At 66.0% G+C, this 164,871-nt stretch carries 173 protein-coding genes, 3 tRNA genes and 1 riboswitch; of the genes, 63 read left to right on the top strand and 113 right to left on the bottom strand.

All coding sequences use genetic code 11. The features are described 5' to 3' along the window. Positions 1-154: 154 nt before the first annotated feature. From B2G71_RS14695 to B2G71_RS14680, 4 genes are all read right to left on the bottom strand, one after another. A tRNA-Lys gene (locus tag B2G71_RS14695) sits at positions 155-230 on the bottom strand. Positions 231-253: 23 nt separating this feature from the next. Next, on the bottom strand, positions 254-751 hold the full coding sequence (gene folK / locus B2G71_RS14690) for a 2-amino-4-hydroxy-6-hydroxymethyldihydropteridine diphosphokinase (RefSeq protein WP_098107109.1): 498 nt from the start codon (positions 749-751) through the stop codon (positions 254-256). A 3-nt stretch (positions 752-754) separates the two neighbouring features. Continuing rightward, a complete protein-coding gene (aguB, locus tag B2G71_RS14685) occupies positions 755-1,606 on the bottom strand; it encodes an N-carbamoylputrescine amidase (RefSeq protein WP_098107107.1) in 852 nt (283 codons plus the stop codon). A gap of 53 nt (positions 1,607-1,659) precedes the next feature. Continuing rightward, entirely contained in the window at positions 1,660-2,520 is an 861-nt protein-coding gene (locus B2G71_RS14680; protein WP_098107105.1) for a class I SAM-dependent methyltransferase, read from the bottom strand. A gap of 118 nt (positions 2,521-2,638) precedes the next feature. Between B2G71_RS14680 and msrA the strand changes: the two genes are divergently transcribed. Both msrA and B2G71_RS14670 read left to right on the top strand, forming a co-directional pair. Continuing rightward, entirely contained in the window at positions 2,639-3,166 is a 528-nt protein-coding gene (msrA, locus tag B2G71_RS14675) for a peptide-methionine (S)-S-oxide reductase MsrA (protein ID WP_098107104.1), read from the top strand. A gap of 118 nt (positions 3,167-3,284) precedes the next feature. Then, complete coding sequence (locus B2G71_RS14670; protein ID WP_098107102.1) at positions 3,285-4,373, top strand: choice-of-anchor A family protein; 1,089 nt, start codon at positions 3,285-3,287, stop codon at positions 4,371-4,373. 60 nt (positions 4,374-4,433) lie between these two features. Here the strand turns inward: B2G71_RS14670 and B2G71_RS14665 are convergent, their stop codons facing one another. Both B2G71_RS14665 and B2G71_RS14660 read right to left on the bottom strand, forming a co-directional pair. Further along, on the bottom strand, positions 4,434-5,231 hold the full coding sequence (locus B2G71_RS14665; RefSeq protein WP_098107100.1) for a hypothetical protein: 798 nt from the start codon (positions 5,229-5,231) through the stop codon (positions 4,434-4,436). 105 nt (positions 5,232-5,336) lie between these two features. Then, complete coding sequence (locus tag B2G71_RS14660; protein WP_098107099.1) at positions 5,337-6,566, bottom strand: RsmB/NOP family class I SAM-dependent RNA methyltransferase; 1,230 nt, start codon at positions 6,564-6,566, stop codon at positions 5,337-5,339. Between the two features lie 54 nt (positions 6,567-6,620). Here B2G71_RS14660 and B2G71_RS14655 point away from each other — a divergent pair, with 54 nt between their 5' ends. After that, positions 6,621-6,791, top strand: a complete 171-nt coding sequence (locus B2G71_RS14655) for a DUF1674 domain-containing protein (protein ID WP_098107097.1) — start codon at positions 6,621-6,623, stop codon at positions 6,789-6,791. 15 nt (positions 6,792-6,806) lie between these two features. On the opposite strand, the gene B2G71_RS14650 is transcribed toward B2G71_RS14655, so the two are convergent. The 6 genes from B2G71_RS14650 to B2G71_RS14625 form a co-directional block, all read right to left on the bottom strand. Beyond that, positions 6,807-7,304, bottom strand: a complete 498-nt coding sequence (locus B2G71_RS14650; protein ID WP_098107095.1) for a L,D-transpeptidase family protein — start codon at positions 7,302-7,304, stop codon at positions 6,807-6,809. Positions 7,305-7,308: 4 nt separating this feature from the next. Beyond that, positions 7,309-8,598 carry an adenylosuccinate synthase gene (locus B2G71_RS14645; RefSeq protein WP_098107094.1) on the bottom strand — a complete coding sequence of 430 codons (1,290 nt, stop codon included), beginning with the start codon at positions 8,596-8,598 and terminating at the stop codon, positions 7,309-7,311. A gap of 156 nt (positions 8,599-8,754) precedes the next feature. Next, the gene (locus tag B2G71_RS14640) at positions 8,755-9,267 is read right to left on the bottom strand and encodes a nuclear transport factor 2 family protein (protein WP_098107092.1); all 513 of its coding nucleotides are present in this window, start codon (positions 9,265-9,267) and stop codon (positions 8,755-8,757) included. 54 nt (positions 9,268-9,321) lie between these two features. Beyond that, the gene (locus B2G71_RS14635) at positions 9,322-10,440 is read right to left on the bottom strand and encodes an ATP phosphoribosyltransferase regulatory subunit (protein WP_098107091.1); all 1,119 of its coding nucleotides are present in this window, start codon (positions 10,438-10,440) and stop codon (positions 9,322-9,324) included. A gap of 74 nt (positions 10,441-10,514) precedes the next feature. Continuing rightward, complete coding sequence (serA, locus tag B2G71_RS14630) at positions 10,515-12,098, bottom strand: phosphoglycerate dehydrogenase (protein WP_098107089.1); 1,584 nt, start codon at positions 12,096-12,098, stop codon at positions 10,515-10,517. 120 nt (positions 12,099-12,218) lie between these two features. Continuing rightward, complete coding sequence (locus B2G71_RS14625) at positions 12,219-13,349, bottom strand: phosphoserine transaminase (RefSeq protein WP_098107088.1); 1,131 nt, start codon at positions 13,347-13,349, stop codon at positions 12,219-12,221. Between the two features lie 298 nt (positions 13,350-13,647). Between B2G71_RS14625 and B2G71_RS14620 the strand changes: the two genes are divergently transcribed. Further along, complete coding sequence (locus tag B2G71_RS14620; RefSeq protein WP_098107087.1) at positions 13,648-14,322, top strand: extensin family protein; 675 nt, start codon at positions 13,648-13,650, stop codon at positions 14,320-14,322. Between the two features lie 325 nt (positions 14,323-14,647). On the opposite strand, the gene B2G71_RS14615 is transcribed toward B2G71_RS14620, so the two are convergent. Further along, a complete protein-coding gene (locus tag B2G71_RS14615) occupies positions 14,648-15,913 on the bottom strand; it encodes an amidohydrolase family protein (RefSeq protein ID WP_098107085.1) in 1,266 nt (421 codons plus the stop codon). Between the two features lie 169 nt (positions 15,914-16,082). On the opposite strand from B2G71_RS14615, the gene B2G71_RS14610 reads away from it, so the two are divergent. Continuing rightward, positions 16,083-17,366, top strand: a complete 1,284-nt coding sequence (locus tag B2G71_RS14610) for a cytochrome P450 (protein WP_098107084.1) — start codon at positions 16,083-16,085, stop codon at positions 17,364-17,366. Between the two features lie 83 nt (positions 17,367-17,449). Continuing rightward, positions 17,450-17,758, top strand: coding sequence for a hypothetical protein (locus B2G71_RS14605; protein WP_098107082.1), 309 nt, complete (start codon positions 17,450-17,452; stop codon positions 17,756-17,758). On the opposite strand, the gene B2G71_RS14600 is transcribed toward B2G71_RS14605, so the two are convergent. From B2G71_RS14600 to ykgO, 10 genes are all read right to left on the bottom strand, one after another. After that, positions 17,755-18,432 carry a DUF4386 domain-containing protein gene (locus B2G71_RS14600; RefSeq protein WP_098107080.1) on the bottom strand — a complete coding sequence of 226 codons (678 nt, stop codon included), beginning with the start codon at positions 18,430-18,432 and terminating at the stop codon, positions 17,755-17,757. The two genes, B2G71_RS14605 and B2G71_RS14600, sit on opposite strands and share 4 nt — an antisense overlap. Positions 18,433-18,508: 76 nt before the next feature. After that, complete coding sequence (locus B2G71_RS14595) at positions 18,509-19,702, bottom strand: hypothetical protein (RefSeq protein WP_168176371.1); 1,194 nt, start codon at positions 19,700-19,702, stop codon at positions 18,509-18,511. Further along, entirely contained in the window at positions 19,699-20,925 is a 1,227-nt protein-coding gene (locus tag B2G71_RS14590) for a cytochrome P450 (protein WP_098107077.1), read from the bottom strand. Before B2G71_RS14590 ends, B2G71_RS14595 begins: the two co-directional genes overlap by 4 nt. A gap of 146 nt (positions 20,926-21,071) precedes the next feature. Beyond that, entirely contained in the window at positions 21,072-21,854 is a 783-nt protein-coding gene (locus B2G71_RS14585) for a proteasome-type protease (protein ID WP_098107075.1), read from the bottom strand. Between the two features lie 81 nt (positions 21,855-21,935). Beyond that, complete coding sequence (locus B2G71_RS14580) at positions 21,936-22,796, bottom strand: transglutaminase family protein (protein ID WP_098107073.1); 861 nt, start codon at positions 22,794-22,796, stop codon at positions 21,936-21,938. 11 nt (positions 22,797-22,807) lie between these two features. Then, entirely contained in the window at positions 22,808-23,755 is a 948-nt protein-coding gene (locus tag B2G71_RS14575) for an alpha-E domain-containing protein (RefSeq protein WP_098107071.1), read from the bottom strand. 49 nt (positions 23,756-23,804) lie between these two features. Next, a complete protein-coding gene (locus B2G71_RS14570) occupies positions 23,805-25,238 on the bottom strand; it encodes a circularly permuted type 2 ATP-grasp protein (protein WP_098107069.1) in 1,434 nt (477 codons plus the stop codon). Positions 25,239-25,421: 183 nt separating this feature from the next. Then, a complete protein-coding gene (locus B2G71_RS14565) occupies positions 25,422-26,675 on the bottom strand; it encodes a cytochrome P450 (protein ID WP_098107068.1) in 1,254 nt (417 codons plus the stop codon). A gap of 83 nt (positions 26,676-26,758) precedes the next feature. Then, on the bottom strand, positions 26,759-27,370 hold the full coding sequence (locus tag B2G71_RS14560; RefSeq protein WP_098107066.1) for an HAD family phosphatase: 612 nt from the start codon (positions 27,368-27,370) through the stop codon (positions 26,759-26,761). Positions 27,371-27,467: 97 nt separating this feature from the next. After that, positions 27,468-27,593: a type B 50S ribosomal protein L36 gene (gene ykgO / locus B2G71_RS14555; RefSeq protein ID WP_004210176.1), complete on the bottom strand. Its 126-nt coding sequence runs from the start codon at positions 27,591-27,593 to the stop codon at positions 27,468-27,470. Positions 27,594-27,940: 347 nt separating this feature from the next. Here ykgO and B2G71_RS14550 point away from each other — a divergent pair, with 347 nt between their 5' ends. From B2G71_RS14550 to B2G71_RS14540, 3 genes are all read left to right on the top strand, one after another. Further along, positions 27,941-28,537 (top strand): DUF4136 domain-containing protein, encoded by a 597-nt coding sequence (locus tag B2G71_RS14550; RefSeq protein WP_098107064.1) that lies wholly within the window; start codon positions 27,941-27,943, stop codon positions 28,535-28,537. Then, positions 28,534-29,670: a M14-type cytosolic carboxypeptidase gene (locus tag B2G71_RS14545; protein ID WP_098107063.1), complete on the top strand. Its 1,137-nt coding sequence runs from the start codon at positions 28,534-28,536 to the stop codon at positions 29,668-29,670. Before B2G71_RS14550 ends, B2G71_RS14545 begins: the two co-directional genes overlap by 4 nt. Before the next feature lie 194 nt (positions 29,671-29,864). After that, positions 29,865-32,069 carry a M3 family metallopeptidase gene (locus B2G71_RS14540; RefSeq protein ID WP_098107061.1) on the top strand — a complete coding sequence of 735 codons (2,205 nt, stop codon included), beginning with the start codon at positions 29,865-29,867 and terminating at the stop codon, positions 32,067-32,069. Between the two features lie 22 nt (positions 32,070-32,091). Here B2G71_RS14540 and B2G71_RS14535 read toward each other — a convergent pair whose 3' ends face one another. Genes B2G71_RS14535 through B2G71_RS14520 form a run of 4 tightly spaced genes read right to left on the bottom strand, consistent with a single transcriptional unit; the run spans position 32,092 to position 36,537 of the window. Further along, the gene (locus tag B2G71_RS14535; RefSeq protein ID WP_098107060.1) at positions 32,092-32,841 is read right to left on the bottom strand and encodes an ABC transporter ATP-binding protein; all 750 of its coding nucleotides are present in this window, start codon (positions 32,839-32,841) and stop codon (positions 32,092-32,094) included. Further along, positions 32,838-33,803 carry an iron ABC transporter permease gene (locus tag B2G71_RS14530; protein ID WP_098107058.1) on the bottom strand — a complete coding sequence of 322 codons (966 nt, stop codon included), beginning with the start codon at positions 33,801-33,803 and terminating at the stop codon, positions 32,838-32,840. The genes B2G71_RS14535 and B2G71_RS14530 overlap by 4 nt, the downstream gene beginning before the upstream one ends. Next, positions 33,800-34,651, bottom strand: coding sequence for a helical backbone metal receptor (locus B2G71_RS14525; RefSeq protein ID WP_098107056.1), 852 nt, complete (start codon positions 34,649-34,651; stop codon positions 33,800-33,802). The genes B2G71_RS14530 and B2G71_RS14525 overlap by 4 nt, the downstream gene beginning before the upstream one ends. After that, a complete protein-coding gene (locus B2G71_RS14520) occupies positions 34,651-36,537 on the bottom strand; it encodes a TonB-dependent receptor (protein ID WP_098107126.1) in 1,887 nt (628 codons plus the stop codon). The genes B2G71_RS14525 and B2G71_RS14520 overlap by 1 nt, the downstream gene beginning before the upstream one ends. A 93-nt stretch (positions 36,538-36,630) precedes the next feature. Continuing rightward, a riboswitch (cobalamin riboswitch) is annotated at positions 36,631-36,822 on the bottom strand. A gap of 160 nt (positions 36,823-36,982) precedes the next feature. Here B2G71_RS14520 and B2G71_RS14515 point away from each other — a divergent pair. From B2G71_RS14515 to B2G71_RS14460, 12 genes are all read left to right on the top strand, one after another. Further along, a complete protein-coding gene (locus tag B2G71_RS14515) occupies positions 36,983-38,134 on the top strand; it encodes a cell wall hydrolase (protein WP_098107124.1) in 1,152 nt (383 codons plus the stop codon). A gap of 119 nt (positions 38,135-38,253) precedes the next feature. Beyond that, a complete protein-coding gene (locus B2G71_RS14510) occupies positions 38,254-38,574 on the top strand; it encodes a hypothetical protein (RefSeq protein ID WP_098107054.1) in 321 nt (106 codons plus the stop codon). A 248-nt stretch (positions 38,575-38,822) separates the two neighbouring features. Then, positions 38,823-39,785 carry a malate dehydrogenase gene (gene mdh, locus B2G71_RS14505; protein ID WP_098107053.1) on the top strand — a complete coding sequence of 321 codons (963 nt, stop codon included), beginning with the start codon at positions 38,823-38,825 and terminating at the stop codon, positions 39,783-39,785. Positions 39,786-39,906: 121 nt separating this feature from the next. Further along, entirely contained in the window at positions 39,907-40,797 is an 891-nt protein-coding gene (gene sucD, locus B2G71_RS14500; RefSeq protein ID WP_098107051.1) for a succinate--CoA ligase subunit alpha, read from the top strand. A 119-nt stretch (positions 40,798-40,916) separates the two neighbouring features. Continuing rightward, positions 40,917-43,757 (top strand): 2-oxoglutarate dehydrogenase E1 component, encoded by a 2,841-nt coding sequence (locus B2G71_RS14495; protein ID WP_098107049.1) that lies wholly within the window; start codon positions 40,917-40,919, stop codon positions 43,755-43,757. Between the two features lie 8 nt (positions 43,758-43,765). Beyond that, positions 43,766-44,992 (top strand): 2-oxoglutarate dehydrogenase complex dihydrolipoyllysine-residue succinyltransferase, encoded by a 1,227-nt coding sequence (odhB, locus tag B2G71_RS14490; protein ID WP_098107047.1) that lies wholly within the window; start codon positions 43,766-43,768, stop codon positions 44,990-44,992. 10 nt (positions 44,993-45,002) lie between these two features. Beyond that, complete coding sequence (gene lpdA, locus B2G71_RS14485) at positions 45,003-46,415, top strand: dihydrolipoyl dehydrogenase (protein WP_098107045.1); 1,413 nt, start codon at positions 45,003-45,005, stop codon at positions 46,413-46,415. A 76-nt stretch (positions 46,416-46,491) separates the two neighbouring features. After that, positions 46,492-47,103, top strand: coding sequence for a hypothetical protein (locus B2G71_RS14480; protein WP_141521581.1), 612 nt, complete (start codon positions 46,492-46,494; stop codon positions 47,101-47,103). Positions 47,104-47,106: 3 nt separating this feature from the next. Beyond that, positions 47,107-47,529 carry a VOC family protein gene (locus B2G71_RS14475; RefSeq protein WP_098107041.1) on the top strand — a complete coding sequence of 141 codons (423 nt, stop codon included), beginning with the start codon at positions 47,107-47,109 and terminating at the stop codon, positions 47,527-47,529. Between the two features lie 32 nt (positions 47,530-47,561). Beyond that, positions 47,562-48,524, top strand: coding sequence for an AEC family transporter (locus tag B2G71_RS14470; protein ID WP_098107038.1), 963 nt, complete (start codon positions 47,562-47,564; stop codon positions 48,522-48,524). 151 nt (positions 48,525-48,675) lie between these two features. Continuing rightward, positions 48,676-49,107, top strand: a complete 432-nt coding sequence (locus B2G71_RS14465) for a hypothetical protein (RefSeq protein WP_098107036.1) — start codon at positions 48,676-48,678, stop codon at positions 49,105-49,107. Between the two features lie 15 nt (positions 49,108-49,122). Beyond that, on the top strand, positions 49,123-49,863 hold the full coding sequence (locus B2G71_RS14460; RefSeq protein WP_098107034.1) for a TorF family putative porin: 741 nt from the start codon (positions 49,123-49,125) through the stop codon (positions 49,861-49,863). Positions 49,864-49,894: 31 nt separating this feature from the next. Here B2G71_RS14460 and B2G71_RS14455 read toward each other — a convergent pair whose 3' ends face one another. Then, positions 49,895-51,589, bottom strand: coding sequence for a hypothetical protein (locus B2G71_RS14455; RefSeq protein WP_098107032.1), 1,695 nt, complete (start codon positions 51,587-51,589; stop codon positions 49,895-49,897). A gap of 130 nt (positions 51,590-51,719) precedes the next feature. Between B2G71_RS14455 and B2G71_RS14450 the strand changes: the two genes are divergently transcribed. Then, a complete protein-coding gene (locus B2G71_RS14450; RefSeq protein ID WP_098107030.1) occupies positions 51,720-52,346 on the top strand; it encodes a TRIC cation channel family protein in 627 nt (208 codons plus the stop codon). A gap of 9 nt (positions 52,347-52,355) precedes the next feature. Here B2G71_RS14450 and B2G71_RS14445 read toward each other — a convergent pair whose 3' ends face one another. From B2G71_RS14445 to B2G71_RS14250, 40 genes are all read right to left on the bottom strand, one after another. Further along, positions 52,356-53,657 (bottom strand): cytochrome P450, encoded by a 1,302-nt coding sequence (locus B2G71_RS14445; RefSeq protein ID WP_240530166.1) that lies wholly within the window; start codon positions 53,655-53,657, stop codon positions 52,356-52,358. A 74-nt stretch (positions 53,658-53,731) separates the two neighbouring features. Continuing rightward, complete coding sequence (locus B2G71_RS14440) at positions 53,732-54,292, bottom strand: hypothetical protein (RefSeq protein ID WP_240530165.1); 561 nt, start codon at positions 54,290-54,292, stop codon at positions 53,732-53,734. A gap of 114 nt (positions 54,293-54,406) precedes the next feature. Beyond that, positions 54,407-54,940: a hypothetical protein gene (locus tag B2G71_RS14435; protein WP_098107025.1), complete on the bottom strand. Its 534-nt coding sequence runs from the start codon at positions 54,938-54,940 to the stop codon at positions 54,407-54,409. A 91-nt stretch (positions 54,941-55,031) separates the two neighbouring features. Next, positions 55,032-57,218: a prolyl oligopeptidase family serine peptidase gene (locus B2G71_RS14430; RefSeq protein WP_098107023.1), complete on the bottom strand. Its 2,187-nt coding sequence runs from the start codon at positions 57,216-57,218 to the stop codon at positions 55,032-55,034. A gap of 92 nt (positions 57,219-57,310) precedes the next feature. Then, positions 57,311-57,733, bottom strand: a complete 423-nt coding sequence (gene rplQ, locus B2G71_RS14425) for a 50S ribosomal protein L17 (RefSeq protein ID WP_098107021.1) — start codon at positions 57,731-57,733, stop codon at positions 57,311-57,313. Positions 57,734-57,858: 125 nt separating this feature from the next. Beyond that, entirely contained in the window at positions 57,859-58,917 is a 1,059-nt protein-coding gene (locus B2G71_RS14420; protein ID WP_098107019.1) for a DNA-directed RNA polymerase subunit alpha, read from the bottom strand. A 109-nt stretch (positions 58,918-59,026) separates the two neighbouring features. Continuing rightward, positions 59,027-59,416 carry a 30S ribosomal protein S11 gene (rpsK, locus tag B2G71_RS14415; RefSeq protein ID WP_007011846.1) on the bottom strand — a complete coding sequence of 130 codons (390 nt, stop codon included), beginning with the start codon at positions 59,414-59,416 and terminating at the stop codon, positions 59,027-59,029. A gap of 63 nt (positions 59,417-59,479) precedes the next feature. Further along, positions 59,480-59,848 carry a 30S ribosomal protein S13 gene (gene rpsM, locus B2G71_RS14410; RefSeq protein ID WP_098107017.1) on the bottom strand — a complete coding sequence of 123 codons (369 nt, stop codon included), beginning with the start codon at positions 59,846-59,848 and terminating at the stop codon, positions 59,480-59,482. 287 nt (positions 59,849-60,135) lie between these two features. Continuing rightward, positions 60,136-60,846: an SRPBCC family protein gene (locus B2G71_RS14405; RefSeq protein WP_206049410.1), complete on the bottom strand. Its 711-nt coding sequence runs from the start codon at positions 60,844-60,846 to the stop codon at positions 60,136-60,138. Positions 60,847-60,892: 46 nt separating this feature from the next. Beyond that, on the bottom strand, positions 60,893-61,537 hold the full coding sequence (locus tag B2G71_RS14400) for an adenylate kinase (RefSeq protein ID WP_098107015.1): 645 nt from the start codon (positions 61,535-61,537) through the stop codon (positions 60,893-60,895). A 32-nt stretch (positions 61,538-61,569) separates the two neighbouring features. After that, the gene (gene secY, locus B2G71_RS14395) at positions 61,570-62,937 is read right to left on the bottom strand and encodes a preprotein translocase subunit SecY (protein WP_098107013.1); all 1,368 of its coding nucleotides are present in this window, start codon (positions 62,935-62,937) and stop codon (positions 61,570-61,572) included. A gap of 196 nt (positions 62,938-63,133) precedes the next feature. Further along, positions 63,134-63,616, bottom strand: a complete 483-nt coding sequence (gene rplO, locus B2G71_RS14390) for a 50S ribosomal protein L15 (protein ID WP_098107011.1) — start codon at positions 63,614-63,616, stop codon at positions 63,134-63,136. A gap of 120 nt (positions 63,617-63,736) precedes the next feature. After that, positions 63,737-64,378, bottom strand: coding sequence for a GNAT family N-acetyltransferase (locus B2G71_RS14385; RefSeq protein WP_098107009.1), 642 nt, complete (start codon positions 64,376-64,378; stop codon positions 63,737-63,739). 32 nt (positions 64,379-64,410) lie between these two features. Beyond that, positions 64,411-65,574 (bottom strand): hypothetical protein, encoded by a 1,164-nt coding sequence (locus B2G71_RS14380; protein ID WP_141521580.1) that lies wholly within the window; start codon positions 65,572-65,574, stop codon positions 64,411-64,413. An 80-nt stretch (positions 65,575-65,654) separates the two neighbouring features. After that, positions 65,655-65,831, bottom strand: coding sequence for a 50S ribosomal protein L30 (rpmD, locus tag B2G71_RS14375; RefSeq protein WP_098107005.1), 177 nt, complete (start codon positions 65,829-65,831; stop codon positions 65,655-65,657). 6 nt (positions 65,832-65,837) lie between these two features. After that, complete coding sequence (rpsE, locus tag B2G71_RS14370) at positions 65,838-66,581, bottom strand: 30S ribosomal protein S5 (protein ID WP_098107004.1); 744 nt, start codon at positions 66,579-66,581, stop codon at positions 65,838-65,840. A gap of 2 nt (positions 66,582-66,583) precedes the next feature. Beyond that, the gene (gene rplR, locus B2G71_RS14365) at positions 66,584-66,922 is read right to left on the bottom strand and encodes a 50S ribosomal protein L18 (protein ID WP_098107002.1); all 339 of its coding nucleotides are present in this window, start codon (positions 66,920-66,922) and stop codon (positions 66,584-66,586) included. Continuing rightward, the gene (rplF, locus tag B2G71_RS14360) at positions 66,922-67,455 is read right to left on the bottom strand and encodes a 50S ribosomal protein L6 (protein WP_098107000.1); all 534 of its coding nucleotides are present in this window, start codon (positions 67,453-67,455) and stop codon (positions 66,922-66,924) included. Before rplF ends, rplR begins: the two co-directional genes overlap by 1 nt. After that, the gene (gene rpsH / locus B2G71_RS14355; protein ID WP_098106998.1) at positions 67,455-67,850 is read right to left on the bottom strand and encodes a 30S ribosomal protein S8; all 396 of its coding nucleotides are present in this window, start codon (positions 67,848-67,850) and stop codon (positions 67,455-67,457) included. Before rpsH ends, rplF begins: the two co-directional genes overlap by 1 nt. 14 nt (positions 67,851-67,864) lie before the next feature. Continuing rightward, positions 67,865-68,170, bottom strand: a complete 306-nt coding sequence (rpsN, locus tag B2G71_RS14350) for a 30S ribosomal protein S14 (RefSeq protein WP_098106996.1) — start codon at positions 68,168-68,170, stop codon at positions 67,865-67,867. Positions 68,171-68,197: 27 nt separating this feature from the next. Next, on the bottom strand, positions 68,198-68,779 hold the full coding sequence (gene rplE, locus B2G71_RS14345; RefSeq protein WP_098106994.1) for a 50S ribosomal protein L5: 582 nt from the start codon (positions 68,777-68,779) through the stop codon (positions 68,198-68,200). Then, the gene (gene rplX, locus B2G71_RS14340) at positions 68,772-69,092 is read right to left on the bottom strand and encodes a 50S ribosomal protein L24 (RefSeq protein WP_098106993.1); all 321 of its coding nucleotides are present in this window, start codon (positions 69,090-69,092) and stop codon (positions 68,772-68,774) included. Before rplX ends, rplE begins: the two co-directional genes overlap by 8 nt. Next, a complete protein-coding gene (gene rplN, locus B2G71_RS14335) occupies positions 69,092-69,460 on the bottom strand; it encodes a 50S ribosomal protein L14 (protein WP_098106991.1) in 369 nt (122 codons plus the stop codon). Before rplN ends, rplX begins: the two co-directional genes overlap by 1 nt. Before the next feature lie 84 nt (positions 69,461-69,544). Continuing rightward, on the bottom strand, positions 69,545-69,838 hold the full coding sequence (gene rpsQ, locus B2G71_RS14330) for a 30S ribosomal protein S17 (protein WP_098106989.1): 294 nt from the start codon (positions 69,836-69,838) through the stop codon (positions 69,545-69,547). 10 nt (positions 69,839-69,848) lie between these two features. Beyond that, the gene (gene rpmC / locus B2G71_RS14325) at positions 69,849-70,052 is read right to left on the bottom strand and encodes a 50S ribosomal protein L29 (protein WP_098106987.1); all 204 of its coding nucleotides are present in this window, start codon (positions 70,050-70,052) and stop codon (positions 69,849-69,851) included. Between the two features lie 2 nt (positions 70,053-70,054). Continuing rightward, positions 70,055-70,486: a 50S ribosomal protein L16 gene (gene rplP / locus B2G71_RS14320; RefSeq protein WP_098106985.1), complete on the bottom strand. Its 432-nt coding sequence runs from the start codon at positions 70,484-70,486 to the stop codon at positions 70,055-70,057. Between the two features lie 22 nt (positions 70,487-70,508). Further along, on the bottom strand, positions 70,509-71,204 hold the full coding sequence (gene rpsC / locus B2G71_RS14315; RefSeq protein WP_098106983.1) for a 30S ribosomal protein S3: 696 nt from the start codon (positions 71,202-71,204) through the stop codon (positions 70,509-70,511). Between the two features lie 2 nt (positions 71,205-71,206). After that, positions 71,207-71,584 carry a 50S ribosomal protein L22 gene (gene rplV, locus B2G71_RS14310; protein ID WP_098106981.1) on the bottom strand — a complete coding sequence of 126 codons (378 nt, stop codon included), beginning with the start codon at positions 71,582-71,584 and terminating at the stop codon, positions 71,207-71,209. Further along, positions 71,584-71,862 carry a 30S ribosomal protein S19 gene (rpsS, locus tag B2G71_RS14305; RefSeq protein WP_098106979.1) on the bottom strand — a complete coding sequence of 93 codons (279 nt, stop codon included), beginning with the start codon at positions 71,860-71,862 and terminating at the stop codon, positions 71,584-71,586. Before rpsS ends, rplV begins: the two co-directional genes overlap by 1 nt. A 6-nt stretch (positions 71,863-71,868) precedes the next feature. After that, entirely contained in the window at positions 71,869-72,705 is an 837-nt protein-coding gene (rplB, locus tag B2G71_RS14300; protein WP_098106977.1) for a 50S ribosomal protein L2, read from the bottom strand. Positions 72,706-72,709: 4 nt separating this feature from the next. After that, entirely contained in the window at positions 72,710-73,024 is a 315-nt protein-coding gene (locus B2G71_RS14295) for a 50S ribosomal protein L23 (RefSeq protein ID WP_098106975.1), read from the bottom strand. Further along, positions 73,017-73,640, bottom strand: a complete 624-nt coding sequence (rplD, locus tag B2G71_RS14290; protein WP_098106973.1) for a 50S ribosomal protein L4 — start codon at positions 73,638-73,640, stop codon at positions 73,017-73,019. The genes B2G71_RS14295 and rplD overlap by 8 nt, the downstream gene beginning before the upstream one ends. Positions 73,641-73,644: 4 nt before the next feature. After that, the gene (gene rplC, locus B2G71_RS14285; RefSeq protein ID WP_098106972.1) at positions 73,645-74,403 is read right to left on the bottom strand and encodes a 50S ribosomal protein L3; all 759 of its coding nucleotides are present in this window, start codon (positions 74,401-74,403) and stop codon (positions 73,645-73,647) included. A gap of 246 nt (positions 74,404-74,649) precedes the next feature. Then, positions 74,650-74,961 (bottom strand): 30S ribosomal protein S10, encoded by a 312-nt coding sequence (gene rpsJ, locus B2G71_RS14280; RefSeq protein WP_098106970.1) that lies wholly within the window; start codon positions 74,959-74,961, stop codon positions 74,650-74,652. 221 nt (positions 74,962-75,182) lie between these two features. Then, on the bottom strand, positions 75,183-75,539 hold the full coding sequence (locus B2G71_RS14275) for a hypothetical protein (protein ID WP_098106968.1): 357 nt from the start codon (positions 75,537-75,539) through the stop codon (positions 75,183-75,185). A gap of 76 nt (positions 75,540-75,615) precedes the next feature. Continuing rightward, a complete protein-coding gene (gene tuf / locus B2G71_RS14270) occupies positions 75,616-76,806 on the bottom strand; it encodes an elongation factor Tu (RefSeq protein ID WP_098106966.1) in 1,191 nt (396 codons plus the stop codon). A gap of 93 nt (positions 76,807-76,899) precedes the next feature. Next, the gene (gene fusA, locus B2G71_RS14265) at positions 76,900-78,993 is read right to left on the bottom strand and encodes an elongation factor G (protein ID WP_098106965.1); all 2,094 of its coding nucleotides are present in this window, start codon (positions 78,991-78,993) and stop codon (positions 76,900-76,902) included. A gap of 100 nt (positions 78,994-79,093) precedes the next feature. Continuing rightward, complete coding sequence (gene rpsG, locus B2G71_RS14260) at positions 79,094-79,564, bottom strand: 30S ribosomal protein S7 (protein WP_098106963.1); 471 nt, start codon at positions 79,562-79,564, stop codon at positions 79,094-79,096. Positions 79,565-79,726: 162 nt separating this feature from the next. Continuing rightward, positions 79,727-80,098: a 30S ribosomal protein S12 gene (gene rpsL, locus B2G71_RS14255; protein ID WP_007011879.1), complete on the bottom strand. Its 372-nt coding sequence runs from the start codon at positions 80,096-80,098 to the stop codon at positions 79,727-79,729. Positions 80,099-80,592: 494 nt separating this feature from the next. Further along, a complete protein-coding gene (locus B2G71_RS14250) occupies positions 80,593-80,991 on the bottom strand; it encodes a hypothetical protein (RefSeq protein ID WP_098106961.1) in 399 nt (132 codons plus the stop codon). A gap of 156 nt (positions 80,992-81,147) precedes the next feature. Between B2G71_RS14250 and B2G71_RS14245 the strand changes: the two genes are divergently transcribed. After that, positions 81,148-81,594 (top strand): nuclear transport factor 2 family protein, encoded by a 447-nt coding sequence (locus B2G71_RS14245; RefSeq protein ID WP_098106958.1) that lies wholly within the window; start codon positions 81,148-81,150, stop codon positions 81,592-81,594. Between the two features lie 56 nt (positions 81,595-81,650). Here B2G71_RS14245 and B2G71_RS14240 read toward each other — a convergent pair whose 3' ends face one another. Next, complete coding sequence (locus tag B2G71_RS14240; RefSeq protein ID WP_098106956.1) at positions 81,651-82,271, bottom strand: response regulator transcription factor; 621 nt, start codon at positions 82,269-82,271, stop codon at positions 81,651-81,653. Between the two features lie 227 nt (positions 82,272-82,498). Between B2G71_RS14240 and B2G71_RS14235 the strand changes: the two genes are divergently transcribed. The 4 genes from B2G71_RS14235 (at position 82,499) to B2G71_RS14220 (ending at position 88,303) form a co-directional block, all read left to right on the top strand. Continuing rightward, positions 82,499-83,761 carry an MFS transporter gene (locus tag B2G71_RS14235; protein ID WP_098106954.1) on the top strand — a complete coding sequence of 421 codons (1,263 nt, stop codon included), beginning with the start codon at positions 82,499-82,501 and terminating at the stop codon, positions 83,759-83,761. Positions 83,762-84,368: 607 nt separating this feature from the next. Further along, complete coding sequence (locus tag B2G71_RS14230; RefSeq protein WP_098106952.1) at positions 84,369-85,469, top strand: branched-chain amino acid aminotransferase; 1,101 nt, start codon at positions 84,369-84,371, stop codon at positions 85,467-85,469. 10 nt (positions 85,470-85,479) lie between these two features. Further along, positions 85,480-86,424 carry a zinc-binding dehydrogenase gene (locus tag B2G71_RS14225; protein ID WP_098106950.1) on the top strand — a complete coding sequence of 315 codons (945 nt, stop codon included), beginning with the start codon at positions 85,480-85,482 and terminating at the stop codon, positions 86,422-86,424. A 67-nt stretch (positions 86,425-86,491) separates the two neighbouring features. Continuing rightward, the gene (locus tag B2G71_RS14220; protein WP_098106948.1) at positions 86,492-88,303 is read left to right on the top strand and encodes a hypothetical protein; all 1,812 of its coding nucleotides are present in this window, start codon (positions 86,492-86,494) and stop codon (positions 88,301-88,303) included. On the opposite strand, the gene B2G71_RS14215 is transcribed toward B2G71_RS14220, so the two are convergent. Beyond that, positions 88,297-88,899 (bottom strand): hypothetical protein, encoded by a 603-nt coding sequence (locus B2G71_RS14215; RefSeq protein ID WP_098106946.1) that lies wholly within the window; start codon positions 88,897-88,899, stop codon positions 88,297-88,299. The two genes, B2G71_RS14220 and B2G71_RS14215, sit on opposite strands and share 7 nt — an antisense overlap. Positions 88,900-89,087: 188 nt before the next feature. On the opposite strand from B2G71_RS14215, the gene yghU reads away from it, so the two are divergent. Further along, positions 89,088-89,927 (top strand): glutathione-dependent disulfide-bond oxidoreductase, encoded by an 840-nt coding sequence (yghU, locus tag B2G71_RS14210; RefSeq protein ID WP_098107120.1) that lies wholly within the window; start codon positions 89,088-89,090, stop codon positions 89,925-89,927. 92 nt (positions 89,928-90,019) lie between these two features. Here the strand turns inward: yghU and B2G71_RS14205 are convergent, their stop codons facing one another. Continuing rightward, the gene (locus B2G71_RS14205) at positions 90,020-92,572 is read right to left on the bottom strand and encodes a TonB-dependent receptor (protein ID WP_098106944.1); all 2,553 of its coding nucleotides are present in this window, start codon (positions 92,570-92,572) and stop codon (positions 90,020-90,022) included. A 334-nt stretch (positions 92,573-92,906) separates the two neighbouring features. On the opposite strand from B2G71_RS14205, the gene B2G71_RS14200 reads away from it, so the two are divergent. Further along, positions 92,907-92,981 (top strand) — tRNA-Gln (locus tag B2G71_RS14200). Between the two features lie 514 nt (positions 92,982-93,495). Here the strand turns inward: B2G71_RS14200 and B2G71_RS14195 are convergent. The 4 genes from B2G71_RS14195 to B2G71_RS14180 all read right to left on the bottom strand — a co-directional run bounded on the left by B2G71_RS14195 (position 93,496) and on the right by B2G71_RS14180 (position 99,784). Continuing rightward, complete coding sequence (locus B2G71_RS14195) at positions 93,496-95,676, bottom strand: TonB-dependent siderophore receptor (RefSeq protein ID WP_168176370.1); 2,181 nt, start codon at positions 95,674-95,676, stop codon at positions 93,496-93,498. A 117-nt stretch (positions 95,677-95,793) separates the two neighbouring features. Then, positions 95,794-96,996: a S41 family peptidase gene (locus B2G71_RS14190; RefSeq protein WP_240530167.1), complete on the bottom strand. Its 1,203-nt coding sequence runs from the start codon at positions 96,994-96,996 to the stop codon at positions 95,794-95,796. A gap of 324 nt (positions 96,997-97,320) precedes the next feature. Further along, the gene (gene dgcA, locus B2G71_RS14185; RefSeq protein ID WP_168176368.1) at positions 97,321-98,319 is read right to left on the bottom strand and encodes an N-acetyl-D-Glu racemase DgcA; all 999 of its coding nucleotides are present in this window, start codon (positions 98,317-98,319) and stop codon (positions 97,321-97,323) included. Positions 98,320-98,389: 70 nt separating this feature from the next. Then, entirely contained in the window at positions 98,390-99,784 is a 1,395-nt protein-coding gene (locus tag B2G71_RS14180; RefSeq protein WP_240530164.1) for a peptide MFS transporter, read from the bottom strand. Positions 99,785-100,032: 248 nt separating this feature from the next. On the opposite strand from B2G71_RS14180, the gene B2G71_RS14175 reads away from it, so the two are divergent. Continuing rightward, positions 100,033-101,016, top strand: coding sequence for an alpha/beta hydrolase (locus B2G71_RS14175; protein WP_098106938.1), 984 nt, complete (start codon positions 100,033-100,035; stop codon positions 101,014-101,016). Beyond that, positions 101,013-101,975: an ornithine cyclodeaminase family protein gene (locus B2G71_RS14170; protein ID WP_168176367.1), complete on the top strand. Its 963-nt coding sequence runs from the start codon at positions 101,013-101,015 to the stop codon at positions 101,973-101,975. The genes B2G71_RS14175 and B2G71_RS14170 overlap by 4 nt, the downstream gene beginning before the upstream one ends. Before the next feature lie 34 nt (positions 101,976-102,009). On the opposite strand, the gene B2G71_RS14165 is transcribed toward B2G71_RS14170, so the two are convergent. Next, entirely contained in the window at positions 102,010-102,996 is a 987-nt protein-coding gene (locus B2G71_RS14165) for a pyridoxal-phosphate dependent enzyme (protein ID WP_098106935.1), read from the bottom strand. 57 nt (positions 102,997-103,053) lie between these two features. Next, positions 103,054-104,115, bottom strand: coding sequence for a LysR family transcriptional regulator (locus tag B2G71_RS14160; RefSeq protein ID WP_098106933.1), 1,062 nt, complete (start codon positions 104,113-104,115; stop codon positions 103,054-103,056). A gap of 98 nt (positions 104,116-104,213) precedes the next feature. On the opposite strand from B2G71_RS14160, the gene B2G71_RS14155 reads away from it, so the two are divergent. The 4 genes from B2G71_RS14155 to B2G71_RS14140 all read left to right on the top strand — a co-directional run bounded on the left by B2G71_RS14155 (position 104,214) and on the right by B2G71_RS14140 (position 109,245). Continuing rightward, positions 104,214-105,341 (top strand): alanine racemase, encoded by a 1,128-nt coding sequence (locus B2G71_RS14155; protein ID WP_098106932.1) that lies wholly within the window; start codon positions 104,214-104,216, stop codon positions 105,339-105,341. Positions 105,342-105,403: 62 nt separating this feature from the next. Then, a complete protein-coding gene (locus tag B2G71_RS14150; protein ID WP_168176366.1) occupies positions 105,404-106,747 on the top strand; it encodes a putative porin in 1,344 nt (447 codons plus the stop codon). Between the two features lie 72 nt (positions 106,748-106,819). Then, complete coding sequence (locus tag B2G71_RS14145) at positions 106,820-107,866, top strand: PepSY-associated TM helix domain-containing protein (protein ID WP_168176365.1); 1,047 nt, start codon at positions 106,820-106,822, stop codon at positions 107,864-107,866. After that, a complete protein-coding gene (locus B2G71_RS14140; protein WP_141521579.1) occupies positions 107,863-109,245 on the top strand; it encodes an amidase family protein in 1,383 nt (460 codons plus the stop codon). The genes B2G71_RS14145 and B2G71_RS14140 overlap by 4 nt, the downstream gene beginning before the upstream one ends. Positions 109,246-109,309: 64 nt before the next feature. Here the strand turns inward: B2G71_RS14140 and B2G71_RS14135 are convergent, their stop codons facing one another. Continuing rightward, positions 109,310-109,981 carry an FMN-binding negative transcriptional regulator gene (locus tag B2G71_RS14135; protein WP_098106924.1) on the bottom strand — a complete coding sequence of 224 codons (672 nt, stop codon included), beginning with the start codon at positions 109,979-109,981 and terminating at the stop codon, positions 109,310-109,312. Positions 109,982-110,299: 318 nt separating this feature from the next. On the opposite strand from B2G71_RS14135, the gene B2G71_RS23790 reads away from it, so the two are divergent. Genes B2G71_RS23790 through B2G71_RS14120 form a run of 4 tightly spaced genes read left to right on the top strand, consistent with a single transcriptional unit; the run spans position 110,300 to position 114,899 of the window. Then, positions 110,300-110,524: a hypothetical protein gene (locus B2G71_RS23790; RefSeq protein ID WP_141521578.1), complete on the top strand. Its 225-nt coding sequence runs from the start codon at positions 110,300-110,302 to the stop codon at positions 110,522-110,524. Positions 110,525-110,572: 48 nt separating this feature from the next. Next, positions 110,573-112,837, top strand: a complete 2,265-nt coding sequence (locus B2G71_RS14130) for a TonB-dependent receptor (protein ID WP_098106922.1) — start codon at positions 110,573-110,575, stop codon at positions 112,835-112,837. A 5-nt stretch (positions 112,838-112,842) separates the two neighbouring features. Next, complete coding sequence (locus B2G71_RS14125; RefSeq protein ID WP_098106920.1) at positions 112,843-113,412, top strand: hypothetical protein; 570 nt, start codon at positions 112,843-112,845, stop codon at positions 113,410-113,412. After that, positions 113,409-114,899: a PepSY-associated TM helix domain-containing protein gene (locus B2G71_RS14120; RefSeq protein ID WP_098106918.1), complete on the top strand. Its 1,491-nt coding sequence runs from the start codon at positions 113,409-113,411 to the stop codon at positions 114,897-114,899. Before B2G71_RS14125 ends, B2G71_RS14120 begins: the two co-directional genes overlap by 4 nt. 205 nt (positions 114,900-115,104) lie before the next feature. Here the strand turns inward: B2G71_RS14120 and B2G71_RS14115 are convergent. Continuing rightward, positions 115,105-115,195, bottom strand: a tRNA-Ser gene (locus B2G71_RS14115). Positions 115,196-115,275: 80 nt separating this feature from the next. Here B2G71_RS14115 and B2G71_RS14110 point away from each other — a divergent pair. Further along, positions 115,276-116,448, top strand: coding sequence for a peptidylprolyl isomerase (locus B2G71_RS14110; RefSeq protein ID WP_098106916.1), 1,173 nt, complete (start codon positions 115,276-115,278; stop codon positions 116,446-116,448). On the opposite strand, the gene B2G71_RS14105 is transcribed toward B2G71_RS14110, so the two are convergent. After that, positions 116,445-118,535: a bifunctional (p)ppGpp synthetase/guanosine-3',5'-bis(diphosphate) 3'-pyrophosphohydrolase gene (locus B2G71_RS14105; protein ID WP_098107114.1), complete on the bottom strand. Its 2,091-nt coding sequence runs from the start codon at positions 118,533-118,535 to the stop codon at positions 116,445-116,447. The genes B2G71_RS14110 and B2G71_RS14105 overlap by 4 nt on opposite strands. A 211-nt stretch (positions 118,536-118,746) precedes the next feature. Between B2G71_RS14105 and B2G71_RS14100 the strand changes: the two genes are divergently transcribed. Together B2G71_RS14100 and B2G71_RS14095 are read left to right on the top strand one after the other, a co-directional pair. Then, on the top strand, positions 118,747-120,210 hold the full coding sequence (locus B2G71_RS14100; protein ID WP_098106914.1) for an Ig-like domain-containing protein: 1,464 nt from the start codon (positions 118,747-118,749) through the stop codon (positions 120,208-120,210). A gap of 156 nt (positions 120,211-120,366) precedes the next feature. Further along, complete coding sequence (locus B2G71_RS14095) at positions 120,367-120,777, top strand: hypothetical protein (RefSeq protein WP_098106912.1); 411 nt, start codon at positions 120,367-120,369, stop codon at positions 120,775-120,777. Between the two features lie 31 nt (positions 120,778-120,808). On the opposite strand, the gene hemF is transcribed toward B2G71_RS14095, so the two are convergent. Next, entirely contained in the window at positions 120,809-121,663 is an 855-nt protein-coding gene (gene hemF, locus B2G71_RS14090) for an oxygen-dependent coproporphyrinogen oxidase (protein WP_098106910.1), read from the bottom strand. A gap of 64 nt (positions 121,664-121,727) precedes the next feature. Between hemF and pdeM the strand changes: the two genes are divergently transcribed. Together pdeM and infC are read left to right on the top strand one after the other, a co-directional pair. Continuing rightward, entirely contained in the window at positions 121,728-122,405 is a 678-nt protein-coding gene (gene pdeM, locus B2G71_RS14085) for a ligase-associated DNA damage response endonuclease PdeM (protein WP_098106908.1), read from the top strand. 164 nt (positions 122,406-122,569) lie between these two features. Continuing rightward, positions 122,570-123,091, top strand: a complete 522-nt coding sequence (gene infC / locus B2G71_RS14080; protein ID WP_098106906.1) for a translation initiation factor IF-3 — start codon at positions 122,570-122,572, stop codon at positions 123,089-123,091. Positions 123,092-123,241: 150 nt separating this feature from the next. Here infC and B2G71_RS14075 read toward each other — a convergent pair whose 3' ends face one another. Beyond that, complete coding sequence (locus B2G71_RS14075) at positions 123,242-123,637, bottom strand: VOC family protein (protein ID WP_098106904.1); 396 nt, start codon at positions 123,635-123,637, stop codon at positions 123,242-123,244. 77 nt (positions 123,638-123,714) lie between these two features. On the opposite strand from B2G71_RS14075, the gene B2G71_RS14070 reads away from it, so the two are divergent. Continuing rightward, on the top strand, positions 123,715-125,127 hold the full coding sequence (locus B2G71_RS14070) for a DASS family sodium-coupled anion symporter (RefSeq protein ID WP_098106902.1): 1,413 nt from the start codon (positions 123,715-123,717) through the stop codon (positions 125,125-125,127). 61 nt (positions 125,128-125,188) lie between these two features. On the opposite strand, the gene B2G71_RS14065 is transcribed toward B2G71_RS14070, so the two are convergent. Then, positions 125,189-125,722, bottom strand: a complete 534-nt coding sequence (locus B2G71_RS14065; protein WP_098106900.1) for a J domain-containing protein — start codon at positions 125,720-125,722, stop codon at positions 125,189-125,191. A 152-nt stretch (positions 125,723-125,874) separates the two neighbouring features. Between B2G71_RS14065 and B2G71_RS14060 the strand changes: the two genes are divergently transcribed. Further along, on the top strand, positions 125,875-126,057 hold the full coding sequence (locus tag B2G71_RS14060) for a hypothetical protein (protein ID WP_098106898.1): 183 nt from the start codon (positions 125,875-125,877) through the stop codon (positions 126,055-126,057). Here the strand turns inward: B2G71_RS14060 and pal are convergent, their stop codons facing one another. The 14 genes from pal to hisB all read right to left on the bottom strand — a co-directional run bounded on the left by pal (position 126,058) and on the right by hisB (position 134,736). Then, positions 126,058-126,576 (bottom strand): peptidoglycan-associated lipoprotein Pal, encoded by a 519-nt coding sequence (gene pal, locus B2G71_RS14055; protein WP_098107112.1) that lies wholly within the window; start codon positions 126,574-126,576, stop codon positions 126,058-126,060. 90 nt (positions 126,577-126,666) lie between these two features. Next, complete coding sequence (tolB, locus tag B2G71_RS14050) at positions 126,667-128,064, bottom strand: Tol-Pal system beta propeller repeat protein TolB (RefSeq protein WP_098106896.1); 1,398 nt, start codon at positions 128,062-128,064, stop codon at positions 126,667-126,669. Further along, positions 128,061-128,918, bottom strand: a complete 858-nt coding sequence (locus tag B2G71_RS14045) for a TonB C-terminal domain-containing protein (RefSeq protein WP_098106894.1) — start codon at positions 128,916-128,918, stop codon at positions 128,061-128,063. Before B2G71_RS14045 ends, tolB begins: the two co-directional genes overlap by 4 nt. A gap of 17 nt (positions 128,919-128,935) precedes the next feature. Beyond that, a complete protein-coding gene (locus tag B2G71_RS14040) occupies positions 128,936-129,394 on the bottom strand; it encodes a biopolymer transporter ExbD (protein WP_098106892.1) in 459 nt (152 codons plus the stop codon). Next, positions 129,394-130,104, bottom strand: coding sequence for a protein TolQ (gene tolQ, locus B2G71_RS14035; RefSeq protein ID WP_098106890.1), 711 nt, complete (start codon positions 130,102-130,104; stop codon positions 129,394-129,396). Before tolQ ends, B2G71_RS14040 begins: the two co-directional genes overlap by 1 nt. Next, complete coding sequence (locus B2G71_RS14030) at positions 130,101-130,562, bottom strand: YbgC/FadM family acyl-CoA thioesterase (RefSeq protein WP_098106888.1); 462 nt, start codon at positions 130,560-130,562, stop codon at positions 130,101-130,103. Before B2G71_RS14030 ends, tolQ begins: the two co-directional genes overlap by 4 nt. A 90-nt stretch (positions 130,563-130,652) precedes the next feature. Continuing rightward, entirely contained in the window at positions 130,653-131,030 is a 378-nt protein-coding gene (locus B2G71_RS14025) for a histidine triad nucleotide-binding protein (protein WP_098106886.1), read from the bottom strand. A 14-nt stretch (positions 131,031-131,044) separates the two neighbouring features. Then, positions 131,045-131,368 (bottom strand): phosphoribosyl-ATP diphosphatase, encoded by a 324-nt coding sequence (locus B2G71_RS14020; RefSeq protein WP_098107110.1) that lies wholly within the window; start codon positions 131,366-131,368, stop codon positions 131,045-131,047. Between the two features lie 78 nt (positions 131,369-131,446). Continuing rightward, entirely contained in the window at positions 131,447-131,641 is a 195-nt protein-coding gene (locus B2G71_RS14015) for a PEP-CTERM sorting domain-containing protein (RefSeq protein WP_098106884.1), read from the bottom strand. 121 nt (positions 131,642-131,762) lie between these two features. Next, the gene (gene hisF, locus B2G71_RS14010) at positions 131,763-132,521 is read right to left on the bottom strand and encodes an imidazole glycerol phosphate synthase subunit HisF (protein ID WP_098106882.1); all 759 of its coding nucleotides are present in this window, start codon (positions 132,519-132,521) and stop codon (positions 131,763-131,765) included. Beyond that, positions 132,518-132,769 (bottom strand): hypothetical protein, encoded by a 252-nt coding sequence (locus tag B2G71_RS14005; RefSeq protein ID WP_098106880.1) that lies wholly within the window; start codon positions 132,767-132,769, stop codon positions 132,518-132,520. Before B2G71_RS14005 ends, hisF begins: the two co-directional genes overlap by 4 nt. 5 nt (positions 132,770-132,774) lie before the next feature. Then, on the bottom strand, positions 132,775-133,503 hold the full coding sequence (gene hisA, locus B2G71_RS14000; protein ID WP_098106878.1) for a 1-(5-phosphoribosyl)-5-[(5-phosphoribosylamino)methylideneamino]imidazole-4-carboxamide isomerase: 729 nt from the start codon (positions 133,501-133,503) through the stop codon (positions 132,775-132,777). 1 nt (position 133,504) lies between these two features. Next, positions 133,505-134,134, bottom strand: coding sequence for an imidazole glycerol phosphate synthase subunit HisH (gene hisH, locus B2G71_RS13995; protein ID WP_098106876.1), 630 nt, complete (start codon positions 134,132-134,134; stop codon positions 133,505-133,507). An 8-nt stretch (positions 134,135-134,142) separates the two neighbouring features. Continuing rightward, entirely contained in the window at positions 134,143-134,736 is a 594-nt protein-coding gene (hisB, locus tag B2G71_RS13990) for an imidazoleglycerol-phosphate dehydratase HisB (RefSeq protein WP_098106874.1), read from the bottom strand. Positions 134,737-134,909: 173 nt separating this feature from the next. Here hisB and B2G71_RS13985 point away from each other — a divergent pair, with 173 nt between their 5' ends. The 7 genes from B2G71_RS13985 (at position 134,910) to B2G71_RS13955 (ending at position 138,496) form a co-directional block, all read left to right on the top strand. Next, positions 134,910-135,413 carry a ClpXP protease specificity-enhancing factor SspB gene (locus B2G71_RS13985; RefSeq protein WP_098106873.1) on the top strand — a complete coding sequence of 168 codons (504 nt, stop codon included), beginning with the start codon at positions 134,910-134,912 and terminating at the stop codon, positions 135,411-135,413. A 29-nt stretch (positions 135,414-135,442) separates the two neighbouring features. After that, complete coding sequence (locus B2G71_RS13980) at positions 135,443-135,877, top strand: hypothetical protein (RefSeq protein WP_098106871.1); 435 nt, start codon at positions 135,443-135,445, stop codon at positions 135,875-135,877. A gap of 49 nt (positions 135,878-135,926) precedes the next feature. After that, the gene (gene gmk / locus B2G71_RS13975; protein ID WP_098106869.1) at positions 135,927-136,604 is read left to right on the top strand and encodes a guanylate kinase; all 678 of its coding nucleotides are present in this window, start codon (positions 135,927-135,929) and stop codon (positions 136,602-136,604) included. Positions 136,605-136,674: 70 nt separating this feature from the next. Beyond that, a complete protein-coding gene (gene dapD / locus B2G71_RS13970; protein ID WP_098106867.1) occupies positions 136,675-137,511 on the top strand; it encodes a 2,3,4,5-tetrahydropyridine-2,6-dicarboxylate N-succinyltransferase in 837 nt (278 codons plus the stop codon). A 114-nt stretch (positions 137,512-137,625) separates the two neighbouring features. Beyond that, positions 137,626-137,841, top strand: coding sequence for a hypothetical protein (locus tag B2G71_RS13965; RefSeq protein WP_098106865.1), 216 nt, complete (start codon positions 137,626-137,628; stop codon positions 137,839-137,841). Positions 137,842-137,846: 5 nt separating this feature from the next. Then, the gene (locus B2G71_RS13960) at positions 137,847-138,065 is read left to right on the top strand and encodes a DUF2945 domain-containing protein (RefSeq protein WP_098106864.1); all 219 of its coding nucleotides are present in this window, start codon (positions 137,847-137,849) and stop codon (positions 138,063-138,065) included. 2 nt (positions 138,066-138,067) lie between these two features. Then, positions 138,068-138,496 (top strand): DUF1810 domain-containing protein, encoded by a 429-nt coding sequence (locus tag B2G71_RS13955; RefSeq protein WP_098106861.1) that lies wholly within the window; start codon positions 138,068-138,070, stop codon positions 138,494-138,496. A 9-nt stretch (positions 138,497-138,505) separates the two neighbouring features. On the opposite strand, the gene B2G71_RS13950 is transcribed toward B2G71_RS13955, so the two are convergent. The 4 genes from B2G71_RS13950 to B2G71_RS13935 form a co-directional block, all read right to left on the bottom strand. Continuing rightward, a complete protein-coding gene (locus tag B2G71_RS13950; protein ID WP_098106859.1) occupies positions 138,506-139,768 on the bottom strand; it encodes a dipeptidase in 1,263 nt (420 codons plus the stop codon). 59 nt (positions 139,769-139,827) lie between these two features. Continuing rightward, positions 139,828-140,613 (bottom strand): hypothetical protein, encoded by a 786-nt coding sequence (locus B2G71_RS24535; protein WP_098106857.1) that lies wholly within the window; start codon positions 140,611-140,613, stop codon positions 139,828-139,830. Between the two features lie 358 nt (positions 140,614-140,971). After that, entirely contained in the window at positions 140,972-141,412 is a 441-nt protein-coding gene (locus tag B2G71_RS13940; protein ID WP_168176364.1) for an SRPBCC domain-containing protein, read from the bottom strand. A 71-nt stretch (positions 141,413-141,483) separates the two neighbouring features. Further along, positions 141,484-142,341, bottom strand: coding sequence for a TIGR03620 family F420-dependent LLM class oxidoreductase (locus tag B2G71_RS13935; RefSeq protein ID WP_098106853.1), 858 nt, complete (start codon positions 142,339-142,341; stop codon positions 141,484-141,486). Positions 142,342-142,525: 184 nt separating this feature from the next. Between B2G71_RS13935 and B2G71_RS13930 the strand changes: the two genes are divergently transcribed. Further along, the gene (locus B2G71_RS13930; protein ID WP_098106850.1) at positions 142,526-144,106 is read left to right on the top strand and encodes a GMC family oxidoreductase N-terminal domain-containing protein; all 1,581 of its coding nucleotides are present in this window, start codon (positions 142,526-142,528) and stop codon (positions 144,104-144,106) included. Further along, complete coding sequence (locus tag B2G71_RS13925; RefSeq protein WP_098106848.1) at positions 144,106-144,543, top strand: cupin domain-containing protein; 438 nt, start codon at positions 144,106-144,108, stop codon at positions 144,541-144,543. Before B2G71_RS13930 ends, B2G71_RS13925 begins: the two co-directional genes overlap by 1 nt. Positions 144,544-144,609: 66 nt before the next feature. On the opposite strand, the gene B2G71_RS13920 is transcribed toward B2G71_RS13925, so the two are convergent. The 3 genes from B2G71_RS13920 to B2G71_RS13910 form a co-directional block, all read right to left on the bottom strand. Then, positions 144,610-144,999 (bottom strand): response regulator receiver protein, encoded by a 390-nt coding sequence (locus tag B2G71_RS13920; RefSeq protein WP_098106846.1) that lies wholly within the window; start codon positions 144,997-144,999, stop codon positions 144,610-144,612. Positions 145,000-145,011: 12 nt separating this feature from the next. After that, positions 145,012-146,091 (bottom strand): PAS domain-containing protein, encoded by a 1,080-nt coding sequence (locus B2G71_RS13915; protein WP_098106844.1) that lies wholly within the window; start codon positions 146,089-146,091, stop codon positions 145,012-145,014. Positions 146,092-146,184: 93 nt separating this feature from the next. Then, positions 146,185-146,514 carry a Rieske 2Fe-2S domain-containing protein gene (locus B2G71_RS13910; protein WP_168176363.1) on the bottom strand — a complete coding sequence of 110 codons (330 nt, stop codon included), beginning with the start codon at positions 146,512-146,514 and terminating at the stop codon, positions 146,185-146,187. A gap of 152 nt (positions 146,515-146,666) precedes the next feature. Here B2G71_RS13910 and B2G71_RS13905 point away from each other — a divergent pair, with 152 nt between their 5' ends. The 5 genes from B2G71_RS13905 to B2G71_RS13890 all read left to right on the top strand — a co-directional run bounded on the left by B2G71_RS13905 (position 146,667) and on the right by B2G71_RS13890 (position 150,847). Next, positions 146,667-147,209: a hypothetical protein gene (locus B2G71_RS13905; RefSeq protein WP_141521576.1), complete on the top strand. Its 543-nt coding sequence runs from the start codon at positions 146,667-146,669 to the stop codon at positions 147,207-147,209. 135 nt (positions 147,210-147,344) lie between these two features. Then, positions 147,345-147,506 carry a hypothetical protein gene (locus B2G71_RS24120; RefSeq protein ID WP_168176362.1) on the top strand — a complete coding sequence of 54 codons (162 nt, stop codon included), beginning with the start codon at positions 147,345-147,347 and terminating at the stop codon, positions 147,504-147,506. A gap of 110 nt (positions 147,507-147,616) precedes the next feature. Further along, positions 147,617-148,516, top strand: a complete 900-nt coding sequence (locus B2G71_RS13900) for an SMP-30/gluconolactonase/LRE family protein (RefSeq protein ID WP_098106837.1) — start codon at positions 147,617-147,619, stop codon at positions 148,514-148,516. A gap of 108 nt (positions 148,517-148,624) precedes the next feature. Beyond that, positions 148,625-150,040, top strand: a complete 1,416-nt coding sequence (locus B2G71_RS13895) for an MFS transporter (protein WP_098106835.1) — start codon at positions 148,625-148,627, stop codon at positions 150,038-150,040. 501 nt (positions 150,041-150,541) lie between these two features. Next, entirely contained in the window at positions 150,542-150,847 is a 306-nt protein-coding gene (locus B2G71_RS13890) for a hypothetical protein (RefSeq protein WP_098106833.1), read from the top strand. Positions 150,848-150,908: 61 nt separating this feature from the next. Here B2G71_RS13890 and B2G71_RS13885 read toward each other — a convergent pair whose 3' ends face one another. Continuing rightward, positions 150,909-151,067: a hypothetical protein gene (locus tag B2G71_RS13885; protein WP_206049408.1), complete on the bottom strand. Its 159-nt coding sequence runs from the start codon at positions 151,065-151,067 to the stop codon at positions 150,909-150,911. Further along, a complete protein-coding gene (locus B2G71_RS23785; RefSeq protein WP_141521575.1) occupies positions 151,060-151,293 on the bottom strand; it encodes a hypothetical protein in 234 nt (77 codons plus the stop codon). The genes B2G71_RS13885 and B2G71_RS23785 overlap by 8 nt, the downstream gene beginning before the upstream one ends. An 81-nt stretch (positions 151,294-151,374) precedes the next feature. On the opposite strand from B2G71_RS23785, the gene B2G71_RS13880 reads away from it, so the two are divergent. Beyond that, positions 151,375-152,241, top strand: a complete 867-nt coding sequence (locus B2G71_RS13880) for an SDR family NAD(P)-dependent oxidoreductase (protein ID WP_098106831.1) — start codon at positions 151,375-151,377, stop codon at positions 152,239-152,241. Positions 152,242-152,250: 9 nt separating this feature from the next. On the opposite strand, the gene B2G71_RS13875 is transcribed toward B2G71_RS13880, so the two are convergent. From B2G71_RS13875 to B2G71_RS13865, 3 genes are read right to left on the bottom strand one after another with little or no spacing between them, the layout of a single operon-like run. Continuing rightward, positions 152,251-154,587, bottom strand: coding sequence for a xanthine dehydrogenase family protein molybdopterin-binding subunit (locus tag B2G71_RS13875; RefSeq protein WP_098106830.1), 2,337 nt, complete (start codon positions 154,585-154,587; stop codon positions 152,251-152,253). After that, positions 154,584-155,570 carry a xanthine dehydrogenase family protein subunit M gene (locus B2G71_RS13870; RefSeq protein ID WP_098106829.1) on the bottom strand — a complete coding sequence of 329 codons (987 nt, stop codon included), beginning with the start codon at positions 155,568-155,570 and terminating at the stop codon, positions 154,584-154,586. Before B2G71_RS13870 ends, B2G71_RS13875 begins: the two co-directional genes overlap by 4 nt. Beyond that, the gene (locus tag B2G71_RS13865; protein WP_098106827.1) at positions 155,567-156,073 is read right to left on the bottom strand and encodes a 2Fe-2S iron-sulfur cluster-binding protein; all 507 of its coding nucleotides are present in this window, start codon (positions 156,071-156,073) and stop codon (positions 155,567-155,569) included. Before B2G71_RS13865 ends, B2G71_RS13870 begins: the two co-directional genes overlap by 4 nt. Positions 156,074-156,480: 407 nt before the next feature. On the opposite strand from B2G71_RS13865, the gene B2G71_RS13860 reads away from it, so the two are divergent. Next, complete coding sequence (locus B2G71_RS13860; protein WP_168176361.1) at positions 156,481-158,343, top strand: hypothetical protein; 1,863 nt, start codon at positions 156,481-156,483, stop codon at positions 158,341-158,343. Positions 158,344-158,407: 64 nt separating this feature from the next. Here the strand turns inward: B2G71_RS13860 and B2G71_RS13855 are convergent, their stop codons facing one another. Beyond that, complete coding sequence (locus B2G71_RS13855; protein ID WP_168176360.1) at positions 158,408-160,750, bottom strand: TonB-dependent receptor; 2,343 nt, start codon at positions 160,748-160,750, stop codon at positions 158,408-158,410. Between the two features lie 172 nt (positions 160,751-160,922). On the opposite strand from B2G71_RS13855, the gene B2G71_RS13850 reads away from it, so the two are divergent. Next, positions 160,923-161,504, top strand: a complete 582-nt coding sequence (locus tag B2G71_RS13850) for a TetR/AcrR family transcriptional regulator (protein WP_168176359.1) — start codon at positions 160,923-160,925, stop codon at positions 161,502-161,504. Positions 161,505-161,583: 79 nt separating this feature from the next. On the opposite strand, the gene B2G71_RS13845 is transcribed toward B2G71_RS13850, so the two are convergent. The 3 genes from B2G71_RS13845 to B2G71_RS13835 form a co-directional block, all read right to left on the bottom strand. Further along, positions 161,584-163,308: an FAD-binding protein gene (locus B2G71_RS13845; RefSeq protein ID WP_168176358.1), complete on the bottom strand. Its 1,725-nt coding sequence runs from the start codon at positions 163,306-163,308 to the stop codon at positions 161,584-161,586. Positions 163,309-163,489: 181 nt separating this feature from the next. Then, a complete protein-coding gene (locus tag B2G71_RS13840) occupies positions 163,490-163,984 on the bottom strand; it encodes a nuclear transport factor 2 family protein (protein ID WP_098106816.1) in 495 nt (164 codons plus the stop codon). A 36-nt stretch (positions 163,985-164,020) separates the two neighbouring features. Further along, positions 164,021-164,608, bottom strand: a complete 588-nt coding sequence (locus B2G71_RS13835; RefSeq protein WP_098106814.1) for an SRPBCC family protein — start codon at positions 164,606-164,608, stop codon at positions 164,021-164,023. Between the last annotated feature and the right edge of the window lie 263 nt (positions 164,609-164,871).

The following is a 164,871-nucleotide window of genomic DNA, read 5'->3' as shown; positions in this document are numbered from 1 at the left end:
GTAGAATCTGTCCCATAGGGTCCTCCGCTGCGACGATGACAAATTTACACCATCACATGCTGGGACCAAACACCTAGGCTGTTACCTAGCGGGGTAAGGAGCCTACTTGGAACTTCCTCGATCCACGTTTTATATCGTTATTTCAACGTCTTGTTGGTGAGCCCTGCTGGGTTCGAACCAGCGACCTACTGATTAAAAGTCAGTTGCTCTACCGACTGAGCTAAGGGCCCTTGCCGCGCGCGGCTTCGGCTGGTCACCTAGGGGCGGGGCGGGGCTTGGTCAAGCGGGCGCGCAAGTGGCGCGTGGTGAGGCCGCTCAGCGGATCGCGCCACTCGGGGGCGACCTCGCAGGCGGGGTCGAGCACGAAACGGCGCTGGCGATAGGCCCGGTGCGGGATCGTAAGCGCGGGCGAGGCCCACGTGCCGCCGGTCCACAGCACGATGTCGAGGTCGAGAACCCGCGCGCGCCAGCTCTGGCCGCGCGCCTTGCGGCCGAAGTCACGCTCGATCCGCTTGAGCCTGCGCAAGAGCGCTTCGGGGTCGAGTGCGGTGCGCACCACGGCGGCGGCATTGGCGAAGCGGCGGCGCGACGGACCAAGCGGCGCCGTCGTGTGAATGCGCGAACGAGCGAGCCGTTCGAGCGGACCGCGATCGAGTTCGCGCAGCGCCGCTTCGAGCACGGCGCGCGGACTTCCAAGTTCCTGGTGCCGCATGTTCGAACCCAGCGCGACGAGATAGCCGTGACGCGCCAAACCTCAGACGTCCTGCGCTATCCGTCCGTAAAGTTGCGGACGCCGGTCGCGGAAGAAGCCCATGCCCGCCCGGTGTTTCGCCGCGCGGGCCAGGTCGATCGTTGCGACCAGCGCGCCGGTTTCCACCTTGCCATAGTCGGCGAGGAAATCGCCCCACTCGTCGGTGATGAAACTGTGCCCGTAGAAGGCCTGTCCGCCCTCGACGCCGATGCGGTTGGCGGCGATCACCGGCATGCAGTTCGAGACGGCGTGGCCGAGCATCGCGCGCCGCCACATCCGGCTGGTATCGAGATCGGCGTCGTAGGGCTCGGACCCGATCGCGGTGGGATAGAACAGCAGCTCCGCTCCCATCAGCGCCATCACTCGCGCGCATTCGGGATACCACTGGTCCCAGCAGACGCCGACGCCGATGCGCGTGCCGAACAGGTCCCAGACCTTGAAGCCGTCGTTGCCCGGGCGGAAGTAGTACTTCTCCTCGTAGCCCGGGCCGTCGGGAATATGGCTCTTGCGGTAGGTGCCCATGATCGCGCCGTCCGGGCCGATCATCGCGAGCGTGTTGTAATAATGGTGCCCGTCGCGCTCGAAGAAGCTGGTCGGGATGGCAACGCCCAGCTTGCCGGCAAGCGCCTGCATCGCCACGACCGACGGATGATCGGCGGTCGGCCTGGCGAGCGCGAAGAGCTCTTCTTCCTCGACCTTGCAGAAATAGGGGCCGGAAAAGAGCTCGGGCGGCAGCACGATCTGTGCGCCCTCGCCCGCCGCCTGCTCGACGAGCGCGGAAACGGCGGCGATGTTCTCCGCCTCGTCGGCGGAATTGAGTGCGAGCTGGAGGGCAGCGACGGTTATTTCGGCCATGGCCGCGCCCTATTTCGCGCGGGACGCGAAGTCCACCTCGATCCGAGCCGCGGTCAGGATGCCTTGCGGAACAGCAGCGTCATCCGGTCGCTCTCGCCGATCGCTTCGTACCTGGCCTTGTCCTCATCCTTCTTCGCGAGCGAGGGCGGCAGGGTCCACACGCCGCTCTCGTAATCGGCGGTGTCCTTGGGATTGGCATTGACTTCGGACTTGCCGACGAAATCGAAGCCCTGCGCCTCGACGAAGTCGATCACGTCGGCCTCGCGCAAATAGCCCTTGCTGCCGTCGACGTAGTCGTCGGGCGCGTCGGCCTTGGCGCGGTGCTGGACGATGCCCAGCATGCCGTCGTCCTTGAGCAGTGTGGCCATCGTCTTGAGTTCGCTCGCGGCGATGCCCCAGCGCATCATGTTGTGCATCATGCGCATCACGAGGATGCGGTCGAACGTCCCGGCTTGCCCGTCGGGCACGGCGTCGAGCGAGAATGCCGCGACCTTTGCCCCCGGCTTGGCAAGCGAGCCTGCGGCATTCTCGGGAAACTTCGTCACCTGGTCGGGCACGCCCTTGCGGTAGCGTTCGGGAATACCGGTGGCGCCGCTATCGTAGAACAGGCCGACCAGTTCGCCCTCGCCCGCGAGATAGGGGGCGAGCATGCGCGTGTACCAGCCGCCGCCGGGGGCGTATTCACCGACCTTCATGTCGGGCCGCACGCCGAAGAACGAGAGCGTCTCGATCGGATGGCGAAACTTGTCGCGCCCCGAGTCGTCCTTGCGGGCGGGGCTGGCGGCCGCCAGTTCGAGCAACGCGCCGCAGCCTTCACAGGCCTCGGTGCTCGCCGCTTCGTCGACCGTCTCGGCGGTCACGGGAGAGGCAATCAGGCCCAGCGAGGTGGAAATGGCGATCAGAAAACGGCGCATCGGTTTCTCCCGGGATGTTCTCTGGAAGCGAATCTAACCTAAGCCGCGACCATGACAAGCGCGGCATGCGCCTCTATCTAGTTTTGCGACGAAACGACACCAAGCTTTTGGAGCAGATATGGAAACGGCAATTCTTGCAGGCGGGTGCTTCTGGTGCACCGAGGCTGTGTTCCGCGACGTGATCGGCGTGACCGAGGTCGAAAGCGGCTACATCGGCGGCTCGGTCGAAAACCCCACCTACAAGCAGATCTGCACCGGCGCCACCGGCCATGCCGAGGCGATCAGGGTGACGTTCGATCCCGAGACGATTTCCTATGCCGAGATCCTCGATGTCTTCATGGGAACGCACGATCCCACGCAGCTCAACCGCCAGGGCAACGACATCGGCACGCAATACCGCTCGGCGATCTTCCCGCTCGACGCCGCCCAGCGTGCCGAGGCCGAAGCGGCGATCGCCCGCAGTAATGAAGAGAACGACGGCCGCGTGGTCACGACCATCGAGGGACCGGCCACCTGGTATCCGGCCGAGGACTATCATCAGGAATACTGGGAAGGCGAAGGACAGCGCAATCCCTACTGCCTGGCAGTGATCCCGCCCAAGCTGATGAAGCTGCGCAAGAGCTTTCAGGCGAGAGTGAAAACCTGAAAAAATCCCTAACGTTCAGCGGCTGCGCGGGAAATGTCTCGCTGGGAGACAGCGCCATGTTAACGTTTCCGAACAGGGTGAAGCCTCATTAAGGACCCGCCGACCAATCGATATCACTATGCGGGGCACCCTGATCGTGAAACTGTTTCGTTCCTCAGCTCTCTCCCTTACGGCCGTCGCTGCCGTCCTCTCGACCGCACCGGCGTTGGCCGATTCCAGCATGATCGCGGGCACCGACGTGCTGCGCACCTGGAACCTGGTGGTGCTGGGCGACCTGACCTCGAGCTCCGAGGTCGAGGGCCGCACGTTCGTGGGCGGCGATCTCAACGGCACCTCGTCGAACTATCAGATCAGCGGCACGGTCGACTCGGGCACGGGCGTTCCGGGCCTGACGGTCGTGGGCGACGTCAACGGCAACACCAAGAACCTGAACAACGGCTCGGGCGCGGTGGTCGGCGGCAACGTCAACAGCGGGTTCAACCTCAACGGCAGCCCGCAGACGGTTCAGGTCGGCGGGACGATCAGCAACACCAACGTCAACAGCAACACGGTCAATTCGGGCCTCGCCGCGTCGGACCCGGGCTTCATCCAGGATCTCAACCAGCAGGCGAGCCTGATCGAAACCTCGATGACGGGTCTCAGCCACTCGCTGAGCACGCTCGATGCGAACAGCACGCTCGCCATCAACGGCAACCGCGGCACCTTCAACGCCCAGCCCGATGCCGACGGCGTCGCGGTGTTCAACATCGCGGCATCCGACCTCGACTCCATCGGCGAGATCCAGTTCAACCTCAACGGCGCGGACACTGCGATCGTCAATGTCACCGGCGGCTCGATCACCCTGAACGACAACTTCCTCGGCGGCACGAACAACCTTGGCGAACACGTCATCTGGAACTTCCCCGATGCGACCGACATGTCGGTGACGACGGCCTGGGGCGGCTCGGTTCTCGCCCCGAAAGCCAACGCGACGACGGGCAACTACATCCAGGGTTCGGCGGTGTTCGGCTCGCTGGTGCAGAACGGCGAGATGCACGTGGGCACCTATAACGGCGGCTACTACCCCTCGCCCACCGACCCGACGCCGGGCGGATCGAGCAGCTCATCGGGCGGAACCGACGTGCCCGAGCCCGGGACGGTTGGCCTGTTCGGCCTGGCACTGGCGGCCCTGTTCTTCTGGCAACGCCGGCGCATGCGTCCGGCCTGAGGCCTTGCCCGGCGGCGCGCCACGCGAAAGCGACGCGCCGCCCCGCGCAGCGGCTCCCGTTCAGCGGTTGCGGTAACGCGTCACGAGGTCCATCAGGCCCTGCGTGCGTTCGCGGCCCATTCGCGCCTTCATCGTCTTCGTCATGCACAGCTCTCCGACATGGGCGCCGATCCGCTCGCAAGTGCTGGCCAGGATCGCGAGCGTGTCCGCGCGCAGCAAGGTTGCAAGTTCCAGTTCCTTGACCGCATAGGTGTAAGCCTGACGGAACGCGGGATCGGCGCAGAGCGCATCCCTGTCGTAGGTGGCGACGGGCTCTTCAGGTCCCGCTTGCCAGGTCGTCCTGTATCGATCGACGGGCCGGTCCGTCATCGGAAAGCTGACTCGCGGATCGCGGGGAGAAAGCAAGGGTCCGCTCTGTTCGCGCAGCTCCGCGAAGGCGGCGTTCAGAAAGTTGACCTGATAGGCGTAACTGACGACGGCCTGCTTCGTCGCCTCGTCGGGAAGCGCAGAAAGCCCGATCGTGTTCACGAGTTCGGTATAGGCGGACATTGGCGGGTTCATTCCGCTCAGTCGTGTCGCGAGCGCGCCCGGGTCACCGATGTCTTCAGGACATCTGCCGGCGGAAAACTCGGTCGCGATAGGCCGCGCCCGCGCCAGCATGGTCACGCTGAAATCGTGATGTCCCTCGATCTCGTTCACGGCGCTGCGGGCATCGTTCAGCAGCCGTTCGAGCAGGCGCTCCACCTGCGCCTTGTCCTTGCGGTCTTCGGCCCACTGCCCCAGTTCGAAGGCGATGAAGACGCCGACGACAACGAAGAACGTCTCGACGGCGACGAGCAGCCACTCGGACGCGGTCACCCCTCCGGCCGCCGTTCTGAGCCTTCGCAGTGCCGCAATCATCCACGTGCCCCGTTTTGTAGCCGCGAAGCTTGCACCACGCGTCAGCTCGCGGTCAACGCCGGATCATGTCCGCCAGCGGGCGATGAAAAAGCCGTCGAGGCCGCCCGCCTCCGCGAGCATGCCCGGATCGGTTCGCAGCCAGCCCTCCGCGCTCGGCGCCAGACCTTCGGGCAGTTCGGCCTGCGTGATCGGACTGCGCGGCAGGGCCACGTGTTCGGCCTGCGCTTCGCCCTCCTCGCGCTCCAGCGAGCACACGGCGTAGACCAGCGTGCCGCCGGGCGCGAGCCAAGATGCGGCGCGCTCAAGAAGGCGGGCCTGCAACTCGGCCATTTCGGAGATCTGGCGGGACGAGATTCGGTGCAGAACGTCGGGGTGGCGGCGGCACGTCCCCGTCGCGGTGCACGGCGCATCGAGCAGGATGGCATCGAAGCGTGCGTCCGAATCCCATGCGAGTGCATCGGCGACGACCACATCCGCGCCGAGCCGGGTCCGCGACAGGTTCTCGCGAAGCCGCTCGAGCCTGCGCTTGCTGGCATCGAGCGCCGTGACCTGCCAGCCCGCGGCCGCCAGTTGCAGCGTCTTGCCGCCCGGCGCGGCGCACAAGTCCAGCACGCGACGCCCCTGCCCCGGACCGAGCAGGCGCGCAGGCAGGCTCGCCGCGAGATCCTGCACCCACCATGCCCCGTCCACGAAGCCCGGAAGATCCTCAACCGCGGTACCGCGTGGCAGGCGCACGTGGCCGGGCGCGAGCGACGTGCCGCCGAGCTTTTCGGCCCAGGTCTGGGTTTCGGCGGTATCGCGAAGCGAAAGATCCAGCGGCGGCGGCGCGGCGAGCCCAGCCGCGATCGCCTGCGCGCGCGCGCCCCAGCGCCGCGCGGTGTCCTCAGGCAGACTCGGCACGGCGGGAAGCTTGACGCCGCGCTTCGTCAGCGTCGAGAAGACGCCGTGCGCCAGCCGTCGCGGGCCGCCCGCGAGCAACGGCAACCCGGTGGCGATCACGGCATGGGCCGGCGTTTCGAGCCGCAGCACTTGCGCCAGCATCAGTTCGAGCACCGCGCGCGGCTTGGCGTCGTCGGGCAGGAGCTGCCGCGTGGCGCCGTCGATCAGAGCGTCGAGATCGACCTTCCAGCGCAGCGTTTCGGAAACGATCGCGCGGGCCAGTGCGCGGTCCGCGTCCGCGCGCACGCGGCGCAGCGCCATGTGCGCGGCCTGATCGAGCGTCTCGCCCCGTCGCAGCACGGCATCGAGCATCGTAAGCGCCGCGCGCCGCGCGGGCAGTCCGAGTATGTCCATCGCCTCGCCCTAGTGCGGATTGCATTGCACCGCCACCCGCTCCACATTGCAGGCATGACCCAGCGTACAACCCAGCGCCCGAAGACATTCGAGAAGCCCGCCCACTGGAGCAACACGCCTCCGCCCGAGCCCAGGGCCGCGCCGGACGGCGAGGAAGACCCAGACGGTCTCTCTCCCACGCGCTACGGCGACTGGGTGAAAAAGGGCATCGCCATCGACTTCTGAGCGCGCATCCGGCGGTCAGGACGTGATGTCTATCACCGCGCCGTCGGGCACCGTTTGCCACAGCCAGGCGATCTCCTCGTTCGAGACCGCGATGCAGCCGTCGGTCCAGTCGCCCGCCATCCGTCCCGCCATGCCCGTGGGCTGGCCGTGGATCATGATCATCCCGCCCGGATCGCGCCCGAGCGAGGCGGCATAGGCGCGGTCCGCCGCATTGGGGTAGGAGATGTGCAGCGAGAGCGTATAGGCGCTGCGCGGATTGCCCCAATCGATCACGTAGCGGCCTTCGGGCGTGCGCTCGTCGCCCTGGAAGCGCTTGTGCCCCACGGGCGCGTCGCCGAGCTGGATGCCTTCGATGGTGCGCAGCGGCTTGCCTTGCGCATAGGCGGTGAGCGTCCGCTCGCTCTTGTCGACCACGACATGGTCGACCAGCGGCAGCGCCTCGCCGCCGTCCTGCGCCGTCGCCGCGCCCGCCAGCGCCGCGAGCGCCAGCGCAGCGAGGGCGGACCGGCGCATCGGCTCAGTCCTGGAAGGGGTCGCGCACGAGGATCGTGTCCTCGCGCTCCGGACTGGTGGACACGAGCGCGACGGGCGTTTCGATGAGTTCCTGCACGCGCTGGATGTACTTGATCGCCTGCGCCGGCAGGTCCGCCCACGAGCGTGCACCCGCGGTGGTTTCGCGCCAGCCTTCCATTTCCTCGTAGATCGCCTCGACCTCGGCCTGATCGGCGGCGTGGCTCGGGAAATAGTCGAGGATCTTGCCGCGCAGGCGATAGCCGGTGCAGACCTTCACCACATCGAACCCGTCGAGCACATCGAGCTTGGTCAGCGCGATGCCGGTCACGCCCGAGATCGCGCAGGACTGGCGCACCAGCACCGCGTCGAACCAGCCGCAGCGGCGTTTGCGGCCGGTGACGGTGCCGAACTCGTGGCCGCGCTCGCCCAGCTTCTGGCCGTCGTCATCGTCGAGTTCGGTCGGAAACGGTCCCGAGCCCACGCGCGTGGTATAGGCCTTGACGATGCCGAGCACGAAGCCGGTCGCCGAGGGCCCCAGCCCCGATCCGCTCGCGGCGGTGCCGCTGACCGTGTTCGAGCTGGTGACGAAGGGATAAGTGCCGTGGTCGACATCGAGCAGCACGCCCTGCGCGCCCTCGAACAGGATGCGCGCGCCGGCCTTGCGCACCTTCTTGAGACGCTTCCATACCGGCTGGGCGAACTGCAGCACGTAGGGCGCGATCTCCTTGAGCGCCTCGATCAGCGCGGCGCGGTCGACCGGCGGTTCGCCGAAGCCGGCGCGCAGCGCGTCGTGGTGCGCGCAGAGCCGATCGAGCTGCGGTTCGAGCGCGTCGAGGTGCGCGAGGTCGCACACGCGGATCGCGCGGCGGCCGACCTTGTCCTCGTAGGCCGGGCCGATCCCGCGCCCGGTGGTGCCGATCTTGCCCGCACCGGCGGCGGCCTCGCGCAGCCCATCAAGCTCGCGGTGGATCGGCAGGATCAGCGGGCAATTGTCGGCGATCGCGAAGTTGTCGTCGTTGATCTCGACGCCCTGCGCGCTCAGCTTCTCGACCTCGGCCTTGAGCGCCCAGGGATCGAGCACCACGCCGTTGCCGATGATCGAGAGCGTGCCGGTGACGATGCCCGAGGGCAGCAGGCTCAGCTTGTAGACCTCGTCGCCCACGACGAGCGTATGGCCGGCATTGTGGCCGCCCTGGAAACGAACGACGGCATCGGCGCGGCTGGCGAGCCAGTCGACGATCTTGCCCTTGCCCTCATCGCCCCACTGGGCGCCGATCACGGTTACGTTGGCCAAGCCTTCAAGTCCCTATGGAATCCAAACCTGCGCGCCCTAGGGGAAGGCGGAGACGGGGGCAACTGCCTATGGCGGGAAGTCGATCCCGGCCGCGGTCTTCCGCGCAGAAGATCCCGACAAGGACGCCTGCGGAACACGAGCCCTCACCCGCCCGGCTCAGCTCTCCGCCCACGCGCGCCGGGTCAGATCGGGCGGCACTTCGTCGAGCGGGGGCATGCCCGGCGGGGCGCCGAAGTCTGGCTGGTCGAAGAAGGTGCCCGAAAGGTTGGGCGGGCCGGTGTAGAGCAACTGGAACATCCGCCATGAAAAGCGCCAGCGATCCCCGCTCGGCACGTACCGGTCGAAGTAGCGGCCGATGTTGATGTTGGGTCCGCGCGAATGCCAGGCGCAATGCTCGGTCACGTAGACGCGGCCTTCGGCCTCTTGTTCGCCGGAGACAGTGAGCAGCGGTGTGCCGAACGTCATCAGCACGCGTTTCATATCGGTGAAGATGGCACCGATCCCGGCGGTGATCTGTGCGCGCCCGGCCAGGACACGGCCCGAGATGCGCCACTCGGCATCATCCGTGAAGCAGGCGCCGAAGGCCTCGGTATCCTGGCGCCACACGGCGTCGGCATAATCCGCATAGAGCTGCCTGATCTGCGCTTCGACCGTTGCGAAATCGCTCATGTCATCGGTTCCCCTCCCGGCCGAACACGAGCCTAGCGCATCGATCCGCCGGTGTCAGGTGCCGAGCGGAACCGCCTCGCCGCCTTCGAGCCGGTGCGAGCAGCCCAGCGCGATCGGATCGTCGCCTTCCGAGAGGGCCGCGCGCGTGCGCCAGCCGATGGCGCGAAGGCGAACCGCGACCTCGGCGTCGTGGCCGAGCGGAAGGAACAGCATCTTGCCGTCGTCGAGCTTGTCGGCGAAGCCGTCGATCAACGGGTCGGGATAGAGCGAGAAGCCGATCGCCGGCTCGTCGATGCCGAGTATGCGATAGCTGCCGCCGCGCCCCAGCACACCCGGCAGGCCTTCGGCGTAGACGGTGAAACCGAACCACGACTGATACTCAAAGCCGTGCCGTTCGGACGGATCGAGAGTCAGCCGCGCCCGGTCGCCGACGCGCGCGGCGATCTCGCGCAATCCCGCGATGCGACTCGCAAGCGCACCGCCGACGTCGAATTCGGCGAGCCGTTCGATCGCGCTCGCGAACGGCCCGACCGAATAGAGCAGCGGCAGGTACGCCTTGCCGCCCGCATCGACGAGCCCGCCCGCGTCCTTCGCGTCGAGCTCGCGGCGAACCGCCTCGATCTGCGAGGGCGCCAGCGGCATGGCCTCGGCCGCGAGCGTATCGACGAGATCGGGAAGCGTGAAATCGATCGAAATCCCGCGCGCGCCCGCGGCCTGAAGCGCCTCGATCGCCACCGCCACGATCTCGGCGGCGCCGGCAACGGTATCGCTGCCGATCAGTTCGGCGCCAAGCTGCAGGCGCTCACGAACCGGATCGAGACCGTCGCCTTTGATCGTGACGACCTGCCCCGCGTAGCACAGCCGCAGCGGGCGTGCCCTGGCGGCGAGCCCGGTCGCCGCGATCCGCGCGACTTGCGCGGTAATGTCCGAACGCAGCGCCAGCGTGCGCAGGCTCAGCGGGTCGACGAAGCGGAACATCCGGCGCGGCTGCACGCCCGCCATGCGGCTGGCCATCGATCTCTCGAATTCGATCGTCGGCGTCTCGACCCGGTCGTAGCCGTGGCTATCGAGCACATCGAGCGCCGCGCGCCGCACGCGCGTGGCGGCGGCGGCGGATTTCGGGAGACGGTCGCCAAGCCCCTCGGGCAGAAGATCGCGGTCGGTGTCCTGCATCGCGGATGCGCCCTTAGCCGGAAGGCGGGCCGGAGTCGAACCCCATGCCCGCGCTCCGATTCGTCGAGCCTGGCTCAGAAGGCCAGCGACTTGACCAGCTTCACGCCGGGCAGTTCGTTGGCCTGCTTCATCACGCTTTCGGGAATCGCGTTGTCGAGCGAGAGCAGCAGGATCGCCTCGCCGCCTGCGACCCGGCGGCCGAGGTGGAAGGTGCCGATGTTGATCCCGTTCTGGCCGAGTAGCGAGCCGATCGAGCCGATGAAGCCCGGCGCGTCCTCGTTGACGATGTAGAGCATGTCGCCGGTCAGTTCGGCCTCGATGCCGATCCCGAAGATCTCGACCAGTCGCGGGTTGTCGGCGCCGAACAGCGTGCCCGCGACCGAGCGGTCGCCCTGGCTGGTGGCGACGGTGACGCGCACCAGCGTCTGGTAGACGCCCTCACGGTCATGCCGGATCTCGCGCACGTCGATCCCGCGCTCCTTGGCGAGGTAGGGCGCGTTGACCATGTTCACCGACTGCGAATAGTGCTTCATCATGCCGGCGAGCACCGCTGCGGTGATCGGCTTCTGGTTCAGTTGGGCGGCATCGCCCTCGACCTCGATCGAGATCTTGTCGAGATTGCCGTGGGCAAGCTGGCCGACGAGGCTGCCGAGCTTCTCGGCGAGCGCCATGTAGGGCCGCAGCTTGGGCGCTTCCTCGGCGCTGAGCGAGGGCACGTTGAGCGCGTTGGTGATGCCGCCGTTGACGAGGTAGTCGGCGATCTGCTCGGCCACCTGCAATGCGACGTTCACCTGCGCCTCGCTGGTCGAGGCGCCCAGGTGCGGCGTGCAGATGAAGTTCTTGGTTCCGAACAGCGGCGATTCCTTGGCAGGCTCGGTCTGGAACACGTCGAGCGCAGCGCCGGCGATGTGGCCCGATTCAAGCCCTTCCTTGAGCGCCGCCTCGTCGACCAGGCCGCCACGCGCGCAATTGACGATACGCACGCCCTTCTTGGTCTTGGCGAGATTCTCGGCCGAGAGGATGTTGCGGGTCTGGTCGGTCAGCGGCGTGTGCAGCGTGATGAAGTCCGCCTTGGCGAGCAGCGTGTCGAGATCGGCTTTCTCGACGCCCAGCTCGATCGCGCGCTCGGGCGTCAGGAAGGGATCGTAGGCCACGACCTTCATGCGCACGCCGAGCGCGCGGCTGGCGACGATCGAGCCGATGTTGCCCGCGCCGATCAGGCCGAGCGTCTTGCCGGTCACCTCGACGCCCATGAACCCGCTCTTGGGCCAGAGCCCCTGCTGGGTCTGCGCGTTGGCCTCCGGAATCTGGCGCGCGAGTGCGAAGATCATCGCGATCGCGTGTTCGGCGGTGGTGATCGAGTTGCCGAACGGGGTGTTCATCACCACCACGCCCTGCGCCGAGGCAGCGGGGATGTCGACGTTGTCGACGCCGATCCCGGCGCGGCCGATCACCTTGAGATTCTTCGCCGCGGCGAGCACTTCCTTGGTGACCTTTGTCGAGGAGCGGATGGCGAGACCATCGTAGTCGCCGATGCGGGCGATGAGCTGTTCGGGAGTCTCGCCGGTGATGACATCGACGTCGCAGCCGCCTTCCTTGAGCAGGCGTTCGGCGTTGGGGTCCATCTTGTCGGAGATGAGTACGCGGGGCTTGGTCATGGTAATTCCTTTGGATGCGTCATCCCGGACTCGATCCGGGATCGCTGTCGATGGTGCGCGGAGCCGGCGAAAAACCGAGAGCGATCCCGGCTTTCGCCGGGATGACGAATGAATTCGGGTTCAGGCGCTCTTGGCGCTTGCGTAGGCCCAGTCGAGCCAGGGGCCGAGATCGACGATATCCTGGGTCTCGACCGTGGCGCCGCACCAGATGCGCAGACCCGCAGGCGCGTCGCGATAGCCGGCGACGTCGTAGGCCGCGCCTTCGTCCTCGAGCAGCTTGGCCATCTTCTTGATGAAGTCGGCATCGGCGCCTTCGACGGTGAGGCACACCGAGGTGCGCGAGCGCGTGCCGCTGTCGGTCGCGAGATGGCCCAGCCAGTCCCGTTCGGCGACGATCTTGTCGAGCGCGTGGGCATTGGCGGCCGAGCGCGCCTTGAGCGCGTCGAGCCCGCCGAGCCCCCTGGCCCATTCGAGCGCGAAGATCGCGTCCTCGACCGCGAGCATCGAGGGGGTGTTGATCGTCTCGCCCTTGAACACGCCTTCCGAAAGCTTGCCGCCCTTGGTGAGACGGAAGACCTTGGGCAGCGGCCAGGACGGCGTGTAACTCTCAAGCCGCTCGACCGCGCGGGGGCCGAGGATCAGCACGCCGTGGCCGCCCTCGCCGCCCAGCACCTTCTGCCAGGAGAAGGTGGCGACATCGATCTTGGTCCAGTCGATGTCGTAGGCGAAGACCGCGCTGGTGGCGTCGGCGAAGGACAGGCCCTCGCGAGTCTCGGGAATCCACTCCGCGTCGGGTACGCGCACGCCCGAGGTGGTGCCGTTCCAAGTGAACAGCACGTCGTCCGACCAGTCGACCTTGTCGAGATCGGGGAGCTGGCCGTAATCGGCGCGCATCACCGTCGGTTCGAGCTTGAGCTGCTTGACCGCGTCGGTCACCCAGCCCTCGCCGAAGCTTTCCCAGGCAAGCGTCGTCACGCCGCGCGCGCCGAGCATGCTCCACATCGCCATCTCGAAGGCGCCGGTGTCCGAGCCGGGCACGATACCGATGCGGTGCGTATCGGGCAGGCCCAGCACTTCGCGCATCAGCTCGATGCAATAGGCCAGCCGCGCCTTGCCGATCTTCGCGCGATGCGAGCGGCCGAGCGACTGCGTGGCGAGTTTTTCGGGAGAGTATCCCGGCGGCTTGGCGCAGGGACCGGAAGAAAAATACGGACGCGCAGGCTTGCGCGCCGGCTTGGTAATGTCAGTCATTTAAGACTCTCCTTGCAGAGAGCTCGCGCGGCGTTGGGACCGCGTGGCCCGAGGGCGCACTTAAGGTCGCACCGCAGAATGTCAATCGCGCTTTGGGACGAACGGGCCGAGCCGATGGCTCCGGAAAGCTGCGTAGAGCAGAAGGGCCGGGCCGTTCTCGGCGCGCCGCTTATCCACAATTCGAATGCCCCCGGCCGCGTGCGCTATGGGCGCCAACGACGCGATGCGGCACAATGGCAGGGCCTGAAAACCGTCAGGCGGCAAGGTTATGTTAACCACGGCATGGGACGATCGAGCCATGCGCAAGTTCCTGATCGTGCTGCCGCTTCTGGCGAGTCTCGGCGGCTGTATCGACATCCCCAAGGTCTCGGGCGGCGGAAGCGGCAAGCGCGAGACCGTACGGCAATCGACGCGAGTCGCGACACCCCGGCCCGCGACGCGCCAGTGCCTGGCCGACCTCGACCAGTCGCGCGCCGAGTTCACGCCCCTGCCCGACCGCTATTACGGCGGCGGCTGCTCGACGCTCGGCTCGGTCCGGCTGGCGAGCCTCCAGGGCGACATGGGCGAATTCACCCTGACCAATCTCGGTCCTGTCACTTGCGAGGTGGCGAGCGCCTTCGCCGGGTGGGCGCGCTTCGGCGTCGATCGGGCGGCGCGCCAGATCCTGGGCAGCCCGCTCGCGCGGATCGAGACCATGGGCAGCTACAACTGCCGCACGGTCGCGGGCACCAGCAGGCTGTCGGGCCATGCCAAGGGCAACGCGATCGACGTCGGCGCCTTCGTCCTCGAGGACGGGCGGCGCGTAAGCGTGCTCAACGACTGGACGAACGGCACATCCGCGGAGCGCCGCTTCCTGCGCGTCGTCCACGATAGCGCCTGCAAGCGCTTCGGCACCACGCTCGGCCCCAACTACAACGCAGCGCACAAAAACCACTTCCACCTCGAGGCGGACGCCGCAGACTTCTGCCGCTAGGGCGGGAGCGAGCCTGGGGCAATGACGCGAATTTCGCCGAAGGCCGCGGCCATCGCTCACGCCCGCGCCCGGTCTGAGCGGATGCGAGCGCGAATCTCGCCAACGTCCGCTGCTGATGGGCACGTAGCGCAAGTCTGCCGCCGCAAAAGTCGTGCGAAGCGATCAGGCCGAGCGAGGTCGGGGATGGGCTCCGACTGCTTTGTCGTCGTATCCAGAAAGGCCACTTCCAGCGAAAAATCGTGCATGGCGGACTCATGCAACGCGAAAAAAGGGCGAGGCGCGCGCATGCCGCCCCGCCCTCTTGGCCCCCGCTGGCCGAACCCGGTCAGAACGGCAGGTTGTAGAGCCGCACCGCGTTATCCTGCAGCACCTTCTTGCGCACCTCGTAGCTGTGCCCGCCGAGCACGTCCTTGAGGTGCTCCTGCACGCCCGGATAGAGCGAGGTCGGATGCGGGAAGTCGGTCTCGAACATGACGTTGTCGACGCCGATGATCTCGAGCAGGTGCTTGGGCGCGATCTTCTCGAACCAGAAGGTGCAGAAGAAGTGATCGTGGAAGTAGTCCCAGGGCTGCTTCTTGAGCACGTCGCGCATGATCGGCAGCATCTCGCGAAACTGGTGCTCCAGCGCCTCGACCGCGAAGGGCACCCAGCCCGCGCCGCTTTCGATAAGGCCGATCTTGAGGCCGGGATGGCGGTCGAGTCGGCCCGAGACCATCCAGTTGCCCAGCGTCGCGGCATTGCCGATCGAGAACATCGTCGCGACCACCGAAAGCGTCTGCTCGAACTTGAAGCCTTCCCAGGTCAGCGTGTTGGGATCAATCGCCGCGTTGAGATGGAAGTTGAGCGGCATGCCGGTCGCCTCGCACATCTCGAGGAACGGGGTCCAGTAATCGTGGTTGAAGCTGGGCACGCCGACCCGCTCGGGCGTGTCGGGCAGGACGAAGCCCTTGAGGCCGATCTCGTGGCAGCGCTTCGCTTCTGCCTCGAGCGCCTTCTGGTCCCAGAACGGCAGGTGCGCCATGTTGAAGATGCGCTGCCCGCTCGCTTCCTGGTATTCGGCGGAGGCATCGTTGTAGATCTGCACGATCTTGAGCGCGAGGTCTGGATCGCCCAGACTCATCAGCGAACCGGCCTGGGTGACGCCCGAATTCTGGTAGCAGATCTGCGCATGGACGCCCATGTCGTCCATCGCCTGGAGCCGCTCCTTGATCTGGTGCCCGCCCGGGTGCGCCTGCTCGAGCTTGGGAAAGGCGAGCCGGCCGAGCAGCTTGTTGTTGTCGGCGCGGATCACGTTGCCGCCCAGCGTTCCGAAGTCGCGGTCGCCGATGAACCAGCGGTCGGTTCCGTTGACCCGCTCTATGCGCGGCATCTTGTCCTTGAGCGCGGCGGGCGCGCGGCTGGTGAACAGGTCGGGCGCCTCGGTGATGTGGGTGTCGGTGTCGACGATCTTGATGCCCTCGAACATCGGATCGAGCCCGCCCGACTGGCTTGCGTAATCCACTTCGCGGATCACGCCGCCCTCGGTGTACCCCTCGGCGGACCAGTACTTCTTGGCGTTCTGCGCCATCTCCTTGGTGTCGGCTTCAGCCATCGGACTTCTCCCGGTAGAACAAAGTTCTCACTTCGGCGCGCCATGGGTTCATTTCAATCGGTTTGCCAACGCCGACACGATGAATCCGGGCCCTGGCGAGACAGACCGCAGGCACGCTTGCGGGGCGCTTTGCAGGGAGGCATAGCCACGCATGGGAGAGCCATGACCAATGACGCAAGCACTGACACTCGATGCCGTCCGCGCCGAATTCGACGCGCCGGAAAACGTCCCTGAAGATCGCAAGGTCGATCTGAATTTCGCGATGGGATCGGTCCCAAACGACCTCGTCGATCCTTACGAGCCGTGCGAGTTCCTCAACCACCCGGACATTCCCCGCCTGCTCTACAACAAGCCCTCGATGATGGGGCTCGGCGCCATCTCGGGCGCGCGGCAGGGCAACTGGGTGGTCACGCACTACGAGGACATCGACCGGGTCTATACCGACAACGAGCATTTCTCGAACGCAGGCACGGCCGAATTCCAGCGCCTCATCGGCGAGACCTTCAAGTCGATCCCGCTCGCGATCGACCCGCCCGACCACGCCAAGTACCGCATGTTCCTGTGGCCCTATTTCTCGCCCGCGCGGATCACCCGCGATCTCGAGCCCGAGATCCGCAAGGTCTGCGTCGAGATGATCGAGGAAATCGCCGACAAGGGCGAAGTCGACATGGCCTGGGATTTCGCGCGAGTCTTCCCGGTGCGGATCTTCATGGGCCTGATGGGTTTCCCCAAGGAGATGTTCGACGACTTCCTCGAGTGGGAGTGGAACATCCTGCACTCGGGCAGCCTCGAAAAGATGCAGTGGGCGCTGTCCAACGTGCTCAAGTTCCTGCGCGGCTTCATCGCCGAGAAGGAAGCCAATCCGGACCCGTTCCTCACCTCCTCGATCGTCCACGGCGAGATCGAGGGGCGCCCGCTGACCGAGGACGAGAAGATCGGCATCGTCTGGTTCCTCTGGCTCGGCGGGCTCGACACGGTCGCGGCGACGATCGCGCAGATGTATCGCCGCATGGCGCTCCAGCCCGAACTGCAGCAGCGCATCCGCGAGAATCCCGAGATCATCAACTCGGCGGTCGAGGAATTCCTGCGCACCCAGCCGATCCTGTCCTCGGCGCGCACCGCGACCAAGGATTTCGAATGGCACGGGATTCAGGTTAAGAAGGGCGACAGCTTCTCCTGCCTCAATCCCTCGGGCAACTTCGATCCGGCGCGTTTCGAGGACCCGCGCACCTTCAATCCGGAGCGCAAGGGCAATCGCCACTTCACCTTCGTCGGCGGCATCCACACCTGCCTCGGCGCGCACCTCGCGCGGCGCGAGCTGCGCGTGCTGCTGGAGGAATGGTTCAAGCGGATTCCCGAATTCCGGGTCAAACCCGGCGCGGACACGACGGTCTTCCCCGGCCTGCTCTCGATCCGCAACCTGCCGCTGGTCTGGGACCCTGCAAAGGCGTAAACCATAGCGGTTCAGCGCCGGTGTATCGGGCGCGCGGCAAATCCGCCACCGCGCCGCGCCGCGTGCGCCAGTGGAGAACAGCTATGCGGAAGGTCCTGCTCGCATTGGCAGCGACGCTCTGCGCCGTGCCACAGCCGGGCGCGGCGCAGATCTACAACGAGCAGCGCGCGATCAACAACTACATCATGATCGCCAACGGCCGCCGCAAGCTGGAAGACCTGAGCAGGATCGAGCAGCGCGAAGTGCGCGAAGTCGATCGCCTCGTCCGTGGCGAGCCGCGCCGCAAGCCTGAATCGCGCGAGGCCTGCATCGAGGACGAGATCGCGCGCGAAGGCGGCTCGGTGAGCTACCTGCACTCGCGGATCATCGACCTCAGGTGCAGCCAGCGCTAGCCTGACGGCCCGCTCGGGCGTGTCGATATCGCGAACAGCGTCAACCACAAGGCAAGCGAGGCTTCTCCGAGCAAGGGAACGAGCCTGAGGAATCCGGGGACGAGCGCGGATGTTTCCGGCCCCACGAACCAGACCAGGACGAGCGCCATACGCACGAGTCCGCCGGCTCCCATCAGGACCGAGACCGCCAACGGAACGGCCCGGCTGCGGTACAGCAGGATGGCAATGAGCACGCAGTACACGGCGAAGAAGGCGAGACTCACGTTGTAGCCCGCGCCGTGGAGCCGCAAGGCGAGCAGCGCAAGATCGGCCCTGCCGGGCAGACCCGCGTCGAGGAGAGCCAGCGGCGTCAGATGAAGCAGCAGGTTGGCCGCCAGAACCGCGATTCCCACGAGGCTGAATGCCGCCGCGCTCAAGGCCAGCGATCGACCGGAGCGGCGCAGGAGCTCGAACAGAAGGACGGTGACGACGATATAGGCCGAAAGCATCGCGATGTCGGCAATCGCCCCGAGCCGATAGAGGGTCTGCCCCTCGGCAACGGCGCGCAAGGCGGCAGGCGGATCACCACGCGTCGGGATCGATCCCCGCACGATCGCCTCTGCGAAGATACCGGCCGCGATCGTGACCAGATAGGCGAAACCCGCGATGCGGGCCTTCATGCGATCGTCGATCATCGGTCGTGAAAGCCCCGTGATGCGGTCCGCGCAGCATCACAGCTTCCCGCATCGGGGTCAATCCGAGCGCGGCGGCTCAGAAGACCAGCATCGCTCCTTCGGCCTCCGCGACCACTGCCCCGGCGTCGATCAGCGATTGTTCGGCGGTGAGGAAATGCGCGTTGCCCGCGCAGATGTCGCGAAACGCGCGCTGGATCGGGCTGCCGTTGCGTAGGGCGGTGGTGGTGCAGGCGGCATAGGCGGCCTGGGCGACGCGCATCGCGACGACGAACGCGTGGCTCGTCGACAAGCGGCCGTCGACGCGCATGTCCTCGGTGATCGTGCCCTGCCCGGCCGCCTCGAACAGGCTGTCGAACGTGTCGCGGAAATAAGCCTCGGCGGCGCGCGCATCGGCAAGATGGACGGCGATGTCGCGGTGGAACGTCGCCATCTCGCTAGCGGGCTTGCCGTCGGCGCGGACTTTCGTCCTCGCAAAACGGCGCCACTCGTCGAGAATGCGGCGGGTCGCGCCCACCGCGAAGGCGCCGTGCGAGATGCATGGCAGCGCCATGAAGCCCATTCGGTAGAGCGTGCCGCCCCGTCGCTGTACCGGCGCGGACGGGTTGTGAAAAAAGTCCTCGTGCAGCACCTGCTCGTTGACGGTGAAATCATAAGACCCGGTGCCGCGCAGCCCCATGACGTCCCAGTTGCCCCGGAAGGTGACGGTCTCGCGCGGGGCGAGCCCGATCAGCATGACCGGCTGCCCGCCCGGCCCGCGCACCGGCTCGCCGCCCTCGTGGAGCACGAAGCCGCCGACGATGTACTGCGCGTGCGGCGTGCCCGAGCCGAACGAATAGCGCCCCGAGATGCGATAGCCCTCGCCTTCGCGCACCGCCCGGCCCGTCGGCGCCGCCTGCCCCGCCGCATGGACGAAGCGCCCGCCCGGGAAGATCGCTTCGACCGCGCGATCCCCAAGGAACGCGCCCGCCACCGAGCCGCCCGTCATCACCGCATGCGCATACCATCCGGCCGAGCCGTCCCAGTAGGAAAGCTCGGAGATCACATCGATCAGGTCGCGCGGATGCGCTTCGGCGCCGCGCAGCTCGCTTGGCACCATCATCGCGAAGATGCCCGCACGGTCCATCGCCGCGACGACCTCGGGCGCGAGTTCGCAGTCGATCTCATGGACCTTGGCCGCGCCGTCGATCAGCGGACCGAGCTCGCGAGTCCTTTGGAGCCAGCCTTGCGCATTCGCGGCTGGGGCGACGCCGGCCTTTGCCTGCGCGCTCATGCCGGGGTGAACTCGATCGGCAGGCCCTTGATGCCCCACACGCCGGGAAACGGCCGCCATCCCGGCTCCCCATCGGGACGCGGGGCCTGCATGTGCCGGGCGATGAGGTGGATACCCTCCTGAAGCTGTGCGCGGGCGATGTACTGGCCAAGGCACATGTGCTTGCCCATGCCGAAAGCAACGTGACGGTTGCCGGGCACGATCGGACGGTCGGGATCGAAGCGGTCGGGATTCTCGAACAGCTCCGGGTCGCGGCCCGAGACATTGAGATTGAAGAACAGCATCGTCCCCGCGGGGATCAGCGCCCCGTCGTATTCGAGATCCGCCGTCGTCACGCGGAAGGCCGAACTCGGATTGAATATCCGCAGGGTCTCCTCGACGACCTTGCGGCAATAGTCGAGGTCCTGTGCGCAACGCTCGTAGATTTCGGGATTTTTGAGCATGAGGTGCATCATGTAGGTGAGCACGTTCTTCGAGGTGTCGTAGCCTGCGACGAACAGGAAGATCACGAGATCGGCAAGCTGCCGGTCGCTGACCTCGCTCTCGACCCCGGCGTCGACGAGCATGTCCAGCAGGTCGGGCTCGGCGTCATCGCGCGGGTTGGCCCGGCGCTCGGCGAGCAGCTCGTGCGCGAAGGCATCGAGGTGCTCGAACGCGGCGTCGAGCGCGGGAACCTTGGTCTTGTCCATCGAGAAGGCGAGGCCCATCACTTCCATCGACTTGCGCAACCCCGGGATCGCCTCGACCGGCGCGCCCAGCATCTGCGCGGTGACGGCGACCGGATAGTACGAGGCGAACTCCTCGAAATCGATGTGCTCGCGCGGCGTCCATTCGCTCAGCAGCCGCTCCATCGTGGCGCGCATCACCGGGCGAAGCTGGTTGGCGTAACGCGGGGTGAACTTGCGTGCGAAGGCGTCGCGCAAGAGCCGGTGCTCGCGGTCGGGCAGCGCGATCATCTGTTCCTGGCAGAACCGGCCCCAGGGCGAGTCCTTGCAGTCCATGATCTCGGCGATGCCGTCGAACGAGGGGCGCATGACGTCGTCGCGCCCCATCAGATCGCGGATCGCGTGCAGCCCGAAGACGGCATAGCCCTGGTCGGTCCTTGCCAGCCACGGATGCTTCGCCCGCGCCTTCTCGAACTCGGGCCAGGGATTGGCGGAAAAACCGGGGGCGTTCCAGGGCAGCGTGTAGAGGTCCAGGTCCTCGATGCTCCGGGTCGTCATACTCGCCTCTCTCCATCCGCACCGGTCAGGGCCGGCGCGTTCTACGATACGCGGTGTATCACAGAAGCGGGTGGGCTAGAGCAAGCGGAGTTGCGACGGGAACGGCGGTCTCATACCTCAGGCTGCAAGACCGGGCGCAGCAAGGGTCAAGCCGGGAGGACGGGTTGCGGTTTGCGCGCCACGGGCTCGGCATCGTTGATGACGTAATCGGGCAAGGCATGGAATGCCTGCTTGAGTGCTTCGCCCCAGCCGGTCGAGATCGCCTGAAAATAGGGATCGGTCGCTTCGATCCGGCGTTCGTGCAGCGGCTCGAAGCGGTCGCGTTCGACGACCAGCAGATCGAGCGGCAGGCCGACCGAGAGGTTCGCCTTGATCGTCGAATCGAACGAGACCATGAGCAGCTTCACCGCTTCCTCGAAGCTCATGTCTGCCTCGTAGCCGCGGATCAGGATCGGGCGGCCGTATTTGGTCTCGCCGATCTGGAAGAACGGCGTATCGAAGCTCGCCTCGATGAAGTTGCCCTCGGGATAGACGAGAAACAGCCGCGGCTCCATGCCCTTGATCTGACCGCACACGATGATCGAGGCGCCGAACGGACCCGAGCCGCTATGCCCGTTGTCGCTCGCCCGCAACGAGATCACGTCGCGCAGGAGGTCGCCGACGATGGTCGCGACCTGGAACATCGTCTCGGCCTCGAGCAGCGAGTTCTGCCGTTCGGAAGGCGCCTTGTTGCGTTCTTCGAGCTGGCTGACGACGGCCTGGGTGGTGGCGAGGTTGCCCGCGGTCATCAGCGTGATGATGCGCTCGCCGGGAACCGACCAGCGGAACATCTTGCGGAAAGTGGAAATGTTGTCGACGCCCGAATTCGTGCGGGTGTCGCTCATCATCACGAAGCCGCGATCGAGAATCATGCCGACGCAATAGGTCATGCCAGAATGCCTTTACCCCCCCTGGCTGCTGCCCCCTCCCTGATGGCAGAACGACCAGTCGAATACCCTTTTCAGCTTTTTTCAGCCGCCCTGCGATTGCTGCTGCCCGCCCGAGCTCTGTTGCTGCTGCTGACCTACCATCTTCTGCTCGACAGACAAATGGACTTCGAGCGAGCTTTCCCCAGTACCGACGTCGATGCCCTTCACCGGCGCGGCCTCGGAATAGTCGCAACCGGTCGCGACGCGGACGTAGCGCTCGTCCGGGCACATGCCGTTCGAAACGTCGAAGCCAGCCCAGCCGAGCCCCTGCACATAGGCCTCTGCCCAACCGTGCCCGGCATCCTGATCGACGCGATCCTCCATCTTGAGGTAACCACCGACATAACGCATCGGAATGTCGAGCAGCCGTCCCGCGCTGATGAAGATGTGGGCGTGATCCTGGCAGACCCCGTGTCCCGCCGTGAGCGCCTGCTCCGCGCTGGTGTCGGTCGAGGTCTTGCCGGGCTCGTATTCGACCGCCTCGGCGACCGCCGTCGAAAGCGCATGAAGAAACTCGATTGGCTTCGATTTGTCGGCTTCGACCCCGGCAACCAGCGCACGAACCTTGAGCCCGGCCCGGGTCAGCGGCGTGGGGCGCAGGAAACACCAAAGCGGCATATGGCCGCAGTGCTCGCCGATCACGCCCGATTTGTCGACCGTGGCGACGAGCCCCTTGCAGGTGACCGCCACGTTCTGAACGCCCGGCTCGATCGAGACGAGAACGACGTGATTATTGTTCTGGTCGTCGTACTCGGCCTCGATCTTCGCGCCCTCGAAATGCATGTCCCAATCGAGCACTTCCTGCCCGTGCGTCGATTTCGGACGCAGACGCAGACGCTGCAAACCGTAGGACACGGGCTGCGAGAAGCGGTAGCGGGTGGTGTGCGAGATCGCGAGTTCCACGGGTCTTCTGCCTATTCGATGAAGCGGTATTCGGCCGCGATGCACGCGCCGATGCGGTTGGTCTTGGCGATGACGTCCTGAAGGAACTCGTGCAGGCCCCGGTCGAAGATCTGCTCGATGTCGAGCTGGTGGAGCTGCGCCCCGGCGTCGCGCAGCAGTTCGTGCGCCTCGGTCTCGCCGCCATACTGCATGGCGATGCCCGCCATGTTGCTGCGCACCTTGTCGTAGCAGAACGCCAGGCTGCGCGGGAACCGACCGTCGAGGATCAGGAAGCGCGCGATCTCGCGCGGGTCCATGGTTCCGGCATTGAGCCACGAATAGGCGCGGTCGCCCGCGACCGAACGCAGCAGCGTGTCCCACTGGACGTTGTCGAGGCTCGAGCCCACCCAGGCGACCGACGGCAGCAGCACGTAGTACTTTACATCGAGGATGCGCGCGGTGCTGTCGGCCCGCTCGATGAAGGTGCCAATCCGGGCGAAGTTGAACACGTCGTTGCGCAGCATCGAGCCTTCCATCGCCCCGCGCACGAGCGTCGCCTGGCTGCGGATGGTCGAGAGCACGTCGCCGAGGTTGGTCTCGCGCACGGGTCGCGAAAGCACGTCGCGCAGCGTCATCCAGGTTTCGTTGATCGCTTCCCAGACCTCGTCGGTGATGCTGGTGCGGACCATCCGCGCGTTGGTCCGCGCGAACTCGATCATCTGCAGCACGCTGGCGGGATTGTCACGATCGCGCAGCAGGTAGTTGAACACCTGCGGTCCGAAGAACTCGGTGTGCTTTTCCGAATAGTCCTCGAGTTGGCCGGTGGTGGTGAGCACCGACTTCCACTCTTCCTCCTGCGACGAACGGTCGCCGCGGGTGAGCGCGAGATGGAAGCCGACGTCGATCAGCCGCGCGGTGTTTTCCGCCCTCTCGAGGTAGCGCGCCATCCAGAACACGCCGTTTGCCGAACGCCCCAGCATCAGCGACCTCCAAGCGGCACGCGAAGCGCGGCGATGGTGCGGTGCGCGCTCATTCGTCCAGCACCCAGCTGTCCTTGGTGCCGCCGCCCTGCGACGAGTTCACCACGAGCGAGCCCTTCTTGAGCGCGACGCGCGTCAGCCCGCCCGGCGTGATGTCGATCCCGTCGGGCGAGACGAGCACGAAGGGCCGCAAGTCGACGTGGCGCGGCGCGAGGCCCTTGCTCGTAAAGATCGGCACGGTCGAAAGCGAGAGCGTGGGCTGGGCGATGTAGTTTTCCGGCTTGGCCCGCAGCTTCGCCTCGAACTCGTTGAGCTCCTTCTTGGACGCGGCGGGCCCGATCAGCATGCCGTAGCCGCCCGAGCCGTGAACTTCCTTCACAACCAGGTCGGACAAGTTGTCGAGCACGTACTTGAGCGAATCCTCCTCGATACAGCGCCAGGTCTCCACGTTCTTGAGGATCGGTTTCTCGCCGGTGTAGAACTCGACGATCTCGGGCATGAAGGTGTAGATCGCCTTGTCGTCGGCAATACCCGTACCCGGCGCATTGGCGATCGTGACCCCGCCAGAGCGGTACACGTCCATGATCCCGGGGATGCCGAGCGCGCTCTCGGGATTGAACGTCAGCGGATCGAGAAAATCGTCGTCGACGCGGCGGTAGATCACGTCGACCGGGGTGTAGCCGGTCGTCGTGCGCATCTGCACACGACCGTCCATCACCCGCAGGTCGCTGCCCTCGATCAGTTCGGCGCCCATCTCGTCGGCGAGGAAAGCGTGCTCGAAATAGGCCGAGTTGTAGATGCCTGGCGTGAGCACCGCGACCACCGGCCGCGCCGCCGCGCAGGTCGGAGCGCAGGCGCGCAGCGAGCGGGCGAGCCGGCGCGGATAGTCCGAGACCGGCCGCACGGGGATCTTGGTGAACAGCTCGGGGAACATCTGCATCATCGTCTCGCGGTTCTCGAGCATGTACGAGACGCCCGAGGGCGTGCGCGCATTGTCTTCGAGCACCACGAATTCGTCGGGCCCGGTGCGAACGAGATCGATGCCGACGATGTGCGTGTAGACCCCGCCGGGCGGGGTGAAGCCGATCATCTGCGAAAGGAACGCGTCGTTGTCGCGCAGGTAGTGGATCGGCAGCCTGCCCGAGCGGATGATTTCCTGCCGGTGATAGAGGTCTTGCAGGAATGCGTTGAGCGCCCGCACGCGCTGCTCGATGCCGCGCGTGAGCTTGCGCCATTCGCGCGCGGTGATGATGCGCGGGATCATGTCGAACGGGATCAGCCGTTCCTCGCCGTCATCATCGCCATAGACATTGAAGGTGATGCCCACGCGGCGGAAGAACCGTTCCGCTTCGGCATCCTGGCGCTTCAGCCAGGCCGGGTCCTGGGTATCGTACCAGTCCCGGAAATCGGCGTAGGCCGGCCGGACGGTACCGTCCGGATTGAACATCTCATCGTACTTCGAAGCTGACGTCGATGATGTCATTGCAACTCCCGTCTGACCGCATGTGAAGCACAAAGTGCACGCGGTTGCCAAGCGGGTTGCGCTGCATCTGCGAAAAAAGACGCACCGTCGCCGCGCATGCCGCCCGGCGCGACCCCCCTTGGGGAATCCAACGGTGATTTCAGACGGATGTTCCCCGCGAAATCGGCCTCGGGCCGGTTTGGCTCAGGCCGGCTCGGCCTCGCGCACGTGCGCCTCGCCCGGCGTGAAGGCGATCGGCAGGCCCCTGATGCCCCAGGTTCCCGGAAACGGACGCCAATGCACTTCGCCGGCGAGGCGCGGATGGCGAATGCGCTGGGCGACCTGGTGGATCGCCTCCTGCAACTGTGCGCGAGCGATGTACTGGCCAAGGCACATGTGCTTGCCGAGCGCGAAGGCGATCTGGCGCTTGTTGGGATCGATCACGCGATCGGGGTCGAAGGTGCCTGCGCGCTCGAAAGCGCCCGGATCGCGCCCCGAGATGCTGAGCGGGAAGAACAGCATGGTATCCTTCGGGAAGCGCACGCCGCGAAATTCGAACTCGGTATCCACGTAGCGCGCGACAGTGCCCGGGTTGAACCAGCGCAGCGCCTCCTCGATCACCCTGCGGCAGTAGTCGTGGTCCTCGGCGCAACGCTCGTAGATCTCCGGGTGATCGAGCAGCGTGTACATCGTGTAGGTCAGCACGTTCTTCGAGGTATCGTAACCGGCGATGAAGAAAAACATGATGAGGTCGGTGAGCTGGCGGTGACTGATGTCGCCTTCGTCTCCGGTGCGGATCAGCAGTTCGAGCAGGTCTTCGCTGCCGTCGGTGCGCGGCTCGGCGCGGCGGCGGGCGATCGTCTCCTCGACGAACCTTTCCAGCCGCACCATGCCCTCCTGAATACGCGGAAACCGGTCGAGCTGATAGCTGTGCGCAAGGCCGATCGCCTCGAGATCGTCGCGCAGCAGCGTGACGCCCTCGTGCGGCGCACCGACCAGGCTGAACATGACCGAAATCGGAAAGTGCGAGGAAAATTCCTCGAAGTCGATCTGCCCGCGCGGCGCCCATTCGTCGAGCAGCCGCGAGATCGTCTCGCGCATCATCGGGCGCAGCGCGTTGGCGTTGCGCGGCGTGAACTTGGCCGCGAACGTATTGCGCAGCAGCCGGTGCTGATCGCTCGGCAGCGCAATCATCTGCTCGCCGGTGAACCGGCCCCAGGGCGTTCCCTCCTGGCCGAGCTGGCCGACGAGATCGGCATAGGGCGGACGCAGCTTGTCGTCCTGCCCCAGCAGCTCGCGCATCGCGGCGTATTCGGTGAAAACGTAGCCGAACTCGTCCCAACACGCGAGCCATGGGTGGCGCGCCCGCGCCGCGTCGAAATGGGGCCAGGGATCATCGCCCATGGCCTGATCGCCCATCGGCAGGTGATAGAGGTCGAGGTCGTCGAGGTCCCGCACGGCGGCTCTCCCGTTGCCATGGCGTTTGACGCTTGCTTAGTCCTCCCGGATAGCGCGAGTCAATTCTAACGACACACAGTGGATCATAACAGCGCGCGTTCGCGCAGGTCGGCTTCGAGGGTCGCGGCATCGTGGAATTGATGGACATGCCAGCCCAGCGCGCGCGCAGCGGCGACATTCGCCGGATTGTCGTCGATGAACAGCATGTCCGCCGGGGCGAAGCCGAAGCGCGAAGCGGCGATCTCGTAGATCCGCGCGGCCGGCTTCGCGACTTTCTCGTCACCCGAGACGACGATGTCGCGGAACCGCTCGAACAGCGGATCGGTCGGGCGGAACTCGGCCCAGAACGGGGTGGCGAAATTTGTGATCGCGAAAAGCGGCACGCCGCGCGCGTCGAGCCGGCGGACGATCTCGTGCGTCCCCTCGACCGGTCCGGGAATGCTCTCGAGGAAGCGCGTCGCGTAGGCGTCGATCAGGTCGGCGAAAGCCGGAAACTGCAGCTTGCGCTCGGCCACCATCTCGTCGAGGTCGCGCCCGGCGTCGTGCTCGAAGTGCCAGTCCTCGGTGACGACATGTGTGACGAACCACTCAAGCTGGGCGGGATCGTCGATGAGCTTGGCGTAGAGGGCGCGCAAGTCCCAGCGGATCAGAACCCTGCCGACGTCGAACACGACCGCCTTGATGCTATCGGACACCGCGAACCCTCCGGACACGACAAAAGCCCCCGCGATCCGCGAGGGCTTTCAAGGTCGATCGGACCTCGTCCCCGGCGGACCGGGAACGGCCAGCGAATCAGCCCTGGCGCGCCTTGAAGCGGCGGTTGGTCTTGTTGATGACGTAGGTGCGGCCGCGGCGGCGGATCACGCGGTTATCGCGGTGACGGCCCTTGAGCGACTTGAGGCTGTTGCGAATCTTCATGTCTCGTCTCGTTTCGGTTGGCGGTACCGACCGCCGGAATTTGAAGGCGCGCGACTAGTCGCAGCCACGCGAGAAGTCAAGGCCCCTGCCCCCGCCAAGACCCGTCTCCAAGCCTTGGCCACGAGCAGGCATCGGCACCGACTATCCGGCCAAGCACCCGGCTGCAACGCCGAACCGTAGCCCGACCCCGCAGGAACGGAGCGGGGGCGTCGACAATATCCCGCGCCGCCGGAAACCCGGTTGGGCTGTTCCCCGACCCGCATTCCCCGCCGGGCGACTTGCAACGCCGCCTGGCAAGCCCCAGACAGGAGTCTCGCGGCGCCAGGCGTCCAAAGGGAAGTGATGCGATGAAAGCGATCGGCTGGCTGGCATTGGCGGGACTGATGGTCCTGCCCGGATGTGTCGCCCCCGTGGGGCCCGTCGAGGTCACGCGCTTTCACCGCCCCGAGCTTCAGGCCGCGCCGCGCGACGCGATCGCGGTCGTTCCGGCGCCCGGCGCGGATGGCGAGAGCATCGAGTTCAACACTTATGCCGCAGCCGTCCGGCGCGAGTTGCAGCGGATCGGCTATGCGCAAGTCCAGGCACCGCCGGACACCAGCGCGCAGGTCGCCGAACTGTCGATCTCGCGGGCCATGCTGCGCGCCGACGGCCGCCGCTCGCCGGTCTCGGTGGGTGTGGGCGGAAGCACCGGCAGCTATGGCTCGGGCCTTGGCGTGGGGATCGGGATCGATCTTTCGGGACCGCCGCCCGAGCAGGTCGAGACGCAGATGCGGGTGACGATCCGCGACCGCGCGACCGGCCAGGCGGTCTGGGAAGGCCGCGCGAGCTTCACGGTCCGCGCCGATTCGCCGATGGCCGATCCCCCGCTTGGCGCCAGCCGTCTGGCCGAGGCATTGTTCAAGGACTTTCCGGGGCGCTCCGGCGAGACTATCTACGTGCGATGACGGCCATCCAGATCTGCTCCGCATTCGATTCCGGCAACATCGAAGTCCTTTCCATCGACGGCAGCGAGGCCCGCCTCGCGATCCGCAAGGACCACGACTCCGACTTCTTCCAGTGGTTCCATTTCCGCGTCTCGGGCGGCAAGGGCCGCGAACTCGTGCTGCGCATCACCGGCCTCGACGGCTCCGCCTATCCGATGGGCTGGCCCAACTACCGCGCCTGCGTCTCGGAGGACCGCGCGTTCTGGGGCCGCGCCGAAACGCGCTGGAACGAAGGCGTCGACGGCGGCACGCTCACGATCCGCTACACCCCTTCCAGCGACATCGCCTGGTTCGCCTATTTCGCGCCCTATTCGATGGAGCGCCACCACGACCTCGTCGCGCGCGCGGCGCGCGCCCCGGGAGTCGATTACCGCTGTCTTGGCATGTCGCTCGACGGTCAGCCGATCGACTGCCTCGAAATGGGCGCGGGGCCGAAACACGTCTGGCTCTACGCGCGTCAGCATCCGGGCGAATCGATGGCCGAATGGTGGATGGAAGGCACGCTCGACCTCTTGTGCGACCCCGCTTCGAGCGTTGGACGCGAATTGCGGCGGCGCTGCCGCCTGCATGTCGTGCCCAACTGCAATCCCGACGGATCGCGGCGCGGCCATCTGCGCACCAATGCAGCGGGCACGAATCTCAACCGCGAATGGTCCACCCCGAGCGCCGAGAAGTCCCCCGAAGTGCTCGCGATCCGCGGCGCGATGGATGCCAGCGGCGTCGACTTCGCGATGGACGTGCATGGCGACGAGGCAATTCCAGGCAATTTCCTCGCCGGCTTCGAGGGCATTCCTTCGCTCAAGCCCGAGCAGTCCGAAGGCTATGCCCGCTACCGCGCGATCCTCGACCGGCGCACGCCCGATTTCCAGACACGGCTCGGCTATCCCAGCGCCGCGCCGGGCAAGGGCAACCTCGCGATGTCGACCAACCAGCTCGCAGAGCGCTTCGGCTGCGTCTCGATGACGCTGGAAATGCCGTTCAAGGATCATGACGCCGCGCCCGATCCGCGCCAGGGGTGGAGCCCTGAGCGTTCGAAGCAGCTTGGCCGCGATTGCATGGCCGCGCTGCTCGAATGGCTCGAATCCGACGCGTAACATCGTTGCCCAAATGCCGGCTGCGAACCGATTGTGGCGACGCATTCTCCGCAGGTGGCGAAACCGCGTTTCGTATCTCCGTGGCAGCCTTGCAATTGCCATGCTTTGGCTCTTGAACAGCGGATGACGACCCATTTCCGCCGGGTGCGCCGTTGCGATCGGCCCCGGCGCAAGCTCTTGGAGAGACCCGCTTGATGACCATTAGGCCAAAGGCCGCCGCACGCCCCGTCCTGCTCGCCGCCCTGCTCACTTCGGGATTGACCGCCATGGACCAGACCGCCTTCGCCAAATCGCCCGCCGCGTCCACCGCCCTGCCCGAGGCGAGCGGCATCTTCGCCGAGCCGAGCGCCCTGCCCTATCACGCGCCCGACTTCAGCCGCATCCGCGACGAGGATTTCGCTCCCGCCTTCGAACAGGCGATCGCGATCAAGCGCGCCGAGATCGCGGCAATCTCGGCCAATCGCGAAGCACCGACCTTCGCGAACACCATCGTCGCGATCGAGAAGGCCGGTCGGATGCTGAGCCGCGTCAACGCGGTATTCAGCCAGCTTACCAGCGCCAACACCAACGACACGCTCGACGCCGTCGACAAGGCGACCGCGCCCAAGCTCTCGGCGCTGACCGACGACATCTACCTCGACGATCGTCTCTTCGCGCGGGTCAAGAGCGTCTACGACCGCCGCGCGGCGATGACGATGACGCCCGAGGACGCGATGCTGCTAGAGACCACCTACGACGACTTCGTGCATCGCGGCGCGTTGCTCTCGGCCGAAAAGAAGGCGCAGCTCAAGACGATGAACGGCCGGATCGCCGAACTGCAGACCACATTCTCCCAAATGCTGACGGCGGCGAGCAATGCCGCCGCGCCGGTGTTCGACAGCGCCGAGGAACTCGACGGGCTTTCGCCGGGCGCGATCGCGGCGGCGAAGAAGCGGGCCGAGGAGCGCGGGCTATCCGGCAAGTACGTGCTGGCGATCACCAACACCACGCAGCAGCCCGAGTTCGCCTCGCTCACCAACCGCGAAACGCGCCGCAAGCTGTTCGAGGCCAGCGTCAACCGCGCCTCGAACGGCGGCGAGAACGACACGCTCGCAATCGTCACCGAACTGGCGCAGCTTCGCGCGCGCAAGGCGGACCTGCTCGGCCTGCCCGACTATGCGACCTACGCGATGTACGACCGCATGGTGAAGGACCCTGCCGCCGCCGCCAGGTTCCTCGACGACTTCGTGCCCGCCCTTCGCGCCACGCAGGATCGCGAGGCCAGGGTGCTCGAGGACTTCGCCCACTCGCAGGGAGACGCGATCAAGATCGAGCCGTGGGACTGGGGCTATTACGCCGAACAGGTGCGCAAGGCGAGGTACGACCTCGACGAAGAGCAGATCAAGCCGTACTTCGGCGTCTACGACACGCTCGAGAACGGCGTGTTCTACGCCGCCACCCAGTTCTACGGCATCACCTTCAAGCGCCGCGAGGATATTCCGGTCTACCACCCGACGATCCGCGTCTACGAAGTGTTCGACGCGGATGGTACGCCGCTGGCGCTGTTCTACTTCGATCCCTTCGCGCGGCCCAACAAGCGCGGCGGCGCGTGGAAGACCAACTTCGTTCCGCAGTCCGAACTGTTCGACGAACGTCCGGTGATCGTCAACACGCTCAACATCCCCCCGCCGGCCGAAGGCGAGCCACCGCTGGCGACCTGGGACAACGTGGAGACCATGTTCCACGAGTTCGGCCACGCGCTCCACACGCTGTTCGCGCACCAGCGGTACCCCTCGCTTTCGGGCAGTGCGACGGCGCGCGATTTCGTGGAGTTCCCCAGCCAGTTCAACGAGAATTTCGCGACCGTGCCCGCCGTGCTGAGCCACTACGCCAAGCATCACGAGACCGGCGAGACAATCCCGTCAGAGCTGGTCGAGAAGATCGAGCGCGCCTCGAAATTCAACCAGGGTCTCGGCTTCGGCGAGACGCTAGAAGCCGCGATGCTCGACATGAAGTGGCACCGGTTGACCCCCGAGCAAGCCAAGGCCGATCCGATGGCCTTCGAGCGCCAGGCGCTCGCCACGACCGGGCTCGCCACCGACGTCATTCCTCCGCGCTACAAGACGCCTTACTTCCGGCACGTGTGGGGCGGCGGTTACGCAGCGGGCTACTACAGCTATATCTGGACCGAGATGCTGGCGCACGACGCCTGGTCCTGGGTGGTCGAGAACGGCGGGCCAAGCCGCGCCAACGGCGAACACATTCGCAAGACCTTCCTCGGCGAGGGACACACCAAGGATTACGCGATGATGTATCGCGACTTCGCGGGGCGCGATCCGCGGATCGGGCCAATGCTCGAAGCCAAGGGTCTGACAGGCGACGATCGCAAGCCGACCGCCGGCGGCGACGAGACGCCCTGACCCGGAGAGCCGGGCCGCCGCCTCACTCGAGCGAGAGCGCGCGGCGGCCCGGCTCACCCAGCCAGCGGCATTCGACGCCCCATACCTTCCAGATCGTGTCTTCCGACAAGGCCGTCCGCGCCGGACCGTCGGCGGCGAGCGCGCCGCGATCGAGCACGATCACGCGGTCGGCGTGATTCATCGCCGTCGCCAGATCGTGCAGCACCAGTACGACGCCGCGTCCGCGCGCGGCCTGCGCACGCAGGCGCGCCGCGAGCGCGGCGGCATGGGCGAGATCGAGATTGGCGAGCGGTTCGTCGGCCAGCAGCCAGTTCGGTCGCGTCGCCAGCACGCGCGCCATCAGCGCCCGCGCGCGCTCGCCGCCTGAAAGCTGCAAGACGCGGCGATGGCGCAGCCTTTCGAGATCCATCTCGGAAATGGCCTGCTCGATCGCCTGCAGGTCGTCGCCGCGCGGCGCGCCCTTCCACGGAATGCGTCCGAGCGAAACCAGCACTTCGACCGCGACATCCCATGCGATCTCGGGCGACTGCGGCAGATAGCCGATGCGACGCGCCCGCCGGGACAGAGGCACCTCGTCCAGCCTTTGGCCGCCGACGCGCACCATACCGGCGTCTGGCGAAACAAGTCCCGCGAGACAGCCCAGCAGCGTCGATTTGCCCGCGCCGTTGGGACCGCAGATCGCGGTCACGCTGCCGCTCTCGAGCGTCAGCGATACGTCGCGCAACCGGCCCTCGACGCCGAGCGATTCGCAGGAGAGCTCGCCCCCGCTCATGCCAGCCCCCGGCGCATCTTGAGCAGGAGGTGGAGGAAGAACGGTGCGCCGATCAGGCTCAACGCGATGCCAAGGCGCAATTCCCCTCCCGCCAGCGGCAGCACGCGGCACAGGCAGTCGGCCACCAGCAGCAACAGCGCGCCCGCGAGCGCGCTCGGCAGGATCAGGCTCGAGGGTCTGCGGTCGGTCAGCGGCCGCACCAGATGCGGCACGATCAGCCCGACGAAGCCGATTATCCCCGCCACGGCCACACCCGCGCCAACGGTCAGTCCGACGCCTGCGATGAGCAGGATCTGGAGGCGCCGGGGCTCGACGCCGAGAGAGCGCGCTGCCTGTTCGCCCAGCGTCAGCGCGTCGAGGCTGCGGCCCGCCGCGATCAGGAGCGCGATCCCCGCGAGCGTGAGCGGCGCCGCGATCGTCACTTCGCGCCAGCTCCGGTCCGAAAGCGCGCCCATCAGCCAGATCACGATCTCGCTCATCGCGAAGGGCGTCGGCGAAAGCGAGATGGCAAGGCTCATCAGCGCACCCGCGAGGCTGGCGATCATCAGCCCTACGAGCGTGAACAGCGCGATGCCGCCATCGCGTCCGGCGATCACGGCCAGCAGCGCCATCGCGCCCGCCGCGCCGACAAGCGCAAAGATCGGCAGCAGCCACGCCGAGGCCGCGTAGCCGGTCCAGAAGCTCAGCACCGCACCCAGCGCCGCGCCCGGGGCGATGCCGAACAGGCCCGGATCGGCGAGCGGATTGCGCAAGTAGCCCTGCATCGCCGCTCCCGCCGCGCCGAGGCCCGCGCCCACACACAGCGCCAGCGCGGCGCGCGGCAGGCGCAGTTCGAACAGGATCACCGCCGCATTGCGTGTCTGCGGATCGAACGGATCGATCCAGACGCGCCCGGCGAGAAGCGAGATCGGCACGAGAAGAGCGAGCGCGAGCAAGAGCGCGCCAGACAGGCGGTAGCTCATGTCCCCGGCTTCGCTTCGAGCCCTCGGCGCACTTGCGCGAGACGCTCGGCGGCGCGGATCACGGTGGGACCGCCGCACCACAGCAGCGACGATTCGAAGCTTGCCCGCTCGGTGCCGGACAAACCGGCGAGCGCGGGGTGGCGCAGCATGCGGCTTTCCTGCGATGCGCCGTCGCCCGCCGCGAGGATGACGCGCGGCGGCTCGGCGACGATCGATTCAAGCGGCAAGTAGTCGGCCTGCCCCAGCCCGCGCGCGGCAGCGGCGTTGGCGAAGCCGGTGCGGCGCAGCAGGTCGGCGACAAGCGAGTCGTCTCCCGCGACAATGCCGCCCGATTGCCATACGATTGCCGGGACCGCCGGCGCGCCTTTGGCCGGCGCGGCCCTGTTCAGTGCTGCTTCCATCGATGCGACCAGTTCCCTGCCCTTTTCGGGCGCGCCCACGAGCTTTGCCAACTCGCGCACCTGCCCCTCGCTTTCCATGACGTTGCGGGCAATCGAAACCTTCATTACGCGAATCCCGAGCTTCTCAAGCGCGGCGGTGCTGGAGGGCGGAAGAAAGGTCCCGGCGACGACGACGTCGGGCGACAGCGCGGCGATTTCCTCGACCGAGCCGGAAACCGAGGGAAACCGCCGCGCGAGATCGATATCCATCGAGCTCGAAGCCGGGTCATGGCTGTAGTGCGAGATCGCCAGCAACTGCCCGGGCGCCGCCACCTCGGCAAGCACCGCGTCGCTGCACGGGTTGAGCGAAACGATCGTCGGATGGCGCGCGCCACCCTCGGGCGCCGCCGCGTTGGAACAGGCCGCGAGCAGCAGCAGCAGCGCCGGAAAGGCCGCTGCCCAGCGCATCAGAAACGCGCTCGCGCCCCGATGAAGGCGGAGCGGCCCGGCGTGCCGTAGCCTGCGGTCGTTGCGTAGTCGGCGTCGGTCACGTTCTCGATGCGGCCATAGAGCTCGATCGCCTCGGTGACGGGAAGCGCCGCGCGCAGCGTGCCGAGCGCGTAGCCGTCGATACGCGTCGAGTTCGCTGCGTTGTCGAAACTGTCGCCCACCATGCGGATATCGCCGCCGAGTTTGAGCCCGAAGACCGGCGCGGTCCAGTCCATCGAGACGGTCACCGCATGACGCGGCCGGCGCGCGAGGTCGTTGCCGCGATTGACGCCGCCTTCGGTGCGGTCGGTCGCTTCGAGATAGGTGTAGGCGGCCTGTGCACGCAGCCGCTCGGAGACTTGCGCGCCCATCTCCAGCTCGACGCCGCTCGCGCGCGCCTTGCCGACATTGGCGTAGAAACCGTAGCGCCCGTCCTCGCACAGCGCATCGCTCGCCGAGAAGCACGAGACGTAGTCGATCAGGTTGCGCGTATCGCGGCGGAAGACGGTTGCAGCGAGGTGCAGCGGTCCATTGCGGTCGCCGTATTCGATCCCCGCGTCGTAGCTGCGGCTGCGCTCGGGCGAGAGCGCCGGGTTCCCGTATTCGGAGAAGAGCTGGTAGAGCGTGGGCGTCTTGAAGCCCTCGCCGAAGGAGGCGCGCAGCCGCCAGCCCGGCGCGAACGTCACGCTGCCGTTGGCGCCGAAGGTCCAGGCGCCGCCGAAGCGCGAGTGATCGTCGTAGCGCAGCCCGGCCGCGACATTGACGACATCGCCGTACCAGCCGAGCAGGCCGTGACCGCTGGCGAGCCGGGCCTTCGCGATCTGGTTGCCGTCACCAAAGCGCGACCATTCGTGATCGCCGCCGAAGTCGAGCCGCAGCGGCCCGGAAAGTGCCAGCTTGCCGCGCATCTCGGCGCGCTCGGCGCGGCCGTGCGTCTGCGACGTCGGCGTGTTCGAGACCGTGGGATCGTAGTAGCGGCGGCGCGTGTCCGAAAGCTGGTAGTCCGCCTGGATGCTCAGCGCGTCGGTGTCATAGGAAAGCCCTGCGCGCCCGCCCCATTCCCGCGACTTCTGGTACTCGGGGGTATCGGCGAAGGTGTATGCGGGCGCCGGATAGCCGTCGATGTCGAGCTTGCTGTCGATATAGCGGCCGACGAGCCTGGCGCTGAGCCCGGGCGCGAGATCGACCCGCGCGCGGCCGTGCCCGCGCCATTGGCGATAGGCGTCCGCCTCGCTGCCGGTGGCCGCCTGCGAAATGCCGTCGGTGCGGGTATAGCCGCCTCCCAGCGAGACGGCGTAGCGCTCGCCGACGAGGCCGCCGTTGACCTGCCCGTCGACGCTGTCGCGCGCGCCGTACTCGGCGCTGGCCTCGACACCCTCCAACTCGCGAGTCGTCACGGCGACCACGCCGCCGATCGCCTCGGAGCCCCAGGCGACGCTGTTCGAGCCGCGCAGCAGCTCGATCTTGCCGATCGGCCCGCTGGCGAGATTGCCGAAGTCGAAGCCGCCGCCCGGCGCCGCGACGTCCGCCACGCGCACGCCGTCAACCAGCACGAGCACCTGCTGTGAATTGGCGCCGCGCACGAAGAGCCCGGTAAAGCCGCCGAGGCCGCCGTTGCGCGCGAGGGTCACGCCGGGAAGCCGTTCGAGCACGCGAGCGATGTCGGGGCCCTGAATCGAATTGATCTCGTCGCCGCCGATCACGCTGATTGCCTGTCCCGTCTCGGTCAGCACCAGTCCCGTCCCAGTCGCGGTCACTGTGATGAGGTCATCACGAACGCGGTCGGCAAGCACGATGTCGCTTTCCTGGGCCATCGCGGGACTTGCGACGACCAGAGCAGAACTCAGCAGAAACAGATATTTCACGGGCGAACCTCCAACCTTGAACGAAATGCCGTTCATGGCTGAGGCCGCGCCTTGCGGACGCGACTCGCTGCTAACCGGCTCACCCCGCCCGGCGCGGAACGACTGTCGACGGGCAGGTCTCCTGGCTCCCGGATCTATGCTCGCCCCCGCCTTCCCGGCCGCGAAAGGCCAGTGGCTGTGTGGGAACGCGCTCCCCGGTCACAGTTGCGGGGGCAGCGCCGGCATTCCACCGGCTTCCCTCTTCGTGGCGCGCGAAGGCGCCAAACCCGTGACGTGGCGCGCCCGATACATCCGCCGGACGAGACTGGCAAGCGCGCCGGGCTTGTTAACCCATTCACGCTATCGCGGTGCGGTGTACCGCTTCGGCACGATCGGGAATGCGCTGCTGCGCCGAAGTCCACGACACGATATCGGCAGTCCCTGCCGCCACGACGAACAGGACCGAATGACCGCCCAGAGCATCCCCGACGCCGAACCGAGACCGCGCGACTTCGTCGCGCGGTTCGCACGCGGCGGGCGCTCGCGGCGCCGCAAGGGACGCCGGCGCGCCTCGGCGGCGGTCGGCCTGCTGGCCGCGGTGACCTTGCCCGCTTTCGCAGAGCCGCAGGACTGGGATCGCTTCAACATCGGCGACGCGGTGGCCAGCGACAGCGAATTACAGCCGATGCCCTTCGAGCAGGCGGGCCTGAGCTTTCCCGGCTCGGCGTTCTATTACCTCGAGCTCGAGACCACTGCGCCGCGTCTGGGCGAAGACATCCATTCGGACGCCGAGCCCGCCCCCACGAGCGAAGACGGTGTCGCCGAGCCGATCGCGCGCGCGTTGCGCGTCGACAATTCGGGGGTAGACCGCCGCCGCGCCGAGCAGTGCCTGACCGCAGCGATCTATTACGAAGCCGCGAGCGAGGCCGATGCCGGCCAGCGCGCGGTGGCGCAAGTGGTGCTGAACCGCGTCGCGCATCCTTCTTATCCGGGAACGGTGTGCGGCGTCGTCTATCAGGGGTCGGAGCGGGCCAGCGGCTGCCAGTTCTCGTTCACCTGCGACGGCTCGCTCGCGCGGCGGCCGAACCGGATGTTCTGGTATCGCGCCGAAGCGGTCGCGCGCGCCGCGCTGGCGGGATCGGTTTACGCGCCCGTCGGCCTGGCGACGCACTACCACACGGTCCAGGTCAACCCGTACTGGGCGCCGAGCCTGCACTACCTGACGACGATCGGCGCGCATCGCTTCTACAGCTTCCGCGGCGCGGCAGGCCGGTCCTCGACCTTCCGCTTTGCTTATGCCGGCGGTGAACCCGTGGCCGCGCCGCACCGCTTCGCCGGCGATGCCGCCGCGACTGCCGCAAGCGATGCCCTCGATCCGGTCGCGCTGCAAAAAGCCTACGAAGAAGAGCAGGCGCAGGCCCGCGCGCAAGCCGCCAGCGTCTCGCTGCGCTCCGACGCCGCGCTGGCACCGGCGCAGAGCGCGCCGCCGCGCTACACCGCCGAGCAGCGCGAGCGCGGCGGCGACAGCCGGTACGTCGGCGAGAAGCTTCCCGATGCGACGGGGATCAAGGAGGAGTACCGCAACAGCGGGCGCTGGATCGCCAGCCCGACATCGTGATCGACGATGCCGATTCCCGGCGCGAAATCAACACTTAGGCAACCAAAAGCTCTCATGAAGGCTTAGCCCCGGAGCGATAGATTGCACGCTCTTCGAGACGGAATGGAAGTGCCCCGCAAATGACGATCCGCTTTGCCACCGCGCGCACCTGGGGCTGGTCGAGCCGGCCCGGCCGACGCTACGTTTCGGTCTCGCTCTGCGCCGCGAACGACAACCGTGCGGAGCCGCCCGAGACCAACGCCGGGCAACTCGTCGCAGCGCTGCGGCACTTCGCCGTCCACGGGCTGTCCGCCGCCGAGCAGGCGCGGCGCGAAGCCATCGAAGCCGACCGCACGGGAGACGCCTCGTCCTACGCCTGGTGGCTGGGCGTGTGCCGCACTCTGGACCGGCGAATGGCCGAGCGACTGGCCCGCAAGGTCTCGAACCGGGCCGCACACTAGCCGGTGATCGGTGGATCGCGCTTCAACGAACGATATCGCGACAACCGCGCGCTTGCCTTTTTGCTATTGCAAACTATTATCATTTTAACTCGATCCCGATTGCCGCTTGCATCCGTTTCGCGGTTGCAAAGCGCTACGTTCGCGCCTAGGTGACCGCCAAGAACTGACGGCGACTGCCCGCCGCGGGACAGGGCTGTGGCCGTAGAGTTGAGGCGGTCCCGCCCCAGCGTGAAGGATCGAAACGGACCATGGCTCGCAAGAAGATCGCTCTAATCGGCGCAGGCAACATCGGCGGCACGCTCGCCCACCTCGCCGCGCAAAAGGAAATGGGCGACATCGTCCTGTTCGACATCGCCGAGGGCATTCCGCAGGGCAAGGCGCTCGACTTGTCGCAGTGCGGCCCCGTCGAGGGCTTCGATGCCTTCATCACCGGCACCAACGACTACAAGGATCTCGCGGGTGCCGACGTCGTCATCGTCACCGCCGGTGTGCCGCGCAAGCCCGGCATGAGCCGCGACGACCTGCTGGGCATCAACCTCAAGGTGATGAAGTCGGTCGGCGAAGGCATCAAGGACAACTGCCCCGATGCCTTCGTGATCTGCATCACCAACCCGCTCGACGCGATGGTCTGGGCGCTGCGCGAATTTTCCGGCCTGCCGCACAACAAGGTGGTCGGCATGGCGGGCGTGCTCGATTCGGCGCGCTTCTCCACCTTCCTCGCCTGGGAATTCGGCGTTTCGGTTCGCGACGTGACCTCGTTCGTGCTCGGCGGCCACGGCGACACCATGGTGCCGATCGTCGAGTACTCGACGGTCAAGGGCATCCCCGTCCCCGACCTCATCAAGATGGGCAAGTCCACGCAGGAAAAGATCGACGCGATCGTCAAGCGCACCGCCGGCGGCGGTGGCGAGATCGTCGGCCTGCTCAAGACCGGCTCGGCCTTCTATGCTCCGGCCGCCTCGGCGATCTCGATGGCCGAGAGCTACCTGCTCGACCAGAAGCGCATCCTGCCTTGCGCCGCGCACCTCACCGGCCAGTACGGGGTCGATGACCTTTACGTCGGCGTGCCCGTGAAGATCGGCGCCGGCGGCGTCGAGGAAGTGATCGAGATCGAGCTGAACGAGACCGCCAAGGCCGGCCTTCAGGTCTCCATCGATTCGGTGAAGGAACTGGTCGCGGCCTGCAAGGGCATCGACGAGAGCCTCGCGTAATTCCGTCAGGCGTGGATCAGCGGACTAGTCATCCCGCCAGTTTCGCAATCCACGCAAATTCCCTTGGACGCAGCGAGCCCGCGAAGGGCGGCAGGCAAGGACAGGAAACAGGAAAGCACCCATGTCGATCCTCGTAGACAAGAACACCAAGGTCATCACCCAGGGCATGACGGGCTCGACGGGTTCGTTCCACACCCAGGCCGCGCTCGACTACGGCACCAAGATGGTCGCCGGGGTGACTCCCGGCAAAGGCGGCACCGAGCACCTCGGACTGCCGCAGTTCAACTCGGTTCACGAGGCCAAGGCCGCGACCGGCGCCACCGCTTCGTGCGTCTACGTTCCGCCCGCGGGCGCGGCCGACGCGATCCTCGAGGCGATCGACGCCGAGATCGAGCTGATCATCTGCATCACCGAAGGCATCCCGGTGCTCGACATGATCCCGGTCAAGCGCGCGCTGACCGGCTCGAAGTCGCGTCTGATCGGCCCGAACTGCCCCGGCGTGCTCACGCCGAACGAGTGCAAGATCGGCATCATGCCCGGCAACATCTTCTCTAAGGGCTCGGTTGGTGTCGTCTCGCGTTCGGGCACCCTCACGTATGAAGCGGTGTTCCAGACCACCAACGCGGGTCTCGGCCAGACCACCGCTGTCGGCATCGGCGGCGACCCGGTCAACGGCACCAACTTCATCGACGTGCTCGAGCTGTTCCTGGCCGACGACGCGACCGAATCGATCATCATGATCGGCGAGATCGGCGGCTCGGCCGAAGAGGAAGCGGCGCAGTTCCTCAAGGACGAGGCCAAGCGCGGCCGCAAGAAGCCGATGGTCGGCTTCATCGCGGGCCGCACCGCCCCTCCGGGACGCCGCATGGGCCACGCCGGCGCGATCGTCTCGGGCGGTCAGGGCGGCGCCGAGGACAAGATCGCGGCGATGGAAGATGCGGGCATCCGCGTCTCGCCCTCGCCGTCGGAACTGGGCGTGACCCTCGAGGGTTTGCTCAAGGAAGTTGCCTGATCCCGTCATTCGCGGGGGCGAAACGACAAGGCGGGCACAAGACGTCACACCGGCATCCTGAAGCCCGCCGGTAACCTGTTCGAACTTGCGCCGATTTTTGGGCGCTGAAAGGTCATGTCATGGGCGACGAGAGTTTCGATTTCCTTCCCGATGACCCCCAGCCGGGTCCGAGCTGGCAGCGCGCCAACTGGCCCCAGGTGGGCGGCGGATTCGAGGATGATCTCACCCAGGCTCTCGACCCCACCACCCTGCAATCGGCGCTGAAGACCTCGGCCAAGAAGTCGGGCGTCGCGATCGACGAGAGCCGGATCGAGGAAGCCGCGGCCGATTCGATCCGCGCCATGATGCTGATCCGCACGTATCGCGTGCGCGGCCACCTCGGCGCCAATCTCGATCCGCTGGGCCTGACCAGCCGCGAACTGCCCAAGGACCTGACACCGGAATATCACGGCTTCACCGGCACCGCGCTCGACCGCCCGGTCTACGTCGGCGGCAACCTCGGCCTCGAATGGACGACGGTGCGCGAGCTCGTCGAGATCCTGCGCCACAACTACTGCGGCACCGTTGGCCTCGAATACATGCATATCGCCGATGTGGAGGAGCGCCGCTTCCTCCAGGAACGCATGGAAGGCGCCGACAAGGAGATCGAGTTCACCGTCAACGGCAAGAAGGCGATGCTCTCGGCCGTGATCCGTGGCGAGCAGTACGAGAAGTTCCTCGGCAAGAAGTACGTCGGCACCAAGCGTTTCGGTCTCGACGGCGGCGAGGCGATGATCCCCGCGCTCGAATCGGTGATCAAGTACGGCGGCCAGCTCGGCGTGCGCGAGATCGTTTACGGCATGGCCCACCGCGGCCGCCTCAACGTTCTCGCGAACGTGATGGCCAAGCCCTACAAGGTGATCTTCCACGAATTCTCGGGCGGCACCGCCAACCCCGAGGATGTCGGCGGCTCGGGCGACGTGAAGTACCACCTCGGCACCTCCACCGACCGCGAGTTCGACGGGATCAAGGTGCACATGAGCCTTATGCCCAACCCGTCGCACCTCGAGACGGTCGATCCCGTCGTGCTCGGCAAGGTTCGCGCCTACCAGACCCTGCGCGACGATATCGGAGACGACATCGGCCCCAACGCCGGACACAAGGAAGTGCTCCCCGTACTGATCCACGGCGACGCGGCCTTCGCCGGACAGGGCATCGTGTGGGAGTGCTTCGGCCTTTCGGGCGTGCGCGGCTACAACACCGGCGGCTGTATCCACTTCGTCATCAACAACCAGATCGGCTTCACCACGACGCCGAATTTCGCGCGCAATTCGCCCTATCCGTCGGACGTGGCCAAGGGCGTGCAGGCGCCGATCCTGCACGTCAACGGCGACGATCCGGCAGCGGTCACCTTCTGCTGCAAGCTCGCGATCGACTATCGCCAGACCTTCGGCCGCGACGTCGTCATCGACATGTGGTGCTATCGCCGCTTCGGCCACAATGAGGGCGACGAGCCCAGCTTCACCCAGCCGCTGATGTACGCGAAGATCCGCAAGCATCCGCCGGTCAGCGCGATCTACGGCAAGCGGCTCGAGGAAGAAGGCGTCATCGAACCCGGCTTCGTCGAGGAGACCGAGGCCAAGTTCATCGAGCATCTCGACCAGGAGTTCGAGGCCGCCAAGAGCTACAAGGCCAACGAGGCGGACTGGTTCGCCGGCCACTGGAGCGGCTTCAACAAGCCGATCGATCCCGAATCCGCGCGGCGCAACATCCCGACCGGGATCGAGCAGAAGCTGTTCGACAGTCTCGGCCGCACGCTGACCACCGTGCCCGAGGATGTCACCATTCACCGCACGCTGGGCCGCGTGCTCGACGCCAAGCGCGAGATGTTCAAGTCGGGCGAGGGAATCGACTGGGCCACCGCCGAAGCGCTCGCCTTCGGCAGCCTCATCTCCGAAGGCTACAACGTACGCCTCTCGGGCCAGGATTCGGGGCGGGGCACCTTCAGCCAGCGCCACGCGGTCTGGGTCGACCAGAACGACGAGCGCAAGTACGTGCCGCTCGCCGGCCTGCCGCACGGCACCTTCGAAGTGCTCGATTCGACGCTGTCGGAATACGGCGTGCTTGGTTTCGAATACGGCTATGCCAGCGCCGACCCGAAGACGCTCGTGCTCTGGGAAGCGCAGTTCGGTGACTTCGCCAACGGCGCGCAGATCATCATCGACCAGTACGTCGCCGCCGCCGAGGCCAAGTGGCTGCGCGCCAACGGCCTGGTGATGCTGCTGCCGCACGGCTACGAGGGCCAGGGTCCCGAGCACTCGTCCGCTCGTCTCGAGCGCTTCCTGCAGCTCTGCGCGCAGGACAACATCCAGGTCTGCAACATCACCAGCCCGGCGAACTACTTCCACGTCCTGCGCCGCCAGATGCACCGGCCGTTCCGCAAGCCGCTGGTGATCATGACGCCCAAGTCGCTGCTGCGTCACCCGATGGCGAAGTCCTCTGCCGACGCCTTCGTCGGCGAGGGGCACTTCTTCCGCATCCTGTCGGACCCCAGTCCCGCCGCCGACGAGGAGACCCGCCGGGTCATCCTGTGCTCGGGCAAGGTGGCCTACGATCTCATCGAGGCGCGCGATTCCGCGGGCATCGAAGACGTCCAGATCATCCGACTCGAGCAGCTCTACCCCTTCCCCGGCGAGCCGCTGGCGCTTCGCCTCTCGCGCATGAAGAAGCTCGAGGAAGTGGTCTGGTGCCAGGAGGAACCGCGCAACAACGGCGCATGGTTCTTCGTCAACTCGCAGATCGAGGACGCCGCCGAGCAGGCGGGCGTCGAGGTCGGACGCGTGCGCTATGCCGGGCGGCATGTCGCCGCGTCGCCCGCGACCGGCCTCGCCAAACGCCATGCGGCCGAGCAGGCGGCGCTCGTCGCCGACGCGCTGGGCCTCTCGGTCCGCTCCGAAATCCGACGCAAGCAGAAGGCTTGAGGTAGTTCATGTCGATCGAAGTCAAGGTCCCGACGCTCGGGGAATCCGTTTCCGAGGCCACCATCGGCCAATGGTTGAAGCAGCCCGGAGAAGCCGTCGCCGCTGACGAGGCGATCGCCAGCCTCGAGACCGACAAGGTCGCGGTCGACGTCCTCGCGCCGCAAGCGGGCGTCATGGGCGAGCAGAAGTTCGGCGAAGGCGATACCGTCACCGTCGATGCGATCATTGCCACGATCGAGGAAGGCGAAGGCAAGCCCGCCGCAAAACCCACCGCGAAGAAGGACGAGCCCGCCCCGGCGCCCTCGCCCGCTCCGGCCTCCGCACCCGCCGAGGAAGCCTCGGGCAGTGCGACAGTGCTCTCGCCCGCGGTGCGCCGCGCGGTGCTCGAATACGGCATCGACCCGGCCAAGGTGAAAGGCACCGGCAAGGACGGTCGGATCACCAAGGAAGACGTGATCGCCGCCGCGCAGGCGAAGACCGCCGAGCCCTCACCCGCCGCGACCGCGTCGGCCCCGGCGCCCTCCGCCGCGGGCGAGCGCCGCGAGGAGCGCGTCAAGATGACGCGCCTGCGCCAGACGATCGCCAAGCGGCTCAAGAGCGCGCAGGATACCGCCGCGCTGCTGACGACGTTCAACGACGTCGACATGTCCGCCGTGATCGAGGCGCGCAACAAGTACAAGGACGTATTCGAGAAGAAGCACGGCATTCGCCTCGGCTTCATGAGCTTTTTCGCCAAGGCCTCGGTCCTGGCGCTCAAGGACGTTCCCTCGGCCAACGCCTATATCGAGGGCGACGAGATCGTCTATCACGACTACGTCGATATCTCGGTCGCCGTCTCGGCCCCGAACGGACTAGTCGTTCCGGTCGTGCGCGACTGCGACCAGCTCTCGTTCGCCGGGATCGAAAGGGCGATCGCCGATTACGGCAAGAAGGCCAAGGACGGCACGCTCACCATGGACGACATGAAGGGCGGCACCTTCACTATCTCCAACGGCGGCGTGTTCGGCTCGCTGATGTCGACGCCGATCATCAACCCGCCGCAGTCGGCGGTGCTCGGCCTTCACCGTATCGAGGACCGTCCGGTCGCGGTGAACGGCGAGGTCGTGATCAAGCCGATGATGTATGTCGCGCTGTCCTACGACCACCGCCTGATCGACGGCCGCGAGGCGGTCACCGCGCTCAAGATCATCAAGGAAGCGATCGAGGACCCGACGCGGCTCCTCATCGACCTCTGAGGGAAGACTAATGGCTGAATACGACTACGACGTCCTCGTCATCGGCGCCGGCCCCGGCGGCTACGTCGCCGCGATCCGCGCGGCGCAGCTCGGCCTCAAGACGGCCTGTGCGGAAGGCCGCGAGACGCTGGGCGGCACCTGCCTCAACGTCGGCTGCATTCCCTCCAAGGCGATGCTGCACGCTTCGGAGTATTTCGAGGTGGCGGCGAACGGCGCGATGGCCAAGATGGGCATCAAGGTCACGCCCGAGCTCGATCTCGACACGATGCACGGCCAGCGCCGCGATGCGGTGAAGGGTCTCACCGGCGGCATCGAGTTCCTGTTCAAGAAGAACAAGATCGACTGGCTCAAGGACTATGCCGTCTTCGAGGACGCGCACACCGTCAAGGTCGGCGACAAGACTCACACCGCCAAGAACATCGTCATCGCGACCGGCTCGTCGGTAACCCCGCTGCCCAATGTCGAGATCGACAACAAGAAGGGCGTGGTGGTCGACAGCACCGGCGCGCTCGAACTTCCGGCCGTACCCAAGAAGATGGTCGTCATCGGCGGCGGCGTGATCGGCCTCGAACTGGGTTCGGTCTGGCGCCGCCTCGGCGCCGAGGTCACCGTGGTCGAGTTCCTCGACCAGCTCCTGCCCGGGATGGACGGCGAAGTCCGCAAGGAAGCCGCGAAGATCTTCAAGAAGCAGGGCATGGAACTCAAGCTCTCGACCAAGGTCACCGGCGTGAGCGTGAAGGGCAAGAAAGCAACGCTGACGCTCGAACCCGCAGCGGGCGGCGACAGCGAGACGCTCAGCGCCGACTGCGTGCTCGTTTCGATCGGCCGCCGACCCAACACCGAGGGCCTGGGCCTCGACAAGATCGGCCTCGAGACCAACCAGCGCGGCCAGATCGAAACCGACCACGATTTCGCCACCAAGGTCGACGGCGTCTGGGCGATCGGCGACGTCATCCCCGGCCCGATGCTGGCGCACAAGGCCGAGGACGAGGGCATCGCGGTCGCCGAGAACATCGCCGGGCTGACCGGCATCGTGAACCACGACGTCATCCCCAGCGTCGTCTACACCTACCCCGAGATCGCGGGCGTCGGCCTGACCCAGGAAGCCGCGATCGAGAAGGCGGGCGGCGACAAGAGCGCGGTCAAGGTCGGCAAGTTCCCGATGCTTGCCAACTCGCGCGCCAAGACCAATCACGAGCCGGACGGCTTCGTGAAGGTCATCGCCGATGCCGAGACCGACCGCGTGCTGGGCGTCTGGTGCATCGCCAGCGTCGCCGGCACGATGATCGCGCAAGCGGCCCAGGCCATGGAATTCGGCGCCACCAGCGAGGACATCGCCTATACCTGCCACGCCCATCCGACGCACTCGGAAGCGGTCAAGGAAGCGGCGATGGCGGTGCAGGGCAAGCCGATCCACACCTGATCGCGCGGCGCTCGGCAAAGCGTTGCGTCGGCGGGGTTCGCCGCTAGATTGGCGGCCCCGTCGGATGGAGATTGCCATGCCGTTCTTCTCTCTGCTTGCCGCCGCGTCGCTCGCCGCGCCCGGTTACAGCATCAAGCTCAACGACTACCCCGACAAGGCGCTCGAAATGGGCAAGTCGGCCGCGATCCTCGCCGATGTCGTCGTCGATCCCAAGGGCAAGCTGGTACGCTGCGAGAAACTCGACACCTTCGGCGATGCCGAACTCGCCGACGAGATCTGCAAGATCTACGAGACCAAGCGCCACGAGCCGGCGCACTTCGCCAATGGCGAGCCGGCCTGGTTCATGGAGCGCGACGTCTACCGCATGTTCATCCCGGGCACGCCGACCAGGACCGCGATCGACACGCTGCGCAAACCCGACGCCATCCTCGAGGTCAACGCCCTGCCGCCGGGCATGGAGACGCTCGATGCCCTGGTCGTGATCGCCATCGACGAGGCGGGCGAGGTGACCGATTGCGGCCCCGATGTCGGCGACGAGCCGTCTCCCGTGATTCAAGCCGTCTGCGCGAATGCCGACGTCGTGCCCCACGACGTGTTCACGACACCCGACGGCAACGCGGCGCCCTATGTCTCGCGCATGCGCTTCCGCCTTCAGGTTGCCGCCGCGCCGAGCGACGTCGCCTCCTGATCCGTGCCGGAACTGCGCCCTTTCCACCTGGCCTTTCCGGTCCGCGATCTCGCCGAGGCGCGGGACTTCTGGAGCGGGGTGATCGGATGCCGTGAGGGGCGCAGCTCGGATCACTGGATCGATTTCGATTTCTTCGGCCATCAGATCGTCGCCCACCTCGCTCCCGGTTCGGGCGACGCGGCTCGCAACGCGGTCGGCGGCCACGACGTGCCGGTGCCGCATTTCGGCATCGTCCTCGACATGGCCGAGTGGGAGGCGCTCGCAACACGGCTCGAGCATCGCGGAGTCGACTTCGTTATCGCACCGCACCTCCGCTTTCGCGGCGAGCCGGGGGAGCAGGCGACGATGTTCTTCCGCGACCCCAGCGGCAACGCGATCGAGATGAAGGCCTTCCACGACATCGGCCAGCTCTTCGCCGTCGACTGAACCCACTCACGCGCCTCATCGACGGACTCGCCTTGCTCTCCACGTTCCTTCTGGTCCTGCCGGTTTTCGGCATCATCCTGGCTGGCTGGCTCGCGCGCACGATCGGCGTGCTCGGCCCGGCCGCGACGAGCGAGATCAACCGCTTCGTCGTCTATCTGGCGCTGCCCGCGCTGCTCTTCGACGTCGTCGCCTCCGCCGATATCGAGGCGATCTGGCAGCCCGGTTTCATCGGCGCCTTCGGTCTCGCTTCGTTCGCCGTCTATGCCGGAACCGTCTTCCTGCGTCGCCGCGTGAGCGTGCCACTCGCCGATGCGGCCGTGGACGGACTTGCCGCCGGCTACGCAAATACCGCCTACATCGGCTTGCCGCTGCTGCTCGCGGTGTTCGGCGACGCAGGGCTGGCGCCGACGCTGATCGCCTCGATCCTCACCATCTGCCTGATCTTCGCGGTGGCGATCATCGTGATCGAAGTCGGGCTTCAGCACGGCGACCATCCCGGCGCGATCGCGCGGACGGTGATCATGCGGGTCATGCGCAATCCGATCGTGCTCGCGCCGCTGTTCGGGGCCTTCTTCCCGCTATCGGGATTTTCGATGCCCACGCCGCTTGCCCGATCCGTGGAACTGCTCGCCAACGCCGCCGCGCCGAGCGCGCTGGTGGCGCTGGGCCTGTTCCTCGCTTCAAGCCGGATCGATGCGAGAGGCATGGTTGCCGACAATGCCCGGCACACCCGGCCGGGCGTGGTCGCACAACTCGTCGCGCTCAAACTGATCGTGCAGCCCGCACTGACATGGCTGCTGGCGACGCAGGTCTTCAGACTCTCGCCGTTTCTCACGAACACCGCCGTGCTCATCGCCGCCCTGCCGACCGGGACGGGACCGTTCATGCTGGCCGAATTCTATCGCCGCGAGGCAAAGCTGACCGCGCAGGTGATCCTCGTCTCGACGCTGCTGTCGGTGGCCACGGTGACCGCCTTCATCACCGTGGCGCTATAGATTAGCGCCCCCCCTTTCCCTTCGCTCGAACCGGAAGACGCGGGCCATCCGAACTCACTCGATGGCAATATTCGAGAAGCACCTCCCGCATAGGTCCTCGTCCATATTTTGAGCACATGTGCTTAAAATATAAGACAAAGGGAGAGAAGTTATGAGCGTATCGGCAGGATGGCTCCTCGCCGTCGCGGTGGCACCGGCGGCATCGCATTCGGACAGCGTCGAACGCGGCGGCACCACTTACGACGTGCACTATCGCGCCGCGATCGAGATCGACTCCAAGACCATCGGCACGTCTCCGCCCACCCGCCGCAGCACCAAGCGCTGCGTGGTGCACGCGCAGATGATGGTCGAGCGGACCATTGCGGCGAACGGCGCGGCGGGAGGCCTGACCACCGTGTTGCCCGCCAGGAAAAAGATCTCGAACGTGTCCCATGGGCAATGCCGCGATCAGGACGCGCAGGCCCGCGACCTGGTTGAAAGCCGCGCCGACACGATTGACGCCTTCCTTGCCTCTGCGGCAAGGGATGACCGCGGCGCAGCCCTTGCGGCAATCGACGCCGCCCGCAAATTCGCCACGAACTGATACCGGCATAGCTTGATGCGATACCCGACCACAGCCGCCACGATCCTCCTGTGCGCGATCCTCGCGACACCGGCATCGGGTCAGGCGGTCCGCCAGTCGGGCGCTTCGGTGCAGTTTCGGACCGACGATCGCGAGCGCGGGCTGAGCTGGAGCGACGGCGAGGCCGCGCTCTCGCTCGAAGGCACGCTCGCAGTCTCTCCCGCGTTGTCGATCGACGCGGGCGTCACCAGCCTGCGCGGCAGCAGCCGCCATGGCGGGAGCGATTTCGGGCTGACGATCTCGCCGCGCTACACCGTGCAATCAGCCGGATGGGAGCTTTCCGGCGGCGTGAACGGCTACCTCTTCGACGGCGACGGGGAGCTGAACTTCATCGAGGTGGAGGCCTCGGCGGGCTATCTCATCGGGCCGGTCTCGCTCGTCGGAAGGGCCCGTTTCGCTCCTTCGCAGGACGCGATCGGCGGCAGCAACGTCCACCTGGGCGCCAACGCGGGCCTGGGCATACCGGGCTCGCCTTTCAGTCTCTACGGCGGTGTCGGATACAGCTTCGGGAGCACGAGCGATCCCGTCCGCGCGGCGCGGCTAAGACCCGGCGGCGACTATGCCGACTACTATCTCGCGGTCGAGCGGATGCAGCGCAATCTCGCGCTCGGCATCGAGTGGACGGACACCTCGATCAAGCGCGCCGATGCCGCATCGCCTTTCAGCGACGACAACACCGGCCAGCGCCTGACCGCCTACGTGCGCATCCGCCTTTGAAACCGGAACCGAGACGGCCCGGGCACCGGTCTCAGATCTCCTCGGGATAGATCGGTCGGATGTCGATCGGTATGTCGTCCATCGAGCCGATCACCGCCAGCGCCTCGGCATCGAGCTGCGACCACTTGTCCATGAAGGCCCTGGTTCCGGCATAGTCACCCGTGGCTTCGAGCATGAGTTCGTCATGCAGCAGGTCGCGCAAGCCATCGACCATCCTCGCCTCGTCGACGACATAGCGCTTCGCCACCGGGTCCCAGGTGAACGCGCCCTTGTCGCGCAGATAGCCGTATTGCACCGCCGCGCCCTTGCCGTGCGCCTCGACCGCACCGAAGCGCACCGCGCGGAAAATCCCGGTGAAGTAAGTGGCGAGCAATTGCGGCCGCTCGGAAGCGGGCAGTTCGCCCTTCTCCATCATGAACAGGATGTTCCAGACGCCGGCAACGTCGGCCTTGGATTCCTCGAGCGCCGAGTACTGGTCCTTCAGCTCCTCGTTTACCGTGGTCTGGCGTCCGTCGACCGTGATCGTGCCGGGCCCGAGGCTGTGCGACAGCTCGTGGAACAGCGTTTCGAGCTGCATGTATTTCTTGGCGACCAGCTTCGCCTGGTCGGGCTTGAGCGCATGGCTCGCCATCGGCTCGAGAATCCGCTCGTACTTGGCGCCGAGCACGTTCGAGAGGATCACCTTCTTCGCACCCTTGGCTTCGCGCACGCGCTCGTCGTTGGGCAGGTTGAAGGCGATCGTCTGGCTGCCGGGAATGTTGTCCCCGCCGCCGTGGACCTGCTCGGCCACCGCGATCGGGCTTTCGAAGCCGCGCGCGAAGTTCTTGTACTTGTCCTCGATCGGCAGGTTGCCTTCCATCTCGCGCAAGTAGTTCTTGTACTTCGCCAGCGCGGCGGACTCTTCGGGGTCCTTGAGCGTGACGAAGCTCTCGAACGCGGTCTTGGTGCCCATCAGCCGGTCGGTGTAGACCTCGTAGGGCCCGATCGCGGGTTCGATCGGCGTGCCCGTCAGATCCATCCAGGCAAGCTCACTCTCGTAGTAGTCGTCGGTGCGGAACGCCTTGGCGCGCAGCGAGAGGAACTTCCCGAGGCTGGGATTGCCGGTGGTCGCCGCTGCCTCGTCGAGCAGCCTGGCGGCGGGCTCGAGCCACTCGCGGTATTCGACCGAATAGGGCACGGCCTTGAGCTTGTCGCCATCGCGGCGCACCACCGTGTACCAGCTCGTGAGCGCCTCCTTCTGCTCGGGATGCGCGGCGAGATAGGCTTCGAACTCCTGGCGCGTCAGGTCGGGGGGATAGAAGCCCGCGCCTTCGGGCATCGGCTCCGTGCCCCAGAACGGATGGAGATCGGCCATCTCGTCCCAGGGGCCGAGGTTGCGGGCGAACATCTCGACCAGCTTGTCGCGGTCGGCACGCCGGTTCATCGCCACGGCCTTTTCGACTTGCGGATTATCGACGCTGCGCTGCCGCAGGTAAATCTGGGTGATGAGGTCCGAAGCTTCGATCAGCAGGTTTACGACCTTGCGTTCCTCGGCCGAGAGAAACCCGGTTTCGGGCCGCATCTCGATCACCGCCAGCTTGGCAAGCTGGGCATCGAGGTCGTAGGCCGGCTCACTCGCTTGCGCGGCGCGCTCCGAGGGTGGCGGTTCCGGCGCGCTCGCCACGGTTCCTGGCGCCTGCGCGCAGCCGCCGGCCGCAAGCAGAAGCGCGGCAATGGTTTTTCTCATGCTTGGGTGCTCCCCGGATTGTCCTTTTCTGTGAGAAACCCTAGCGGGGCCAGCCAGACAAGTCACCGATTCGCCCGCAAGGCCCCCGCAGTCCAGGCTGCAGCCGCATATCTAACCAAGGTGAGCTGAGATGCCCGAACCAGCCTTTCCTGCCTTGCCCCCGATCCTCGACCTCGCCGGCATCGCCATCTTCGCCCTATCAGGCGCGATCGTCGCCGCGCGAGAGCAGCAAACTTTCGTGACGATGTGCTTCTTCGCGCTGATCACCGGCGTCGGCGGCGGCACCGTGCGCGACATGCTGATCGGCGCACCGGTTTTCTGGATGATGGACCCCTTCGCCGCGCCCGCGTGCCTGCTGATGGCGCTCGTGGTCTGGTTCGCGCCCGACAAGTGGTGGAGCCCGCGGCTGCTCGCCTGGGCTGACGCGGCGGGCCTTGCCGCCTATGCCGTGCTCGGCACGGTCAAGGCGCTACGCTTCGAACTGCCTTTCGTCACCGCCATCCTGATGGGCATCGTCACCGGCTGCGTCGGCGGGATCATCCGCGACGTCGTCGCGGGTCGCCCCTCGATCCTCATGCGGCACGAAATCTACGTGACCGCCGCTGCGCTTTCGGCGAGCCTGGCGGCGATCGGCTGGTTCCTCGGCTTTCCGATCTGGCTCACCTGGGCGGTGGCGACGGGCGCGGGCTTCGCGCTGCGCGGCGCGGCGATCCAGTGGTCGATCGGCCTGCCCGCCTACGGCCAGCGGGATAGCTGAAGGTCCACCTCAGAGCGGATCGAACTCGAGATGCAGGCTCTTGAGCGCGCGTAGCACGTAAGTCGGCTCGTATTCGAAACGGCGCGCGCCTTCGGGCCCGTGGTGCGCTTCGGACAAGCGGATGTTGTCCATCCGCGCCAACAGGCGCTCGATGCTGGTCGCGACCTCGCGGCGAGCAAGCGGCGCGCCGATGCAGGTATGACGTCCGCGTCCGAAGGCGAGATGCTCCTTGATCCGGGGCCGGTCCATGTCGAACGTGCCGGGATCGGCGAAGCGGGCGGGATCGCGGTTGGCGGCCATGTGCGACATGAGAATCGCCGTGCCCGCCTTGATCTCGACGCCGCCCAGCGTCGTGGTCTTCTGGCAGAGCCGCCCGCCGCTCTTCACCGACCCATCGAAGCGCAGCAGTTCCTCGATGAAGGCCTCGATCCGCTTGGGATCCTCGCGCAGTTCCTGCTGGATGTCGGGCCGCGTGGCGATGACCTTGAAACCGTTCGCGAGCAGGCGATTGGTCGTGTCCTGCCCCGCCCCGAACAGGAACGCGGCCAGTCCGGTCAGGTCGACGAGCGTGGGCTTGGAACCGTCGGGGTAGGTTGCTTCGGCGAGATCGTTGAGAATGTCCTCGTGCGCCAGCAGCGCGCGCAACGGACGCATCAGTGCGTGATTGGCCAGCCGCCGCTTCGAGATGAGCTTGAAGAGATCCTTGCCGACACCCACGAGGGGATTCTTCATCATCTCTTCCTTGGAGGCGTTCATCGGCACCGGAATCGCGTCCCCGAGAAGATCGCGGAACTTGTTGCGCGTCTTGTCGGACAGCCCGAGCAGGTCGGAGATCACCAGCGCTCCGTATGGCCCGCCGTACTGGCGTACGATATCGACTTTGCCGTCGGCAGCGAATTCGTCGATCAGCGCCTCGGCGGTCTGCGCCAGTTGCGGCTGCAAAGCCTTGAGCCGGCTCGGCGTGAACAGCCGCGAGAGGATCGAGCGCAAGTCCGCGTGGCGGTCTCCCGCCTCGGCGACGATCTGGTCGGCGAAGTCGATCTGCTTGCGATGGGCCTCGAGCTGCGCGGTGATGTCGTCGCCGTGCGGCTCGAACGGCAGCTCGACGAGCCCGCCGGTGACCGCGTTGATCTCGGAGAAGTGCTCGGCATCGAGCATGACCGCGATGGTCTCGTCATAGCCTGTCACCGCGACGGCGTTGCGCCCCGGCAAGCGCACCACCGGACCCTTTTCGCGCAGGAAATCGAAATAGGCATGCGGATCATCGACCAGGGCGACATCCGAATACCAGTCCGCCGTCTCGTAGTTCACGATGCTCTCCCGGCCTCTATGATCCTTCGTGTATCACAGAAGCCGGGGGCGTCAATGGTTGCCTGGAAGGCGCGTCAGATGATCGCCCGACCGTCGATGGCGACCTTGCGGATACGGCCATCCCCATCGACGCCGCAGGCGAAATCGCGCCCGTCGCGCATGCGGCCCTCCACGCGATAGCCCTCGCCTTCGCGCGCGACGGTATCGACGCTGTCGATCCGCCGGTCGCCGCGCTCGATCTCGTCGGCGCAGATGTCCACCGCCTCGTCACGCCCGCCGAGATCGCGCCAGGGGGTGCCGCGCGCCGCAGCCCTGTCGTCTCTGGGATATTCCGAGCCGGGATATTCGGGACGTTCGTCGGCATAGCCGCCGTCGCGATCGTCGGTATCGGGCCCCCCGGGATAGCGGTAGCGCGGCTCGTCCTCGTCGGCCTGCCGCTTCGAGGCGTTGCTCGCCGCGGTGGCGATCGCGGCAATGCCGCCGATGATCAGCAGGCCAGCGAGCACGTCGCCACCGTCGATCCGGTCGTGACGATACGGTCCGCGATAGCCGTGCGCCAGGGCCGGCGTGGCGGCCAGGGCAAGCGCGGCGGTGCAAGCCAGAGCGAGAGCGGGACGCGATGCGAAGATTGTCATGACCAGGCCCTCACGCAAGCGCGCGATTCCCGACGCGCCGCTGTATGGATTGCATACGACTAGGCGGCCCATGCTGTCGAAAGCATGAACCGCCCGTCGCCATCAGAACTCGGCTCAGCGCAGACCGCGAATGCCGCTGAAATCGACATCGACCACCCGTCCGTAGTTGTAATTGCACTTGAAGGTGCCCGTGTCGTAGCCTCCACGGTAGCGCGAATTGCGATAACCGTAGCGCCCCGCGTCATTCACCGCGAGACGGCCCTTCACGTCGTAGCCCTTCCCTGTCCGCTTGACCTTGCGGATCTGGGTGACGTTGGCGCGACCATGGCCATAGCGGCTGGCGGCGCTCTCGACCGCCCTCACGCACTGGGCCACGGCGTCGCGCGGGCTGGCGTAGCGGCCACCGCGATAGCCGCGGCGATCATAGCGCCGGTCGTCATAACGATAACGCGAGCCGTAGCGGTAACGGTCGTTGTCCTTGCTGGCCGATGAGGCGATCGCGGCGATGCCGCCGATCACGAGCGCGCCGGCGATGATCTCGCCCGCGCCAATCCCGTCATTGTCACGTGCCTGCGCGGGGGCGGCCGCCGAAACCGCCATGGCACCGGCGGCCACGGTTCCGACCAATGCTTTGGTAAGTCTTTCCATGGCTGTTGTCCTCTTGTTCGCCGGACCCCTTGCCCGACCTTTCGAGAACCCTTTTACCAGCCTGGCCGTGAGGTAGCCCTGAACTGCGCCGTCAGTCGCCGTTAATATTATTTGCCATTTTTGTGAACGATGCTGTCGCGGACCAATCCAGCCCGGTCCAGTGGGCGAGAAAGGCCAGGACATCGGCGCCCTCGTCGATCGTCTTGTCGACCGGCTTGCCCGTTCCGTGCCCGGCGCGCGCCTCGATCCGCAGCAAGTGCGGCCGCTCCCCGATATCGGCCGCCTGCAGCGCGGCGGCATACTTGAAGCTGTGCGCGGGCACCACGCGGTCGTCGGCCTCCGCCGTCGTCACGAGGATCGCCGGGTAGTCCTTGCCCGGGCGGATGTTGTGATAGGGCGAATAGGCGCGCAGGACGCGGAAATCGGCCTCGCTTGAGGGATCGCCGTAGTCTCCGATCCAATAGCGGCCCGCGGTGAAGCGATCGAAGCGCAGCATGTCGGTGACACCGACATTGACGTTGGCCGCGGCGAAAAGGTCGGGCCGCTGGTTGACCACCGCCGCGACCAGCAGGCCGCCGTTCGAGCTGCCCTGGATCGCGAGCCCACCCGACGCAGTGATGCCCTCTGCAAGCAGGTATTCGGCTGCAGCGATGAAGTCGTCGAAGGTGTTCTGCTTGTTCGCCCGGCGCCCCGCGTCATGCCACGCCTCGCCATACTCGCCGCCGCCGCGCACGTTGGCGAGCGCGAAGGCTCCGCCCGCCTCGAGCCAGGCCGCCCGCACCGACGAGAACTCCGGTCGCAGCGCCACGTCGAATCCGCCGTAGCCGTAAAGCAGCGTCGGCACCGGCCGCCCGCGATCGGCCACCGCGCGCGAGCGTACGACATAAAGCGGAACCTTCGTCCCGTCCTTCGAGGCATAGAAGCGCTGCTCGACGACATAGGCGCGCGGGTCGAAGGCAAGCTGCGGCTCGGCGAAGGGACGCGCCTCGCCGCTGGCTATGTCCATGCGATAGATCGATGGCGGCAGGTTGAAGCTGGCGAAACGGAAGAAGGTTTCGGGATCGCCGAGCCGCCCGCGAAATCCCGAAGCGGTGCCGATATCGCCGAGCGCGAGCTGGCGCGCGCCGTTTCCGCCAAGATCGACGATCTCGGCGCGCACGACATTGTCGCGAAGATAGCTCAGTACAAGTTGATCGCCGACGAATTCCGCCTTGTCGAGCACGTCCGGACGCTGTCCGATGACCTCGCGCCAGCCTTCGCCGGGATTGGCGAGATCGCCCGTTACGAGGCGATAGCGCGATGCCTGCCAATTCGTGACGAACCAGAGGCGCGTGCCGACGCCCGCAACCAGCTTCCAGTCGTGGCCGGCCCCATCGGCAAGCCGGATCGCCGGCCAGGTGCCGCGCTTGCGGGACTTGAGATCGATGACGTGCACTTCGCGGCGCGCATCCGTCCCGAGCGTCGACGTGATGACCGCCAGCCGCCCGTCCTGCGTAACCGTTGCGGTATGGCCGTATCCTGGGTGGTCGGGCGTTGCGAAGACCAGTTCGTCCTCGCTCTGCGATGTACCGATCCGGTGGAAGTAGACCGCCTGATCGTAGGTCGGATCGAGCCGCGCCTCGTCCGATCCCGGCGCGGGAAAGCGCGAATAGAGGAAGCCTTTCTCGCCGATCCAGGCGAGCGATGAGAACTTCACCCAACGCACGTCGTCGGGCAGGTCCTCGCCGCGATCGACATCGCGCACGTGCAGGCTGCGCCAGTCGCTGCCATCGTCCTGCACGCTATAGAGAAGATAGCGGCCGCCGGCCGAAGGCACCCAGGCATCGAGCGCGCGCGTGCCCCCGCCGGGCCACAGATTCGGATCGAGCAGCAGCCGCGGCTTGCCGCCGAGGCCCTTGCGCATGAAGAGCTGCGGCTGGTTCATCAATCCGGAACTGCGCGTGTAGAAATAGCGCCTGCCGGCCTTTTCGGGCAGCCCGAAGCGCTCGTAGTCGAACAGTTCGCGGATGCGCCGCTCGAACCAGTCGCGCATCGGCAAGGATTTGAGATAGCCCCGGCTAACAGCATCCTGCCCCTGCGCCCATGCCGCGACTTCGGCATCGACGCGCATGTCGGCCTCGAGCCAGCGATAGGGATCGGCAACCGCATCGCCGAAGATATTCTCTACGACGTCGCTCTGCCGGGTCGGCGGATAGTGAAATTCCCGCGCTTCGGACGAGCCCGAGCCGGCTCCGGCGGGCGATCCCGTCCAGAGCGCCAGGACCGCCGCCAGCGCCATTGCTATGCGCCGCACCCTCTCCTCCACGAAAAAGCGGCCGCGACTCTCCTAGTCGCGACCGCCCTCTTACGCGTTTCGCGGTGAAACGGAAATTACGCCTCGGCGTATTCTTCATCGTCCTGCATGACCGGACCCGAGTCCTGGCCCTTGGCGTCGGTGTCACGCTCGACCAGTTCGATGATCGCGATCGGCGCCGCGTCCGAAGCGCGAATGCCAGCTTTGATGATGCGGGTGTAGCCGCCGTTGCGACCGGCATAGCGCTCGGCGAGAACCTCGAAGAGCTTCTTTTCCTGCGCCTCGTCCAAGAGGCGGCTGTGCGCCAGACGACGGTTCGAAAGGCCGCCGCGCTTCGCCAGCGTGATCAGCTTCTCGACGTAAGGACGCAGTTCCTTCGCCTTGGGGGTCGTGGTCTTGATCTGCTCGTGCTTGATCAGCGCGGCGGCCATGTTGCGCAGCAGGGCGGCGCGGTGGCCGGACTTGCGCTGCAGCTTGCGGCCGGAAATCTTGTGACGCATTCTCTAGTCCTTCGTTCGTAAGGGGCCCGTATAGCGGGTCCCATCAAAATGACATCTTGATGGGGCCCTCTGGTAGCCCGTTCCCGGCGGCAGTTCGGGTCGCCGCCAGCACCCTCGAGGCCTGATTAGCCGAGCAGTTCCTGCTCGAGCTTCTTGGCCATTTCCTCGATGTTCTCAGGCGGCCATCCGGGGATGTCCATGCCGAGACGCAGGCCCATGCTCGAAAGCACTTCCTTGATCTCGTTGAGCGACTTGCGGCCGAAGTTCGGCGTGCGCAGCATCTCGGCCTCGGTCTTCTGGACCAGATCGCCGATGTAGATGATGTTGTCGTTCTTGAGGCAATTGGCCGAGCGCACCGACAGCTCGAGCTCGTCGACCTTCTTGAGAAGGTAACGGTTGAGCTGGTTGGTGTCGCTTTCCTCCGGCGCGGCGGCGGCCATGCCGATCATCGGCGACTGGCCGACCGGGGCGACGTCCTCGAAGTGGACGAACAACGCGAGCTGGTCTTGCAGGATGCGCGCGGCATAGGCCACCGCGTCCTCGGGCGCCACCGTGCCGTCGGTCTCGACCGTGAGGCTGAGCTTGTCGTAGTCGAGTTCCTGGCCGATACGCGCGTTCTCGACCTTGTAGCTCACCTGGCGAACCGGCGAGTAGAGCGAATCGACGGGGATCAGGCCGATCGGGGCATCGACCGGACGGTTCTGGACCGCGGGGATGTAACCTTTGCCGACATCGGCGGTGAGTTCCATGTTGAACGTCGCGCCTTCATCGAGGTGGCAGATCACGAGGTTCTTGTTCATCACTTCGATGTCGCCCGAGACGGCGATGTCGCCCGCCTTGACCTCGGCCGGACCGATCGCCGACAGCTGAAGGCGCTTCGGCCCTTCGCCCTGCATCTTCAGCGCGATCTGCTTGACGTTGAGGACGATGTCCGTCACGTCTTCACGCACGCCGGCGAGCGAGGAGAACTCGTGAAGCACGTTGTCGATCTTGATCGACGTGATCGCGGCGCCCTGGAGCGAGGAAAGAAGCACGCGGCGCAGGGCGTTGCCGAGCGTCAGGCCGAAGCCGCGCTCAAGGGGTTCCGCGACGAACGTCGCGCGGAGCTTGGGGTCGGCTCCGGGCTTGATCTCAAGGCTGTTCGGCTTCTTGAGTTCCTGCCAGTTTTTCGTGTTGACGGTCATGGACTTCCCCTGGGATGGTCATTTGACGGCAGCAGCCGCGGACCCGAGACGGGGCCGCGGCCGATCCTTGCATCGAGCTGCGACCGGTTCGCAGCCCGCTTGGTCTCGATCAGACGCGGCGGCGCTTGGACGGACGCACGCCGTTGTGCGGGATCGGCGTAACGTCGCGGATCGAGGTGATGGTGAAACCGACCGCCTGGAGGGCGCGAAGCGCGCTTTCGCGGCCCGAACCCGGTCCCTTGACCTCGACTTCGAGAGTACGGACACCATGTTCGGCAGCCTTCTTGCCCGCGTCGTCGGCGGCGACCTGCGCCGCGTAAGGCGTCGACTTGCGGCTGCCCTTGAAGCCCATCATGCCGGCGGACGACCACGAGATCGCGTTGCCCTGGGCATCGGTGATGGTCACCATGGTGTTGTTGAAGCTGGCATTCACATGCGCGATGCCGCTGGTGATGTTTTTGCGCTCGCGGCGCTTAATGCGCTGGGGTTCGCGTGCCATGATCGTCTGTCCTGTCGAAAAAAGCTGGGAAACACCGAAGGCCCCTCGTGCGGGGCCAGCGGCTTACTTCTTCTTGCCGGCGATCGGCTTCGCCTTGCCCTTGCGGGTGCGCGCGTTGGTGTGCGTGCGCTGACCGCGGACCGGAAGGCCCTTGCGGTGGCGAAGACCACGATAGCAGGCGAGGTCCATGAGACGCTTGATGTTCATCGCGGTCTCGCGGCGAAGGTCGCCCTCGACAAGGTGATCGGCGTCGATCGTCTCGCGGATCTGCAGCACTTCAGCGTCCGAGAGATCCTGGACGCGGCGGGCATGGTCGATCCCCAGCTTGTCGGCGATCTCGACCGCCTTTTTGCGGCCGATACCATGAATGTAGGTGAGCGCGATGATCACGCGCTTGTTGGTGGGGATGTTCACCCCGGCAATACGAGCCACTTAAATCTCCTGCTCCACAGGGCCACCGCACGGGCCCTATCTCATAGCGCAACACCCGGATCGCAGTCTCGACGCCCCAAACGGGAAAAGTCCGGGACATGCCAATGCCTGCCGGACCGAGCCGTAACTGTTGAGTGAAGGGGGCGCCTATACCGATTCCATAGGAGTGTCAACGGTTGCGCAGCAAAAAACGGAGGCAAATCCGAACTGTGTTCGGATGCCTCTTCCCCGCTGCAGGGCAATCTAACGCGATTCGCGTTAACAGTCAAAATCCCTAACGAAAGAGATCAGCGCCCCTGGATCGGTTCGGGGACGAAGGCCTTCTCGTCGGGATCGATCGGCATGATCTTGGGCGCCGCGTCCCCGGAGGGCAATTCCTCCTCAGGCATGTCCAGCGTCTCCGCCTCCGCGTCCGGTTCGGACGCCCCGACGGCCTCCTTGGCGGGTATCGGAATCACCCTGCCGCCCAGCTTGTCCGCGAAGCGCGAGAGCTGTGCGGCCAGAACGGCATCGACCGCAGGCGCGACGACGCCCGGCTCCCTGCGCATGTAACCGCCGACGACGTATTCCATCAGGACCTGCGTGCCTGCCTCGCCGGGCTTGAACTGGATGGTCAGCGTGGCGACCACCGCGTCGGCCTGGAGCGGACCGAGCCCGCCGCTCAGGCGCAGGGCGCGCCCGCGCTCAATATAGATGACCCGCATGTGCTCGACGCTGCCGCGCGGCGCGGCGTTGGGCGAATCCGGGTTGCGCAGCACTTCGCACCAGCAACCGCCCGCACGCTCGTCGAGCGTGAGGTTGGCGGCATCGGCGGAGAAGGTATGCGCCGAATCCCACCACTGCGAGGGCCGCACCAGCAGGTCCCACGCCTCGTCCGGCGAGACCGGAACTTCGGCCACATTGCGGATGACGAACCCGCGATCGGAAACCTGATGAACGCTGGCGAGAGCCGGCGACGCCATCGACAGCGCGAGAAATCCGAGACTTGCCCACTTCATCGTGACACTCCCCCTCTCGCGCCGCCGTGCGCCTGTATCTTCGCGCTCAGCCGATGACCTTTTCGATCTCGGCGGTCACCTCGTCCATCTCGGCCATGCCGTTGATCCGCGTCACGATTCCCTTCGCCTCGTAGTAAGGGAGGATCGGCGCGGTCTTGGCGCGATATTCCGCCATGCGGGTCCGCACCGTCTCGGCGTTGTCGTCGGGCCGGCGCTTGAACTCTGTGCCGCCGCACTTGTCGCAGGTGCCGGGCAGCTTGGGCTGCTCGAACTTGTCGTGATAGCCCTTCCCGCAGGTCGCGCAGGTGAAGCGGCCGGTGATGCGTTCGACCAGCGCGTCCTCGTCGACCTCGAGCTCGATCACGTGGTCGAGCGTGCGGCCGCGATCGGCCAGCAGCTTTTCGAGCGACATCGCCTGGGCCTCGGTGCGCGGATAGCCGTCGAAGATCGCGCCCGCGTCCGGCCCCATCGCGTCGAGTTCCTCGCCGATGATGCCCGAGACGATCTCGTCCGAGACGAGTTCGCCGCGCTCCATCACCGCCTTCGCCTGGAGACCGATCGGGGTTCCGGCCTTCACGGCCGCGCGGAGCATGTCGCCGGTCGAAAGCTGGCGCATGCCGTGCCGCTCGACGAGACGCTGTGCCTGGGTGCCCTTGCCGGCTCCCGGCGGTCCCAGCAGAATGATGTTCACTTTAGCTTGTCCCCCATAACTCGGCTTGTCGTTTACCGCAGCCTGCCTTTGAGCTTCGCTTTCTTGATCAGGTCGCCGTACTGGTGGGCCAGCAGGTGCGACTGGATCTGCGTGATGGTATCGACGGTGACGTTCACCACGATCAGCAGGCTGGTACCGCCGAGGAAAAGCAGCGGCAGGCCGGTCTGCGAGATGAAGTATTCGGGCACCACGCAGACCACCGTCAGATAGATCGCGCCGACGACGGTGATGCGGGTCAGAACGTAGTCGAGATAGGTCGCGGTGTTCTTGCCCGGCCGGATGCCCGGAATGAAGCCGCCGTTCTTCTTCAGATTGTCCGCGGTCTCTTCCGGATTGAACACCACGGCGGTGTAGAAGAAGCAGAAGAAGATGATGCCCGCGGCATAGAGCGCCATGTAGAGCGGCTTGCCGTGGCCCAGGTACTGGTTGAGCGTGACCACGAAGCTGCCCATCGCCGAGTCGGTCGACAGCGCGTTACCCGCGAACTGGGTGATCGTGAGCGGCAGCAACAGCAGCGAGCTGGCGAAGATCGGCGGGATCACGCCTGCGGTGTTGATCTTGAGCGGCAAGTGGCTGCGATCCGCCTGCATCATGCCACGCTGCGTGGCGCGCTTGGGATACTGGATCAGCAGGCGCCGCTGCGCGCGTTCCATGAAGCAGATGAACAGGATCAGCACCACGATCAGCACGATCAGCGAGATGATCAGCAGGCTACCGGTGTCGCCGGCGCTGTATTGCGCCATGAGCTGGGTGACGAAGGTCGGCATCTGGGCGACGATGCCCGCCATGATGATCAGCGAGACGCCGTTGCCGATACCGCGCGAGGTGATCTGCTCGCCCAGCCACAGCAGGAACATCGTGCCGCCCACGAGACTGATCACCGCGCCGATGCGGAACATGTAGCCGGGGTCGACGACAGCCTGCAGGCCGCTCTGCGCGGCGTAGGCTTCAAGCCCCGTCGCGACGAAATAGCCCTGGATCGCGCAGAGGAACACCGTGCCGTAGCGGGTATACTGGTTGAGCTTCTTGCGCCCCGCCTCGCCTTCCTTCTTGAGCGCCATCAGCGCCGGATGGAGCGAGGCGGCGAGCTGCACCACGATCGAGGCGGTGATGTAGGGCATCACGCCGAGCGCGATCAGGCTCATGCGCGAGAGGCTGCCGCCCGAGAAGGTGTTGAACAGGTCGAGAATGCCGCCCTGCGTCTGGCTGTAGAGCGATTGCAGCACCAGCGGATTGACGCCGGGCAGCGGCACGAAGCTCAGGAAACGGAACACGATCAGCGCCCCGATGGTGAACCAGATGCGCTTCTTGAGCTCGGTCGCCTTCGAGAAGTTGGCCAGGCTTAGACTGCTGGCGATGTTGTCGGCGCGTGAAGCCATTGCGGAGATGGAGCCTCGATTGAGCGATTCGCCAAGCCATTACCGGTTGCGGCGGGGCTTGTCGAACCCGTGAACAGGGTCATTGATATAGTGATTTAGTCGAAGGCCGAAAGCCGGGAACCGGAAACAACGAGAGGGCGAAGCGCCATGCGCCCGCCCTCCCGGTATTCACAACTCAGGATCGGACGGCCGCCGTTCAGGCTTCCGCCGTTTCCTTGGCGGCGGGCAGTTCGACCGAGCCGCCGGCCTTCTCGACCGCAGCAACCGCGCCCTTCGAGGCGCCGGCGACCTTGAACGCGACCTTGGCGGTCAGTTCGCCCTTGCCGAGCAGACGCACGCCGTCCTTGCCGCCCCGCGCCAGGCCAGCAGCCTTGAGCGCGGCGTGATCCACCGTGCCCGAAGTTTCGAGCTTGCCCGCGTCGATCGCCTTCTGGATCATCCCGAGGTTCACTTCGGCATAGTCCTTGGCGAACTTGGCGTTGGTGAAACCGCGCTTCGGCAGGCGCATGTGGAGCGGCATCTGGCCGCCCTCGAAGCCCTTGATGGCAACGCCCGAACGGCTCTTCTGGCCCTTCTGGCCGCGACCGCCGGTCTTGCCCTTGCCCGAGCCGATGCCGCGTCCGACGCGGATGCGGCGGTGACGGGCACCTTCGTTGTCACGGATGTCATTCAGTTTCATAGTCTGCACTCGCTTTCGCTTTTGTCGCGCTGGATGGAAAGGCGGCCCCATAGGCGATGGGCGGGGCGATGTCACCCCCTTTATGGGCGGAGCACTGATCGGCTACGCCCGCCGCGCGAGCTACGGCGCGGCGATCGACGCCGTCGAATAGGGCGACAGGACCCGCCATCCCAATGCCGCATAGAGCGCCCTTCCGTCCTCGGTCGCGACAAGCAGTTCGGGCACCGCCATATCGCGGCGCGCCAAGCGAAGCGTCGCCATCACGAAGCGGCCGAGCCCTCGCCGGCGATGCCCGGCATCCGTGACGATGCGATCGTAGATGAACACCTCGGATGTCTGCGCCGCGTATCCGCTGGCGGCCAGTTCGCCTGTGCTGGCGAACACGAGGACTTTCGTCACGCCCCCGGCGGTCGCCACTTCAAACCTGTAGCCCCCGGCCAGCGCAGGTCGGCCATGGGTACCACCGGCCTGCATCAGGTAGCCCGGCGGATGTATCCGCCAACCAGGCGGAAGAGCCGAGAGGAGTTCGTCGGCATCGCCGCATAGCTTGAGAAAATAACCGGGCCGAGCGATGGCGCGCGCGAGGTCCTTAAGGCCTGTTCCCATTGACGGGAACACCCAGCGCTTGACCTCGTCCGCCGAGTTCGTGTCGACCCGGAAGCCGCCCCGATCCTCGACAGGCAAGGGGAGACCGCGCGCGACCGACCGTGCGGCAAGCCAGGCCCGAACCCGTTCGGGATCGACGCGCGGATGATCGGTCACGGCTGTTCCATCAACTCTGCACGGTGCACGACCTAATACCCGACCGTCCGCACCGCGATGGTCGTCTCGCCGGGAACCTCGACACCAAACGGATTGCGTGCCGGCTTCCAGTGGAGCAGTTCGACCCCCTTCTCGCAGATCTCGGCATCGAAGGCTGCGATCTTGGTGCCGGGATCGAGCACGCAGCTTCGCGGATTGCCCCGCGCGTCGATCTGGAATGTGACGCGCTGAATGCTCTCCTTCTGGCGCCTCAGCTCGCGTTCGTAGCGTCGGCCGAGATCGATCAGCGCGCGGCGATAGGCCAGTTCGCTATCCTCGATCATCGCCGGCTCCTCGCGCAGTTCCTCGAAGACGCCGGGATCGAGCCGCGGGCGCATTCGAAGCACCGCCGACTGCCACTTCATCGCACGCGCGACCTGGATCGGCGCGCGCGCGTCGGGCAGCACCGCGCAACCGACGCCCGAAGCCTTCGCCCCGGCATCGAGCAGCGCGTCGATCGCAAGGGGCTTGCGATAGGAAACCGCCCAGGCGAGCGGAGTCATGCCGAACAGATCGGGACGGTCGAGCGCACCCTCGTCGTTGCGCAGGACCTGACGAATCCGCCAAGCGTCGCCGCGCCGCGCCGCCTCGGCGAGATCGTAGGTTCCGGTCGGCCGCTTCAGATCGAGGTAGCCCGAACCCGAAGGAGTCTTCTGCTCGTCCTCGACTTCCTCGCTCGCCGGACGGCAGATGTCGGCGTAGGGGTAGCCGGGCGCGGTCACGATCTCGCGGTTGTAGCGCCGGCCGAAATCGAACAGCACGTCCTTGGTCACGCCCGCGCCGCTCCGCGCCAGCGACACTCCCCGCACCGTCCAGGGATCGAGCCCGTTTTCCAGCACACAGCGCGCGCCGAAGGTCGCCTTGTCGAGATCGTAAACGGTTGTCAGCGCGATCAGCCGGAAGTCTCCCTCCGCGATCGCCCGCGCCGCTTCGGCCACCGGATCGGCCTTGCCGATCGCGCGCCTCAGCGCCGCGTCGGCATCCTGACGCGCGTCTATCACTTCGGGATCAGTCGCCGCCTCGCCGCAAGCGACGACCGGGCCCGTCTGGTCGATGCCGCCCGCGGTGACGTTCTCCTCGGTCTTCTCGCAACCGGCCAGCGCGGCAAGTGCGAGCAAACCCGCCACGCGCATCGCCCGGTTCAGACTAGCCGTCATGCCCTCACCGTAAATGCACGAAGGGGCCCCGGCCGACGAGCCAGGACCCCTTCCTGATTCTTCGCAAAAGTGCGCCTGCCTCAGTCGACCACGGCGACCAGGTGCGGCAGCTTCGCCACCGCGCCGCGCACTTCGGGCGTGTCCTCGATCTCGACGACCCGGTGCATCTTGCCCAGGCCGAGACCGACGAGAACCTTCTTCTGGCTCTCCGGACGACGGATCGGCGAACCGATCTGCTTGATCTTGATCTTGGCCATCAGAACTTACTCCGCAATCGCTTCGGCGGCGGCTTCGGCCTCCACCTCGCTCGCACCACCACGGCCGAGCAGGTCGGCGACCTTCTTGCCGCGACGCTGCGCCACCGACTTCGGCGACGTCTGGCTGGTCAGCGCATCGAAAGTGGCACGGATCATGTTGTACGGGTTCGAGGTGCCGACCGACTTGGTCACGACGTCCTGAACGCCCAGGCTCTCGAACACGGCGCGCATCGGACCGCCGGCGATGATGCCGGTGCCCGGAGGCGCGGTCCGCACGTTGACCTTGCCGGCACCGAAGTGGCCACGGCCATCATGGTGCAGCGTGCGGCCTTCCTTCAGCGGAACGCGAACCATCTTCTTCTTGGCCGACGCGGTCGCCTTGGTGATCGCCTCGGGAACCTCACGGGCCTTGGCGTGGCCAAAGCCGACGCGGCCCTTGCCGTCACCCACCACGACCAGAGCGGCGAAACCGAAGCGCTTGCCGCCCTTCACCGTCTTCGACACGCGGTTGATGTGGACCAGCTTCTCGATCAGCTCCTCGCCGTCGTCGTCGCCGCGACGATCATCGCGACGGCCACGGCCACGGCCACGGCCACCACGGTCGCCGCGATCACCACGCTCGCCGCGACGACCGCCGCCGCGACCCTCGCGGGTTTCCTGCGGCTCGCCGCCCTGCGGATGCTCCTGCGAGATTTTCTTCTCGGTCAGGTTCTCGGCTGCTTCGGCCGTCTGGTTGTTTTCTTCTGCCATCATCAGAACTCCAGCCCGCCTTCGCGGGCGGCATCGGCCAGCGCCTTGACGCGGCCATGGTACAGGAAGCCGCCGCGATCGAACACGACGGACGTCACGCCGGCCTTCTTCGCGGCTTCGGCAAGCTCCTTGCCGACGCGCGAGGCGGCGTCGATGTCGGCGCCCTTGCCGCCGAGCGTATTGGCGGCGGCGAGCGTACGGCCCTGCGCGTCATCGATGATCTGCGCGTAGATGTGCTTGCCGGTGCGATGCACCGAAAGGCGCGGACGGCTGGTGCCACGGGCGCGCAGCGAGGTACGGACACGCTGGCGGCGCCGTTCGAAGAGCGAAAGCTTGGCCATTACTTCTTCTTCCCTTCCTTGCGGAAGATGTACTCGCCGCGGTACTTGATGCCCTTGCCCTTGTAGGGCTCGGGCTTGCGCCAGCGGCGAATTTCGGCCGCGAGCTGGCCGACCTTCTGCTTGTCGATACCGGAGATCTCGACGGTCGTGTTGTCGGGCGTCTTCACCTCGATGCCCTCGGGCACGTCGATGTCGACGTCGTGCGAGTAGCCGAGCTGAAGCTTGAGCTTCCGGCCCTGCGCCGAGGCACGATAACCAACGCCGGTGATCTCGAGGACCTTGGTGAAGCCCTCGGTCACGCCGTCGACGAGGTTCGACACGAGCGTGCGCTGCATGCCCCAGTGGCTGCGCGCTTCCTTGCTGTCGTTCGCCGGCTGGACCGAGATCGACCCGTCCTCGACCTTGTACGAGACGAGCTCCGACAGGCCCATCGACAAGGTTCCCTTGGGCCCCTTCACCGACAGCGAGCCGTCCTTCATCTCGGCCGTTACCCCGTTGGGGATCGCGACCGGCTTCTTGCCGATGCGGCTCATCAGAACACCTCCGCGAGCACTTCGCCGCCCACGTTCTGGGTGCGCGCCTCGGCGTCCGAGAGCACGCCCTTGGGCGTCGAAACGATGGTGATGCCAAGGCCGTTGCGCACGATCGGCAGTTCCTTCGAACCCGAATAGACGCGGCGGCCCGGCTTGGAGACGCGGGCGACGTGCTTGATCGCAGGCTCGCCCTCGAAATACTTCAGTTCGATCCGCAGTTGCGGATGCTTGCCCGAAGCGTCCTCGGTGTAGCCACGGATGTAGCCTTCACGCTGAAGCACCTCGAGCACGCGCGCGCGCAGCTTCGACGCCGGCGACAGGACCGAGTCCTTCTTCGCCTGCTGGCCGTTGCGGATGCGGGTGAGCATGTCACCCAGGGGATCGGTCATAGCCATCTTGTTCTATTCCCTCACCAGCTCGACTTGGTCACGCCGGGGATCATGCCCTTGTTGGCAAGATCACGCAGCTCAACGCGGCACAGGCCGAACTTGCGGTAGTAACCGCGGGGGCGGCCGGTCGTTGCGCAGCGGTTGCGCACGCGCGTCGGGTTCCCGTTGCGCGGGATCTCGGCCAGCTTGAGGCGGGCGATCAGGCGCTCGGTCTCGTCGAGCGACGTGTCGTCAGCGATCGCCTTGAGGCGCTCGTACTTGCCCGCGTACTTCTTCACGAGCTTCTTGCGACGCTCGTTCTTGTTGATGGAACTCAGTTTCGCCATGGACTTAAGCTCTCTCTGCTAGGCGGCTCACGCCGCCTCCTTCTGTTCCGCCTCTTCGGCGGGGAACGGGAAACCGAACAGGCGCAGCAGTTCGCGCGCTTCCTCGTCGGTCTTGGCGGTGGTGGTCACGATGATGTCCATCCCGCGCACCTTCTCGATCTTGTCGTAGCTGATCTCCGGGAAGATGATCTGCTCCTTGAGACCCATCGCGTAGTTTCCGCGACCGTCGAACGACTTCGGATTGAGGCCGCGGAAGTCGCGGATGCGGGGCATCGCGATCGTGATCAGGCGGTCGAGAAACTCGTACATGCGCTCGCGACGCAGCGTGACCTTGCAGCCGATCGGCATGCCTTCACGCAGCTTGAACTGCGCGATCGACTTGCGGGCGCGAGTGATCACGGGCTTCTGCCCGGCGATCATCTCCATCTCCTCGGCGGCGGTCTGGACCTTCTTCTTGTCCTGGCTCGCCTCGCCCACGCCCATGTTGAGCGTGATCTTCTCGATCCGCGGCACCTGCATCGGGTTGGCGTAACCGAACTTCTCGGTCATCGCCTTGACGATCTGATCGTCGTACTTGGTGCGCAGGCGCGGAATGTACTTCTCAGCCATCGATGGTCTCCCCGGACTTGGCGGCCACACGGACCTTCTTGCCGTCCTTGGTTTCGAAGCGGACGCGGGTCGGCTTGCCGTCCTTCGGATCGGCCACGGCGACCTTGCTGATCGCCATCGGCGCCGGCGCGCGGTCGATGCCGCCCTGCGGGTTCACCTGGGTCGGCTTGCGGTGACGGGTCGCGACGTTGATGCCATCGACCACGACCTTGCCCTCCTTGGGCATGACCTGGAGGACGGTGCCGGTGCGGCCCTTGTCCTTGCCCGAACGGACAACGACGCTGTCACCCTTCTTGATCTTCGCAGTCGCCATCACAGCACCTCCGGAGCAAGCGAGATGATCTTCATGAAGCCCTTGCCGCGAAGCTCGCGAACCACCGGGCCGAAGATACGGGTGCCGATCGGCTCCTCGCTCTTGTTGATGAGGACCGCCGCGTTGGTGTCGAAGCGGATCACGCTGCCGTCCGGACGACGCACGTCCTTCTTGGTGCGCACGATCACCGCGCGGTGAACGTCACCCTTCTTCACGCGCGCCCGCGGCTGCGCTTCCTTGACCGACACCACGATGATGTCGCCGACGCCCGCGGTGCGGCGCTTCGAGCCGCCCAGCACCTTGATGCACTGGACGCGCTTCGCGCCGCTGTTGTCCGCGACGTCGAGATTGGATTGCATCTGGATCATCGATCCGGTTCCTTCTCACTGGCTTGCCGGAACCAGTCCGGCAGTTCCAAAAAACTCGTCAGTTCGCCGAGTCAGCAATTGTTATCAGTTGCTGACAGCGGCCTCGACGTCGAGGTTGGCCTCGACTGCGGTGCCCTTGCTCGCCTGCAGGCGGTCGAGCACCTTCCACGACTTGGTCTTGGAGATCGGCTTGGTCTCCTCGATCCGCACGCGGTCGCCCGAACGGAAGGCGTTGTCCTCGTCGTGCGCGTGGTAGCGCTTCGAACGACGGATGATCTTGCCGTAGAGCGGGTGCTTGACCTTGCGCTCGACGAGCACGGTCACGGTCTTGTCGGTCTTGTCGGAAACCACGGTCCCGATCAGGATACGTTTGGGCATCGTGTTCTCCTTACTTCGAACCGGCCGCACGCTCGGTCTGGAGCGTCTTGATGCGGGCGATGTCGCGGCGCACTTCCTTGATGCGCGCCGGACGCTCGAGCTGGCTCGTCGCGGCCTGGAAGCGCAGGTTGAACTGCTCGCGCTTGAGATCGGCGAGGTCAGCGGTGAGCTGGTCGTCGGTCTTCGCGCGCAGGTCTTCGGTCTTGCTGGCCATCGTCAGCCCTCCAGGTGCGAGGTGTCGCCGAGGCGAGCGACGACCTTGGTCTTGATCGGCAACTTCATCGCCGCGCGGCTGAACGCCTCCGCCGCGAGCGGACCGGCAACGCCGTCGAGCTCGAACAGGATGCGGCCCGGCTTGACGCGGGCGGCCCAGTATTCGACCGAACCCTTGCCCTTACCCTGACGGACCTCGGCAGGCTTCTTCGAAACCGGCACGTCGGGGAAGACGCGGATCCACAGGCGCCCCTGGCGCTTGATATGACGCGTGATCGCGCGGCGCGCCGCCTCGATCTGGCGCGCGGTGATCCGCTCGGGCTCCATCGCCTTGAGGCCATAGGATCCGAAATTGAGTTCGGTGCCGCCCTTGGCATTGCCATGGATCCGGCCCTTGAAGGCCTTGCGGAACTTGGTTTTCTTCGGTTGCAGCATCTTGCTTACTCTTACCTATGCCTCAGCGCGCCGGGCGCACGCCGGAGGTCTGAGCCTCCATCATCAAGCGGTCCTGCGCCGTCGGATCATGGCCGAGAATCTCGCCCTTGAAGACCCAGACCTTGATGCCGATGATGCCGTAGGCGGTGAGCGCCTCGGCTTCGGCATAGTCGACGTTCGCACGCAGCGTGTGCAGCGGAACGCGGCCTTCGCGATACTGCTCGACACGTGCGATCTCCGCGCCGCCGAGACGGCCGCCGCACATCACCTTGATGCCTTCCGCACCGAGCCGCATGGCCGACTGCATCGCGCGCTTCATCGCGCGGCGGAACGCCACGCGGCGGATGAGCTGGTCGGCGATGCCCTGGGCGATCAGCTTCGCGTCGATCTCCGGCTTGCGGATCTCGACGATGTTGAGCTTCACTTCGCTCTCGGTCATCTTCGCGAGCTTCTGGCGAAGCTTCTCGATGTCCGCGCCCTTCTTGCCGATGATGACGCCCGGACGCGCCGCATAGATCGACACGCGGCACAGCTTGGCCGGACGCTCGATCACCACCTTCGAGATCGCCGCCTGCGGCAGCGTCTCGACGATGTACTTGCGGATCTTGAGGTCTTCCTCGAGCAGCTTGCCGTAGTCGCGGCCTTCCGCGAACCAGCGGCTGTCCCAGGTGCGGTTGATCTGCAGACGCAGGCCGATCGGATTGGATTTATGACCCATGATCAGGCCTCCTCGACTTCACGAACGACGATCCGCAGGCGCGAGAACGGCTTGAGGATGCGGGTGGACTTGCCGCGACCGCGCGTGTGGAAGCGCTTCATCGTGATCGACTTGCCAACCGAAGCCTCGGCCACGACGAGCGCGTCGACGTCCAGGTTGTGGTTGTTTTCCGCGTTGGCGATCGCCGAGGCGAGCACCTTGCGCGCGTCTTCGGCCATGCCCTTCTTCGAGAACGCGAGGATGTTCATCGCATCCTCGGCCTTCTTGCCGCGGATCAGGCCGGCGACGAGGTTGAGCTTCTGGGCCGAACCACGAATGGTGGTGCCGACCGCGAGCGCCTCGTTCTCGCCGACGCGACGGGGAGCTTTCTGCTTGCTCATCAGCGCTTACCCTTCTTGTCGGCGGCGTGGCCGGGGAAGCTGCGCGTGGGCGCGAACTCGCCGAGCTTGTGGCCGACCATGTCTTCGTTGACCGAGACGGGAATGAACTTCTGGCCGTTGTAGACGCTGAACGTCAGGCCGACGAACTGCGGCAAAATCGTCGAACGACGCGACCAGGTCTTGATCGGACCGGTGCGGCCAGCTGCTTCCTGAGCGGTTTCCGCCTTCTTCAGGAGATACAGATCGACGAAGGGGCCTTTCCAGACGGAGCGTGCCATCGTGTCTTACCTCTTCTTCTTCGCGTGGCGCGAACGGATGATCATCTTGTCCGTCTGCTTGTTGTTGCGAGTGCGGGCGCCCTTGGTCGGCTTGCCCCACGGCGTAACCGGGTGACGGCCACCCGAGGTCCGGCCTTCACCACCACCGTGCGGGTGGTCGACCGGGTTCTTGGCGACACCGCGAGTGAGCGGACGACGGCCCTTCCAGCGGGTGCGACCGGCCTTGGCGAAGTTCTGGTTCGCGTTGTCCGGGTTCGACACGGCGCCGACGGTGCCCATGCAATCGCCGCGCAGGTAGCGCTGCTCGCCCGAGTTGAGGCGAACGATAACGAGACCACGGTCGCGACCGACGATCTGGACATAGTTGCCGGCCGAGCGGGCGATCTGGCCGCCCTTGCCCGGCTTCATCTCGACGTTGTGACAGATCGTGCCCACCGGCATCTGCGACAGCAGCATCGCGTTGCCGGGCTTCACGTCGGTCTTCTCGCCGGCGATCACGCTGTCGCCCACGGCGAGGCGCTGCGGCGCCAGGATGTAGGCGAGTTCGCCGTCCTCATACTTGACGAGGGCGATGAACGCGGTGCGGTTGGGATCGTACTCGATCCGCTCGACGGTGGCGGCCATGTCCCACTTGCGACGCTTGAAGTCGATATAGCGGTACTTCTGCTTGTGGCCGCCGGCGATGCCGCGCGAGGTCACATGGCCCTTGTTGTTGCGGCCGCCGGTCTTGCGCTTGCCTTCGCTCAGCGTCTTGACGGGCTTGCCCTTCCACAGCGAGGTCTTGTCGACGAGGATCAGGCCGCGGCGCGCCGGGCTGGTCGGATTGTAGTTCTTCAATGCCATCGGATCAGCCCCGTACGCCTTCGGTGATGTCAATCGACTGGCCCTCGGCCAGCGTGACGATCGCCTTCTTCACGTCGCTGCGGCGGTACGGACGACCGCGCCAGCGCTTGACCTTGCCCTTCTGGACGATGGTGTTCACGCCGGTCACCTTGACGTCGAACAGCGCTTCGACGGCAGCCTTGATTTCCGGCTTCGTCGCATCGTCGGCCACCTTGAAGACGATCGCGTTGTTCTCGGACAACAGCGTCGACTTCTCGGTGATGTGGGGCGAGAGGATCACGTCGTAATGACGGATGTTCACGTCCTTGTCCTTAGCCATTGAAACGCGCCTCCAGTTTCTCGACCGCGGCGCGCGTCAGCACCAGCGTATCATGCTTGAGAATGTCGTAGACATTGGCGCCGACGGCAGGGAGCACGTTCACGCCGACGAGGTTGCCCGCCGCACGCGCGAAAGTTTCGTTCACCGCTTCGCCGTCGATCACGAGGACCTTGTTCCAGCCAGCCTTGGCGAACTCACCGGCGAGCGCCTTGGTCTTGGCGTCGGCGACGTCGAGGCTGTCGATCACGACCAAGCCGTCCTTGGCCTTGGCCGAGAGCGCCATCTTGAGACCGAGCGCACGGACCTTCTTGTTGAGCGACTGCTCGAACTCGCGGCGACGCGCGCCGTGAGCCTTGCCGCCACCGATGAAGACCGGCGCCGCGCGGTCGCCGTGACGAGCCGTGCCGCCGCCCTTCTGGCGACCCCACTTCTTGCCGGTGCGCGCGACGTCGGAGCGCTCGCGCGTGGCGCGGGCGATGCCGCGGCGGTTCTCGAGCTGCCAGGTGACGACGCGATGCAGGATGTCGGCGCGCGGCTCGAGGCCGAACACGTCATCCGAAAGCTCGATGTCGCCCTTGGCGGCCGAACCGTCGAGGTTGAGGACCTTGACCTTCACGTTATCAGCCCTCCTGGCCTTCGGTCGCTTCCGGCGCCGCGGTCTCTTCCGCAGGCGTATCGGCAGCGGCCGTATCATTGCTGTTGGCGGCCTGCTTCAGGCCGGCGGGATAAGGCGCCTCCGCATGGCGGGCGACCTTCACCGCGTCCGAGACGGTCAGCCAAGAATTCTTCGCGCCGGGAACCGAGCCCTTGACGAAGATCAGGCCGCGCTCGTCGTCGACGCGCACGATCTCGAGGTTTTGCTGGGTGCGCTGGCGATCGCCCATGTGGCCGGCCATCTTCTTGTTCTTGAAGACCTTGCCCGGATCCTGGCGGTTGCCGGTCGAACCGTGCGAGCGGTGCGAGAGCGAGACGCCGTGCGTGGCGCGCAGACCGCCGAAGCCCCAGCGCTTCATCGCGCCAGCGAAGCCCTTGCCCTGGGTGTGGCCGGCGACGTCGACGAGCTGGCCCGGCACGAAGTGCGAGGCGGCGATCGCGGCACCGACGTCGAGCAGCGCGTCGTCGGCGACGCGGAACTCGGCAACGCGCATCTTGAAGGGCACTTCCGCCTTGGCGAAGTGCTCACGCTGCGGCTTGTTGACATTCTTGGCCTTCGCTTCGCCCGCACCGAGCTGAACGGCAACATAGCCGTCCGTCTCCGCAGTGCGGACCGAAACAACCTGGCAATCTTCCAGCGCCAGAACGGTCACGGGTACGTGCCGGCCGTCCTCCTGGAACAGGCGGGTCATCCCGACCTTCTTGGCGATCACGCCAGTGCGCATGATCAAAACTCCTCAACAGAGGCACCCCGGCCCATCCGAGGTGCTTGCTCAGCCCTTTTGATGATGCGTCGCCCCGTCCGGGCTGAAGCGCCCCTCCCGAAGGAGGGACTGGACGGGGGACGCAGCCCGGAGATGAACTCCCCGGCGGTATCCCTTGTGTCCCGGCGCTGACTTGCCGGGCTCTGTCCTCACGGTTCCGATGGAACCGGCAAACGGCCCCACGGATCAACCGAAGGGCCTTCTCGCTTACGCGAGCTTGATTTCCACGTTCACGCCCGCCGCGAGGTCGAGCTTCATCAGCGCATCGACGGTCGTGGCGTTGGGCTGCACGATGTCCAGCAGCCGCTTGTAGGTGCGAACCTCGAACTGCTCACGCGACTTCTTGTCGATGTGAGGACCGCGGTTCACGGTGAACTTCTCGATCTTGGTCGGCAGCGGAATGGGGCCCCGAATGAGCGCACCGGTGCGGCGCGCGGTATCCGCAATTTCACCCGTTGCCTGGTCGAGCACGCGGTGGTCGAACGCCTTGAGGCGGATGCGGATGTTCTGAGCTTCCATATGTCCTGCTACCGATGAGAAAGAGCCGAGAGGCCGGAGCCCCATTGAATTGCGAAGCGCGCCCCTACAGCGCCAGCGGGATTCGTGCAAGCCCCTGCGAGCGGAAAAATTCGGATTTCTGCGGAGGTTCGGCACACAGCAGCTCTCGCGCAATGAAATGCGTGCCCAAAGTCCGATCGGCGCAATCCGATCACATGCACTTATCGAAGCGACGGCACTGCTTACCGCTGCTTCTTCTTGCCCAGCGCCGCTTTGAAATCGGGGTCCTTGTTCGAAACCCAGGCGACGAACTTCTCGATCCGTGGATCGAGCCTGAGCAGAGCGGCATCGAGGCCGTAGCGCTGCAATTCGGAATTGGTGAAGGTAGTGATCAGCATGTTCTGGCAGATCGGGTGCATCGGCACCGTATCTCGCCCGCCCCGGCTCTTGGGAACCGGATGATGCCAGATCACGGTTTCACCGCATGGCCGCTCACAGAGCCAGCAATCGGGCGGCGGCAGGCTTTCTGCCCCCTCCCCGTCTTCGACCGCGTCGAACGTGTCCTCGCGCGGTCCGTGCTTGCCGTATTTGCGTGCCATGGCCTTCCCTTCGACGAAAAAGCCCGGCCTCCGCAAGGAGGCCGGGCCAATTCGTTCAGAAGTAGAGCTTTGAAGCTTACTTCGTGATCTTCGAGACGACGCCCGAACCCACGGTGCGGCCACCTTCGCGGATAGCGAAGCGCAGGCCGTCGTCCATGGCGATCGGCGCAATCAGCTTGACCGAGATCGTCACGTTGTCGCCCGGCATGACCATTTCGGTGCCCTCGGGGAGGATGACCTCGCCGGTGACGTCGGTCGTGCGGAAGTAGAACTGCGGACGATAGTTCGCGAAGAACGGCGTGTGACGGCCACCCTCGTCCTTCGACAGGACGTAGACCTCGGCGTCGAACTCGGTGTGCGGGGTCACGGTGCCCGGCTTGGCGAGAACCTGGCCGCGCTCGACCTCCTCGCGCTTCAGGCCACGGACCAGCGCGCCGATGTTATCGCCGGCTTCGCCCTGGTCGAGCAGCTTGCGGAACATCTCGACGCCGGTGACGGTCGTCTTCTGGGTGTCCCTGAGACCGACGACTTCGACTTCCTCGCCGACCTTGATGATGCCGGTTTCGACGCGGCCGGTGACAACCGTACCACGACCCGAGATCGAGAACACGTCCTCGACCGGCATCAGGAAGGGCTTGTCGGTCGGACGCGGCGGCTGCGGGATGAACTCGTCGACGGCCTTCATCAGCTCGACGATCTTGTCCTTGCCGATCTCGTCGTCACGGCCTTCGAGAGCGGCCAGCGCCGAACCCTTGATGATGGGAATGTCGTCGCCGGGGAAGTCGTACGAGGACAGAAGCTCGCGAACTTCGAGCTCGACCAGCTCGAGGAGCTCTTCGTCGTCGACCTGGTCGACCTTGTTCATGAACACGACGAGCGCCGGAACGCCGACCTGACGAGCGAGCAGGATGTGCTCGCGGGTCTGCGGCATCGGGCCGTCGGCGGCGTTCACGACCAGGATCGCGCCGTCCATCTGAGCGGCACCGGTGATCATGTTCTTGACGTAGTCGGCGTGGCCCGGGCAGTCGACGTGCGCGTAGTGGCGGGCGTCGGTCTCGTACTCGACGTGCGCGGTCGAGATGGTGATGCCGCGCTCGCGCTCTTCGGGAGCCTTGTCGATGTTGGCGAAGTCGACGGCTTCACCGCCATAAGTTTCCGCCATGATCTTGGTGATGGCAGCCGTAAGCGTGGTCTTGCCGTGATCGACGTGACCGATGGTGCCGATGTTGCAGTGCGGCTTGTTCCGCTCGAATTTTGCCTTCGCCATTCTACAAACCTTCTTTTCTTCTAAGATTGATAATACGGGAATTCGAAGCGGCACCCGCAGAATCGAGCGCCGCCCCTAGACCTATTGCGCCGATCAGGCAAGCTTCTCCTTGACCTCGGCCGCGACATTTGCCGGAACCTCGTCGTAGTGGGAGAACTGCATCGAGTACTGCGCGCGTCCCTGTGTGAACGAGCGAAGCTGGTTGACGTAGCCGAACATGTTGGCGAGCGGCACGTTGGCCTCGACAACCTGCGCGTTGCCGCGGCTGTCGGTGCCCTGGATCTGGCCGCGGCGGCTGTTCAGGTCGCCGATGACGTCGCCCATGAACTCTTCGGGCGTCACCACCTCGACCTTCATGATCGGCTCGAGAATCTTGATCCCGGCCTTCTGCGCGACTTCGCGCATCGCGCCGCGACCGGTGATCTCGAAGGCCAGGGCCGAGGAGTCGACGTCGTGGTACTTACCGTCGATCAGCTTGATCTCGAAGTCGACGATCGGGAAGCCGATCAGCGCGCCGGTCTCGGCGGTCTCGCGCATGCCCTTCTCGACCGAGGGAATGTATTCGCGCGGGATGTTGCCGCCCTTCACCTCGTCGATGAACTGGATGCCCGAACCGCGCTCGCCCGGCGTGACCTGGACCTTGACTTCACCGAACTGGCCCGAGCCGCCCGACTGCTTCTTGTGGGTGTAGGTCAGTTCGACCGGCTTGCCGAGATATTCGCGATAAGCGACCTGCGGCGCGCCGACGTTGGCCTCGACCTTGAACTCGCGCTTCATGCGATCAACGATGATGTCGAGGTGAAGCTCGCCCATGCCCTTGATGATCGTCTGGCCCGATTCGTGGTCGGTCGAAACGCGGAACGAGGGGTCCTCGGCCGCGAGACGCGAGAGCGCCACGCCCATCTTCTCCTGGTCGGCCTTGGTCTTGGGTTCGACCGAAAGCTCGATGACCGGATCGGGGAACTCCATCCGTTCGAGGATGATCGGAGCCTTCTCGGCGCACAGCGTGTCGCCGGTGGTGGTCTCCTTGAGGCCCGCGACCGCGACGATGTCGCCGGCATAGGCGGTATCGATGTCCTCGCGGTTGTTGGAGTGCATCAGCAGCATGCGGCCGACCTTCTCCTTCTTGTCCTTCACCGAGTTCAGGTACGAACCCTTTGAAAGCTGCCCCGAGTAGATGCGGCAGAAAGTGAGCGAACCGACGAACGGGTCGTTCATGATCTTGAACGCCAGCGCCGCGAAGGGCGCGGTGTCGTCCGAGGGACGCGTGGCGGTTTCTTCGGTGTCGGGAATGATACCTTCGATCGGCGGGACGTCGATCGGGCTCGGCATGTAGTCGACGACGGCGTCGAGCAGGGGCTGCACGCCCTTGTTCTTGAACGCGGAGCCGCAGGTCACCGGCACGAAGGCGCGCGCGAGCGTGCCCTTGCGGATCAGCCGCTTGATTGTCGCGGCATCAGGCTCGTTGCCTTCGAGATAGGCTTCGAGAACATCGTCGTCCTGTTCGACGACGGTCTCGAGCAGCTTCTCGCGGTACTCGGCCGCCTTGTCGGCCATGTCGGCCGGGATCTCGGTGTAGTCGAACTTCGCGCCGAGGCTTTCGTCCTGCCAGACGATGCCGCGCATGTTGACGAGGTCGACGACGCCCTTGAGGTCGGCTTCGGCGCCGATCGGAAGGTACATCACCAGCGGCACCGCGCCGAGGCGGTCGACGATCGACTGCACGCAGTAATAGAAGTCCGCGCCCGTACGGTCGAGCTTGTTGATGAAGCACATCCGGGGGACTTTGTACTTGTCGGCCTGGCGCCACACGGTCTCGGACTGCGGCTCCACGCCCGCGACGCCGTCGAAGACCGCGACCGCGCCGTCGAGCACGCGCAGCGAACGCTCGACCTCGATGGTGAAATCGACGTGTCCGGGAGTGTCGATGATGTTGATGCGGTGTTCTTCGCCCTTGCCGTCATCGGCCTGCCAGAACGTGGTGGTCGCGGCCGACGTGATGGTGATGCCGCGTTCCTGCTCCTGCTCCATCCAGTCCATGGTCGCGGCGCCGTCGTGGACTTCGCCGATCTTGTAGGACTTGCCGGTGTAGTAAAGGATCCGCTCGGTCGTCGTGGTCTTGCCGGCGTCGATGTGCGCCATGATGCCGATGTTGCGATAGCGTTCGATCGGATGGCTGCGTGCCATGATAGCTTCCTTGGATTTTCGGGAGTGGGAACCGCTCGTTAAATAGGTTCCCGCCCCCTCGATTAAAAGTGTGACTCCGGTGTGACGACCCGGGCGCTGTTTACCAGCGGTAGTGGCTGAACGCGCGGTTGGCGTCGGCCATGCGGTGCGTGTCCTCGCGCTTCTTCACCGCGTTGCCACGGTTGTTCGCGGCGTCGAGCAGTTCGCCCGACAGACGCGCCGACATGGTCGTCTCGGGACGGTTGCGCGCGGCGGTGATGAGCCAGCGGATCGCGAGCGCCTGGGCGCGCTCGGGGCGGACCTCGACGGGGACCTGGTAGGTCGCGCCGCCGACACGGCGGCTGCGGACCTCGATCTGCGGCTTCACGTTGTTCAGCGCATCGTGGAAGAGCTGGACCGGATCGGCCTTGGCGCGGGCCTCCATGGTGTCGAGCGCACCGTAGACGATGCTCTCTGCGGCGGACTTCTTGCCGTCGTACATGAGGTTGTTCATGAACTTCGACAGGACCTGATCACCGAACTTCGGGTCGGGCAGGATTTCCCGCTTCTCGGGACGACGACGACGTGACATTTCAAAAACTCCAAATGTCCGGAGCGTTGCGGAGGTTTCTCAAGTCATCCCTGCGATGGCGGGGATCGGTGGCCTCCAGGCCGCTCGGCTTGTTTCAACAGACCTTGTGCAAGAGGGAGAGCGGCCCGCGGCTCGCGCCGGACGCCCGGTCCCTCGACCGGGTCACTTCGGACGCTTGGCGCCGTACTTCGAGCGCGACTGCTTGCGGTCCTTGACGCCCTGCGTGTCGAGCACGCCGCGCAGGATGTGATAGCGCACGCCGGGAAGGTCGCGGACGCGGCCGCCGCGGATCAGGACCACCGAGTGCTCCTGCAGGTTGTGGCCTTCGCCCGGGATGTAGGAGATGACCTCGCGGCTGTTGGTCAGACGCACCTTGGCAACCTTGCGAAGCGCCGAGTTCGGCTTCTTCGGGGTCGTGGTGTAGACGCGGGTGCAGACGCCGCGCTTCTGCGGGTTCTGCTCCATCGCCGGGACCTTGCTCTTGGCCTTCTGCGGCTCGCGGCCCTTGCGGACCAGCTGGTTGATAGTGGGCATCTATACTCTTCTTTCGATGTGGAGTGCGATGGAACCGCTCCGCCCCCAGTATTACTCGGTGACCCGAGGCGGAACGGACCCGTCGCACCCCGGTCCAACAGGCCGGCGCGCGAGGATGGGCGGATTGTCGAAGGTTCACGAATGCGATCTGCCGCGCGCCTTGCGCCGACCCTGCCCCGGAACGCGCCCGGAAAGGCCGGCCTGCGGGCGACACGCCACCGCAACCGTGAGCCGAAAACACTCCACCCGGCCAAAACGCCGGATTACTTTGCCGCTGGACGCCGGAGGAACCCTCCCGTCACCGGACTTCGCCATGACCTGGCCAGAAGCCCGCTCGCACAGCGGCAATGTTCAGCTCTATGTCTTCCAGGCGGGGCATTCCCGCCAAGGATGCGCGCCGTTAGCGGGATTCGCCGCGGCGGTCAAGCACGGTACGGATCAGAGCAGCCCCGGGCCCGCCAGCCAACGGATGGTCCATTCGGACGAGAGCCGGTTCAGCCCGCGACTTCGTAGATGTCGGCGTCGAGGCCGTCGACCTTGCGGACGCGGAAGCGCTGCTTGTGCCGGGCGAGTTCCTCGTTGAGAAACTCGGGCGGGGCCAGTTCCTTGCCCTCGGCCATCGCGGCGGGCGCATCCTGGTGCTGCTCGACGTAGAGCTTGGTCGCCGCGATGAGCCGGGCGCGGCGCTCGGTGCCGAGCGAGCCGGCCGCGAAGTCATCATGCTGGTTGCGCGAGGCCTGCGGGGCATTCTGGTCGATCGTGATCCCGCCCGAGATGAAGAGCCCGACGAACGCGAAAACGAGGAAGCAGATCCAGACGACCCCGAGCACTCCGATCTTGAGCGAGGTGAACGAGCGGCCCGGCTTGTTGCTGCGTGGCGAGTTGTGTGACATGCCGCGCCATTAGAACGGTCCGTCGCACAGGGCCAGTGCTTTTTATGCAAAATTTGCATGAATAATTTGCAATGCCCCGCGCGCCGGTTCGTCTGACGCGCTACGGCGCAGGCCGGAGGGGTTCCCCTCTCCGGATCGAAGTTTGAGGCCTGAACCATGGACGACATCGAACGGCTCGCCGCGATCGAGGCGATCAAGCAAGTCAAGGCCCGCTATTTCTACGGCCTCGACAACAAGGACTGGGATTATTGGGCCCGCGAGGTCTGGGCGCCCGAGGGACGGCTCGAAGTCGCCGGGCTCGAGGCCGCGGTCGCCCCGCGCGACGTGATGATCCCATGGGTGGCGAGGCAGATGGCCGATTGCGTTTCGATCCACCACGGACACACGCCGATCATCGACTTCGTCTCCGACGTCGAGGCGCGGGTGATCTGGGCGATGGAGGATCGGCTATACAAGGGCGCGGACGACCTGCTCCAGCCGGGCTGCAGCCAGATCCACGGTTGGGGGCACTATCACGAAACCTACGTGCGGCTCGATTGCGGATGGCGGTTGCGCTCGTCGAAGCTGACCCGCCTGCGGACCGAACGCGTCTTCGTGAGCTGACGAGCCGTCCCGCAGTTGGCGGGTTAAACCATCTTACGCAGATGTCATGTCACGCATCATGCCAATTCACGCATCATGATCGCCAGTTCGGTGCGGTTCTTGATGCCGAGCCGGGTGTACAGCCGGTGCAGATAGAGCTTCACCAGCGCTTCGCTCACGCCGAGCTTCTCGGCGATCTCGCGATTGCGGAACCCTTGCGCGACGTTGTCGGCAATGAAGCGTTCGCGTTCGCTCATCTTCGGGCCGCCCGCCGGCATCGACTCGTTCTTCGAAATCTCGATGAAGCGCTCGAGATAGTCGGAATCGATGAAGCGCCCGCCCTTGCGCACCGCGGTGAGCGCGTCGAACAGGCGGTTTTCCGCGCCGTTCTTGTTGACGATGGCATTCGCGCCGGCACGGATCGCGCCCATCAGCGCATGATCCTCGAACTCGGCGGCGAGCATGATCACTTCGCCCTTGCAGCCTTGTCTGCGCAGCTTTTCGAGCGTGCTGATGCCGTCCATGCCCGGCATGCGCACGTCGAGGATCACGACATCGGGCGAGGTCCGTGCGACGGCATCGAGCGCGCCCTCGCCATCCGAGACGGAGGCGACGACATCGTAACCCGCCGAGCACAAAGCCGATTCAAGGCCGCTGCGGAAAAAGGCATGGTCGTCTGCTATAACTACGCTGGTCACTGCTTCATCCCCCTTGGTTCATTATTCTCATTATTCCGGGACTTCATTATAGGCCAACGGCGCTTGAAGAGACTCTAAACAACGATAGGTTGTCCCATAATATTCCATTCGAGGCGCCGCCGCCACGTTTCTGATATCGCGTGAGATCGCGCGAAGGCAGCGCCCTTTCAACTCCCGGGCATTCGGGTAGGTTGCACACAAAAGCACTTCCGGCGGGAGACGGACCTATGGGCAATATCAGATCGTTCGCGACGGGATGGCGGCAAGTGCTCGCCTGCGCGCTGCTGCTCGCGGCCTCGGGCATGATCGCATCAACCTACTCGGTGGTCGCCGTGCCGCTCGCCCGCGAATTCCAGCCAAGCCGCACCGTGCTCATGCTGACGATGACGGTGCTGTCGGGCACTTGCGCCATCCTCGCCCCGCTGCTCGGCACGCTTATGGACCGCGTCTCGGTCCGGCGGCTGATGGTTGTCGGCGGCGTCCTGCTGGCTTTCGGCTACGCGGCGATATCGATGGCGACCTCCTTCACGCAGATCCTGATCATCTTCGGAGTGTTCATCGCGCCCGCCAACGTCCTGATCGGACCGGTCGCGATCACGGTGCTCCTGTCACGCTGGTTCGTGGCCCAGCGCGGCCGCGCGATCGGGCTCGCGATTGCCGGTATCGCGGCGGGCGGCCTGCTGTTTCCCAATGTCATTCAGGCGCTGCTCGACACGCACGAGTGGCGCGAGGCGCTGCGGCTGCTGGCGGTGGTGCTCGCGGTCTGGACGATTCCCGCCGCGCTCCTGGTCATCGACACTCCCGAGCAACGCGGCCTCTTCCCCGACGGTGCGGACACCGCGCCCGCGGATACGACGTCGAGCACGGGCGCGGCAGGACTTTCGGCGCGCGCGATCCTCACCGATCCGACCTTCTGGCTGATCGCCGCAACCGTCGCCATCGTCACCTCGGGGCTCAAGGGCATGATCACCAATCTTGCGCCGCTCGCCATCGACAACGGCATCGACGAGAGCCGCGCCGCGACGCTCGTCTCGGTCTTCGCCGGCTGCGGCTTCATCGCCAAGTTCGTCTTCGCCGCGATTTGCGACAAACTGGGACCGCGGCTGATCATGCTGGTCTCGCTGACCGGCTTCGCCGCGGGCATGGCCTGTCTCACCCAGGCCTCGGGCGGCTACCCCGTGATCGCGCTGGGCGTCGGCTTGATGGGCCTGTTCGGCGGGCTCATGGTTCCCATCGAGAGCTACATAGCGCCGCGCGTGTTCGGTGCGCGCGGGGTCGGACGGGCGATGGGCCTGCTCTCCGGCACGATCTTGATCGCCTTGCTGGCGACGCCGCCGCTGTTCGGCCTGATCTTCGACCTGACCGGCAGCTATCGCGGCATCTTCTGGACCTTCGCCGGTCTCGGGATGCTCGCGCTCGCCTGGGTTCCGGCGATCCGGCTCGGACCGAGGGACGCCTCGCCCGAGCCAAGTGCCGTTCCCGCCGAGTGAGATTCGCCAAAGACCGCGCGCTGCGAAATGACGGCGCAATCGGGCAGTTCGCGGCATGTCCGGGACGCGCCAAGTGCTCCCGAAGCACGCGTCGGGACTTGGACCGACTTTCCACAGCTTAGGGCACGAAGATCGATACTGACGCCAAAAAAAATCATTGCAAGACTTGTTGTGCGGCGCGGAATACCGCAGAAATTACGCAAGGCAGACGGTCCTATCCGGAACGCCCCGGATAGGCGCCCGCCCGCCCCGGCCGCAATGCGGTCAACCTTGGCTCAACAGCGCGAAAGGAGGTGATCCGATGTCTCATGGTTCAGCAGAGAGGTCGGCAAAATCCGTCGCGAGGCATTATCGCTGAAGAACAGTACGCGATAAAGGTTTCGCTGGCGGCACTTCCGGCCGCTGACCATGCGAAGGGCCGTACCGGACTGACCGGTGCGGCCCTTCTCATTTATCACGCGACGCGCGCCGCTCCGCCGCCAAGACACGTTTGCCTCGATGACGCGGGCTTGCTACACAAATCGCTTCGCACAAATATGTCATTACGCTTGCGTTTTGTGTAATTTTTGTTCACCGCGAGCGCGGTATCAGCATCAAGGACTTCCCGATGGCGACGATCGCCGATTCCGACCTTGCCTTTTCCCGTATCGCCCATCCCGCTCCGACCGACGAGGCGGCGCGCGCCGCCGTGCTTGCCAACCCCGGCTTCGGCACGAATTTCTCCGACCACATGGTCTCGATCGACTGGACCGAGGGGCGCGGCTGGCACGACGCGACATTGGGCCCGCGCCAGCCGATTGCGCTCGATCCGGCGGCCGCGGTGCTGCACTACGCGCAGGAAATCTTCGAGGGGCTGAAGGCCTATCGCCAGGTCGACGGCAGCATCGCGCTGTTCCGTCCCGAGGCCAACGCCGCGCGCTTCAATGCCTCGGCCGAGCGGCTGGCGATGCCGGCGCTGCCCGAGGCGGTATTCGTCGAGTCGGTCCGTCAGTTGGTCAATGCCGACCGCGGCTGGTTCCCCACGCTCGACGGCGGCTCGCTCTACCTGCGGCCTTTCATGATCGCCACCGAGGCGTTCCTCGGCGTGCGACCGGCCAAGCAGTACAAGTTTCTCGTCATCGCCAGCCCGGCGGGCAACTACTTCAAGTCCGGCGCCCCGGCCGTTTCGATCTGGGTGAGCGACTACAGCCGCGCCGCGCCCGGCGGCACCGGCGCCGCCAAGTGCGGCGGCAACTATGCCGCCAGCCTCGTGCCCCAGGGCGAGGCGATCGCGCGCGGGCACGACCAGGTCGTCTTCCTCGACGCGGTCGAGCGCAAGTGGATCGAGGAACTGGGCGGCATGAACCTCTACTTCGTGTTCGATGACGGCACGCTGCTGACCCCCGCGCTCACCGGCACGATCCTGCCCGGCATCACGCGCGACAGCCTGCTCACGCTGGCCCGCGAAGAGGGCCTGACGGTGCAGGAAGGCCGCTATTCGATCGACCAGTGGCGCGAGGACGCCGCGAGCGGCCGCCTCGTCGAGACGTTTGCCTGCGGCACTGCCGCGGTGGTCACGCCGGTCGGCAAGGTCGCGAGCCGCGAGGGCGATTTCACGATCGGCTCCGGCGGCCCCGGCCAGCTTACGCAAAAGCTCAAGAACCGGCTCGTCGCGATCCAGCGCGGCGAGGAGGAAGACCGGCACGGATGGGTGACGAAGCTCGCCTAGGCTCGGAGCGGTGAAGGCCTGGCTTTTCACCGGCGCGCACGAGCCGCTCGTGCGCATCGAGCGCGAGACCCCCGCGCCCGGCGAAGGCGAAGTTTTACTCACCGTGCGCGGTTCGGGCCTGTGCCATTCGGACGTCGGCCGGATGGACGGCACCTTGACGCCCTACATGCCCAAGAAACCGCCGATCGTGCTCGGACACGAGATCGCCGGCGTGGTCGAGACGGCGGGGCCGGGCGTGACCCGCTTCGCACCGGGCGACCGCGTGGTCGCCTCCGGAACGATCGCCTACTGCCCTGGCCGCGACGCGGATGGCGGCTACGCCAGCCATGTGCTCCTGCCCGCCGCATGCCTCCTGCCCCTGCCCGACACGGTCAGCTTCGCCCAAGGCGCCGCAGCGACCGATGCCGGGCAGACCTCGCACAGCGCGCTGGTCAATGCCGGCGGGCTCGAGGCGGGGATGAAGGTCGGGATCATCGGCCTGGGCGGTCTCGGCATGACCGCCGCGCGCATCGCCGCGCTGCTCGGCGCCGAGGTTCACGCCGCCGAACCGCGCCGCGAGGCCTGGGATACGGCGAGCGCACTCGGCGTGCGCGGCGTCGTCGCCGATGCCGACGGGCTGGCGCCGCTCGCTCCCGATCTCATTGTCGACTTCGCCGGCTTCGGCACGACCACCGCCGCCGCCATCCGCGCGGTTCGCCCCTTCGGCCGCGTGGTGCAGGTGGGGCTAGGCGTCGCGCGCGCCGAGATCGATATGCAGGTGCTGATCGGCCGCAACGTCACGCTGCGCGGGTCGGGGGGCGGCACGCCCGCCGACACCGCCGCCGTGTTCGCGATGATGGCACGCGGCGACCTCGAGATCGCGGCAAGCACGATCGGCTTCGAGGATATACCGGAAGGACTCGACCGGCTGGCGCGTGGCGGCGTGATCGGCCGTATCGTCGCCGAGATGACCTAGACGGGGCACCACGGCGCGCAACCAAGCGATATTGCCGCCACCGCGCGCTCTGATAACACTTGCCGCCATGGAGCATGGCCCCCTCGCCCAGTCCGGCCCCCTCGATCCGTCCGCGTCGATCCGCGAGCCGGTGAAGCTGGTCGTCTGGGATCTTGACGAGACGTTCTGGCAAGGCACGCTCGGTGAAGGCGCGATCACGCCGCTGCCGCGCAACATCGCGCTGGTAAAGACGCTGGCCGCGCGCGGAATCGTCTCCTCGATCGCCTCGAAGAACGATCGCGCGGCGGTCTCCGCCGAGCTCGAACGACTGGGCATCGCCGACCACTTCGTGGCGCCCGCGATCGCTTTCCAGCCCAAGGGGACGAGCATCGCCGCGCTGATCGAAGCACTGCGCCTGCGCCCCGCCAACGTGGTGTTCATCGACGACAACCCCTCGGTGCTCGCCGAAGCCGGCTTCGCCTGCCCGGGCCTGGTCTGCCTCGATCATCCTGACCGTCTCGCCGAGGCCATGGACGGCGAAGCCCTGCGTGGCCAGCCCGATCCCGATCTTTCGCGGCTGCAGCAGTACCGCGAACTCGCGGCGCGTCACGACGTGCAGACGGAAAGCGGCGGGGATGCCGTCGCATTCCTGCGCCAGAGCGCGATCCGCGTCGAGATCGACTACGACGTCGAACCGCATCTCGATCGCGTGATCGAGCTGATCAACCGCGCCAACCAGCTCAACTACACCAAACGCCGGATCGAAACGCCCGAAGCGCGCGCGCAGTTCATCGAGACGCTGCGCAAGTACGGCTTCAAGGCTGGCATCGTGCGCGTCTCCGACCGCTATGCCGACTACGGCATCGTCGGATTCTTCCTCACGCTAGCGACCTTGCGCGGATACGAACTCAGGCACTTCGTGTTCTCGTGCCGGATCATGAACATGGGGATCGAGCAATACGTCTACGACCTGCTCAACCGCCCCGCGATCGATGTGACCGAGCCGGTCGCCAACCCGATCACGAGCTTCGCTGCGGTCGACTGGATCACCGAGGGCGGACCGCAAGGCACCGTCTCGGCGCTGCGCGACAAGAAGCTCGCCCTGATCGGCGGCTGCGACATGCTGCAGCTATCGACCTATTGCTCGATGGATTCGATCGAGTTCACCAACCGCGACGCGAACGGGCTGATGAAGCGGCTCGACGATCCGTTCTTCATCCTCGAGGATGATCCAAAGCGCATCCAGGCCAGCGCGATCCGGCCACGCCTGCCGGCCTTCGATGCCGAGGATATCGAGCTCCGCAATGCCGCGCTGGAGAGCGCGGATGCCTTCATCGTCTCGTTCTACCGGATGATGGATATCAACTATTTTCGCGATCGGGACGCCCTGACCGTGCGGCTCGACGAGGAAGCGGTGAAATCCCTGCTCGGCTCGAACGAGGCCTTGTGGTTCGTGCGCAACCTGCAGTTCGTACGGTTCAGCCACGAGGAGCGGTGCGATCTCGTGCGGCGCTCGCTCTGGCGGCTTGCCGAGCGCTCGCGCCCCCAATGCCGGATCATCGTCCTGACCGAGAACACGCGAAAGCACGAGGACAAGCAGAACGCCTTGCGGCTGCGCACGCTCTACAACGAAATGGTCGCGCGCATCTGCCGGGCCAGCGACAAGTTCGTCCTGCTCGACGTGAACACCGTCACCGACGAGAAATGGGTCTGGGATGACGGCTTCCACATGCACCGGCAGGGGTATTTCGAGCTGGCGCAGGCGGTGAAGGCGATCCTCGCGCCGGACGGGCGCGGCGACACCATCCGCAATACCTCGCGGCCCTCGGCGGCACCGTTTCCCGATGCCTCTCTCTTCGTTACGAGCCGCATCCGTTTCGATCGCCAACCGCCTCAGTAGGCGCCCTCGCCGACCGTATTGAATTGCGGGTGGACCGCCTTCCACCGCATCATCCAGTCCATCCCCTCCTTCGCGCGGGCGAGATCGTCGTCGCGCGGCGCAAGCGCGGCATTGGCGGCGCGCTCGACGTCGGGGAGGACCGATGTGTCCCAGCCCTGCTCCTCGACTTCGGCCGCGAGCGCTTCGGCGCCGGCGCGGCGCAGCATGGCCGGCAACCGGTCGCGCAACGCCGCCACGACCCAGGGAATCATCGGCCCGTTGGTGTCGGGATCGTAGCCCCACAAGGTGTTGTGGTCGGTCTCGGGGTGAATGTAGTGGTAATGCAGCACCCTGCCGAAGACGTCGAAGCGCAGGAATTCCTGGCGGCGCCCCGCGTCAAAGACGTGGATCGACGGACCGCGCACCATTCGCTCGGCGCTGTCTCCCAGCGCCCTCGCCTCGACCGCGAGGCATACCAGTCCGGCATCGAACCAGCGGGTATGCGCCGCGATCACCGGGATCAGCGCGAACGCGTGATACTGCCCGCGGATCGTATCCACCTGGCGGTTGCTCAGCGGCTCTTTTGCAGGGGGCGGATTCTCCATGGTCGCGGCCAACGTCTTCTCCCGATTGCCTTGCTCTGCGCCGCGATTGCACGCCCGCCGCTCCGTGCTGTCAATGGCGGCGCACCTGCTCACGCGTCCGCCGCGCTTGCTCGCAACGACGCGTGGCGCGGCATGGTGCCCTTGCCGCCCTGCGCGAAACGCCTAACTGGGGAGCCTCAACCTATCCCGGAGAAATGCTGATGGCCGAAGCCGACTACACGCCCCCGAAAGTCTGGACTTGGGACAAGGAAAACGGCGGCCAGTTCGCCAAGACCAATCGCCCGATCGCCGGCCCCATGCACGAGCGCGAACTGCCGCGCGGCAAGCACCCCTTCCAGCTCCATTCGCTCGGCACGCCCAACGGCCAGAAGGTGACGATGCTTTTCGAGGAGCTGCTCGCGGCCGGCTACGACGCCGAATACGATGCCTGGATGATCTCGATCACCGATGCCGACCAGTTTTCCAGCGGGTTCGTCGCGATCAATCCCAACTCGAAGATCCCCGCCCTGCTCGACTGTTCGGGGCCCGAGCCGTTTCGGGTCTTCGAATCGGGCGCGATCCTGCTGCACCTCGCCGAGAAGTTCGGCGCCTTCATCCCGACCGATCCCGCCGCGCGCGCGGAATGCTATTCCTGGCTCATGTGGCAGATGTCGACCGCGCCGGTCATCGGCGGCGGCTTCGGGCATTTCTACCACTACGCGCCGCAACGCTTCGAATATCCGATCAACCGCTACGCGATGGAGACCAAGCGCATCTTCGATGTCGCCGACCGTCGCCTCGCCGAAGCGCGCTACTTCGCCGGCGACATGCTGACGATTGCCGATATCGCGGTCTATGGCTGGTTCGGGCCAATGATGCGCGGAGAGGCCTATGCCGACGCAGCGACGTTCCTGGACCTTGCGAGCTACACGCATGTGGCGCGCTGGGTGGCCGAACTCGACGCGCGTCCTGCCCTCCAGCGCGGCCGCAAGGTCAACCGCAGCGACGAGGGCTGCGTGGCCGAGCGTCACAGCGCCGCCGACATCGACGCGGTGATGTAGGACGACAAGCAGACGCGGTACGGCCGGGCGCTTTCACGCCCGGCCGCCTTGCGCGGGTATCGTGCGTCCCCGGTCCGAGGGACGCGCCGGGCCTACCCGCCGAAGTTCCAGCGCAGACGCGCGCCGTACATCCGCGACTGGCCGAGGATCAGGCTCTCCGATCCGGTCGAGTTCCACGATCCGCCGATGAACACCGGATACTTCTCGTTGGTGAGATTGGTCGCGAAGACCGAGAAGTCGATGGGCGAACCCGCGACCGAGTTCCAGTTGAGGTTGGCGTTGAGCACTTCCGACGAAGGCAGGATACCGAAGGGCGAATCCGCCTGCGCCGTCTGCTTGCTGGTGTAGGTCCAGGTCGCCGAGACGCTGAGGCTACCCATGCTCTCGTCGAGCGGCAGAGTGTACGAGGGCGTGACCGAAAGCTTGTGCTTGGGCGAGAGCGGCAGCGCACCTCCCACCTCCGAACCGGTCGTCGGCGGCAGGTAGAACTGGAACGCCGGCGGCGCGTACGACTTCAGCTTGGTGTCGAGGTAGGTGTAGCCCACCGCGAGGCCCAGGCCCTGCCAGTTGGCCGAGGTATCGACCTCGAAGCCCATGATCCGCGACTTGCCCGCGTTGACGATGGCCTGCGCCGGCGAAGCGGTGTTGTTCGGGATCGTGGGATCGGGGATCAGGTTCGCTGAAAGCTGCTGATCCGAGAAGTCGTTGTAGAAGCCCGCCACGTTGAAGTAGCCGTTGAACATTCCGCGGAAGGTCACCTTGGCACCGATTTCGTAAGTGTCGACCTTTTCCGGTCCCCATGCGACGGGAACGGTGTTCGACGCGTTGACGTTGCCCTGGCGATAGCCGCGCGCGTACTTTGCGTAGATCAGCGTATCGAGCGTCGGCTTGAAGTCGATGCCGAGCAGCCAGGTCGGCTTTTCGGACTTCTGCTTGATCCGCGTGACGCAGTCCTCGCCGCTCGCGGCCGGACGGCCGGGATAGGCGGCGCACTGGAACGTCGGCGTGTTCGGCGCGAAGAAGAAGATCTGCCGCGTGCCGCCCTCGCCGACCACCTTGTCGATCGTATAGCGGATGCCGCCGGTCAACGAGAGCTGATCGGTAAGGTCATAGGTGCCTTGGGCGAAGAAGCCGATGTTCTCGTAGTCGTAACGCGTCAGCGAGTTCTGGATGAGGCCGGGAATGCCCGGCGCGCCCAGGGTGTTGATCGGCGTGCACTGGTACGTCGAAACATCGGTGCAGGAAACCGACGAGAGCACGGGAACCGTTACGCCGGGTGCGATCGGGATCTGCGCCACGTAGGAGATCGGGGAAAGCGATCCCTGGAACGGGTCGAGCCCAGAGCTCTTTTCATAGTAGGCGCCAAGCACGTAATCGAGGCGGTTCTCGAGGGCCCGGCCCTGGATCTGGAACTCTTCGGTGAAGGTCCACTGGCCGATGTTGTCGACGTTGGGGTCGGGATTCAGGCCAACCCAGGTGAACGGCAGGCCGGCGAAGGGGCTCGGCTGGCCGAACTGGGTGGTCGCCGGAAAGGCATAGTTGTCCGAACCGATGTTGAACGACTGCGCCTGCGTGAATTCCTGATAGCTCGCGATGTTCTTCAGCGTGATGCTGTCGCTCACGTCCCAGGACGTCGTGTTGATCACGCCCCACTGGTCGATGTTGAGGAATGGATCGCGCGCGCCGCTCTCGACGTCCCAGTAACCATAATCATTGGCCTCGGCCCGCGCCAGGAACTGGCTGCAAGCCAGCGGCGCGAGGAAGGCCGCGGTGGTGTTCGGATTGGGCGCGGGGAATCGCGTCGGGTCCGCGCCGTTGCGGCAACCGTCGGCATTGGCGGCGATGATCCTGCCGTAGGTGCCATTGGTGCGCGAGCGGCTGTAGCGCGCGATCGTGTAGTTCTCGAGATCCGGAGTGAGTTCGGCCACCATGCTGAGGCGGAACGCCCAGTAGTCCACATCGCCGAAATCGTCTGCACCGATGCCCGACTTGTTGTGGATGAAGCCGTCGCGCTTCTGGCGATCGACGCCCATGCGGACCTTGAAGGTTTCCGCCAGCGGGATGTTGAGCACGCCCTGGAAGCGATACATGTCGAGGTTGCCGTAAGACGCCTCGACGTAACCTTCGAGGAAGTCGGTCGGCTTCTGCGGCACGATCAAGATCGCGCCGCCGGTCGTGTTGCGACCGAACAGCGTACCTTGCGGGCCCTTCAGCACCTGCACGTTTTGAAGGTCGAAGAACTGGCCGACGCCGGCACCGTTACCGCCGGAGGTGCCGCCCTGCGCGCGCGGGCCGATCACGTCGGCGAAATAGGTGGCGACCGAAGGCGACGTGAAGTTTTCCTGGACGAAACCGCGGATGGCGAAGGTCGCGGTCTCCGAGCCGAACCGCGAGTTCGCCGAAAGCGACGGCGTGTAGGTCGCCAGATCGGCGCCCGACACGATATTCCGGTTGGATATCTGCTCGTCGTCGTAGACCGTGATCGAAATCGGCACGTCCTGCAGACGCTCCTCGGTGCGCCGGGCCGTGACGACGATGTCCGTCGCTTCCCGCGCCGACTGGGCATGGGCCGGCATGGCAACGCCGACCGCAGTGCCGAACGCCGTCGTCGCGCAAAGCGCGACGCGAATACTCGCGAATCGCATGGATTTCCTCTCCCTTTTTCCCAATCGAACGAACCTCTACTGGGAACGCTGTTCCCGTCATAGGCTTGGTATGAACCGGGCGACAAGTCGCAGAAGCAAATACTTGGCGCATAAGCGCGGGCACGCGCCGCCGCAGAGACGCGAAACCTGCGGAATTCCGGGAGATTTCAGCTTACCGTGTGGTAACATAGCAACACCGGTGAATGCGATATCGCCACGGTGATGGCCCGGCCCGGCGAATTTACGCCCTTGCGGAAGAATGAAGGCGTTGCCGGCCGTGCGGCCTCTCCCCTCTTTTCAGGCCGCGCCGAAGCCGCTAAGCGCCCCCTTCTGCTGGGGCGTCGCCAAGTGGTAAGGCACCGGTTTTTGGTACCGGCATTCGCAGGTTCGAATCCTGCCGCCCCAGCCAGACTTTGTCTCGTCCGAGACCATCCAAATACGTCTTGCTTCCGTAACCTCCGGAAAAGCTGGAGAGTTTGTCTCATGGGAGGACGAAGCGAGTTATCGAGGCGCTGCGTTGCTGGGGGTTCGATTGGGGGCGTGCCCGGGTAAGCCACTTGCCGACCGACAAGGCCTGCCGAAAGCCGATCAAACTGGCCGATGCGAACGGCCTCTATCTCCGGCCCCCCGCTCCCCCTCCGGACCATCAAGCGCCGGAGTGCCGTCCATTGGCGGCGACGCATGACTTCCCACCGGGCTTCGGCTTTCGGGAATGTACTCCACGAGCCGTAAGTCGGCCTCATACCCGTCCCAATGAGCAGTGGCACCTCAGCTACAGCCGCTGTGCCGCATGCTCGAACAGGCGGGGCTGATCGCGGCTGAATAGAGGGAAACAGCGGGCGCTCCGCAGCGGCAGCGCCGTCACGAAACGGGAAGCGGTGCCGCCGTCGCTGTCCCGGCGGCACCGTCCGGAAAGACCGGGCCTAGAAGCGTTTTCTCACGCTGGCACGGATCGTTCTTGCCGGATTGACTTGTATCCCGAAGGTGAAGCTGTTGAATACCGGCGTGTAGTACTTCTCGTTGAACAGGTTCGTCGCGGAGAGCTGGAAGCGCCAATCGTCGGTATCGTAAAAGATTCGGGTATCGACCTCCGTGAACGCGCCGAAATCGTACTCCGGATAATCGCCGTTCGTGTAGGTCAGATCGCTGCCGAACGTCTTGCGTCCCGACTTGTGGACAACCCCGCCGCCGACACCCAGGCCCTGAAGCGGGCCTGAGAGCAACTGGTAGGTCGAGAAGATCGACAGACCGAACTTCGGCGCGTTGTTGGGCCGGTATCCCTCGAAGCTTCCGTCCTCGAACTCGGCGTCGAGATAGGCGGTCGAAAGCAGCAGATCCCACCCTTCGGCGACTTCGCCTTGCAGCCCCAGTTCGATGCCCTGCGCGTGCTGCGTGCCGAGCGGAACGTAGAAGTTCGTCGTCCGGTCGTCCTGGGCGATGTTGGTTCGCTTCATGTCGAACAAGGCCAGCGTCGCAAGCAGGCGCTTGTCCAGCAGTTCGGCTTTCACCCCGATTTCGTATGCGGTGCCCTCTTCGGGATCGATCGGCTTGCCCGCCGGATTGTCCGGATCGGCCATATTGGCGCCCAGCGTCGGCTCGAACGTCTCGCCGTAGCTGGCATAGACGTTGATCTCCGGCGTCACGGCATACGTCGCGCCCAGTTGGAAGGTCAGCGCATCGTCGCCGGGGTGCTGAACGGTGAAGGGCAGCGCGAGATAGTCCTCGAAGGTTTCCAGACCACCCGACCCCAGCGATCCGCGATTGGACTTGTAGGTAATCTTGGTGTCGCTGTAGCGCGCGCCCAGCAGGAAGGTCAGCTTCTCGACCGGGCGAAGCAGCAGCTGCGCGGTGATGCCGAACTCTTTTTCGCGCAGGCGGTAGCCGCGAAAGTTGGTGAAGTCGCTGACGGCATAGCGCGGCGCGATCAGCGAGTAATCGGGCGAAAAGACATTGAAGCCCGCGGCTTCGGTGTCCTGCCCCTTGATCCGGCTGAAATCGTGATCGGAATAATCCGCGCTCACATAAAGTGTCTGCGCCTGCCCGAACGCCTCGATATCGCCATAGAGCTGGATCTCGCCCGCGAAGACCTCGTCTTCCTTGTCGTTCGCGTAGATCGAACTGTAGAACGTCGTTCCGTCCTTCAACGACAAGGGCTCTTCATCCGCGACGGAAACCTCGGTCACGTGATTGTACTGGCCGTTCATCCGCAAATGGAAATCGGGGCCGAAATCGTGCTCGGCGAGAACCTGAAGGAACAGCGCCTCCTTTTCCGCGTCATTCCATTCCTGGCCGAAGAAGGTCGAACGCGGCACGTCCGGGATCACGAGGTCCCCGGGTTCGATCGCGCCGAGGCTGTCGCCCAGCAATTGCAGGCCCATCCCGAAATGATAGCGATAGTCGTGCCGCTGCCAGTTCAGCCGCGCGGTAATCGTGGTGTCGGGGCCGATGTCGGCCTGAATGGTCGGCGTGAACAGCGAGACTTTCTTCTCGGCGACGTCGAGGAACGAGCCTTCGTCCATCAGCGCGCCGACGAAACGGAAGCGGAGCGATCCATCGTCGTTGAGCGGACCGTAAAAGTCCACTTCGCCGCGATAGTGATCGAAAGCGCCCGCTTCCAGCTTCAGTTCGCCGCCGAAATTTTTCTTCGGCATCTTGGAGATGGCGTTGAGCGTACCGGCAATGGAGTTCTGCCCGTACAGCGTCGAGGTCGCCCCCTTGACCACTTCGAAACGCTCGTACGGCGCCAGATCGAGGTTGATGTCCGCCGGCATGCGGAAGCCGTCGACCTTGATGGCGTTGACGCCCTGCTGGCGGAACCCGCGGTAGTAATTGCGCGGGAAGCTGTCGAGCGCGTGCGAACTCGCCCCTGATGCGTCGATCTTGTAGATGTCCTCGAAAGTTTCCATGCCCGCGAAATCGATCATGTCCCGGGTCACGGCCAGCACGGTTTGCGGCGTATCCTTGATATCGAGCGGAATCTTGGTCGCCGAAGAGGCGATATCGTATTGGAACTGAATGCCGGTCACGACAATCGCTTCCGAGCCCTGCCCCGGCGTGCCGGTGCTTTCCTCGCCCGCGTGCGCTTTCGCGGCAAAAAGCATCATCGAACTGATGGACGCGCCCAGCAGAAGCCGACTGCGACTGCCATTGTTACAAATCTTCCTCATTGCTGCCCCTATTGAATAAAGAGAGTTCTACTATTCCACCTGCCAGCTTTGTTCTTATTGTTGATTCGATTGAGATTTCTGGATCGAAATGGCCGCATCGACCCCCAGCCTCGTCCCCGTCAGGAGACCGCCGGGAACGTCGAGCGGAATGAACACGTCGGGCGGGATGCCGCTTCCCTCGTAGGAATGGCCGTCCGCGGCAAAATACCGCTCGCTGGTCAGCCCCACGTCCCAGCCATTGGGCAGGCGACCGCCGTTCCAGGCCAGGACGCCCGCGGTCCGCTCGCCGATCTGCAGCACTTGCGGGTTCGCCTTCATCGCCATCACCAGGCTTTCGCCCGAGCTGATGGTGGTCCCGCTGGTGAGCAGGTAGACCGGCTTGAGATAGGGGGCGCCGGTTTGCGGGCGGATCATCACGTCCTGCCGGGGAGCGAAAGAGCCGTCCTCCAGCATCGGTTCGATCGAAAAGGCAAGGCGGGGCACATCGGTGAAATAGCCGGCAACCGTCAGCGCCATGTTTTCCCAGCCGCCCGTATTGAACCGCAGATCGAAAACCAGCGCGTCGGTGTCGCCGAGATCGGCGAGGATCTCGTCCATCCTGAGGCGCGTCGCGGCGACGACTTGCGAGCCGCTGACCGCCTCTCGCGCGTGATCCGGCGGCGCCATTTGCAGGAAGTTGACGTAACCGATCCGGGGCGCGACCTTGCCCCAATAGACGATGCGGTCCGCATCGTGTTTCAGCGGGGCGATGCCGACCGAGGGCGCGACCCGTGTTTCGACAAAGCGGGCGATGAAGCCGCGAAAGTAATCCGACGAGGACCCGCCCGTCGCCAGCAATCCTTCGCGCGCCGCTATCGCCCCAACTTCGCGCGGGCCGCCGCCAAGATAGGTTCGTCCGCCTCCGGACAGACCGACGTGCCCGTCATTGAGCGGTGCGACCATTTCTGTCAGCAGCGCGAACAGTTCGGACGCGCTGGTCCCGGCGGAAACGCGCGGACGCAAGGCGCGATAGCGCGCATTCCAGTCCACGCCGCGCAGATCGAAACTGGCGTAGGCTTCCTGAAACAGGCGAAAGAATGCCTCGAAGTTCGCCACCGGATCGTCCGTGCGCCCCGCGGAGCACCGCTCGGGAAGCGCGGCGAGACGATCGAACGTGTAACGGGTCTCCTCGCCTTCGCGGTGAAGCCGCAGTACGTCGCCCGCGCGCTCGATGCGATCGTAGGCCTGCGGCCAGCGCTCCGCCGGCGCGGAATCCATTTTCACGCAGGCCACCCTGGTGAAACTGTAGGTCGTGTACCGATCCGGTCCGACCGCGAGGAGCCACGCATAGCCTCTCGCCCGCCATATGCCCTCCGGCGGGGACGCTGCGCCAGCGGATGCGGACGCCGCCGTCACCAGCAAGACGAGCATTCCCGCACAGGTTCTGGGATCGAGACTGAACCGCATTTGCTCAGAGTGTGGTATGCGGGCGAGAAATTTCCTGCGAACATCACGATCCGAAGGGCAGTAATCTCCCGAAGACCCGAGCGCCGGCGCAGCAATCCCAAGAACGCCGCCGGCTAGGCCGCACGAGCCAGGCGATCACCCCCACAGCCCGGAAGGCACCGGCATCAACAGGCCGCGCGCATAGTCCACGCACGGCGTCCGGTCCGCGCCGATCAGGAGCGGGCCGTCGAGATCTACCCATTCGCACCCCTGCGCCACGAGCATGGCGGGCGCCATCGCGAGCGACGTACCAAGCATGCAGCCGACCATGACCGACATGCCCGCCTCCCGCGCGGCGGCTTTCAGCCGCAATGCCTCGGTAACGCCCCCGGTCTTGTCGAGCTTGATATTGACGCCGTCATAGCGTCCGCCAAGCGCGCGGACATCCGCCGCGACATGGCAGGATTCGTCCGCGACGACCGGCACGGGCCGGTCGATGCCGGCCAGAACAGCGTCGTTCGCCGCCGGTAGCGGCTGCTCGACCATCTCCACCCCTTCGGCCGCGAACGCCGCCAGGAACCCGGTGACCTGATCGGGGCTCCACGCCTCGTTGGCGTCGACGATCAGCCGGGCGTCGGGGCGCGCGGACCGAACCGCGCGCACCCGCTCGACGTCGCAAGTCCCGTCGAGCTTGAGTTTGAGCAAGGCGAAGTCGCGCGCTTCGGCCACGGCGCGCCGCGCCATCTCCGCAGGCGAGGACAGATCGAGCGTAAAGGCACACTGCAGCGGCTCGGGCCGCGAAAGCTTCAGCATCCGCCAGGCTTCGGTACCCGACATGCGGGCCTGCAGATCGCGGAACGCACAGTCGAGCGCATTACGCGCCGCGCCCGGAGGCATCATCGGTTCCATCGTGGCCCACTGGTCCGCCGTCACCACCCGCGACAGCCATGTCCGGGCGTCGCGAACCACTTGTTCCGGGCTCTCGCCGTAGTGCGGCACGGGGCAGCTTTCGCCCACCCCTTCGCAATCGCCCGACCGCAAGCGGACGACGACGAGATCGACCGCCGTCTCGCTGCCTCTGGCGATGACGAACGGACGAGCGAGATGCCATCGTTCGATGGCGACTTGCGAGATGATCGGGTGAGATTCGGACATGGCACGAGGCTCCGCGAATGCATGGCGGTGGATGGGAAAGGCGCTTTTGACCGGGAAAGCGCGGCTGCGTTCACCGGCTTGCTTCCGGCCCGCTTCGGGGCGATGGTTTCTCTGCCGACCGGGCAAATCCGCGCAACTGCCACAAGAGGAGGGCTGCCACCGCACAGATCGAAGCGATGAGCGCGAAGAACTGCGGCGTGCTCAGCGATTGCCACAAGGTGCCGACCGCCCCCGCCGCGAGATTGCCCGCAAAGCCCGCGCCGAACCAGGCCGCGATGCTGGTGGCGGCGAAGCCCGCCGGCGCGAGGCGCCCGAACAGGCCGAGGCCGACCGGCAGAATGAACAGCTCGCCCAGCGTCAGCAAGGCAAGCGCAAAAACCAGCCACGACCAGTGCGTACCGTGCTCGCCGCCGCTCATCGCCGCGGGGATCAACACCAGATAACCCGCGCCGACGGTCATCGCACCCAGCGCCATTGTCGGCGTCGAAGGGGATGCGTCGGGACCGTGCCCTTTCGTGAGCCTGAAGCGCAGCAGCAGCGGGGTGAACAGAAACACGAAAAGCGGGTTCAGCGATTGAAACCAGGTCATCGGAATGACGAACCCGCCGATATGCCGGTCCACACCCTGCTCCGCCCACAACGCGAACGTATTGCCGAGCTGCTCATAGGCGCTCCGAAACACCACCACCGCGGCGGCAACCCCGGCAAAGAGGCGCAGCGTCCGCCGCAATGCCACCGGATCGAGCGGAATGCCGCCCCGCGCCTTGGGTTGCAGCAGCGGGTCCGGCGGCAGCGTGGCGCGCCCGAGCACGAACGTCGCAAGCCCCAGCAGCATCCCCACCCCCGCGGCGGCGAAGCCCCAATGCCAGCCCAGCGTTTCGCCGAGCGTTCCGCAGATCAGCGGCGCGAGAAACCCGCCGAGGTTTATCCCGACGTAGTAAACATAGTAGGCATTGCCCTGACGGGGATCGTCAGGGGCGTAAAGATCACGGATCTGGCTCGGCAGACTCGGCTGGAACAGTCCGTTGCCCAGCGCGATCATCCCCAGCGCCGGATAGAACAGCGCCTCCGAAGCGAGCATGAAGTGGCCGAGCGACATCATGAGCCCGCCCGTCACCACCGATTTGCGCCTGCCGAGATACCGGTCGCAGGCAATGCCGCCGAAGATCGGCGTCAGGAAGATGAAGGCCGTGTAGACCCCGTAGACAAGCGAAGCATGGTGCTGCTCGAACCGTAGCTGGTGGATCATGTAATAGACCAGCAGCGCCCGCATTCCGTAATAGGAGAACTGCTCCCACATCTCGGTCAGGAACAGGACGGAAAGACCGCGCGGATGGCCGAACCATTCGCGCGGCCGCGGGCGCTGGTCGGAACAGGCGGCAAGCGCGGATGCACCTTCTGGAGGAACAGCCGGGTCGTGCGGTGACGTCGATCTCATCGCTTCATGGTATGTGCGGCGCGCCACGTTTACGGCCGCATTGCCACCCGCGATCGGGATATTGCAGCCTTTAGTGCGCCCGGTTCGGTGGCAATGCCCGCAAGCGGGGTTCCCGTTTTGCCGCCCCCCCTCATGCCGTCATTAGGACGAATGGCGCGACACTGTCTGCGGCCCGCCCTATCGCTGCGGCACGGCTCGACCGGCGGCGCCGCGCCGCTAGCGATGGGCCCGTTCCTGGCCACTTTTCGGCACAAGTCACTTGATGGAAACCGCAGATGGAAGCGCCAGCGCTCGACCCGGAAATCGCCCGTTTCGTTGACCTGTTGCGCGATCGCTGGGCGCAATATCCCCCGCTGTCCGGCGTCTCCCCATCCAAGGCCCGCAGGATTGCCGACCTCGTGCGCGCGCCTTTCGCCAGCGGCGGCCCCGCGATGGCCAGCATCACGGAAAGGCGGCTTTGCCTCGCCGACGGGGCGCTGAAGATCCGGGTTTACGATCCCGGCCTCGCGCACCCCGCGCCGCTGATGCTCTATTTCCATGGCGGCGGCTTCATGATGTGCAGCCTCGACACGCATGACCGGCTGATGCGCGAATATGCGGCCGCTGGCCGGTTTCTGGTCGTCGGCGTCGATTATCCGCTGGCGCCCGAAGCGCGGTACCCGGTCGCGCTCGACCGCTCGGTCGGACTGGTCGACTGGCTGCTGGCGGGAGGGGCCGAGTCGATCGGTGGCGATCCCGCGCGCATGGCGGCCGGGGGAGATTCTGCGGGCGGCAATCTCTCGCTCGCGCTCGCGCTGCGGCTGCGCGACCGGGGCCAGCCGGACGTGCTGTCCTGCCTGCTGCTCAATTACGGCGGGTTTACCGGGCGATGTTCCGACGCCGCCGAAGCGCGTTTCGGCGGCCCGGGCTCGGTCATGGACCGCGCCGAAGTCGAATTCTTCCTGTCGAATTACCTGGGCGACGGGCGCGTGCATATCGACGACCCTTATGCCTGCCCGATTGCAGCCGACTTCGCCGGCCTGCCGCCTGCCTTCCTGGTCATTCCCGAATGCGACATTCTTTCCGAGCAGAGCCACGCGGTCGCGGCCGGGATACGAGCCGCGGGCGGGCAGGCTGACGACAAGGTCTATCCCGGCGCCGCGCACAGCTTTCTCGAAGCCATGTCGATGGCCGGCATCGCCCGCGAGGCCGTGGCCGACGGCGCGAACTGGGTCGCGCAATGGCTGGCCCCCAACAAGCAAGGAACGAACGACAGATGATAGAGCTGATCGACGGCGAAACCGCCCGCGAGCTGGTAAGCCATGCCGATGCGATCGCGGCGATGCGGGCCGCGCTCGCCGCATTCCATCGCGGCGATGCGCTGCTCTTTCCCTCCATGCGCGGACAAGGCTCCGACCCGTCCACGCGGTTCGGCGTGAAGGCCGCCTATGACAGCGCGAGCGGCTATCCGGGGCTCAAGATCGGCAGCTTCTGGCCCGACAATCGCCAGGCCGGCCTGCCCAGCCACGGCTCAACGACGATCCTGCTCGACGACAAGACCGGCTTTCCCTGCGCCATCGTCGAGGCGACCTGGCTCAACGCATTGCGAACGGCGGCGTCGGACGCCGTCGGCGTGGACCTGCTGGCGCGGCCCGATGCATCGCGTCTAGCCGTCGTCGGCACGGGCAATCAGGCCTATCACGACGTGCTCGCCATCACGCTGGTGCGGCCGCTTGCCGAAATCGCGGTCTGCGGCCGGAGCGACGAACAGACGCTGCGACTGGTCCGGCGTCTTGCCGAAGCCGGGATCGCGGCACGTGCGGCCACACCGGAAACCGCGCTTCCCACCGCCGACATCGTCGTGACCGCCACCGCATCGCGCGCGCCGTTGTTCGCGGCGGGGCTGATCGGCCCCGGCACGCATATTTCAACGATGGGCGCGGACGGCCCCGGAAAACAGGAATTGCCGCCCGAACTGTCACGTAGAGCCGCGCTGTTCGCCGACGCACCGGCTCAGTCGCTGGAAATCGGAGAATTCCAGTATCTTGCGGCCACCCCTTGCGCAGATCGGATCGTGCCGATCGGTGCGGTCATCAATGGCGATTCCCCCGGTCGCACCGCCGCCGACATGATCACGATCTACGACAGTTCGGGCATCGGCATTCAGGACATCGCGATTGCAGCGCTGGTGCTCGATCGCGCCCGCGAGGCCGGAAGGGTTCGGCAGGTTCCGTTCTGAGACGCGCTCTCCCGGCGGAGGAGACGCGGCAGCGCTATCGAGACTCGGGCGCGCGCTGCCACGGCAGCAGACCGAGATCGACATTGCCCCCCGTGAGGATGACGCCCACTTTCGCGTCGCGCAGATCGAACTTGCGTTCGAGCAGGGCGGCGACGGGCACGGCGCTGCTCGGCTCGATGACGATCTTCATGATTTCCCAGACAAGCCGCATCGCTTCGACGATCGCCTGCTCGCTCACGGTGGCGAAATCATCGAGCAACGCGCGCAGGATCGGCAGGTTGAGATCGCCCAGCGTGGTGCGCAAGCCGTCCGCGATGGTATCGGGCGGATCGCCCGGATCGAGCGTTCCGCCCGACCATGAGCGCCAGGCGTCGTCGGCCTGCGCGGGCTCGGTGGCGAGGATGCGGATCGACGGCGCCATCGCCCGCGCCGCCGTGGCGGTTCCGGCCATCAGTCCGCCACCGCCCACCGGTGCCATCACGGCATCGAGCGCCGGATAGTCCTCGATCAGTTCCATCGCCGCCGTCCCCTGCCCCGCAATGACCAGCGGATCGTTGTAGGGATGAACGAGCGTGGCGCCGCGTTCCTCGACCAGCCCGGCCGCCGCCGCTTCGCGCGCGGCGATGGTCGGGGCACAGAAATGGACTTCTCCGCCCAGCCGGCGGACCGACATCACTTTCGCCGCCGGAGCGTTCTCCGGCATGACGATTGCCGCGGTGCTCCCCCGGCTGGACGCCGCAAGCGCAAGCGCCGCGGCATGATTTCCGGACGAATGTGTCACCACGCCCGCCGCGGCGCGTTCATCGTCCAGCGACAGGACGGCGTTATGCGCGCCGCGCGCCTTGAAAGCGCCGATCCGTTGCAGGTTCTCGCATTTGAAGAAGACTTGCGCGTCGAGGATGGCATTCAATCTGCGCGAGGTCAGAACCGGCGTGCGATGGACGTATCCGGCGATCCGACGGGAAGCGGCGACAACGTCGTCGAAAGAGATGGCCAGCGATTCGCGATTTTGGTCGATCATGCCGCCCCATGACAATTCGTGCGGCACGGCGGAACCGGCGAAACGCTATTGGGGTGATTAGCCGATCGTGCAGGCGCTGCCGTTTTTGGCCGAAACGCATGCCATGGCCCGGGTCTGGCTTTGCTCCATCTTGTCGACGAGCCAGCTCGCGAACTTGCGCACGGGCGATTGCGCGTTGCCGGGACGATTGGCCATTATACGATATTGCGCGCCCGCAACGGGCGGCAGATCGCTTGCGGGAACCAGTTCGCCCGATTCCATCAGGCCGGCAACGATCACCGTGCGCCCGATCGCGACGCCCTGCCCGCAACGGGCCGCGTGGTATGCGAGGTGGGCCAGGTTGAATTGCCGTTCGGCAATCGCATGGTCACGCCATAGCGGGCTGGCCTTGCTCCATTCCTGCCATTCGAAATCCCTCGGGCCGCCCACCCACGGGACGTTGTCGTGCAGCCGGGTGATCGCGGCAGCTCCCCCCACCGCCTCGCCCGCCGTTTCCATTGTCTCGCGATAGTCGCGCGAACAGACCGGCAGGATCAGTTCCTGAAAGCTCGCCAGTTGCTGCAGGTCTCCGGGCTGGTCGAGGCGGTAATCGACGATGATGTCGATCCCCTCCTCCTCCATGCGCTCCACGCTGGGCATGGCGATGTCCGCGCGGATGAACAGTTCGACATCGGGATGTCGGTCATAGAACTCGTCGAGCAGCGGAACGAGCCACTGGGTGGCGAGCGACGGAACGCAGCTCACCACCAGCGAACGACGCTGCACGCGATCGAACCGGCTGAGCACGTTGGTCAGCGTCAGCGCGGTTTCGTTCATCGCCTGCAGCATCGCTTCCCCCGCGTCGGTCAGCACCAGACCGCCGTTCTGGCGGGAGAACAGCAAGGTTCCGAGCCGGCCTTCGAGGCGGAGCACGCGCTGGCTCACCGCCCCTTGCGTAACCCCCAGCTTGCGGGCCGCCGACGTGAAAGACCGCGACCGGGCGGCCGCGCGAAAAATCCACAAATCGGAGAGCATCTGGGGATCGAGACGATTGCTGTCCTGCTCGTCTCGCGGGGCGGGATCGGTCATCATTCCATGGTATGGCGCCGCCATGAAGCTGGCAACCGCCGCCTTCGCCATTGCTAATCGCTATGGCTCCATTAGCCTTTAACCCTTGCCGCAGCGCGATCCCGCGCGGCAATGATGCACTCTCTTCAATTCGCCATTTCGAGCCGGTTATGCAGTCCGCCAGCCTAGACAGCCTTTTCACGCCCGCCTTGCTTCTCGATCGCGCGCGCATGCTCGCCAATATCGAACGCATGCGTGCGCAGGCCGCCCGGTTTCCGCATGTCAGGCTTCGCCCGCACTTGAAGACCAACAAGTGCATCCCGGTCGCGCGAATGGTCGCCGGGGAAGACGATCCGATAACCGTTTCCACGCTTCAGGAAGCGGAGCGTTTTCATCAGGCCGGCTATCGCGACATTCTCTATGCCGTCGGCATCGCGCCGGCCAAGCTCCCCCGGGTGGCGGCGCTGATCCGCGCGGGCGCGCAGATGACGATCATTCTCGACAGTCTCGCCACCGCCGAAGCCGTGGCGGAATTTGCCGGCCGCGAGGAACTGGCGGTGCCGACTCTGATAGAGATCGACACCGACGGACATCGCGGCGGTCTCAGCCCGGACGATCCTCTGATCGTGGAGATCGGGCGCAGGCTCGGCCCGAATCTCGTCGGCGTGCTAACTCACGCCGGAGGTTCCTACGATGCCCGCACGCACGAGGAGATCCGTCGCTACGCGCGCATGGAGCGGGACGGCATCGTGGCCGCTGCAACGATGCTGCGCGACGCGGGCCTGACATGCAAGATCGTCAGCATGGGTTCGACGCCGACAGCCCTTTTCGCGGAAAGCCTGGACGGCGTGACCGAGCTTCGCGCCGGTGTCTACGTCTTTCAGGATCTGGTGATGGCCGGAGTAAGTGCTTGCACCGTCGACGAAATCGCGATCAGCGTGCTCACCAGCGTCATCGGCCACAAGCCCGAGCGAGGCTGGCTGCTGGTGGACGCCGGATGGATGGCAATGTCACGCGACCGGGGCACTCAGAACCAAGCGATGGACATGGGCTTCGGCCTCGTGTGTGACCGTTACGGCACGCCGATCGGGGATCTGGTGATCTCTTCGGCCAATCAGGAGCATGGCATCATCACCAGCCGCTCGGGGCAGCCGATCGACCCGGACCGGTTCCCGATCGGAACCCGGCTGCGCATCCTGCCCAATCACGCTTGCGCCACCGCCGCTCAGTTCCCCGCGTACAATGTGATTGCCGACGGGCTGGTGGTCGCTCGCTGGGAGCGCTTTTCACACTGGTAAGCCGCCCGGCAAATCAGGAAGAACCTATGCGATCCCTTGTCCCGAAGCCCCGGCTTCGAGCGATGAACCCTGCGCGCGCCAAATCGCGCGTCCGAATCGGCGCGATGCTGCTGCTCGGCGCTTCGGTGCTCACGCCGGTTCGCGCGGCGGCGCAAGACGCGGCGGGGGACGTCGAAGCTTTGCAGCGCAAGGTTGCCGAGCAGGACGCGCGCATCGCGGAACTCGAACGGACCGTACGCGGTCTGGCCGCCGCGAACCAGGCCCCGGCGACACGGGGCGAGGCCTTCGCGGCCACGTATCGGGCTCCAGTCGTTGCGAGCCCGGCATCGCCCGCCGCCGCCCCGCCGTTTCCGGCGCAAGGCGTCCGTCCGGCAACCGAACCGTCTCGGCTTTCCGTCTCCGGCGACTTGCGGCTGCGGCAGGAATTCAACTGGTCGGACAAGGACGCACGCGATCGTTCGCGAACCGTGATGCGCGCGCGGCTTGGCGCCCGCTATGCGCTCGACCGTAACGTTACCGTCGGCGCGCGCCTCGTGACCGGCGATCCCGACGACCCCAATACAGCCGACGTGACCGTGGGCGATTTCGTCGACGACCTGACCGTCAGTCTCGACCGGGCCTATGTCGAAGCGCGCTTCGGCGACCTGTTGCTGACCGGCGGCAAGTTCGCCCTTCCCCTTCGCGGCACCGAGCTTGTCTGGGACGGGGACTTCAACCCCGAAGGTCTCGGCGCCAGCGTCTCCGCTCCGCTCGGCAGCAGGGGTCTGAAAGCGGAAGCGACCGCGCTCTATTCGATCGTTTCTGAGGCGGCGGGCGGCCACGGCAGCGATATGCTCGGTGGGCAGGTAACCCTCGGCGGCCGGCTTTCGCCGTTTTGGTCCGCCAGTCTTACGGCAGGCTACTACGATTATCACCTCTCAGCGCTCGCCGGGGCGGATGCCGGCGACTTCCGCTCCAACCTGCGCGCGCGCGATGGCAGCTATCTCTCGGACTTCGACCTGCTCGACGTGATCGCCATCGCGCGGTTCGACGGGTTCGGCGTCGACTGGCCGGTCTCGGCAACCGCCGAGACAGTTCACAACTTCGGCGCCGCGACCGGCGCGGACACCGGCTATTTCGCGCAGCTCAGCGCGGGAAGCACCGCGCAAGCTGGCGGGCTGCGGATGAGCTATGGCTATATGCAGGCCGAAGCGGACGCGGTCTTCGCAGCGTTCAGCCACGACAACATCGGCCTCGCCACAAGTTACCGGCTGCACCAGATCGCACTCGATTACGCGTTGCGCGCAAACACACAGCTAAACCTGATCCTTTATCACTATCGCCCGCTTGCCTCGGACCCGGCCAGTCCGGGCGCTGCGAGGGACTGGCTCGACAGGCTGCGGCTCAATGCCGTCTTCGCGTTCTGAGCGCGACATGCCGCCAACGCACGAGCACGCAAAAGTGACGCCGCGATGCTGACGGCAGGAACGCGGCGGCGAATGGCAACGCTGCATCGCCAACTCGGACTGGCGGCAGGCGTGCTCTGGCTGTTTCAGGCGACTACCGGGACGCTGATCGTGTTCCACTGGGAACTGAGCGATCTTTCGGCATCCGCGGCGCACCGACCCACCGACCTTGGGGCGATCGGGCAGCGGATCGCTGCCGTCAATTCAGACGGCTCGGGCCGCCGGGTAACCGCCCTGTGGACCAGCGACGGGCTCGCCGACCGGTTCGACATGTTCATTTCGGGCTCCGCGACGCGAGCCGGAGAAACGATCCGGATCGCCGGGGACGGCGCGCCCTTGCGCGTGCGACCCGAAGGCGCGCGCGGCGTGACCGGAACACTGGTGAGCCTGCACCACGATCTGCTTGTCCCGCCGTTCGGACGGTGGCTTCTCGGCGTCAGCGGCTTGCTGCTGCTGAGCAATCTGGCGGTGGGCCTGGCCATGGCGCTGCCGCGGACGGGAACCTGGCGCAAGGCCCTCGTGCCGCGCAAAGCCGGCCCCCTGCCCACTCGGCTCTACGGCTGGCATCGCGCCATCGGCCTGATTGCCGCCTTGCCTGCCCTGCTGACGGTGGGCTCCGGCGTGCTCCTCGCCTTCAACAAGCCGATTGAAAGCCTCGCCGGGATCGACGACCCGGCGCTCGCTAGTCCGACCGTGCCCCACGGCGGCGACATCGGCCTTGCCGAGGCGGTGCACCGCGCCCTGGCCGAAATCCCCGGAAGCACTCTGACGGCGGTAAAGCTGCCAACCGAGACCGACCGGACCTACGCGGTGCGACTGAAGGAGCCCGGCGAACTGGCGCGCGCCTACGGCGCCAGCATGGTGTTCGTCGACGCGGGGACCGGAACGGTGCGAGGCCGCTTCCCCGCCAGCGAAATGTCGGGACCGCAAGCCCTCATGGCAGCGCTGTTTCCGCTGCACAGCGGCGGAGCGGGAGGCACGGCGGGACGCGTGCTGGTGCTGGCGGTCGGGCTGTGGCTGGCGACGATGACGGTGACCGGGTGGCTGCTGTGGCGGGCCCGGAAAGTCCGCAGACCATGAACGCAAACGATCTGCGCGCGATCAGCGTACTGGACGCGCACGGTCAGGCCGAACTCGTCCGCAAACGCGAAGTGCCGCCAACCGCGCCGGTCGACGCCGCGATTGCGCGGATCGAGGAAATGGACCCCGGCGTGAACGCAGTGAGCCATCGTGCGTTCGGCCATGCGCGCGAAGCGGCCGCGACGGTCGATCGCAATGCCCCGATGGCCGGCGTGCCCTATCTGCTGAAGGCCTCGATGGAGTATCCCGGGTTCCCGCTTGTCTCGGGATCGCGATCGCGCCTGACCGCCGTCGGCCGACGCAAGTTTCCCTTTGTCCGCCGGATGGATGAGGCCGGGCTCGTTCCCTGCGGCATGTCCTGCATGCCCGAATTCGGCCTGATGGGAACCAGCGAGGCGCTGCTTTACGGCCCGACGCGAAATCCCTGCCAGCCGGACCGGGGCAGCGGCGGCTCCAGCGGCGGCGCCGCCGTGGCGGTAGCCACCGCGATGGTGCCGTTCGCAACGGCGAGCGATGGCGGCGGCTCCATCCGGATTCCGGCGGCGCACTGCGGGATAATCGGCTTCAAACCCGGCCGGGGGTGGAACCTGCGCGCGCGTGGGCCGTCGCTTGTCGACGATCTGCTGACGAGTGACGCGCTCTATGGCCGCTCGATGCGCGATACCATCTGGGCCGCGCAATTCCTGCGCGCACAGCCGCCCGGCGCAACGCGTCCGGAACGAGAATTGCGCATCGCGCTGTACCCGATCGGCCTTGACGGCCTGCCGCCCGCACCGGACGTGGCCGCCGCGCTGACCAAGGCCGGCGCATTGTGCGAAGCGCTCGGTCACCATGTGGAACCTTCGCAACCGCCGCTCGACGGGGCGGCCATCCGCCGGGCATTCGAAACGCTGTGGGTTCACGCTGCCGGAGAGGTCTTCGATCGCACGCCGGAACCCGCGAAAGCCCTGCTGGAACCGTGGACGCTGGGGTTGGCCGCCCTGCGTGAAACGGTGAACCCGGAAACGCTTGCCGAAGCCCTGTCCTGTTCGGACGCCATGCACCGCGATCTGGAACGCTTCTGGCGGCGCTTCGACATGGTGCTGAGCCCGGTAGCCAGCGACACGGCTCCTCCGCTCGGCCAGTTGGCCCCGGACCGGCCATTCGAAGCGCTGTGGGCCGATCACTTTCGACATGTGAACTACACCCAGTTGCAGAATATCGGCGGCTTTCCCGCGATCTCCTTACCCCTGTTCCGCTGCGACCAAGGCCTGCCCGTCGGCGCGATGTTCTGGACAGCGCGCGGCGGGGACGACGCGCTACTCGGGCTGGGACTGATGCTGGAAGAAGCCGTGGGCTGGACGGATCGTAAGGTTCAAATACCACGGCCCGAGGCGTGATCGACCGCTTTGGAACCGGTCATGCGTCCCTCGTCGTTGACCGCCGCGACCGACGATCCGACCACTAGCCACCCGCCAGCCGGTCTCGATTGAAGCGGTGCATCCACGCTTTCAGATCGCCATCGGGCAGATTCGCGAGAATGCTCCGCAACGTATCGGGCCGCTCATCCTGTCCGAGCTTGAAGCGTCCCTCCAAGCGGCACACAGACGCCCGGAAGCCGACGATCCGGGAGCGCAGGGAGTCGTAGCGCCCGCCCAGCTCGGCCGGGCTCCACGGCATTTCCGCCCCCGCCTCCATTTTGTCTGCGAGCAGATCGAGAGCCTGCTCCGTCAGAGCCGGTTCCACTGCGATTTCGGCCTCGATCCGCAGGTTGGCATAGTTCCATGTCGCCGCCCAATCGCGACGACCGGCATATGCTGGCGAGATATATCCGCTCGGACCGGAAAAAAGGATCGTCGCGCGCGGACTCGCGGCAAAAGCGGCGCCAAGCGGGTTGCTGACCGCGAAATGGCCGATCAGCTCCGTAAGACGATCAGCCGCATCGAAGACACCCACCAGCGGCAAGTGCGCAGCTTCGTCTCCGTCCACCGAGCAGACCCAAGCCAGCGGATAGTCCTCGATCAGGATTCGCACATCGACGTCACCATAAACCGCGAACGGCGATGCGGCCGGTCTCGCGGCGCTGCCTACGCGCCCACGTTTCTCGCCGCTTTCAGAATGGGATACATCGCTCATCGTCGGCTTATTCCCACTATCTCAACGGCGAACACGCGCCGAAATGGTGCTGTCATCCCAAAGCAAACTCGTGTCCAACTGCCATGCCTCGGCTTTCGCGAGCGCGCGCTCAGTTCTCCAGGATTTGCCACTCGGCCAAGGCGGCTGAGCGACGCTACTCGTAAGTCTGTCGATCGACGAGCTGGCGTCCTGGCTGAAATGGTTGTGCAGAGATGCATGGACTGAGGCGGACTTTTATAGCGACTTCACCTGTCGAAATCGCGGCATCGCACGTTTTCGTCGTCGGAATGGAAGAGAGCAGGTCTTCGACATTCCGTCATGACCACGGAAAGCGAACACGCATCCGCACGACCAGCCGGACCACTTCGGGCGGCGATTCGCGGCATCGCAAAGGCGTCACGGCGGGAGGAATCCACCGCGTCCCAGGCGGCGCGGGCCGTGCGGTTTGCGTTTCTGACGCCATCGGTGGTGGAGGCGATCCTCACCGGGCGCCATGCGCTCTCGTCGACTGGCGAGCAGGACACAGCCATCAATTGCGATTGACTCGCAATATCATATTTCATAGGCGGCGCTCGATCAAATGGGGGAATCATGAAAATCCGACTGCTGCCTTCGCTCTCTCCTCTAGCCCTTTTGGCGACTCCATCTGCTGCGTTAGCCGAGGAAGCCGTGCCGCAGGGCGAGCAGAACGAGATTATCGTTACCGGCGAGAAGACGACCCGGAGCCTGCAGGAGACCACCGCTTCGGTGGGCGTGACCACGAAAGAGCGGCTGGACGAGGAGAACATCCTGACGATCCAGGACATCTACAATCGAACCGCGAATGTCTCGGAAACCTATGGCGCTTCCGGCTTCTCCATTCGCGGCATTGACCAGCGCGGCGTGTCGGGCGGTGGCGACGGGGCGACGGCGACTGTCTTCGTCGACGGCGCGCCCCTGCCTCAGGACATTCTGTCGAACGGTCCGACTGATATGTGGGATGTCGCGCAGGTGGAGATATTCCGCGGGCCTCAATCGACGATCCAGGGACTCAACGCGCTGGCAGGAGCGGTCCATATCCGCACGCAGGACCCGACTTTCGACTGGAGCCTGAAGGGCCGCGCGCTCCTATCCTCCTTCGACACGACGCAGTTTGCGGTTGCGGGCGGCGGACCGCTGGTGCCTGACGAACTGGCCTTCCGCCTCTCGGCCGAGAAGCGGGACTCGGACGGCTATATCCGAAACATAACTCGCGACGAGCCGGAAAGCGGCGTGGATTCGACGTCCATTCGCGGCAAGCTGCTGTGGACACCGGCCGCGCTGCCGGGCTTCGAAGCGCACCTCGGCTACCATCATTTCGAGACAAAGGGCGGCTATCTCTTCACGTATGTCGACCGGTCGGTCGGGGATTATTTCGACAACCGCACCAACCCGTCCGACTACCCCAACAGCAGCGATGTCGATAACGATCAGGCGATGTTCGAGCTGCGTTATGATCTGGGCGGCGGCCTGTCCTTCAACGCGCTCACCACGTGGACGGATACGGATTTCACGCGCAAGTATGACGGCGATTCATCGGCAGCCAGCACCGCCTACAGCGACATAGCCGGCGGCGCCGAGACCTTCACGCAGGAGTTACGTCTCAATTACGAGGGGGATCGCCTGAGCGGGCTTGCCGGCTTGTTTTACTACAACCGCGATCAATATCGGCGCTCGCATCAGGTTACGCTGGTCCCCACACCGGGGCCCACCATTGCGGGCCTTCTCACCGACGTGCTGGGGGCAGAGACCGCGGAACAGGTCGCCACGCTTTATACGGGCGCGCTGCCGTTCATCCCGGTCGACTACACGTCGGATTTTCCGACCAAGGTGGAAACGATGGCGCTCTTCGCGGACGCCCGCTACCGCCTCACCGACCGCCTCTCCCTGCTGGGCGGCTTCCGCTACGATCGCGAGCGCAACAAGATCGGGGGCGAAGCGGTCGCGACCTTTGTCGGCACCCTGCCTGATCCGGCCGCCTTCGGCGACATGCTGGTGCCTGTGATCCAGGGCGTGAACGCCGCAGTGCTCGGCTTCGTATCGGATGCCAACGGCTTCACTCCGGTCGGCACCCGCACCTTCAATGCCTTCCTGCCCAAGGGCGGCGTTGAAATGGCGTGGACGCCCGACATTTCCACCGCCTTCGTCGCGCAACGCGGCTATCGCTCCGGCGGCAGCGGCTTCAACACGGCGCGCTCGCAGTTGTTTCCCTATGATCCGGAATTCACCTGGAACTACGAGCTATCGCTGCGCTCGGCTTGGCTCGATGACCGCCTGACAGTCAACGCCAACGCTTTCTACATCGACTGGACCGACCAGCAGACCACCGCCAATTTCGGCAACGGGCTCTATGACACCCATACGGTGAACGCCGGCAAGTCCCATATCTACGGGTTCGAGCTGGAGCTTGCGCATCGCGTCTCCCGGGCTTTCGACTGGTATGCCAGCCTTGGCCACACGCGCACGGAATTCGACGAGTTCGTCACCGATGTCGGTTCGATCACCGATCTGTCGGGCCTGGAATTTCCCTACGCACCTCGCTGGACGCTCGCGGGCGGCGCGAATGTCCGGTTCGGCGGCGGTTTCAACGCCAACGTCAACGCAAGCTATCGCAGCGGCGTCTATACCGACGTTTCGCTTCCCCAGTCGGAGAGCCACGTCGGGGGCCGCACGATCGTCAATGCGCGTGTCGGCTATGAGACGGATCACTGGAGTGTGTCGTTGTTCGCCAACAATCTGTTCGATGAGAAGTACGACCAGTACGTGAACAACGTCACGAACTTCGCGATCATCGGCACGCCGCGCAGCGTCGGCGTAATCCTCGAGGCAGGCTTTTGACCCTCGTGCAGCCTCTCCTCGCGGCGACGATTATTTTTGCAGGGGGCCTCGCGGGGGCCTGGCTGTTGCGTCGCGCCTGGCGCGAACGATCGGACAAGATGCGCTGGCGGGCTTCGGGATGGGCGGTTATCGCCGGCAGTGTGATCTGGCCGGCATGGCTGGTGGACGGCGCGCGCGGACTCTTCTTCGCGGCCACGCTGATTCCCCTGGCGGCTCTCGTCTTGATTGCCTCGGGCTACACGCTGCGGCCGGCGAGGGCGGCACGAAAGGCGCGCGAAGGCCTGGCGCCGGAGCCGGCCGAGCGTTCGCCCAGCTCTTGGCGAACGATCTTGCGCTGGTCGCTTGCGGGTCCTGTCGGCATGATCGCCGCGATGGCGGTGGGCATCAGCTACGTCGTATGGGCGCCGGGCGAAGCGCAGACCCGTCTGCTGATCGGTGGGCTGATCGTGCCGGTCGCCTGGGGCGGCGCCATGGCCTGGACCCTGGCCGACAGCCGCATCCTGCGCGCGACCGCGGTCCTCGTCGGAACTGCGCTGCTAGGCTTTGGCGCGGCGGTGCTGCGGGGTTTCGCATGACCAGGAAAGACAAATCCACTCGCTTCCCCTCGCCCGATCTCGTGCGGGCGGTTTTGAAAGGCCATAGTGGGCTTGGCATCGCCTTTGCCGCCATTCTCTATCTGGTGTGCCTGACCGGCACTGTCGCCGTGTTCCTCAATGAATTCCAGCGTTGGGAAAACCCGGATCTGCCCCGGATGGAAAGCTTCTCCGGTGAAGCGGCGCAGGCCGCCTATCTGGCCGCCATGGCGCGGTCCCGGGCACCGGTCGAGCATGTGTTCGTCAGGATGCCGCAGGACGATCGTCCCTGGCCGATGGTGCGGATCGACGCCGAAGACGGGCAGCGCACGACCTGGGCCGCCGATGCGGATGGGCGCCTGGTTCCCATGCGACAGGGATGGACCGAATTCCTGGCGCGTCTGCACATCAACCTGCATCTGCCGCAAAGCTGGGGCATTTTCATCGTCGGACTGACGGGGGTGGCACTGCTCTCCTCCCTCATCTCCGGCCTGCTTGCCCATCCGCGTATCTTTCGCGACGCCTTCCATCTTCGTCTGGGCGGCGCGCGGCGCCTGCAGGAAGCCGATCTGCACAATCGCATCGGGGTATGGGCGCTGCCTTTCCACGTCACGGTCTCGTTGACGGGCGCCTTGCTCGGACTCAGCGCGATCATCATCGGCGCGCTTGGCCTTGCGGTGTTTCAGGGCGACACTGCGAAGGTCTACGCCCTGTTCACGCCACCGCATCCGGTGGAAGACGTCCGGCCGGCCGCACCTATCGACCTGCGCCCGGCATTCGCCAAGATCGCCAGACAGGTGCCCGATGGCCGGATACGCTATCTTGCCATCGAACATCCCGAAGAACAGGGCGCCGCGGTCATGTTCGAAATGGAGGACGGATCGTCGCGCCTCACCAATGCGGATACCTACGCCTTCGATCGCGCAGGTACGCTCTATTACGTGCAGAAGGCCGCGAACAACAACGTCGGCCAGCAGATTCTGGGTTCGCTGGGTTTGCTGCACTTCGGCTGGTTCGGCGGCGGGACTATCAAGATCGCCTATGCGCTGCTGGGCCTGGGCCTCACCTATCTGGCCGCGGGCGGCGTCAATATCTGGCTGGCCCGGCGACGCGACAAGGGTCGCGCCGCGCCGGGATGGGAGCGCGTATGGGCTGCGACAGTCTGGGGCCAGCCTCTTGCGCTTTGCGGTGCTGCCTTCGCCGCGTTGTTCACGCGATCAATCACGATACCGATCTGGGCCTGGGGCGCGATAAGCCTGGCGACGCTCGGCATGGCCGGCATCCTTGCGGTCACCACCATTTCCCGGTCGCTGCGTCTGGCAACGGGAATGGCGTTGGTCGCACTGGCGGCTGCGCATTTCATGATCTTCGGCGCCGGCGACGGCATGGCCCTCGTCGTTGATGGCGGCCTTGTCCTGACCGGCCTCTTTCTGCTCGCGACCTTGGCTGGCAGCCTTTCGCTGTCCGGGAGAAAGGCGCTATTGGGCTGATTGGAAGGAAGTTGCCCCTCGCAGGGGTCTGTCATGGTTCCAACGCCGCGAACATTGCCGACATTCGGCACCGCATTTCATATTCTCGAACGCGATCGTTCGGTCAACAACGGTTCTTCGAGGTGCGATCTAGACGCGGAAAGGATAGAAACCCGCTCCAAAGCGGGAAGAATATCCTTTTTTATATTAATAACTTAATGAATTATGGCGGAGCGGGAGGGATTCGAACCCTCGATACGGGGTTACCGTATACACACTTTCCAGGCGTGCGCCTTCGACCACTCGGCCACCGCTCCGCATGCCTTTCGGCAAGGCAACGGCCCCTAGCCGCACATGCGGGCTTTCGCAAGACGCTGGTCGCTGGCATCGTAACGCGATGAAGAGGCTCGTCTTGCTTGCCGTCGCGCTCGCGGCTCCCGTCCGGCTCGCGGCGCAGTCAGCGCCGCTTAACGTCGCGGACATCGTTGCGGCAGCCCCGCCCGCCGAGTGGCGCACGATCGCGCCCGAGGATCTGCTGGTGATGGACCTGGCGCCCGATGTCGCGGGCAAGCCGCGACGCGTGGTGATCCAGCTTTTGCCGGCCCCTTTTTCGCAAGGCTGGGTGGAGAACATCCGAACGCTGGCAAAGGCGCACTGGTACGACGGCAATGCGATCGTTCGGGCGCAGGACAACTACGTCGTGCAATGGGGCGATCCGGCAAGCGAGGACGAGACGCCAGACGGCAAGGCGCGCGGCGAGGCCAAGCCGCTGCCGGAGGGTTTGCGCAAGGTGCCGGAAAGCAACTACGTCGTTGATCGGGACACACTCACCGCTATTTCGGCAGGCACCACTGCCAATGAGATGGTCGAGAATATGGCAAGCGACGCGCAAGCTTACCTGGCAGGCCACGACAGCGAGAGGATCGCGCTCATCTCGATCGACGCCACGCAGACCGAAAGGACGCGCCAGGGGTGGCACGAGCGCGACAGCTACGCGACCTGGGTCGAGTTCTGGCAGGGCTGGCCGATCGCCAATGCCGAGACCGGGCGCTGGGTGAACGAGGACGGAGAACCCGTCGCGCGGCCTGAGAACACGCAAAGGCATGGGCGCCAGCAACAGGGAATCACGTTCGACCCGGACACGTCGGTCTTCTGGCCGGTGCACTGCTATGGCTACGTCGGCGTCGGCCGCAACGTTTCGCCCGATACCGGCTCGGGTGCCGAGCTCTATGCCGTGATCGGCCATGCCCCGCGCCATCTCGACCGCAACATCGCGGTGGTCGGGCGGGTGATCGAGGGGATCGAACACCTCTCGACGCTGCCGCGCGGAACGGGACCACTGGGCTTCTACGAAACGCCGCGGGAACAGGTCGCGATTCCTTCGATGCGGCTCGGCAACGAAGTGCCCGGCCTGCCCGCCTATCAGTACCTCGACACGGCGAGCGCAAGTTTCGCCGCCTATCTCGCGCGGCGCGCGAACCGGAAGGACGAATTCTTCATCCAGCCCGCCGGAGGCGTCGATATCTGCAACGTGCCGGTGCCGATCCGTCGCGTGCCGGGCGAGGGCTAGATTCTCTCGGCCTCCGCGACCGCGTCGCTCCCGCGCAGCGAGCTGATCAGACGCACCAGGTGGGCAACATCGCTCACTTCAAGGTCGATCTCGTAGGTTCCGAAGTGCTCGTCGCGGTTGGTCATTTGCAGGTTGACCACGTTGGCGCGGGCGCGGGCGAAATGATCGGTCACTTCGGCGAGCGTGCCCGGACGGTTGTAGAGCACCAGACGGATGCGGCCCGTCGCGCCGGTGGTGCGTTCGCCCCATGACAAGTCGAGCCAGTCGGCATCGACGCCGTCGGCCAGTTTGAGGCAGTCGATCGTGTGGACCTCGACCTTGCGATCGGGCCGGCGCAGGCCGACGATGCGGTCGCCGGGCACCGGGTGGCAGCATTCGGCGAGCTTGAAGCCGACGCCCGCGGTCAGCCCGCGGATCGAGATCGCGCGTTCGCGGCTTGGCCAGTCATCGTCGTCGGCGAGTTTGGCGGTGCTCCCGGGCACCAGCGCTTCCATCACCTCGCGGTCGCTCAGCCGCGCCGAGCCGATGGCCAGCATGAGTTCCTCCTCGTCGCGCAGGCCAAGCCGGCCGATCGCGGCGTCGATCGCCTTGCGCCCGATCCGGCCGGGCACACGCCCGGCGATCTCGTCGAACAGCTTTGCGCCGATCTCGGCGACTTCCTGGCGCTCCTTGGCCCGCACCGCGCGGCGGATCGCGGCCTTGGCCTTGCCTGTGACGACGAAGCCGAGCCACGAGAGCTGCGGTTCGGAATGGGTGCTCTTGATGATCTCCACCACATCGCCGTTCGCCAGCCGCGTACGCAGCGGCATGTGCCGCCCGTTGACCTTGGCGCCGACTGCGGCATTGCCGAGGTCGGTGTGCACGGCATAGGCAAAATCGAGCGAGGTGGAGCCCTTGGGAAGCTGGTGCAACGCGCCCTTGGGGGTGAAGACGAAGATGCGGTCCTGATAGAAGGCCAGCCGCGTGTGCTCGAGCAGGTCCTCGGCGTCGTGGCTGGAATCGACGATCTCGATGAGGTCGCGCAGCCAGCCGACTTCGCCGTCCGGGCTGTCGTCCTGCTTGTAGGCCCAGTGCGCGGCAAGACCGAACTCGTTGGTCCGGTGCATCTCGCGAGTGCGGATCTGCACCTCCATGCGCATCGAATTCTCGTAGATCAGCGCGGTGTGGAGCGAGCGATAGCCGTTGGTCTTGGGCGTAGAGACGTAGTCCTTGAACCGCCCGGGGATCATCTGCCAGGTGCGATGAAGCACCCCCAGCGCGCGGTAGCAGTCGTCCGGGCTGTCGGTCAGGACCCGGAATGCCATGATGTCTGTGATCTGCTCGAAGGTGACGTGGCGTTCGCTCATCTTGCGCCAGATCGAGTAGGGATGCTTCTCGCGCCCGGCGACCTCGACATTGAGCCCGGCTTCGGCGAGCGCCTGCTTGATGGCGAAGGCAATCGCGTCGACTTGTCCGCCTTCCTGGTTGCGTATCTGGCTGAGCCGCCCGGTGATCGTGGCATAAGCCTCGGGCTCGAGCTGCTCGAAGGCGAGGAGCTGCATTTCGCGCATGTACTCGTACATGCCCACGCGCTCGGCGAGGGGCGCGTAGATATCCATGGTCTCGCGCGCGATGCGCCGACGCTTGTCCTCGCTCTTGATGAAGTGGAGCGTGCGCATGTTGTGCAGCCGGTCGGCCAGCTTCACCAGCAGGACACGCAGGTCCTCGCTCATCGCGAGGAGGAACTTGCGCAGGTTTTCCGCCGCGCGTTCGTTCTCGGTCAGTGTCTCGATCTTGCTGAGCTTGGTGACGCCGTCGACGAGCCGGGCGATCTCCTTGCCGAACATCTGTTCGATGTCCGCGATCGTGACCAGCGTATCCTCGACGGTGTCGTGAAGCAGCGCGGTGACGATCGTCTGCTGATCGAGCTTGAGCTCGGTCATCAGGCCCGCCACCTCGATCGGGTGGCTGAAATAAGGATCGCCGCTGGCCCGCTTCTGGGTTCCGTGCTTCTGGACGGTGTAGACGTAGGCGCGGTTGAGCAGGGCCTCGTCGGCCTCTGGTGCGTATTCCTTGACGCGTTCGACGAGTTCGTACTGGCGGAGCATGTTCAAGGCAGCATGTGCGGATTTTCCGCGCAGGAGCAAGAGCCAAGCGCAAGAACCGTCCACCAGGAATGCTCATCGCCTCTTGATATACGATGCTCATAGTGCTGGGACGCGGGAAAATGGCGGTCCGCTCCGTCATGGTCATGACGGTACATCGCGCGTTCATCCGCGCGGGCCGAGCCGACAGCAAACTCTTGAGGAATACAGGCACGTGGCAATCATCGTTCGGATCACCTCCGCAGACGGCAAGAAGGTCATCACCAAGGAACTGCCCGCGCTCCCGGCGAACCTGAAGGTTCCGGCCGGCGCGCGCGTGGACGTGAAGGACTCGGACACCGGCGAGCGCATGTCGCTCGGCCAGTACATCAACGAACACGCCGATGACGAGCGCCGGGCCGAGGACGGCCAGATCGTCAACGACAAGGTCACCATCGAGACCGTTCAGGACTGGGCCGCGGCCGAACAGTGGCTGAATTCCTATGCCGACGGCACCCCGCCGGTCACGCAGACCGGTGCGGGCGATTCGATGGGCACGACCGGCACCGTTGGCGGTGCCGACCCGTGGTACTCGACCGACAGCAACCGCAACGACGATTCGGTCCTGGGCTACGACAAGAACACGCTGACGCTCGGCGCCATCGTCGGTGGCGGCCTTGCCGTCGGCGCCTTCGCGGTCGCGAGCGCGGGCGGCGGAGACGACAACAAGGATACCGTGGCGCCAGTCGCGCCGAGTGCGCTCAACCTCGCCACAGAAGACGATACCGGCGATTCGACCACCGACAACGTCACCAGCAAATCCGAAGGCCTCACGATCACCGGCACCGCCGAAGCGGGCGCGACGGTCGAACTGTTCGAGGGCTCCACTAGCCTGGGCGAGACCACGGCGAGCTCCAGCGGCACGTTCACCTTCGAAATCGACCTGGCGGAAGGAGCGCACGACCTCATCGCGGTCGCCACCGACAACGCGGGGAACGTCAGTCAGGCCTCCACCAAGCTGACGGTCACCATCGACACGACCGGGCCCGCTCCGATCGACGCGCTGAACTTCGCATCGGGCGACGACACCGGCGAATCGGGATCGGACCGGATTACCTTCAAGACCGAGGATCTGACCATCACCGGGATCGGCCCCGCCAACACGATCGTGAAGCTCTACGAGGGCACCCTGCTGCTGGGCACCGACAAGACGGACGCGAACGGCCTGTTCAACATCGACCTCGATCTCGACGAAGGCGTGCACAATATCTACGCGATCGCGACCGATGTCGCGGGCAATGACGCCGATCCGTCCCCGTCGATCACGATCACCGTCGACACCACCGTGCCGCTGCCCGTGACCCAGCTCGACCTCGCCCCCGAAGACGACACGGGCTCTTCGAATTCCGACAACATCACCGCGAAGACGAACAACCTGACGATCACCGGCGTCGCCGAAGCCGGCGCCACGATCGAGCTGTTCGACATTTCCAGCAAGATCGGCACGGTCGTCGCGGGCGAGGACGGCACCTTCTCGCTGGACGTCAACCTCGGGCTCGGCGATCACCAGATCACCGCCAACGTGACCGACATCGCCGGCAACACCACCAACGGCACGAGCGCGCTCGAGATCTCGGTGGTCGAACCCGGCGCCGACGTTCTGAGTTCGCTGCTGGGGTCGACGACCACCTTCGGCTAAATCCGCCGCGACACGCCCCCTTCCCTTGTGTCCGCCGGTTTGCGCCGCGGACGCAGGGTTAACGCTTAGGCAAGGACGATCCGGTATCCTCCGTAGGAAGGATGGCGGAAAAGCAGCCTTTCGGGCGGATGCTTTGCTGAGAAGGCGGGCAGGTACATGGCGTTCATGGAAGGGTTTTCATCGACCGGCGCGAACGAGCGGGTTCGCGAGCCCCGTCAGCGGACGCTGATCCGCGCCAAGATGTCGGGCGAGCGGTTGCACGAGACCGAGATCCTCGTGCGCAACGTCTCGCACTTCGGCATTTGCGCGACCAGCCGCGGCAGCGCTCCCGAGCGCGGCGAGACGGTGACCATCGACCTGCCGAGCGGCGAGACCTACGTCGGCGATGTGCGCTGGGTCGACGGCCTGAACTTCGGCGTCATGCTCAAGCAGGAACTCAATGTCCGGCAGCTTGGCGTCACCACCCAACGGCGCAACGAGAAACTGAGCCAGTCGATCGACTGGCTCGTCGATCAGCGCTTCGAGATCAAGCCGGTGGTGGACAAGTCCAAACTGCGCCCGGTCTGAGCCGCCTCGCGCCGCCGGGGCCGCCTTTGCCTCAGGCCCAGGTCGCTTCGGGCGGCAAGCTCATCAGGATCGCGTCGATGTTGCCGCCGGTCTTGAGGCCAAAGGCGGTGCCGCGGTCGTAGACGAGGTTGAATTCGGCGTAGCGGCCGCGCCATTCGAGCTGTCGCGCCTTGTCATCGGCATCGAACGGCATGGCCATCCGTCGCCGGACCAGCTTCGGGAAGACCGCAAGGAAAGCCTCGCCCACGGCACGGGTGAAGGCGAAGTTCGCTTCCCACGCCGCGGCGTCGGCGCATTCGAGGTGGTCGTAGAAGATGCCGCCGACGCCGCGGTGCGTCTTGCGGTGCGGGATGTAGAAGTAGGTGTCGGCCCACTCCTTGAAGCGCGCGTAGAACTGCGGATCGTGCGCGTCGCAGGCGGCTTGCATCGCCGCATGGAACTCGGCGGTATCCTCATCGTAGGGGAGCGGCGGGTTGAGATCCGCGCCGCCGCCGAACCACGATTTGGTCGTCGTCAGGAACCGGGTGTTCATGTGGACCGCCGGGACGTGCGGGTTCGCCATGTGCGCGACGAGGCTGATGCCGGTCGCCGAGAAGCCCGGCTGCTCGGCCGACGCGCCGTTGACCGAGGCGGCGAAGTCGCTCGAAAGAGCGCCGCCAACTGTCGAGACGTTGACGCCGACTTTCTCGAACACGCGCCCCTTCATCAGGCCGCGTTCGCCGCCTCCGCCTTCGCCGCCGTCGGCGTCGCGTCGCCAGCGCGTATATTCGAAGCGCGCCTCGCTGCCCGCTTCGCGCTCGATCGCCTCGAATTCGCCGCAGATCGCATCGCGCAGCGATTCGAACCACGCGCGAGCCTTGGCGGTATACGGCGTCCAGTCGGTCATTCGATGCGTCCCTTGTTGCATGGCGGCGCTTGCCAAATCGGGGGACCTGCGGCAAGTGGCAGCCATGGTACTCTTTATGTTCTCGGGACGGGAGATGCGCCTGGTCGATGGCAAGGCCGTGCACTGGCCCGAACAGGAGGCCTTGCTACTGGCCGATCTCCACCTTGAAAAGGCAAGCTTTTTCGCGCGGTTCGGACAGATGCTGCCGCCCTATGACAGCCGCGAGACGCTCGAACGGATCGCGCTCGCGATCCGCACCACCGGCGCGCGGCGGGTATTCGCGCTGGGCGACAATTTCCACGATCCGCGCGGCCCTGCCCGGCTCGAGCCGCATGCCGCCGGAATGCTGGCGGCGCTGACCCGCGCGGTCGAATGGGTCTGGATCGTCGGCAATCACGATCAGGATGGAACGGGCGACACGGGTGGCGAGGCGCTCGAGGACGTCGAACTGGGCGGCATCGTCCTGCGCCACAAGGCCCTGGCGGGCGAGACCCGTCCCGAACTGTCCGGCCATTTCCATCCCCGCATCACGCTCAGCGCGCGGGGCCGGAAGATCGCGCGGGCCTGCGCCGTGCGCAGCGAGACGCGGATGATCCTGCCCGCCTTCGGCGCGCTGACCGGGGGCATGGATGCCGCCGATCCCGTCATCCTCGAAGCGATGCAGCCGGCGAGCGCGATCGACGCCATTCTTCCCGCGACCGGCCGGCTCGTTGAATTTCCGCTCTGGCGATCTGCGGCCTGAGTCCCCATATCGACGCGTGGAACCTGGCTCACCGCCGGGTCGTTGCGTCGCACGTGGCGAAATTCGCGCATTCCATTGGAAGGCGATTCGCCCTAAGGGACGCCGTTAATCGCTTGAACCGGTAACTGTACAGGAGAACGCTTATAGCACCCCCACCCCGGCGCATGTTGACGCCGCCGACAAAAAGCGGACCGCGCTACAACAACTTTATCCAGGTCGATAAGGTGCGTGTGATTGACGAGAACGGCGAGAATATCGGCGTCATGTTCACGCGCGAGGCGATCGAGCAGGCAGCCGACGTCGGGCTCGACTTGGTCGAAGTGTCGCCCAACGCCGACCCGCCGGTCTGCAAGTTCCTCGATGTCGGAAAGTATCGCTACGAAGCGCAGAAGAAGGCCAACGCCGCGCGCAAGTCGCAGAAGACGCAGGACATCAAGGAAATCAAGATGCGTCCGAACATCGACGATCACGATTACGATGTGAAGATGCGCAACGTCCATCGCTTCATCGAAGACGGTGACAAGGTCAAGGTCACGCTGCGCTTCCGCGGTCGCGAACTGTCGCACCAGCAGCTTGGCATGGACTTGCTAAGACGCGTGCAGACGGACGTCGAAGAGATCGCGAAGGTGGAAGCCTATCCGCGCATGGAGGGCCGCCAGATGCTCATGGTCCTGGCTCCCAAGTAATCCTTCCTCGAAGGGGCTCAAAGGCGCGTCCGTCCGGGCGCGCCTTTCCCTTGCATGGCGAGCGTGACGCGGAGCAACGCCGCCGCCCTCACCCGCTCGAGCGTCCGCGTATGACGGGCGCCGACCAGACTCGCCGAACGCGTCGCCAGGCTATGCCGCCGGCGGTTCCCACAATTCGATCGGATTGCCTTCGGGGTCCTGGACGCGGCCGAAGCGTCCCACCTCCGGGTGATCCCACTCCGCGCGCCGCTCGACCGGGGAGCCCGCAGCCTCGAGCCGCGCGACCAGGTCGTCGAGCCCGGTCACCCGCAAGTTGAGCATGACCTGCCGCTCGGTCTGCCAGTAGTCGGTGTCGGCCGGAAAGGTCGAAAACACCGTTCCGCCCGCCTCCTGCTCCCACATCCAGCGCCCTTCCGGATCGGGCTCGCCCGCCTTGCTCGCCACCATGCCCAGGTTGTCGCGGTACCATGCGGCAAGCGCCCAAGGGTCCCGCGAACGCAGGAAAAACCCGCCAATTCCGAGCACGCGCCCCTCCGAACCGCTCATATCTCCATCTCCTGCTTGCTCAAGACCACGCGCAGACTAGGGTCGCGCGGGGAAGAGGCAAAGGGGCAAGGGGGCGAATGTCGGCACGCGGGATAGGATTGGTGGTGGGCGTCGCCGCGTTTGTGTCGAGCCTGGTGCTGCCCACGCCGCCCGGAATGCCGCGCGAGGCGATGCTGGTCGCCGGCCTCGTCGTGTGGATGGCGTCCTGGTGGATGACCGAGGCGATCCCCCTCACCGCCACCGCGCTGCTGCCGTTTATCGTCCTGCCCTTCGCCGGGGTGATGACCTCGGGCGAAACCGCGTCGAGCTATTATTCGCCGACGCTCTTCCTGATCCTGGGCGGCGCGTTCATCGCACTCGCCATCGAGCGGACCGGACTGCATCGCCGGCTGGCGCTCGCCCTGCTCGACCGGCTCGGCTCGGGCGGCGGCGGGATGCGGCTGCTGTTCGCCTTTATGCTCGCGGCCGCGATCCTTTCGATGATGATCTCCAACACCTCGACCGCGCTGATCATGATGCCGATGGCGGTGGCGGTGCTCGAAGCGGGCGGGCTCGAGGACGACGACACCGGCGGGCTCTCCGGCGCCCTGCCGATGGGAATCGCCTTTGCCGCCTCTATCGGCGGGCTCGGCACGATCGTCGGCTCGCCGACCAACGCGATCGCGGTCGCGCTGCTCGATTCGATGATCGGACTAAGGATCAGCTTCGCGCAGTGGAGCGCCGTCGGCGTTCCCGTCGTGCTTCTCGGCGTCCCGCTGGCGGCCTGGCTGATCGGGCGGGAGCAGAAGGTGAGCGGCTCGGCGTTCGATACCGCCAGGGCGCGCGCGGCGATTTCGACGAGCCCGCGGTGGTCCGCGCCGGAACGCCGGCTCGTGCCGCTCGTCGCGCTGGCCTTCGTGCTGTGGATGACGACGCCGCTGCTCGCACCGCTGCTTCCGGCCGGCTCGCTCACCGACGGCACGATCGCGATCGCGGTCGGCCTGCTGCTGTTTCTCCTGCCTGACGGAACCGGGCGTCCGCTGCTCATCTGGCCCGAAGCCAATCGCGCGCCGTGGGACGTGATCATGATGTTCGGGGGCGGTCTCGCGCTCGCGGAAGGCATGGGCGCATCGGGCCTCGCCGACTGGCTGGGCAAGGCGCTGCTGCCGCTTTCGGCGGCACCGCTCTGGCTGGTGGCGCTGGCGATCGTGGCCATGGTGATCCTGATCACCGAGTTCGCGAGCAACGTCGCGACCGCGAGCGGAATCATGCCGGTCGTCGCCAGCCTCGCCGTCGCGCTCGGCGCCGATCCGCTGCTGCTGGCGATGCCCGCCGCGCTCGCCGCGAGCTGGGGCTTCATGCTTCCCGCCGGAACGGGCCCCAACGCGATCGCCTGGGCGACCGGGCGCATCGCGCTGCCGCGCATGGTGCGCTCTGGCCTGCTGCTCGACATCACCGGCGCGCCGCTGCTGGTCGGCGTCGCCTGGGCGGTGACGGCGATAATGAGTTAAGGCCGGGCGATGCCGCGCTGGCGCCGGCGCCGGCGCCGCGCCTGGGCGCCGAGGGCGATGCTCAGCCCTTCCACTCGCGCCGGTCCTCGGCGGCGCGCAGCACTTCGTAGGCGAGCTGGTAGGCCTGGAACGCCTTGGCGGCCTCCGCGTCTCCGGGGCGGACGTCGGGATGGACTTCCTTGGCTTTCGCGCGCCAGGCCTTCTTGATCTCGTCGAAATCGGCATCGGCGGCGAGTTCGAGCACTTCGAGCGCGCGCATCTCGTCGCGGCTGCGCGAACCGTCGCCCGAGCCCGCCCAGCTATAGTGCGCCGATTCCTTGAAGCCCGCGTTGTCCGAGCGTTCGCGCGACTCGCGCTGCTCGGCTTCCTCGGCCGACAGCCCCGCGAAGTAGTCCCACCCGGCGTTGTATTCGGCGGCGTGCTTCTGGCAGAAGTACCAGCGATCCGGGTTGTTCGGGGATTTCGGCGCGGGACAATCGCCCGGCTCGTTGCAGCCCTGCCTGTCGCAAAGGCGCACGTTCGCCGCCTCGCGCGCACTCTCGTAGCCGCGCCAGCGGGGAAAGCCCCAGTCGAGAGATCGCCGCGCTCGGCTCATCGCGCGTGACTAGTCCACGACTCGAAAGCGATGCAAGCTCTTGCAATCGGTTCAGTCGGAATTAACTGAACCGGCCTATTGTGCATTGCAGTATCTTTCGTTGCAGACAACGCTGATCTAGCTCAGCGTATTATAGACCGATCGAGGGTGTTATGAGCGAGAGGCTGGCGGTTTCCGCCGCGTTCTCAGTCCTGCTAATGGCGATTTACGTGCTTTTCGGCGCGGAGGCGCAACGCGTGCCGTTCGGGCCGGAGGCCATTCGCACGGAACTGGCCTCGCCGGCGTTTCCCGACGAGGCCGTGTCACCGATCAAGCTATTCGGCGCGCTTCGCTGATCAATCGATCGTGACCGTCACCGCGCGGCGGTTCTGCGCCCAGGCCTGCTCGTTCGAACCGAGCGCGACGGGCCTTTCCTTGCCATAGCTGATGGTCGAGAGGCGCGAGGCAGCGATGCCGAGACTGACCAGATAGTTCTTCGCCGCGTTCGCCCGGCGTTCGCCCAGCGCGAGGTTGTATTCGCGCGTGCCGCGCTCGTCGGCGTGTCCTTCGATCGTGGCACGCTTGTTCGGGTAGCGTCCGAGCCACTGCGCCTGCTTGGCGAGCGCGACCTGATCCGACGAATCGATGTCGTACCGGTCGGTGTCGAAGTAGATCGTGTCCGAGCCCTGCATGAGCTGCACGAAGTCGGCCTGGCTGCCCGGCGCCGGACCCAGCGAGCCGCTGTTGGTGTCGGTATTGGTGGCCGGACCGGGCTCGGGCGGAAGTTCCTTGGGCGCCTTCGAGGCGCAGGCAGAAAGCGCGATCGCACCAGCGAGCAGCGTTGCGGTAGGACCGAATTTGAGCAGTGCGGGCATTGAGGTCTCCTCTGTCTGCATGAGGCTAATGATCGGAACCCGGGGATGTTCCAAACGTGTGTTAATACGATGAACCTCGAGTCAAGCAAATCAAGGGCGGATTGGGCCCCAGGCCGGATCGGAGGCGCCGACCGGCGTGGGCAGCTTGCGCTCGTTGCGCCCGGTCAGGTCGACTTGCCAGATCGTCGTCTGACCCGAATTTCGCGCGGTTCGGAAGAACTGGATGATGCGTCCGTTCGGTGACCATGTCGGGGCTTCGTCCTGCCAGGAATCGGTGAGGTAACGCATGCCGCCGCCATCGGGACGCATCACCGCGATGCGCAGATCGCCCGCGATATGGGTGAAGGCGATCTGGTCGCCGCGCGGACTCCACTCGGGAGTCGCCGCGCGGCCGCCGAAGAAGCTAATCCGGCGCTGGTTCGTGCCGTCCGAGTTCATCACATAGATCTGCTGGCTGCCCGAGCGGTCGCTTTCGAAGACGATGCGGCTGCCGTCGGGCGAGAAGCTGCCGCCGATGTCGATCCCCGGGGTATCGGTGAGCCGCTGGGCCGAGCCGCCACTGGCGGAAATCTTGTAGATGTCCGTGTTGCCGCCGGTCGCCATCGAATAGAGAATCCAGCGCCCGTCGGGCGACCAGCGGGGCGCGAAGGTGGGATTGGAGTTGCGCACGATCAGCTTCTGGCTGTCGGTCGCGAGATCGTAGACGTAGATGCTGGGCTGGCCGTTCAGGTAGGAAAGATAGAGGATCTGCTGGTAGTCGGGCGAATAGCGCGGGGTCAGCGCGGTCGCCTGCCCGCTGGTGAGGTAGCGATGGTTGGCGCCGTCCGAATCCATCACCGCCAGCCGCTTCATCCGCCGGTCCTTGGGGCCGGTCTCGGCGATATAGGCGATGCGGCTGTCGAAGAACGGGCTCTCGCCCGAGAGCCGTGAATAGACGAGGTCGGAGCACTTGTGCGCCGCGCGGCGCCAGTCCGAGGCGCCGAACTGCCAGCCGCCCTTCACGAGCTGCTGCTTGAGCGCGACGTCGTAGAGATAGCAGCCGACCGTCAGCGTGCCGCCCGCGCTGGCGCGCACATAGCCCTGCACCAGCATGTCGGCGCTGCGCATCGACCAGACCGGATAGTCGGGCATCTGCACTTGCGCGTAGCTCACCTCCGGAAGACCCTGCGGTCCCGAGGGCTTGAACAGGCCGTTGTTCCTAAGATCGGCGGCGATCACACCCGAGATCGCGCGGCCGAGCTGCGCCGTCGTGCCCGCGTTGGTCTGCGTCGGCACGTCCTGGTCGGTGGCGAAACTGGTGATGGCGATGCCGAGGTCCTGCCACTCGCTCTCGTCGGAGACGGTAACGGTGAGCCCCCCTTCCCCTTCCGGCTCGCCAGCGACCGGTTGCGCGGCGACGGTCGGGGACGGGGCGGCCTCCTGCGCCAGGGCGGGGAACGCGAGGAAGCTGGCGCTTGCCAGAGCGAGGGCGAGAGCAGCGGTTTTCATTGGGACAACCTTCTGTCGAACTGGGATGTAACGGTCTTCCAGCCTTCGTAGAATTCTTCGGGCAGATTGAAAGGCGCGGCGAGCCGCACGGCCCGGATCGCCTGCTCGGCGTGCCGCTCCTTCTGGGCCTCGTTGGTCGGCGTCACGCCCGTCTGGCGCACGATCGTCGGATTGCCCGATAGCGAACCGTCGCGATTGAGCCGGAAGCGCACGATCGTCACGAGCTGGTCGGCGTCGGCACCCTGCGGCGCCTGCCAGTGCGGCTTGAGCTGGCGCGTGATGGCGCTTGCCAGCGAGGCCTGGACGCGCGGCCCGATCTCGGCCGCCGGGCTGCTGCGCGAGCTGCCTTCGGAGCCCGCGATGCCTTCGAGGAAGTCGCTCCCCACGCGGCTGCCGCCGCTTTTGGCCGCTGGCTTGGGATCGGCCTTGAGCGCGGACTTGGCCGGCGCCGACCGCTTCGGCGGCGCGGGGCGTGGCTCGGGGCGGCTGGGGGCGCTACGCGAGGCTTCGGGGCGGCGGCGCGGACGCTCGTCGGGCACCGGCGCGGGGGCGGGGCGCTCGGGCTGTGCCACCGGCTCGGGCGGGAGCGGCAGCGGCTCGGTCATGTCGGGCACCGCCAGCGGCGCGGCCTCGCCCAGCACGGGGGCGATGTCGGGCGCGGCCTGTGCGTAAGGATCGGGCGAGGTCGAGGTCAGCCCGATATCGTCGCTGATCGTCACCTCGATCCGCTCGGGCGGGGTGACCACATGCCCGCCGTCAGGCCGCAGCAGCAGCATGCCGAGCACACCGACATGCGCCGCGATGGCGATGCCGAGCCCCAGTCGTTCCTCTTTCCTGAGCGCGAGTGCTGCCATTGCCGGATGGGCTAACCTTACGAGCCTGAACCGCTGCTGACATCGCTGACCAGCGAGATCGAGCGGATTCCGGCGCGGTTGAGCTCGCCCATCACGCCCATGACGGTGCCGTAGTCGAGCGCGCGGTCGGCGCGCAGCGTCACCAGCGGCGGCCTGCCGTCGGCCCCGGCGGGCAGGCTCGCCAGTCGATCGGCGAGTTCGCCGGGCGCCAGCGGCGCGTCCTCGAAATAGATCACCCCGTCGCGGCGGATGGTGATGGCGATCTGCTGGGCTTCTTCCGACATGGCCTTGGCGCGGCTTTCGGGGAGCTCGATCGGCACCGCCGCCTTGAGCAGCGGGGCGGTGACCATGAAGATGATCAGCAGCACGAGCATGACGTCGACCAGCGGGGTGACGTTGATCTCGGCCATCGGCGCCCGGGCGCCACGACCGCCGCGTCGACGCGAGCGGCCCGATCCGGCGAGGCCCATCGCCATCAGCGGTTCTCCAACTGACGGCACAGCGCCGCGTTGAACTGATCGGCGAAGCGCTGCATGCGCGCCTCGAAGCCGTTCACGCGGTGCGAGAAGCGGTTGTAGGCGATGACCGCCGGGATCGCCGCGAAGAGGCCGATCGCGGTCGCGAACAATGCCTCGGAAATGCCCGGCGCGACGACCGCGAGCGAGGAATTCTGCTGCTGGCCGATCTGGAAGAAGCTGTTCATGATCCCCCAGACCGTGCCGAACAGCCCAACGAAGGGCGCGACCGAGCCAACCGTGGCGAGAAAGTTCAGCCGGTCGGACAGCTTTTCGGCTTCCTCGGCGACGGTCGAATCCATGGCCCCGGCGATCCGCTGGCGCGCGCCTTCGGGATCGAACTGCTTCATCGCCGCATTGCGCTTGTATTCGGCGAGCCCCGCGCCCGCGACCTTGCCCAGCGGCACGTCGCCGCGGCGGCGTTCCTTCTGGTATGCATCGAAGTTCGGCGCGTCCCAGAAGCCGCCCTCATAGGCATCGGAGCGGCGGCGCACGCTCGCCATCCGCAGCGAGAACGAGACGATGATCATCCAGGTCCAGACGCTGGCAAGCAGCAGGCCGATCATCACGATCTGCACCACGATATCGGCGTCGAGAAACAGCTTGACCGGGTTGAGCCGGTCGGAGCCGCCGATTGCGGTCGCGGCGGCCATGAGCGAAGCAAGTGTCATTCGTGTCCTTTCGGGACGGCCTGGAACGCCGCAAAGGCGCGGAGCCAGGCTTCGGGTTGCGGGCGCGGCCTTCCATCGGGACCGATGAAGCCCACTCGGAAACTGGCCTCGCTGAGTTTGGTTGCTTCGCGCCAGGCGCTCTGGCGCAGGACGCAGTAAACGCGGCGGACCGTCTCGGCGACGGTTTCGAGCCGCACGATGTCTCCCAGCCGCGCCGGCGCGAGATAACGGATCGAGGCTTCGGAGACGGCGTAGCCGCCCTCCCCGGCCTCGAGCGCGCGGCGCTGGTCCACGCCCAGCAGGATCAGCAGATCGGTGCGCGCGCGCTCGAACCAGCGCAGGTAGTTGGCGTGATAGACCACGCCGCCCGCGTCGGTGTCCTCATAGTACACGCGCACGGCATAGCGGTGCACGTCACCGTCGATCGCTCCGGTCGCGGGTTGGGGGAATGTCGTCATGACTGGGCGTTGTTTAACCGGGTCGGTCGAGGCTGCCTAGCTGCGGTGAACGGCTCGCGGCGCGACGGCCACGCAGCGTCGGCAGGAGGATCAGTCCGCGATCATCTGGAAGAACTGCCGTCCGCCGAAGACGTGGACGTGCAGGTGCGGGACTTCCTGGTGCCCGTGCCCGCCCATGTTGATCATGAGCCGGTAGCCCGGCTGGTCGAGCTCGAGCTGGCGGGTAACGTTGCCGACCGCGCGCATGAAGCCGGCGATCTCGGCATCGGATGCCTTGGCGGTGAAATCGTCCCAGCTCACATAAGGGCTCTTGGGAATCACCAGCACATGGACCGGCGCCTGCGGCCGGATGTCGTTGAAGGCGAGCGCGTGCTCGTCTTCATAGACCTTGGAACACGGCAGTTCGCCGCGCAGGATCTTGGCGAAGATGTTGTCGTCGTCGTAGGGCTGGCGCGGGTCGATCGGCATCTTGTCAGGGCTCCTCAATACTTGCGTGAGGCCTTTTCGGCGATTCCCGAGACACCCTCGCGACGATCGAGTTCGGCCATCACCTCGGCGAGCGGCACGTCCTTGGTGCCCAGCAGGACCATCAGGTGAAACAGCAGGTCGGCCGCCTCGCCGACCAGGGCCTCGCGGTCCTCGACCAGCGCGGCGATCACGGTCTCGACCGCTTCCTCGCCGAGCTTCTGGGTGATCTTGCCCAGGCCCTTGGCGTTAAGCTTCGCGACGTAGCTCGAATCGGGATCGGCGCCGCGGCGTGCGGCGATCGTCTGCTCGAGCCGGACGAGAGTGTCGGGGGCGCTCATCCGCGCGGCCATGCGGCGAGCCGAAGCGGCGGTCAAGCGAAACCGGGGCGAGAACGGCTCGCGCGCGGCCGTTCCGGATCAGTCCTTGTCGGAGGTCTTCTTCGTCGCGAGGCGGCGGCCCAAGGCAAGGCCGGCGGCACCAAGGCCGAAAAGAACGAGGCTGCTAGGCTCCGGAAGCGGAAAGCTGCCGCCGGCAAAGGCGGGCGTGGAGATGGCCGAGGTTGCAACCAGAGCAATCCAGATCGGGGCGCGGCGCAAGGAACGTTCCTTCATTGAACGCCCGCGAAGGACTCGGGCGATTGTCGATGCCATGGCGACGATGACGCAGTGCAGCAAGCCGTGCCAGCGAACCGTCCCTATACAGGACAATATCTAGGGGCCGCTTAAGATACCGTTAGGCACGCGCGGGAAGCCCCGCCGCGCGCAGCGCCGCGTGCGCCTCGGCGATGGAGTGTGTGCCGAAGTGAAAAATCGAGGCCGCGAGCACCGCGCTCGCATGGCCCTCGGTCACCCCGGCGACGAGGTGATCGAGCGTGCCGACACCGCCGCTGGCGACGACCGGCACCGAGACCGAATCGGCGATCGCGCGAGTCAGTTCGAGATCGTAGCCCGCCTTGGTGCCATCGCCGTCCATCGAGGTGACGAGCAGTTCGCCCGCGCCCAGTTCGGCCAGCCTGGCGGCATGCTCGAGCGCGTCTATCCCGGTCGCGCGGCGCCCGCCGTGAGTGAAGATTTCCCACCCCGTCCCGGTCCGGCGCGCATCGACCGAAGCGACGACGCACTGGCTGCCGAAGCGCTCGGCGATCTCGCTCACCACTTCGGGGCGGGACACGGCGGCCGAATTGACCGCTACCTTGTCCGCGCCCGCCAGCAGCAGCGCGCGCGCATCCTCGGCGGTGCGCACGCCGCCGCCGACGGTGAAGGGCATGAAGCAGACCTCGGCGGTGCGCCGCACGATGTCGAGCAGCGTACCGCGATTCTGGTGGCTCGCCGAGATGTCGAGAAAGCACAGCTCGTCCGCGCCCGCCGCATCATAGGCGCGCGCCTGCTCGACCGGATCGCCCGCATCGATGAGATCGACGAAGTTCACGCCCTTGACCACGCGCCCGTCGGCAACGTCGAGACAGGGAATCACGCGCACGCACACGGTCATGCCGGCACCTCGACGATGCCCCTGCACATCCCGCTGGCGTCGCACTCAAGGTCTGCCGTGTCGAATGCCGCCGCAAGGACCATGCCGACCGCGCCGAGCGCGTAAAACACCATGACCGCCCAGAACAGTGGCGCGGAGGCCCGGCGCGAGACCAGCAGGCCGCCAATCCCCGTGCGCCCGCGGAATACATCGTGGCCGATGAAACCGAGCAGTGCCAACGCGGCCGCCAGGGCAACGAGCAGGAGCATTGCGGTCAGACCCTTTCCGCCATCGCGATCGCGGTCGCGAGGTCGAGCCGGCCGTCGTAGAGCGCGCGCCCGGTGATCACGCCCTCGATGCCGTCACTGGCGTGGAGCGCGAGCATGCGGATGTCGTCGATGCCCTTCACCCCGCCGCTGGCGATCACCGGCAGGTCCGTTTCGCGGGCGAGATCGACGGTGGCCTGGACGTTGCAGCCCTTGAGCATGCCGTCGCGGCCGATGTCGGTGAACAGCAGCGAGGCGACGCCCGCGTCCTCGAAGCGGCGCGCCATGTCCGCGACCGGCACGTCGGAGACCGAGGCCCAACCCTCGGTCGCGACCATGCCGTCGCGCGCATCGACCGCGACGACGATGCCGCCGGGAAACTCGCGCGCCATGTCCTTGACGAATTGCGGGTCCTTGAGCGCGGCGGTGCCCATGACGAGGCGGCTGACGCCAAGCTCGAACCAGCCCTCGACCGCCTCTGGCGTGCGGATGCCGCCGCCGAGTTGAACGTGGCCGGGGAACACCTCGAGGATCGATTCAACCGCCGCGCGGTTCTCCGCCCGGCCCGCGAACGAGCCGTCGAGATCGACGACGTGGAGGAACTGCGAGCCCGCGTCGGCGAAAAGCATGGCCTGCGCGGCGGGATCGTCGCCGTAGATCGTGGCACGGCCCATATCGCCCTCGGCCAGCCGCACGACCTGCCCCTGCTTGAGGTCGATGGCGGGAAAAACGATCATGTCAGGGCTTCCATTCGAGGAAACGGGCAAGCAACGAAAGGCCATAGGCCTGGCTCTTTTCGGGGTGGAACTGCACGCCCACCACATTGTCCTTCGCCACGGCGGCGACAAGCCCGCCACCGTGATCGGTCATCGCCGCCACCGCTTCGGCTTCCTCGGCCGCGAAATGATAGGAGTGGAGAAAATACGCCTCGCCTTTCTCGATCAGCCCGGCGGTACGGTCATGGTGCCCCGGCGAGACCGCGTTCCAGCCCATGTGCGGCACCTTGATCGCCGGGTCGGTCCGCTCGATCAGGCGCACTTCGCCAGCAATCCAGTCAAGTCCCGGCGTCTCGCCATGCTCGAGCCCGCGCGTCGCGAGAAGCTGCATGCCCACGCAGATACCCAGGAACGGCGCACCACCGACGTGGACGCGCTCCGTCATCGCCTCGACCATGTGCGGGATCGCGCGCAGCCCCTCGGCGCAGGCGCGGAACGAACCGACACCCGGCAGGACGACCCGGTCCGCGGCGCGCACGACATCGGCATTGTCGGTTACGCGCACGTTTTCGGCGCCGGCCGCCCTCAGCGCATTGGCGACCGATTGCAGATTGCCCGCGCCGTAATCGATCAGGGCGAGAACCTCAGCCACGATCGCAATCAGCCACCGAGTTGCCCCTTGGTGGACGGGATCGCCCCGCCCTTGCGCGGATCGCTTTCGACCGCGGTGCGCATCGCCCGCGCGAACCCCTTGTAGATCGCCTCGCAGATATGGTGATTGTTCTGCCCATAGAGCAGCTCGATATGCAGCGTGATCCCGGCCGCCTGTGCGATCGAGTGGAACCAGTGTTCGAACAGCTCGGTATCCATCTCGCCGAGACGTTCCTGGCTGAACTTCGCCTTCCACACGAGGTAGGGCCGCCCCGAGATATCGAGCGCGACGCGCGCCAGCGTCTCGTCCATCGGCGAATAGGCAGAGCCGTAGCGGCCGATTCCCGACTTGTCGCCAAGCGCCTTGTCGATCGCTTGTCCGATCGCGATCGCGCTGTCTTCGGTGGTGTGGTGCTGATCGACGTGGAGGTCGCCCGCGATCTTGCAGGTGATGTCGATCAGCGAGTGGCGCGAGAACTGCTCGATCATGTGATCGAGGAAGCCGATCCCGGTCGAGACCTCGTATTTGCCAATCCCGTCAAGATCGACATCGACGAGGATGTCGGTCTCGTTTGTCTTCCGCTGGATCCGTGCAGTACGCATGCAAGCGCCTATAGTCGGCTGTCGCGGGGAATCAATCGGCGCTTGCCGAGTCGGTGTCCGCCAGGCGATCCGAGGCAAAGGCAAGCGCGAATCGGGGGCAAAACCTGAGGATTGTCCCGTATGCAGATGCGAAGCGCCTTGACCGCGCACCTCGCCATGCGCACTTAGCACCCATGAACGATACGCCGCCCGACAGCCTCATTCCCTACGACGAGATCGTGCAGGAAGCCCTGCGCGCCGTTGTCGGGCGCGTTCTCGGCCAAGTCGAAGCGTCCGCCGGAGAGCTACCCGGTGCGCATCATTTCTACATCACCTTCAAGACTTCGGCTCCCGGCGTGAGCGTTCCGCAAGAACTGCGTCAGCGTTTTCCCGACGAAATGACCATTGTCCTCCAGAACAAGTTCTGGGATCTCGACGTGGACGAGCACGGATTTTCGGTAGGGCTGAGCTTCAACCAGATCCCGGCCAAGCTGGTGGTTCCCTTCGCAGCGATTACCGCCTTCGTTGACCCGGCCGTCGATTTCGGGCTCCAGTTCCAGGCGACCACGGACGAAGACGAATTCGACGCACAGTCGCCGGCCGAAAACGACGGCGAGGAACGCGACGCCGCTTCGCGCATTACTTCCAGCGAGGATGGATCGAACGTCGTTTCGGTCGATTTCGGCAAGAAGAAGTAGCCGGGCCGCGCCCGGGAGGCAGGGGATCGATGGCCAAACGCAAGCTGGGCGACAAACTGGGCAGGAAGGCGGAGCCGCTCGTCGACAAGGTGGCCGGTTCTCCGGAAGACTTCGCGGGCCCAAGCCCCAACCCCCACACCAATCTGGTCATCGCCGACGTCGCGCTGCGCAGCGGCTCGATGCTGGCCCGCCGCGCAGTCGAACGCGCGCTGCTCGGATCGCGTTACACCCCGCGCAAGGCCCGCGCGATCCTCAAAGGGCGCACGCTGGGCGAAACGCTGCTGCACACCGCCGTCGCCAAGGTCGCGACGCGCTCGGTGCCGGGAATGATCCTCGTCGGCGGCGGGCTGCTGGCCAAGACGCTCTACGACCGTTCGCGCGGATCGGCAGCCAAGGTCGAAGGCGAGATCGCGCTCCACGAGCAGGCCGAGGACGGCGAGGAAGACGAGAACAAGGCCGGATAAGCCCGGTTTCCCTCTTGATCTGACCGTCACGGCCCGCCATCGGCAGCCGATGACTTCGCAGACGCCCAAGGGAAGCGACGCGCTCCAGCGCCGTGGCCTGATGTTCATCCTGTCCTCGCCCTCGGGAGCGGGAAAGACCACGATCTCGCGCATGCTGCTTGAACATGACCCGCAGATCCGCATGTCGGTTTCGGTAACGACCCGCCAGCCGCGCCCCGGCGAGACCGACGGGCGCGACTACATCTTCGTGGACCGAAATCAATTCGACCGCATGGTCGAGGCCGAGGAGTTTCTCGAGTGGGCGCACGTCTTCGGCAATTGCTACGGCACGCCCAAGGCGCAAGTGAAGGCCGGCCTCAAGGACGGACAGGACTTCCTGTTCGACATCGACTGGCAAGGCACCCAGCAGCTCTACCAGAAGCTCGAAACCGATGTCGTGCGCGTGTTCCTGCTGCCGCCCAGCCTCGATGAACTGCGCCGCCGGCTCACCTCGCGCGGCACCGACAGCGCCGAGATCATCGAGGCGCGCATGGCCCGAGCGCAGGCGGAGATCAGCCACTGGGACGGCTACGATTACGTTGTCGTCAACGATGCGATCGATACCTGCTTCGAGAAGGTCACGCAGATCCTTGCCGCCGAGCGCATGCGCCGTGCGCGCCAGACGGGTCTTATCGGATTCGTTCGCGAGTTGACGCGGCCCGATCCGGCTTCGGGCGAGCCCGCCTGAGCCGACGGACTTGTCCTTGCCGGTTGCAGGCGATAGGCGCGCTCGACGCCGAAGCATCTGGAGCCAGTTCATGTCCGATATCCAATCCGCGATCGAAGCCGCCTGGGAAGGCCGCGATGCCGTTTCCCCCGCCAGCACGGACGTGCGTACGATCGTGGATGAGGCCCTGGCCATGCTCGAAAGCGGCGATGCCCGCGTCGCCGAGCCTGACGGCAAGGGCGGCTGGACCGTCAACCAGTGGCTCAAGAAAGCGGTGCTGCTCTCGTTCCGCCTGAACGACAACGTCACGCTCGCCGCCGCCGCGGGCGGCGCCCCCGCCTTCGACAAGGTTCCGGTCAAGTTCGACGGGTGGGACGAGGCCAGGTTCCGCGAAGGCGGATTTCGCGTCGTGCCGGGCGCGGTCGCGCGCCGTGGCACCTTCATCGGCAAGGGCGTGGTGCTGATGCCCAGCTTCGTCAACATCGGCGCCTATGTCGGCGAAGGCACCATGGTCGACACCTGGGCGACCATCGGCTCGTGCGCGCAGATCGGCAGGAACTGCCACATCTCGGGCGGCGCCGGGATCGGCGGGGTGCTCGAACCGCTCCAGGCCGGGCCGGTCGTGATCGAGGACAACTGCTTCATCGGCGCGCGCTCCGAAGTCGCCGAGGGCGTGGTCGTCGGCGAGGGTTCGGTGCTCTCGATGGGCGTCTTCCTCGGTGCCTCGACCAAGATCGTCGACCGTGCGTCGGGCGAGGTTCATTTCGGCCGGGTTCCCCCCTATTCGGTCGTGGTCCCCGGCGCCCTGCCGGGCAAGCCGCTCGCCGACGGAACCGCCGGCCCCTCGCTCTACTGCGCGGTAATCGTCAAGACGGTCGACGCGCAGACGCGCTCCAAGACCGGGATCAACGAACTCCTGCGCGACTGACGGGCAGGGATACGCGGGAGACACATGGCGGGCCGCAGGAACGGCCCCGCTTCTGATGCGTTTCGTCAGTGAGCCGGCAATCAGCCGGCGAAACGCATTTCGAAGGAGTTGCACATGGAAAACCGTGGCACCGAGATACATGTCGAAGACGATCGCGCCCGTGCCGGTTCGACTCCGCACATCGTTCGCTATGTCCTGATCGCGAGCCTGGTGCTGGCGATCGTCGCGCTGTCGGCGATCTGGATCACCGGCGCGATCGGATCGGCGGACGACACCGGCGGCATCGCCGATTCCGAGCAGGTCGCGCAGGAACAGGTGGCGCAGGAATAGGCGGCATGGCCAATTCGTACCGTCAGGGGACCACGGTGCGCTGGAACTGGGGCACCGGAACCGCCACCGGACAGATCGCCGAGCGCTTCGAACGCAAGGTCAGCCGGACGATCAAGGGCAAGCGCATCCGCCGCAACGGCACCGCGGACAACCCCGCCTACGTGATCTGCCAGGACGACGGCACGAAGCTGCTCAAGCGCGGATCGGAACTCGAGAAGGCCTGAGCATGCCCGATCTCGATCGCTTCGTTTCGGCGCAGGAGGATGTCTACGAGCAGGCGCTCGCCGAGATTCGCGACGGCGCCAAGCGATCGCACTGGATCTGGTTCATCTTCCCGCAGATCGCCGGTCTCGGGCGATCGCAGACCGCGCGATTCTATGCCCTCGCGGATCGTGACGAGGCGCGGTCCTATGCCCTGCATCCCCTGCTCGGCCGGCGTCTGCTCGAATGCACCAACGCCGCGCTCGCGTGGCGCGGCAAGCGCGGCGCGGAGCAGATCTTCGGTGAAGTCGACGCAATGAAGCTGCGCAGCTCGATGACGCTGTTCGAGACTGTCAGCGCGGCGCCCGAATTCGGCGAGGTGCTCGACGGCCTTTTCGCCGGAGCGCGCGACGAACACACGCTGCGCCTGCTGGGCCCGGCGGCGGCGCTCTAAGACTCTGCTCTAGAACTCTGCGGCCGGATTTTCGATCGGCGGCGCCTCGGCCTGCGTCGCCGCAAAGGCTTCGGCGGCCTTGAGCACGCGCATCATGTTGCGGCTCGCGATCTTCTCCAGATCGTCGCGCGAATAGCCGCGCCGCGCCAGCTCGACGAACAGCGCGGGATAGCCGCCGACGTCGTCGAGACATTGTGTCGTCGTGCTCATCCCGTCGAAGTCGGCGCCGACGCCGACGTGGTCGATCCCGGCGACCTTGACGATGTGATCGACGTGGTCGGCGACCTGACTGACCGTCGATCGCGGCGCCGGATTGGCATTTTCCCATGCCGCGAGTGCCGCTTTGGCACCCTCCGGATCGCCGATATGAAGCGCATCGGCGCGCGCCTTCTCGGCATCGTGCGCCGCCGACCAGCGGCGCGTCTCATCGCTGACATAGGCTGGCAGCGTCACCACCATGACGATGCCACCATTAGCCTTGAGCTTCGACAGGACGGTGTCGGGCACGTTGCGCGGATGCCCGTCGATCGCGCGCGCGCCCGAATGGCTGAACATCACCGGCGCCTTCGCCACGTCGAGCGTGTCGAGCATGGTCGCCTCGCTGACGTGGCTGAGGTCAACGAGCATGCCAATGCGCTGCATCTCGCGCACCACGTCGCGGCCGAAATCGGTCAGGCCGTCATGCTCGGGCTTGTCGGTCGCGCTGTCCGCCCAAGGCGTGTTCTTGAAGTGCGCCAGCGTCATGTACCGCGCGCCGAGCGCATACATCTGGCGCAGCACCGCTAGCGAGGAACCGATCGAATGGCCGCCTTCCATGCCGATCAGCGAGGCGATGCGGCCCTCGGCCATCGCGTTTTCGACATCCGCCGCGCTCGTGGCGTACTCCAGATTGCCGGGATAGCGCGCCACCAGCCGCTTGAGCACGTCGATCTGCTCGAGAACGGCCTGCACCGCCTGCTGCTCGGAAAGGTTCGGCGAGACCCAGACCGACCAGAACTGTGCCCCGACCTTGCCCTTGCGCAGCCGGGCGAGATCGGTGTGCATCGCAATCCTGTCGTTTTCCGGATCGGCGGTGCCGGTCGTATCGGTGAAATCGAAGTCGGCGATCACGTCCTTGTAGCGTTCGCGCAACTGTTCGGGCACGTCATTGTGACCGTCCCACACCGGAGCCGCGGTCAGCGCCGCGGCCGCGGTTTGCTCGGGCGACGCCGCAGCGGCGATTTGCGGCAGACCCGCGAGGGCGGCCACGGCAAGGACGAGTTGACGGCGCATCGTTGTTCCCTTCCTGCAACGGCGGGCAACAAAGGCGATCGGCCGCGCCCCGGCAAGGTCTAATCGCCTGGCTTCTCATCGAACATCCTCAGGGCGTCGGCGCGCTCGCTCGGATAGCGTTCGGCGACGATCGACAGCAGCAGCTTGCGCGTGGCCCCGGAGGACCGCTTCGCCAGCCGTTCGACATAGGCCGACCGCAGCGCGTAGATCGCTTCGACCAGCGCCTCGTCGAAGAGCCGATCCGCACGGCCGAACAAGGCGTCGGCCCGCGCCACCGCGTCCGACAGGATGCCCGCCGCGCCGCCGTGCTGCACCGCGCTCGACCATGTCGCGTCGCGCACCGCATTGTGGCGCATGTCGAGGTCGAGCCCGGTTTTCCGGAGGACCGCAGTGATCGCCGGCTGGTAGTGGGTGCGTTCGATATAGGCATGCTGCGCCGCTCCGAAGCGCGCGGGCTCACGATCGGCGATCGCTTTCCACGCAGCCGAAAACGCCGGCGTGCCCGGCGCCGCGCGGCCCAGCTCGGCCGACCAGGGCCGGCCCTCGGACGCGACGAACGCGGCGGCGGTGCCGGCGCGCGAGGAAAGCTGGTAGGTTCCGTAGGATACTCCGCCGGGATCGGCCCGCCCCGACGATATCGTGCCCGGCCCGCGCCCTCCGCTCTCGAACCGCGCCGACAAGGCTCCGAGTCGCCGCGCCGGCGGCGCTTCGCGCTCCGGCTCGCTCTCGCGCTTCGGTTCCGCCAGGGCGAAATCGATCGCGGCATCGAGCGCATCGACCTCGGCCTGGGTGAAGCCGCGCCCGAGCAAATCGCGAACGGCGTCGAATACAGGCTTTCTGTTCATGTATTGTCCTCACGCGGCAAAACGCCGGTTCTGACCCGGACACAACATGTAGGACAGCAAAAAGGGCGGGATCGTCGGGCAACCGGAATCGTCGACGCGCGACGCGAACCGCCAAGATGATCTGGCACGGCGTTCCGCGTGGCACCGCTTGCGCTCCCCCCGAAACGCGGGCGCCGGCGCCGACGATTCCTGTCAAAAAAGGCGACACCGCCGCCTGCCCCGACGAGCGAAAAATAGACCTCGAAGCGTTGACGATCGGTTAAAAGACGGGACTGAACGCACCGAAACGGGCAATTTCCGATCGATTCTCGACCTTGTCAGTTTTTCCGACAGTGGGCCAAGGCAACGCCCCAGAGTGTCAGACCGGCCGACCGCGCCATTTGCGCTCGGCCACCGATTTCAGCGCCAGGTTCATGGCTTCCAGCCCGTTGCGGACCTTGTGTCCCATCGAGCGCGCGACGAGGCGGCCCACCGGTCCCGCCATGATCTCGCCATTGTCGACCCGGCAGCGGGTCGGCGAAATCTCCTCGACCGACACATAACGGAACGCCTTGAGCATCCCCGCAAGCGCGGTCAGGCCATATTCGAGCAGTTCGTCCCGCACCACCGTATAGACCTGGGCCCTGGCCTTGCGGGGCCTGAGGCCCGGCACGACAACGGTGAATCGGAGCGTCCGACCGACTTCGGCCGGACCCGAGGTTTCGATGTAGAGCGGATTCCACGTGCCCCATCCCTCGAAGTCGGCAATGAAGTCCCAGACCATCTCAGGGGGCGCATCGATTTCGATCGCGTGGCTCACGCAGGGCCCATCGGGCCGCACGGCGCCCGTCGCACGGACAAACGCGGGCGTTTCGATCGGGCCGACCCCCATCAAAAGAGCACTTTTGCCAATTGGCGGCACTTTTCGACGAGTGCGTCGAACGAGCCGTTGCAGCCGATCACCTGCATGCAGACATGATCCGCCCCCGCCGCGTGATGCTCGCGCACCCGCTCGCGTGCCCGCGAGGCATCGCCCATGGCGAAAAGCGCGTGGAGCAGGCGATCGTCGAGATCGTTGATCTCGGTTTCGGTGAAGCCAAGCCTGTGCCAGTTGTTCCGATAGTTGGGCAACTCGCGATAGTGGGCCAGAGCCTCGACCGCGAGTTCGCGCGCCTTGCCGGGATCGGTTTCGAGGATGACGCCCTGCTCGGGCGCGAGCAGCTTGTCGGGTCCGAGAATCGCGCGCGCCTCGGCGCTGTGCGACGGACTGACCAGATAGGGATGCGCCCCCGCCGTCCGCTCGCCCGAAAGCGCCAGCATCTTTGGCCCGAGCGCTGCCAGGCAGACATTGTCGGCGGGCATCCCGGCACCGAGAAATCCGTCGAGAAACGCGCTGGTCTTGGCGAGCGGCTTGGCCCATGCCTCGCCGATCAGCGGCCCATGGCTCACGCCGATGCCCAGCAGCGTGCGGGCCTGCTGGTCCGCCGCGAGCCCCGCGAACCAGGCGGCAAGCTCGGCCGGATCGTGCTTCCAGATATTGAGGATGCCCGTGGCGATCGTGATCGTGGAGGTGGCCCGCAGCAGCCGCTCGACATCCCCGGGCGCGCCGTCGTCGATGCCGCCCGGAATCCAGATCGTGCCGAAGCCCATCTTTTCGATCTCCGCGGCGGCACGGCTGCTTTCGTCAGGGTCGCCGAAACGCAGTTCGAGCGACCAGATGCCGACCTTGCCGATCTTCGGCACGGTCACGCGCGCGATCGGCGAGGCGAGGACGACGTGGGCATGGTGGCAGTCATGAAGCTCTCCCTCGGAACCGTGTTTGGCCTCAGTCTAGCCTGCGGCGGGCCTGCTTCAACCTCCACCACCGCCCCGCGACGCCTCATCGCCCACGCGCACTTGATCGCGGCGGAATGCAGGCCTAGCCCCCGCGGAGATGGACGAATTCGACTACATCGTCGTGGGCGGCGGCAGCGCCGGTTGCGTGCTTGCCAATCGCCTGAGCGCCGATTCCCGCAACCGCGTTCTGTTGCTCGAAGCAGGCGGGCGCGACAACTACATCTGGATTCGGGTTCCGGTCGGTTACCTCTATTGCATCGGCAATCCGCGCACCGACTGGTGCATGTCGACCCAGGCCGAGGCGGGGCTGAACGGCCGCGCGCTCAAGTATCCGCGCGGCAAGGTGCTCGGCGGCTGCTCTTCGATCAACGGCATGATCTACATGCGCGGCCAGGCAGCGGACTACGACGGCTGGCGCCAGGCCGGGAACACCGGCTGGGGCTGGGACGAGGTGCTGCCCTATTTCCGGCGCTCGGAAGACCACTTCGACGGCCCGAGCGAATTTCACGGCGGCGGCGGCGAGATCCGGGTCGAGCGCCAGCGGCTGCGCTGGGACATCCTCGAAGCCTTCCGCGCCGCGGCGGTCGAGGCCGGCATTCCGGCGATCGACGACTTCAACACCGGCGACAACGAGGGCGTCAGCTATTTCCAGGTGACCCAGCGCAAGGGCTGGCGCTGGAGTGCGTCGGACGCCTTTCTCAAGCCCGTGAAGACCCGCGCCAACCTGCGCGTGGTCACCGGCGCGCATGTCGATCGCGTGATCGCGCGCGAGGGCCGCGCCGCCGGGATCGCCTACCGCCTCGGCGAGACGGCTCACGAGGCCACGGCGCGGGGCGAAGTCGTGCTCGCGGCGGGCGCGATCGGCTCGCCCGCGATCCTCGAACGCTCGGGCATCGGCGACGGCGCGCTGCTGTCGCGGCTCGGTATCGCGCCGCTGGTCGACAATCCCGCTGTCGGCGCGAACCTCCAGGACCACTTGCAATTGCGCTGCGCCTTCAAGGTCAGCGATGTGCCGACGCTCAACCAGCGCGCCGGGTCGCTGCTCGGCAAGGCCCTGATCGGCCTCGAATACGTCCTGCGCCGCAGCGGCCCGATGGCGATGGCGCCGAGCCAGCTCGGCATCTTCACCAAGAGCGATCCGCGCTTCGAGACCGCGAACCTCGAATATCACGTCCAGCCGCTCAGCCTCGAAGCCTTCGGCGGCAATCTCGATGCCTTCCCCGCATTCACCGCGAGCGTGTGCAACTTGCGGCCCGAAAGCCGGGGCGCGAGCCACATCGTCGCCGCCGACGGTGACATCGCGCCGCAGATCCGCCCCAACTACCTCGCCGCCGAGGAAGACCGCCGCGTCGCCGCCGAGGCGATCCGCATGACGCGGCGCATAGCAGCGCAGCCCGCGCTCTCCGGCTTTCGACCCGAGGAGATCCGCCCGGGCCCGCAGGCGCAGTCGGACGAGGACCTGCAACGCGCCGCGGGTGACATCGGAACGACCATCTTCCACCCGGTCGGCACAGCAGCGATGGGCGCGGTGGTCGATTCCCGGCTGCGGGTCAACGGGATCGAGCGACTGCGCGTCATCGACGCCTCGGTGATGCCAACGATCACCTCGGGCAACACCAATGCGCCGGTGATGATGATCGCAGAGAAAGGCGCCGAAATGATCCTGGAGGACCGCTGATGCCGACCACCGCCTCGACCGATCCGCAGCAGATCATCGCCCGGCTCGGGCTCGAACCGCATCCCGAGGGCGGCTGGTTCCGCGAGACCTGGCGCGCGGCCGCGCCCGTGGGCGAGCGCGCCACAGCGACCGCGATCCACTTCCTGCTCGAGGCGCACCAGCGCTCGCACTGGCACCGCGTCGATGCCGCCGAGCTATGGTTCTGGCATGCCGGGGCCCCGCTTCGGCTCTCAGTCGCGACCGGCGAAAACGCGCCGATCGGCCACGTCCGGCTTGGCCCCGACCCGATCGCTGGCGATTCCCCGCAAGGCCTCGTGCCAGCGGGTCACTGGCAAGCCGCCGAGCCGCTGGGCGGCTGGTGCCTGGTGAGTTGCGTCGTCTCGCCGGGTTTCGATTTCGCGGGCTTCGAACTCGCGCCGGAAGGCTGGTCGCCCTAACGTCCCCGCGGCTCTCGAGGCCGGGCGGGTTCCGCACTGGGAATCTGCCCCGCACGGGCGCGGGTTTCACACCTCTTCGTCTTCCCGCGCGGCCTGCGCCGTGAGTCGCAGCGAGGCGCCGATCACCTCGGCCGCATCTGCGGGCTTGGCGATCAGCATGGCGTCGAGTTCGCGCACGTTTTCGTCCTTGCGGTCAAGATCGCCCGAATGGAGCAGGAAGGGGATTCCGCGCTCCTGCAGCGCGCGGGCGACAGGTATGCATGTCTCGCGGTCCTTGAGCGAGACGTCGAGCACGGCAGCGTCGACTTCGGGATGGCCCTCGATAAGCGAAAGAGCGCGTTCCACGTCCGAAGCGCAAAGCGGCAGACAGCCAAGTTCCTCGGCGGCGAACTCCAGATCCATGAGGATCAGCGGCTCGTCCTCGAGCAACAGAATGGTCTGTCCGGATCGTTCCATGAATTGCAACTCCTAGGCTGGAATGGAAATGACGGCCTCGAAGCCCTCTGGCCTCCAGCGCCGCTCAATAGCGCCGCCGGCGTGGCGCAGCATGCGGTCGACGATCGCGGTGCCGGTCCCCGGCTCCTGCGCTCGCTGCGGGACTCGCGGCCCGCCCGTCTCGCGCCAGATCACCTCGAGCCAGCTATCGTCGGTGGATGCCGCCCGCCAATCGACTTCGACGAGACCGCTATCGTTGGACCACGGCCCGAATTTCGTCGCATTGGCGGCCAGCTCGTGCAGGACCAGCCCGACGACCGATACCGCCGCGAAATGAACCCGCAGCCCATTGCCGAGGAAGCGCAGGCGGCCCGCGTCGGCATCGTAAGGCGCCAGGATCGCCCGGATCGCGGGGCCGATCTCGATCGACCCGCTGGAAGCCTCGTCGAGCGTCGTCTCGTAGGCGCGGCCGAGCGCCTGGATGCGGCCGTTGATCTCACCGGCTTCCTCGGGGATGCCGCGCACCCGCCCGGTGATATTCACGATGCCCGAGATCACAGAGAACATGTTCTTCATGCGGTGCGAAAGTTCGCGCGCGAGCAACCGCTGGTTGCGCTCCTCGGCTCGCGCGGCGCGCACGTCCGAGACGTCCCACTGGCTACCGAAGAAGTAGAGCAGTTCGCCGTCCTCGCGATAGATCGGTCCCAGGTGAAGCGCGTTCCAGAACGGAGTGCCGTCCTTGCGGTAATTGAGGATCTCGACGACGACGACGTCTTCGTTGCGGATCGCTTCGCGGATTCGCCGCACCGCCTCTGGATCGGTGTCGGGCCCCTGCAGGAACCGGCAGTTGCGGCCGATGACATCCCGCTCGTCATAGCCGGTCAGGGCACGAAAGGCGCGATTGGCGAAGAGGATCGGGGTATCGGGCTGGCGCGGATCGGCGAGGCACACCGCCATGCGGGTTTGCGCCATCGCCTGCTCGAACAGCAAGCCGGATGCGCCGGAGAAGTGATCCCCGGGCTGGTCCGGCCTGAAGCGTGACGGAGCCTCGTCAACATCACCGGCTTTCAGCGCCTGCTCGACGTGCTCAAGGCCGTCCTGGTCCTGAGACATGCGCGTTCCTCGTTCGATACCTTAAGCTGAGCAACGTGGCTGAGACGTCTCGGTTCCAGGCTATCGACGAGCGGCGGGCACAGATCGGAAGGATCAAACTCCGACCAGTATCGCTCCTTCCTCGACCTTTACCGGATAGGTCGTAAGGTCCGTCTTCGCCTTCATGCCGATGAACAACAGTCTGGGGTCGCGTTCGATGCGTCCGGTCTCGAGGTCGAACTTGGCCTTGTGCAACGGACACACGACCGCGCCGTCCTCGATCTTGCCGCGACACAAATTGAAGCCGAGATGCGGGCACTTGCGCTGCGAGGCATAGTAACGGTCTCCCACGCGGGCGAGCAGGAGTTTGAGCCCCTTCGCCTCGATCGGCATCAGTTGCCCCGATGCGATCTCGCCTTCGGCCGCGACCTTCTCGAATTCCATCGCCTCGCTCCACTCTCGATCCCCGGTGCGGGAAGCATGCCGTAGCCACGCCATGTGACGCAAGCACGAAGCACGCGTCCCGGCGGCGCGTTCGGAACGCGATCGCCGAATACGCGTTGCAATCTCTAACGGGCATACAGGAGGCACAGCCGATGAGAGTTTGGAAACCCATGGCGGTCGCGACAGGATGCACGGCGCTTCTGGGCATGGTCGCCGGCATGAAGGTTCCCAACGAGATGGTCATGGCGCCCGAGCCCGAGTGGCACGGCATGCTCGAAAAGACCTACGTCGCCGCCGACGAACGACCGCTGCACGAAGCCGGGCCGGAAGATCTCTACGTTCCGCGCGCCCCCCTGCGCGATCCGATGGCGGACCGGCTCGATCACGATGCCATGGAATACATGGCCGAGCGCGCGGTTGGCCCCGATCCGCTGCCCGTCGCGGAGACCGGACCCGGCATATCGGCACCGGGCGTGATCGAAGCCGGGCACATCGCGCCTGACGAGATCCCACCCGTGGCCGCCGAACCCGTCGGTGCTGCCCGGATCGTCGCCGAGGCGGCCGACGACCAGGCGCCTGTCGTGCGCGTGCGTTCCGGCGCGTCGGGCTTCCCCGCGGCAGCGCAACCCGTTTCCGCCGAGCCGCTGCCTCCGCTCGAGGATGTCGCCCGGATCCCGGCGGTGCCGCAAACCTGACTCCCCCCTCGTCGCCGGCGGGACCACTCACCCTGCGGGCGTGACATTCACCACACGTGGCAATTGCCACAGACCGCCTCGGCCCGCCCTGGCAAGGCTGCCTTCATCGCAACCACGAATGAAGACACCGCCGCCATGAAACACACCATCACCGCTCCCGGACTGGCGCTGACCGGTGTATTCATGGCCTCCGCGGCGGCGTTTCTCGCGGCGCCCGGCAGTCTCATCACCGCCGGCTGGTTCGGCGCCGTCGCGCTGATTCTGCCCGCTGTCCAGAAGGCGGGTGGCTCGGCCTGATCCCGATAACCCGACGCGGTTCGCGCCCGCCCGATCCGCCTTTTGCTTGACTTGCGCCCGCCGATGCCACCTCCTCGACGAACAGAGCTTAAGCCGAGCGGGAGCATGAGATGATCGAAACGGCGGCACGGGCCTTCACCAGATTGGCCTCGGGCGTCTATCTCGAAGGACTAGCCGTCGATCACGCGCGCGACCTGATCTGGTACAGCGACGTCATCGCCGGCGGCGTCCACGGCGTCCGTCCCGACGGAACGCCTGTCGCTTCGCTCGATCCCGATCGTCGCTGGACCGGCGGCCTGCTGGTGAACGGCGACGGCGCGGTGCTCGCGACCGGAGAAGGCGGGATCAAGTGGCTCGATCCCGATAGCGGCCAGTCCGGCTGGCTGCTCGATGCGATCGACGGCAAGCCGATCGCCGGGATCAACGAAATGGTCCCCGACGGGCGCGGCGGGATCTTCTTCGGCACGATCGACATGGAGCGGGTCATCGCCGGCGAAGAGCCCCGCCCCGTCGCGATCTATCGGCTGACGGCGGAACGCGAGGTCGTCCTGCTGGCCGACGGCATCGGCTTCACCAACGGGCTGATGTACGATGCGCAGCGTGCGCGTTTCTACTGCAACGACACTTTCCGCCGGGCATGGGCTTTCGATGTCGGGCCGGACCTTATGCTCTCCAACCAGCGCAGCGTGTGCGAGAAGGAGGATGTCGACGGCATGACCCTCGATGCCGAGGGCAATCTGTGGATCACCGGTTTCCGCTCCGGCCACGTCGAGCGGATCGCGCCCGACGGTACGGTGCTGCCGCGTTTCGCGACGCCGGCGGGCGCGATCACGCAGTTGCGCTTCGGCGGCGCGGACATGCGCGACATCTACTTCACCGCAGTCCCCTCGGACGGTGGCGACACGCTCAAGGAAGGGGGCGAGATTACCGAGGCCAACTCGCATCTCTACCACTGCCGGTCCGATATCGCCGGGACGAAGTTCGCGCCGCCCACGTTCCGGCTCGTCTAGGTAAGGCTACGCTGGGCGGACACGCGCGCGACCTTGCGCGTGCCGATCGAAGCGGCCTAGGCATGGCCGAAAGCGGCCCGGATCAACGCGCCGCAGGGAGAGAGACTGGTGCAACGCTCGACCTACTGGAGCATCGTCGGCGCCTTGTTCCTGGCGGAAATCGCGGCGACCTTCGAATCCGCGATGCTCTACGCCGCGCTGCCGCGCCTGATCAACGAGTTCGGCGACCCGATCACCGCCGGCTGGCTGGTCACCACACACATGCTGATCGGCGCGGCGTCGGGCGTTCTGGTCGGCCGCCTGGGCGATATTCGCGGACGCAAGTCACTGATCCTGCTGATGCTGGCGGTGGCGACGGTCGGCTCGATCCTGAGCGCGGCCACGAGCAATTTCGGCGTCGTCCTTGCCGGACGCGCGCTTCAGGGCCTGTCGGTCGCGGTCATTCCGCTCTCGATCGGCATCATTCGCGAGGCACTGCCGCGGGACAAGGTTCCGGTCGCGGTGGGCCTGATGACCACCGGCTCTGGCGTCGGCGTCGCGATCGGTCTGGTGCTCGGCGGAGTGATCGTCGACAACCTCGACTGGCACTACCTGTTCGTGGCGAGCGCGATCCTGCTCGCGCTGTCGTGGATCGCAATCCGGATCTGGATTCCCAACCGCGCGGGCAGCGCGCCCAACGCGCCGATCGACTGGATCGAGGGCCTGCTTCCCGCCCCCGGCATCATGGCGATCCTCTATGGCATCAGCGAATCGAAAGCCTCGGGCTGGGCCGATGCCAAGGTGTGGGGCGCGATCGTGTTTGGCCTGGCGGTGATGGCCTACTGGGCCCGCCGCAGTCTCAACTCGCGCGAACCCTTCGTCGATCTGCGCCTGCTCGCAACGCGCAATGTCGCGATCGCCAACGTGCTGACGGTGCTGCTCGGCCTGGGGACGATGCAGGTGGTGATGATCTTCTCGACCTATACCCAGTCGCCGACGTGGACGATGGCAGGCCTTGGTTTGAGCGCCACGGTCGCCGGCATCGCCAAGCTGCCTTCGAACTTCCTGTCGTTCTTCGCGGGGCCGATCTCGGGCCTGCTCACCGGCAAGTACGGCGACCGTATCACCGTGCTGATCGGCGGCGGACTCGCCGCGGCCGGCTGGATCCTCGGCCTCGCCATGCCGAACTCGCTGGTCGAGGTGATCTCGATCCTGTGCGTGATCTCGTTCGGCACCACGATCCTCAACGCCGCGGTCTACAACATCCTCGTCGGCACCGTGCCCGAGGCGCGGACCGGCGAGGCGATCGGCACGATCGCGGTCACGCGCGGCATGGCCTCGGCGATTGGTGCGCAGGTCATCGCGGTGCTGCTCGCCACGGCGACGCTGACCGCGCCGAACGGAGCGCACATCCCCTCGCCCGAAGGCTTCCGGCTGACGATGCTCTGGGTCGCCGGGCTGACCGTCGCGGGAACGCTGGTCGCGCTGCTCCTTCGCGCGCACAAGACTGAAGGCGGGCCCGAAGCGCTGACCGCGAACGTGTGAAGCACCACCGCAAGTGGTAGTGGGTCAGTTTGAAATTCTCAGTCAGGCGCGATAGAAGATCGGCAGCCGCACATGCGGTCGGCGGCGCTCACTCCGGGCGACACCAATATGAAGGGGTGAGGAAACAAAGCTGAGGGCGTCCCGGCGTTTCAAAAACATGTTGGCAGCGCCCCGCATCGTGCGCCCGCGAGAGCAATCCTGCTTTCAAAGGCATAGCGATGCGCAAGGAGTTGATTCTAATCATCAACACTGTGCTGACCGGGATTTCAATCTTGGTCACTGTGGTGCAAGTAGTATTAGAAATTACGCAGTAGCGTGAGGGCGGGGGAGTTCTCTTCCCCCAAGGATAGGCTTCCCCGCTTTACGCTGTCCGCTTCTTGTAAGGCCCGCGCTTTCCCGGTTTGGCTTCGGCTTGTTCGACCATCATGGACCCCGCGTCCGATTGACCTCAATGCCAGTCTGGTAAAAGACCTTGCCGACTCTCTCCGTGAGCAAAAGCGGGTGGACAAAGCGTGGCGCGAGTATCGCGCCAACATCTCCGTGCGCGAACGCGGCGATAAGGGAGTTCCTCTGTTCAAGTGGGCTGATATCGACGATGCGCCGCGCACTCATGTGGAGAAGAGCATCCAGCAAGAACGACGCTCGATCCAGTCTGACTGCTATGCGTTGGCGATGAAGGCCGAGCACTATAACGAGGCCCATCCCGACGAAGAGCCTATTCAGATCATCTTGAACTTTGAGGATGACGTTGAGGAAATGAAGATCGCCAACGGTCTCTATGGCGACGAGGATAAGGACGCGGCCTAGCCTTTCTTCTTCCAGCGAGCTTGCGCTGCGGCGCGAGCGATTTCAGAACGCTGTTTAGGAGTCAGAGCGCGCGCGCGGGCTTTCCCACCGACCTTGCCGCCCTTTGCCGCGCGTTTTTTTTCGCCGATAGTTTCTCGTCTTCTTCTTCGCCCGCCGCAATATCGACCATCAGCTTCGCAAGCTGATTAGGATCGCGTGGGCGCTTCGGGGGCTTACCCATCTGTCAGGTGTTCCTTGACCTGCGAAGTAGCGTCGAGCCAACGCCCATCTGGCGACACCAGCTCCAGTTTGCTTTCTGGATCGATGTCCTGCTTGGCGCATTTAGCCCTGACGAGTTGGCCAAGCGCATGAAGCGCTCCCGCGTCGTGGCTCGCTTCTACCGGCCCGAATGGTGTCGCATTCCTCCCCGGCGGGGTGATATATACCGAATAAAGACCCTTGCTCATGCAAACCCTATAGCAAGACTACCGCGAGATTGCAGGTCAGATTTCAAACTGACCCACTACCCCGCAAGTGAAGGAGTTGGCATGCCCGATCAGGCCGCCGTCGCGATCGTTACCGGAGCCAGCAGGGGGGCCGGACGCGGGATCGCCATAGCTCTCGGCAGCCACGGCTGCACGGTCTATGTCACCGCGCGCACGGTCAATCCGGGCGACCATCCCTTGCCGGGCACGGTCATGGAGACCGCGCAAGCGGTCAGCGAGGCGGGGGGCAGCGGCATTGCCGTGCCCTGCGATCACGCCGACGACAGCGCCGTCGCCGCGCTGTTCGAGCGCGTGCTGGACGAACGCGGCCGCATCGACATCCTCGTCAACAACGCCGCGCTGATCCACGATGAGAACAACATGCCCGGCAACTTCTGGGAAAAGCCGCTGAAGCTCGCCGACCTGCTCGATGTCGGCATCCGCAGCGGCTACGTGGCAAGCTGGCACGCGGCGCGAGCGATGGTGAGGCAGGATCACGGAATGATCGTGTTCACCTCGGCATCGGGCGCGGCGCACTATTCGATGGGGCCGACTTACGGCGCGCACAAGGCGGCGATGGACAAGATGGCGCACGACTTCGCGGTCGACTTCCGCGACGGCGGCGCGAACGTGTGCGCCTTCTCGATCTGGATGGGCGCGCTCGCGACCGAACGGCTGCTGGCGATGATCGAGGCCGATCCCGACAAGTTCGGTCATCTGCGCGATCATCTCGAGACGCCCGAGTTCACCGGCCACCTGATCTGGGCGCTCCACGCGGACCCGCAAATGCTCGAACTGAGCGGCAGGACCTTCATCGGCGCCGAACTGGGCGCCCGCTACGGCATTCTGGATCAGGGGCGCTGCCCCGCATCCTGCCGCGACACGCAAGGCGTAGCGCCCTTCGACTACTACCCTTTGATCATCCGCTGACCCGACAGGTCAAAGCAGCTTGTCCAGCGTGATCGGCAAGTCGCGCACGCGCCGTCCGGTCGCGTTGTAGACCGCGTTGGCAATCGCGGCGCCCGTGCCGGTGATGCCGATCTCGCCGATTCCGCGCGCGCCCATCGGGGCATGAGGGTCAGGGATGTCGGTCCACATCACCTCGATCTCGGGCACGTCCATGTGCACCGGAACGTGGTACTCCGAGAGGCTGGGGTTGAGCACCCTGCCCTTGCGTTCGTCGAACTGGGTTTCCTCCATCAGCGCCAGGCCGAGCCCCATGATGATGCCGCCGCGAAACTGGCTGGCGGCCGTCTTGGAATTGAGGATTCGCCCGCAGTCGAACGAGCCGAGGAAGCGGCTGACGCGCGGCTCGCCGGTCACGGCATTGACTCGCACTTCGGCGAACATCGCGCCATAGCTGTGCATCGACCAGTGCATCGTTTCGAGCGGCATCGGCGGCTCGGCCTCGACCGAGATCGTGTCGCGCTGCGCCCGCGCGAGGATCGAGGCGTAGGTTTCGAATCGGTCGGGCTCGTCGAGCGCGCACAGACCGCCGTCGCGGCTGCCGACCTCTTCGGTCTTGAGCCCGGCAAGCGGGGAATCGTTGCCGGCCAGCTTGAGCAGCTCTCCCACCAGCTTGTTGTACGCCGCGATCACCGAGGCCCCGATCGACGCCGTCTGCTGCGATCCGCCAGCCATGATCAGGCCGGGCAGCGTCGAATCGCCATAATTGAACGTGATCGCCTCCATCGGCAGGCCGAGGCGGTCGGCGGCGACCTGGGTCTGCGCGGTCGAGGTGCCCATCCCCATCTCGTGCGCCGCGAGATCGAGCGTGGCCCGCCCGTCCGCCGACAGGGTGATCCGCGCCGCGCCGCCCGGCATGCGGTGATAGGGATAAGTCGCGGTGGCGCAGCCCATGCCGACCAGCCACCCGCCGTCGCGCACGGTTCCCGGCACCGGATTGCGCCGCTCCCAGCCAAAGCGCTCCGCCCCGCTGCGCCAGGCCTCGACGACATTGCGCGAGGAATAGGGCAGCCCCGAAATCGGGTCCTTCTCGGGCTCGTTGCGGATGCGCAGTTCGATCGGATCGATGCCGAGTTCGTGCGCCAGCTCGTCCATCGCGCTTTCGAGCGCGAACGTGCCGACCGCTTCGCCCGGCGCGCGCATGAAGGTGTTGCCGAGCATGTCGAAGTCGACATGGTGAACGTCGAGCAGGAAGGTCTCGGCGCCATAAAGGCTGCGCGTGGCCAGGATGAACGGTTCGGCGATCACGTTGTGCGCGGTCCGCACGGTAAGGCCGCGATGGAGGATCGCGGTAAGCCTGCCTTCGTCCGTCGCCGCGAGCTGCACGCGCTGCTCGGTCGGCGACCGACCGCCGACCACGCGGTACACCCCCTCGCGCGAGAGCACCATGCGCACCGGTCGCTTCGCCAGCCGCGCCGCAGCGGCGGCCAGGATCTGGTGCTGCCACAAGGTCTTGCTGCCGAAACCGCCGCCCACGTAAGGCGAAGTGACCACGACCTGCTTCTCGTCGATGCCGAAGGTCCGCGCCAGCGTATAGGCCGTATGCGCGACGACCTGCTGCGCATCGTGCACCCGCAGCGAGCCGTCCCCACGCCAGTAGAGCGTCACCCCATGCAGTTCGATCGGATTGTGGTTGTGCCGCGGCGTCGTATAGGTCGCGTCGATTTTGTGCGGGGCCTTTGCGAAGGCATCCTGCGCATCGCCCACCTCGTCGTGCAACGGCTGGCCCATGAACCGCGACTGCTGCGTGCCCTGTTCGCGCGCGGCCTCGAACGTGGTCTGCGCTTCCTCGGCCTCGTAGCCGACGCGGATCAGCGAGGCCGCGTGGTCGGCTTGCTCCTGCGTCTCGGCGAGCACCACCGCGACCGGCTGGCCGTTCCAGTAGATGCGCTCGTCCTGCATCACCGGAAGGCTGTCTCCGGCCGCTGCCTTGGACTCGCTGAGGAACGCGGGCGGCGGGTTGAGGCGCGGCGCGTTGCGGTGAGTCATCACTACCACCACACCGGGTGCCGTCTCGGCTTCGGAGACCGTGATCTGCGTGATCCGGCCCTTGGCGATCGTGCTATAGACCATCGCCGCGTAGGTCATCGCCTCGACGGGAAACTCCGCGGCGAAGGTCGCCTTGCCGGACACCTTGAGCGCACCGTCGAGCCGCGAAACCGGCTTTCCGATCGCGCCGTGCCGCTGGCGGATCAGCGGATCGGGCTTGCCCCCCGGCACCCAGCTATCGGGTGCGAGCGCGACGGCCTTCGCCATCCCGGCCTGAACGAGTCCCTGCGCGGCCTGCTTGGCGTCGTCGAAGATGCTCATGCCGTCACTCCCGCCAATTCGCAAAGGACCGAAACGATCGTTCGTTCGGCCAGCCTGACCTTGAACGCGTTGTCGGCGAGCGGCCGCGCCCCGGCGAGTTCGGTGGCCGCCGCGCCCGCGAACGCGGTCTCACCCGCCGGCGCGCCGCGCAGCGCGGCTTCGGCCCGCGTCGCGCGCCAGGGCTTGTGCGCGACGCCGCCCAGCGCGATGCGCACGTCGCGCACCTGACCGTCCTCGATCTCGATCGCCGCCGCGACCGAGACAAGCGCGAAGGCATAGCTCGCACGGTCGCGCACCTTGCGATAGGTCGATGCGGCAGCAAACGGCATGGGCGGCAGTTCGACCGCGGTGATCAGGTCTCCCGGCTCGAGCACGGTCTCGATGTCGGGCCGGTCGCCGGGCAGGCAATGGAAGTCGACAAGCGGCACGGTGCGCGCACCCTTGGCGCCTTCGATGTGCACCACGGCATCGAGCGCGGCGAGCGCCACGCACATGTCGGAAGGATGCACCGCGATGCAGGCGTCCGAAGCGCCGAGGATCGCATGGCCGCGATGGAAGCCCTCGATCGCGTCACACCCCTCGCCCGGCACGCGCTTGTTGCAGCGCGATCCATCCTCGTCGTAAAAGTAGCTGCAGCGCGTGCGCTGGAGCAGATTGCCGCCGACGGTCGCCATGTTACGGATCTGGGCCGAGGCGCCGGAAACCATTGCGCGAGTCAGCATCGGATAGGCGGTCCGCACGCGCCGGTGCTCGGCAAGCGCGGTGTTGCGCACGCCCGCCCCGATCCGCAAGCCGCCCTCGTCAGTCTCGACGATCTCGGTCGAAAGACCGCTGACATCGACCAGTTCGCCGGGCCGCTCGATCGTTTCGCGCATCAGGTCGACGAGATTGGTCCCGCCCCCGAGAAATTTCACGCCCGTAGCCGCGCCCTTGCGAACCGCATCGGCGGCATCGCTCGCGCGGGTATATTTGAACGGGGTCATTCGGCCGTCTCCCGGCACGTCGCGGTAATCGCGTCGATGATGCCGTTGTAGGCGCCGCAGCGGCACAGATTGCCGCTCATGCGCTCGCGCAGTTCCTCGCTGCTGAAGGCGATGGCCTCGCTCGACACGTCGCCGGTGACGTGGCTCGGCACGCCACGGCGCAGTTCCTCGACCATGGCCAGCGCGGAACAGATCTGCCCGGGCGTGCAGTAACCGCACTGGAAGCCGTCGTGCTCGACGAAAGCCTGCTGCAGCGGCGCGAGGACATCAGGACTGCCGATCCCCTCGATGGTCGTGACCGAGCGCCCCTCCATCTGCGCCGCCAGCGTCAGGCACGAGAGCACCCGCTCGCCATCCACCAGCACGGTGCAGGCTCCGCACGCACCCTGGTTGCAGCCCATCTTCGCCCCCGGCAGCGCCAGGTGGTCGCGCAGCAGATCGAGCAGCGAGACTCGCGGATCTTCCGGCGGGTCGACCGCCTTGCCGTTGATGGTGATGCTCATCGCTGCCTCCGGGTTTCGGTCCGCGCCGACGTACGCGGTTTCGTGAGTAACGCATTGGCCACCGAGAGGTGCCGACACGCTCTGCTCGAATTGCTGCACCGCCAGATGGCCGGGAGGATAGTTCGCGCGGCGAATCTCCGCTGGGCGAACAGCCATTGCGCCGATGCGCGGCCGTCCGACGCGACATGCATCCGGGTTATGACCCTGACATCGTGAACCATGCCGACATCGCGGGCAATCGCGCGTAAGCTCGCACAAAGCTCATGCCGCCCGCTCGGCTGTTTCCTTCGGGCAAGGTCACCGGCCACGACGTGGATCGCGAATTGAAGTCTTGTCTTTGCGCCTTCTCGACCGTCCTGCTGGCACTGACCCTGCCCGCCCCGGCCCTGGCGCAACCCGGAGGTTCCGTGATCGCAGAGATCTCCGCCGCTGACCGAGTGACCATTCGCGACGTCGCCGACGGCGCAGGGCCCAGCCACGTCATCCCGATGGGACCGTACATCCTCGTCGTCGATCCGTGGAACATGGAGATCCGCCGCTATCAGGCCGACGACATCCACGGACAGCCTGCCATCTGCCTGTTTCCGCGCACCTTCGCGCCCGGCCGCGTCAGCCATGCGCCGGACGGCGTTCGCCTGATCGCCGAGCCTTACGGTCCCGACGGCGCGGGAGGCTACGACTTGCGCGCTCGCGAGGCGATGACGATCACGCCGGCGCTCGTGGCCAGGATGCCGATCGTCGGACCCTGCCGCTTTCCCATCGCCCCGCTTGACCGTCACGACGACACCCCGCCGCCGATCCGCTCGGGCCATGCCGCGGAGGATGCCTCCTATCCGCTACCGGGCGGCGCGCTGGCCCGGATCGCACCGCAAGCCGGCCCCGGCTGGCAGGTCTTCGCGGTCCGGCGCGCGGGCGAACTGTCGGACGGTCGCGTCCTGCTCTGGTGGAGCGAAGTCGGCAACGAGCGCGCCGAGGCCGATGACGCCGGTCCGGGACAGGCCGAAGGCAGCGCCGGAGGGCGGCTGATGGCATCGCAGTTCGTCGGCGTTTTCGATGCCGCCGGCGGCACGCCGCGCACGGTGGTGCGGATCATTACCGCGCTCGTCCCGCCACTGCGCCCCGACCACTCGATCCCGATCGCGACGCTGCTCGAGAAGCCGGGGCTGGAATATGTCGCCGGAGCGCCCGGCCCGAACGGCGACGCCATATGGATCGCCGCCGCCAACACCGACGGGCCCGGTCGTGGGCGGTTCGAGTTGCAGCGCTATGACCTCGCTGCTCTGGGCGACGCCGCGCGCGGCCGGATCGCACTGGTCGATCGAACGATCGCGACCGAGCCCGTCGGCGATGGCGACGGGCCCACCTCGACGCCCGAGGCCGATGGGCTACTCGCCGCAGCGTCACCTCGCGTTCCGGCGATGCCCTATGCGAAAGCGCGCGAAACGCTGGAAGCGCAGATCGCCTTTCGCTGGCAATATCCCAGGACCGCCTGGGACCGGCCCTGCGACGGCAGGACGCTGTGCGATATCGGCGCCGACCACACCGGCGCGCTGGGCACGGGACCGGCCTTTCCCGTTCCCGTCCGCGACCGGGTCAATCCCGAAGGTGGCGCGCGCTGGGTGCAGCCGCGCCAGTTGGTCGGGCTCCTGCCGGGCGCGTGGGTGAGTTCGGTGCCTTACTCGATCGGCGGCGCGGATCTCGCCGAGGGCTTCGCGGCGCGCCTCGCCGCGGGCTACGGAGGCGACGCCGCCAATCCTCCGCCCATCGGCCACATCGGCGAGGGGCTGGAATGGCAACGCCATGGGGAGGGCGAGCCGGAGTGGCACGAGGACCAGGCCAACTATCCGCTCGGCATCGACTGTTCGGCGCTGATCGCCCGGGTCTTCGACCTGCGCATCCGTTCGACCGGAACGATGGTCTCGCCCCGGCTCGTGCGAGGCGCCGATGGTCGGGGCTATCAGGTTCCGGCCGGGCCCGACCGGGCATGTCCCCAGCCCGTGCGCAGCATCCACGAGTTGCGCGAGGGGGACATTATCCTGCGCAACGGCCACGTCGTGATCTTCAACGGCTTCGCCGCCGTTGGTGATTCCCCGGGCGTCGACGCCCCCGCCCGTTCGCGAGTCATGCGCGTGTTCGAGGCCACCTCACGCTGCGGCGCGGTCTGCGAGAGCCTCTACGACCCCAGCTATTTCGCGGGGTGGTGGATGCTGCGCCTCGACCTGGCCGACGAGGGGGCGAACTGTCCGTTCTGGCTCGGCGAGCGACCATAGGAGACCTGCCGGCCGGCGCCGGCCCAGTCCGCGCTCGTCGCCCCCGCGAGACCCGCCCGGGCGCTCAGAACCGGAAGCGCATTTGCACGCCCGCGCTGCGGGGCCGTCCATAGGCGGCGGCGATGAACCCGGTCGCGCCGGTGTAGAGCTGGATGCCGCCGACCTTGTATTCCTCGTCGAACAGGTTGCGCACGTAGGCCGACAGGTCGATGCCGGTGTCCATGACGTTGTCCCACCCCGCGCTGAGGTCGACGACCCAGTAGGCCTTCTGCTTGAGCAAGGGCACGATTTCCGGCGGGTGCTCGCGGATAGTCTCGATCGTGTGCAGCGAGTTGATCCAGATTTCGTCCTGCCAGGATGCATTGGCGACGAAGCGCAAGGTGCCCGCATCGTTGCCGAGCGGCGCCTCGATCGTGCCGCGCACGCTGCCCGAATGGCGCGGCGTGAACTGGAACGGAGTATCCGAAAGATCGGTGCCCGTCGCCGGGTCGATGTACGACTTGTAGCGCGGCTTGATGTAGGCGTAGCTGAGATCGAAGGTCAGCCAGTCGGTCGGCCGCAGCATCTGGTTCAGTTCGATGCCGAAGACGCGCGCCTTGGCCGCGTTCTCGACCGCCGAGCCGGGGCTGCCGCCGGCGTTGGCGACCGCGACGGTGCGCTGGATGTCGCTGTACCACTGGTGATAGACCGCGACGTTGGTTCGCATCGCCATCATGCCCAGCGAATAGTCCGACTTGATCCCGCCCTCGAGGTCGACCACCGTCTCCGAGCCGAACGGCGCGTATTCGACGGGGATGTCGCCGCGAAGGTTGAAGCCGCCCGAACGGTAGCCGAGGCGCGAGGTCGCGTAGACGAGGACATCGGGTGTGACCTTGTAGTCGAGCGACACGCTGCCGGTGGGTTTCGAGAAGGTTTCCGAAAGCGGCAGGAAGCAGTCGTCGTTCGGCAAGCGGACCAGGTCGTTGGGATCGGCGGTCGCATCGTTGTAGACCTGAAGCGAGCAGGTCGAACCGCTGAACGAATTGAGCGTGAGGCCCTTCTTGTCCCAGTTCATGCGCGCGCCGACCGTTGCGGTGAGCTTGTCGGTCAGCTTGTAGGAGCCCTGTCCGAACACGGCATAGCTGGTGTTGTCGACGATGCCGCGCTGGATGATCGGGTTGATCGCGCCGAGCAGCGCCGGGAAGAATACCCCGGGAGAATACTCCTCGCCTTTCTCGTGGTAGTAGAAGCCGCCGAGCGTCCAGTCGAAACGGTCGCCGTCGCTCTGCAATTGCAGTTCGACGCTGTGGTGGTCCAGATTGGCGTATTGCGGGGTCGAGTGCAGGATGGTTGCCTCGCTCGAATCGAGATCGATCGAGGTCCGCGAATCCACCTCGCGGTAGTTCAGGATCGACTTGAAGGTCAGCGCGCCGCTGAGTTCCGCGACGGTGGTGTTGGTAACGCTCCACGCCTCGACATCATCATAGTTGTCGAGGTTCGATTCGACGTCGTTGATGTCCCGGTTCCGCGCGCGTTCCAGAGTGTCCTGGAAGGCAGTGCCGAACACGCTGGCATAGGCGGCGATGAGGGCATTGTCGGGATTGATCGCCTGGAGCACCTGGATGCGGCCGTTCGTGTTCTTGTCGTCGTAGGTGACCATCGTCGTGTTGCGAATGCGGTCGGTCAGGTCGGCGACCATGGTCGCGCGGATCGAGCGGGTCTTCTCGCCGCCGTACTTCGTGCCGTTGAAGGCGCCGGTGCCGACGTTGGTCTGATAGCCGTCGCTGTCGATGGTGCGGCCGGCCAGACGCAGGCGGAAAGTCGGCGCTACCGGAATGTCCACACCTACCTCGGTCTCGAAAAGGCCGAACGAGCCCGCGCCGACCATCGCATCGACGGCGAAATCGTAGCCCGGCTTGCGCGGCGTGAGCAGGATCGCGCCGCCGATGGTATTGCGCCCGAACAGCGTGCCTTGCGGCCCCTTCAGGATCTGAATGTTCTCAAGGTCGTAAAAGCCCAGATTCGATCCCTGCGAGGGCGATTGGACGACATCGGCGAGATAGACCTGGACGGTCGGGTCCTGGCCATAGATCGATTCGGTGGGGCGGATGCCGCGCAGGGCGTAAACGTTCTTGTTCACGTAGCCCGACGATGAACTCACCGAGAAGGTCGGCTCGAGTATCTCGAGATCTTCCGCCTGGACGACGCGCAGTTCCTCGATCGTCTTCGAGCTTACCGCGGTGATCGCGATGGGCACGTCCTGCGCGTTTTCGTCGCGACGCCGCGCCGTCACGACGATGGCGCTCTCGTCGACCGAGGCTGCCTGGGCATCTTGCGCGAGCGCGATGCCCGGCGCGGTGCTGGTCGCTGCAATGCTGGCGGCCACGGCCAGACGACAGGCACGCGAACGCAGGCGATACTTTTTCATGAATTCCCTCTCCAATGGCCGGTCTTGAGCCGTTTCGCTCTCAGTACATGATCGTATCATTTTATTGTCAAGCACGCGCGTCTGTACGTGCGCACAAAATTGTTCCAGTGTCGCCAAAATGAGACTGGGACAGACGCGATCGACCGGTCGTCCGACAGCGAGCGAAGCCGAAATGCTCGACGAACTCCTGCTGTCGGTCGCCTTCGACGAATTCGTCGAGTACGGCTACGCCGGCGCATCGCTGACGCGGATTGTCGAGCGCGCGCGCATGTCGAAGACGACCCTGTACTCGCGCTATGCGTCCAAGGAAGCCTTGTTCCGCGCGGTCGTGTTCAGCCAGATCGACCATGAAAAGCCGTATCGGGCGCTCCATTCCGATACGAACCCGAGGGATCTCGCGGAAGGTCTCGAACGGTTCGCGATCGACATGCTGGACGCGAGTTTCGAGCACCGCACGCAAGCGCTCAACCGCGTCATCCTGGGCGAAGTCCACAGGTTCCCCGAACTCGCCGAAGCGGCCGAGGCGAGGATGCAGCGCGGCGTCGAACGCATCAGGCAGTTCCTCGAAGACAGCTCGCGCCTTGAGGGCCGCAGGATGGAAAACCCCGGCTACGTCGCCGAAGCGTTCATCCACATGATCCGCGGCTGGTATCTCAATCAGTTGATCGCGGCGAAACCGACGAGCAAGGCCGAGATCCGGGCCTGGGCGCGAAGGGCGGTACGCGCGCTCGTGCGCGCGGCTCCGGGGTGGTGAGCCTGCGGAGGCATCCCGATGGAGCGCGTGTCTTCTCGGTTGCGTCCGGATGCCCCGCGTTCGCGATCTAGCTTGCGGTCTAGCCGGACGGGTTCAACGCTCCTCGCGCGATTGCCTTTTCGAGCAGGTCGCTCGGCTTCCCGGCGGCGTGCCGCGCCGCGAGCCAGCCGTGTGTCATGCCGCGCGCGTTGGACATTCCGCTCTGCATCACCGCCCCGTTGTCGAGCCGGGCAACCGAATTGCCGGCAAGATAGAGGCCCTCGATCACCTCGCCGTCCCAGCCCATCGCGCGGCAATGCTCGTCGACGACGATCCCGCCCGAGGCAATTCCCGAACTCGCGAGCCGGCTGAGCGGCACTCCGTAGAACGGCGGCTTGAGCAAGGGGCCGAGATTGGGGTTCGGCTCGTGGAAGCGGTCACCGCTCATATAGGCGCCCCAGACCACGCTGCCGCGTCCGAAATCGGGGTCCTCGGCGTTCTCGCAATGCATATTGAACCGGGCGACGGTCGCGGCGAGCCCTTCGGCATCGATGCCGAGACGGCTTGCCAGTTCGCCGAGCGAACCAGCGGTGACACCGACGTCTTCCGGCAGCTCATCCCCCGGCATGATCGAAGCGAGCGGGTATTTCTCGCGCGCCTGGCTATCGAGCACCAGCCAGCAGGGAAAGTTCGGGTGCGTCTGCGTCGCGCCGTCGATCGCATCGACGGCATAGTAGAGCGAGCGGTAGAACGCCTCGTTGGCGAAGCGCTCGCCACGGCTGTTGACGATGATCGAATGCGGCAGCCCTGCGTAGGCCATCGCGTTGCGCCAGAGCGGCACGCCTTCCTGCAGCTCCTCGCCGGGGATCTTGAACCCGAGCATGGTCACGTCGGGCACGCGCGCCACGCGGGCGCCGAACTTGCCCGCGAGCCGCAGGTGCGCGCCGTCGACCTCGGGCATGATCACCGACTGGACGTCGAGCTGCTGGCCCAGCGTCTTGGTGAACACCGGGCTGCGCTCGTAGCTGCTGACCGCGAGGACCACGCCCCGGTTCGCCTTCACGAAAATCTCCGCGCCGTCCCTGATCGCGCTGACCCCGACGATCCGCTCGCCGTCGCCGATCAGGCCCGTCACCTCGACACCGGTGTGCATCGGCACGGCGCGGTCGATCGCCGCTTTCACGAAGTAGCAGACGAGCCCCGAACCCAGGCAGCGCTCGTCCTTTGCAAGACGCTCGCTCATCTTGGTGAAGTCCCAGTTGCGGATGTTCGCCGAACCGCCGTTCGCGAAGATGTCCTCATGCGTAAGGCTGTACATGACGTGCGGCGAGACGCGGGTCTTCTCCTGCCATTCGCCAAGCGCCTCGGCAGCGAAGGGCTCCACCTCGAGCAGGCGCCCTTCGGAGAGGCTGTCGTTGGACAGGCCGTAATAGTAATCCGGGCAGTCGCGGATGACCGTCATCTTCAGCCCGATCGTCTCCTCGAAATAGCGCAGCATCTCTGGCGCGTGCAGCGACTGGTTGAGGATCGCCACGTCGTTGGCGTACCCCATGCCGAGGCGCTTGACGTAGCGAAAGCCGCTCTCGACCGAATCCTCGATCCCGAGTTCCTGTTCGAGATGATTGCCCGGTATCCACACCTCGCCCAGCGAATAGGCGGTGACGCCGCCGACGTGGTCGGTGCGTTCGAGCACCATGGCGCTGGCGCCCTGTTCCGCCGCCGTGACCGCCGCCGCCAGCCCGCCGGCGCCCGAACCGACGGCCACGAGGTCGGTTTCGAGATCCCAGGTGTCGGGACGATTGTCGATGATCCTGCCTTGGGGCACTGCGCATTCCTCTCCTGTTTCGTTCTCGATGTCGGCCGAAGATCAGTTCGGCGGGCCGGGCCCTCGTCAGCCCCGCTCGCAAACGGCCTCGCCACTTTTTGACGCCGAAGCCGTTCCAGGTGCCGGACGGCTGCCGACGATACGAAAAGCAATCCTCCCGCTCCCGTAACGGACCGCCCTGTCAGTCCCTCTGCAGCGACAGCATCAGCTTCATGAAATCGTCTTCGCCCACCAGCGCCGCCTTGGGCGCAAACTCGGAAAAGAGCCAGGTTCCGTCGGGTTGCCTGCGGCATGTCATCCGGCAATCGGCAATCATCGAGGGACCTTGCAGTCCGGCCACCGGAGCCGCGCCTTCTCCGGCGTAGTTCACGTTGGTGAAGTGGAGATAGGCGTTGTCGTCATCGAGCAGTTCGACGCGCACATTGAGGAAGGTGTGGCGGCCGGTGCGCGCGCCGTCCTTCTGGTACTTGGCGACGTTCTCCAGCCGATCCTGATAGAATTTGACGATGGCCGAACGCGGCGTGATCCGGTTGGGACCCGCCACGAAGACAGCATCTTCGGTGTAGAAACGGCCGATATCGCGCGAATCGTTGAGATCGAGTTCGGCCGCGAAATCGTAGAGACGCTGCTCCAGTTCATAGGCAGTGACGAGTTGCTCGGGCGTGAAGCGTCGCATCTGTTCGGTTCCTCTCCTTTGTCGGCAATCCCGGCCTCAACGCGAGGCGCCGTGGCCGGGCTTGCCGAAGATCGCGCGCAGCCATGCCACAAACCTAGCGGCGAGCGAACCGTGCGCGGGCGCGGCGACCGGCTTCGCCTGCGCGGTCTGCCCTTCGGCCGAAGTGCCCGCCGCGCGCGGGCTCTCCGCCTCGATGCGCGCCTTGAGCTGTTCGGCGAAAGCCTTGGCGAATTTGGGCAGCACCGGCCCGCCCATCGCTTCCCACATCGGCGCCATCGGCCCGGTCCCGCGAACCTGGACGGCGAGCGTCATCATCGTGCCCGCACCGTTCTCGGCCGGCGCCGCGAGATAGGAGCCCGAGCCGGTGACCGGGTCCTTTTCGAGCTCGAACGAGAAATCGACGCGCCCGGGCCCCGCCCATTCGTCGACGTGAACCTTTACCGTCACCGTCCGGATCATCGCGCCCACGCCGACCTTGAGAATCCAGCGCGAGGTGTCCTGGTCCTCCATCTCGCACGACTGGTAGCCGGGCATGATGCTGGCCCAGCGCTCGAAATCCTTCGCGTAGTTCCAGGTGTCGCCGATATCGCACGCGACCAGCACGGTCTGTTCGGTTTCTATCACGCTTCAGAACCCCATCCGTTCGATCTCGCACGCAAGCGCCGCGCTGGCGGCGGACACCCCGCCGATGCGGGAACCGTTCGCAGCGACGTCCGCCTCCAAGTCCCCTGTTTCCGGTAGATTGCTCGGCACGCCTGAAGTCCTCTTTGCCTTGTCGCGACCCGGATCTTTGCCGGTGATTCGTAGCTAGTCGCCGGTGAAGAACGCTGAAGCCCGCAGGAAAGCGTGGGTTTTATCGAAGTCCAAGTAATCGAAATCACAAGGTT

The sequence above is a fragment of the Novosphingobium sp. PC22D genome, assembly GCF_002556635.1.
Lineage (GTDB): Bacteria > Pseudomonadota > Alphaproteobacteria > Sphingomonadales > Sphingomonadaceae > Novosphingobium.
The sequence above is the reverse complement of the archived record's forward strand: the minus strand, read 5'-3'. Positions and strand labels throughout refer to the sequence as shown.

Excerpts from the sequence above, each read along its gene's own strand:
- B2G71_RS14110 (WP_098106916.1), top strand. The coding sequence starts at position 115,276 with ATGAAGAGGCTCGTCTTGCTTGCCGTCGCGCTCGCGGCTCCCGTCCGG.
- rpmC (WP_098106987.1), bottom strand. The coding sequence starts at position 70,052 with ATGGCCAGCAAGACCGAAGACCTGCGCGCGAAGACCGACGACCAGCTC.
- B2G71_RS14670 (WP_098107102.1), top strand. The coding sequence starts at position 3,285 with ATGCGGGGCACCCTGATCGTGAAACTGTTTCGTTCCTCAGCTCTCTCC.
- rpsQ (WP_098106989.1), bottom strand. The coding sequence starts at position 69,838 with ATGCCCAAACGTATCCTGATCGGGACCGTGGTTTCCGACAAGACCGAC.
- B2G71_RS14295 (WP_098106975.1), bottom strand. The coding sequence starts at position 73,024 with ATGGCTAAGGACAAGGACGTGAACATCCGTCATTACGACGTGATCCTC.
- B2G71_RS13950 (WP_098106859.1), bottom strand. The coding sequence starts at position 139,768 with ATGCGCCGTCAACTCGTCCTTGCCGTGGCCGCCCTCGCGGGTCTGCCG.
- B2G71_RS13900 (WP_098106837.1), top strand. The coding sequence starts at position 147,617 with ATGATCGAAACGGCGGCACGGGCCTTCACCAGATTGGCCTCGGGCGTC.
- rpsK (WP_007011846.1), bottom strand. The coding sequence starts at position 59,416 with ATGGCACGCGAACCCCAGCGCATTAAGCGCCGCGAGCGCAAAAACATC.
- B2G71_RS13925 (WP_098106848.1), top strand. The coding sequence starts at position 144,106 with ATGCCGACCACCGCCTCGACCGATCCGCAGCAGATCATCGCCCGGCTC.
- B2G71_RS14655 (WP_098107097.1), top strand. The coding sequence starts at position 6,621 with ATGACCCAGCGTACAACCCAGCGCCCGAAGACATTCGAGAAGCCCGCC.
- fusA (WP_098106965.1), bottom strand. The coding sequence starts at position 78,993 with ATGGCACGCAGCCATCCGATCGAACGCTATCGCAACATCGGCATCATG.
- B2G71_RS14135 (WP_098106924.1), bottom strand. The coding sequence starts at position 109,981 with ATGAGCGATGTATCCCATTCTGAAAGCGGCGAGAAACGTGGGCGCGTA.
- B2G71_RS14525 (WP_098107056.1), bottom strand. The coding sequence starts at position 34,651 with ATGCGCTGGGCAGCGGCCTTTCCGGCGCTGCTGCTGCTGCTCGCGGCC.
- rplR (WP_098107002.1), bottom strand. The coding sequence starts at position 66,922 with ATGGCCAAGCTTTCGCTCTTCGAACGGCGCCGCCAGCGTGTCCGTACC.
- dapD (WP_098106867.1), top strand. The coding sequence starts at position 136,675 with ATGTCCGATATCCAATCCGCGATCGAAGCCGCCTGGGAAGGCCGCGAT.
- rplQ (WP_098107021.1), bottom strand. The coding sequence starts at position 57,733 with ATGCGTCACAAGATTTCCGGCCGCAAGCTGCAGCGCAAGTCCGGCCAC.
- B2G71_RS13915 (WP_098106844.1), bottom strand. The coding sequence starts at position 146,091 with ATGTCTCAGGACCAGGACGGCCTTGAGCACGTCGAGCAGGCGCTGAAA.
- hisA (WP_098106878.1), bottom strand. The coding sequence starts at position 133,503 with ATGATCGTTTTTCCCGCCATCGACCTCAAGCAGGGGCAGGTCGTGCGG.
- B2G71_RS14160 (WP_098106933.1), bottom strand. The coding sequence starts at position 104,115 with ATGGCGAAGGCGGCGGTTGCCAGCTTCATGGCGGCGCCATACCATGGA.
- rplB (WP_098106977.1), bottom strand. The coding sequence starts at position 72,705 with ATGGCATTGAAGAACTACAATCCGACCAGCCCGGCGCGCCGCGGCCTG.
- B2G71_RS14515 (WP_098107124.1), top strand. The coding sequence starts at position 36,983 with ATGACCGCCCAGAGCATCCCCGACGCCGAACCGAGACCGCGCGACTTC.
- B2G71_RS13985 (WP_098106873.1), top strand. The coding sequence starts at position 134,910 with ATGAACGATACGCCGCCCGACAGCCTCATTCCCTACGACGAGATCGTG.
- B2G71_RS14380 (WP_141521580.1), bottom strand. The coding sequence starts at position 65,574 with ATGACGGCTAGTCTGAACCGGGCGATGCGCGTGGCGGGTTTGCTCGCA.
- B2G71_RS14625 (WP_098107088.1), bottom strand. The coding sequence starts at position 13,349 with ATGACTGACATTACCAAGCCGGCGCGCAAGCCTGCGCGTCCGTATTTT.
- B2G71_RS14070 (WP_098106902.1), top strand. The coding sequence starts at position 123,715 with ATGTCGGCACGCGGGATAGGATTGGTGGTGGGCGTCGCCGCGTTTGTG.
- B2G71_RS13905 (WP_141521576.1), top strand. The coding sequence starts at position 146,667 with ATGAGAGTTTGGAAACCCATGGCGGTCGCGACAGGATGCACGGCGCTT.
- hisF (WP_098106882.1), bottom strand. The coding sequence starts at position 132,521 with ATGACCGTGTGCGTGCGCGTGATTCCCTGTCTCGACGTTGCCGACGGG.
- B2G71_RS14170 (WP_168176367.1), top strand. The coding sequence starts at position 101,013 with ATGATAGAGCTGATCGACGGCGAAACCGCCCGCGAGCTGGTAAGCCAT.
- B2G71_RS23790 (WP_141521578.1), top strand. The coding sequence starts at position 110,300 with ATGACCACGGAAAGCGAACACGCATCCGCACGACCAGCCGGACCACTT.
- B2G71_RS14030 (WP_098106888.1), bottom strand. The coding sequence starts at position 130,562 with ATGACGACATTCCCCCAACCCGCGACCGGAGCGATCGACGGTGACGTG.
- yghU (WP_098107120.1), top strand. The coding sequence starts at position 89,088 with ATGGCCGAAGCCGACTACACGCCCCCGAAAGTCTGGACTTGGGACAAG.
- B2G71_RS14480 (WP_141521581.1), top strand. The coding sequence starts at position 46,492 with ATGCCGTTCTTCTCTCTGCTTGCCGCCGCGTCGCTCGCCGCGCCCGGT.
- B2G71_RS14205 (WP_098106944.1), bottom strand. The coding sequence starts at position 92,572 with ATGCGATTCGCGAGTATTCGCGTCGCGCTTTGCGCGACGACGGCGTTC.
- B2G71_RS14175 (WP_098106938.1), top strand. The coding sequence starts at position 100,033 with ATGGAAGCGCCAGCGCTCGACCCGGAAATCGCCCGTTTCGTTGACCTG.
- B2G71_RS14600 (WP_098107080.1), bottom strand. The coding sequence starts at position 18,432 with ATGATCGACGATCGCATGAAGGCCCGCATCGCGGGTTTCGCCTATCTG.
- B2G71_RS14275 (WP_098106968.1), bottom strand. The coding sequence starts at position 75,539 with ATGGCACGCAAATACGGCAAGCACGGACCGCGCGAGGACACGTTCGAC.
- B2G71_RS14530 (WP_098107058.1), bottom strand. The coding sequence starts at position 33,803 with ATGAGCTACCGCCTGTCTGGCGCGCTCTTGCTCGCGCTCGCTCTTCTC.
- B2G71_RS14540 (WP_098107061.1), top strand. The coding sequence starts at position 29,865 with ATGACCATTAGGCCAAAGGCCGCCGCACGCCCCGTCCTGCTCGCCGCC.
- sucD (WP_098107051.1), top strand. The coding sequence starts at position 39,907 with ATGTCGATCCTCGTAGACAAGAACACCAAGGTCATCACCCAGGGCATG.
- infC (WP_098106906.1), top strand. The coding sequence starts at position 122,570 with ATGTTGACGCCGCCGACAAAAAGCGGACCGCGCTACAACAACTTTATC.
- B2G71_RS14435 (WP_098107025.1), bottom strand. The coding sequence starts at position 54,940 with ATGGAAAGACTTACCAAAGCATTGGTCGGAACCGTGGCCGCCGGTGCC.
- ykgO (WP_004210176.1), bottom strand. The coding sequence starts at position 27,593 with ATGAAGATTCGCAACAGCCTCAAGTCGCTCAAGGGCCGTCACCGCGAT.
- rpsC (WP_098106983.1), bottom strand. The coding sequence starts at position 71,204 with ATGGGTCATAAATCCAATCCGATCGGCCTGCGTCTGCAGATCAACCGC.
- rpsH (WP_098106998.1), bottom strand. The coding sequence starts at position 67,850 with ATGGCTATGACCGATCCCCTGGGTGACATGCTCACCCGCATCCGCAAC.
- B2G71_RS14040 (WP_098106892.1), bottom strand. The coding sequence starts at position 129,394 with ATGGCGATGGGCCTCGCCGGATCGGGCCGCTCGCGTCGACGCGGCGGT.
- rpmD (WP_098107005.1), bottom strand. The coding sequence starts at position 65,831 with ATGGCCAAGATCAAGATCAAGCAGATCGGTTCGCCGATCCGTCGTCCG.
- pdeM (WP_098106908.1), top strand. The coding sequence starts at position 121,728 with ATGGTACTCTTTATGTTCTCGGGACGGGAGATGCGCCTGGTCGATGGC.
- B2G71_RS14130 (WP_098106922.1), top strand. The coding sequence starts at position 110,573 with ATGAAAATCCGACTGCTGCCTTCGCTCTCTCCTCTAGCCCTTTTGGCG.
- aguB (WP_098107107.1), bottom strand. The coding sequence starts at position 1,606 with ATGGCCGAAATAACCGTCGCTGCCCTCCAGCTCGCACTCAATTCCGCC.
- B2G71_RS14250 (WP_098106961.1), bottom strand. The coding sequence starts at position 80,991 with ATGTCACACAACTCGCCACGCAGCAACAAGCCGGGCCGCTCGTTCACC.
- B2G71_RS14595 (WP_168176371.1), bottom strand. The coding sequence starts at position 19,702 with ATGAGCGCGCAGGCAAAGGCCGGCGTCGCCCCAGCCGCGAATGCGCAA.
- B2G71_RS13885 (WP_206049408.1), bottom strand. The coding sequence starts at position 151,067 with ATGGGTAAGCCCCCGAAGCGCCCACGCGATCCTAATCAGCTTGCGAAG.
- B2G71_RS14025 (WP_098106886.1), bottom strand. The coding sequence starts at position 131,030 with ATGCCGATCGACCCGCGCCAGCCCTACGACGACGACAACATCTTCGCC.
- rplF (WP_098107000.1), bottom strand. The coding sequence starts at position 67,455 with ATGAGCCGCATCGGCAAGAAGCCGGTCGCGATCCCCAACGGGGTAACG.
- rplO (WP_098107011.1), bottom strand. The coding sequence starts at position 63,616 with ATGAAACTGAATGACATCCGTGACAACGAAGGTGCCCGTCACCGCCGC.
- B2G71_RS14550 (WP_098107064.1), top strand. The coding sequence starts at position 27,941 with ATGAAAGCGATCGGCTGGCTGGCATTGGCGGGACTGATGGTCCTGCCC.
- B2G71_RS14235 (WP_098106954.1), top strand. The coding sequence starts at position 82,499 with ATGGGCAATATCAGATCGTTCGCGACGGGATGGCGGCAAGTGCTCGCC.
- B2G71_RS14450 (WP_098107030.1), top strand. The coding sequence starts at position 51,720 with ATGCCCGAACCAGCCTTTCCTGCCTTGCCCCCGATCCTCGACCTCGCC.
- serA (WP_098107089.1), bottom strand. The coding sequence starts at position 12,098 with ATGACCAAGCCCCGCGTACTCATCTCCGACAAGATGGACCCCAACGCC.
- B2G71_RS14455 (WP_098107032.1), bottom strand. The coding sequence starts at position 51,589 with ATGAGAAAAACCATTGCCGCGCTTCTGCTTGCGGCCGGCGGCTGCGCG.
- B2G71_RS13840 (WP_098106816.1), bottom strand. The coding sequence starts at position 163,984 with ATGCGACGCTTCACGCCCGAGCAACTCGTCACTGCCTATGAACTGGAG.
- rpsG (WP_098106963.1), bottom strand. The coding sequence starts at position 79,564 with ATGTCACGTCGTCGTCGTCCCGAGAAGCGGGAAATCCTGCCCGACCCG.
- B2G71_RS14535 (WP_098107060.1), bottom strand. The coding sequence starts at position 32,841 with ATGAGCGGGGGCGAGCTCTCCTGCGAATCGCTCGGCGTCGAGGGCCGG.
- B2G71_RS14230 (WP_098106952.1), top strand. The coding sequence starts at position 84,369 with ATGGCGACGATCGCCGATTCCGACCTTGCCTTTTCCCGTATCGCCCAT.
- B2G71_RS14155 (WP_098106932.1), top strand. The coding sequence starts at position 104,214 with ATGCAGTCCGCCAGCCTAGACAGCCTTTTCACGCCCGCCTTGCTTCTC.
- B2G71_RS14545 (WP_098107063.1), top strand. The coding sequence starts at position 28,534 with ATGACGGCCATCCAGATCTGCTCCGCATTCGATTCCGGCAACATCGAA.
- tuf (WP_098106966.1), bottom strand. The coding sequence starts at position 76,806 with ATGGCGAAGGCAAAATTCGAGCGGAACAAGCCGCACTGCAACATCGGC.
- rplV (WP_098106981.1), bottom strand. The coding sequence starts at position 71,584 with ATGAGCAAGCAGAAAGCTCCCCGTCGCGTCGGCGAGAACGAGGCGCTC.
- B2G71_RS13865 (WP_098106827.1), bottom strand. The coding sequence starts at position 156,073 with ATGAGCATCACCATCAACGGCAAGGCGGTCGACCCGCCGGAAGATCCG.
- B2G71_RS13910 (WP_168176363.1), bottom strand. The coding sequence starts at position 146,514 with ATGGAATTCGAGAAGGTCGCGGCCGAAGGCGAGATCGCATCGGGGCAA.
- lpdA (WP_098107045.1), top strand. The coding sequence starts at position 45,003 with ATGGCTGAATACGACTACGACGTCCTCGTCATCGGCGCCGGCCCCGGC.
- B2G71_RS13930 (WP_098106850.1), top strand. The coding sequence starts at position 142,526 with ATGGACGAATTCGACTACATCGTCGTGGGCGGCGGCAGCGCCGGTTGC.
- B2G71_RS13965 (WP_098106865.1), top strand. The coding sequence starts at position 137,626 with ATGGAAAACCGTGGCACCGAGATACATGTCGAAGACGATCGCGCCCGT.
- B2G71_RS14020 (WP_098107110.1), bottom strand. The coding sequence starts at position 131,368 with ATGAGCGCCCCCGACACTCTCGTCCGGCTCGAGCAGACGATCGCCGCA.
- B2G71_RS14095 (WP_098106912.1), top strand. The coding sequence starts at position 120,367 with ATGGCGTTCATGGAAGGGTTTTCATCGACCGGCGCGAACGAGCGGGTT.
- B2G71_RS14060 (WP_098106898.1), top strand. The coding sequence starts at position 125,875 with ATGAGCGAGAGGCTGGCGGTTTCCGCCGCGTTCTCAGTCCTGCTAATG.
- B2G71_RS14635 (WP_098107091.1), bottom strand. The coding sequence starts at position 10,440 with ATGCAGGACACCGACCGCGATCTTCTGCCCGAGGGGCTTGGCGACCGT.
- rplN (WP_098106991.1), bottom strand. The coding sequence starts at position 69,460 with ATGATCCAGATGCAATCCAATCTCGACGTCGCGGACAACAGCGGCGCG.
- B2G71_RS14620 (WP_098107087.1), top strand. The coding sequence starts at position 13,648 with ATGCGCAAGTTCCTGATCGTGCTGCCGCTTCTGGCGAGTCTCGGCGGC.
- B2G71_RS23785 (WP_141521575.1), bottom strand. The coding sequence starts at position 151,293 with ATGAGCAAGGGTCTTTATTCGGTATATATCACCCCGCCGGGGAGGAAT.
- B2G71_RS14570 (WP_098107069.1), bottom strand. The coding sequence starts at position 25,238 with ATGACATCATCGACGTCAGCTTCGAAGTACGATGAGATGTTCAATCCG.
- B2G71_RS14495 (WP_098107049.1), top strand. The coding sequence starts at position 40,917 with ATGGGCGACGAGAGTTTCGATTTCCTTCCCGATGACCCCCAGCCGGGT.
- B2G71_RS13960 (WP_098106864.1), top strand. The coding sequence starts at position 137,847 with ATGGCCAATTCGTACCGTCAGGGGACCACGGTGCGCTGGAACTGGGGC.
- B2G71_RS13855 (WP_168176360.1), bottom strand. The coding sequence starts at position 160,750 with ATGAAAAAGTATCGCCTGCGTTCGCGTGCCTGTCGTCTGGCCGTGGCC.
- B2G71_RS14420 (WP_098107019.1), bottom strand. The coding sequence starts at position 58,917 with ATGACCGTCAACACGAAAAACTGGCAGGAACTCAAGAAGCCGAACAGC.
- B2G71_RS14610 (WP_098107084.1), top strand. The coding sequence starts at position 16,083 with ATGACGCAAGCACTGACACTCGATGCCGTCCGCGCCGAATTCGACGCG.
- rplP (WP_098106985.1), bottom strand. The coding sequence starts at position 70,486 with ATGCTGCAACCGAAGAAAACCAAGTTCCGCAAGGCCTTCAAGGGCCGG.
- B2G71_RS13980 (WP_098106871.1), top strand. The coding sequence starts at position 135,443 with ATGGCCAAACGCAAGCTGGGCGACAAACTGGGCAGGAAGGCGGAGCCG.
- B2G71_RS14640 (WP_098107092.1), bottom strand. The coding sequence starts at position 9,267 with ATGAGCGATTTCGCAACGGTCGAAGCGCAGATCAGGCAGCTCTATGCG.
- rplE (WP_098106994.1), bottom strand. The coding sequence starts at position 68,779 with ATGGCTGAGAAGTACATTCCGCGCCTGCGCACCAAGTACGACGATCAG.
- pal (WP_098107112.1), bottom strand. The coding sequence starts at position 126,576 with ATGCCCGCACTGCTCAAATTCGGTCCTACCGCAACGCTGCTCGCTGGT.
- B2G71_RS14440 (WP_240530165.1), bottom strand. The coding sequence starts at position 54,292 with ATGACAATCTTCGCATCGCGTCCCGCTCTCGCTCTGGCTTGCACCGCC.
- B2G71_RS14150 (WP_168176366.1), top strand. The coding sequence starts at position 105,404 with ATGAACCCTGCGCGCGCCAAATCGCGCGTCCGAATCGGCGCGATGCTG.
- tolQ (WP_098106890.1), bottom strand. The coding sequence starts at position 130,104 with ATGACACTTGCTTCGCTCATGGCCGCCGCGACCGCAATCGGCGGCTCC.
- B2G71_RS14220 (WP_098106948.1), top strand. The coding sequence starts at position 86,492 with ATGGAGCATGGCCCCCTCGCCCAGTCCGGCCCCCTCGATCCGTCCGCG.
- rplX (WP_098106993.1), bottom strand. The coding sequence starts at position 69,092 with ATGGCGACTGCGAAGATCAAGAAGGGTGACAGCGTCGTTGTCCGTTCG.
- rpsE (WP_098107004.1), bottom strand. The coding sequence starts at position 66,581 with ATGGCAGAAGAAAACAACCAGACGGCCGAAGCAGCCGAGAACCTGACC.
- msrA (WP_098107104.1), top strand. The coding sequence starts at position 2,639 with ATGGAAACGGCAATTCTTGCAGGCGGGTGCTTCTGGTGCACCGAGGCT.
- B2G71_RS24120 (WP_168176362.1), top strand. The coding sequence starts at position 147,345 with ATGAAACACACCATCACCGCTCCCGGACTGGCGCTGACCGGTGTATTC.
- dgcA (WP_168176368.1), bottom strand. The coding sequence starts at position 98,319 with ATGTCCGAATCTCACCCGATCATCTCGCAAGTCGCCATCGAACGATGG.
- B2G71_RS14075 (WP_098106904.1), bottom strand. The coding sequence starts at position 123,637 with ATGAGCGGTTCGGAGGGGCGCGTGCTCGGAATTGGCGGGTTTTTCCTG.
- B2G71_RS14145 (WP_168176365.1), top strand. The coding sequence starts at position 106,820 with ATGGCAACGCTGCATCGCCAACTCGGACTGGCGGCAGGCGTGCTCTGG.
- B2G71_RS14510 (WP_098107054.1), top strand. The coding sequence starts at position 38,254 with ATGACGATCCGCTTTGCCACCGCGCGCACCTGGGGCTGGTCGAGCCGG.
- secY (WP_098107013.1), bottom strand. The coding sequence starts at position 62,937 with ATGGCTTCACGCGCCGACAACATCGCCAGCAGTCTAAGCCTGGCCAAC.
- B2G71_RS13870 (WP_098106829.1), bottom strand. The coding sequence starts at position 155,570 with ATGACCCCGTTCAAATATACCCGCGCGAGCGATGCCGCCGATGCGGTT.
- B2G71_RS13920 (WP_098106846.1), bottom strand. The coding sequence starts at position 144,999 with ATGGAACGATCCGGACAGACCATTCTGTTGCTCGAGGACGAGCCGCTG.
- B2G71_RS14660 (WP_098107099.1), bottom strand. The coding sequence starts at position 6,566 with ATGGACATACTCGGACTGCCCGCGCGGCGCGCGGCGCTTACGATGCTC.
- B2G71_RS14045 (WP_098106894.1), bottom strand. The coding sequence starts at position 128,918 with ATGGCAGCACTCGCGCTCAGGAAAGAGGAACGACTGGGGCTCGGCATC.
- rpsS (WP_098106979.1), bottom strand. The coding sequence starts at position 71,862 with ATGGCACGCTCCGTCTGGAAAGGCCCCTTCGTCGATCTGTATCTCCTG.
- B2G71_RS14585 (WP_098107075.1), bottom strand. The coding sequence starts at position 21,854 with ATGACCTATTGCGTCGGCATGATTCTCGATCGCGGCTTCGTGATGATG.
- B2G71_RS14120 (WP_098106918.1), top strand. The coding sequence starts at position 113,409 with ATGACCAGGAAAGACAAATCCACTCGCTTCCCCTCGCCCGATCTCGTG.
- B2G71_RS13955 (WP_098106861.1), top strand. The coding sequence starts at position 138,068 with ATGCCCGATCTCGATCGCTTCGTTTCGGCGCAGGAGGATGTCTACGAG.
- hemF (WP_098106910.1), bottom strand. The coding sequence starts at position 121,663 with ATGACCGACTGGACGCCGTATACCGCCAAGGCTCGCGCGTGGTTCGAA.
- B2G71_RS13875 (WP_098106830.1), bottom strand. The coding sequence starts at position 154,587 with ATGAGCATCTTCGACGACGCCAAGCAGGCCGCGCAGGGACTCGTTCAG.
- B2G71_RS14245 (WP_098106958.1), top strand. The coding sequence starts at position 81,148 with ATGGACGACATCGAACGGCTCGCCGCGATCGAGGCGATCAAGCAAGTC.
- tolB (WP_098106896.1), bottom strand. The coding sequence starts at position 128,064 with ATGAAAACCGCTGCTCTCGCCCTCGCTCTGGCAAGCGCCAGCTTCCTC.
- B2G71_RS14615 (WP_098107085.1), bottom strand. The coding sequence starts at position 15,913 with ATGGCTGAAGCCGACACCAAGGAGATGGCGCAGAACGCCAAGAAGTAC.
- B2G71_RS14405 (WP_206049410.1), bottom strand. The coding sequence starts at position 60,846 with ATGAAGTGGGCAAGTCTCGGATTTCTCGCGCTGTCGATGGCGTCGCCG.
- B2G71_RS14460 (WP_098107034.1), top strand. The coding sequence starts at position 49,123 with ATGCGATACCCGACCACAGCCGCCACGATCCTCCTGTGCGCGATCCTC.
- B2G71_RS14190 (WP_240530167.1), bottom strand. The coding sequence starts at position 96,996 with ATGGATTCCGCGCCGGCGGAGCGCTGGCCGCAGGCCTACGATCGCATC.
- B2G71_RS14005 (WP_098106880.1), bottom strand. The coding sequence starts at position 132,769 with ATGCTCCTGCTCGTTGCCCTGGCGGCCGCGTTGGCACTGCTCGGTTTC.
- B2G71_RS13880 (WP_098106831.1), top strand. The coding sequence starts at position 151,375 with ATGCCCGATCAGGCCGCCGTCGCGATCGTTACCGGAGCCAGCAGGGGG.
- rpsJ (WP_098106970.1), bottom strand. The coding sequence starts at position 74,961 with ATGGAAGCTCAGAACATCCGCATCCGCCTCAAGGCGTTCGACCACCGC.
- B2G71_RS14140 (WP_141521579.1), top strand. The coding sequence starts at position 107,863 with ATGAACGCAAACGATCTGCGCGCGATCAGCGTACTGGACGCGCACGGT.
- B2G71_RS14065 (WP_098106900.1), bottom strand. The coding sequence starts at position 125,722 with ATGAGCCGAGCGCGGCGATCTCTCGACTGGGGCTTTCCCCGCTGGCGC.
- B2G71_RS14590 (WP_098107077.1), bottom strand. The coding sequence starts at position 20,925 with ATGACGACCCGGAGCATCGAGGACCTGGACCTCTACACGCTGCCCTGG.
- B2G71_RS14465 (WP_098107036.1), top strand. The coding sequence starts at position 48,676 with ATGAGCGTATCGGCAGGATGGCTCCTCGCCGTCGCGGTGGCACCGGCG.
- B2G71_RS14015 (WP_098106884.1), bottom strand. The coding sequence starts at position 131,641 with ATGAAGGAACGTTCCTTGCGCCGCGCCCCGATCTGGATTGCTCTGGTT.
- rpsL (WP_007011879.1), bottom strand. The coding sequence starts at position 80,098 with ATGCCCACTATCAACCAGCTGGTCCGCAAGGGCCGCGAGCCGCAGAAG.
- hisB (WP_098106874.1), bottom strand. The coding sequence starts at position 134,736 with ATGCGTACTGCACGGATCCAGCGGAAGACAAACGAGACCGACATCCTC.
- B2G71_RS14575 (WP_098107071.1), bottom strand. The coding sequence starts at position 23,755 with ATGCTGGGGCGTTCGGCAAACGGCGTGTTCTGGATGGCGCGCTACCTC.
- B2G71_RS14430 (WP_098107023.1), bottom strand. The coding sequence starts at position 57,218 with ATGGCGCTGGCGGCGGTCCTGGCGCTCTGGACGGGATCGCCCGCCGGA.
- mdh (WP_098107053.1), top strand. The coding sequence starts at position 38,823 with ATGGCTCGCAAGAAGATCGCTCTAATCGGCGCAGGCAACATCGGCGGC.
- B2G71_RS14605 (WP_098107082.1), top strand. The coding sequence starts at position 17,450 with ATGCGGAAGGTCCTGCTCGCATTGGCAGCGACGCTCTGCGCCGTGCCA.
- rpsN (WP_098106996.1), bottom strand. The coding sequence starts at position 68,170 with ATGGCGAAACTGAGTTCCATCAACAAGAACGAGCGTCGCAAGAAGCTC.
- rplC (WP_098106972.1), bottom strand. The coding sequence starts at position 74,403 with ATGCGCACTGGCGTGATCGCCAAGAAGGTCGGGATGACCCGCCTGTTC.
- B2G71_RS14195 (WP_168176370.1), bottom strand. The coding sequence starts at position 95,676 with ATGATGCTTTTTGCCGCGAAAGCGCACGCGGGCGAGGAAAGCACCGGC.
- B2G71_RS14650 (WP_098107095.1), bottom strand. The coding sequence starts at position 7,304 with ATGCGCCGGTCCGCCCTCGCTGCGCTGGCGCTCGCGGCGCTGGCGGGC.
- gmk (WP_098106869.1), top strand. The coding sequence starts at position 135,927 with ATGACTTCGCAGACGCCCAAGGGAAGCGACGCGCTCCAGCGCCGTGGC.
- B2G71_RS14680 (WP_098107105.1), bottom strand. The coding sequence starts at position 2,520 with ATGCGCCGTTTTCTGATCGCCATTTCCACCTCGCTGGGCCTGATTGCC.
- B2G71_RS14105 (WP_098107114.1), bottom strand. The coding sequence starts at position 118,535 with ATGCTCCGCCAGTACGAACTCGTCGAACGCGTCAAGGAATACGCACCA.
- B2G71_RS14165 (WP_098106935.1), bottom strand. The coding sequence starts at position 102,996 with ATGATCGACCAAAATCGCGAATCGCTGGCCATCTCTTTCGACGACGTT.
- B2G71_RS13850 (WP_168176359.1), top strand. The coding sequence starts at position 160,923 with ATGCTCGACGAACTCCTGCTGTCGGTCGCCTTCGACGAATTCGTCGAG.
- odhB (WP_098107047.1), top strand. The coding sequence starts at position 43,766 with ATGTCGATCGAAGTCAAGGTCCCGACGCTCGGGGAATCCGTTTCCGAG.
- B2G71_RS24535 (WP_098106857.1), bottom strand. The coding sequence starts at position 140,613 with ATGAACAGAAAGCCTGTATTCGACGCCGTTCGCGATTTGCTCGGGCGC.